This window comes from Robiginitalea marina (assembly GCF_024006985.1).
Lineage (GTDB): Bacteria > Bacteroidota > Bacteroidia > Flavobacteriales > Flavobacteriaceae > Robiginitalea > Robiginitalea marina.
This window is the reverse complement of record NZ_JAMXIB010000007.1, coordinates 1-182,247: the sequence shown is the minus strand read 5'-3', so window position 1 is coordinate 182,247 and position 182,247 is coordinate 1. Positions and strand designations below refer to the sequence as shown.

Genomic DNA, 182,247 nt, shown 5'->3' with positions numbered 1-182,247 from the left:
GTCTGACCGTCACTCCAAAGGAACGTGTATTCTCCCACTCCCCCGCTCGGAGTCACCGTGGCCGATCCGTCTTCCCCTCCATTGCAGCTTACATCTGTGCCCTGCGCCTGGCAGCTCAAAGGAGAAGGCGTATCACATCCTATAGTTACCTTGCAGGTGGTTTTACACCCGGCCGAGTCTTTCACGGTGACCATATGGGTGCCCTGACCCAAATGAGTCGCGGTTTGGGTCGTCTCCCCATTATCCCAGAGATAGGTAAAGGGCGCCGTTCCCCCGCTCACCTCTACCGTGGCAAAACCATCCTGGCTAGTCGTGGAAGTGGCGTCTTGCTCCAGGGTTACGGAACACCCCAGGGGGGCTGGTTCCGCTATTGTCACTGAACAGGTGGTCCGGGTACCGTGGCAATCGGTTACGACTACCGTATAGGTGCCGGCGACAAGGCCTTCGACCTTGCCGTCTGTGTCGTCCATGCCGTTGCTCCATTCATAGGTGAAAGGGGCCTGACCCCCAATAATGGTCACTTCTGCCTTACCCGTGGCTTCCCCGGTGCAACAGACATCGGTGCCTTTTATGGAACATTCCAGTTCGCAGTCTTCCTCAACGGGAAGCGGGCCGGCAGAAAGCGTTAGGGACAAAAAAGTAAAGAATACCCAAAACAGGGATTTTCCAGGTGTAATTTTTTGCATGTGCATTCGGTTTGGTGGTTAATAACCGTGCACAAGCAGGCGGCGGTAAAGGCTGGATATGGGGCGAATCCCTGCTGTGGACCTGACAAAAGTTCCTCACAGGGATCACAAAAATGAAATTTTATGTTAAAAGGCGCGGGTAAAATTTGTTGTGCTCAGGGGATTTATCGATAAAAAACATGTACGGGTCATTCTTGTAAACCTCTTCTGACATTAGGTATAAGAATCTAATTTATAGCGCTATCCGAATTTTACAGAAAGAAATTTCGTTTCCTGCCCCGGGGTTTGCATGACCAGGTTTCATGCCTATTTGGGGCCCGGATACTACTTCCCGGGCATTCGCACCCGATCTCGCGTATGGCCTGCCCAGGCCAAATTTCAGAAGTCCTGCCCATTAGGCTCCCCCAACCGGGAAGGGCCTGCCAAAATACCCGTGAAGTCGCGACAAGGGCAGGCCGTAAACGTCGCTACAATCCTTCCGAAGGGGAAAACCCCTGGAAACTTTCTCCCAATTCCCGTATTTTAGTCCCCCCGGCCAATCGGGAAGGAGCGCCCGGGGTTTACGCCTGCAATACTTTTAATCGTTATGGACCTGAAAAACAACCTGCGGACCGAAACGGGATGGGAAGTCATCGAAAAATCCTTTGACCCTGCCCAGGTGGTAACCACGGGCAGCAACTTCATGATCGGGAACGGATACCTGGGTTACCGGGGCACCTTCGAAGACTGGGGGCCTGACGAATATGTGGCCTGCATTGTCACAGACACCTGGGACCAGGCGGAAGGAAGCTCCATGAGCGAGTTGTGCAATGTGCCCAATGGGCTTTATACCGCCCTCCGGGTCGATGGGGAGCCCTGTTCCCTGAACCCCGCATCCATAAGGGACTACCGCCACCAGCTGGACCTTCGTTATGGGGTGAATACCCGGAGCGTGGTCTGGGAAGGGCAAAACGGGCAAAAAATCGCATGGGAAAGCCGAAAATTCGCCAGTTCCCACAACCCGCACCTCCTGGTCCAGCGATACCGCTTCAAGGCCCTTGCCAATGGGGTGGTGGAATTGAAAACCGGGATTTCGGGAGACGTCTGGAGCCTTGGGGGAGAGCATTTCAGCCAGTGCATCCCCCTGGAATTTGCCAACGGGCTGTTGGCCCTATCGCTGGAAACCCGGGAAACGGGGATTTCGATTGCCGTGGTGGAAGGCATCCGCCTGGAAGGGAAAACCCCGGAAAAGGTGTGGACCTCCACTGAAGGCAAAAGCATTTTCAGGATCTTCCGCTTTCGGATGGAAGCCGGGGAAGATGTGGTTTTTGAAAAAGTGGTGGGTATAACCCACAGCAATGAGGTGGAAGAACCCCTGAGAAGCGCACGGGAGGAGGTATCGGATGCCCTTGATCAGGGATACGAAGCCCTCTGGACTGCCCACAGCAAGCCCTGGGAGGCCTTTTGGGACGGGGCTGACCTCCAGATCGAAGGGGACCCGGAAGCCCAGGTGCTGGCCCGCTTCAACCTGTACCAGTCCTATATCGCCACCCCTACGCACGCGAACCTGCCCGTCGGGGCCCGGGGGCTTTCCTGCCAGGTGTACCAGGGGGCAGCCTTCTGGGACCAGGAGACCTATAACCTGCCCATGTTTGCCTTTACCCACCAGGAGATCGCCCACCGCCTGGTGGCCTACCGGTATGACACCCTCGACGGGGCCCGCCGAAAAGCCCGAAAATTGGGGTATTATGGCGCATTCTATGCCTGGACCAGCGGGAAAACCGGGGATGAGCTTTTCCCGGATTTTTTCTTTACCGATGTGCTGACGGGCCGCCCCATCCGAAACCATTTCAACTGCTGGCAGATCCATATCTCCCCCGATGTGGTGTACGGGATCTGGCTGTACTACCAGGCCAGTGGTAACTGGGAGTTTATGCTGGAACAGGGGGCTGAGGTCCTTTTTGAGGTAGCCCAGTTCCTGGTCTCCCGCGTGCATTTCAAAATGGACAAAAACCGGTATGAAATCCTCCGGGTTTTGGGGCCCGACGAGTACCACGAAAATGTGGACAACAACGCCTACACCAATTACCTTTCGCAGTTTTCCCTGGTGAAGGCCTGCCAGGTATTCGACCGCATGAAGGAGGAACACCCGGGACGGCTCGCTGCCCTGCTCGAAAAAACCGGCATCCCCGCCCGGGCCCGGGAAGACTGGAATGATATTGCGGACCGCCTCTACCTGCCTGCCCCCGACCCTGAAACCGGGGTCATAGAGCAATTCGACGGGTATTTTGGCCTGGAGGATATCAGGCCCGATGCGCTGCGCAAACGCCTGATCGACCCCGGGGAATACTGGGGTTGGCCCAATGGGATCGCCGTACATACCCAGGTGCTTAAGCAGGCGGATGTGATCCAGTTGCTGGCCATGCTCGATGGATTCCCGAAAGAGGTCCTCACGGCCAATTACGAATATTACGAACCCCGGACGGAACACGGCTCATCCCTGAGCCCCAGCGTCCATGCCCTGGTGGCCTGCAAGGCCGGACACCACGAGGAAGCTTACCGGTATTTCCTGGAATCGGCCACCATTGACCTTTACAATGCCAGCAAGAAGGTAATGAGCGGGGGGTCCTTCCTGGGGGGTATCCATACGGCCGCAGCCGGAGGGGTATGGATAATTATCGTCCGGGGCTTTGCCGGGTTCGAACTTACGGATGCCGGGGTAGCCTTTTCACCCGCGCTTCCCGCCCATTGGAAAACCCTTCGCTTCGCACTGAAGGTGCGCGGGTGCCGGCTCGAAGTGGTCCTTTCCCCAAACGGCATCAGGGTGCATGGGGCACCGGAGAACCCGGGAAAAATCCATATACGCCTGCCCGGTGCACAGGCCTGGGTGGGGCCTGGCGAAACCCTGGGGGTTTAGGGGCCCTGAACGCACCCGTAAAGGTGCCACCGGCTGGTTTTTTGTACTTTTAAAGGAAAATCCTGAGCGTTGTATACGGTTGTCGACATCGAAACCACCGGGAACGGGATCCACGGGAACCGGATTACCGAGATTGCCCTTTTCAACCTGGACGGGGACACTATTACGGATTCCTTCAGCAGCCTGGTGAACCCGCAGTGCGCGATCCCGCCCTTTATCACGGGCCTTACAGGAATCACCACCGCCATGGTGCGGCAGGCCCCCCTTTTTTCTGAACTCGCCCCAAGGATCGCTGCCATGACGGAAGGCAGGGTTTTTATCGCGCATTCTGTCAACTTCGATTACCCCATCGTGCAACAGGAGTTCCGCCGGGCCGGTATCCCCTTCGATCGCAAAAAGCTCTGCACGGTCCGCTTATCGCGCAAGGTATTCCCGGGGCTGGCGTCTTACAGCCTGGGCAAACTGTGCAGCAGCCTGGGCATCCCCCTGGAAAACCGGCACCGGGCGGAAGGAGACGCCCGTGCCACCGCCTTGTTGTTGCGCAAAATCCTGGCCCTGCCCCAGGGGCCGGAAACCATTGGGAGGTTCCTCAATGCCCGTTCCCGGGAGGCCACCCTTCCCCCCCACCTGCCCAGGGAATCGTTCGAAAGGCTCCCGGAAGCACCCGGCGTGTATTATTTCCGGGGCCATGCCGGGGACATCCTCTATGTGGGAAAGGCCATAAACCTTAAAAAAAGGGTGCTCGGGCATTTCTACGATACCTCCGAGCGGGAGATGCGCCTGTGCCGGGAAACTGCCGGCATCGATTTTGAGCACTCAGGCTCGGAACTCCTCGCCCTGCTCATGGAATCAGCAGCGATTAAAAAGCACTACCCGGCCTTCAACCGCGCCCAGAAGGGCGGCCGGCCTTCTTTCGGGCTTTTTGCCTACACCGACCAGGCCGGGGTCAGGAACCTGGCTATCAACCGCGTCCGAAAAGGACAGCAGGCCCTGAAGGTTTTCTATAGCCAGGCCGATGCCCGGCTTTTCCTGGAGCAGCTTTGCGCCGAATACCGCCTGTGTGCCCGGTACTGCCACCTGCAACCCGGGGCCTCCCACTGCGGGCATTTCCGGGTGCCATCCTGCGACGGGGTCTGTCGCGGCCTGGAAACGCCGGCTGGGTATAACCTGAAGGTGGGGCAGGCCCTGGACGCCCTAAATCGAAGTGCTGCGGGCCATGTACTGATCAGGGAAAGGGGGCGAAGCCCGGATGAACAGGCCCTGGTCTGGATCGAAAACGGAACGTACCGGGGGTTTGGCTTCCTCCCTGCGGAGGCCAGCCTGCAAGGCCCGGAAGATTTGGAAGCAGCCATCAACCCGCAACACGCCTATCCGGATACCGCGCGCATCCTGCAGGCGTACCTCTTGAAAAACCCCGACAGGTACACGGAGATCCCTGTGGCAGAAGGCAGGGATTACGCTTGAGGATAAAGGGGTATCCCCCCTTATTCCTTCTCGTTCATTTTATGGTACATCCGTAGCATAAACAGCAACCAGAAGAGGAAAATGGCGCCCACGAAGATAGAGTAGATAAGGACGAAATCCATGCTACTTTCGGTATTTCAGGAAATTCATAAACCCAAGGATGGTAGGGGCCCAAAGGCCGATAAAAATCGCCTCCAGCTTTTCCCCCTGCAAAAAGCGCATCTCCGAGACCACGATGATGGAAAAAACCACCAGCAGTAGCAATACGTTCATCCAACCAAAACGATTCAAAAAACTTTTAAGCATATCCGGTATCGATTAGGATAAATGTAGGAATAAAAAGGTGATATTGCATGCCCTCGTAAAGGTTTTGGAGCCCCTACCCTGCAATGGGCAGGCCAGGCCACTGGCCACAGGCCGGTGCTTTAGCCTGCAATGGCCGGGCTTTATTTCGATTGGGATTCGCCCTCCAGGAAACCCTGGGCGCGCATCCAGTCATCGTTAAAGATTTTGCCGACATACCGGCTTCCATGGTCGTGGAAGAGGACCACCACCACATCGTCGGGACCGAAGTGCGGGGCCAGTTGCAACACCCCTTTTATGGCGGCCCCGGCCGAATTGCCCAGGAACATGCCCTCCTCCCGGGCCAGGCGGCGCGTGTAGAGGGCCGCATCCCGGTCGGTTACTTTGGTAAACCCGTCGATAATCCCGAAATCCACGTTGGCCGGGAGGATGTCCTCCCCAATCCCTTCCGTGAGATAGGGGTAGATTTCGTTTTCATCAAAAATGCCGGTTTCATGGTACTTTTTAAAGACGGAACCATAGGTGTCCACGCCCCAAACCTTTATCGCCGGGTTTTTCGATTTCAGGTACCGGCCTACCCCTGAAATGGTTCCCCCGGTACCCACCCCCACCACGAAATGCGTGACCTTGCCGTCAGTCTGCTCCCAGATCTCGGGGCCGGTACTTTCAAAATGGGCCTGGGTATTGGCCGGGTTATCGTATTGGTTCACATACCAGGCCCCCGGGATTTCAGAGGCAAGGCGCCGCGCGGTGGAATAATAGCTGCGGGGGTCGTCCGGGGCCACGTCGGTAGGGCAAACGTGTACCTGGCAGCCCATGGCCCTTAGGATATCCATTTTTTCTTTGGATTGCTTGTCGCTGATCACGCAGATCATGTGATATCCTTTTATGATCGCCACAAGGGCCAGGCCCATGCCCGTATTCCCCGAAGTCCCCTCCACGATAGTCCCCCCGGGCCTGAGGACCCCGCGGGCTTCCGCATCTTCCACCATTTTGAGGGCCATGCGGTCCTTAACGGAATTTCCGGGGTTAAAAGTCTCGTATTTAGCCAGGACCAGACAGGGCAGGCCCTGGGTGATCCGGTTGATTTTCACCAGGGGGGTGTTCCCTATGGTCTCCAGGATGTTTGAGGCGTATTCCATGACGGCCCAAAGATACAAATGCCCCGGTGATATCCGGCAGTCCCTACTCGAAACGGATCGCCCGCACCGGGCTAATCCGGGTGATGATCCATGACGGGATGAGCAACATGGCCAGGCAAAGCCCCAGCACCCCCAGGTTTAGGGCGAGCAGGGTCGGAAGGTCCATATATACCGGGATATAGTCCATGTAGTACTCTTCCGGGTTAGGGAATTTAAAGATCCGGTATTTCCATTGTAGGGCGAGCAGTCCAAGCCCCAGGGCATTTCCCCAAAGCAGCCCAAGGCCGATCAGATAGGCCGCATTATACAGGAACACCTTGCGGATGCTCCAGTCTCGGGCCCCCAGGGCTTTCAGGATTCCGATCATGGGGGTGCGCTCCAAAATGAGCACCAGAAGGGCCGTAATCATGTTGATGCCCCCCACCAAAATCATGATCCCGATAATCAGGGCAATGTTGAAATCAAAAAGGCCGATCCATTCAAAAATCTGGTAATATTTGTTTTGGATGGTCTGGGTATCGAGGGTGGAAAGGGTCTTGCCGTAGATCTGATCGCCTTTAACCCCAATCTGGTCAAAATCATCCAGGAAGACCTCGAAATTGCCAACCTGGTCGGCTTCCCAGTTGTTCATCCGCTGGATGTGGCGCAGGTCCGTAAAAATATAGGTGGCATCAAATTCCTCGAACCCGCTGTCGTAGATTCCCACCACCCTGAATCGCCGTTGGTTTGGCATGCGGGAAGGGTCTTCGTCCTTCAGGAAAAAGCAATTGTATACACTGTCGACCCCCAGGCCCAACCGGTCGGCCATGTGCCTGGAAACGAGGGTTTCGGTGTTGAGTTCTCCCCGGTAGTCCGGGAGGCGGCCAGCCACCAGGAACTCCTCAAAGGCGTCCCAGTCATAATCGGGGCCCACGCCTTTGGCGATAAACCCTTCAAAAGTGTCTTCCGTGCGGATGATCCCCGCCTTGGTAGCCACCGCCTGGATATGGCGCACCCCCTCCACGAGTTTGAATTCCGGGTAGAATTCCTGCTTTGTGCTCACCGGGATCACCGACACCTCCGAAAGGTTGTTGTCGTAGTTATAGATCTGGATGTGGCCATTAAAGGCGGCCACTTTTTCCCTGATCTTATAACGGAGCCCCACCCCCGTGGCCAGGGCCACCAGCATCATCAGCAACCCCAGGGCAATAGCCGCAATGGCTATTTTAATTATCGGCGCGGAAATGCTACTTTTATGCTCCCTGCTCCCAATCAACCGCCTGGCGATGTACCACTCAAAATTCAACGTATGTCTGCGTTAGCTGCCCTCAAAAATACGGTATTTGTACTTGTGGTCTGCCTGCTGGCCTGCAGAAGTTCCTCCGAAGGTAACAGCCCTTCCCGCACCGGGGTGGACCACGCCCCCGCTACCCCCTTGCGGATAGCCGCCAACCGCACCGAAATCTATTTCCCCCTCCTGGAAGGGAAGGACTTTGCCCTGGTTGCAAACCAGACCTCGGTGGTTTTTACCCCTGAGAGAGCCGGGGGCGGATGGGTACACCTTGCCGACAGCCTTCTGGGTGCGGGCCTTTCCCTTAAAAAAGTGTTCGCCCCCGAACACGGGTTCCGGGGGTTGGCCGATGCCGGGGAAAAGGTACAGGACGGCCGGGACCCTGCTACCGGCCTGCCGGTGATCTCCCTGTACGGAAAATATCGAAAACCCGGGGCCGACCAACTGGGTGGCCTTGATCTGGTAGTTTTCGACATCCAGGACGTGGGGGTCCGGTTCTACACCTATATCGCCACCCTGCAACTGGTCATGGAAGCCTGTGCGGAAGCCGGCATCCCCGTGCTGGTACTCGACCGGCCGAATCCGAATGCCCACTATGTGGACGGGCCCGTCATGGAGCCGGAACACCGCAGTTTTCTGGGGATGACGGAAATACCCCTGGTCTACGGCATGACTATGGGGGAATACGCGCGGATGATCAATGAAGAAGGATGGCTGGAAGGCGGCCTCAAGGCAGACCTGACCGTGGTCCCCCTGCTGGGGTATGACCGGGAAGTGCCTTATGAACTCCCCATCGCCCCTTCGCCCAACCTGCCCAATACCCATGCGGCGCGGTGGTATCCCAGCCTCGGCCTTTTCGAGGGGACCCACATCAATGCCGGCCGGGGTACCCGCCGGCAGTTTCAGAGTTTCGGGGCCCCCTTTTTGCTACCCCAACATTTTGACTACACCTATATCCCTGAACCCATGCCCGGGGCTTCCCAGCCCAAACACCAGGGACAAACCTGTTACGGAAGGGACCTCAGCGGGGTTACACCCCCTGATGCCGTAGATCTGCAGTGGTTGCTCGAGGCTTATGCATACCGGGAAAAAGGATCCGAATTCTTCAACCCGGGCGGGTTTACGCGCCATGCGGGCACGGCAGCACTTCAGAAACAGATCGAAGCCGGTTGGGACGCCGATCAAATAAGGGCCGGATGGCAGGAAGGCCTGGAAGCCTTTAAAAATATCCGCAAAGGGTACCTCCTTTACGACTGAGGCGGGGGCCCCTGGGTAGTGGGCTTGCGGTACTTGTGGAAGGGCTGCCTGAGGAGGCCCTGAAGGCTGGCATTCTCTTCCCGGTCGGGGAAGGTGTCGACCCCATAGACAATCGCTTCCCGGTCGAGTTCCAGATAGGTCCCAAACAGGCGATCCCAGATCGAAAAAATATTCCCGTAGTTAGAATCCGTGTAGGGCAGCATGTAATGGTGGTGCACCTTATGCATATCGGGCGACACCAGGACCCAGCTCAGGGCCCGGTCCACCTTTCGGGGCAACCGGATATTGGCGTGGGTGAACTGGGTCGACAGGAGGGATAGGGACTGGTAAAGCATGACAATGCCGATTGGGGTCCCGACCAAAAACACCCCCATAAGGGTAAAGAAAAAGCGCACCAGGCTTTCGAAAGGATGGTGGCGGTTGGCCGTGGTGGTATCTACTTCATGGTCGGTGTGGTGGACGAGATGGACCATCCACAGGGGCTTTACCTTGTGCTCCACAAAATGGGCCAGATAGGCCCCGAAAAAATCCAGCAACAGGACCCCCAGCAGCACGTAAGCCCAAAGGGGCATCTCCGGGAGCCAGTTGATCACCCCGAAATCATTGTCGCGTACCCAGTCGCTAGTGCGCAACAGCAGGAAGGCCAGGGAGAAATTGATCACAATGGTGGTGAGGGTAAAGAAAAAGTTGGGCAGGGCATGGCGCCATTTCCGATAGGTGAACCGAAACAGGGGGACCGCCCCCTCCAGGATCCAGAAAAAAGTGATCCCCAGCACCAACAGGAGGCTCCGGTGGGCAGAGGGAATGTTCTCAAAATAGGCTACCAGGTTTTCCATAGTTTCAAAAATATCAATTTTGGGTAGGATGTCCTAAGGCTTTATCGATACTCCGGCAGGCGCCGCTTCATTTCCTCCACGATCCGGAAGGCCGCCGGGCAAATGGCGGTATTTTTCAGGGTCAACGCATGGATTTGGTGGAATTTCCGCCGGTTGGTATGTGGGTATTCCCTGCAGGCTTTCGGCCGGGATTCATAGATATGGCAATAATTATCATGGCCCAGGAAAGGGCAGGGAAGCGTCTGCAGCACCCAATCGCCCTCCTCGTCGAACCTCAGGTAGGCCTCCGTGAATTCCTGGGGTTTCATCCGCAGGTGGCGCGCGATGCGGCGGATGTCTGCCTCCGTGAAAAGGGGGCCCGTGGTCCTGCAGCAGTTCGCACATTGCAGGCAGTCGGTCCGTTCGAATTCCTCCCGGTGCAGGACCTCCATAAGGGTATCGAGGTCCCGGGGGGGCTTTTTGCGGAGCTTGAGGAAAAAGGCCCGGTTCTCGGGGTGCTTTTGAGCCGCCTGCTGCGGGAGTTTCTCCAGGTTTTCAGACATATGCGCCAGGGGTTTGCGTATCTTTGCCCTGCATCCACTTAATGGGGGCCGAATCAAAAATACAACCCATGGACCTTTTGGGAAAGGCTTTGATGGATTATTACCGGGGGCAAGCCCCTGAAGCCCTTTGGAGCCATGGTTCCCTAGGGGATGATGAAGAGGTGCCCGTATCGTATTTTTTCCGCGGACACCCCCAGATGCCACCCCTGGAACAAAAGGCGCTGGAACACTGCCGGGGCAAAGTGCTCGATATCGGCTGCGGGGCGGGGAGCCACAGCCTGTACCTCCAGGAGCAGGGCCTTGCGTGCCTCGGCCTGGACCACAGCCCCCTGGCCATTGATGTAGCGCGCCAGAGGGGGGTACATGAAACGGCCTGTGAAAATATCCTGGATTTCAGGGTAGGGGATTTTGACACCCTGTTGTTATTGATGAACGGGATCGGGATTGCGGGCGACCTGGCAGGCCTTCGGGCCCTGCTGAAACACCTGGCCGGGTTGCTGAGGCCTGGCGGGCAGATCCTGCTCGACTCCACCGACATCATTTATATGTTTGAAGCAGATGAGGATGGTGGGGTCTGGGTCCCCGGGAGCGTTTCCTATTACGGGGAAGTGACCTACCGGTGGTCGTACGGGAAACAAGAGGGGGAATCGTTCCCCTGGCTTTTCGTGGATTTCCGGACACTGGAAGAAGAAGCGGCCCTTGCGGGCCTGGAGGCAGAACTCCTGGAAACCGGAGCCCATTTCGATTATTTGGCCCGCCTGAGTCGACCGGCATACGAGAACAGGGCGTGAGGCGTTTATAAATTTAAGGAAAATGAAAAGCATTCGTAATTACTTCCATCTTTGGGCTGTGCTGTTCTGGGCACTTACCCTGACCAACTGCGCAAAGGATTCGGGAACCGACCCTGATACTCCCGATCCAATAGACCGGTCTGCAAACCTGCTGAGCGCGGGTAGCAGTGGTACGGATATCCTGACCAATGAAAACTTCGACCGGATTCAAATTGAAATAGCGTATGTGGAAGGGTTCCGGCCCACCACCACGGCAATGGACAACCTCCGGACCTTCCTGCTGGAGCGCACTTTTAAGGAAGATATCACCTTCATCTACCGCTCCCTGCCCTCCCCCGGGGAGCAAACCCTGACGCTACAGGAAATCGCCACCCTGGAAGCGGAAAACCGCACCCTGTATAACGACGGGCGGACCCTGGCATTCTATATCTATTTTGCCGACGCCCCTTCAGACGGGGACGACCCGGTGGAAGGCCTGGTTACCCTCGGGGCGGTTTACCGGAACACTTCTATGGTGATCCATGAAAGCACTTTGCGCACCCTGGCTTCGCGAAGTGTGGTGATCACCCTGTCGGATGTGGAAACCACCACCATGACCCATGAATTCGGACACCTTTTTGGGTTGGTCGACCTGGGTACCCCTGAGGTCAACCCGCATGAAGACAACTCTTTTCCCAACCATTGTAACGTTGAGGACTGCCTGATGCGGGCCGAACTGGAATTCGGTTCCGGATACCGGGCAATCATGGAAAAACGCAGCGCGAAAGGGCTGGAAAGCCTTCCGTCCCTGGACGCAGAATGCCTGAGGGACTTGCAGGCCATCGGGGGTCGGTAAACCCGGTTCCCCTTTTCGCGGAAATTTTAAGGGATGTTGAGGTACTTGTGGGTCTGCAGGGAAACCCGCCATTTCGGGTGGGCCATCACGTAGTCCACGATAAAGGGGGTCACCTTCTCCCGCACACTCCACTCCGGTTGCAGGTAGAGCAGACATCCGGGCCTGACCCGGGCCGCCTGTTCCTCAGCAAATTTGAGGTCGTGCCGGTTGTAGACAATTACCTTGAGCTCATCGGCCCGCCCGTAAATATCCCCTACCGGGAGCTTGTTCTTCTTTGGGGAAAGGCAAACCCAGTCCCAGTGCCCGGTCATGGGGTAGGCCCCGGAGGTCTCGATATGGATTTTCATCCCCTTCTCCTTCAAAGCCTCAGTGAGCGGGCCCATGTCCCAGGTGAGGGGCTCCCCCCCGGTGACGACAATGGTATCGGAATGCCGGGCAGCTTCCTCCACGATCTCACCTATGGCTGTGGGCGGGTGGGTTTCCGCATCCCAGCTCTCCTTGACATCGCACCAATGGCACCCCACGTCGCAGCCCCCAACCCTGATAAAATAGGCCGCGGTGCCCTTATGGTAGCCTTCGCCCTGGATGGTATAAAACGCTTCCATCAGCGGAAGCATCAACCCCTTTTGAACGAGCTTCGGATCTGCTTTTACCTTCATGGGGCAAAGATAGGAAAGAAAGGGCCGCACACCACCCGGGGGGAAAGAAACGATGTACTTTAGTATTCGGGGGAATTCCGCTATTTTTACGACAAATCCGTGACCATGAGCCAGGAGGAAGCGTTTCGCGCCCATATCGAAAAGGGGTACGCATTCAAAGGGGATTCCATCGTGCTGGGAGCCGCCATGCTGGAAGGCAGGGCCCTTCCCGGGGCACTTGTGAAAGTCCCCCTGAAAACCCTCAACCGCCACGGCCTGATTGCCGGGGCAACCGGAACCGGCAAGACAAAATCGCTTCAGGTACTGGCCGAAAACCTGTCTGAAAAAGGAATCCCCGTAATGCTGATGGACCTGAAAGGGGACCTGAGCGGGCTGGCGCAACCGGGCCCCGGACATCCGAAAATTGACGAACGGCATTCCCAGATCGGGATTCCCTTCGAGCCCAAAAGTTTTCCGGTGGAAATCCTCAGCCTTTCCGAACAGGAAGGGGTGCGCCTCCGGGCCACGGTTTCCGAATTCGGCCCGGTGCTCCTTTCCAGGATCCTAGACCTTTCGGAAGCCCAGGAGGGCATCGTGGCCGTGGCCTTCAAATACTGCGATGACCATAAGCTACCCTTGCTGGACCTTAAGGATTTCAAAAAAGTCCTGCAATACGCCACGGGCGAGGGGAAAAAAGAATTCTCGGAAGCCTATGGACGAATTTCCACGGCTTCCACCGGCACCATCCTGCGAAAGATCATCGAACTGGAACAGCAGGGGGCCGAGCTCTTTTTCGGCGAAAAATCGTTCGATGTGGCCGACCTGACCCGCCTGGACCCGGAAGGGCGCGGGGTTATCAGCATCCTGCGCCTCACGGACCTGCAGGACCGGCCCAAGCTCTTCTCCACCTTCATGCTCAGCCTGCTGGCTGAAATCTACAGCAGCTTTCCCGAACAGGGCGATGCCGACCAGCCCGAACTGGTCCTCTTCATCGATGAAGCCCACCTGATTTTCAAGGAAGCCTCCCGGGCCCTCCTGGGCCAGATCGAGAGCATCGTGAAGCTTATCCGTTCCAAAGGGGTTGGGGTTTATTTTGTGACGCAGAACCCCACCGATATCCCCAATGAGGTCCTGGCCCAGTTGGGCCTGAAAATACAGCACGCCCTGCGGGCCTTTACCGCCCGCGACCGCAAGGCCATCAAACTGACTGCCGAGAATTACCCGGTATCGGAGTATTACGACACCGACGAGGTGTTGACCTCCCTCGGCATTGGGGAAGCCCTGGTGACCGTACTGGATGAAAAGGGACGCCCCACCCCCCTGGCGGCGACCCTGATGCGTGCCCCCATGAGCCGTATGGATATCCTTACGGAAGCGGAACTCGGGCAGCTGCTCCGGGCTTCCCGACTGGCCGGCAAGTACAACCAGGTTGTGGACCGGGAAAGCGCCTACGAAATCCTGGATGAAAAAATATCAAGGGCAGAAGCCGAGGCCGAAAAACAGGCCGAAAAGGAGCGTACACCGAAAAGCCGAAGTCGCTCCGGGGGTTACCAGCGGCAGGACCCATTGGTCAAAGTCCTCACCAGTGCAACCTTTATCCGCGGGGTGATGGGGATCCTCAACAAAGTAATGCGCAAATAACTCCCCGGTATCCCATAAATTCCTGTCAAGACCATGAAACAGAAACTGCTGTTGCTGATTGCCGCCACGCTGTTGCTCCAATGCAGCGGGGAAAAGGAAGAACATTTCCTGGTGGGCCCCGAGCGGGTGGGGAAACTGATGCGCACCCACAGGCTCTCCCAACTCGATAGCATCTACCGCTCCGATTCCCTGGTACGCGATACCACGCGGCTGAACCTGGGGATAAACGGCAAGATAGAAGTCTTCGAAAAAGGAGGCCGGCACCTGCTTACCCTCTCCCCCGGCGCCGACACCCTGAAGGGGGTGGAAAATATCCGGATCCGCGACCCCCGTTTCAAAACCCCGGAAGGCGTTGGCCTGCAATCAACTTTCGGCGATATAACGAAAGCCTATGAGATTCGAAAAGTCGTGAGTTCGCCCAGCAACGTGCTGATCTTGCTGAAAAACAGCCCGGTGTACTTCACTATTTCAAGGGAGGAACTGCCCGGGGCAATCCGGTACTCCAACCAGCCGATTGAAGCCATCCAGATCCCCGGGGAAGCCCGTATCAAGTACATGATGGTGGCCTGGGAGTAAGTGGCAGGCTTTACGATTTGGTAACACTGACCCGGAAGTAGTTTTATACTTTTCACCATATGGTTCTTAATAGAAAAGAAGCGGTCAGCAATACCGAGAATTCATGAAAACCGAAACCCTGATCACCAAACTGAAAGCCATCTATGATGAGATTCTCAGGCTTGAACCCCTTTCCGAAGCCATTTCAAAGACGGTTCACCCTGATTTCAGGCCCAGTTCCAGGAATCTTATCCGTTACCTGGTGCTCAGGGATCACGACCTTAGAAAGCTCCATGATCCGCTCTCAGACCTCGGGATTTCGTCCCTGCGTTCGGCCGAGGGATATGTGCTAACCAATTTGCACCGCGTACTTCACCTGCTGCACCTGCTGGAGAACAAACCCTGGCCCAAACGCAAGGAACCGAGCATCATCGGTTACGAGCACAGCAAATACCTGATACGGACGCACAGCAACCTGCTGTTCAACCGGCCACCAAGCTTCAACACCCACGAGGTCATGGTCACCATGCCGGAAGAGGCAGCGGACGATCTCCAGCTGATCGAAAAAATGGCCTCCAATGGGATGACCATTGCCCGGGTCAACCTCTCCCACGGCGAGGAAGGCATGTGGCTGGCCATGGTGGAGAACATCCGGGAAGCCTCCCGGAAGACGGGGAAGGACCTGAGGATCTACATGGACCTGGCCGGCCCGAAACTGCGTATCAACTTCCCTGAGGGCGTTAAATCCCTGCCGATCAGGGAAGGGGGAACCTTCGCCCTCCACAAAGCCCCGGTAGACCGCAATGCTTTTGATAAGGCCCGGGCCGCTGAAGACGGGCAGCTTCCGGTGCCTGTCCAATTGAGTATCCCCGGGGTCATCGATGCCCTGCAGCCCGGGGACCAGGTATTTCTCGACGATGGGATGATCCACGCTATCGTCACGGAATCCGGCGGGGAGACGGCCGTGGTGAAGATTGTGAAAACCTTTAAATCCCGGTTAAAACCCGACAAGGGGATGAACATCCCCGACACGGTACTCAAGCTACCCTCCCTTACCGACAGGGACCTCGAAACCCTGCCTTTCGTCGCCCGGCATGCAGACCTGCTGGGGTATTCCTTCGTCAACAGCGAGGCAGATGTCGCCAACTTGTACGAGCGCCTTGATTCCCTGGAGGAGGCCAAGCCGGGGGTGGTATTCAAAATCGAGAACCAAAATGCCTTCAACCGGCTGCCCATGATCCTGCTGGAGGGGATGAAGCACAACCGGATCGGCGTGATGATTGCCCGGGGGGACCTGGCCGTGGAAATCGGCTTCAACCGGATTTCAGAAGTGCAGAACGAGATCCTGTGGCTGTGCGAAGCGGCCCATGTGCCCGTCATCTGGGCGACCCAGGTCCTGGACACCCTGGCCAAAAAAGGGATTGCCACCCGGGCGGAAATCAGCGATGCGGCCCTTTCGGTCCGCTCGGAATGCGTGATGCTGAACAAAGGGCCTTATATCCTCGACGCCATTTCCGAATTGCGGACCATCCTCGGCCGCATGGAATCCCATTCCTCCAAAAACAGGAATGCCCTGAGGCCGCTGAGGATTGCCAGAAAAAACCTGGAATTCCTAGAGGGGACCCCCATGGCCGATTGAGCCACTTCGCGTATCTTGGGACCCCAAAAAAGCGAGATGAACGAATTCCGTGCCTTCCTGAAAACCCTTTTCGCGAAAGCCTATGGAACCTACTTTAACCTGGTGGCGCTGCTGAGCCCTGACAGGGCCGCAGCACTGGCCTTCCAGACCTTTGCCAAGGTGCGGAAAGGACGGGTGCAACCGATGCAAAAAGATTTCCTCGAAGGGGCGAAGCACAGCCTCGAAGCCGTATCAGGACACCAAATCCAAACCTACCAGTGGACGGGACCAGGGCCCCGGGTTCTGCTGATCCATGGATGGGAAAGCAACACCTTCCGGTGGAGGAACCTCATCGGCATCCTCAGGGAAGCCGGGTTCCACATCATAGCCTTTGACGCCCCCGCCCACGGGTATTCCACCGGAAAAATCCTGCATGTGCCCCTGTACGCGGAATGTGTGCAGCACATGGTGGAAACCTTTGAGCCCAGATACATCATCGGGCATTCCGTGGGGGGGATGACCGCCCTGTACCACGCCCACCGGCACCCTGAGAATTCCGTCGAGAAAATCGTAACCATCGGTTCCCCGGCGGAATTTGAGGAGATCGTGCTTTCCTACCAGAAAATGCTTGGGTTCAACAACCGGGTTTTACGGGCCTTTGACGCCCTGATCCATAAAGAATTCGGCTTCCATATGCATGAATTTGCCACCCCCCGTTTTGTGGAAGGGAATACCCGGAAAGGCTTGCTGCTCCACGACAAACTCGACCGCATAGCCCCCTTTCACGCTTCCCGGAAAGTCCACCAGGCCTGGAAGGACAGCCTGCTGGTCCCCACCGAAGGGTTGGGCCATTCGATGCACCAGGAGGAGGTGAACCGAAAAATCGTCGATTTCCTGAAAAGTTGAAGTTTCAGCTACACGGAGGTGCCCCCTAATTTTGTACATTTAACTCTCACCTAGATTTAGAAGGATACCAAAATGCAAACCCTTACCCCATTCCATGTGGCCATCCCGGTACATAACCTGGAGCAGTGCCGCACCTTTTACCGGGAGGTCCTCGGTTGTGAAGAAGGCCGCAGCAGCGACCAGTGGGTCGATTTCAACCTCTTCGGGCACCAGGTGGTCATCCACTACAAGCCCAAATCGGAGGAGGCCCTCCATACCAACCCTGTGGACGGGAAGCATGTGCCCGTACCCCATTACGGGGTTGTACTCCCCTGGGATACCTTCCAGACTTTTTCGAAAACCCTGGAAAAAAAAGGGGTTTCATTCGTAATTGAACCCTACATCCGCTTCAAGGGGGAGGTCGGGGAGCAGGCGACCATGTTCTTCCTGGATCCTGCCGGCAATGCCCTGGAGTTCAAGGCATTCAAGAACATAGACCAGCTTTTTGCCAAATAGGTCAGTCCGTTTTCTTAATAAACCGGTAGTACACCCAGAGCCCCAGGCCGTAAACCAGGGCGAAGATGAGGGCTTCCACCCCCTCTGCCCTGAACGCTTCCGCAGAAAAACTGCGCTCCAGGACCAGGGAGATCACAAGGTAAATGAGCCCTCCGGCAAGGGCCTGTGCCAGTATGCGTTGCGGTTTCATGGTTCTTTGGATTTCATGGTTTGGTACGAATTCTCATTGTGACCAGGACGTCGGGGTGCGGTCCCACCTGTGACGGCGTAGGGCCTCCATCAAGGGCCCGGGCAGCAATTCCCCATCGCTGGTGGCGGTATTGGCCAACACGTTCCGTTGCTTGCGCATCCCCGGGATCACCGTGCCCACCGACTTACTGGCCAAAATAAAGCGGAGCGCCATTTCGGCCATGCTCATCCCCTCAGGGACCAGGGGGCGCAGGCGGTCGGCCCGGTCTGCGCTGGCTTCCAGGTTCTCCGGTACAAAATACGTGGCCCTCCAGTCCCCTTCCGGGAAGGTCGTATTTCGGGTAATATTCCCCGTAAGGGTCCCCTCATCAAAAGGTACCCGGGCGATTACCCCGATGCCATGCATATCACAAAACGGGAAAAGCGCATCCTCCGGGGCCTGGTCAAAAATGTTATAAATCACCTGCACAGCGTCCAAAAGGCCGGTTTTCAGGGCTTCCAACCCATTCTCCGGCTCCCAGCGGTTCATACTGATGCCCATGGCGGCTACTTTCCCCTCTTTTTTGAGGTCTTCCACCACCCGCTGCCACTCCTGCAGGGGGGCCCAGCTGTCGTCCCAGGTATGGAACTGCATCAGGTCAATCTGCTCCAGTCCAAGGTTCCTGAGGGTCTTTTCCGTAAATTCCCGGATATGAGAACCCGGATAGGAATTTTCCATAGTGTATTCCGCCCTGGCAGGCCACCGGAAATTCTTAGGCGGGATCTTGCTGGCGGTATAAAGTTTCGTATCGGGATGCCTTCGAACCAGCCTGCCCAGGAGGGTTTCGCTGTGCCCCTCCCCATATCCCCAGGCGGTATCGAAAAAATTAACCCCCTGTTCCACGGCCAGGTCGAGCGAGCGTTCCGACTGGCTGTCATCTGAGCCTTCCCAACCCGCCATACCCCACATGCCATAGCCGATTTCACTGACTTCCCACCCGGTCTTTCCAAATTTTCGGTATCTCATTCCTGGTATTTTTATATCAATTTATTATTCCCCCCGAAGGGATTTTTCAAAGCACAGGCTATTGGCCACCCCGGCATAGGGTCCGTAATTTTCAATTCGCCTGAAGCCGTGCCTTGTGTACAGCCCGATCGCTTCGGGTTGGCGCCTGCCCGTTTCCAACACACAACGCGTAAAACCCGATTCCGCCGCCCAGTTTTCCAGTTCCCGGAGTACCCTGCCCGCCATGCCCAGGCCCCTGGCCTCAGTTCGGGTGTACATGCGCTTTACCTCCAGGGTCACCGGGTCGAATCCCTTGAGGGCCCCGCAGCAAACCGGCTTGCCTGCCAGGTAGCCCACCACACAACGGTCCAGGGCGGCGATTCCGTTAAACGCCTTGTAAAACGTGTGTTCTTCTCCGTCCCGCTCCCGAAGCTCTGCATCGAGGGCCTCCACGAGTTCCCTGAAATCGGGGTGGCCTGAATCCGTCCGGATAAAATTCATGTCGGGGGTTCCCATAGGTTATTATCCCAATAAAAGGCCCTTGCTGCGCACCCAAAAATAAGCAAATATCAGGTTGGGGACCCAGCAAAGCCAGGCCACGACCTGGTAGGCGACCACAAAATCGCCAAAGCCAATCGACAGCAAAGGAAGCCAAATCCTGAGGGTTACCGCGGCGAAACAGGCGGCAAAGCTGTATATCATAAAAGCTTCGTGCTGGTCGAGGTCCCTGGCCCTTGCTGCGGCATAAGCCCGCACGGTGAAGAAAATCCAGGCTGTCCCCAAAAGGAAAAACCCCAGGCCGGCAACCCATCCCCCGGTGGCAAAAAAGGCCAGGTAAATCCCGCAGGCCCCGCTTGTGAGGGCCGAGGCAACATAAATTTTTCCCATACGTCGGTGTACGGAAAGGCGGCGCCTGCGGAGTTCCCGGCTAAACTGGGTCCACCCGGTCAGCAGGGCCAGGCCCCCGAAGGAAACATGGCCGTAAAACGCTATATTCCAGGCAGGATTACTGAGCAGGGCTTCACTTTTGGTAGCCAGCAGCCCCTCTTCCACTGGCCCCACCCAGTATAACAACGGATACAGCCCGATGGCAATGGCCAGCATCCCGAAAGCGACCCATGCAAACTGGTTGGTAACAGATTTCACTTTTACAAATTAAAGGGTTCGGAAGGTCAACGGTAACGCCAGCTGCTCAGGTCTGCCCCGGCGGGTGCAGACCGTGCGATCCGCTCCATGATTTTGGGGACATACATGCTGTTGTAACGCAGCCTACTGATATGGTTCGGCAATTCAGGGTCCCCGTTCCAGCAATGCTCGGCACGGTCCCCGTACAGTACTTCCCCTTCATAATAGGGGTCTGTGGTCTTTTCCAGGAAGTCCTCCATGAGATAGACGGCATTGTTCAGGTAATAGTTGTCCATGTCGCCGCAATAGATATGGATTTTCCCCCGGAGTTTAGGTCCCAGTTTGTCCCAGTCACGCTCAAGGATATACCTGAGGTCGAAGTTCTCCTTCCAGTATTCTGCCACCTTATGGTCGATGTCGCCGGTGCGTTTGTCCCAGAGGCGCTGCGGATACCCGTCCGGTCCCTGGGGGGAATAGGTTGCCTCCCAGATATCCCATTGCTGGCCCGAGCGGCTCTTCTCGCCCAGGACCAGTTCGAGCTGGTTGTATTCCCGCACCGTAGTCTGTATTTGGCCCAGGTAATCGCGATGGGCGGGGACTTCCAGGGGCTTATGCCGGCTGGGGTAGGTATAGGCATTCTCGTCTTCATAAATGTTGACCAGCCCGTATGCCCTGAAATCGATGGGGTCGGGGCAGGCCGCAAAGCAGCCGTTGAACTCTTCAGGATAGTTGACCTGCACGGCCAGAGCTTCCCAGCCCCCGGTAGAGCCCCCGTAGAGGAAGCGGGCCCACCCTTCCCCAAGGCCCCGGAACTGCGCTTCGATATATGGGATCAATTCATACATGATCGCATCCCCGTAAGGGCCCTGGCTGGCGGAATTCACGGCATAGGAATCATCGTAATACGGGGTGGGGTGCTGGATTTCAATAATCAGGAACCGGGGGAACTCCGGGGAAATCCAGCGTTGGTAAAAGTCATAGGCCTCTTGTTGCTGCAGGATATTGTATCCGGCCACCCCGAATCGCTCTGAATAGTCCGGCTCCAGGCCAGGATCGGGAGGGGTGGTGCGGAATCCGCCGAAATCGGAAGGGAAATGCCCGTGGAACACCATCAGGGGATAGCGGGCTTCGGGATGCGCCTCGAAATCTTTGGGCAAAAGGACGTGCGCGCCCAGGTACATGTCCCTACCCCAGAATTTTGACAGCCGTTCCGAGCGAATCTTCACGTGTTTTATCCAGGGGGTGTCTTCCGGCGGCTCGATGGGCGGTATCTTCTGGTCCATGACCAGGTCGAGCCCCTTCAAGCCGGTTTCCGTTACCGTCACCTTCACGGGCTGGCTGTAGAGGTTGCCCGGCGAGCGGTTCCATTGCTGCCCCTCCCCGTCATCCATGGGCAGCTTTACAGTATGCCCGGTAGACAGGTTGAACGTTTCATATACGTGCAATAGGGCCTGTACCTGGTATTCCCCGGGGGGCACCCCTGCAAGGCGCTCATAAGGGAACCCCGGGGCCATCTGGTCGAAGCGGATTTCGCGGCCGGGAGCCATGGCCTCCACATCCATCCCGAAGACAAGCTGGGTATTCAGGCCGGTATCGACCTGGAACCGCGGTTCCGCCGAGGGATCATCGGAAAGCAGGAGCAGCAACCTCCCATCGAGGGGCGATTCCCCTGCCGATTCCGGAAAGGATACCGTAATGGCAAATTCGGGCCCTTCCCCGGGTCCCGGGGCACATCCGAGGAAAAGGGCGCCCATACAGGTGGCCCAAAAGGCTTTTCCCATTGTTTTTTTTAAAAAGATAGCGCTTTTTGGGTTGCCCCCCAACAGGCGCCAAAAAAAAAGGATACCCCAACGGACCCGCCACGGGTTGCGGTTCATCGATAAAATATACCAAAACAACGGGGGTTTCGTTAGGTGTATACACGGACCACCCAAAACATACCACTATGAAACGATGGCATTATGCAGCAATCCTGATCGGCCTGATTCTCTGGTGCAGTAGTTGCCGGAATGATGAAGGGGATCCGGAGTTCGACACCCTGAACCCCACGGAAAACCAACAGTAGCTTCAGCTTTTGCGGTGGCGTTCCCGCGCCAGCAGGGTATTCTTAAGCAGCATGGCAATGGTCATGGGGCCCACCCCCCCGGGTACGGGGGTAATGTAGGAGGCTTTTTTGCTGACCTCCCCGAAATCGACGTCTCCGCAGATCACATATCCCTTTTCTGCATCCGGGTCCGAAACCCGGGTAATCCCCACATCGATGATGACCGCCCCCTCTTTGACCATATCGGCCTTGAGGAATTTGGGGACCCCTAGTGCCGATACCACGATGTCGGCCTGCCGGGTCAGGCCGGCGAGGTCGCGGGTACGGCTGTGGGTGAGGGTTACCGTGGCATTGGCGGTTTTCCCTTTCTGGCTCAGCAAAATGCTGATGGGCCTCCCCACAATGTTGCTCCGGCCAATAACCACTGCGTGCTTTCCTTCTGTCTCCACCCCGTACCTTTTTAGCAATTCCATGATCCCAAAAGGGGTGGCGGAAATAAAGGTTTCCATCTCCAGGGCCATTTTGCCGAAGTTGGCCGGGTGGAACCCGTCCACGTCCTTGTCCGGATGAACAGCCATGAGGACCTTTTCCTCATCGATGTGTTTCGGGAGGGGCAGCTGCACGATATAGCCGTCAATATCCGGGTCGGCATTGAGTTCCTGCACCAGTCGGAGCAACTCTTCTTCAGGGGTATCTTCCGGCAGGTGCTTCAGGGTAGATTCGAAACCGATCCTCTGGCATGCCCGCACCTTACTGCCTACATACGTGAGGCTGGCCCCGTCGTTGCCCACCAGCACTGCGGCAAGGTGGGGCACCTTTTCCCCCCGGTCCTTCATGCGGGCCACTTCGCCCGCGATTTCGTCCTTGATTTGGTTGGAGATTTTTTTACCGTCGAGGAGGATCATAACCCTGGAATTTGAGATCTATACTGTGCGGCCATCCGTCAGGGCCTCATTTGTTGCATCATTTGCATCATCTTCTTGCCGCCCCCGCCCTGCATCATTTTCATCATTTTGCTCATCTGCTCGAACTGTTTGAGCAACTGGTTCACTTCCTGCAGGCTGGTGCCGCTGCCGCCGGCAATGCGCTTTTTGCGCCGGGCATCCAGTTTGGCAGGGTTGGCCCGCTCATCGGGCGTCATGGAATAGATGATGGCTTCGATATGCTTAAAGGCGTCATCGTCAATATCCATCCCTTTCAGGGCCTTTCCGGCCCCGGGCATCATCCCTATCAGGTCCTTCATACTCCCCATCTTCTTTATCTGCTGGATCTGGCTTAAGAAGTCGTCAAATCCAAAGGCGTTTTTGGCAATCTTTTTCTGGATTTTACGCGCCTGCTCCTCATCAAACTGCTCCTGGGCGCGTTCCACAAGGGAAATGACATCCCCCATCCCCAGGATGCGGTCTGCCATCCGGGAAGGGTGGAAGACGTCTATGGCATCCATCTTTTCCCCGGTCCCGATAAACTTGATGGGCTTATTGACTACCGATTTAATCGAAATCGCGGCCCCGCCCCGGGTATCGCCGTCGAGTTTGGTAAGCACCACCCCGTCGAAATCCAGTACTTCGTTAAAGGCCCTGGCAGTATTGACAGCGTCCTGCCCGGTCATGGCATCCACCACAAAGAGCACCTCCTGGGGCTTAACCGCATCCCGGATGTTGGCTATCTCGGTCATCATGGCCTGGTCCACCGCCAGGCGGCCCGCCGTATCTATAATCACCACATTGTGGCCATTGGCCCTGGCATGTGCCACCCCCGCAAGGGCAAGGGAAACAGGGTTATTGTTCTCTTTATCGGAATAAACGGGAATGCCTATCTGGTCCCCGACCACATGCAACTGATCGATGGCCGCAGGGCGATATACATCACAGGCCACCAGCAGGGGGTTCTTGCTTTTTTTCCGCTTGAGGAAATTGGCCAGTTTTCCCGAGAAGGTGGTTTTACCGGAACCCTGTAAGCCGCTCATCAGAATTACCGCCGGGTTGCCCGAAAGGTTGATCCCTTCCGCATCGCCGCCCATGAGTTCGGTTAATTCATCCTTTACGATCTTCACCATCAGCTGCCCGGGTTGCAGGGTGGTGAGCACGTTTTGCCCAATCGCCTTTTCCTTTACCTTGTTGGTAAATTCCTTGGCGATCTTGAAATTGACGTCCGCATCGAGGAGGGCGCGCCGGATCTCCTTGGTGGTTTCCGCAACGTTGATTTCCGTAATCTGCCCATGCCCCCTCAGCACGTGCAGCGCCTTGTCCAGTTTTTCGCTTAAGTTGTCAAACATATGCTTCCTCAGTTTCAGGTAGTGCAAAGGTAAGCATCCGTGCCGGATTGGAGAAGGGTTTGGAAGGGTCAGTGGCCCTGGGCAACCGCAAAAAATTTCAGGTAAGTTATGATGCGGTTTTACGCCTTTTTAAATTCCGGGCCCATAGGCCTGCCAGGTCCGGGTAAGCCCATAATGCCATTCCCGCAGGAAACTGCCCCATCTGTTTATTTAGTCGTATTTTGCCCGATAGAACACTAAAATGCACCCTATGTTTCCAAGGTTTCTTTTATTCCTCTTTTTTGGGTTGATGACCTTCCCGTCCTTCGGACAATCCAAAATCTATGAACTCCGGGTTTATGAACTCGATTTTTTTAAACCGGCAGAAGTATTGCACACCTATCTGGAGAAAGCCCTGATCCCGGGCCTTAACCGGCATGGAGTCGCCCATGTGGGAGTTTTTGAAGAGGCCGGAGAGGCCCTTCCCAAAAAGCTCTACCTCCTTATGGCTTATGACAGCCTGGAGGCTTATGGAACCGTAACGGATGCCCTCAGGGAAGATAGCGAATACCTGGCGGCCGCAAGACCCTATATGGAAGCGTCAGAGGCAAAGATTCCCTATACCCGGTACGAAAGCAGTTTTATCCGTTCCGTTTCGGGGTTTCCGGACCTGGTAAAACCCGCTGCGGACTCCGGGTTGTTTGAACTGCGGATCTATGAAAGCCATAATGAGGATGCCCTGAGGAGGAAGGTAAAAATGTTCAATGACAGCGAGTTTAAAATTTTCGAGGAAGTGGGCCTGCCCCTGGTGTTTTTCGGGGAGAACATTTCCGGGCACCAGATGCCTTGCCTGACCTACCTGCTGGCCTTTAAGGACGAAGCAGGACACAAAGAAGCCTGGTCCAGGTTCGGGCCACATCCCGAGTGGCAGCGGATCACCCAACTCCAGGAATACGCCAATGCGATGAACGATATTACCCGGGTGTTCCTGAGGCCTTTGGGGTATTCACAATTATAATCCGGCGTGAAACCCAAATTCAGGACTGATTCCTTTTTGCAGCGATCCCGGGTATCTTGTTCGACGGGGTGGGGGCTGTCCCCCTGTTAGAAGGAATAAAACCTCCCCGCAATATCCTCCCTTTAAATCAGATTAAATCAAAAAAGGCGGCTTCCACCCGGGAAGCCACCCTTTTCTTTCGGGGGCAAAAAAAAGTTTCCTTAATTCTTCTCGAAGGTCAGGTAATCCGTCCCTCCATTCCCGCCGCTGACATCGATCAATTTGATCCTGTTTGCGCTGTACTCGATAATGTCCCAATCGTCGGTGAGTTCCGCAAATTCTGCAGGGGCAGAAAAAAACAGGTTAAAATCCACATCGTCCGAATCATCAGGGCTGTCGTCAAAAGGGTCGTCATCAGAATCAGTAACGGACCAGGTACCGGTAATTTCCGTAGTACCGTTGCTTGCCAACACGACGCCATCGGCTCCAAAGGTAAAGACATAGCCGTTAAAATCGCTGGTCTCTTCCTTATCGGTATCGAAGAAGTACGTAATGCGCCACTGTCCTTCCTGGGCCATGGATTGCAGCTCCGTGGCATTGATATCAGACGGGTTGTTCGGGGTATCTTCGTCTGAATCACAGGATGCGACACTCATTGCGAACAGGGCCAGGACAAAAGGTTTCAAAAGGGTTTTCATAGTATAAGCAGGTGTTATAAAGTTAAATAGTGTTTCGCAGGTTTTATTTACGTTCAAATACAAGGATGTCCTGGGTCCCGTCTCCGCTTATGTCCTTCATTTCCAGGCGGGTTTCGGTAATGGAAACCACATCCCAGTCATCGGTCAGCTCCGAAAACACATCCCCTTCATCGCCGAGGTTCAGGTACACCTCCAGGTGCCCGTCACTATCGCGGATTACCCTCCAGGTACCGTTTTTGACGGGGTCCATATTGGTGCTTACAGTGAGTGCATTTTCCATCCCAAAGGTAAAGTCATACCCATTGTAACCGGCAGTTTCATCGTTGCCGTCATCGGAATACTGGGCTACCACCCAGTCGCCGGCCATCAGGGTATTCATGATCTCCACGACATCCCCATCGGTTTCATTTGAGGTACATACGCGCTCCAGGACGAGTTCATACCCAATCTCCTCCACCTCAAAGCGCAGGCGGTTTTGTGCCAGATCGCGCAGGGGCCATTCGAAACTCACCCCGGGCTCGTCACCCATGGTAATGGCCAGTACCAGCCCTCCCTCTGAGCCCACGGCAACCTCCCAGCTGCCCTGTATGGTGCTGCTGGCATCGCTTAGGGTAACCACTCCTTCAGCCATGAAATCGAATTCAAAGCCGAGCAGTCGTTGGATCTCCTCGCCCTGGTTTTTCACCTTCTTGATGATCCAGTTGCATTCCCCCAGGATTTCCCGAAGGGTATCAGGGTCAGCCGTTCCACCATCGCAGTTGAGCTTCATGGTGATCCGGTTGCCGTCCCCGCTGAAGAGCTTGATCTTGCCCTGTTCAATCTCGTAGACTTTCCATTCCAGGCTGAAATCAACCAGGGTGTCAAACTGCAGGTCCAGTTCCACGTAGCCGTCATCGGAATCCAGGTCCCAATCGCCGATCAGGATGTTGCCCTGCCGGTCGCGCACCCGCACTTTTCCGTCTTCGGTAAAGGTCATCAGGTAGGCCTCATACTGGGCTGTCTGGTCTATCGCATTCCGCTCCACGGAAAGCACCACCCACGGGCACTCGGTCAGCAGGTTTTCCAAACGGTCCTCGTCAAAATCATCGTCGTTATAGTCATCATCGTCATCCTCGTCGCAGGCATCTTCAGCTGCTTCCAGGGCGGCGGCCAGTTCGGCATTGCTGCTTACGCGGATTTCCGTTCCGTCGAAGCGTTTCAGGGTAATCGGGTATTCGATGCTCACAAAATCATCATCGTCCAGTTCCTTAAAGAATAGCCGCAGTTCCCGGTCGCTGTTTACCGTTACCCGGCCGGTTTGCTGCTGGTTCACGTCGAAACTGAACAGGGTGATCGGATACACGAAATCGATGCACTCAATGTCGTCATCATCTCCTCCTTCCACACATTGCCGGGCCAGTTCCGCCAATTCCTCGTTGCTGTTAATGGTGACTTCGGAATAGTCAGAAAAGGTGATGGTAATCGGGAAACGGATCTGAAGGTCATCGTCATCGTCGTCAAACTCATCGAAGATTTCTTCTATAAGGCGCAGGTCCTCTTTGGAATCGATGATGATTTCCAGCCCGTTTACCTCAACGGTATAGGGAAAATTAAGGGCAATACAACTGGCACCATCCACAATGTTGTCAAAGGAGCCGTCTTTGGAAGCCGTCTTCTCAATCTTTATGGCTGTGGCTGAAGTAGCCTGAATGGATTCGCCCTGCGCATCGGAGGTATTGATGTCTTCAAATTCCTCCTGGCAAGAGCCTAAAAACAACGCCCCCGCAAGGAGCAGGGAACTGAAACTAAGGTTGATAAACTTTTTCATAACAATTTGGTTTTTATCACGGTATACCCCTAAAACAACCTGATTCGTTTTTACCCTACCCGATTTCTAAAAAATTTTAAAATATCTTTGGTTCCTTAACCGGCCCCACATCATCCCTTTGCGCATGGACAACGTCTGCGACGACCAAATTTACAGCCAGCTGTTCCGCACCCATTCCAAAACGGTATTCAACTACATCTATTATAAGTTTGGGAATGAAGAAAAGGCGCGGGACGCCGTTCAGGAGGCCTTCGTAAAGCTTTGGGAGAATTGTGCCCGGGTTACCCCGGAAAAGGCCAAATCCTTTGTCTATACGGTAGCCAACAACCTGTACCTGAATGTTATAAAGGCTGAAAAAGTGCGATTGAAGCATCGGCCCGAAACCGGGAATACCACCCGCCAGGACCCCGAATTCCTCCTGGAGGAACGGGAGTTTAAAGACAAGCTGGAGCATGCCCTGGCCGGGTTACCCGAAAACCAGCGCACTACCTTCCTGCTAAACCGGATCGATGGGAAAAAATACAGCGAGATTGCTGAAATGGAAGGGGTGAGCGTGAAGGCCATCGAAAAGCGGATGCACCTGGCCCTGAAGTCCCTCCGGGAACAGATCGATGGCATCTGATCTTTCCCGGCCCCGGATATACTTTTCCCGTCCCTGCTTTTGGCATCCTGCGGGCCAGGGCGTCCCAATAACGAACCCGGCAATCCGCTGATCGATTTTTTTTTTCGAACCCTGCGGCCCTGTATACCTTTAACCCTGACTATTCTTATAACAGCATGGCCCCCAAACGTAAAAAACTCCTGCGCCTCGCTGCGGTCATTGCCCTGGCAGGCAGCCTGGCCTTCGCCTTCAAATACTTCAGGGATACCTCCTTTGACGGTAATGCCGACATTCGCTTCCTCCAAGGGGAGTATGAGGACCTGGATGCCCTCCTTTCCGCCCCCGAACTGAGGGGGAAAATCCTGTATGTGGACCTCTGGTTCAGTACCTGTCCTTTTTGCCTGAAGGAAATCCGCGAGCTACCCGCAGTAAAGGAATACCTCAATGGCAGGAAGGTGGATTTGCTGTACCTCTCCCACCGGACGCGGCACCCCAACGCGGAACAACTCTGGAAAAACGCCATCCGGGAACTGGACCTCACGGGGTGGCACTACATGATGGACCGCGATTTTGAAGCAAAGGTTTGGCAGGAATTGCGCGCAGCGGATTCCACTGTCCGGGGCGGGTTCCCGCATTTCCTGATCATCGACAACACTACGGGCTACCGAAACTATAATGCCCCTAAACCCTCACATTTCGAGGGCCTTAAGGAGGTGTTTGAAAGCCTTCCCCTGCCCGCGTCCGATGAATGACACCATTGCTGCCGATCCGGGCGTTAGGTCGTCAAAATCTGCCATTGATCAGGTTTTTCCCTGTCGCCCGCCTGCCTTTGGGTAATTTAACCCCGCATTTGGGAGCAATCCCTGAAAATTACGGAAGGTGCTAACCCTCCTTCCCCTTAGTGAGTTAAACCGATAAACGAGGGAAAACCAACCAACCCATGCAACCGCCAGCGGATACAAATTTACATGCCCTGGACAACGCCCAGCTCCTGGAACTGGTCAGGAAGTACCAAATCCTGGGCTATTCAGAACAGGTAAGGGACAGGGCACGGGACATCCTTGAAAAAAGGGGTCTGGACCAGCAAATCCTCAGGCGCCTGGGGTACCTCCGCCAGGGATCCTTCGAAACAGCCCTGAAACACTACCTTCGCTTCAGGAAACACTCCAAATATGCCTTTGGGGCCTATGGAGTGTTGGTACTGCTTATCCTCACTTCCTACACCCTGGAACCCAATTGGGTGATCTCTTCCCTGTTGCTGGGGATTTTTGCCGGATTGCTGGGCTTTATCTTCCTCTCCCTGTTAAGCCAGTCACATTTTTACAGGTGCCTTGACCGCTCCCATTCCGAGGGGAACCCGATGGTTTTCCTTTTCCTGGGGATGCCCCTGTATTTCCTGATGTATGCCCACTACAGGAATCAGATGGAGAAACACCTGCAGCAGTTGGCCTGACCCCGACGCCCCTGCCGGGGTCCGACCAGAACCCCCATGAAGCCTTTCCTGGCCAGCGCTTCGGGCCGGACTCCGGGGAAACACCCCTAACCTCCCCCCATTTTCTGGGGAAATTTAGTACCTTCCCCGGTAAAACATTCCGAATCCATGACCGACCTGGAAATCTCCCTGAGCGTACCCCCCAAACCCATTCGAGACATCGCCGCCAAACTCAATATTCCGGAAGACCTGCTGGAATATTACGGAACCAACAAGGCCAAGCTTCCCCTTTCGCTGATAGACCCCAAAAAGATTTCACAGGGCAAACTGGTTCTGGTGACGGCCATTACCCCTACTCCTGCCGGGGAAGGAAAAACCACCGTATCCATAGGCCTTGGTGACGGGCTCAACCATATAGGGAAAAAAGCGATGACCGTCATCCGGGAACCCAGCCTGGGGCCGGTATTCGGGATCAAAGGAGGGGCTGCCGGGGGCGGGAGGAGCCAGGTAATCCCCATGGTGGATATCAACCTGCATTTTACCGGCGATTTCAGCGCGGTGGAAAAAGCCAACAACCTGTTGGCCGCCCTGATTGACAATAACATCCAGGCCAAACAGGGGAACCTCGGTATTGACCCCCGTACGGTGCTATGGAAACGCTGTATGGACATGAACGACCGGGCCCTTCGCAACATCATCAGCGGCCTGGGGGGAAAGGCAGGCGGGGTTCCCAGGGAAGCCGGGTTCAATATCACCGCCGCTTCCGAGATCATGGCCATCCTGTGCCTGAGCCAGGATATTGAAGACCTTCAGCAACGCTGCGGGCAGATTTACATCGGGGATACCTTTGAAGGAAAACCCGTCTATGCGCGGGACCTGAAGGCAGAAGGTGCCATGGCGGTGCTGCTGAAAGACGCCATAAAACCTAACCTGGTGCAGACCCTGGAGGGGAATCCAGCCATCATCCACGGGGGTCCTTTTGCCAATATCGCCCAGGGTACCAATACCGTGCTGGGGACTAAAATGGGGCTCAGCCTTGCCGATTATGTGGTTACTGAGGCCGGCTTCGGGGCCGACCTGGGGGCAGAAAAGTTTTTAAACATCAAATGCCGGGCAGCAGGGCTGTCCCCCAGCGCCATCGTACTGGTCGCCACCATCAGGGCCCTGAAATACCACGGTGGAAAGCCGCTGAACGAACTCACCCTGGAAGATACGGCAGCCCTGAAAGCCGGCCTGCCCAACCTGGAGCGCCACCTTTCCAGCCTCAAAAGTTTTGGCCTGCCCGTGGTGGTGGCCATCAACAATTTCGACAGGGATACCGAGGCGGAAAAACGCCTGTTGATCGAGCATTGCGAAGCCCTCGGGGTCCCCGTGGCCATCAGCAATGGGTGGGCGGAAGGCGGAAAGGGCTGCGAGGCACTGGCCCGGAAGGTGGCAGAAGCTGCCGAGGGGTGTACTGCGACCTTTACCCCTACCTACGCCCTGGAAGATTCGCCGCGCCAAAAAATGGAAAAGATCTGCCGCACCATATACGGGGCAGAAAACGTCATCCTTTCCAACGTGGCCAGCCGCCAACTCAGGAGGTTTGAAGATCTGGGTTACGGGAACCTTCCCGTTTGCATGGCTAAAACGCAAAAAAGCCTCAGCGATGACGAAAAGAAACTGGGCAGGCCCGAAAATTTCGACATCCATATACGGGAGCTTGAAATCGCCACGGGGGCCGGGTTCATAATCCCTATCGCAGGGAACATCCTCAGGATGCCCGGCCTGCCGTCCAGCCCGGCCTCGGAGCGGATTTCGATCGACCGGGAGGGAACGATTTCCGGCCTTTTCTGACCCCTAATGAGAAATATTTGGGAACGGGGTAGGGTTTTTTACTGCCCGGTTGTTTATAAGTAAATAAAGGTAACCCCAATGAAAGAAAATTACCTGGCAAAATGGCTGAATGGTGACCTTTCGGATGAGGAGCTGAAGGTTTTCCGGGAATCCCCGGAATACAAAACCTACCGCAAAATCGCCGAGGTTTCGACCCGCCTTCAGGGGCCCGAATTCGATGTGGAACAGGCCCTTGAACAAGCAAAAGAAGGGCGAAGGCCCTCCGTAGGAAAAGTTGTGGCCCTGAAGGCCTACCGCCAGCTCTGGAAGGTTGCCGCCGCCGTTGTGGTCCTCCTGGGGATTGGTTATTTCTACGTCAATTCCCTCGAGACTTCCATACAGGCCGGATTGGCCCAGCGATCCGAGGTAGTGCTGCCGGATGCCTCCGAAGTAATCCTGAACGCTGGTTCGGAGGTCTCTTACCGCGATAAATCATGGGAAAACCGCCGCCTTGTGAGCCTGAAGGGAGAGGCTTTTTTCAAAGTAGCCAAAGGACAAACCTTTACCGTGGAAACTGATGCCGGGAAGGTTACCGTCCTGGGTACCCAGTTCAATGTGCTCCAGCGGGGCGATATCTTCTCCGTCACCTGTTTCGAAGGCCGGGTACGCGTCGATCACCAGGGCACCTCCCTGGAACTCGCCGCAGGCCAGGGATACCAGGTGGCCGGGGGGTCTTTCAAAACCTTTGAGGTTGCGGCAGGTGCACGACCTTCCTGGATGGAGGACGAAAGTTCCTTTCGCAGCCTCCCGCTGTCCTTTATCCTTGAAGAGCTTGAGCGTCAGCACAGTATAAGGGTGGAAACCCGGGGGGTGGACACGGGCGTATTGTTTACCGGCACTTTCAGCAACACAAATTTGGATTTGGCGTTAAAGAGTATAAGTGCGCCCCTACAACTCGGGTATACCCGGGAAGGGGACAAAGTGCTTCTCTATGCCCAGGACACCCCGTAGAACCTTACTGGCATTCCTGCTCCTTTGGCTCGGCCTCCAGGGCGGGGTAATGGCGCAGGTTGGGGGGCAGGGGCCGGAGTCCATGGAATTATCCGCCCTGCTTTCTCGGTTGGAAGCGCGCTACGAAATCAAATTTTCCTACGCAGACCAGGACATTGAGGCTGTTTCCGTTCGGCTTGACCCCCAAGGTTCCCTTGAGGAGTTGCTCGAGGGGATCCGCCGGCAAACCGGCCTGAAAGTTGAAAGGCTCAGCGAGCGCTATTTCAGTATCTCCGCTGACGCCTTCCTCCAACTATGCGGCCGCGTCTTCGACAACCTCAAAAATCCGCTGGAAGGGGCCTCCATCGAGGTGCCCGGGCAGTCCCTGGCCACGATTAGTGATGCAGCGGGGCACTTCGCACTCGATGCGGTGCCCAGGGAAGCCACCCTCAAAATACAGTACCTGGGGTTTCGTCCGCAATATGTGAAGGCCGCGGAATTGGCCCGAAAGGAACCCTGCGCCGAAGTATCCCTGAGCGTGGATTACCAGGAACTCCAGGAGGTGGTGGTATACAAGTTCCTCACCACGGGGATCGCCAGGGAACCCGATGGCAATATCAGTATGGCCCCCGGGGAATTCGGCCTGCTGCCCGGGCTGACCGAACCCGACGTGCTGCAGATTATCCAGGCCCTCCCCGGGATCAAAAGCATCGATGAAACCGTATCGGACATCAACATCCGCGGGGGGACCAACGACCAGAACCTCCTACTTTGGGACGGGGTGAAAATGTACCAGTCAGGGCACTTCTTCGGCCTGATCTCCGCCTTCAACCCCTACCTGACCGATCGAGTCGACCTGATTAAAAATGGCTCCCCCGCCCAGTATGGCGATGGCCTGAGCGGGATCATCAGCATGCATACCCATGACCAGGTGGAACGCACCTATTTTGGGGGCGGGGGATTCAACCTGATCAGCGGGGACGCCTATGCCCACCTGCCCCTGTCGGACCGGATGGCCTTCCAGTTCTCGGCGCGAAGGTCGGTTACCGACGTATTGAACACCCCCACCTACACCCAGTTTTCCGACCGCGCCTTCCAGGACACACAGATCTCCCTGGCCACCGACAACCCCTCTGAACGGATTTCTCAACGGGACGAAACCTTTTATTTTTACGATTTCAGCGGAAAACTCCTCTATGACCTCAGCGACCGCCATCAAGTCCGCCTGAATTTCCTCTACATAGACAACGACCTTACCTATGAAGAAACCCTGGCTGCGGACGACAGCCAGAACCGAAGCCTGCTCGACCAAACCAACCTCGCACTGGGGGCCAGGCTGAAAAGCCAATGGAATGAGGCCATGTCGACGGAGCTGGTCACCTACCATACCCGGTACGACCTGGATTCCAGGATCCGCACGGGGAGCAGCGGGCAGGAACTCTTCCAGCTAAACCAGGTTAGCGAAAATGCCCTGAAGGCACACCTTGCCTACCGGTTCAGTGACCTGCTCACCTGGCAGGCGGGTTACCAGTTCCTGGAAACCGGGGTGACCAATACCACAGAGGTAAACCAGCCGCCCTTCCGAAGCCGGATAAAGAACCTGCTGTACACCCACGCCCTGTTTTCGGAATGGACCTACCGGGGCCCCGGCAGACGGCTGACCGCAACGGGCGGGGTTCGGGGCAACTACCTCCGGAACCCGGAAGATTTCAGCGATTTTATTGTGGAACCGCGCCTTAGCGTGCAGTACGGGCTTACGGAACACCTGACCCTGGTGGCCCTGGGGGAATTCAAAAACCAGGCAACCCACCAGATCGTCGACCTGGAACAAAACTTCCTCGGGATTGAAAAAAGGCGCTGGATTTTGTCCGACGGGGAGTCGCTTCCAGTGGCCACCAGCCGCCAGGCATCCCTGGGCCTGTATTATGACCGGGGTCACTGGCTGGCCAGCCTGGAAGGATTTTCAAAGGATGTGGAAGGGATCAGCACCGATACCCAGGGGTTCCAGAACCAGGACCAGTTCGCCGGGGAACTGGGAAGTTACCGGATTTATGGGTTGGAAGCCCTGATAAACTATAAAACCCCGGACTGGAGTACCTGGCTGAGTTACGCCTTCAACGACAATGAATATACTTTTGAGGCCCTGCAGCCCCCAACCTTCCCAAACAACCTGGATATCCGCCATACCCTTACCGTGGGGGTCAATTACACGCGTGACCGGCTCAAGGTGGGCGTTGGCCTGAATTACCGAACTGGCAGGCCTTTTACGGCCCCACGGCCCGCCCCGGACGATGTGGACACCTCCGTTTTCCCCAGCCGTATAAATTTCCTCCCCCCCAATAGCAGCCGCCTGCCCGACTACCTGAGGGCAGATGCCTCAGTGACCTACGGTTTCCGCCTGTCCGAAACGGTCAGGGCCACCCTGGGGGCTTCGGTGCTGAACCTCACCGGCCGCAGTAACCTGTTGAATACCTATTACCGCCTGAACGAACTCGAAGAAGTGGAAAAAGTGGAGAGCCGCTCCCTGGGCCTCACGCCCAACGCTAGCTTCCGACTGGCCTTTTAGCCCTTATAGAGCCGGGCGATAACCAGGACATGCGGAAAGGTAATCGCGGCGAGGAAGGAAAAAAACAGCGGTAGCAGCCCGTAATCCCCATTGCTGAAATACAGGAAGGCCAGGCCCAGGGTGGCCAGGGCACCCAGCCAGTATACCAGCGAAGCCTTCAGGTATTTCTTTCCGTTGTGGAGGGAGAATTGCCCGTATAGGATCCGGATCTGGTCCGCCAGGGAAGGAATGGAGTGCCAGACCACGAAATAAATGGCGAAGGCCCATAGCAGCGAGGCGGTATGGAATACCACAAAGAATACCCCGAGCAGGAAAACCTCATAAAGCAGATATCGGTAGGCCTGGGTCCAATAGAAATTCCATAAGGCTGAAGCCAGGAAGACCAGTAAAAAAAACAGGCTGCTCCAGCCAAAATACCCGGCCGGGATTTCCCTTCCGCTGATCTGACGGATGATTTCCACCACTTCCTGCGGATGCGCCTGGAAAAGCAGGGAAAGCACCAGCAGGCCATAACTCAGGTAGATACCCTTCTGAAGGAAACCATTGATACCAATACGCCGGACCCAGTGCTGTTCGCCAAAATGGTAGGCACTGATCAGGACAAAAAGGGCTAAAGTGGCCAGGGGGATCCAGGAAAACAACAACGCCATAGCGAGTACAAAACCGATATAGGCCAGCAACAGGCCCATATGGGAACGGCTACCCCGGCCGAAGGAGGCCTTTCGCTTAAGCAGTTCCAGGTCATTGGAGCCATGCAGGATCCCGAAACTGAAAATGAGCAAAAAGCCCAGGGTTTCTTCCACGCGATCTGAAAAATACACCGCCAGCCAAAGGAAAAAAAACGTGGAGACCAGCATGGCATTTTTCAAATCCAGAATTTCCAACCCTTTTGAGTTCATTTTGTTTAAAATTTTATGATTTTATTTAAACATTTATGTTTAATAATTTTTAAATTTACTTAAACAGAACTAAAAAAACTAATTATTATGGAAAGTCTTATGACAAATTTTTCGTGGGTGGCCCGCATGGCTACTGACGATTATGTAGGTTTCACCTTCTTCGTAGGGTGCATGGCCATGATGGCAGCGGCTGCCTTCTTCTTCCTGTCGATGAACCAGTTCGACAAGAAGTGGCGCGTTTCCATCCTGGTTTCCGGGCTGATCACCTTTATCGCAGCGGTACACTACTGGTACATGCGCGATTACTGGGCGGCCAACATGGAGTCCCCGACCTTCTTCCGTTATGTGGACTGGGTGCTGACCGTACCCCTGATGTGCGTCGAGTTCTTCCTGATCCTGCGCGTGGCCGGGGCGAAAAAATCCCTGATGTGGAACCTGATCCTTCTTTCAGTGATCATGTTGGTCACCGGGTATTTCGGGGAAGCCGTACAACGCGACCAGGCCTGGCTTTGGGGGCTGATCTCCGGGCTGGCCTATTTCGCCATCGTGTACATCATCTGGTTCGGGGAGGCGAAGAAACTCGCCCAAACGGCCGGGGGAGCAGTGCTGAAAGCCCACAAAACGCTTTGCTGGTTCGTACTGGTGGGCTGGGCCATCTACCCCATCGGCTACATGGCGGGTACCCCTGGATGGTATGAAGGATGGTTTACAGGCCTCAACATGGATGTGATCTACAACATTGGAGATGCCGTGAACAAGATCGGCTTCGGGCTGGTGATCTACAACCTAGCCGTACAGGCGTCCAACGATTAAAAAGGTTACCCTAATTTTTTTGATGGTTGAGGAAGGGCCTCCCCGGATGGGGGGGCCTTTTCTTTTTCAATGGCCCGGCCACCCGGAGACCTGCTTTTTGCAATACCCCTGAAAAAAGGTACTTTTACGGGTACCCAGTGCTAAACGGGTGCGGTTAAAAACCCTGGAAATGCACAAAAAAGGAAGGAAATGTTCACCCTGATGCGCCGACTGCGCAGGAACCTCCTGCAGAATCAATCCTTTGGCCGTTACGGCCTTTATGCCCTGGGGGAAGTCCTGCTCATCGTCATGGGGATCCTGGCCGCCCTATGGATCGACAACTGGAACCAGGAGCGTCAGGAAGTGAAGCGGGAACAGTTTTACCTCTCCGGGCTGAAAGAGGAGTTTCAGGCAAGCCTGAGCAAGCTCGATACCCTCATGGCGGTTAACCGGAAATCCTACCAAACGGCTGAAGACCTGCTGCAGCGGATTCCCGGGGCCTCCATTGGGGAGGAGGCGGTCCTCTCCAAAATGCTCATTAGGGCCCTCACTTACGAAATCGTCTACAACCCGAACAATTCCCTCCTCAAGGAACTCATCAATTCAGGGCGCCTGGAAACCCTGACCCACCCAATGCTCCGGCGACACCTGACCTCCTGGGAATCCTTTCTGGAGAGCGTTCGCCGGCAGGAAGAAAATCTCCGCCTCCAGCGGCAACACACCACGGACCTGCTGCGCGGACCGGAAGGCAGCATAAGGACCATTGCGGTGTATAGCCAGGTCGACCCGGAGTTGCGCCTGAACCCGGACGATCCGCTGTACAGCAACCTCGACCTGCTTAAATCCCGGGAATTTGAAAACAATTTCCTGCTTTTTATGCTGGATGCAAAAAACATGGAAACGGTCCATTACGCCCCCCTCAGGAGGGAGATTACCACCATCTTGGGACTGATCGAAGCCGGACTGGATTAACAATCCCTCACCGCGGTTTACTACATCCGCTCCGGGACCCCTATGCCCAGCAGGGCTGCCCCGGTTTTCACCACCTCCCCTACCTTTTGGGTGAGCTGCACCCGAAACGTCCGGCGCATCAGGTCGGGTTCACCGAGGATACTTACCTGCTGATAGAAAGAATTGAAGTCCTTGACCAGGTCATAGACATAATTGGCCACCAGGGCCGGGCTGTACTGCTCCGCGGCCTGTCCCACCACCGCGGGGAACTGCTCCAGGTCCTTTAGGAGCTGTTTTTCCTTGGGGTGGAAGGGGCCGGGCTGCCCTGGGGAGAGGTCCCGCGAAAAATCGAAGTCGGCCTTGCGGAGGATCGACTGGATGCGGGCATAGGTATACTGGATAAAGGGCCCGGTATTCCCCTGGAAATCCACCGACTCTTCCGGGTTGAACAGCATCCGCTTGCGGGGGTCCACTTTCAGGATGTAGTACTTCAGGGCCCCCATCCCTATGGTGTGGAAGAGCGATTTTTTTTCGGCTTCGGTAAAGCCGTCCAGCTTCCCGAGTTCCATGGAAAGTTCCTTTGCGGTCTGGTCCATTTCGGCGATCAGGTCATCGGCATCCACCACGGTGCCTTCCCGGCTCTTCATCTTGCCGCTCGGGAGGTCCACCATCCCGTAACTGAGGTGGTACAGGTTCCCTGCCCAGGCATAACCGAGTTTTTTCAGGATCAGGAAAAGGACCTTAAAATGGTAGTCCTGCTCGTTGCCTACCGTGTAGACCATCCCGGTAATATCCGGGTAATCCGAGACCCGCTGTATGGCCGTCCCGATATCCTGGGTCATGTATACCGCCGTCCCGTCGGCCCGCAGCACAATCTTTTCATCCAGGCCCTCATCGGTCAGGTCAATCCACACGCTGCCATCGTCCTTCCGGTAAAACACCCCCTTCTCCAGGCCCTCGGCCACCACGTCCTTCCCAAGCAGGTAAGTATCGCTTTCATAATACAGCCGGTCAAAGGCCACCCCAAGACTTCGGTAAGTACGTTCAAAACCCTCGTATACCCAGCCATTCATCATCTCCCACAGGGCCACCACTTCGGCATCCCCGGCCTCCCACCGCCTCAAAAGTTCCTGGGCTTCCTTCAGGCTGGGGGCTTCTTTCGCGGCCTGGTCCTCGGACATCCCCTTTGACACCAGGTCCAGTACTTCGTCTTTGTAGGCCCGGTCAAAGGCCACATAATAATTCCCGACCAGCTTATCGCCCTTCAACCCGCTGCTCTCAGGGGTTTCCCCTTTGCCATAGCGCTGCCAGGCCAGCATGCTCTTGCAGATATGGATTCCCCGGTCGTTGATGATCTGGGTCCGGTATACCTTGTGGCCGGCTGCCTTCAGGATTTCGGAAACGGAATCCCCGAGGAGGATATTCCTGATATGCCCCAGGTGGAGGGGCTTGTTGGTGTTGGGGGACGAGTATTCGACCATGATGGCCCCGGCTGAATCCGGGGGTTTCAACCCGTATCGCGCGTCGCTGCGGGCCTTGTTGAAAAAGGCCAGGTAGTGCGCATCGCTCACCTCGAGGTTCAAAAAGCCCTTGATGGTATTGTAGCCGGCAATTTCTTCTACCTCCCGCACCAGGTGCGCCCCAATGGCATTGCCGATGGCTTCCGGATTTCCCCGGAGCCATTTGAGCATAGGATACACCACCACCGTAATATCGCCCTCAAACTCCTTGCGGGTGGGCTGGAGTTCCACTGCTTCCAGGGTCTGGCCGTACAGGTGGGTTACCGCCTCGATTACCTTTTCGCTGATGAGGGTTTCGAGTTGCATAGTGTTGGGGTTTGAAGGGGCAAAAATACTAAAATTAAGGCGTATTCCGCCCAGGGCGGCAGGGGTTTCAGGGTTTGGGGCGAAATAGCTACCTTTACAAGAAAAGCTATGCTCCTCCACCTGCCTGGGCGCGGTTTCCCGTGCCGGTTTTTTGTTTCAACCCAACTGCCGGGCCATGCTGGTTAACGTATCCTACAACAACCCCGAGGTGACCCGGAAAATAGACCACCTGGTGGGCAAGCCCTTTACCTTGAAGGAGCGCTGGGCGATGAAGGGGATTGGTTCCCCCAAACTCTTTATCACCGGGGCCAGCCTGGAGATCCGCAACCTGCTGTTGCTCGACAACAACCTCGACGCCTGCAATATTGAATTGCGACCCGGCGGCATCGTCCTCAGGTTCCGTTCGCTGCTCGAAACCTATGCGTTGGTGATCCCCTATTACAAGCTTACCCTTTACAAAGGCGACCTGGCCACTTACACCGTTTATATGGACCACCATTTCGTAAAAGTACGGTCCGACACCAAAGCCATCCAGAAATTCTTCACAAAACTACTGGGCCACAGGGCAGACCAAACGCCCGACCACCCGGCCAGTTCCTGATCCCAAAAGACTGATGAACACCCAAAAGCCACAAGGCAAACCCCTCAAAATCCTGCTTACCGGGGCCAATGGCTATATCGGAATGCGCCTGTTGCCCCAACTCCTGCAGGAGGGACACCACCTGGTTTGTGCCGTCCGCGATGAAAAACGGCTGTCCATAGACCCGGAAACCCGGAAACAGATTGAAGTGGTGGAGGTCGATTTCCTGGAAGAACCCCGACCAGGGGTATTCATGGGCGATTTTGACGTTGCCTACTTCCTGATCCATTCCATGAGTTCCTCCACCACCGATTTTGACGTCAGGGAGGCCCGGGCAGCCCACCACTTCAATGCATACATGGAACAGGCCCGGCCCCGGCAGGTCATCTACCTGAGCGGGATCGTGAATGATGAGGAATTGTCAAGGCACCTGAGTTCCCGAAAAAACGTGGAGGATATCCTCTACCAGGGGCCCTTTGCCCTGACCGTCCTGAGGGCCGGGATTATCGTAGGGTCAGGGAGTTCGTCCTTTGAAATCATCAGGGACCTGTGCGAAAAACTGCCCGTGATGATCACCCCGAAATGGGTGCTCACCAAAACCCAGCCCATTGCCGTGAGGGATGTGATCCAGTTCCTGACCGGGGTACTGGGAAGGGAAGACACCTTTAACCAGTCCTTCGATATTGGCGGGCCCGACGTACTCACCTACAAGGACATGCTGAAGGGGTACGCAAAGGTGAGGGGCTTCCGCAACTGGATCTTCACGGTCCCGGTAATGACCCCGAAACTGTCTTCTTACTGGCTGTACTTCGTGACCTCAACCTCATATAAACTGGCCATTAACCTGGTAGACAGCATGAAAATGGAGGTTGTGGCCCGTGACAACCGCCTGCAGCAGCTGCTGGGCATCCATACACACACTTATGAGGAGGCCATCGACATGGCTTTCAAGAAAATCGAACAAAACCTGGTGGTGAGCAGCTGGAAGGACAGTATGGTCAGTGGCCGCTTTGACGAGAGCCTGGAGCGGCACATCCAGGTGCCCAAATACGGGGTACTGACCGACCGGAAACAGGTACGGGTCACCGACCGGGAAGCCGTGCTCGACCGGATCTGGAGCATCGGGGGGGAAAAGGGTTGGTATTACGGGAACTGGCTTTGGCGGATCAGGGGGGTGATGGATAAACTGGCCGGGGGCGTGGGCCTCAGGCGGGGCCGGACCCACCCCGACAAGATCTATACGGGGGATTCCCTCGATTTCTGGAGGGTCCTGCTGGCCGACCGGAAAAAAGGACGCCTGTTGCTGTTTGCCGAAATGCGCCTGCCCGGGGAAGCCTGGCTCGAATTCCGCCTCGACCACGACAACATACTCCACCAGCAGGCGACCTTCCGCCCCAGGGGCCTTGCAGGAAGGCTGTACTGGTATAGTGTACTACCGTTCCACTATTTCATCTTTGAAGGGATGATCCGCAGGATTGCGAATGTCGGGTAGCACCTCCCCTTATCCCCCAATAAAATTATACGGGGATCCGCAACGGGCATTTTTGAATTGTTATAATTTAGCCTTAAATGCTGCTGAATGACGCGTTTTATCGGGGTTAAGAAGCTGTTGGTCGGAATCTGGATCCTGCTGGGGCTTTTATCCGGGATGAGCTGCTCCGATCCAGGGCCTGAGATTACCTCAAAAAAAGTATTTGTTGCTCACACCGAATCGGGGTTCCAACTCTTTAAAGACGGGGTGCCCTTCCCGGTAAAAGGGGCCTGCGTTGGGGATTCCTTTTGGGAAGCCTTCCAGGAGGCTGGGGGCAATACCCTTCGGATATACGACACTACCTCCCTCAAGCACAAACTCGATAAGGCAGCTTCCCTGGGCCTGATGGTGGCCGTTGAGATCCCTGTCCCCTCCTATAGCCCGGATGAAGATACCCCGGGAGGTCCCGGTGGCCCGGATGCAATAAACCATGGCATAGCCGCGGTGGTCAAAGAACATCGAAACCACCCGGCCCTCTTGTTCTGGATCCTGGGAAACGAAGTCAATTATCCGGAATATTTTAAAGGGAAGCGCTATGTACGGCAGTTTAATGATTGGATCTCCCTGATCCACGAGTTGGATCCGGATCATCCCGTCACCACTACCCTTGCCGGGCCCTCAAGGAGGCTGATCCTGAGCCTGTACCATCGCAGTCCGGGTCTTGACTTCCTGTCCATTAACCTATTTGGCCATATTAGTACCCTCAGGGAGCGCCTGGACTCGATGTCCTGGTTGTGGGACGGCCCCTTTATGATTTCCGAATGGGGTATAAACGGCCCTTGGGAGGCTGAGGTTAATACCGATTGGGGGGCTCCTGTGGAACAAACCAGCACCAAGAAAGCGGAACAATACCTGGAGCGGTTCCGCCTGATCCAATCCTGGGAAGAACCGCGCCTGCTGGGTAATTTTATTTTTTACTGGGGACAGAAAGAGGAAAGGACGCCTACCTGGTTCAGCACCCACCTCCCCGATGGCAGGGCTACAGAAATAGTTTCCCAATTTGAGGGATGTTTGGGAGGAACCCCAAAAACCTATACAGGACCCCGCATAAATTACATGCTGCTTGAAGCAATGGGGGCAGGCCAGAGCATTACCCTCCCCCCTTCCCAAGAAGTAACGGCATCTGTCTCCTTGTCGCCTCCAGAGCCCTCCGGGCTGCTATATGAGTGGGAAATCCGTCCCGAGAACTGGTACTACAAAATCCGGGAATTGCAACAGCCCATGCCCGTGATCCCAACCGCATTCAGCCAAACTTCCAGGGATGAGGTTCGGTTTAATACTCCTTTGGAAGAAGGTCCCTACCGATTGTATCTCTACGTTGGGGATACCCTGGGAAATGTCGCCACCACCAACATCCCTTTTTATATTCTAAACCCGGGAGATGCAGAATAACCATTTGATTGAGCAGCCTAGCCGGAACGAGCGCCGGGTGATCCGCGGCATGGTCCTGCTCGGGGTGCTATCGGTGGCTCACTTTGGTTATTGGTTGTTCCAGCCCACGTATCGCGGAGATGCGCTCATTTTTTCCCTGTTGGGAATTATTTTCGGATATGGCATGCTAAGGAACCTCTATTTGTGGTACCACTATATAGATATTTCCGTCCCCCGGCCCCCTGCAGATGAGGTCCGTTTCCAAGTTGACATCTTTACGACCTATTTCCCCGGGGAACCCCTCGAAATGGTGGAAAACACCCTGCTGGCCATCCAGAAAATCCGGTACCCGCACACCACTTACCTCTGCGATGAAGCCAATGACCCATATTTGAAAAATCGCTGCAAAGCGCTGGGGGTAATTCATGTTACCCGAAATAACCGAAAGGACGCAAAGGCAGGAAACATCAACAATGCGCTGCGGCAGGCCACAGGGGAAATCTGCCTTATCCTCGACCCGGACCATGTGCCCTCACCTGATTTTCTGGACTGGGTATTGCCGCATTTCACCGATCCGGAAGTGGGCTTTGTACAGGTTGTACAATCCTACTCCAACAACCGCCACAGCCTGGTGGCCAGGGGAGCCGCCGAGCAAACCTACCAGTTTTACGGCCCCATGATGATGACCATGAATTCCTACGGGACGGTAAACGCTATTGGCGCCAATTGCACCTTCCGCCGCAAAGCCCTCGACAGTATCGGAGGGCACGCCCCCGGCCTGGCGGAAGACATGCATACGGCCATGCAACTCCATGCCCGGGGATGGAAATCTGTTTATGTCCCGAAAATTCTCGCCCGCGGCCTCGCCCCGGATACCCTGGGAGCGTTTTTTAAACAACAACTCAAATGGTCGCGCGGGTCCTTTGAACTCCTTTTCCGGGTTTATCCCAGGCTTTTCAGGCAATTTTCCTGGCGCCAGAAAATCCATTACGCCCTCCTGCCCCTGCATTTCCTGGTCGGCTTCATTTACCTGCTGAGTTTCGCCATCCCCATCCTTTCCCTTCTATTGTCCAAAACCCCCTGGACGGGTAACATATTCCTTTTTTTGATCGCTATGCTACCCATAGCCATGTCTAGCCTGTTAATCCGGGCTTATATACAGAAGTGGGTAATGGAAAAGGAAGAAAGGGGGTTCCACCTTATAGGCGGTTTGCTCCAAATCAATACCTGGTGGGTACACCTCCTGGGATTTGTCTTTTCGATTTTCAACAAGAAAGTCCCTTACCTGCCCACTCCAAAAGAAGGCGAGGCCCGAACCAACCTGCGAATTGTCGTACCCAATATTCTTATGGGCCTTCTGAGCATTTTTGCCATAATATACGGACTGCAGAGAGACCTCACGCCCTTTTCCCTGGTTATGGCAGGATTTGCCCTGCTCAATGCCATATTTATGTTTTTCGGGGTATATCTGGCCACGCGGGTGACCAATGCCAATAAAATTCTTCGCACGTACCTGGCCGGGGAGATGGTCCATTTTTTGGTTCGCGTCAAATGGGCCGCACAAATCCTGGCGACCCGGATCTTCTTCATTACCCGGAAAGCGGCCCTCCCCGTACTACTCCTCACTGCGATTTCCACAGGGTACCTCCTTGACCGCTTTTTCCTTCACCAATGGGAGGGCATACCCGTCCATGAGGTCACGCAGGCCGGCCCTTACTATTCAGGAATATTCTATCCCAACAGCCCCGGGGGGATCCCCGACCTGGAGGCGATCCGTGCGCTGGAAAACGAGCAACAGGTTGATTTCGATTTGATCTCACTCTATCTGGCCTGGGGCGATGGGGCGTTGCAGGAGATGCCAGACAGCCTGATTCGGCAGATCTATGGCAAAGGCAGTTGGCCCTTAATTACCTGGGAACCCTGGACCAGTTCCTTCCGTTCAACCGATTCCATACCCGGGCTCAGGGAAAACCGGGGTGTCTTTGCCGCCATCCTGAATGGGGTTTTTGATGGCTACATCGACCATATTGCAACCCGGCTCGGTTCGTACAGGGCCCCGGTCTTCCTACGATTCGCCCATGAATTTGATAATCCGGCCTATCCCTGGTCAGCGTCGGGGGGAAATACCCCCGGGGAATTTGTTGAAGCCTGGCGCTATGTGCATCGTCGTTTTGCCGCCCAGGGGGCAGAAAACGTCATCTGGGTATGGAACCCTTACCGGCCCGGACAAGTGGAACGCTATTTCCCGGGGGAAGCGTATGTAGACTGGATTGGGGTAACAGGCCTCAATTACGGCAGCCTGAACCCGGATGGGGGATGGTATTCCTTTGATGCCCTCTACCAACCTTTCCATGAGTCGTTTGGCAGGTGGGCTCAGCTGCCGGTTATGATTGCAGAAATGGGGAGCCTGAATTCAGGTGGGGATCGAAAGGAATGGTTGTCCGATGCCTATGAAAGCATAAAGCACGACTTTCCTGCCGTAAAGGCCTGGATAGTCTTTCACAGCCAATGGGACGGCAACATTCCCCGGGGAGCGGGCTATACAGGGCAATTCCTCGACTGGACCGGACCCCTGGAGCTGCCGGAACACACCTCCGAAAAGGACTTTTACCGGGAAGTTTCCTATGGCCCTGAAAGGAGCCAGAAAAAACCCGGGCCACCCTACAGGGCCCTGCCCATGCCTGAAGAACCGATCAGAGGGGTGAACTATAAAAAAGGGCAGGATTGGACCCGAAGCTATTACAGCCTTACCCGCAATACCCTCCAAACCGACTTTGACCAGATGAAAAAGGCCGGTATCAATACACTGCGAATCCAGGGCCCAACCATTTATGACCATAACTTGCTACAACTATCCCGGGAAGCAGGACTTCGGGTGATCTATAGTTTCTGGATCCCCGAAAACCTTGATTTTCACGGTGACCAGGAGGCACTTGAAGACCTAAAACAACAAATGCTCCAAACCATAGAACGCCACAGGGAAAACAAACATATCCTTGCCTGGAACCTGGGTAACCCGACCTGGTCCAGGTTGTCGGAAAACATACCTCGTCCGGAATTGGACCTCCAGCAGGAAGCATTTCTGGAATGGTTTTCCGGGGTATGCCGCTCCATAAAGGAGAAAGATCCTGATCGCCTTTTGTTCGCCGATGTTATCCCGTCCGAAAGGACTGGATATATCGACTTCATTCAACAAAATGTACTGCCCATCGACGCCCTGGGGATTATTGCCGCAACCAACGAGCCTTTGCAGGCTTCATTGCTTCGCTTGCAAAATGAGGGTATTGCCTGTTTTATTGCCGATGCACCCGTTGCTGCGATGTCGGGTTGGGATCCGCCCCATTTTGTTGTTCGCTCCTGGCAGGACCAGTGGGAAGCCGATCTGGTCACCTTTGACGGGCTGTTGGATCACAGGGGCCGCAAGCGCCCGGGCTATTTCACCCTGTCGCAGCAATGGGGAGGTCAACCCCGGCACGAGGTTGCAGCACGAATCGCGATCCAGCGTCCGGCAGTAGCTGTTTTCAAGGGCAGTAAAGTGCGTTACCACGCCAAACGATACAGCAATGGAGCCTGGGGGGATGTGCAGGACGACAGGCAGGAAGATTTTGAGTGGTACCTGATCAAGCAAAATGCCCATAACCAGGACCTGGCCATAAAATTCCTGGGAACCGGAACATCCATGGCTGTCATGATTCCCGAAGAATATGAGCATTATGACCTGATGCTATCCTATAAGGGCAATGGCATGGTGATTTCCGATCGAAAAGGGCTTAACCTTCCCCTAAGCGGGTATCTCAAAAAGGAGGCTACCCCCTGATCCTGGGCAAAAACACCTCCGCCATCATACAGCGGGCACTGCCACCCCCGCAGGCTTCGATGGTATCCAGGGGGCTGGAAACGATGCGCGAGGTCTTCCCGATACGGCTTATCTGCCCGGGGGTGAGCGAAGCGTGTGCCGCCGCGCTCATCACCAGCAGCCGCTCGCCGTCCCTTCCCAGCACCTGCAGCATGTTGCCGGCAAAAGAATGCATTTGCGCCTCCGAGATCTCTATGACTTCGCGGCCATCGGCCCGAAGGTGGTCCAGGACGTTTTTCCGTTCCTTCCGGTCGTCAATGGTATCGAGGCAAATCACCGCGAAAGTCTCCGCAATACACATCATAACATTGGTGTGGTAGATCGGCAGCCGCGTCCCGTCTACGGACTGGTAGGCGGTAAAGATGACCGGGGTCACCTCGAAGTCTTCACAAAATTCAATAAAGAGGCCTTCATCGGCCCGGTCGGAGAGGGCGCAGTACGCCTTTTGGTGGATTCGGTCCATCAGGATGCTCCCGGTGCCTTCAAGGAACAGCCCATCCTGCTCCGCTGCGGTATAATCCATGACGTGCCCGATTTCAAACCCCTTTTGCTCGAGCAAATCCAGGATGTCTTCGCGGCGCTCCTTCCTGCGGTTCTCCGCATACATGGGGTAGAGCACCACGGTGCCGTCTTCATGGAAGGAAACCCAGTTGTTGGGGAAAATGGAGTCCGGGGTGTCCGTCTCCAACCGGTCTTCCACCACAATGACCTCCACCCCTGCCCCACGAAGCACCTCCACGAAGGCGTCAAATTCCTCCTGGGCCTTCCGGTTGATTTCGGAATTTCGCAAGTCGAGGTCTTCCTGAAAAAAGTTGTTGACGGCCGTCTGCTCGTTCATCCGGAACTGTACCGGACGGACCATCAAAAGGGTATTGGTGATTTGCATGGTAGCGGGGTAAATTTGGCGCAAATGTAGCGAATTCCGGGACTATCTTAACCGGGATTTACCCCCCTTTTTTAACCCGCAGGGAAAGATGTCCGAGGCTCCCGAGCCCTTCGGGGGCAATCTGATTTCATGGGGGTTACCCCCGAACCAGGGGCAGGGTGCTGCACCGCAACAGGCCCTCCTGCTTGCCGATTTCGGCATAGGGTACTTCTTCCACGGTGAAGCCCTGTTCGCGCAGCCACCCATTGAGGCGGGTAAAAGAGCGTTCCGAGACCACGACCCCGGGGGAGATCGAAAAAACGTTGCTGAACATCTGGTACATCTCCTCCTGGTCGATCTCGAAGATTTTGTCCCGTCCGAAAAAATCCACGAGCCACTGGTACTCCTCCTCCACCAGGAACCCGTTCCTGTGCAGGATGGCCATGTCCTTTCCCACGGGCTGAAAGCAGCAATCGAGGTGGAGGGCATTCTCCCGGGCGTTGGTGTTGGATTTTCGCAGCTCAAAAGACTTCACCTTTTTCCGGGGGAATTGCCTTTTGAGGTATTCTACCGCCGCCCTGTTCGTGCGGGCGGTAATATACCGGGCGTAATCGGCCCCGCTGTAGGTCCCCACAAACAGGTACTCATTCCAGGGCATTACGTCGCCCCCCTCCACATGGACCTCCGGCGGGGGGACCAGTACCTGCTCCCTGTCTATCTGGTCCAGCACATGCATGATGGCATCGAACTCCCTCTCGCGGTCAGGCAGGATATTGGCCTTTACCAGTTTGTCATCGATCACAAAGGCGATGTCCCTGGAAAAAATCTGGTTGCAATCCTCAATCACCTCGGGGCGGAATACCTTCACCCCGTATTTTTGAAGTACCCCGGCGAAGGCTTCCATTTCGGCAACCATATCGGCTTCCCTGGGATAGGTCCCGGCCAGGATATGTTCCAGGGATTTCGGATCATAGGCCTCTTCGGGACGGGGGACCGGGCCGCAACTTTCAGCCGTGCCCAGCACCACCGCCCGCAGGCGCGACGTTTCATCGGTGATTCGTAATTCGAGCATAAAACCCTGTATTGGCTACGGCAATATACAAAAAAGGACCCCCGGGCGGGAATCCTTGTACCCTGGAAAATGCCCCGGGGTTATCGCGCGCTGAGCGCTTTGAAGGGCCTGTGGTTTGCCCCCACATAGACCTGGCGGGGCCGGCCAATGGGCTCCCCGTTCAGGCGCATTTCGCGATACTGGGCAATCCACCCGGGGAGGCGGCCCAGGGCAAACATCACGGTAAACATATCCACCGGGATCCCGAGGGCCCGGTAAATGATGCCGGAGTAGAAGTCCACATTGGGGTAGAGTTTCCGCTCCACAAAGTACGGGTCTTCCAGGGCTTCCCGTTCCAGGCCCCGGGCCACTTCCAGGATGGGGTCTTCCACCCCGAGGCTGGAAAGGACCTCGTCCGCAGCCTTTTTGATGATCTTCGCCCTGGGGTCAAAATTCTTGTATACCCTGTGGCCAAAGCCCATCAACCGGAAAGGATCGTCCTTGTCTTTTGCTTTCGCCATGTATTTTTTGGTATCGCCCCCGTCGGCCGAAATGGCTTCCAGCATATCGAGCACCGCCATATTCGCCCCGCCGTGCAGGGGGCCCCATAAGGCCGATATCCCGGCGGAAATGGAGGCAAACAAGCCGGCATGGGAAGAACCCACCATCCGCACCGTGGAGGTGGAACAGTTCTGTTCGTGGTCTGCGTGGAGGATCAGGAGCTTATCCAGCGCCTCGATGGCCACCGGGTTCTTGGTATATTCCCGGTTGGGCTTCTTGAACATCATCTTGTGGATGTTTTCCACATACCCCAGGGAGTCATCCCCGTAATCCAGGGGCAGGCCCATCTTCTTGCGAAGGGTCCAGGCCACCAGGACGGGGAACTTGGCCAGCAGGCGCACGATGGCGTGGTACATGGCCTGTTCCGAACTCACGTTTACCGATGACGGGTTAAAGGCAATCAGGGCACTGGTCAGGGATGAAAGGACCCCCATCGGGTGGGCCGACTTGGGGAAGCCGTCGAGGATCTTCTTCATTTCCTCATCCACGTGCGACTCGGCCTTGATGTCGGAATGGAATTTTTCCAGTTGCTGGGCGTTGGGGAGTTCCCCGAAAATAAGCAGGTAAGCGACCTCGAGGAAATCAGCTTTTTCCGCAAGCTCTTCGATGGCGTAGCCACGATACCGGAGGATCCCTTTTTCCCCGTCCAGGAAGGTGATGGCGCTTTCGCAGGACCCGGTATTCTTAAAGCCCGGGTCGAGGGTAATCAGTCCCGTGGCCGACCTCAGGGCTTTGATATCGATGGCCAACTCATTCTCAGTCCCTTCCACTACGGGGAATTCATAGGTTTTCCCTCCGTATGTTAAGCTCGCTTTATCAGACATGTTTTGTATTTGCTTTGGATTTGTAACGTCTCGTAAAAATAGGAAAAAGCCCCCATGTTAACAATTTGGGGAGGGCATTTATACCTTTCTTAACAATGCCGGGGCGGGGTTTTCAGCCCTGCTTGAGCGCATATAAATCGCGGTAATACCGGTCCACGGATTTCTTCCAGGTAAACCGCTCTTTGCTGGCCAGGGCCTTCATCCTTTTCCAGGCTGCCTCATCCTCGAAAAACAGGGAAACCGCCTGGTCAAAAACAAGCTGCAGGTTTTCGATTTTCTCCCCATAGGTGGCGCCGCCAAACAGGAACCCCGTCTCCCCGTGCCGGATGGTATCCTTGAGCCCCCCCGTGGCGTGTGCCAGGCAAGGGTTGCCGTTGCGCATGGCGAGCATCTGGCTGATCCCGCAGGGCTCGAACAGGCTCGGCATGAGGTACAGGTCGGTTTCCAGGTACATGGAATCGATCAGGTCCTCATCCTGGGCATTGGTGAAAATAAAATTCGGGTACCGGTAGCTGAATTTTCTGAAAAAATCCTCGTATTCCGGGGCCCCGGTCCCCAAGAGCATGTATATCCCCCCCAGGCGGTCCAGTTTTTCCAGGATATATTCCAGGGATTCGGGCGAGCGCCTGAAAAAGTAGTATTTCTGTTCTGTGAGGCGGGCTACGCTGGAGCAGACCATTTTGGGCGGGGTGTCCATCAGGCCGATCACCTTTTCCCCGGTATGGGCCAGGAAATCTGCCTTGTATTTTTTATCCTCCATTTGCAGCCACCGGAAAATGGCCCTGACCGTGTTGGGGAAGAGGGTTCCCTTCTCGGCAGTTCGGATATTTTTGTAATTGCACCCGTTCAGAATCCCGAAAAGCCGCTTCTCCTTTTTTGCCCGCACCAGGTCGGCCTCGAGGCCTTCCCCCCCTATGAACTCAGGCGGCCGGCTGGGTTTTAAAATGTCTTCCTTGTAACTGGGCGATACGGTATGGACGGCATCCGAAAGGCGGATGCCCAGGGCCATGAGGTTCATGCAATCGGAATAGCGGGGATCCTGCAATGCAGCCTGGTCATAGGGCAGCCCCGGAAACCAGGTTTCCAGGGAGGAATAATTCCCCGAAAACGGCCTGATCCCCTGAATGGCCAGGTTATGGATGCTGTAGACGATGCGTATCCCCCTGAGCTCTTGAAAATCGGGGTGGAATGCCCTTAGGAAAAGCAGCAGGCTACTGTGCCAGTCGTGCAGGTGCATGATCTGGATGGCGCCAAAACACCCCTGCCGGAGCGCTGACGCCACCGCGGTGCAGAAGATGGTGAATTTGATGGTATCGGTATAGAAGGGTTCTTCAGGGTCGTGGTGGTACATATGGGCAATCTCCCCGGCAGTGATTTCCGGGTGGTGGATCACGAAATGCGAAACCCCTGCAACCTCCCTTTTCGGGGCCACGGCATAGAGCTCCGCCTCATAGGGTTTTCCCCTCAGGGAAAACCTGAGGCCGGCGACCCGCCTGCCCCCCTGGTGCAACCGCCCGTACGACGGCACCACCACCAGGGCGACATCACCCCTTGCCGCGATCTCCCTCGGCACATCGCGCACCACATCTCCCATACCCCCGGCCTTGCATTCGGGAAGGGCATCGTTCTCCGCTGCCACGAACAAAAATCTCCTGCCTTTTTCCATAGTCTTAGCTCCATTCCCCTCAACTTCCCGGGGATGGGAAAAATAAAAAAAGACCCCGGAATCAGGGTCTTTTTGCCGTTAAAAAATAAATAAATTAAAAGGTCACCTTAAAGGCGCCCACCCCCGGGAAAAAAGCCACGGAACCCAGTTCCTCCTCAATGCGGAGCAATTGGTTGTATTTGGCCATCCGGTCGCTGCGCGAGGCAGAACCCGTTTTGATCTGCCCGGTGTTCAGGGCCACCGCCAGGTCGGCAATGGTGTTGTCTTCGGTTTCCCCCGACCGGTGCGACATCACTGTGGTATACCCTGCATTTTTGGCCATATTCACAGCGGCGATGGTTTCCGTGAGGGTACCGATCTGGTTTACCTTGATCAGGATGGAGTTGGCAATCCCCTCGTTGATCCCCCGGGAGAGCCGTTGCACGTTGGTCACAAAAAGGTCGTCCCCCACCAACTGTACCCTGTCCCCTACCTTCCGGGTCAGCAATTTCCAGCCTTCCCAGTCGTTTTCATCCATCCCGTCCTCAATGGAGATAATCGGGTATTTGGCGCAGAGTTCCGCCAGGTAGTCGGCCTGCTCGGCGGAAGTCCTGACGGCCCCCTTACTGCCCTCAAACTTGGTGTAATCGTATTTTCCGTCTACATAGAATTCCGCGGCAGCGCAATCCAGGGCGATCATGATCTCCTCTCCCATCTTGTAGCCGGCCTGCTCCACAGCTTTGGCAATGGTCTCCAGGGCGTCCTCGGTACCTTCCAGGACCGGGGCAAACCCCCCTTCATCGCCAACGGCTGTGCTCAGCCCCCTTTGGTGCAATACTTTTTTTAAGTGGTGGAAGATTTCCGTCCCCATTTTAAGGGCGTGGGTAAAACTTTTGGCCCTGACTGGCATGATCATGAATTCCTGGAACGCTATGGGGGCATCGGAATGGGACCCCCCATTGATGATGTTCATCATCGGCACGGGCAGGGTATTGGCACTAACCCCTCCCACATACCGGAACAGGGACAGGCCCATTTCATCAGCCGCTGCCCTGGCCACCGCAAGGGATACCCCTAAAATGGCATTGGCCCCCAGGTTGGATTTGTTCGGGGTCCCGTCAAGGTCGATCATGGCCTGGTCGATCCTGTTTTGCTCAAACACCAGCATCCCCCTTATGGCTTCGGCGATTACGGTGTTTACATTCTTTACCGCCTTTTGGACGCCCTTGCCCAGATAATCGCTGCCGCCATCCCGGAGCTCCATGGCCTCGTGCTCCCCTGTGGAAGCCCCGGAAGGAACCGCAGCCCTTCCAAGCACCCCGTTCTCAGTCAGCACGTCCACCTCTATGGTCGGGTTTCCCCTGGAGTCAAAAATTTGTCGGGCATGTACATCAAGTATTGTACTCATAATGGTCAATTTCTCGTTAGTGGATTGTTATTATATCCCTTAAAGGGGTTTTTATCAGCTTACGGCACCGGCGGAAACCGCCTGCCGGATTTGTTCAAAAAACTGGTCAAACAGGTATTCGGCATCGTGCGGCCCGGGGCTGGCTTCCGGGTGGTACTGGACCGAAAAAACCCTTTTGTTTTTCATACGGATCCCGGCAACGGTCTGGTCGTTAAGGTGCACGTGGGTGATTTCAAGTTCAGGGTGGGCCTCCGTCTCTTCGCGGTTAATGGCAAACCCGTGGTTCTGGGAGGTGATTTCCCCTTTCCCCGTGAGGAGGTTCATGACCGGGTGGTTGATGCCGCGGTGGCCATGGTGCATCTTGTACGTGCTCACCCCGTTGGCCAGGGCAATCACCTGGTGGCCCAGGCAAATGCCGAAAAGGGGTTTCCCCGATTCAATAATCTTTTGTGCTGCAGCTACGGGGCCCTTCAACGGCTCGGGGTCCCCCGGGCCATTGGAGATGAAATACCCGTCGGGCTGCCAGGCCTCCATGGTTTCGAAAGGGGTGTCATGGGGAAAAACCTGCACATACCCGCCCCGCTTGGCCAGGTTCCTCAGGATATTTTGCTTGATCCCGATATCGAGGGCTGCAATGCGGATAGGGGCATCCGGGTCCCCCACGAAATAGGGCTCGCGGGTGGAAACGCTGGAGGCGAGTTCAAGGCCTTCCATACCGGGGACCTGCCGCAGGGCTTCCTTCAGGGCATCGATTTCATCGACCCGGGTTGAAATTACGGCATTCATGGCCCCATTGTCGCGGATATAGCTGACCAGGGCGCGGGTGTCCACATCGGAAATGGCGAAGAGGTTATGGGCCTCCAGGAATTCCTGCAGGCTGGCATCCGCATCGGGCCGGCTGTAGGTATAGCTGAAGTTCTTGCAAATGAGCCCGGCGATCTTTACCCCATCCGATTCCGACTCATCCTCCCGGGTGCCGTAATTCCCGATATGGGCATTGGTGGTCACCATCAGCTGGCCGTAGTAGGAGGGGTCGGTAAAAATTTCCTGGTAACCGGTCATCCCGGTATTGAAACAAACCTCCCCGAAGGCTGTGCCTTCTTTATTCCCAACGGATTTCCCGTAAAAAATGGTCCCGTCTGCCAGTAAAATCAATGCTTTCCTTTTGGCCTGATACTTCATAATGCAACTTCCCTGTTGGTTTCCTGTAAAACAAAATAACATAAAAAAAAGGATAGCCTTTCCGGACTATCCTTTTCTTGTTTATAACTTTTGACAACGCGCGTTTCAGGCTTCCGCATCATCCTTTTTTACTTCATCCTCTGACTCCTGGGGAGCAGCTTCGGCCTGGGTCTCTTCAACCCCGGCTTCTTCAACACCGGTTTCCTCCACAGTAACGGCTTCGGCTTCAGCAACTGCCTCTACGGTTTCCTCCGGGGCGGCTTTGGCCGGTTTCCCTGGGGCCGCCGGGGCAGCTTCCTCCGATTTGCCCTTGGAACGACGGCTCCTGCGGGTGGTCTTTTTCTTGGCTTTGCCGGCGTTGTAGATTTCGTTGAAGTCTACCAGTTCAATCATGGCCATTTCGGCGTTGTCCCCCAAACGGTTACCCAATTTAATAATGCGGGTATAACCTCCCGGCCTGTCCCCGATCTTCTCGGCTACCGTACTGAAGAGTTCTGTAACGGCTTCCTTGCTCCTGAGGTTGCTGAAGGCAATCCTGCGGTTATGGGTCCCTTTTTCGGCGGTTTGGTTGTTCTCTGCCTTTGACCGGGTCAGCAAGGGCTCAACGAACTGTTTCAGGGCCTTGGCCTTGGCCAGGGTAGTATTGATCCTTTTGTGTTCTATGAGCGAACAGGCCATATTGGCCATCATTGACCTTCTGTGCGCTGCCTTCCTTCCCAGGTGGTTGACTTTCTTTCCGTGTCTCATCTCTTAGTGTAGTTTCGCGGGGCGTGTAAACTGCGGCCCTGCTTAATCTTTATCCAGTTTATACTTTGACAAATCCATCCCAAAGCTCAGTCCCTTGTTGATGACCAGCTCCTCGAGCTCCGTAAGCGACTTTTTGCCGAAGTTGCGGAACTTCATCAGGTCGTTCTTGTTGAAGGCCACCAGGTCACCCAGGGTATCCACCTCCGCGGCTTTCAGGCAATTCAACGCCCTGACGGAGAGGTCCATATCCACCAGCTTGGTCTTGAGCAGCTGGCGCATGTGGAGGGACTCCTCATCATAGGTTTCGGTCTGTGCGATTTCATCAGCCTCCAGGGTAATACGCTCGTCGGAAAACAGCATAAAATGGTGGATCAGTACCTTGGCCGCCTCTGTAAGGGCCTGCTTCGGGTGGATCGAACCATCGGTGGAAACCTCAAATACCAGCTTCTCGTAGTCGGTCTTCTGCTCCACCCGGTAGTTCTCTATGCTGTACTTCACATTCCGAACCGGGGTGAAAATAGAATCGACCGCAATCGTCCCCAGGGGGGAATTGGCCTTTTTGTTTTCCTCAGCCGGAACATACCCGCGACCCTTTTCAATGATGATTTCCATGTTCAGGCTCACTTTCGGATCCATATTGCAAATCACCAGGTCGGGATTGAGGATCTGGAAACCGGAAATGAATTTCTGGAAATCCCCGGCTTTCATCTGATCCTTACCACTCACGGATACCGAAACGGTTTCCTCATTCACGTCGTCGATCTGGCGCTTGAAACGAACCTGTTTCAGGTTCAGGATAATCTCGGTTACATCCTCAACAACACCCTCGATTACCGAAAATTCATGTTCTACCTTGTCCATACGCACCGAAGTGATGGCAAACCCCTCAAGGGAAGCAAGCAATACCCTTCTGAGCGCATTCCCGACAGTGAGCCCATAACCGGGTTCCAGGGGACGGAATTCAAATTTCCCCTCGAAATCGGTGGAGTCAATCATTATAACTTTATCGGGCCGCTGAAAATTTAATAATGCCATAATCGGATCTGTGTTGTATTATTTAGAGTATAACTCGACTATCAGTTGCTCCTTGATGTTCTCAGGAATCTGGATCCGCTCGGGAATGGCCACGAAGGTCCCTTCCTTTTTGTCGGAATTCCAGCTGATCCACTCGTATACCGCGCTGTTGGAAGCGAGGGAGTCCTCAATACTCTGCAGGGACTTGGATTTTTCGCGGACACCGACCACATCGCCTGCTTTTAGGGAGTAAGACGGGATGTTGACCAGTTCGCCATTCACGGTAATGTGCCGATGGCTCACCAGTTGACGGGCAGCGCGGCGAGAGGGGGCAACCCCCATGCGGTACACCACGTTGTCGAGACGGGACTCGCAAAGCTGCAGCAATACCTCCCCGGTTACGCCTTTGCTCCGGTTCGCCCTTTCAAAAAGGTTGCGGAACTGGCGCTCGAGGATCCCGTAAGTGTATTTCGCCTTCTGCTTCTCTTCCAGCTGTACGGCGTATTCCGATTTCTTCCCGCGGCGACGGGTGTTTCCGTGCATCCCGGGGGGATAGTTCTTTTTCTCGAAGGATTTGTCATCCCCGAAGATAGCCTCTCCGAATTTCCGGGCTATTTTTGTTTTTGGTCCTGTATATCTTGCCATTTTCTAAAGTTTTGAAGGCGTGGGTATGAATTAAGGCGAATCCTTCGATAACCGTAACTACGCCCCCAGTGAAAAAATAATTGAACAATCGTCAGACGCGACGCCTTTTGGGCGGGCGGCAACCGTTGTGCGGCAGCGGGGTCACGTCGATGATCTCCGTTACCTCGATCCCGGCATTATGGATGGTCCGGATAGCGGATTCCCTTCCGTTCCCGGGGCCCTTCACATATACCTTTACCTTGCGGAGTCCGGCTTCGTGGGCGGTCTTGGAACATTCCTCCGCCGCCACCTGGGCCGCATAGGGGGTGTTCTTCTTGGAACCGCGGAATCCCATTTTCCCGGCTGAAGCCCAGGAAATCACATCGCCCTTCTTATTGGTCAGGGAGATGATGATGTTGTTGAAAGAAGCCGTGATATGGGCCTCCCCCGTAGATTCCACCGCGACTTTCCGCTTTTTGGTGGTCTTTGCTGCTTTTGAACCTGTTTTTGCCATATTTCTCTAACTATCCGTGAGGGTCCGTGGGGAAGGAAGGCCCGGGTTTCCGTTTCCGGCAAGCCTATGCCCCCGCACTGCCCTGTGCTATTATTACTTGGTGGCTTTCTTCTTGTTTGCTACCGTCTTACGCTTTCCTTTACGGGTCCTGGAATTATTCTTGGTACGCTGGCCCCGAAGCGGAAGCCCGATACGGTGGCGGATCCCGCGGTAACAGCCGATGTCCATCAGCCGCTTGATGTTCAGTTGGGTCTCTGACCTGAGCTCCCCTTCGATCGTATACCCGGAAACCACCTCGCGGATACGCCCGATTTCATCATCGGTCCAGTCGGAAACCTTGGCGTCCTGGTTTACCCCGGCCTTGTCCAGGATTTCCTGGGCCCGGCTCTTTCCGATACCGAAAATATAGGTAAGGGCTATGACGCCTCTTTTCTGTTTTGGTATGTCAACACCTGCAATTCTTGCCATAACTACCCCTGTCTTTGTTTATATCTAGGATTCTTTTTGTTGATCACGTACAGCCTTCCCTTGCGGCGTACAATTTTGCAATCGGCACTTCTTTTCTTTATGGAAGCTCTTACTTTCATCGGTTCCGGTTTCTTAGTATCTGTAAGTTATTCTCGCCTTGGATAAGTCGTATGGGCTCATTTCAAGCTTCACCTTGTCTCCGGGCAGCAATTTGATGTAGTGCATGCGCATCTTTCCGGAGATGTGCGCGGTCACCACGTGCCCGTTTTCCAGCTCTACGCGGAACATCGCATTGGATAGCGCCTCAATGATGGTCCCGTCTTGTTCTATAGCAGCTTGCTTGGCCATATGATTATGCTACTTTTCTGTTTTTACCCGTTTTCATCAACCCGTCATAGTGGCGATTCAACAGGTAGGCATTCACCTGTTGCACCGTGTCTATGGCCACCCCCACCATGATCAGCAGGGAGGTACCCCCGTAAAACAGGGCCCAGTTCGGCTGAATGTTGATCAATTTGACCACAATGGCGGGAAAAACCGCCAGGATCGCCAGGAAAACAGAACCCGGCAGCGTGATATGCGACATAACCCGATCCAGGAATTCCCCGGTCTCCTTTCCGGGCCTTATCCCCGGGATAAACCCACCGCTGCGTTTCAGGTCATCGGCCATCTTGTTGGTGGGCACGGTTATGGCCGTATAGAAATAGGTAAAGATGATGATCAGCAACGCGAACAAAATGTTGTACGCCAGGCCGAAAATATCCTGGAACTGCACCTCCATCCACTGTCCGACGGCCGTGCTGTTGAAGGTCCTTCCCAACAAGCCCGGGGCAAACATGATCGCCTGGGCAAAAATGATGGGCATCACCCCGGAAGCATTCAGCTTCAGGGGAATGTACTGACGCGACCCCATGATATTTTTTTCATATCCCCCGGAGGCCGTACGACGGGCGTATTGCACCGGAACCCTGCGGGTGGCCATAACCAGCAACACACTGGCCAGGATCACCACAAACCAGAGGATCAGTTCCACCAGGATCAGCATCGGACCGCCGTTCCCATTCAGGCGGGAAGCTGCTTCCTGAACGAAAGCCTGCGGGAGGGTGGCGATGATCCCGATCATAATAAGCAGGGAGATCCCGTTTCCGATACCCTTGTCGGTGATCCGCTCCCCGAGCCACATGGCGAACACACACCCGGTGACCAATATGATTACGGAAGGGATCACAAAATTCAGGCCCTTGCCCAGCAGGAACGCGCTGTCGGGTACCCCTAGGGCCCCCAGGCTGTACAGGTACGCCGGCGCCTGCACAATACAGATGGCAATGGTGAGCCAGCGGGTGATCTGAGTCTTGGTCTTGCGTCCGCTTTCCCCTTCTTTGTCAAGCTTTTGAAGGTACGGAATGGCAATCCCCATAAGCTGCACCACGATGGATGCCGAGATATAGGGCATAATCCCCAGGGCAAAAACCGAGGCATTGGCAAAAGCCCCCCCGGTAAACGCATTGAGGATCCCAAGGATTCCCTGTTCCGTATTGGAAGAGAGTTGGGCGAGCTGGGTGGTATCGATCCCGGGAAGCACCACCTGTGCCCCAAACCGGTACACCAGCAGCAGTCCCAGGGTCACGATGATCCGGGTTTTCAGCTCTTCAATCTTCCAGATATTGGATATGATCTCAAAAAATTTCTTCATAAAGCCTGGGCTTATAAAGCGATGGCCTCACCTCCGGCAGCCTCGATGGCAGCCTTGGCGGTGGCCGTAAATTTGTGTGCGGTTACTTTCAGGGGCGCTTTCAGCTCACCCCTTCCCATGATTTTAACCAGGTCATTCTTGTGTGCCAGGCGCAGTTCCACCATTTGATCGTGGTTGAGCTCCTGCTTAACTGCCCCATTGTCTACCAGTTCCTGAAGGGTGTCGAGGTTGATCCCGCGATATTCCTTCCGGTTGATGTTATTGAACCCAAACTTGGGCACCCGGCGCTGAAGGGGCATCTGCCCTCCCTCGAAGCCAATTTTCTTGGAATACCCGGAGCGGGACTTGGCACCCTTGTGCCCACGGGTGGCAGTACCTCCTTTTCCGGAGCCCTGCCCGCGCCCAACGGTCTTGCCGCTTTTGTGAACGGAACCTTTTGCCGGTTTTAAATTCGATAAATCCATACTGCCTTTATTTTAAGCTTCTTCCGTAGAAACCAGGTGTTGTACTTTGTTGATCATTCCAAGGATACTGGGGGTGGTCTCGTGTTCCACTTCCTGTCCTATTCCGCGCAACCCAAGTGCCTCGAGGGTCAATTTCTGATTCTTCGGGCGCTTGATGCTGCTCTTGACTTGCTTAACTCGAATTTTTGCCATGGTCCTGTATCCTTATCCGTTGTAAACCTTTTCCAGGGAAATACCCCGTTGCCTGGCGACTGTATTGGCATCCCTCAACTGCAACAGGGCGTCGAAGGTAGCCTTCACCACGTTGTGCGGGTTGGAAGACCCCTGCGACTTGGACAGTACATCCTGTACGCCCACAGCTTCGAGGACGGCGCGGACGGCTCCCCCGGCGATCACCCCGGTACCGTGCGAGGCGGGTTGCACGTATACCCGTGCACCTCCGTACTTGCCCTTCTGCTCGTGGGGCAGCGTCCCGTGATTCAAGGGGATGCGCACCAGGTTCTTCTTGGCGTCCTCAACGGCCTTTGCAATGGCAGTGGCTACTTCCTTGGATTTCCCAAGCCCGTGGCCCACGACCCCGTTTTCGTCCCCAACCACCACAATGGCGGAGAACCCGAAAGCGCGGCCTCCCTTGGTCACCTTGGTAACCCGTTGAACAGCTACCAGTCGGTCTTTCAGTTCCAGACCTCCCGGTTTTACAGTCTCCACATTCTTATATTTCCCGTACATAACTCGTTTTAAAATTTTAGTCCGCCTTCTCTTGCTCCGTCAGCCAGGGATTTAACCCTGCCGTGGTACTGATAGCCGCCACGGTCGAAGGCTACCGCCTCCACACCGGCCGACTGGGCCTTTTTGGCCAGCACCTTGCCCACCTCAGAAGCGATTTCCGATTTGGTCCCCTTGGACGCACTCAGGTCCTTGTCACGGGAAGAGGCTGCCACCAGTGTTTTTCCGGTGGTATCATCTATGATCTGGGCATAGATTTCCTTATTGCTGCGGAAAACCGACAGGCGGGGCCTTTCCGGGGTTCCGAAGGAAACCTTGCGGATGCGTCTTCTGATCTTGTTTCTCTTTTCAGACTTCGATAGTCCCATAATACCTAATAATTAAGCTGATTTACCTGCTTTTCTGCGTATAAGTTCGCCGCGGAACTTGATCCCTTTCCCTTTGTAAGGCTCAGGCTTGCGGAAAGAGCGAATTTTGGCAGCCACCTGTCCCACCAGCTGTTTGTCGTGGGAAGTCAGTTTTATAGTCGGGTTCTTTCCCTTTTCGGCCGTAGTTTCCACTTTTACCTCCGGGGCGATTTCCAGGACGATATTGTGCGACATCCCCAGGGCGAGATCCAGCTTCTGCCCCTGGTTGCTGGCCCGGTATCCGACCCCTACCAGTTCCAGTTCCTTGGTCCACCCTACCGTGACCCCCTTGATCATGTTGGAGACCAGGGAGCGGTAAAGGCCATGCTTGGCCTTGTGTTCCTTGCTTTCAGTATGGCGGTTCACTGTTACTTCCCCATCGGCTACGGTAACATCCACATCGGAAAATTCCTGCTGGAGTTCCCCGAGCTTTCCCTTTACCGTGATCATGTTGTCGGCAACGGTTACCGTTACTCCCTCAGGGATGGCGACCGGATTTTTACCTATTCTAGACATGCTGCTGATTCTTTATACTTGCATTAATACACGTAGCAGAGAACCTCTCCACCCACATTTTCCTTCCTGGCCTGTTTGCTGGTCATCACCCCGTGGGAGGTGGAGACGATGGCAATTCCAAGCCCGTTAAGCACCCGGGGCAGGTCCTGGGAGCCTGCATATTTACGAAGTCCGGGGGTACTCATGCGCTGAATCTGACGGATTACCGGTTCCTTGGTAACCTTGTCATACTTCAGGGCGATCTTGATAGATCCCTGGGCGTCGTTTTCCTCAAACTTGTAGCTAAGGATATATCCCTGGTCAAACAGGATTTTGGTAATCTCCTTCTTCAGTTTGGAAGCAGGAATTTCCACCACCCGGTGCCCCGCCCGGCTTGCATTGCGGATGCGGGTCAAATAATCTGCGATCGGATCTGTAAACATCTTTTCCTGTAATTTAAGAGGTTACCAACTTGCTTTTTTCACTCCGGGAATCAGTCCCTGATTGGCCATCTCGCGGAACATTACCCTTGAAATTCCGAAGGTACGCATGTATCCTTTGGGCCGTCCGGTAAGCTTGCAACGGTTGTGAACGCGAACCGGGGAAGCATTCTTGGGCAGCTTTTGCAATGCTTCATAGTCGCCGGCCTCTTTCAGGGCCTTGCGCTTCGCTGCGTATTTTGCTACCAGTTTTGCCCTTTTGCGTTCACGGGCCTTCATTGATTCTTTAGCCATACTACTTCTTTTTAAAGGGTAACCCCATTTCGCTTAACAGTGATTTTGCCTCTGTATCGGTCGTTGCAGAGGTCACGAAGGTGATGTCCATCCCGTTGATCCGGTTGATCTTGTCAATATTGATCTCGGGGAAGATAATCTGCTCGGTAACCCCGAGGTTGTAGTTCCCCCTGCCATCAAAACCGCTGGCCTTTATGCCCTGGAAATCGCGAACCCTGGGAAGCGCACTGGTAACCAGGCGATCCATGAATTCGTACATCCGCTCTCCCCTGAGGGTCACCTTGGCACCGATGGGCATCCCCTTGCGGAGCTTAAAGGCCGCCACGTCCTTTTTGGAAATGGTAGACACCGCCTTCTGTCCGGTGATCATGGTGAGTTCGTCCACAGCGTGGTCGATGAGCTTCTTATCAGCCACCGCAGCCCCTACGCCGCGGCTGACGACGATTTTCTGGAGCCTGGGCACCTGCATGATATTTTTGTAGCCAAACTCCTCCCGCAGCGCGTCGATAACGCGCTCGTGGTATTCCTTTTTTAATCTCGGTACGTAGGCCATAACTAAATTACTTCATTGGATTTTTTAGAAACCCTTACTTTCTTGCCGTCCCTGACCTCATACCCCACCCGGGTAACCTCACCGGATTTCGGGTCGATCAGCGACAGGTTGGAAACATGGATAGGGGCTTCCTTCTTCACAATCCCCCCCTGGGGGTTCTGGGCGCTTGGCTTCTCGTGCTTGGATACCACGTTGACCCCTTCCACAATAGCCTTGTTCTTGTCCCGGAGGATCCGGACCACTTTGCCTTCGCTTCCTTTATGGTCTCCGGCGGTAACCCGAACAGTATCTCCTGATTTGATCCTTATCTTCATCTCTCTAAATCTTTAAAGTACCTCGGGAGCCAAGGAAACGATTTTCATGAATTGCTTTTCCCGGAGTTCGCGGGCCACAGGGCCGAACACCCGGGTGCCGCGCATTTCTCCCTGCGGGTTCAACAATACACAGGCATTGTCGTCAAACCGGATGTATGAACCATCCGGGCGGCGGACTTCCTTTTTGGTGCGCACCACCACGGCTGTGGATACGGCGCCCTTTTTAATGGTACCGTTCGGGGTGGCCTCTTTGACGCTCACCACGATCTTGTCGCCCAGGGAGGCATAACGCCTTTTGGTTCCCCCCAACACACGTATGGTCAAAACTTCCTTTGCCCCGGTGTTATCTGCTACTTTGAGTCTCGATTCTTGCTGTACCATGATTATTTGGCTCTTTCAAGGATTTCTACCAACCTCCAACACTTGGTCTTGCTCAACGGGCGCGTTTCCATGATGCGCACGGTATCCCCGATATTGCAATCATTGGTCTCGTCGTGAGCAACATACTTTTTGGTCTTCAGTACGAACTTTCCGTACATAGGGTGCTTTACCCGCATGACCTCAGAAACCACAATGGATTTCTCCATCTTGTTACTGGTCACCACGCCAATCCGTTCCTTTCTTAAATTCCTATTTTCCATAAAGCAACACCAATTATTGGTTTTCCCTTTTTGTTATTTCCGTTGCCAGCCTTGCTACTGTCCTTCTCGCCTTGCGAAGCTGGAGCGGGTTCTCGAGGGGCGTAACCGCGTGGGCCATTTTCAGGTCCTCGAACTGCTTTTTCAGGGCGACCACTTTCTCCTTGAGCTCCTCAGTGGCCATTTCTTTGATTTCTGACTGTTTCATGATCCGTTATTTCTAAGAGGGATCGTAATCCCTGGCCACAATAAATTTTGTTTTCACCGGCAATTTCTGGGCTGCCAGGCGAAGGGCTTCCTGGGCGATGTCCATGGGCACTCCGGCCACCTCAAACATCACACGGCCGGGCTTTACGATAGCCACCCAGTATTCAGGAGCTCCCTTTCCTTTACCCATCCGCACCTCCAGGGGTTTCTTGGTAATGGGCTTATCCGGGAAAATCTTGATCCAGAGCTGACCCTGGCGTTTCATATACCGGGTCGCTGCAATACGGGCTGCCTCGATCTGGCGGGCCGTAATAAAGCATGAATCAAGCGACTTGATCCCGAACATTCCATTGGAAAGCTGATGCCCCCTCTGGGAGATGCCCTTCATGCGGCCCGTCTGGGTCTTCCGAAACTTGGTTCTTTTTGGCTGTAACATCTTCTGTACGCTTCTTTATTTTACTTTCTGCGACGTTTCTTTCCGGCAGCATCAGCGCTGCCTGTATTGGGTGTACTTCCCTTGCCCATTCCGACCAGGGGGGAGAGTTCCCTTTTTCCGTACACCTCCCCTTTCATAATCCATACCTTTACTCCGAGCCTTCCATAGGTGGTGTGGGCTTCATGAAGGGCATAGTCAATATCGGCCCTGAAGGTGGACAGCGGGATGCGCCCTTCCTTATAACTCTCTGAGCGCGCCATTTCGGCCCCGTTCAGACGGCCCGAAATCATCACCTTAATCCCTTCGGCATTCATCCTAATGGCCGCTGCAATCGCCATTTTGATGGCGCGGCGGTACGAAATCCGGCTTTCGATCTGGCGGGCGATACTTGCTGCTACCAGGTTGGCATCCAATTCCGGCCTCTTGATCTCAAAGATGTTGATCTGGACTTCCTTATCAGTGATTTTCTTAAGCTCTTCCTTAAGCTTATCCACCTCCTGGCCCCCTTTCCCGATAATGATCCCCGGGCGGGCAGTGGTGATGGTCACCGTAATCAGTTTCAGGGTCCGCTCGATAATCACCCTGGAAACGCTGGCCTTGGCCAGACGGGCGTGGATGTACTTCCGGATTTTTTCGTCCTCGGCGAGTTTATCTCCGTAATCATCCCCACCGTACCAGTTAGACTCCCAGCCCCGGATAATTCCCAGACGATTCCCTATTGGATTTGTTTTTTGTCCCATAATCTTTTTAGCTCTGACTTTCTGCGTTGTTTCTGGATCCCAAAACCAGGGTTACATGGTTGGAACGTTTCCTGATTCTATGCGCCCTTCCCTGGGGAGCGGGTCGCAGGCGCTTGAGCATCCGCCCACCGTCTACCCGAATCTCCTTTACAAAGAGCTCAGCCGCTTCCACGTCGGCGTCCTCATTCTTAGCCTGCCAGTTGGCAATAGCGGAAAGCAGGAGCTTTTCAAGGCGGCGGGAAGCCTCCTTGGTATTGAACTTCAGGATGGCCAGGGCCTTCTCGACTTCCTCGCCACGCACCAGGTCGGCTACCAGCCTCATTTTCCTGGGGGAGGTAGGGCAGTCATTCAGCCTGGCGAACACCAACTGACTCTTTTCTTCCTTTAGCCTCTCAGCCATCTGTTTTTTGCGAACTCCCATAGCGCTTATTTTTTACCTTTATTTTTGGCCCCGGCATGCCCCCGGAAGGTCCGGGTAGGAGAAAATTCTCCCAATTTGTGGCCTACCATGTTTTCGGTTACGTAAACCGGCACAAACTGTTTTCCGTTGTGCACTGCTATGGTCTGTCCCACGAAATCAGGGGTTATCATAGAGGCCCTGGACCAGGTTTTGATTACCGTTTTCTTTCCGGACTCCAGGTTCTGCTGAACTTTTTTGTCAAGACTGTAGTGAACGTAAGGTCCTTTTTTTAGGGAACGTGCCATGTGTCTTTCTTTTTATTTCTTTCTACGTTCTACAATGTATCGGTTGCTGTCCTTGGTCCGGGAACGGGTACGGTATCCCTTGGCGGGAATACCCTTCCTTGACCTCGGGTGACCTCCGGAAGCACGGCCTTCCCCACCACCCATCGGGTGATCAACAGGGTTCATGGCTACCGGACGGGTACGCGGCCTGCGTCCCAGCCAACGGCTGCGACCGGCTTTCCCGGAAACGATGAGCTGGTGGTCTGAATTGGATACCGCGCCTACGGTAGCCAGGCATTTGACCAGGATCATCCGGGTTTCCCCGGAAGGCAGCTTAATGGTGGCGTACTTGCCATCACGGGCCATCAATTGGGCAAAGGTCCCGGCACTGCGCGCCAGAACGGCTCCCTGCCCGGGCCGCAGCTCGATACAGGAAATGATCGTCCCCAGCGGAATATCCGACAGCGGCAGGGCATTCCCGATTTCCGGGGCAGCCCCTGCACCGGCCTGGATTTTCTGGCCCACCTGCAGTCCGTTGGGAGCAATAATGTACCGCTTTTCCCCATCGGTATAGGCTACCAGCGCGATAAATGCCGTGCGGTTCGGATCGTATTCAATCGACATGACCTCGGCCAATACATCCTGCTTGTCCCGCTTGAAATCAATGATCCGGTAGCGGCGCTTGTGGCCCCCACCTTTATAGCGCATGGTCATTTTTCCCTGGCTGTTCCTCCCCCCTGATTTCTTCAGGGGAGCCAGCAGGCTCTTTTCCGGGGAGGCGGTAGTGATGGCGTCAAAGCCATTCACCACTTTGAAACGCTGCCCGGGAGTAATCGGTTTTAACTTTCTGACTGACATGCCGTGTCTTTAAAGATTACTGTAAAAATCAATAACATCACCCTCCTGCACATCTACGATGGCCTTCTTGAAGGCGCCGGACTTCCCGTGCTGAACCCCGGTCTTGGTAAAGCGGGTCTTGCGGGAAGGACCGTAGTTGATCGTGCGCACGCCGGTTACAGAAACCCCATAGGTCGCCTCCACGGCTTCCTTGATTTGCAGCTTGTTGGCAGCAGGATCCACGAGGAAACCATAGCGGTTAAACAACTCGCTATCTGAGGTCATCTTCTCCGTAATGATCGGTTTTATCAACACACCCATGATTTCCTATTTCTTTAAATTGGTCTCAATTCCTTCCAAAGCACTCTCCAACAACACGACCTGATTGGCGTTCATTATTTTGTAAGTGCTTATTTCTGAATTAGTTATGACTTCCGACCGTTCCAAATTGCGCGACGACAAATATAAGTTATTATTTATATCGCCCAACACAAAGAGGGACTTTTTGTTTTCCAGCCCGAGGGCTTTCAGGACAGCCACAAAATCCCTGGTCCTGGGTTGCTCCAAAACAAAGTCCTCCAGCACCACGATGGCGTTCTCCCTAGACTTCAGGCTGAGGGCCGATTTCCGCGCCAGCCGCTTGACGTTTTTGTTAAGCTTCTGGGTGTAATCCTTGGTCCTGGGACCAAAGACCCGGCCTCCGCCGCGAAACAGGGGTGACTTGATGCTCCCTGCACGGGCCGTACCGGTACCCTTCTGCTTTTTCAGCTTGCGGGTACTCCCGGAAATCTCATTCCGCTCCTTGGCCTTATGGGTCCCCTGCCGCTGGTGGGCGAGGTACTGCTTCACATCCAGGTAAATGGCGTGCCCGTTCGGCTCTATCTGGAAAACATCGTCCGAAAGTTCCACTTTGCGGCCGGTTTCCTTTCCCTTGCTATCAATTACTGCAACCTTCATCACTTCTCAATGGTTAAATAAGCGTTCTTGTGACCGGGAACACATCCCTTTAAAACCAGGAGGTTCTTTTCGGGAACCACTTTCAAAACCCGGAGGTTCTGGACGGAAACGCGCTCCCCTCCCATTCGGCCCGCCATCTTGAGGCCTTTGAATACCCGCGCCGGATAGGACGCGGCCCCGATGGATCCCGGTGCCCTCAGGCGGTTGTGCTGTCCGTGGGTGGACTGTCCGACCCCGCCGAAGCCGTGCCGTTTAACCACCCCCTGGAAACCTTTCCCTTTCGAGGTGCCCGCCACATCGACGAATTCCCCCTCGCGGAAGAGCTCGACGTTGATGACGTCCCCCAGTTTGTAACTTCCTTCAGTAAAACCCCGGAATTCAACGACTTTTTTCTTGGGCGAAGCGCCGGCCTTTTTAAAGTGGCCATGTTCGGCCTTGTTGGCACGCTTTTCTGCCTTGTCATCGAAACCGAGCTGAAGGGCATTGTACCCGTCCACCTCTTCGGTTCTGACTTGGGTAACCACGCATGGACCTACTTCCAGGACGGTGCAGGGGATGTTCTTCCCATTCTCGTCAAAGATGCTGGTCATGCCAATTTTCTTTCCAATTAACCCAGACATGATTGCTATTTAAATTAAACTTTAGGCTCCGGAGCTTGGATTCCGGGAAGCGGTTCAAAACCGTTTTCCCCGAACCGGCATCCCTTGCCAGATTACACACTTAAAATATTTTCCTCTCGACAAAAAAACAGGGTCAAAAATAATTCGACCCCGAATGTATTTTTGTTGCCGTTTTTCCTTTGCACGCAGCTCCGGACATGTCGAGGAAGGCCCTGCCTTCCGGTCTTTTTATTCAAATCCCCTCCGCGAGCGGAGGAGGGTGCAGCACCCCGGGGGCGTCACACCTTGATCTCGACCTCCACCCCGCTGGGAAGCTCAAGCTTCATCAGCGCATCGATGGTTTTGGAGGAAGAGCTGTAGATATCCAACAAGCGCTTGTACGAACTCAGTTCAAACTGCTCCCGGGATTTCTTATTCACGTGGGGCGAACGCAACACGGTGAAAATCTTCTTGTGGGTGGGCAGCGGAATGGGTCCGGTGACTACCGCGCCGGTGGTTTTTACCGTTTTGACGATCTTCTCGGCAGACTTGTCTACCAGGTTGTGGTCGTACGACTTGAGTTTTATTCTGATCTTCTGACTCATGCTTTGCGCGAATTAGGCAGTTACGCCTTTAGTTGCTTTAATGATCTCTTCAGCGATGTTCGTAGGGGTTTCCGCATAGTGGGAGAACTCCATGGTCGACGTGGCCCGGCCTGAAGACAGGGTGCGGAGCGAGGTGACGTAACCGAACATTTCCGACAAAGGCACTTCCGCCTTGATGACTTTGGCCCCGGCACGGTCCGACATGTTGTTTACCTGCCCGCGACGGCGGTTGAGGTCACCCACAATGTCGCCCATGTTTTCCTCGGGGGTAAGCACCTCGAGCTTCATGATGGGCTCCATAAGCACCGGGCGGCAGTTTTTAGCTGCGGACTTGTAGCCGATCCTGGCCGCCAACTCGAAGGAGAGGGAATCCGAATCCACAGGGTGGAAGGAACCATCCTTGAGGGTCACTTTCATGCTGTCCATCTCGAACCCGGCCAGGGGGCCATTCTTCATGGCTTCCCGGAAACCTTTCTCGATAGAAGGAACATATTCCTTGGGGATATTCCCCCCTTTGATTTCGTTGGCAAACTCCAGGCCTTGCTTGCCTTCCTCGGCAGGCTCCATGGTAAAGATGATGTCGGCGAATTTTCCACGACCACCTGTTTGCTTCTTGTAGACTTCCCTGTGGTTGAAGCTGCCGGTAATGGCCTCTTTGTATTCCACCTGGGGTTGCCCCTGGTTTACCTCCACCTTGAATTCGCGACGCAACCGGTCAACGATGATGTCGAGGTGCAACTCGCCCATCCCGGAGATAATGGTTTGTCCGCTGGCTTCGTCCGTCTTCACCTGGAAGGTCGGGTCTTCCTCTGCCAGTTTGGAGAGGGCCATCCCCAGCTTGTCCACATCGGCTTTGGTCTTGGGCTCCACGGCGATACCGATAACCGGATCGGGGAACACCATGCTTTCGAGCACGATGGGGTGTTTTTCATCGCAGAGGGTATCCCCTGTCTTGATATCCTTGAAGCCCACGGCAGCCCCGATGTCTCCGGCAGAAATGGACTCAATGGCATTCTGCTTGTTGGAGTGCATCTGGTAAATCCGCGAAATCCGTTCCTTGTTGCCCGAACGGGTATTCAACACATAGGAGCCGGCATCGAGCTTCCCGGAGTAGCAGCGGAAGAAAGCCAGGCGCCCAACAAAGGGGTCGGTGGCAATCTTGAAGGCCAGGGCGGAAAAAGGTGCTGACGGATCCGGTTTCCGGGTGGTTTCTTTTTCGGTCTTCGGATCGGTGCCCACAATCGCCTCTTTATCGAGGGGGGAGGGCAGGTAGCGGCAAACCGCATCCAGGAGGAATTGTACTCCTTTATTCTTGAAAGACGACCCGCAGATCATGGGGATGATGCTCATATCCATTACGGCAGCGCGCAATGCAGCGTGTACCTCGTCTTCGGTGATGGAATCTTCATCTTCGAAGAATTTCTCCATGAGCTTATCGTCGTACTCGGCAACGGCTTCGATCAGCTCGGCGCGGTACTGCTTCACCTCATCCTCCATCTCGGCAGGGATGTCCACCACATCGAAGGTGGAACCCATGTTGTCTTCGTGCCAAACGATGGCCCGGTTCTTGACCAGGTCCACCACGCCTTTGAAATCGGCTTCGTCCCCGATCGGCAATACGATGGGCACCGCATTGGATTTCAGCATGTCGCGGACCTGCTGGCAAACCCCCAGGAAGTTAGATCCCTGACGGTCCATTTTATTGACAAAGCCCATACGGGGTACCTTGTAATTGTCAGCAAGGCGCCAGTTGGTCTCTGATTGTGGTTCTACCCCGTCTACGGCGCTGAAGAGGAATACCAGTCCGTCCAGTACGCGGAGCGAACGGTTCACCTCCACGGTAAAGTCAACGTGGCCGGGGGTATCGATAATATTAAAGTGGTAGGGCTTGGTGTCCTCAATGGGCTGCCCGTTCTTCAGGGGGAAATTCCAGGTACAGGTAGTGGCTGCGGAGGTGATGGTGATCCCCCGCTCCTGCTCCTGCTCCATCCAGTCCATGGTGGCAGCGCCGTCGTGGACTTCCCCAATCTTGTGGCTTACCCCTGTGTAGAAAAGGATACGCTCGGTAGTGGTGGTCTTCCCGGCATCAATATGCGCCGCAATCCCTATATTCCTTGTATATTTTAAATCTCTGGCCATGTCCTTATTAGAATCTGAAGTGAGAAAACGCCTTGTTGGCCTCGGCCATTTTGTGGGTATCCACCCGCTTTTTCACAGCAGCACCCTCTTCCTTGGCCGCAGCGATTACCTCTGCAGCGAGCCGTTGGGCCATGGATTTTTCATTCCGTTTCCTGGAATAATTGATCAGCCACTTCATGGCTGTTGATATCTTGCGGTCCGGACGGATCTGCATCGGGATCTGGAAGGTAGCCCCCCCAACCCGGCGGCTGCGCACCTCCACGTGGGGCATTACATTCGAAAGGGCATCTTTCCAAAGCTCAAGGGCCGATTTCTCCTCATCCGTTTTTTTCTGCTCCACGATATCCATGGCATCGTAAAAAATCTTGAACGCCACGGACTTCTTCCCGTCCCACATCATCATATTCACAAACCGGGTCACCAACTGATCGTTGTATCTTGGATCCGGCAACAGCGGCCGTTTTTTTGCCTGTCTTTTTCTCATTGCTACTGCTTAACTAGTGAAACCTATTTCTTAGGGCGCTTTGCACCGTATTTAGACCTGCGCTGCGTCCTTCCGGCAACACCAGCCGTGTCGAGGGCACCCCTTACGATGTGGTACCTGACACCCGGCAAATCTTTCACCCTTCCGCCTCTAACCAATACTATCGAGTGCTCCTGGAGGTTGTGTCCTTCACCGGGAATGTAGGCGTTCACCTCTTTCCCGTTGGTAAGCCGTACCCGGGCCACCTTCCGCATGGCGGAATTAGGCTTCTTGGGGGTGGTGGTATACACCCTGGTACAAACTCCCCGCCGTTGGGGACACGAATCCAAAGCAGCCGATTTACTCTTCTTGGTAATTGTGGCCCTTCCTTTTCGTACTAATTGTGAAATTGTTGGCATAAAACTGTTAAATAATTTCTACCCCGTGTTAAGGGTCGGCAAATGTAGCAATTATTCCCTATAATTCAAACCGGCCCGGATTAATTTTACAGGATTTTTTTGAGGATTTCCCCTTACCGCCAGCAAACGCCACCGGCGCCACAGGGCCCCCTGGCCCGGTGCCTGCAAACAGACACTCCTTTCTGCAGCGGAAAGAAGCGGGCGGCATCCCTTTTCAGGGATTGTGGCATACCTTAATATATATAACCTGTTTGGAGACCAAAACCAACGGGGGAATCTACCGTGAATTCCCGGCTCATACCGAAAAGGCCCGAACAGCCAATATTGCGTTCCCGACGGGACCCGGACCGAAACCAAACGGCATTTGGGCAGCCGAACCTGCCCTGACTCGCGCAGCCAAAAGGGATTGACAGTTTCGCAATCCTTCAACCAAAGGGCTGCCAATTTCATAAAATCCCTGCCAGATTACCGGATATGCAGAATAACTGCAACCCGGCTTAAAGTTTTATTAAAATAATTTTGGATTATTAACATGAAATTAAGATTTTCGCAGTTAGCTAATTCAAATAATTAAACAATGAGAACAAAATTGAATGGAATCTTGACGCTGCTACTGGCGTTTGTTGTGCAGATTTCGTTTGCACAAGTAAAGACGATTTCAGGTACGGTCACCGATCAGGATGGCCTCCCGTTGCCTGGAGTTAACATTGTTGTTGAGGGCACCACCACGGGTACCCAAACCGACTTCGACGGAAACTACCAGATCCAGGCAAGTGCCGGTCAGGTACTCCTTTTTACCTATATAGGTCAAAGGGACGAGCGGAGGACAGTCGGTGCGGGCAACGTGATCAATGTCCAAATGTCGGAGGATGCCCAGGCCCTTGAAGAAGTCGTGGTAACGGCGCAAGGTATCAAGAGGGAGAAGAAAGCCCTTGGATACGCCGTTTCCTCGGTAGGCGCAGAGGCCCTGGAGCAACGCGCCGAGGGGGACGTCGCCCGGGTGCTCTCCGGAAAGGCCTCCGGGGTACAGATTACCGCTGCCGGGGGGATGTCCGGATCCGGTACCAACATCACGGTACGCGGTCTGAGCTCCTTCAGTGGTAGCAACCAGGCCCTCTTCATCGTAGATGGGGTTCCATTCAGCAACGATACCAACAGCCCCGGAAGCTTTATCACCGGGAACACCGGGTCTTCCCGCTTTTTGGATCTGGACCCGAACAACATCGCGAGCATCGAGGTGCTGAAAGGTCTGGCCGCAGCTACCCTCTACGGGACGCAGGGTAAGAACGGGGTGATCCTGATCACCACCAAGGCCGGTGCCGCCTCAACTGGCGCCAAGAAAACCGAGATTACCATCAACCAGTCGTTCTTTACCAACGAGATGGCATCCGTCCCGGATTACCAGGACGATTTCGGGGTTGGTTTCGACCAGTCTTTCGGATGGTTCTTCTCCAACTGGGGACCCAGCTTCAAAAGGGATGGGGTATCCGGATGGGGACGCCAGCCGGCCATTGATGACAATGGTACCCTGGCCCACCCGTACTCCACTACTGCGGTAGCCAAGACACGGGCCGCTTTCCCGGAGTTGCAGGATGCCCGTTACCCATGGCGCCCCTATGATTCCGTTGAGGAATTCTTCCGCCCGGGTTCTGTGAGCAACACCAACGTGAACATCGCTGGAAGCTCAGAAGACGGCCTGACTACCTTTAACGTGAACATGGGATACCTGGACGATAAAGGGTTTACCCCAGGGAACTCGCTGAACCGGTTCAACATCTCCGTGGGGGGCCGCTCACAGCTGACCAACCGCTTTACCGTACAGGCGACCATGAACTATTCCCGCACCGATTACCGCACCCCCCCGATTGCCTCTTCAAGGGGTAACGGAACGGACGGTCTTTCCGTGTATGGAAACGTGCTCTTCACCCCGCGCTCGGTAGACCTGATGGGACTTCCCTTCGAAAACCCCATCGACGGCTCCAGCGTATACTACCGGAGTGGTAACGACATCATCAACCCGCGGTGGACGGCCAAGAACGTCACCTACCGCCAGCTGACCAACCGGGTCAACTGGAATGCTTCGTTGTCCTACGCCCTGAATGACAACCTGAACCTCAACTGGAGGACCGGTCTGGATTTCTACAATGAGCGCAACATCAACGGCTCGAACAAAGGTGGGGTGGAATTCACCCAGGCCATCTTCGGGTTCTACCAGACGTATGACAACAACAATACCATCTGGGACCACTTCCTGTCGCTGAACGGGAACTACGACCTCTCTGAAAAACTGGGAATGACCTTCACGGTTGGTGCTACCTCCCGTCAGGATTTCTTTGACCAGTCAGGGGTTGCCAGTACCGGCCAGATCGTATTCGGGGTTAAGCGCCACTTCAACTATGAAAACCAGCGCCCCATCCAGTTCTCACAGAAGCGCAACATTGTGGGGATTCTCGGACAGGCCACCCTGGACTACGACGACTACCTCTTCCTGAACGTATCGGCCCGTACCGACTGGGTTTCCAACCTGAGTTCAGAGAACAACAGCAAGACGTATCCTGGGGTGAGTGTTTCCTTCCTGCCTACCGCCGCTTTCGACGGGATGAGGAGCGAAAACGGACTGAACTACCTGAAGCTGCGTGCCAGCTACGGTACTTCCGCCACCTTCCCAACCGGGTACCCGACTGTTAACGTAATCGAACAAACCACGCAGCGGTTTACCGACCCATTCTCCGGAGGCCTGCTGACAGTTAACCAGGTTGACAACTTCCGCGCCAACCCCGACCTGAAGCCTGAGCTTCTGGAGGAATACGAAGCTGGTATCGAAGCCCGCTTCTGGCAGAACCGGATCAGCCTGGATGCGACCTACTTTAACCGGGTCACCAATGACCTTATCGTAACCGAGCCCCTGTCTCCCTCCACCGGATTCAGCTTTACCCAGAACAACATCGGGGAAATCCAGAACAAAGGATTTGAGGCTGACCTGGGCATCGACATCTTCCGGGGTGAGAAATTCAGCTGGAACTCCCGGGTGAACTTCTTCACCAACAATGAGGAGGTGACCGAGCAGGATCAGGACTTCATCGCCTATGCCGGTAGTTTGGCTGAAGGAGGTGGACTCTTCCGCGGATCCAATGCCGCCATCAAAGGCAAATCCCTTGGAACTATCGTAGGTACTGCCATCGGCAGGGACGCCGATGGAAACTTCCTGGTCAACGACGGTGGGGATTACGTGATCGTGGAGCAGGATGCAGACGGCAATGTGCCGATCATCGGGGATGCGATTCCCGACTACACCATGAACTTCATCAACACCCTGCGGTTCAAAAACTGGAACCTGAACTTCCAGATCAGCCATGTGAAGGGAGGAGACATCCTCTCCAGTACCACCGCAGTATTGCTTGGACGGGGTCTCATCGTAGAGACCGCCGATCGGGAAAACACGTTCATCCTGCCAGGCGTTCGCCAGAGCACCGGGGAGCCGAACAACATCCAGATCAACAACTCCACGTACTTCTTCAACAACATCCTCTTCGGACCGACAGAAACCCGTATCTACGATGCTTCTGTAATCCGCCTGCAGGAGATTTCACTGGGATACAACTTCCCGAAGAAGTTCCTGGACAAGACCCCATTTGGTGCCCTGAGCGTAACGGCTCAAGGTTTCAACCTGTGGTTTGATGCCTACAACATGCCTGACGGGGCCAACTTCGACCCCAACGTACAGGGTGTGGGGATTGGAAACGGCCGCGGATTTGACTTCATTAATGGCCCGAGTTCCCGTCGCTATGGAGTAAGTATCAAAGCGTCCTTCTAATAAAAATTGTTAATGATATAGCTATTATGAAAAGACTGATAAAATATATTTCGATTGTCTTTATTGCAGGGGCGCTTCTGAACTCCTGCGAGACGACAGATCTGGACTTGAGGATAAGTCCCAACGATCTGGCATCAAACCAGGCGGATCCCAACCTGTTGCTCGTAGCCGTGCAACTGGCGTACGGAACCAACATGCAGGTTTTTTCCAACCTGTCTGCAGAACTGACCCGGATCGACTACATGTTCGGCCGGAACTATTTCAACAACTATCCCGGCTCCGTTCTGAACGGGGTTTGGTCCCGCACCTACAGTAGCGGGGGCAACGGCCTTGGCGATGGGGTTGGGGTAGGTATCCTGACCAACCTCCAGAACCTGGAGGCCCTCAACGCGGACCCGGACTTAAACTTGAACTTCCACGTTGCAGTAACCAAGACCCTGTATGCCCACCAGCTGATGCTGTTGGTGGATTTTGTAGGGGAGGCTGCCTTCAGCCAGGCCGGACAGCCTGCTGAATTCCCGGCCCCGGTCCTCGACAGCGGACAGGAGGTATACAACGCCGCCCTGAACCTGCTGGACGAAGCCGAGAGCCTGCTGGCCGCTAACCCGAATACCATCGGGGTAACCGACCTGTTTTACAACGAGGACGTTTCCAAATGGAGGAAACTGGTCAACACCCTGCGCCTGAAGGCTTATTACACCACGGATAACGCCGCGGCCTTCAACCAGGTGATCGCCGGGGGCAACTTTATCTCCAGCCCCGAAGACGATTTCTTCGTACGCTACGGCACCAGTGAGTTGCAGCCAGATGACCGTCACCCGGATTACGCATCGGATTACACGCCTTCCGGAGCAAACATCTACCAGTCTAACTGGATCATGGAAACCATGCTTGAAAACAACGACCCAAGGATCCGGTACTACTTCTACCGTCAGGTTTCATCCACCCCCGGGGCGGATGGAGCACCCAACGAAGAAGCCCTGGCCTGTTCCCTGGCCGTTCCGCCACAGCACTTCATCGACGGAGGGTTTACCTACTGTGCAGTTCCCAATGGATACTGGGGACGTACCCACGGAAACAACGAGGGTACTCCTCCTGACAACTTCCTGAGGACTGCCGTTGGGGTGTACCCTGCCGGTGGACGTTTCGACGATAACGGTTTTGACGGGGTTGGCCTCGGACTGGGAGGCGGAGGAGCCGGTATTGAGCCCTTCATCATGTCTTCTTACGTGGATTTCTGGAGGGGTTACATGGCCACTTCAGATGCTGACAAAGCCAATTTCATGCGTGCCGGTCTGCAGAAATCCATCGCCACCGTACAATCCTTCGGGGCGCTGGATGGCGGGGCTGACTTTTCCTTCGCACCTACCGCAGCTGATGTTACGGCCTATATCGATGGCATTGTAAATGCATTCAATGCAGGTTCTGCAGAAGACAAAGAGAACATCTTTGCCGAGCAGTACTTTTCCACCCTTTACGGCGGGGCCAGCGAAGCCTGGACCTACTACCGGAAAACCGGGTTCCCGAATACCCTGTTCCCGAACTGGGAGTTGAACCCCGGACCCTTCCCGCTGTCGTTCCTGTATCCGCAGAACGAAGTGGTGACCAACCCCAACCTGAGCCAGAAAAACGACCAGGCACAGCCTGTTTTCTGGAACACAGGGGGATGCCCAACCTGCTACTGATTTAATTTGCAAACCAAAAGGAGAAAAACATGAAACTATTTAGCAATAAATTCTTAACAACTCTGATAGGCGGGGCAGCCCTGTTGTTCACCGCCTGTGCGGAAGGGGATAATGTCATCGACACGGTCTTCGACGATACCACCCGGGGGGCTGTCCTTCGGACGGTAAGCATCCTTTCCGATGAAATCCCGATCGGCCAGGCCTCCTCTTCCTTCGGCGCAGTATTTGAAGTGCAGGATCAGGAAGACGGGCAGCTGGTGGATTTTGTGGAAGTCTATGTCGGCTTCCGCGACAACACCGACAATGGCGGCCCGGATAACGACCGCGACCAGGTCCTCGCCGAGACCATCGACAGCTCTACCTTCACTATTGGGGAGTTCGGGCTGCCGAGGTTTACCTATGAGATCACCCTCCCGGAATTGCTCTCCACCTTAGGGCTGGCTGATTCCGACGTGGATGGGGGCGACCAGTTTGAGGTCCGTTTTGAACTCGTGCTCACCGACGGGCGCCGGTTCTCCAGGGCCGACAACTCGGCTACCCTTACCGGGTCGTTCTTTGCCTCCCCCTTCCTGTATGTAGCCAATGTGGTTTGCCCGCCAACGGCACCCACCCCTGGCGACTGGACATTCGAAATGACCGATGCCTACGGAGATGGATGGAACGGAGCTGCCCTGTTGTTCAGCGTGGACGGCACGGTTACCGAGGTCCTGCTGGCTGCTGGTTCCGCCGGAACACAAACCGTTACTGTACCCAGTGGCGCCCAGGTGGTTTCCCTGGTATACCGCTCAGGAGACTGGGATAGCGAAGTGGGGTATGTAGTGACTGCGGCCACCGGCAATGTGGTGGCTTCCCAAACGGCCTACACTACCGCACCGGTAGCCAATGTGGAATTGATCAACTACTGCATCCTGAACTACTAGAACGTAGTTTTTCAGATACGAAAGGCCCAAACCCCGGTTTGGGCCTTTTCTTTTTTAACAAGGTTGCCGACGGCGCCTTCAACCTGAAATGTTTACCTTTACAGCCCTTAAAATGAATTTAAATGCGTACGCCATTGTCGGGAACACACGCCACCAAAAGCCGCTGCACCAGGCTATCCTGGCCCGTGCCTGCCCTTTTGGGCCTGCTGAGCCTTTTTTCCGCTGCATGTACTGACAAACAGGCCGGGGAAGCGCAGGAGATACCCCAGGCAAAACTCCCGGTTTTCGAAAAAGTCTCCCCGGAAGCGACCGGAATCTATTTCGAAAACACCATAGAAGAAAATCTGGCCTCCCTGGAAAACCTCTTCGATTTTGACTATTTCTACAATGGGGCCGGGGCCGGTATTGCCGACCTGAATAATGACGGCATGCCCGACCTGTTTTTCACCGGCAACCAGGTGGCCAACAAATTATTCCTGAATGAAGGCGGGATGAAATTCCGGGACGTTTCCCGGGAAGCGGGGATCAACCAGGGCAAACAGTGGTCCAATGGGGTGACTTTTGCCGACATCAATGCAGATGGCTGGCTCGATATCTATGTGTCCCAGGGCGGGCCAAACCCGCGGTTGGATCGGAAAAACCTCCTTTTCCTGAACCAGCATGACGGTACCTTCAGCGAGGTGGCAGAAGCCTACGGTCTGGCCGATATGGGTATCAGCACCCAGTCGGCATTTTTCGACTACGACGGGGATGGCGACCTGGATTGCATCGTGATGAATGAGAGCGAATATTATGGGGCAGACCCCATTATGCTTGCCCGCCTATTGGAACAAAACCCCGACGCCCCTTATTTCAACAGCTCCCACCTGTACCGCAACGACGGCGACAAATTTACCGATGTTACCCGGGAGGCCGGAATCCTGAGGCCGATCTTTGGCCTTGGGCTGTCTGTAAGCGACCTCAACAATGACGGAAGGCCCGACATTTACATCGCCAGCGACTATTACCTGCCCGACGCCCTGTTTATCAACCAGGGTGACGGGACTTTCCGGGATGAAATTAAATCGCATACCCAGCAGATTTCATTTTACGGCATGGGGATCGATATCGCTGACATCAACAACGATACCCTTCAGGACATTTTTGTGCTCGACATGGCATCCAGCGACCATTACCGCTCCAAGACCCTGATGGCCTCCATGAATGTACCAAGGTTCAATTACCTGACCCAAACCGCCGGGTACCACTACCAGTATATGTACAACTCCCTTCAGTTGAACATGGGGCAGGGCTATTTCAGCAATGTTGCCCAGCAAACAGGGATGGCCAGCACCGATTGGAGCTGGTCGGTGCTCATGTCCGATTTTGACCTGGATGCCGACAAAGACATCCACGTAACCAATGGGTACCGTCGCTATGCCCTGGATAACGACCTGCAGCAAAGGGTCTACCAGGCCCGCCAGAAATACGGGGATAACGTTCCCCTGTCGGTGAAAAAGGAACTGTACGAGAGCATGCCCTCGGAGAAACTGCCGAACCTGCTTTACGAAAACCTGGGCGGCCTGTCCTTTGAAGAGCACGGCCAGGCCTGGGGCCTGGGCGACCTGACCTTCAGCAACGGGGCGGCCATGGGTGACCTTGATGGGGATGGCGACCTTGACCTGGTGGTGAACAATATGGATGAAAATGCCTTTGTATATAGGAACCTTTCCGTGGAACAGGGGCGGGGGAATTACCTGAAAGTACTCGCCGAGGGGGCAACTTCCGAAGCCTTTCCGAAAGTAACCCTTTACCATGACAGCATTGCGCAATTTGTAGAGGCCCGCAGGGTACGCGGGTATCGCTCCGCCCATGAGCCGGTGGCGCACTTCGGGCTGGGGAAGGCCATGAAGGCAGACAGCCTGAAAATTGAATGGCCCGGCGGAAAACGCCTTGTGCTAAAAGACGTGGAAGCCAACCAGACCCTGAAGGTCTCTATAAACGATGGCCTCCCCTCCCCTGTCCCCGGGCCTCCAAAAACCCTGTTTGAGCCCGTTGACGCCCAAAATATGGGAATCCTGGCCAGCCATCGGGAAAACCCGTATGACGATTTTTCCACCGAAATCCTGCTGCCCTACAAACAGTCGAACTTTGGGCCATACCTCAGCACAGGGGATGTAAACGGAGACGGCAGGGACGACATTTACATGGGCGGGGCCTCGGGGCAACCGGGAACCCTCCTGCTGAAAAAACCGAAAGGGTTTGAACAGGTGGCCATCCCGGCCTTTACCCAGGACAGCGCCTATGAAGATATGGAATCGGCCTTTTTCGACCTGGATTCCGACGGGGACCTGGACCTGTATGTGGTGAGCGGGGGCAATGCCTTTGAACAGGGGTCTTCCCTCTACCAGGACCGGGTTTATATCAATGATGGAAAAGGGAATTTTCAAAGGGCCCCCGGGGCCCTGGCAGGAAGCCTCCCCTTCAGTGGAAAGGCCGTAACCCCGGTCGATTTCGACCAGGACGGCGATACCGACCTGGTAGTGGGCAACCGCATCCTGGCCCGTAACTACCCGCGTTCCGCCCCTTCAGCCCTTTTGGAAAACCGGGGGGGCATCCTGTACGACGTTACCGCCGAAAAGGCCCCCGGCCTGGCTGATTTTGGAATCATAAACAGCCTGTTGCCCACCGACTTTGACGGGGATGGACGCACGGACCTGATCGCGGTAGGGGAATGGACCGGGGTCGGTTTCTTCAGGAACACCCCGGAGGGTTATGTGCTGATGGATGCCACGGAAATGGGGGTCCCGATGAGCGGATGGTGGTTTTCCATACACCCTACCGATGCCAATGGGGACGGGTTACCCGATTATGTTTTGGGGAATGTCGGCCACAACCTCAAATTCAACGCCAGCCCTGAAAAGCCCTTTAAGGTCTTTGCCACGGATTTCGACAACAACGGGACCCTGGATGTGGTGCTCAGCAAGAAATACCAGGGACAGTATGTGCCGGTACGCGGACGGGAATGCTCTTCCCAGCAAATGCCCTTTATTGCGGAAAAATTCCCGAGTTACAGCGAATTTGCCAGCGCCAGCCTGGAAGAGGTCTATGGAAACTCTTTGGCAGAGAGTTATGAAAAGGAAGTGAACAGCTTTACCTCCTACCTCCTGCTCAACCGCGGGAACGGCCGGTTCACCCCCATCGCCCTGCCTGCAGAGGCACAGATGGCCCCGGTTTTTGGCGTAATTGCGGAAGACCTAAACGCTGATGGCCTGGAAGACCTGATCCTGGCCGGAAACATCTACGAAACCGAGGTGGAAACCCCCCGACTGGACGCCCTGTCGGGCACAACCCTGTTGTCCAACGGCGATGGCACCTACCGCCCGGCCCCCCATAGTACCACCGGCCTCTACCTTAGGGGGAACGTAAAATCCGTGCTTGGGTATCGGGAAGACGGGAACCTCTGGATTCTGGCCGGGCGCAATGATGACAGGACCCTGCTCTATCGGCAGGCCATAAAAAGTGTTCCGGGGGAAATCGTTTCCTCCAAATAATATGTATTTTTAGAAAAAAATAAGCTTATGAATTACCGATTAATTACACTGAATGTACTTTTGATCTCTAGCCTGGCGACTTCCGCCCAGACCTCAGGGCAAATCCCCACCAACCTTTCCGGGGGCGGGGCGGCCCAGGGTGCCACGGCCGGTGCCATTGCCTCGCTGCTGGGCCCGATAAGCGATGCCAATGAAAAACGAAACATCAACTGGGAAGAGTTCCAGGGATCACCCTATGTTTCTGATGTATTCAAGCCCACACAACTCTTTTACAAGGATGAAAATATGGGTAATATTTTCTACCGGTACAACGCCCTGAACGAAGAGATAGAAATCAAAGAATCCCTGATGCAGGAAGGGGTGCGCGGGCTGAGCCGCGATAAAAACATCCGTATTTTCAGGGATGGCCGGCCGATGAGCTTCCAGACCTTCATCGATCAGAAGGGAAATACCCTGAACGGTTACCTGACCCACCTCTTTGACGGGGAAACCTACGACCTCTACAAACGGATCCATGTAAAATACACCGAGGGCAGCAAGGCGGCCAACTCCTTTGTAAAGGCCACCCCAAGTCGCTTTACCCACTTCGAGGAATATTATCTTCAGAAAAAGGGCATAGACCGGATAGATGAGTTCGTTCCGAAAAAAAGTGCCCTGTACCAACTGGAGCCCGGAAAGAAAGAAACGCTAAAGGCCTTGATTAAAGAGCAAAAACTGGATTTGGACAATGAGCAGGACCTCATTCAAATCCTGCAACACCTCGACGGGCAGTCGTAAAATGCTGGCGGATGGGAATCCGTCGATATGTATGATAAAAATAGAAGTATGAAAAAGTTACGCGTACTTTTTGGGCTGGCCATGTTGGTTTCGGCCCTTTTGGCCTCCTGCTCCGAGGATACCCTTGCAGATCCGGTAGACGGGACGGATTCCCAGGAACAGGAAAACCCGAATACCCCCGAAACCCCAACAGATCCCGGGGATGACCCACAGGATGAGGTTCAGGGGATTGGCCAGGTGGAATTCTTTAACCCCGGGCTGGTGGACGACAGCTATATCCTGGTCAACGACGCCAAGGAAAACCGGGTATATATCATCGACAAACAAGGGGTCCTGATCCACGAATGGTCCCTGACCAACAATATAGGGAACGACGTTGTACTGCTTCCCGATGGCCGCGTGCTGGCTTCCCTGGAATCGGATAGCCCGCAAATCCGTTTTGGCGGAATGGGCGGCCGCTTGCAGTTGTTGTCGGCCGATGGGACGGTGATCTGGGATTTTGTCTATTCCACCCCCGAAGCGGAAACGCACCACGATGTGGAAATGCTCCCCAATGGGAACGTAATCGCCCTGGTATGGGAAAAGCGGACTGCCGAGCAATCGATCGCGGAGGGCTTTATGCTGGATTCAGACCTCTATCCGGAAGCCGTGATTGAAGTGGACCCGAAAACCAACCAGATCGTCTGGGAATGGCATTCCTGGGACCACTCCGTTCAGGACTACGACCCGGATAAAGCCAACTACGGGGTCGTTTCGGAGCACCCGGAACTCATAGACATCAACTATATACCAAAGAACGGCGGCTGGCCCGAAGCAAAAGGCGACCATATGCATGCCAATGCCATTGCCTACGACGCTGTAAATGACGTCATCTTCATCAGCGTGAATTACTATTCCGAAGTTTGGGTTATCGACCACAGCACTACCACGGAAGAAGCTGCCGGCCATACCGGTGGCCGTTATGGCAAGGGAGGCGACCTGATCTACCGCTTTGGGAACCCTCAGGCATATGAAAACCCAGCCGGCACCAGGTTGTTCCATAACCAGCATTTCCCGAACCTCCTCCAGGGGGCGGACCAGGGGAAGCTCCTGATCTTTTCCAACGGGAATGACATCAACCAGTCTTCGGTATACGAACTCCAACTCCCTGCCGAATACACCCTGGTCCCCAATGCAGACAATGAGCCCCAGATCCTCTGGAGCTTTACAGACCCGGACCTGTATTCCGGCAAGGTTTCGGGGGCTGTGGTCCTTCCTAACAACAACATCCTGATTACGGAAGGCGACCAGGGATTCTGGGAAGTGACCCGCGACCAGGAAGTCGTGTGGCGGTACAACCGACCCGGGTTCATCTGGCGCGGGTACCACTATTCAAAGGATGCTCCCGAAATTCAGGCCGTTTTACAAAATTCCAATTGATGACCCAAAGTTGCTGAGGTTCCGGCTTTACGCCCTCAGGCAAAACCCCGCACACCTTCGGACCCCCGGAGGTGTGCGTCCGGTTACCGCCCACCCGCTGCAATACCCGGGCTTTGTGAACCCCTCTTGCGAACAGAGGGCATGAGGGGCCTGTCTGGCAGCTTAAGGCCGGTACCAGTCCTTCAAGAACAACGGGGATTTTGATGTACCTTTGGACGCGTATGGACCAGGAAAACACGATTTACGGCATACGGACGGTACTGGAAGCCCTTCAGGCCGGCAAGGCCATCGACCGCATTTTTATCCAGAAAGGCCTTCAGGGGGCCCTGGCCCGCGATTTGCAGGCGCTTGCGAAAAAAGAAGGGGTACGTACCAGCGTGGTACCTCCCGAGCGCTTTGCCCGCTTCCGCAACAAGAACCACCAGGGGGTGGCGGCCACGGTTTCCCCGGTAAGCCTGATGGATTACCAGGCCCTGATCGACCAGGTGGTCGCCCGGAAAGAGAATCCGCTTTTCCTGCTGCTCGACGGGGTGTCGGACGTGCGCAACCTGGGGGCCATCATCCGCACTGCCGAATGCACAGGGGCTGACGGGGTCATTTTGCCGGCCCAGGGCAGTGCCCCGGTTACGGCAGATACGGTCAAAACCTCTGCAGGCGCCGTTTACCGGGTACCCCTGGCCCGGGCAGGCCACCTCAAGGATGCGGTATATTACCTGCAGGCCAGTGGGATACAGGTGGTTGCCGCCAGTGAAAAAGGCAGCGATTCCCTGTTCCAAACCGACCTGCGCCAGGGGACCGCGCTCGTTATGGGGTCAGAGGAAAAGGGGGTGTCTGCAACCGTCCTCAAAATAGCAGACCATATCGTGAGGCTGCCCATGGAAGGCAGTATCGGGTCCCTGAACGTTTCGGTGGCCTGCGGCGTGTTCCTCTATGAAACCCTCCGGCAGCGGACTGCTGGTCAATCCTGATCGGCCTTATCGCCTTCGCGGTAATGGTAGCGCACCCTGACCTGTTGCGACGGGGAGGGAGCATCTTCCGGCTTTTTTTCAATAAAATTCCCATCCTTGTCGAAATGCTGCATAAAGGGGTCATCTTCCTCCCGGTAATCCTCCGCCTCCCATGGATACTTTGGCTCAGCCGGGATGGAAGCCTTCAGGACAAGGGCTAAAAAGAGCCCGCTCATAAAGCCCCCCAGGTGCCCTTCCCAGGAAATCCCGTCTTCGATGGGAAAGATATACCAGAGCATGCTCCCGTAGATAAAGACCACCACCAGGGAAAGGGCTACCAGGCGGTAGTATTTTGTAAAAACCCCCTTGAAGAAGATAAAACTCACCAAGACGTAAATGAGGCCGCTCGCCCCGATGTGGTAAGACGGCCGTCCGATGGCCCAGGTGAGGATGCCCGTCAGGAGGATTCCCCACAGCAGGGTCTTCCAGGCCAGGTCCCGGTAAAAATAGAAAAGGGCAGCACTTAAAATGACCAGGGGGATTGAATTGTTATACAGGTGCCCCACGGAACCGTGGATCCAGGGGGAGGTGACAATTCCCCTCAGCCCCCTCAGGGTCCGGGGATAAATGCCCCAGTCGTTCCAGTTAACCCCAAGGCGCATTTCCAGGGAAAACACCCCCCAGATGAGCAATACCAGGAACAGCGGCACCAGGACTACCGCATCCGTATACCGGTAAGGGGGCGTTTCGCGCATACCTGCAAGGTAGCACGAACCCTGGGAAACCTCCAAGGGATTTCGATGCCACTTGCACAAGCCGACGTGGGATTTATAGTATTTTTACGGTATGAACGAACCATTGGCCGAACGCATCCGCCCCAGGAAGCTGAGCGAATTCATCAGCCAGGAGCACCTGGTGGGCCCTGAAGGAGCCCTGATCCGCCAGATCGAGCGGGGAAACCTGCCTTCCCTGATATTCTGGGGCCCTCCCGGAACGGGAAAGACCAGCCTGGCGCAGATCATTGCCGAGCAAAGCGGCAGGCCGTTCCATACCCTCAGTGCCATCAACAGCGGGGTTCGGGAGGTGCGGGAAGTACTGGACAAAGCCCGGCAAAGCGGGGGCTTATTTACTTCAAAAAACCCCATCCTCTTTATAGACGAAATCCACCGCTTCAGCAAATCGCAGCAGGACTCCCTGCTGGGCGCTGTTGAAAAAGGGTGGGTGACCCTGATCGGGGCCACCACCGAAAACCCGAGTTTCGAAGTGATCCCGGCCCTGCTTTCCCGTTGCCAGGTCTATACCCTGAAGCCTCTCGGACGGGAGGACCTGGAGGCTCTCCTCCACAGGGCCATGGAAGAGGACCCCTGGCTTCGCGAAAAGAATATCGCCCTGGAGCAAACCGACATGCTCCTGCGCCTGTCGGGGGGCGACGGCAGGAAATTGCTGAATATTTTCGAGCTGGTGGTTGGGTCCGCACTAGGGGATGAGGTGGCCATTAACGACCAAAAGGTAAGTGAACTCGTGCAGCAACAGCCGCTTCGGTACGACAAGGCGGGGGAGCAACATTACGACATCGTTTCGGCCTTTATCAAATCCATCCGGGGCAGCGATCCCAATGCGGCGGTCTACTGGCTGGCTCGCATGGTGGAAGGCGGGGAGGATGTGACCTTTATTGCCCGGCGGATGCTGATTGCGGCTTCCGAAGATATAGGCCTGGCCAACCCCACCGCCCTGGTGATTGCCAATTCCACCTTCCAGGCGGTGCAGGCCATAGGGTACCCCGAGGCCCGGATCCTGCTCAGCCAGTGTGCCATTTACCTGGCCACCTCCCCTAAGAGCAACAGTTCCTACGCAGCGATTAAAAAGGCGCAGCAGGAAGTGCGAAACAGCGGCGACCTTTCCGTCCCCCTACCCCTTCGCAATGCGCCAACGCAACTGATGAAAGAGTTGGGATACGGGGAGGCCTATGCGTATGCCCATGATTATCCGGGCAATTTCGCCCCTATGGAATTCCTGCCCGATGCCCTGTCAGGCACCGATTTTTACCGGTCTGGGAACAACCCCCGGGAAGTGGCCCTGCGGGACTTCTTGAAAAGCCGCTGGAAGGACAAGTACAACCCCTAGAATTTGATGCGGAGTTTGCGCAACTGGGGCCTGCCCTCGAGGTAAAATTCGTGCCACCACTGCCCCTCCTTGTTATAGACCATCCCCTGGGCTACCCCGTCGACCATGGCGATAAAGGTATCCGGGCGGGAGGTATTGAGCAATTTCATTCGCACGCTCGGGAGGCTATCTACCAGTTGGTACCCGTTTTCCACGGGTTGCGCGTACAGGAGTTCGGCCTCCTCCCCTATTTCAGGCGTTTCCTGAGAGGGCACCGGCACAACGGCCACAACCACTTCAGGCGAGGGGGGTACTTCCAGGGCATCCCCTACAGGAGCTGGGGTCTCCCTGACGCCGGCAACCACTTCCACGGTTTCGCGCTTCTCTTCGGGGGGGGTATAGGCGTAGGCGATCCCCTGCAGGGAGGAGAAGGCCTCGGAAATGGCCTCCCGGTACGACAGCTTATAATCTTTTTCCCGGCTTTTTCCTTCCTGGGTCTCGAAAACCACCCGGCCCTGGCAATCCATCAGGACCAGCCTTACCTTCGTCTGGAAAAGGGAAGATTCGTCTTCCAGGCGCGTACGAAGCCCAAGGCAGGGTTGGGCGAGCAGGTCTTCCGGGAGGGCATTGTCATAGACAGCTGTAAAACCCTCCTGAACAAAAAGGTGCTTGACCAGCGTACTGGTCTGGTGCTGGTTCGGCTGCCTGAATGCCTCAAATTGCAGGGGCACTACAATATACTTGTAGCGGTTGAGCTGGGCACCGGCCTTAAGCAGGGGAAACAGTAAGACTACAAGGAGCAGGGTCTTTTTCAAAACGGCTGTTTTTGATTCAATTCCTGCCCCAAGATAGGATATTTAGGCCGAACTGTAAAGAAGCCGTATGGGCGTTGGCCAGGTTGCGGTAGGCCAGCAAATTGTCGGCCAGCACGTATAGTTCCAGGGGGCCCGCCTGCAGGTTGAACCCCAGCCCGATATTGGTCAGGGAAAATTTGTCTGCAGTGTAGGAGGCCTTTATGGCCAGGGCATTGCCAAAGCGTTTCTGGTAAAAAGCGGTAAGGGCCGCTTGCGGCCCCCTGGGGCGGTTCACCATAAAAAGCTGGGCCCCGAAGGCGCTGCTGTAGGGTTGCTCCTTCAGGGGGCGGGAGGTGCGGTAATCGCAGTCGCACGGACCCTTTGGCGGTGGGGTACCGCCAAGGTTGTACCGGAGGGAAGCATAGAGTTTTGTGGGACGCAAGGCAACATAGGTTTTGGCATCCTCTTCAAAGGGGACCAGCGCCTCGATCTCGTCGACCAGGTCCTGCCAGAAATCCGCATCGGGGTCGGCGAGGGAATCGGGCAGGATGATCTCCACCCCTTCGGAGGTGGCCGTGCCCTCCAGGGTAAAATTCCTCACATCCGAGGCGTGCACCATAAAGCCCAGGTCGAGCAGGCTCCCGGTCAGCACCAGCCGGGGCTTGAGGGTATAGGTAAAACCCAGGTCGGCCCCAAAGCCGAGGTCGCCCCCGAAAAAACCCCTGCGCACCAGAAAGTCCTGAAGTACGGCCCCCTGGTCGGCCCCATCGGCGCTTAATTCCCTCCTCAAGCCTTCCAGGCCCGAGGACTGCAAGCCCATCTGGGAAGACAGCGTATTGGCCAGGAGGTTATTTTCCCCCTGTGTGGTTACAAAATACCCGCGGTTCCGGGTCGATTGAAACTGGAAGATTCCGGAAAAGATCTTGGCCCGTACCCCCAGGATCAGCCGCTCGCTTACCTTCCGGTTAATCCCGAAATGAAACACATTGAGCATTTCACCCCTGGTTTTCAGGTGGCCCAGGTTGAACCGCCGGCCAAGCTGGTCCGCATTCCCTTCCCAGGCCAGGATGGCGAGGTCCCGGGGCCAATAGTTGATGGCATCGACTTCGGTGTACACCCCAAAAGAATAAAAATCATCCGGTCGGCGTTTGCCCCGAAAGCCGCCGCTGAGCAACTCCATTTGCAGGGTCGCTGAAACCTCATCCCCGGGCTGCAGCCCGTTTATGGCTCGCTCGCGGATCTTGTCGTTGATGTCAAGGCCGTCATCGGCAAAGAGGTCCTGCACGGTTATCCCACTGCTTCCGGCCCTGAGCGAAACCCCTGATAACAAGGGTACCCCTGCGTACCATTGCGATTCATGGGCCGCTCCCGGGTTAAGCAGCAGGGATTGGGGGATTTCCGTAAAATCATACAGGAGCGGGCGGTGCTGCCCCATTAAAGGAGTCAGGCCCGCAAAGAAGGCCAGGAAACAGCGCAGCCAGAGTTTCATGTCAGGGAAATCCGGAATTTGGCCGTCGATCGCAGCACAAATCGGGGTTCAGGCTCCCCGGAGACACTGGTCTGGTCGCCCAGGTTGGTACCGCTGACCCTCAGGGCCGTGGTGTTGGTGAGGATTTCGAGGGGCTTCCCAGCGGGTCCGTATACCACCTCCCGGTTCAGGATGGCCGTGGGGGCCGGATCCATCAGGAAGGTTTCGGTATCCAGGACCTGCCCGGAGGCATCGAGGAATTCCAGGGTAATCTGCAGGGGCTTGCTGGTGGTATTCTCCAGCTGGTAGATCAGGGACCCTTCCAGGATCCCTTCGGCAACAAATTGTTCCGAGAAGGCTTCAAAATCAAATGTGGTGCTGACAAAGGAGGGGGAGGTTTGCCGGTTTATTTCCGATTCCGGCGTTTCCAGGTACAGCAGGGCCGCTTCCAGCAATGGGGTTACAGCCACCTCATCGTACTGCTCGAAATTCTGTTGTTCCACACAGGAAGAGAGGCAGCACAAGAGGAATACCCCGGTTAATAATCCCAGCTTCTTCATAGCGGTCAGGTCTGGACCCTGCCTGTGAGACTTCCGGCAGACCAGGTCTTTCCCTTAATAACTCTAAAGAAAGGTTTTTATTTCCCGTAAATCATAAATAATGGGGCAAAACGCATGGCCGGCCTCACCATGGACATTGTAATGCAAAGCCTGCAGACCAACCGCCCGGGCCCCGAGGATATCTGCTTCGGTACTATCGCCAATCATCACGCCTTGCTGAGGATCGATGCCGGCCGCCTCCAGGGCCACCCTGAAAATTCGCGGATCCGGTTTTTTTGCCCCGGCGCGGTCGGCGTTGACCACCTCCCTGAAATAATGCTCTATTTTACTGTTCTTCAACTTTCTGGATTGCACCTCCTCAAAGCCGTTTGTGATGATGTGCAGGCGGTAGCGACCACTCAGGTATTCGAGGACTTCCAGGCAATACGGAACCAGGTGGGTATGCGTGGTAAGCCCTTCCAGATATCCCCTGGAGAGCTGGCCGATTTGGGAATCGGAAACCGGGTAACCCAACCGGTCAAAGGCGGTCTTCAGGCGCTCGTACCGCAGGGTTTCCTGGCTGATTCTCCCTTCCCTGTACTGTTTCCAAAACCAAAGGTTCAGGGGCACGTAATGCCTTAGGAACTCTTCCAGCCCAACGCCTATGCCGTGTTGTCGGAACAGGCCGTCATAGGTGAGGGCAGAATTGCGTTCAAAATCCCAGAGGGTGTGGTCCAGGTCAAAGAACACATCGCTGATCGGCTGCTTAAGCATGGTAGCGCTTTAAGACCTCCTCATACAACCCGAGCCAGTCGGTTTGCTGTTCCCCCCCAAGGAGTTCGTTCGAAAATACGGGGATCAACTGCCCGCCCACGCTTTTGACCTGGGCGTGGATGCGGTCCAGATCCTCCCAGAGGACCCTGGGGGAGGAATAGGCCAGCAGGGCATAATCGTGGAAGGCAAAAGGATGCACCTTTATAGGTTGTTGTGCCTCCAGGGCAATATCGTAAAAAAAGAAAGGGGTACAGGTACTGGCCCGGAAGCCGATCTCGTGGGTATAGCCCATGGTAAAGTCTTCCGTGAACTCAGCTTCGATAAGGTTGCGGTAGGTATAGGGCACCTCCACCCGGTTATAGCGCAGGCGGGAGGCGTGAATCGGCCTGTGGAGGACCTCGGAAAGCCTCCTCTTTTCTTCCTTCAGGGTCTCCACATCCTGGAACGCCGTATAGGAAACGGCAAGGGAGACCGTGCAATAATCGGCTACGGACTTAATCAGGTACCGGAACGCGTTATTGTAGGGAGAGACATTCTTGTCATAGGTGGAATACTCGGCGAACTGGAAAAAAAACTGGGTCCGTGCCCCATACTTCTGGTCAAGGCCGATAAGTCGGTTATAGTTGTCATAGGGGTCCAGGGAAGGCTTTACCCAAACCCGCAACCGCTCCCATACCCTTTTGAGGCGAAACCGGGAGAGGTCGAAGAGCAAACCTGCCATCCCCCGGAAGAACCCCCGGTGGGCATAGCAATGGGAGGTGGTGACATCCACAACCGGGCGGAAGCGGTAGGCTTCCCCCCTGCCCCGGAGTTCCGGAAACCGTTCCCGGAGTTTTTCCAGGAGCTTTTGGGCCCAGAGGTCCACCAGGGGCAACCGCAGGAAACCATGGGCAAAGGCCAGGCTCTCCCTGGGCGGGAAACGCCCGTGCAAATCCTTCACATGGGGCAGGTACTCCTCATACCGGCTTATAAGGTAAAATGATGCCGCAAAAATATCATAGGGCAGGTTGCTCCGCTCCCCGGTGCGGAAAAAGCACGGAAGGCCCTCCCAGTCGCCTACCTGAATATCGACCTCCCCTATGCCCTGTTGGAAGAGCAGCTCGTGGCTGCGCACAAAAAATTCGTTTTGCAGGGGTTGCCGCGTGTAGGTGATCTTGGGGCCCTTATGTTTGATGAAATCCTCCACCTTGCTGCTGAAGCCCACCTCAATGCCCAGGATACGGGTAAAGAGTTGCCGGGCGATATACGTAAACCTCGGGCTGACTTTATGGGTATAGATCAGGAGCACAGGGCGCTGGGGTTATAACAACTGTTCATCCGCAAAACTAAGATATTCCCCGCCATGTACAATCAAATGGTCCAAAAGCCGGATGTCCATCATGGCAGCAGCCTTCTTTGCCTTCCGGGTAATCTGCAGGTCGGCATTGCTGGGGCGCAGGTTGCCGGAGGGGTGGTTATGGGCCAGGATCAGGCCCACAGCGCCCAGTTCAAGGGCCTTTTTAAGGATGATCCGGACATCGACCAGGGTACCCGTGAGCCCCCCTTTGCTCACCTGGAAGCACAACCGGGTGCGGTTGGCGTTGTTCAGGTACAGCACCCAGAATTCCTCGTGCATCAGGTCGGCAAAAAGGGGCCTGACCTGTTCGAAGGCATCGCGGCTCTGGCGGATCGGGCTGCCCATTGGGGGTGAAGAAACGGCATACCGCCTGGCCACCTCCATGGCAGCCGCCACCCGCACGGCCTTCCCGGGGCCCACCCCGTCGAACGCCATGAGCCGGTCCGCCCCCATCCGGCCAAGCCCTTTCCAGCCCCCGGCGGCCTCCCCCAAAATCCGTCGTGCGAGGTCGAGGGCATTTTCACCCAGGGAGCCCGATCCCAGTAACAACGCCAGCAACTCAGCGTCCGAAAGGCTCCCCGACCCTTTGGAAAGCAACCGTTCCCGGGGCCGGTCAGCTTCCCCCCAGCGCTTTATCGGAAGGCTGTTGGATTTCCTTTTCATAGGGATACTAAGTACCCAAAAAGGATGCAATCTCCCAGCGGGAGCTCTTGAAAAGTTGTATTTTAGGGAGAAATTCCACTTTATGAAATCCTTGTTTGAATCCGATACCTGCAGTGAAATCCTGAGCAGGCTCGACAAGCTGGAAGACGGGATACCCCCCCAGTGGGGGCGTATGACCGTTGGGCAAATGGCCTGGCACTGCCAGATTCCACTGAAGGTGGGCATTGAGAACAAACCTCCCAAAAAGAAACCAAACCCCCTTATTATCTGGCTGTTTAAGAAAGGCCTGTACAATGACCGCCCCTATCGCAAGAACCTGCCCACCTCCCCCTTTGCCAAAGCCAGCGAACCCAGGGACCTCAAAGAGGAATTGCCAAAACTCAGGGAAATGGTGGAAGCTTTCCATCGCCTGGAAGGGCGTCCTGAGTGGAACCCCCACCCGATTTTCGGGGTAATGACCCGGGAACAGTGGGGAAAAATGCAATATAAGCACCTCGACCACCATCTAAAACAGTTTGGGGTGTAGGAAAAAGCGGGGCTCCAGCAGAGGTTCAGGAGAACCTCGAGGTCAGGCGCTCCAGGTTGAGCCCCCCGTAATTGCCGCTGCTCATCAGCAAGACCACGGTTTGCTCCAGGGGAATCGAAGACAGGTAATCCTGAAGGGCGTTGGTGTGGGTGAAGACCTCAAGGTCTGGCCGCCCGAAAGCTTCCCTGATGTCTTCGGGGCTTATGGGATCCAGGCCCTTGATGGCAAGGGATTCAGGCACATAAAAGGCCAGGGCGGCATCCGCTGCATCAAGGCAATTGCTGTAGTGCTTCAAAAACCCTGCGTTCAGGCTGCTGTAGGTATGTAACTCCAGGCAGGCCAGCACCCGGTGCCCGGGAAATTGCTCCTTAACCGCGTCCGTGGTGGCCCTGACCTTACTCGGGGAATGCGCAAAATCTTTGAAGACGTAGCCCTGCGGTCCTTTTGCCAGCAGTTGCAGGCGCTTGTCAGCCCCGGAAAACGTAGCCATGGCCTCATAGAACTCCGCTTCATCTACCCCCATTTGCTGGCAGATCCATTTGGCGCCCGCCAGGTTGCTCAGGTTGTGCCGGCCGAATACCTGCAAAGGGAGGTCCCCCTCAGGGGTTTCGAGCAAGGTTTGACCGCCTTCGACCCTGTAGGCCGGAACCGTGTAGGGAAATTTCCGCACCGGGGCCTCCAGGGTTTCCACGATTTCGCGGAGCCCTTCATCGTCGGCATTGTAGGTAATGCTGCCCCCCGGAACAAGGGTATGGAGGAATTTAAGGAACTGTTCGCGGTACGATTCGAAGGTTGGGAATACATTGATATGGTCCCAGGCAATCCCGCTGAGCAGGGCAATGTTTGGCTGGTAGTGGTGGAATTTGGGGGTCGGGTCCAGGGGGGAAGACAGGTACTCATCCCCTTCCAGGACGATGAACTCGTTGTCCTCCGTCAGGCGAACCATGCGGTCGAAACCCTCCAACTGGGCGCCCACCATAAAATCGACGGGGCGGTTCCAATACGCCATCACGTGGAGGATCATGGAGGTAATGGTCGTTTTGCCATGGCTACCCCCGATAACCACACGGGTCTTCCCCCTGGATTGCTCGTACAGGAATTCGGGGTAGGAATAGACCCGGATGCCGAGCTCCCCTGCCCGCTGCAGTTCCGGGTTGTCGGCCTTGGCATGCATGCCCAAAACCACCGCATCGAGGCCGGGATGGATTTTTTCGGGGAACCATCCCTCGGCTTCGGGAAGCAGGCCGGCCTCCTTCAGGCGGCTCCTGGAGGGCTCAAAGATGACGTCGTCGCTGCCGCTTATGGCATATCCTTTGTCGTGGAGGGCCAGGGCCAGGTTGTGCATGGCGCTTCCCCCGATGGCAATAAAATGTAGCTGCATCTGTGATCGGTATCCGTGCAAAGATACGGATAGTCTGCGGTCCAAACCAGGGCAGGGAAGCTGGGTAATTGGCGGGAATGGCGTATTTTTAACCGGTAACACAAGCGCCAAAACCGATGGATTTTACCCTGGAACAGATTCCCCCCAAAGAAATACTCCCCGGATTACATGGAAAGATGGTACACGGCTCGAAAATGAGCCTGGTTTTCTGGGAGGTGGAATGCGGGGCGGAAGTCCCTCCCCACCACCATGAACACGAACAGATCATGCACGTGATGGAAGGGCAGTTTGAATTTACCCTGGAGGGGGTTTCCCGCGTCTATGGCCCGGGGGACCTTGTGTTGATCCCCTCCATGGCCACCCATAGCGGGAAGGCATTGACTCCGTGTCGCCTGATGGATGTCTTCAGTCCCGTAAGGGAAGCGTACCGGTAACCCACAAAAACAGCGAGCGATGCAGATTTCACTGGAAGGAAAACACGCCCTGGTCGGGGGGAGCAGCAAGGGGATTGGAAAAGCCGTGGCACGGCAACTGGCCGAGAGCGGTGCGCGGGTGACGTTGGTAGCCCGGGATGAAAAACGGCTGGAAGCCCTGGCCCGGGAATGGGAAGCCTCCACGGGGAAAGCGCATAACTGGCTGGCCCTCGATTACACCGACCTGCAGAGGTACCAGGAACAAATAGGGGCCTACCTAAGGAAAAACCCGGTGGACATCCTGGTGAACAATACCCAGGGCCCGCCTGCCGGCACGACCCTCGAAAAATCGGTGGACGACTACCAGCAGGCCTTTGACCTCCTGTTTAAATCTGCCGTGTACACCACGTTGCAGGCCCTTCCACATATGCAACAGCAGGGCTGGGGGCGCATTATCAACATCGCCTCGGTTTCCGTCAGGGAGCCCCTTGGGTACCTGGCCCTTTCCAATAGTATCCGGGCTGCCGTGGTCAGTTGGGCGAAAACCCTGGCGGGGGATGTGGGCCCAATGGGGATAACCGTAAACTCTGTGCTCACCGGGTATTTCGATACGGAGCGCCTGCAGCAGCTCAACGATAAAAAGGCGGAAACCCTGGGGGTTTCCCCTGCCGAAGTAACAAAAACCCTTATACAACAGGTCCCCGTGCGCCGGTTGGGCCGTCCGGAGGAATACGGCTATCTGGCAGCCTTCCTGGCCTCGGACCAGGCTGCCTACCTGACGGGGGCGGCCATCCCCCTCGATGGGGGGCTATTGCGGTCGTATTAAAGGTTTGGGACAGGCTTAGAGGCTCATCCGGTTGCGAAATTCAGTGGATTGCCTGCGGGAAACCTCCACCTCAGCCATATTGGGCAGGCGGAGTTTAAGTTTGCCATTAAACCAGGGAATGACTTCCCGGACATAGCCAATATTGACAATTTGTTGCCGGTTCGCCCTGAAAAAAGAGGTTTCCGGGAGCTTTTCCTCGATTTGATTCAGGGATTTATACAGCAGGGGTTGTTCCGTTTCAAAAAAGACGCGGGTATAATTCCCGACGGTCTCAAAAAGGTAAATGTCCCCGATGCTGACGAGCCAGCAACGTTCCCCGTCCCGGATGAAGATCTGACTGTCCCCGTTAAGCCGGGTATCGCGCGAAACCTGACTTCGATCGGCCCTTCGGGCTTCCACCTTCCCGAGGGCGTGCGCCAGTCTGGAAGGGCTTATGGGCTTCAGCAAATAATCCAGGGTATTGTACTCGAATGCCTTAATGGCAAATTCGTCATAGGCAGTGGTAAAGATGGTCGTGGGCACCTCATCGAGCATTTCCAGCAAATCAAAACCGGTTTTTTCCGGCATGTGGATGTCGAGAAACAATAGTTCCGGTTTAAGGGCCTTGATGGCTGCAAAGGCCTGATCGACCGTTTCGGCTTCCCCGACCACCTCGATTTCCGGGTGTGCCCGCAGCAATTCCCGCATCTCTTTTCTGGCCAACCGGGAATCTTCCACAATGAATGCAGCTATCTTCTTCATGTGAGGGGGATTTTGATTTCGGCCACCACTTCCGCTCCGTTTTGATATAACCTGAAAAATGCCCCGGGCCCGTACAAAAGCTTCAGGCGCTGCCTGATGTTGTTAAGGCCCACCTGTGTGCTATCTCCACCCACCTTGAAAGTCCCCGTATTGGCAACTTCAATCAGCAATTCCCCGTTTAGCAATTCGGTTTTCAGCCGGATCTCCCCGCCTCCGATGCGATTGGAAATTCCGTGTTTTACGGCATTCTCCACCAGTAACTGCACCACCATTGGCGGGATGCGCACCTCCAGGGTGCGGGGGTCGATTTCCCTGGTAAACCGCAACCGGTCTTCCAGCTGAATCCTCGAAAGGTCCACGTAATGTTCCACCATCTCGATTTCGTCGCAGAGCGCTATGGCATTGGTGTCATTCTGGGTAAGGGAATACCGCAACATTTCAGAGAGTTTGGTCAGCATCTCGCGCGAACGCTCCACATCCTCGAGCATTAACCCGCGGATGTTGTTCAGGCTGTTGAACATAAAATGCGGGTTGATCTGCCCCTTAAGGGTATTGAGCTGGGCCTGCTTCAGGGAGGCATTGAGTTCGAGGCGTTCCAGGCGGTCGCGGTTGAGCTTCAAAAGCAACTTAATGGACAGGTAAAGTAAAACCCAGCCCGTAATAAGGAAGTAGGAGTTGATGATAATCAGCCAGAAGCTGTTGTAGTTCTCCAGAAAGGCCTTTACCACCTGGTTGTCCACGGGCACCCACTTGGCGTAAAAAAAGCCCGCGACAAAATTCAGAAAGCCATACAGGAATGACCCGAAGGTGATGGCGCCCGCAATCCATAGGGCTTCCTTCCACCGAAAGCGATCAAAGGTAATCCGCTTCCGCAGGTAAACCCTCAGAAGGGTGGTGGTCAGGATCCCCATTGTGATGCCGGAGACTATGGAAAAAAGGAAGAAATGGTGCCCGGTGTCTTTCAGGGCCAGGAAGGGGACCAAATTGATAAAGCCCCACCCCCCAAACTGGAGGAGCCAGAAGGCCCGGTTCCTTCTTCTTTCAGATTGGAGCATCTTTCCATGTATTATTTTCAAACATACCTTTTTTCAGTCAGAGGAGTGCAATTTCCCATGGTACCTGATAGCGCACTATTTCAGGCTCAGAAACCTTCCAGGTCGGGAAAGCCGCATGTCGGCACTCCGCCGGGAAAAATGTTTTTTCATCCTGATTGGGGGTTACAGGGAAAAGATGTTATTTGATTCCCGGGCGGGAGGGTGGGCCCTTAGGAATTAAAGAACCAATACAGCATCCTCCCAAAGAAAAACCCGAGGGTCCCAAAAACCACCACGACCCCGAGGGTAACCAAAACTGCCTTCCACCGTATTTCCCCGGGTGATTTGTCGTTGTTTAATTTACAAATTCCACTTTCTGTTTTCATGACATCGTTGATTTAGAGTTATCGGAATACGCTGCCTTTAAAGGAATATCCCCACAATAAGGCTAATCACTAATTTTACAAGGGCTACCATAGGTGTTTTTTGTTGATTGATTTGAATTTCTTATCAAAAATAGGATCGGGGGGAAGGGCCTGAAAGGAAAATATGATGAACGGTCGCAGGGGGGCACTGAATGGTATGGCCACGCTGGTTTCCGCCAGGCAGGCTATAAAGGAAAGTAAAAAGTTACGGGGTTGGTTGGGGGGCTGCTCTGGGCATGGAGGCTCAGAACGCAGGCGGTATGCTTACTTTTCCGGGGGGAAACCGCCAAAAACCCTGGCGGCGATCTGCGCAAATCGTTCCTCCCGCTGCAGGGGGGTCGCCATTTCATCAAAGCGGTCCTGACTGAAAGCCTGCCATAGGGTACGCCCCCGGCGGGGGTCGATCAGTTCAAAACGGATTTCCCTCTGCAGCTGCCCCGCCGACAGGGGGACCCCCACCGACACGCCGCCCCCCACATTCCTCCCGGTGCCCCCAAGGCCGAAACCGACGGAACTCTGGTTCGGATCCTGGTAGATATTGCTTTGGATGTCAAGCAGCAACCCGGCATCCTCCGAGAGGGTGAAGCCCTTGCTCCGCAATTCCCGGTCCACGGCCTCCAGGAGCCTTCGCTCGTCCAGTTCGCTCAGTCCCGATTGCAACCCTTCCACCAGGGCATAGGTGCTATAGTTGGCAAAAACGGTACCGGGCTCGTAATCGTATTGCACGCGCACCGGGGCACAGGCAGCCAGAAAGGCCAAAATAATCACCGCACAGAACCCTTTCATGGAACCCTTTTTCCTAAAATTAAGCAAACGGAAAGTGTTGCGGAAACGCAAGGGGAATTATTCGTTCAAAAGTTGCCAAAGGCTATCCTTCAGGGTAGTGAGGCCCAGGCCGGAAACCGATGAAAAAAAGACCGGCTTCGTTCCGGGCAGATCCCGCGACAGGCCCCGGCGCACCTCCTCAATGAGCTCCTGGTCGAGCATATCGCATTTGGAGACCGCCAGCAGGCGTTGCTTGTCCATCAATTCCGGGTTGAACTTTCGCAATTCCTCCAGTAGGATCCGGTATTCGCCGGCAATATCGGGGCTATCGGCCGGCACCAGGAAAAGCAGCACCGAATTGCGTTCGATATGCCGCAGAAAGTAATGGCCGAGCCCCTTCCCTTCGGAAGCGCCTTCAATAATCCCCGGGATATCGGCTACCACAAAACTTTTGAAATCCCGGTATTGGACGATCCCGAGGTTGGGTTTTAGCGTGGTGAAGGGGTAGTCGGCAATCTTGGGCTTTGCCGAGGTAATCACGGACAGGAGCGTGGATTTGCCTGCATTGGGAAATCCAACCAGCCCCACATCGGCCAGGACCTTCAGTTCAAGGATAAGGTTGATTTCTTCTCCCGGCAAACCGGGCTGTGCATAACGGGGGGTCTGGTTGGTCGCCGTCCTGAAGTGCCAGTTCCCACGGCCTCCAAGCCCGCCCCTTGCGGCAATTACCTCCTGCCCGTTCTCCGTGATCTCAAACAGGACCGCTCCGGATTCGGCGTCTTTGACTACCGTGCCCAGGGGTACCTCCAGCACCACGTCCTCCCCATCGGCACCGGTACTGCGTTGACGCCCCCCGTTTTCCCCGTGCCCTGCCTTGAAATGCTTCTGGAACTTGAACCCGAGCAGGGTCCACAGGTTCTCATTGCCCCGGATAATAACGTGGCCACCCCTACCGCCATCGCCGCCATCCGGCCCCCCCTTGGGCACGAATTTCTCGCGCCTGAGGTGGGCGGAGCCCGCCCCTCCTTTGCCAGAGGAAAGGTGCACCTTCACATAATCGACAAAGTTGCCTTCAGTCATTGGTTAAGGTTTTTGGCCCTCAGGCCAGGCCGCGAACCCGTTCAGAGCTCGTCGATAATACGGGAAAGCCGGTCGGTGATCTGCTTAATGTCGCCCACCCCGTTGATGCTGTGGAATTTTCCCTGGGCCTGGTAAAAGGAAATCAGGGGGGCTGTTTTGCGGTTGTATTCCTCAAAGCGATACCGGATTTTTTCGGCATCCTGGTCATCGGTCCGCCCGCTGACCTTGCCGCGCTCCAGGAGCCTGGCCGTGAGGACTTCCTCGTCCGCTTCCAGGGCAATGGTGGCATCGATGCGCATGTCCTTGCTTTCGAGCAGGTGGTCCAGGGCCTCGGCCTGGGCCGTGGTCCTGGGGAAGCCGTCAAAAATGAACCCTGAGGCCTCCGGGTTGCGTTCCACCTCGTCGCGGAGCATTTTAATGGTTACTTCATCGGGCACCAGTTCCCCCCGGTCCATAAAGTCCTGGGCGAGTTTCCCCAGTTCCGTCCCATTTTTGATGTTGTACCGGAAAACATCCCCGGTGGATATATGGATAAGGCCGTACTTTTCCTTTAAAAAAGCCGCCTGGGTCCCCTTTCCGGCCCCAGGTTTGCCGAATAAAACCAGGTTGATCATGGCTTGTGGGTTTACTTGGTATACATTGCGCAGGTTCCGCCCCTGTTCCCGGTAGTCCAGGCCATACCCCACGATAAATTTATCGGGGATTTCCATCCCAAAGTAGTCAATCGGGTACTCCCCGTTATAGACTTCCGATTTGTAGAAAAGGGCGGCAATCCTGAAATCCTTCACGTTCTTGTTGGAAAACATATGGACCAGTTCCTTCAGCGTCCGGCCCGTATCCACGATATCTTCCAGGATGATCACATGCCGGCCTTCGAGATCGTCGGGCAGGTCGAGCAGGGTCTCGACAATACCGGTGGAGGTGAGCCCGCGGTAAGAACTGAGCTTTACAAAGGTGACCTCGCATGGGTAGGGATAACGCTTCAGAAAGTCGGAAACAAACATAAAGGCCCCGTTCAGGACCCCGACAAAAATAGGGGTCTGTTCCCTATAGTCCCGGGCCACCTGGTCAGCCACCTTTTGTACGGCTTCCAGGATCTCCCCTTCGCTTAAAAAAGGCACAAAACGCTTCCCTAAAAGGCTGATAGATTTTTCCATACCTGCTTAGGGTGCGAAGATAGTGTTTTGATTTTTCTTTTTCAGGCAGGCCCTGTGCTTTCTGATATTTAGTGGTATTTTTGCCCAAACAGGACCTACGGGTCGCAAGGTTATGAGCTATTTTTCATCCGATTTTACACTGGGGATCCTGGGAGGGGGACAGCTTGGAAAAATGCTCCTCTATGAAACGAGGAAATGGGACATCCGGACCCGGGTAATGGATCCCTCGGCAGAGGCCCCGGCCCGCCTCGCCTGCAATACCTTCATACAGGGTGACCTTATGGACTACCAGGCCGTGATGGATTTCGGCAGGGATGCCGACCTGCTTACCATAGAAATTGAAAATGTGAATGCCAGGGCCCTCGAAGACCTGGAAGCAAGCGGCGTAAGGGTGTATCCGCAACCCGGGGTGCTGCAGGTCATCCAGAACAAGGCCCGCCAGAAGCTTTTTTACAGGGACGCGGGCATCCCGACCGCCCCTTTCAGCCGGTACGCCTACACGAGCGAAATTTCAGACAGCCTTCGCAACGGAGGGATCGCCTTTCCCTTTGTGTGGAAAAGCGCGCAATTCGGCTATGATGGACAGGGGGTGAAAATCGTGCGCAACGCAGAGGACCTCCGGGGATTGCCCAATGTGGAATGCATTGCGGAAGAACTGGTGCCGTTCAAAAATGAACTGGCTGTTATCGTGGCGCGGAACTCCCTGGGCCAGACCCGGACCTACCCCGTGGTGGAAATGGAATTCCACCCCGAGGCCAACCAGGTGGAATACGTCCTTTGCCCGGCGCGAATCCCTGAAGGGGTTGCCCAAAAGGCCAGGGAAGTGGCCCTGCAGGTATCGGAAAGCCTGGGCCATGTGGGCCTGCTGGCGGTAGAGCTCTTCCGAACTCAGGAAGATGAAATCCTGGTCAACGAAATTGCCCCAAGGCCGCACAACAGCGGGCATTACAGTATTGAGGGCAGCTTTACCAACCAGTTTGAACAACACCTGAGGGCCATCCTCGGGCTGCCGCTGGGCCAGACCGATAGCAAGGTAACCGCCGTTATGGTAAACCTGGTCGGGGCCGAAGGGTACAGGGGCCCGGTACACTACCAGGGGCTGGAGGACATCCTCGCCATGCCCGGCGTGACCCCGCATATCTATGGAAAAAAAGAAACCCGGCCGTTCCGGAAAATGGGGCATGTGACCATTGTGGACCCCTCCATCGACCGGGCCAGGGAACGGGCGGCCGAGGTTAAACAACGCATTGAGGTGGTATCAAAAAAACAAGATCATGAGTAAAGTAGCCGTGGTTATGGGCAGTACCAGCGACCTTCCCGTTATGCAGGAAGCTATAGAGGTACTGCAAACTTTCGGGATCGAAACCTTCGTGGATATCGTATCGGCCCACAGGACCCCTGATAAACTGGCCGAATTCGGAAAAACCGCCCACCTGAGCGGCATATCCGTAATCATTGCCGGGGCAGGGGGCGCGGCCCACCTCCCCGGAATGCTGGCGGCCTATTCGCCCCTGCCGGTAATCGGGGTCCCGGTAAAAAGCAGCAACTCCATAGACGGGTGGGATTCCGTCCTGTCGATCCTCCAAATGCCCGCGGGGGTGCCCGTGGCCACCGTGGCCCTGAACGGGGCCAGGAATGCAGGCATCCTCGCCGCCCAGATCCTCGCCAGCCATGACCCTGCACTCCTGAAAAAGATCGTGGCCTTTAAAACCGGCCTGCAGGAGAAAGTTTCTCAGGGAGCCCGCGAGACGCGGGAAAAATACCGGTCCTGAACCCGGAATCACCTACCTGTTCCGACAACAAAACGTAAAGGAGTCCATGGAAAACCCCTTGTTACAGCCTTTTGACAGCGCCCCCTTTTCCAAACTGGAAACTGCGCATTTCAAACCGGCCTTCGTCGAGGCCCTGGCACAGGCCAGGGCGGAGATCGATGCCATTGCCGAAAACCCGGAACCCCCTTCCTTTGAGAATACGGTAGCCGCCCTGGACTACGCCGGGTATACCCTTGAGCGGATCACCAGTATCTTCTTCAACCTGAATTCTGCAGAAACCAACAGGGAAATCCAGGGCCTCGCCCAGGAGATCTCCCCCATGCTGGCGGCCTTTGCCAATGACATCACCCTGAACGAATCGCTTTTCAAAAGGATCCGGGAGGTCTATGAACATGTCGACCGAAAGGCCCTTAACGCAGAGGAGGCCATGTTGCTGGAACGAAAGTTCAGGCACTTCAGCCGCAACGGGGCCATGCTTTCCGAAAAGGATAAACAACGCCTTCGGGAAATCGATGCGGAACTCGCCGGGCTCAAACTCACCTTTGGGGAACATGTGCTGGAAGAAACCCAGAAATTTGAACTCCACCTCACAGATCCCGGGGACCTGGAAGGCCTTCCCGGGGCCCAGCGGGAAGCGGCCAGGGATCTGGCACAAAGCCGCGGGAAAGAGGGTTGGGTTTTCACCCTGGACTACCCGAGTTACCTGCCCTTCATGAAATACGCAGAAAACCGGGAACTACGCAAAAAAATGGCCCTGGCTTTCGGCAGCAAAGGGTTTCATGGCGATGCCCTCGACAACCGGGAAATCCTGCTGCGCATCGCCCGGTTGCGGTTCGAACGGGCCCGGTTGCTCGGTTACGAAAACCACGCCCATTTCGTCCTGGAGGAGCGGATGGCAAAATCCCCGGCCCAGGTCACGGCCTTCCTGAAGGAACTCCTCGACAAGGCGCTTCCCGCAGCACACCGGGAACTGGATGAATTGCAGGCCTATGCGCTGGGACGGGACGGGCTGGGCCAACTGGAAAAGTGGGATAGCGCCTTCTATTCCGAAAAACTAAAGCAGGACAAATTCGACCTGGATGAAGAGCAGCTAAAACCCTATTTCGAGCTCGACCGGGTGCTGCAGGGGATGTTTCAGGTCGCCGGGAACCTTTTCGGCCTGCGATTTGAAGCGGATCCGACCATAGAAACCTATCACGGGGAAGTACAGGTTTTCAGGGTGTTTGATGGGCAGGGGACCTTCACGGCCCTGTTCTACGCCGATTTCCACCCAAGGCCCGGAAAACGGGCAGGGGCGTGGATGACGTCCTACAAGCCACAGTTCCGCAAAGGGGGGGAAAGCGAACGGCCACATGTTTCCATCGTGTGCAACTTTACAAGGCCGACCCAGACCCTGCCCTCCCTGCTGACCTTCGACGAAGTGACCACCCTTTTCCACGAGTTTGGCCATGCCCTGCATGGCATGCTGGCCGATACCACCTTCCCAGGGCTTTCAGGCACTTCCGTTTACTGGGATTTTGTTGAACTGCCCAGCCAAATCATGGAAAACTGGTGTTATGAACCGGAAGCCCTCCGCCTATTTGCGCGCCATTACCAAACCGGGGAAGTCATCCCCGGGGAACTGGTGGAGAAAATCAGGGCGACTTCCAACTTCCAGGAAGGGATGGCCACGGTGCGCCAGGTCAGTTTTGCCCTGCTCGATATGGCCTGGCACGGGGGTGACCCCACAGGGGTTTCCGACGTTAAGGCCCATGAAGAAAGCGCAATGGCAGGGTGCAGGCTTTATCCGGAACCTGCGGAAACCTGCATGAGCCCTTCGTTTTCACACATCTTCCAGGGCGGGTATTCCGCAGGGTATTACAGCTATAAGTGGGCGGAGGTACTCGATGCCGATGCCTTTGCCTTTTTCAGGGAACGGGGTATTTTCAACCGGGAGGTGGCGGACCGGTTCCAAAAGCATATCCTCTCCAGGGGGGGCACGGAAGACCCCATGGAACTCTATATCCGCTTCCGGGGTCGGGAACCGGAACTGGACGCCCTGCTCGAGCGGGCAGGCCTGCTGGGCAGCCCGGCCTGAAGCCGCCAGGGGCAAGCCCCGGGGACCACTATTCCCGCGGCCGGGCCCTGAGGTATTCGGCATAGCCCCCGGTGAGGTCCACTACCCGAAACCCAAGGGAATCCAGCACCCGGGCCGCATGGGCGCTTCGGACCCCGGCCTGGCAATAGAGATAGAGTTTCTGATCCCTGGAGACGGTATCCCAGTGGCGGATAAAATCATCAGCCATCCAGTCTACGTTCAAGGCCCCGGGCAGGTGGCCCTGGCTGAACTCCCCGGGGGTCCTGACATCGACCAGCAATTCCCCTGCTTTCAGGTCAGCGGCAGAGAATTCGGTGATGGGCATCTGGGTTTTTTCCTGGCAGGAAAGGACCGAAAGGCTCAGGAGCAACAAAAAAACAAGCTTTTTCATGACAACGTGCTAAGGAATTTAAAGGTACTACTAATCTTTAAAATTCCTTTAATTTAGCACCGAACCGAAGGGATGGAAAAACAGGAGTTACACCCCGATACCTGGGTAGACCGCTACGCAGATTACCTTTACCGCTATGCGCTCACCAGGGTAAACGATGAGGAGCTGGCCAGGGACCTGGTGCAGGAAACCTTTATCGCCGGCCTGCAATCCATGGGGAACTTCCAGGGCAGGGCCTCGGAACGGACCTGGCTGGTGGCCATCCTGAAGCGCAAGGTAATCGACCATTACCGGCGCGCAAATACCCATAAAGGCAGGGCAGAAGTGCGGATGGATTTTGGCACCGGCGGGGAAGAGCAGGAGTCGTGGCTGGAAGGCCAGGTGGCCGACCCGGAAAGCCTGAGGGAAAACGATGCCATTGAAAACGCCGAACTGGGCCTGGCCATCGAGCGTTGCCTTTCCCGCCTGCCCGAACGGCACGCCAGGGTCTTTACCCTGAAGTCCATACAGGGGTGGGACACGGAAGATATTTGTAAGGAACTGGGGGTAAACCCGTCTAACGTATGGGTGATCATCCACCGGGCGCGGACCGCGCTGATGGAATGCCTGGGCAGCCAGTGGTTAACGTAGTACAGCTATGATTTCATGTGATAAGGTACAGTCGATTTGCACCAAAGCCCAGTACAGGGAGGCCAGCCTTTACGAGAAGGGGCTGCACTTCATCCATACCCTCTATTGCAAGGCCTGTATTGAATTCAGCCGGAAGAATAACCAATTGAGCGGACTCCTCGATCGCACTGCAGCCAGTACGCTTTCGGAGGAGGAAAAAAAGGCCATGAAGCAGCGGCTTGGGCAGGCGCGGTAGTGCCTACCCCTTCAAAGTTCCTGGAGGCCCCTGAGCAGCAGCCACGAGATAATCGGGATCCCTTCCACCCAGAAAGAGGCGTAATATTTTCCCTGGCGTTCGGAAGCCCCGGCCAGGGCGGCCCCCAGCAGCAAACCCGTCACCGCTTTGCACAACAACTCCCCCGGGGCCGTTGAATCCTTCAACCAGGTAGCCAGCACAAAAACCAGGGCGACTGCCCAACCTGTGCGGCGGGTGGCGGCGACCCCCCAGCGCTGGGGAATAGTGCGCAGGGAAGGGGGGTCGCGCTGCAGGTCCCGTATCTCAAAGGGCAACATCAGCAGGAAAATCCACAGTATTCGCTGGAAGCCCTCGACCTGCAAATCCCACATCCCGGCCTGCAGCCTTCCCCATGCGGGAATCCAAAGGCTGGCCAGGGTCCACACCAAGGCGACCAGGAAAACCTTCAGCAACCCAAAACTCCTGAGGTTCCGGACCCCCGGCAGAAAGGGTACCGCATACAGGGCCGAAATGGCCCCGCATGCCATCAGGAGGAACCAGTAAGCCGGGGGCAGGAAAAACAGGTGGTACAGGGCCAGGAAAAGGGCCAGCAGGCTTCCGGTGATTAACGGCCTGACCCCCCCGGGCAGCCCGGGGAGGTGCTTGCCGGTTTCCACCCCGTACTTGATGGTGTTGTAAGCAGCTACACTACCCAAAAACAAAGCCCAATAATAATGCGAAGAAATCTGGAGCCCAAAGACATCCCCGGTAAAGGCGACCAGGGAAACCAGGGACAGGCTGACATGGAGGCTGGCCCTGACATACACATCGAAAAGCAGTTTGGGAAGGCGCACAAAACAAAGGTATAGAAAGTGTTCATAAGCTTTTTTTTTGGTTAAAAACTTTCCGCGGACGGGTATTCCCAAAAAGGAGGGAATCCGGGAATTAAGTGCTAATTTTGTGCACTTGTAAGCTGAATCCGCCACATCATGAATACAGACCAATTCGCCTCCAGGCATATAGGCATACGCCCCTCTGACCTGCCCCATATGCTTAAAACCATAGGGGTCAGGGACCTGGACCAACTAATAGACCAGACGGTCCCTGACGATATCCGCCTGAAAAAGCCCATGGCGCTGGATGCCCCCATGACGGAGTATGAATACCTGGTGCACATCCACCAGCTTGCAGGGGAAAACCAACTCTTCAGGACCTTTATCGGCCTGGGCTACCACCCCTGTATCACCCCCTCGGTCATCAAAAGGAACATTTTGGAAAACCCGGGGTGGTACACCGCCTATACCCCTTACCAGGCAGAGATCGCCCAGGGCAGGTTGGAGGCCCTGCTGAACTTCCAAACCATGGTCTGCGACCTGACCGGGATGGAGCTGGCCAACGCCTCCCTGCTGGACGAAAGCACCGCTGCGGCCGAAGCCATGACCATGCTCTATGACCTGAGGAGCCGCGATCAGAAGAAGAACGGTGCCCTGAAATTCTTTGTGGCCCATGATGTGATGCCCCAAACCCTGGCATTGCTGGAAACCCGGTCGAAACCCCTGGGGATAGATTTGGTGCTGGGTGACCCCGAAGATGCAGGCCTGGATCATACCTTTTACGGGGCCCTGTTGCAATATCCCTCCAGGGACGGCGCGATACACCCCCTGGCCGGCTTTATCGAAAAAGCGCATGCCCTCGACCTCAAAGTCGCAGTGGCTGCTGACCTGATGAGCCTCTGCCTGCTGGTCCCCCCGGGGGAATTCGGCGCTGACGTCGTGGTGGGGACCACGCAACGCTTCGGGATCCCCATGGGGTATGGCGGGCCCCACGCCGCATATTTTGCCACCCGCGAGGAATACAAGCGAAGCATTCCCGGCCGCATCATCGGCATGAGCCGGGACGTGGACGGCAAACCGGCCATGCGCATGGCCCTGCAAACCAGGGAACAACACATTAAGAGGGACAAAGCCACCTCCAATATTTGCACGGCCCAGGTCCTGCTGGCCGTAATGGCCGGGGCCTATGGGGTGTACCACGGGCCCGACGGGCTCAAAAAAATCGCCACCCGCATCCACCAGTTGGCGGTGACCCTGGCCGATGGCCTGGAGGCCATGGGGATCGCTTTGAAAAACCAGCATTTTTTCGACACCCTTTGCCTGGAAGCCCCTGCTGAAAAGGTCAGGGCGCTGGCAGAAGCCGCCGGGATGAATTTCCACTTTCCCTCAGCAGGGGAAGTCTGTATTTCCCTGAATGAAACCACCGATATGCAGGATGTTGAAGACATCCTTTCGGTGTTCGCCCAGGCAATGGGCAAATCCTTCGAGGGCCCTGCCCGGCCGGGTAACCGGGCCGCCATCCCGGAAGGCCTACACAGGCAGTCAGCCTTCATGCAGCAGGACGTCTTCAACCGCTACCATTCGGAAACGGAACTGATGCGTTACCTGAAAAAACTGGAGCGAAGGGACCTGGCCCTGAACCATTCCATGATCTCCCTGGGTTCCTGTACCATGAAGCTGAACGCCGCCACGGAAATGCTTCCCCTGAGCATGCCCGAATGGAGCAACATCCACCCATTTGTACCGGTGGCCCAGGCCGCCGGCTACCATAAAATGCTGCGCAAGCTGGAAGCCTACCTGACCGAAATTACAGGGTTCGCGGCCACTTCCCTCCAGCCCAATTCCGGGGCGCAGGGCGAGTATGCCGGGCTCATGCTCATCAGGGCCTACCACGAATCACGGGGGGATACCCACCGCAACGTCTGTATCATCCCGGCATCTGCCCATGGGACCAACCCCGCCTCCGCCGTCATGGCAGGCATGCGGGTGGTGGTCACCAAAACCGATGAGAAGGGGAATATCGACGAGGCGGACCTCGAGGAAAAGGTACGGGCGCACAGCGAAAACCTGGCTGCCCTTATGGTGACCTACCCGTCTACGCACGGGGTTTTCGAGTCCTCCATCCGCAGGGTTACCCGCCTGATCCACGAGCACGGCGGGCAGGTCTATATGGATGGGGCCAATATGAATGCCCAGGTGGGCCTGACCAACCCCGCGACCATCGGGGCGGACGTCTGCCACCTGAACCTTCACAAGACCTTTGCCATCCCGCACGGGGGTGGCGGTCCCGGGGTGGGCCCTATCTGCGTGGCCCCGCAATTGGCGAAATTCCTGCCAGGAAACCCCGTGGTCCCCACGGGTGGGGACTCTGCCATCCCAGCGATTTCGGCAGCGCCCTGGGGCAGCGCCCTGGTTTGCCTGATTTCCTATGCCTATATCCGCATGCTGGGGGCCGAAGGCCTGACCCAGGCCACGCGGGTAGCCATCCTGAATGCCAATTACCTGAAAGAACGCCTTCAGGAGGCCTATCCCGTCCTGTATACGGGCGAGATGGGCAGGGCAGCCCACGAAATGATCATAGACTGCCGCGATTTCAAAAAGCAGGGGGTGGAGGTTACTGACATCGCCAAAAGGCTTATGGATTACGGCTTCCATGCCCCGACTGTCTCTTTTCCCGTGGCCGGCACCATGATGATCGAGCCTACGGAAAGTGAGGGTCTCGAAGAACTGGATCGCTTCTGCGATGCCCTGCTGTCTATCCGGGAAGAAATTGCCCGGTCTTCTGAAAGCGAGCCAAACCCGTTGCTAAAAAATGCACCCCATACCCTGGAGATGGTCACTGCGGATGCCTGGGAGTATCCCTACAGCCGGCAACAGGCTGCCTTCCCCCTCCCTTATGTAGGGGAGAACAAATTCTGGCCCGGGGTACGTCGGGTCGATGATGCTTACGGCGACCGCAACCTGGTTTGCACCTGCGACCCCATTGAGGCGTATGCAGAGGCTGATGAATAACGGCCAGGCCCGTATGCGGGTACAGGCCAGTAAAACAATAGGATGTACGCACACTATCCGGAAAAGAGGTATCGGCTGACCCTGGAATTCCTCCAAAAACATATAAGCCCGGGGGCTTCCATCCTGGACCTCGGGGTGCCGAACCCCTTCTCCGAAATCATGCAGGAACATGGTTACCAGGTGGCCAATACCGGGGGGGAAGACCTCGACCTGGAGTTAGACCTGGTAAGGCAATCCGAAGCCGGGGTGGTCACTGCCTTTGAGATCCTGGAACACCTGGTGGCCCCCTTCAACGTCCTTCAGGCCATCCCCGCCGCAAAATTGCTGGCCAGCGTACCCCTAAAACTCTGGTTTGCCCCGGCATACCGGTCAAAAACAGATCCCTGGGACCGGCATTTCCACGAATTTGAGCCATGGCAATTCGACTGGTTGCTCGAAAAATCGGGATGGGAAATCAAGGATAGCCTCCAGTGGGCCCATCCGGTACCCCGGTTTGGGGTCCGGCCCCTGCTAAGGCGGTTTACCCCGAGGTATTACCTGGTTTACGCCGAGCGTTCCGGGTAACCGGCAGGGCATCCCAACCTGCCTTTTAAAGAATGTATTATGGCTTCCCCCAGGGAGAATAAAATCCTGATCATCATACCGGCCCATAACGAGGAAGCCTTTATCGGCCGGTGCCTGGAATCCTTTGCGGCTCAAACCCGCACCCCCGATGAGCTCCGGGTCGTCAGCGACCACTGCACAGACAATACCTCCGGCATCGTCCGGGGGTACCAGGAACAATATCCGTGGATCCGCCTGCTGGAACGGAAATCCTCCCCGGCGCACCAACCGGGCCCCAAGGTGGTGGAAACCTTCAGGGCCGGGCTGGAAATGGGATGGGACGGGTTTGATTTCATCGGTAAATTCGATGCCGATATCCTCCTGCCTGCACGGTACCTGGAGCAAATCCTGCAAGCCTTCCGGGAGGACCCCGACCTGGGGATGTGTTCCGGCGAACTTTATATCGAACACCAGGGGAAATGGACCTACGAACCCATTGCCAACCCCGGACACGTCAGGGGGCCCGTAAAGCTCTACTCCCGAAAGTGTTTTGAAGCTATCGGGGGGCTCAGGCCGTATATCGGCTGGGACACCGCCGACACCTTGCTGGCCCGATACCATGGGTTCAGCACCGGGACCCTCCCCGACCTGCAGGTGAAGCACCTGCGGCCCACGGGAAGCGGATACTCCCGGAAAAATGCGGCCCTGCAGGGAAGGGCCCTGTACAACCTGCGTTACGGGTGGGCCCTCAGCCTTGTGGCCAGCTTCAAAATGGGTTGGAAACGTCGTGCCCCCGCCCTGCCCTTCCTGGCCATGGCCGGATACCTGAAGGCATGGCTTACCGGGCAGGACCGCATGCTGAATAAGGCCGAAGGGGCCTATGCCCGCCACTGGCGGTGGCAGCAGGTACGCGGGAGGCTAGTCCAGGGCTTCCGCAATGGGCAGGCCGGTAGCCCCGCTGGGGAACGCCGTGCCCAGTAAGACCGCCAGGGTCGGGGCAATATCGCGAATATGGGTCCGCCGGAGCAATTCCCCCTGCCGAATCCCCTTTCCATAAAAAATCAGGGGGACATGGGTATCGTAAATCCAGGGTGACCCGTGGGTAGACCCCGTGGGGGTGTAATTGGTCGTGGCCGGGTCGGTGACCAGCAGGAGGTCCCCGGAACGCTTCTGGTGGTATCCGTTCTGCAAGATGGCAGCGATACCTTCGGTATAGTCGGCAGATCGCATCTGCGTGCCCGTGTAAACCTGCTGTATCCCGGGGTAGCCCAGCAATTCGCCTGCCAGGACCTCTTCAACTTCCCTGGGGTCGAGGTCGAGGTTGCGGATCACCTTTTGGTCGAGGAACACCTGGTTGTTGGAAATATTGCGGACAATTTCAGCATCCCCATAGGTATACCGGAGGAATTCGTTGAATTTTTTCCGGATCTCCCCCATCTCCAGATACCCGGCTGGGACCTTAAGGTCCTTCAGGTAGGCAGGTACATGCCCCGCCCCATGGTCCGAGGTGAGGAATACCGTATACTGCCCTTTCCCCACGTTTCGGTCAAGGAAAATCAACAGGCGCTCCAGGTCCTGGTCGAGCCTCAGGTAGGTGTCCTGGACCTCCCTGGAGTTCACCCCGAATTTATGGCCCACATAGTCGGTGCTGGAAAAACTGATCGCCAGGAAGTCGGTAATGATATCCGCCCCAAGGCCTTCCTCCTCTACCGCCCGGAGCGCAAAATCGAGGGTAAGGCTGTTTCCAAAGGGGGTGGGCCGAAGCAAATCGAAGTGGCCGTTCCCTTCCCATAAGGCAGGCAGGTCGTGGGGGAATACCGGGGCGGCTTCCCCCTTAAACAGGCCCTCATAGGGGACATTGTCCGGGCCGCTCTCCGCGTAGGTGTTGATCTCCTTAAGCGGTTCCCAAACCGTTTTATAGCGCGCGGCAGCCCCGGACGCATTGAACGCCTCCACCCACCCGGGTAGGTTTTCCATATAGAAGGAACTGCTGATCCACCTCCCCGCTTCGCCCCCTTCAAACCAGTAGGCGGCGTTGGCCAGGTGGCCTCCGGGCAGCGTTGCGCCCCGGTCTTTCAAAGCAACCGCCACCACCTTGGAACGCAACTGGTGGTGCAGGCGCAACTGGTCGGTAATGGTGGTGACCAGCATCCGGTGCGGGGACATTTTCCCGGCCTCCGAGGTGGTTCCAACGGCCTGTCGGTCGGGGTCGCCGGCACAATATACTTCCTTTCCGGTTTCCCGGTCGTACCAGTCGTTCCCAATAATCCCATGCACGGAAGGGGTGGTTCCCGTGTAGACGGAAGCATGTCCAGGGCCTGTGCTGGTAGGCGCATAATTGAAATGGTGGTCCCTGCAGAGGAACCCCTCCCCTACCAGGCGGCGGAAGCCCCCTTCCCCATAATGGTTCCAGAAGCGGCTCAGGTAGTCAAAACGCATCTGGTCGACCACAAGACCCACTACCAGTCGGGGCGGGTCCTGGAACCCGGGAGAGTTTCCCAAAGCTGTGCGCTCCCGCTGATTCCCCTGGCCATAAACGACCGGAATACCCGCAACGATAAAGGCCAGTGGCAACAAAAGTTTTCTGAAAGGCTTGAAGGAATTCATGTGAGAAGGGATTAACTGGCATAAAATTACATATAAGCAGTGCATTGGAAAAGCCGGTGAGATTAAATGAAGTTTAATATTCTTATTTTTACCCATGCGACCGCAACCCATTACCCCATGAATTACCTGGCCTCTATTGGAAGTTATGCCATCATGGTCCGCGAGGTGTTTAAAAAACCCACCAAGTGGCGCATCATGAAAAGCCTGATCCTCAAGGAAATCGATGACCTTATCTTCGGCTCCCTGGGCATCATCATCTTCATTTCCTTTTTTATCGGTGGGGTAGTTGCCATCCAAACGGCCCTTAACATCAGCAACCCCCTGATCCCCAGGAACCTGATTGGTTTTGCCACCCGGCAATCGGTGATCCTGGAGTTTGCCCCGACATTTACCTCCATCATCATGGCCGGCAAGGTGGGGTCTTATATTACCTCGAGTATTGGGACCATGCGGGTGACCGAACAAATCGATGCCCTGGAAGTGATGGGGGTCAATTCCCTGAATTACCTGGTTTTCCCCAAAATCGTCGCCATGTTTTTTTACCCCTTTGCAGTAGCCATCGCCATGTATATCGGTATTCTTGGGGGATGGATCGCCGGGGTATTCGGGGGGTTCAGCTCCAGTGCCGATTTTGTGGAAGGACTACAGCTCGATTTCATCCCCTACCACGTGACCTATTCCTTCATCAAATCGGTGGTCTTTGCCTTTGTAATTGCCACGGTCCCCTCCTATCATGGCTACTACATGAAAGGCGGGGCTTTGGAGGTGGGTAAGGCAGCCACGGTGTCCTTCGTCTGGACCAGTGTGGTCATCATTATCCTGAATTACGTTCTCACCCAACTAATGCTCGGTTAAAGGCCATGATAGAAGTAAAAGACCTGCATAAAGCCTTCGATGGAAGCCCGGTACTCAAGGGGATCAGCACCGTATTTGAAAAGGGGAAGACCAACCTGATCATCGGGCAGAGCGGCTCAGGGAAGACGGTGTTCATGAAGTGCCTGCTGGGGCTTATTATCCCCGACAGCGGGACCATTTGCTACGAGGGGCAGATCTACTCGCAGCTCACCCCGGAACAACAGCGCGACCTGAGGCAGGAAATGGGGATGGTGTTCCAGGGCAGCGCCCTTTTCGATTCCATGACCGTGGAAGGCAATGTGATGTTTCCCCTGGAGATGTTTGCCCGCCAATCACGTTCCGAAATGCAGGACCGGGTGGAATTCGTCCTCAGGCGGGTCAACCTGGCGGATGCCCATAAAAAATACCCCGCCGAAATCTCCGGGGGGATGCAGAAGCGGGTGGCCATAGCCCGTGCCATTGTGATGAACCCGAAATACCTGTTTTGCGATGAACCCAACTCAGGCCTGGACCCCAGGACGGCCATCCTCATCGATAACCTCATCCAGGAAATTACCCGGGAATACAATATTACCACGGTTATCAATACCCACGACATGAACTCCGTAATGGAGATCGGTGAAAAGATTGTATTCCTGAAGGATGGCATCAAAGAGTGGGAAGGCACGAACCGGGACATCTTCCGTACCGACAACGAGGCCGTAAGCAACTTTGTTTACTCTTCAGAACTCTTCAAGAAGGTTCGTCAAATGTACCTTGAAGAACGGGACTAGTCTCCGGTTTCCCGAACCCGGACCCGATCGTTTTTCAGGCGTACCCTTAGCCACTCCGAGACCTTTTCCAGGGCTTGTTGTTTCTCAGAATCCGGGAAATCCTCCTTCCATGTGACCTCAAACACCGGGATGGTGTCCGTTTTGCTGAAATCGGTCTGCAGGGTATAGGCGTATCCGAGCCCTGCCAGTCCGTCGTAATTTACCCGGGCCTCTGCCGAGATTTCCTCAAAGGGCACCATCCCCTCGGCCAGGCTGCTGACCAGGGATAGCTCCTCTTCCAGCAGGCGGATGCGCCGGTCCTTGTCGAGCAGTTCGGCTTTCTTGGACTCGTAGAGCTCATTTACGTACTGGAATTTTTGCTCACTGTCGTCACGCGCCCCCTGTACGACCTTCAGTTCGGTATTCCCCAGCTCTGAATACCGGGCCATCTGGGTTTGCCAGGTTTGTATGATGTTGTCGGGGATGAGCTCATCGCCCATGCTGACCACTTCGATGGTCGAAACACCGTCCTTTTCGTATTCGATTTGGGTCAGGTTATCCATAAAACGACCATTCCCCTGGAACTGGTAAACCCCGATGGTTTCGTTGACTAGCTGACGCGCCTGGCTGGTGAAGCGGGATTCCCTGAAGACCTGATAAAACGTATACCCCGCCGGGATCATCACGAGCAAAGCCACCAGGGAAGCAATACGCGCGGTAAAGGCCCGTTTTTTGGAATTGGCGTACCGCACCATCGGAAATCGCAGGATCTTCAGGACCAGGAAGGTGGCCAGGGCAATGAAGATGGTATTAATGGTAAAGAGGTACATGGCCCCCCCGGCGTATTCCCAGTTCCGGATGGCCAGGCCGAAGCCCACGGTACAAAGGGGCGGCATGAGGGCAGTGGCAATCGCCACCCCGTAAATGACACTGGCCATGGTCCCCTTTTTCGCCCGGGCGATCACCAGTGCAAGGCCCCCGAAAAATGCGATCAATACATCCCGAATATCCGGGGCCGTGCGCGCGAGCAGTTCAGAAGACTCATCCCGGAGCGGAAAAAAATTAAAGAACAGATAGGCAGTCAACACACTGAGAATCACCATAACGGCAAAATTCTTCAGCGACCTCCGCAGGGTAAAGATATCGTTTATGGCAATGGACATGCCTATGCCGAGGATAGGGCCCATGAGGGGGGAGATCAACATGGCACCGATGACCACGGCCGTGGAATTCGCGTTCAGGCCGACCGAGGCGATGAAAATCGAACAAATCAGGATCCACGTCGTATGTCCCTTGAAGGCGATATCGGCCACAATCGCATTCTTGGTGGCTTCCTGGTCCGTATCAGCGCGGATACTGAGCAAATCGCGAAGGAAGGCATAACTACTGCCCAAAAACCCCTTAAAGCTCCTTTTAACCTCTTCCTTCTGGTCAGCGTTGCCTTGCGGCCCTGCAACGGGATTCTCCCGATCGGTTTGTTCCATGTTCCCTTCTAAATATAATCTTCCCCAAATGCTTCCTTAACCCGGCTAACCCACTGCTTGATCTCCTGTTCCCGGGCCCGGGGCATGATGAGCAGCGCCTGTTCCGTATCCACTACAATATAGTCTTTTAACCCTTGTATTACGGCAATTTTTTTAGCTGGCAGGCGTATCATATTGCCCTGGGTATCCGCTTCGAGCACCCCGCCCCGTACCACGGCATTTGCCCCTGCATCTTTTGGGACCTTTTCGTAGAGGGAACCCCAGGTGCCCAGGTCATTCCAGTCGAAGCGGGCAGGCAGCACAAAAACCGAATCGGAGGGTTCCAAGATAGCATAATCTATGGAAATATTTTCGGCCTTCGGATAGTGCGATTCAATGAATGCCGCTTCCCCCGGGGTGTTATATACCTCCCACCCCTTCTTGAACAAAGCATACTGGGCGGGCTGGTAGCGCGCAAAAGCGGCTTCGATGGCAGCTACGCTCCACATAAAGATCCCGGCATTCCACAGGAAGTTCCCCTGCTCCAGGAAACCCCTGGCCGTAGCGTAATCGGGCTTCTCCCGAAACTGATGTACCGGCTTTAGCCCTGCCGAACCCAGGCCTTCGGGCGGGAATTCGATATACCCGAATCCGGTGTTCGGAAAAGTGGGCTGTATGCCCAGGGTACAGAGTACCGGGGCTTTGCTACAGGCGTCGAAACACTCGAGCACATCGGCCTGGAAGGCTGCTTCATCTTCTATCCAGTGGTCGCTGGGGGCCACCACCATAACCGCCTCCGGGTTCATTTTCCGGATCTTCAGGGCGGCATACAGGATACAGGGGGCGGTATTGCGCATGGCGGGTTCCGAAACCACCTGGGAAGGGTCGATGTCGGGCAACTGCTCCAGCACCAGGTCTGTATACCGGGCATTGGTCAACACCAGGATCTGGCTGGGCGGGATAAACCGGGCCAGCCTCCCGAAGGTTTTCTGCAACAGCGATGCCCCCGCCCCAAGCATGTCATGGAATTGTTTGGGGTATTCCGCGGTGCTTACGGGCCAAAACCGGGATCCGACCCCCCCGGCCATCAATACGGCGTAATAATTGTTGTTCAAGGCATGAAGATTAAAGGGTTATGTCTTTCCAAATACCACTTCCCGGGTTCCGGGGTGAAGGGGTTATCGCGCCGGGTAGTTCCGGTGCTTGCCGGGCAGCCGCTCCCGCAACGCCTTTACAGGGCCAATTTAGTGAACTTCCCGCAAAGCAGGGGCCCGGAAACGTACTCCCTGCCAACAGGGGTGACCTGCTTCCGACCGCAAACCGATTACTCATGGCGGGGGGAAAAAGGGTCGGAAACCCATTCGACCTCAGCCTGGGGTTGGAACAGGTACCATTTGCCCGAATGCAGCTCCAGGCACTGGAAGCGCTTGATTTTCCTGGGGCCTTTTCGGAAAATCCTTCCGTTGTACAGTCGGAAGGTACTTCCCTCCGGCAGTTCGAATACATAGTGCATGCCCCTGGCACGGTCATCGAATTCCCTGAGGGCCAGGGAAAGGGCCGTATCGGTGCTGCTGCTGGCTTTGGGGTTTTTGAAGTGCCTCGCCAGCAAGGGCAACAGGGATGAAGGGAAGATTTCGGGGCGCAGGAAGGGGAGCATGAGGTACTGGAAGGTATGTTTCCACTCCCTGCCATGGGGCTTAATGGCCCTTCCGTATTTCTCGAAGGCCAGCAAGTGGGCGAATTCGTGGATCAGGGTAATGAGGAAGCGGTATCTATTCCCCATGGCATTAACCGTGATCTGGTGCCCGCCCCCGGGCAGGATGCGGTAATCCCCATGGCGGGTGACCCGTTCATTGACGATTTTCAGGTGGATCCCATAGGCCTGTATGATTTCCTGACAGGGAACCACAGCCTGTTCCGGTAAATAGCGCTGAAGCACCTGGCTCATGGACACAAATGTAGAAAATTTAGGACGCCTGCCTGCAAGCTGCATAGCACAGCCCCGCCTTCGGGCGAAGGTTCCCTGTCGAAGCCTCTGCAGGTCTCAGGGGGTGGAATTGCTTACGGGAAGCACCTTTCCGTTGAAATAGGCATGGCCCTTGAGCGCAAAGTCGCGGATAAAGGCGGCCATTTCCGCCGCGCTCACCGGGGCCTTGTAACCCGGGAAAGCAGCTTCCAGCATTTCGGTCTGTACTGCCCCCAGTGCCAGCACATTAAACGCAGGCCCTTGTTCTTTGTACTCTTCAGCAAGCAATTCAGCCAGGGTAATCAATGCCCCTTTACTGGAACTGTAGGCAGATAGGCCGGGGAATTTTGCGCTTCCCTGTACCCCGCCCATCGAACTGATCATCACCACATGCCCGCCGCGCCCCATCCAGGGCAGCAGGGCCCTGGTAAGCCCGGCTACGCCAAAGACATTGACCCGGTAAAGGGCCTCAAAATCGCGGGGGGAAGTTTCCGAAAAAGGTTTGAGCAGGAGCGCCCCGGCGTTGTGGATCAGCAGGTCTACCCCGCCCCAGTGCTGCTCCACCCAAAGGGCGGCACGCTCCAGGTCTTCCCCGAGGGTAATGTCGAAGGGCCATGCCGAAACCCCGGAAAGGCCAAGGGCGGTTACCGGCTTCTCATTGCGCGAAAGCGCCAGTAACTGGTGACCGGCGGTGGCGAACTCCCTGACGAGTTCCAGGCCGATGCCGCGGCTAGTGCCTGTGATGACTACCTTTCCCATATCAATTCCCTTTGATTTCACGCTCCCCGGCATCGGCAATACTCCGGATTACGGGGGCCATGCGGTTTACCAGGGCGGCCATGTGGACAAAATCCATCCGTGAGGCCTCATCCCCGGCCTGGTGGTAGTAGGCGTAGTTCTGAAAATCAAAGGTGGAAAAGGTATGGGAAGGAACGTTGAACTCCTCGAAAAAAGCATAATTGTCAGACCGCTGGAAGAGGTTGTATTCCCGCGCAGTCTCCAGGAAACCCACCAAGTCTGCCCCGCCATAGGCATTGCAAATCCCGGCCAGGTTTGACCGTTCGAAGCCGGTGAGGTAAACCAGGTAATCCCGGCCGGACATCGGCACCCCCGTCATCTCGAAATTGAGCATGGCGTACAGGTCTATGCCCCGTTCCTTGAGCACCCTGGCCAGATGGCGGGAACCCAACAGGCCCCGCTCTTCCGCACTGAAAAAGGCAAAGATCAGGCTTCTGCGGGGTGCCCCCTGCCCGGACAAAATCCGTGCCAGCTCCAGGACTGTGGACGTGCCACTGGCATTGTCATTGGCGCCGTTTGCAATGGCATCCCCATCTTTCGGGGGCAGCAGGCCAATATGGTCATAATGCGCCCCGATCACCAGGTATTCGTCCTTCAGCTCCGGGTCCGAACCTTCCAGGACCCCTACAATATTATAGGCCACTTCCTTGCTGTTGGAGAGGGTGTCCCTGTAGGTCTGAAAGTAGGGACTTATGCCGAATTCCCGCATCTTTGCCTCGAGATAGGCCGCTGCACGTTCAATACCTTCCGAACCCGTGTCGCGTCCCTGTAGTTCATCGGAAGCGAGAAAATGCATCATGGTGCTGATCCGCGAGGAGTCGCTCTCGGCCGGTTTGCCCGCCACAGCCTCAGGGCCCGGGCGGTCGGATCCGGTACCCGATGATTTCAGGGCACCGCAGGACCCCAAAACCAAGGCCAAAAGGGCTATGCCCAAAAGGCCTGCCTTGCCTTTACCGCGAAATCCGCGGTCCCTTCCTGGATTTAGTTCGGCGGCCCACATCAGGCGAGCATGGTTACCGGATACTCGAGATAGGCCCTCAGGGTTTGCAGGAACTGTGCCCCGGTAGCCCCGTCGACCGTACGGTGGTCACAGGCCAGGGTGACCTTCATGGTATGCCCTATGCGTATTTCCCCTTGCTTAACCACCGGCTTTTCCACTATGGCGCCAACGGACAGGATGGCGGAATTGGGCTGGTTGATGATGGAGGTGAATTCCTGAATGCCGAACATCCCCAGGTTGGAGACGGTGAAGGTACTGCCCTCCATTTCGGCAGGGGTCAGTTTTTTGTTCCGGGCACGACCCGCCAGGTCCTTTACGGCAGCCCCTATCTGGGTAAGGGTCATCTGGTCGGTAAAGCGCAATACCGGAACCACCAGGCCTTCTTCAACGGCGACCGCCACCCCGACATGGATGTGCCGGTTATACCGGGTGGTGTCGTTGTTCCAGGTGGTATTGACCTGCGGGTGTTTCCTCAGGGCCATGGCACAGGCCTTGACCACCATATCGTTAAAAGACACTTTCGTGTCGGGGAGTTCGTTGATCTGAGCCCTTGAGGCCATGGCCTGTTCCATATCCACTTCAATAGTGAGGTAGTAGTGGGGAGCACTGAACTTGGATTCGGCCAGTCTGCGGGCGATGACCTTGCGCATCTGTGAGTTCTTCACTTCCTCGGCATGTTCTTCGCCTGCAGGCACAAAAGCCTCCACGGACGATCCGGTGGCTTCAGACACGGCTGCAGGGGCAGGGGCTGCCGTTTCCCTTGCAGGGGTGAAATTCTCGATATCCCTCCTGACGATCCGGCCATGGTCCCCGCTACCGGTTACCTGCCTAAGGTCAATTCCCTTTTCCTCTGCCATTCTCCGTGCGAGGGGCGAAACAAAAATCCGGTCCCCGCCTTCCGTTTCCCGGGCGGCTTCCCCGGGTTGCGCGACAGGGCCATCAGGTTTGGCAGGCTCTGGCTCGGTTTGCTGTGCCTCCGGTTTTCCTTTTCCGGGGGCCGCGTTGAGCACCGCAGACACATCGGTGCCCTCAGGCCCGATAACTGCCAGCACGGAATCCACCGGAGCAGACTCCCCTTCCTGTATGCCGATGTGCAGGAGCGTCCCGGAGTAAAATGACTCGAACTCCATGGTCGCCTTATCGGTCTCTATTTCGGCCAGGATATCTCCTTCTTCCACTTTATCCCCGACTTTTTTGAGCCAGGAAGCCACAGTTCCTTCCTCCATGGTATCGCTCAGGCGGGGCATGGTAATGATTTCCACCCCTTCCGGGAGCCCGGCAGGGGAAGACGGTACCGGGGGAGCGGCAGGCGGCTCCTCCGCGGCAACCGGGGCAGGGGTTTCCCCGGCCGGCTTTCCGCCGAGCAGGGAAGCGATATCCTCACCTTTCTCCCCGATGATGGCCAGCAGGGAATCTACCGGGGCACCCTCCCCTTCCTGTATCCCAATATGGAGCAGGGTACCGGAATGGAACGATTCAAACTCCATGGTTGCCTTATCGGTCTCGATTTCAGCAAGGATATCCCCTTCCTCTACGGTGTCCCCTACCTTCTTGAGCCATTTCGCCACGGTTCCTTCTTCCATGGTATCGCTAAGCCTGGGCATTGTGATAATCTCAGCCATTTGCCTTTTAATTATAATTTATGTTCGAGGAACGGATAGTCTTCCTGTTCGTAAACCGTGTCATACATTTGCTCTTTGGGCGGGTATGGGGAATTCTCTGCGAACTCTTCACATTCCTTAACCAACTCCTGCACGCGCTTGTCGATCTGGCGGATTTCCTCTTCGGTAGCGTATTTTTTTTCCAGTATGGTTTCCCTCACCGTGGTGATCGGGTCGATTTTCTTGTACTCTTCCACTTCGTCCTTGGTCCGGTAATGCTGTGCGTCCGACATGGAATGCCCACGGTACCGGTAGGTCTTGGCTTCCAGGAAGGTCGGCCCTCCACCGCTCCGGGCGCGCTCAATGGCCTTGCTCAGCTCCTGCGCCACCGCCACCGGGTCCATGCCGTCAACCGGGCCGCAGGGCATTTCATAGCCCAGGCCGAGTTTCCAGATTTCCGTGGAATGGGAGGTCCTGGCCACGGAGGTCCCCATGGCATATCCATTGTTCTCGCAGATAAACACTACGGGCAGCTGCCAAAGCATGGCCAGGTTGAACGCCTCGTGAAGGCTTCCCTGCCGCACGGCCCCGTCACCCATGTAGCAAAGGGTCACGGCATCCCTGCCAAAATACTTGTCGGCAAACGCGAGGCCCGCCCCCAGGGGGATTTGCCCCCCCACGATGCCATGTCCGCCATAAAAATGATGTTCCTTGGAAAAAATGTGCATGGACCCCCCCATCCCTTTGGAGGTCCCGGTAACCTTCCCGTAGAGCTCCGCCATGACCTTCCTGGGGTCTACCCCCAGGCCAATGGGCTGTACGTGGTTCCGGTAGGCCGTGATCATGCGGTCTTTCCCAATTTCCATGGCGTGCAGGGACCCGGCCAAAACAGCTTCCTGCCCGTTGTAGAGGTGCAGGAACCCCCTGACTTTCTGCTGGATGTATACGGCGGCGAGCTTGTCCTCAAACTTGCGCCAGAAAAGCATGTCCTCGTACCATTTAAGGTACACTTCCTTGGTGACTTTTTTCATGAAGGCCTTTTTACTGTCTGAATGGTTGCGGGGAATAGCGCAGGATGGCCAGCCCCCGGGGTCGAGGAGCAAAAATACACATTAAATCATTCAGGAAAAAAAAATGGGGGCCAAAGGGGAGGGGCTGTTGTGGCCCGCCTTTAAGTCAGGCAAGAAAGCTCCCGTCAAAACCCAGCGGCAAAAGGGCCGCTATGGAGGGGCACACATACACCATACCCCCGTGACCCTGTAAAACCAGGCGTATAGGATACCCCTGCCGCTGCTCGTATTCCAGGAGGGATTGCCGGCAATTCCCGCAAGGCGCCGCCGGGACTTTCAGGGGTTTAGTCCGCCCGGAAGCGCTTATGGCTATGGCCTTTATCCCAACCCCCGGATACAGGGCTGCGGCATGGAAAACCGCCACCCTTTCGGCACAAAGCCCAGAAGGAAAGGATGCATTCTCCTGATTATTCCCCAAATGGATATGGCCTGAATCCATGCGGACAGCAGCCCCCACCTGGAACCCCGAATACGGGGCATAGGCTGCATCCCTGGCCTGCCTGGCCCTGACGAGGAGCTCCCGGTCTTCCGGGGAGAGTCCGTCCTCATCAGGGTATACCTCCAGTTCAAAAGAGATTTTGCGTTTTTCCATGGATTAAAGATACGCAAAGCTGCCGACCGGCCAGAAAAAAACCCGCCGGCAGGCAGGTTTTAAAACAGCGGGAGTGCCCGGTTAATCGTTGTAAAATTGCTCCCCCAGGTTGAAGGTCAGAGAAAACCGGAGGGTATTCTCGAGGGGGTTGCGGACCTGGGCCGTAGAAAACAGGTACGACAGGTCTATCTGCGCATTGTTGTACTTAAAGCCGGCCCCCAGGCTGAAAAACTTCCGGAAGCCTTTCTCTTCACTTTCATTGAAATATCCGGCCCTCAACATAAAGGCTTCCCGGAACACATACTCTGCACCCAGGGCCCAGGTAACCTCTTGCAGCTCTTCGCTCAGGCCATCCGGCGCGTCCCCGAACGATTTAAAGACCCCTTCGAGGAAGCCGATTTGCTGGTATTCCTGGTTGTCCTCGGAGTCGAGGATGCCATTCCCATTAAAATCCTGGGGGGTGGGCACCAGCAATTTGTTGAATTCAGCCTTCAGGGACAGGGTATTGTCCATGTCGAAAATAAAATCGAATCCCCCGCCAAGGCCGAGGTTGGTCGGGAGGAAGTTCTCCTGTCCCCCGTCATCATACTTGATCTTGGGGCCCAGGTTGGAGATATTGAAGCCCCAGGTCCACCGGCCGTCAAAATTCTGATAGGCCTTTTCGGGCCCACGATAATATCCGGCAATGTCCACCGCGAAGGTATTCCCGTTTTGCACCGCGTTCCCCAATTGGGGGATTTCCAGGTTGGAACTGATAAAGCGCCCGGCAACGGCCATGGAAAAGCGGTCGCTGAGCTTCAGGGCGTAAGACCCGTCAATGGCCAGCTCATTCGGCTTGACCAGGGTCCCGGCTTCCTCGAAAGAGTTCCGCAATTCAATCTCCCCAAGGGTAAAATACCGGATGGAAACTGCAAAGGCACTGCGCTCGTTGAGCTTATTATAGAAACTGCCGTTAAGCAGGGCTATATCCGTGATTATGCTCTCCAGATAGGGGGTGTAGCTGATCCCGATCCCCGTTTTGCGTTCCGCAAAAGCGAACTTTGCCGGGTTCCACTGCTGGGAGAAGGCATCGACGGAAGTCGCGACCCCCAGGTCGCCCATCCCCGAGGAACGGGCATCAGAGGCAATGGTCAGAAAGGGCACCGCTGTGGTGATGACCCGGTCTCCTTCCTGGGCCAGGGTACGGGCCGAAACGAGCAGGAGAAGGATTATGACTGTTTTTTTCATACTTCTTCAAAGATGGTTTCAAAATTCAAAAATGGAACTAAAACCACAATAACTAAAAATTATCCGACGTATTGTAGAGTAACGCCATTATCCTGACGATGGTATGCCATAGTATATAAATTATTAAGAGAAAAAGGAAAACCATGGTAGCAGAGCAGGTAATGCATTGTGTAACAAGCCTAGTAAAAACACCCTTCGGGCAAACCCTTCCCTAATTTTGGGCCCATTTTATACTAGAAGCCGGGATTCCCCGTTATGATTGCAAACCACCCGGGTTCTGCCCCCTGAAACCAGGGCGGCATTTTTTACCGGACCACAAAATATTATGGGTTTTAAGCCGTTTAAGTAGCCGAAAAGCAATCGTTCTAAAAGCAATCCAGGCCCCCCGGGGCCCGGAGCGAAACCAAAGTCCTAAATACAAATGAAACAAAGACGTATCACCTCATTCGTTGCCGCGGCCCTGGCCATAGGTTCCCTGAGCATGCAGAGTTGCAAGAAATCTTCGGGGTCCAAGGATGTTTCCCGGGCCACCGGCTGGAAAATCAATGCCAAGGAAGGAGGGTTCCAGTACAATTCGGATTTCAAGGAACAGGAAACCGCCCCGGGCCTTGTGTTTGTTGAAGGCGGGACCTTTACCAAGGGAAAAGTGCAGGATGACGTGATGCACGACTGGAACAACACGGCAACCACCCAACACGTTCAATCCTTTTATATGGACGAAACGGAGGTGACCAACGTGATGTACCTGGAATACCTCGATTACCTGAAAAGCGTTTACCCGCCGGAAGATCCGAGATACACCAACATCTATGAAGGGGCTTTGCCCGACACCCTGGTGTGGAGGAACCGCCTGGGCTTCAATGAAACCATGACCAATAACTACCTGAGGCACCCCGCCTATGCCGAATATCCGGTAGTGGGGGTCAACTGGGTACAGGCTACCCAATTTGCCGAATGGCGTACTGACAGGGTCAACGAAGCCATGCTGGAACGGGAAGGATACCTGGCTGAAGATGTAAAATACCGCGCCATGAACGGCGAAATAGGCGGAACCTTCAGCACGGAGGCCTACCTGAATAACCCGAAATCCGTTTACGGGGGGCAGATCGATACCCTTATGGGAAAAATGCAAAAGGATTCCATGCCTACTTTCGCCAAGAGGAGTACGGGGATCATCATGCCGGAATACAGGCTCCCCACGGAAACCGAATGGGAATATGCCGCCCAGGCCCTTGTGGGTTCAAGGGAATACAACAACTACCGGGGACGGAAAAAATATCCCTGGGAAGGCGATTACACCCGGAGCGGCCAGCGCGTTGGCCGGGGTGACCAACTCGCAAACTTCAAGCAGGCCAAGGGAGACTACGGCGGGATTGCCGGATGGTCCGACGACGGGGCCGATATTACCGCCCCTGTAAAATCCTACAAGCCCAACGACCACGGGCTGTATGACATGGCCGGCAACGTGGCCGAATGGGTAGCGGACGTATACCGTCCCATAGTGGATGACGAAATCAGCGATTTCAACTACTTCAGGGGGAACGTCTTCATGAAAAAAGCCATAGGCGAAGACGGCAAGGTGAAAGTGCTTCCGCAGGACGAAATCGTCTACGATACCCTGCCAAACGGGAAGATTGTGGCCGTGAATATGCCAGGGGAAGTAAAGATGATACCCGTTGATGAGGAAGACACCTACCTGCGGACGAACTTCGCCGAGAGCGATGCCCGCGGATACCGCGATGGGGACCCCGGGTCTTCCAGGTTCTTCGACCGCTTCAGCGATGAGGAAGACGAGCGGAAAATGTACAATGCCCCCAGCCATACGATCGAGCGCGATGAGGAGGGCAACCTGGTCAGGGAATACGACAAGAGCAACTCCCGCACCTCCCTGATCAATAACGAAGTACGGGTCTACAAAGGCGGTTCCTGGCGCGACCGGGCCTACTGGCTCGACCCGGCCCAGAGAAGGTACCTGCCCCAGTATATGGCCACGGACTACATTGGGTTCCGCTGTGCCATGTCCAGGGTGGGCTCCAAGTCCAAGGACAAGAACAAAACGGTACGCGGTAAAAAAGTGAGGAAATAAATTTCCCCTCCCGCGGTAAAAAGCCCCGACTTCTGGTCGGGGCTTTTTATATTTACGCCATAGCCGTTATTTGCGCCATGAGCCTTGAAGAGATTTACACCCTGTTCCTGAAACATCCCGGGATAAGCACCGACAGCAGGCATATCGTACCCGACAGCCTGTTCTTTGCCTTAAAAGGAGAAAACTTCAACGGGAACCATTTTGCCGAAGACGCCCTGGCCAAGGGGGCGGCCTATGCCATTGTGGACGAAGCGCCCCCGGCCCCGTCCGACAGGGTGATCGTGGTGGCAGATGCCCTGAAATGCCTGCAGGACCTGGGAACCCACCACCGGAGGCAGTGCAGGGCCACGGTGATTGCCCTTACCGGAAGCAACGGCAAGACCACTACCAAAGAATTGATTGCCGCGGTCCTCGGGCGCAAATACCGCACCCTGGCCACGGCAGGGAACCTGAACAACCATATCGGGGTACCCCTCACCTTGTTGCGCCTGCAGGCCGATACCGAGATGGCAGTGGTGGAAATGGGCGCAAACCACCAAAAGGAAATCGCCTTTTTAAGCGGGCTGGCCGAACCCGACTACGGCTATATCACCAATTTCGGGAAAGCGCATCTTGAGGGCTTCGGCGGGGTGCAGGGGGTCATCAAGGGGAAAAGCGAATTGTACGACTACCTGATTTCCGCTGGCAAATCGGTTTTCTTCAATGCAGACGACCCCATTCAGTGCGAGAAATTGCAGGGTTACGCCAACAAATCCGGCTTCAGCACCCACGATCCGGGCCACTACAGGGTCGAAAACCTGGGGGCTGCCCCTTTTGTCACCCTGAAGGTGGAGGATACCCGCATACAGTCTCGCCTGAGCGGGGGATACAACTTCAGCAATTGCGCCGTTGCCGCCCTGATCGGGCATCATTTCAATGTGCCCCTTCCTTTGGTCAGGGACGCCATAGAGACCTACCTGCCCCAAAACAACCGTTCCCAATTGCTGACCCGGGGAGGGTTGGAGATCATTTTGGACGCCTACAATGCCAACCCCAGCAGCATGGGGGCTGCCCTTGAGCACCTGGCCTCCCTTCCCGTAGCAAATAAAGTGGCCATTCTGGGTGATATGTTCGAACTGGGGGATGATGCAGGCAGGGAACACCAGGCAATCGCAGACCTGGCCCTCGAACTGGGCCTGGAAAACGCCTACCTGGTGGGCAGGGAATTTTCCGCAACAAAATCGCCTTTCCGCACTTTTGAAAGTTTTGAGGCCCTGGCCGATTACCTGAAGGCAAATTCCATACAAGGACCGGCAACCCTGCTGATCAAGGCCTCACGAGGGATGGCCCTGGAGCGGCTGCTTGACTACCTCTGACCCGACACAGAATGGCTGAAGCCACCAGGCGCAAACCCCAAAAAAAATGCTTTTATAAACGGCCAATTTTTCCGATCTTGCGCTCCCTTTCCGGGATATTAGCTCAGTTGGTTTAGAGCGCTGCCTTGACAGGGCAGAGGTCACTGGTTCGAATCCAGTATGTCCCACATCACTCAGAAAACCCACGGCTAAAGCCGTGGGTTTTTCCATTTCAACCGAATCCGAGTTTACTCGGAGATGAGGGAGAAATGGAAAAAAACACAAGGCCCGCATGGGCCTGTGGGTTTTCGTTTTCTAATTGCAGCAGCGGGACCGGTCTGGATCACTGACCCCGATAGTTATCGGGGGAAGTAATCCAGAAGTTGGGCCGGAGGAAATGATACGCCGGCCGTTCGCGCCAGCGAATGGGCGGGTTTTCTAATTGCAGCAGCGGGACCGGTCTGGATCACTGACCCCGATAGTTATCGGGGGAAGTAATCCAGAAGTTGGGCCGGAGGAAATGATATGCCGGCCGTTCACGCCAGCGAATGGCGGGTTTTCCAATTGCAGCAGCGGGACGGGTCTGGATCACCCACCCTAACCAAAATTTTTTCGGTTTCCCACTGAATTCCCCCCTGTCCTGACGTGGATCATTTCCCTGGCCAAAAGGCCTTTATATCTTCGGGGTGATCAAAAAAACCTATTGTCTAACCTTAAAAACCCCATTTATCATGACCTTAGTTAAGTTTAACAGAAGGCCATTCGGAAGCCTGATCACCCGGGACTTCTTTGATATGGAGAACTTCTTCGACGACCGCATGTGGAAAGGCGGGCTGATGGAAACGGACTTCTGGAACGGAAAAACCGTGGAACCAGCACTAAACATCAGGGAAACCGACGACCATTTTGAAATAGAACTGGCTGCACCGGGGTTCTCGAAAAAAGACTTTGAGGTGACCATCGAAGACGGATTCCTCAACATTTCTGCCAAAAAAGAATTCACCAAAGAGGAGAAAGAAGAGGAGTACACCCGTAGGGAATTTAACTATTCCGCTTTCGAAAGATCCCTGCAACTTCCTGAAACCGTTAAAGAGGAAGAAATTAAAGCCAGGTACAACGACGGTATCCTGCGCTTTAAATTGATGAAAAGGGAGGAAGCCAAGAAGAGGCCTCCCAAAGTGATTGAAGTAGGCTGAAAAGCCCTTCGGTCCGGGACCCCGTATCTGAGGATGCCTTGTGGATATCCCCGGATACGGGGCTTTTTTATTCCTTTTTCCCGGGAAGAAGCCCCTCGGGGGCATCCTTCAATTGTTTTCGGGCTTCGCGATACCCGAGCTCGTATATGGTATCGAGGTCCTTCTCCATAAAAGTGCTGAATTTGCGCAATTTCCTGGGATAGATCAGCAGGTCGCACAGCTCGAACTTGGCGATAGAATCCGTGGCCGTCTTAATTTTTATGACCCGTTCCAGGACTGTAATGGAGTGCTTGATATCTGCCTTGCCCACTTGTTCGAAGGGATTCACATATACCCCAATCACCACGTCGGCGTCGTCACGAACCAGATCGGCGGGAAAGTTGTTCATGACCCCCCCGTCTACATAGTAGCCCTCCCCGATCTCCACAGGCGCAAAAACCCCAGGGAACGCGGCGGATGCCAGCAGGGTTGCGATCAATGGGCCTTCGGTGAAAACCTTAAGTTCTCCCGTCAGGATATTTGTCGCCGTAACCCGCATTGGGATTTTGAGGGAAGAAAAGTCATCCTCCGGGAGGTGCTTTTTCAGGGTCTCCCGGAAATTCTCAGGGTCCACCCAGCCGGGTTTCCCAAAGGCGTAATTGCTGAAACTCAGCAATTGCAACCCCTTGAACAATTTGAGCATTTCCTCTGTCGTGGTACCCTGCGCATAGAGGGCCCCTATAACGGCCCCTGCGCTGGTGCCGGCAATGAGGTCAGGGGTCAGGCCCCATTCCTCAAGGGCCCGAAGCACCCCAATGTGGGCAATCCCCCGATATCCGCCGCCGGAAAGGACTAAAGCTGTCTTCATAGGTGCGAGTATACGAAAATCCTGAATTAAATGCCTAAATTTAGGGAAATCCGTTGCCCCTTAGCTGACGGTTGTCATAAAATGGGAAGCCCCGTACCGACTACCTTTGAGGGTGCCGGTAAAAGGGCCCTGGCAGCCCGGCAATAACCCTTGGAAAGGCCGGTTTCAGCGGTCAGGAAAACCTATGGCCCCTGCCCCGGGGTATCGCTTAAGCGAACAACCCCGAAAAGTATACGATAAGAACATGGACCCTACCCAGGTACATCCCTCGCATTTGCTTCCCCTGTTTCAGGCTACGGGGGAAGCTGTACTGCTTATAGACCGCAAGGGCCAGATCCGAATGGGGAACCCTGCGGCGGCCAGGCTCTTCGGAACCACCCCTGAAGGCTTTGATGGCCGGGCAGTTTCGGAATTCATCCCCGGGGGAATCCCCGGCGAAAAGCTGGAAGGGGATCAACCCTTTACCCTTCCCTACCCGGGCCAACCCCCGGGATCAGCGCTTATGCAACTGCAGGTGGAAGCACACGCCACGGGAACCCGGGGCCTATGGCTCCTGCTCCTGAAAGCAATCGGGGCCGTTCCCGGTCAGGGCCAGAAAGCGCTCCTGAAAGAAGAAAGAATTAAAACAGATGCCCTGCTGGAGGCCATCCCGGATACCATCCTCATGATGGATTTCCACGGAAACCTCCTGGATTTTTATCCCCCCCTGGGGTCGGGATTCCTTTCAGGGGAAACCCTGGTTAAGGGACGTACCCTGGCTCAATTCCTCCCTTCACGGGTAATGGACCGGTTTTATGCTGCCATGGAGCAGGTGATGCAAATAAAACAGCCGCAGCAACTGGATTTCTCACTTACCGCCGGAGCAACCCGATTTTATGAGGCCCGGTTGGTTCCCATGAATGACCTTAGGGTTCTGGCCATAGTTCGGGATGTCTCCCTGCAGGTGCGCAGCCAGAAAGCCCTGCTCAGGGAAAAAAGACGGTTGCAGAGTTATCTCGATTCGGCCGCGTCTATGTTCGCAGTGATCCGGCCCAACTTTGAAATCGTCCTGGTCAACCAAAAAGTTTGTGAAGTGCTCGGGTATTCACGTGATGCGCTGCTGGGCAAGAACTGGCTTTCGTTCCTGGGGAGCCCCTCCGAGGGGAAACGGCTCAGGATCCTCTTCAGGAGCACTATGGAAGGGCGAAGTGAACTGACCGAGTATTTTGAAAGCCACATGGGCACCGGCAAGGGAAAAAAACGGTTGATCCGCTGGCGGAATGCCCTGTTGAAGGATCCTGATGGAACCATTACGGGGCTTATCTGCTCAGGGGCAGATATTACCGAACAAAGGATCATGGAGCGGGAGCTCCTCGACAGCGAAGCCAGGAACCGGGCTATCCTGAAAGCCATCCCCGACGTGATCCTGATCCATGGCCCCAGGGGAAAAATTCTGGATGTGAAAGCCCTGGAAACGGAAGACCCCTTCTGGAGCCCTGAAACCCTGGAGGGAAAATTGGTTTCGGAGTGCTTTCCGGAAACTATTGCGAAACCTATGCAAACCTGCATCCGGCAATGCATGGAAGAGGGAAAAACAACAAACCTTGAATTCTCCCTCGACTCTGAACTGGGGCGCCGATGCTTTGAAATCCGATATGCCCCGGCCGGAACCGGCCAGGTTTTGGGGGTGGCCCGCGACATTACCCGGGCCCGGTCGACCCAAAGGGTGCTGGACCTGAGAAACCGGGCGCTGGAAGCCGCCGGGAACGGGATCCTGATTTCCGACGGCAGCCAACCCGACAACCCGGTAATCTACTGCAACGAGGCCTTTACGAAAATTACCGGCTATCCCAGGGAGGAGGTCATTGGGAAAAACTGCCGCTTCCTGCAGGGCGACGACACGGAACAGGCAGCGATTGAAACCATCCGCAAAGCCTTGAAAGAAGGCGGCCCTTCAAGGGTGGTGCTCAGGAACTACCGCAAGGATGGAAGCCTCTTCTGGAACGAACTGACCATAACCCCCATCCTGGACGAAACCGGGAAGGCCACCCACTTTATCGGGGTCCAGAACGACGTCAGCGAGCTCATCTTCGAGGGGGAACGCAAAGACCTGGTCCGCAACATCCTGGAATCGATAACCCAGGACCTGCCCCTGGAGCAGTGTGCAAACGCCATCCTGAAATTGCTGGGCAGCCGCCTTCCCCGCCTGGGGGTGCAGCTGTGCCTCACGGTCCCGGAAACCGATATGCTCCAACCCATCGGGAGCCAGGGGTTGGCCCATTCCCTGGAAAGGCACCTTCAACAAGTCTCCCTCCGGGAAGATTCCGGCCGTCCCTGTCGCGAGGCCACCCTAACCAAAAAAGCGGTATGGCTCAGCGACCTCCGGGACATCCCGAAACCCGGCCCCTTCCTGATAGCGCTTGAAGAAGCCGGGTATCGCAGCAGTTGGTCCTACCCGGTTTTGTCCTCCGAAAAAATGGTGCTTGGCACCTGTACTTTTTTCAGCAAAACCCCCGGAAAGCCTGGCAAAGAGCACGAAGAGTTAATCCTGGATGCACTGCAACTGGCAGGGTTAGCGATCGAGAGGCACCTGACCCGCCAGCGGCTGGAAGCGAGCCAGCAAAAACTGGAAAAATACGCCAAGAACCTGGAGCGGGACGTCGCCGAGCGCACCCGGGAAGTAGAATCCACCGTACAGCAATTGCTGAAAACCAACCTCAGCCTGGAACAGCAAATACGGACCACGCAGGAGGCAGAAGACCGCGCCCTGGCCAGCGAATCACTCTTTGCTGCCATTGCGAGGAACTTCCCCAAAGGCGTCATTATGGTCTTCGACCAGGCACTCCGTTACCTGCACCTGCAAGGGGAAGAGCTGGACCGCCTGGCGTTGGACCGCTGGGACTTCGAAGGCATGTCCCTGAGCGATACCCCCGGCCTCTCCCCGGCCCAGGTATCGGACCTGGCCTCAAAAATCGGGAACACCCTGGAGGGCCGGCACCATTCCTTTGAATTCCAGGTGGGGGAAAATATTTACGACGTGAATTCCTCCCCCCTGCCCATGAGGGAAGGAAAGGGCTCCGCCCTGTTGGTCTTCAGCAACATAACCGAGCATAAAAAGGCGGAAAAGGAGCTGCTAAGGGCCCTGCAGATCGAGCAGGAACTCAACGAGTTGAAATCGCGCTTTATCTCCATGGCATCCCATGAATTCCGCACCCCGCTCAGCGCCATTCATTCCTCAGCCATCCTTATCGGAAAGCAGAATGAACCCGGCAAGGAGGAAAAGCGTCTAAGGTACCTGAACCAAATCAAGAACAACGTCAGGAACCTGGTGGTCATCTTGAATGACTTCCTGTCGCTGAGCAAGCTGGAGGAAGGAAAAATGAGCTGCGACCCGGTCCGTTTCGACCTGCTGGAGCTCATCCGATCCGTGCTGGAAGAACTGGAAAGCAGCCTCAAGGTAGGCCAGCATTTCGTGGAGGAGGTGGCCGTGGGATCGCTGATGGTAACCCTCGACCCGAAACTCATGCGCCATATCCTGCTGAACCTCCTTTCAAATGCCATCAAGTATTCCCGGGAAGACAAGGTGATTTTTATCCATATCCACTGCGAGGGCGATTCCCTGACCATTTCCGTGAAAGACGAGGGTATGGGCATCCCTGAAGCCGAGCAGGACCAGCTGTTCCAGCGGTTCTTCCGCGCCGGGAACGCCATTAACATCCCGGGCACCGGCCTTGGACTGCACATCGTTAAACAATATACCGAACTGATGGGAGGGACGATTTCCTTCCAAAGCCGGCTCCATGAGGGGAGTACCTTCCACCTGCACCTGCCGGTGCACCTAAACCAAAAGGCAGATGAAGAAAATTCTGATCATTGAAGACAACCAGGACGTACGCGAAAACACCGCTGATTTGCTGGAACTGGCGCACTACCAGGTTGTAACCAGCCCCGACGGGGCGTCCGGGATTGAAAAGGCCAGAAACCTGGCCCCGGACCTGATTATCTGCGATATCATGATGCCGGGTATCGACGGATACCAGGTACTGGAAACCCTTCAGCGGGAAGAACGGACCGCCAAAATCCCCTTTATCTTCCTTTCGGCGAAAGCGGACCGGACCGATGTGCGGAAAGGCATGAACCTCGGGGCAGACGACTACCTGACCAAACCCTTCGAAGAACATGAACTGCTGGAAGCTGTCTCCACACGCCTCAAAAAGCACGAATTCTTCCAGAGGGAATTCAGCAGGGACCTGCGGGGGATCAATGAATTCTTGCAGGAGGCCTCGGCCTACCTCAACCGGGAAGCCATTGAAAAAACCTACTACTCCAAAAACTACAAGCCCCGGGAAATCCTGTTTATGGAAGGCAATGCCGCCCACCACCTCTTTTTCCTCAAAAGCGGGCTGGTAAAGACCTACAAATCCACCGAAGGGGGCAAGGAACTGGTCACCGGGATCTGCCAGGAAGGGGAATTCGTCGGGCAATTGTCGATGCTGAACCCCAACAACACCTACCTGGAGACCGCCACCATCATCGAACCCTCCGAAATCTACAGCATCCCCAAGGCAGACTTCGTACACCTGCTGGAGGAGAACCGGGAAGTTTCTCAGAAGTTCATCGAGTTGATTTCCAGCGACCTGATCGACGCCCAGCAGCAGCTGGTGAACCTGGCCTATTCGCCGGTCAGGCAGCGGCTGGCCAGGGCCCTGCTCAAATTACAAAGGGCTGGCCTGATTCAAAACGAAACAAAAGAAGGCATCGATATTGCCCGCGAAGATCTGGCGGGCATGGTCGGCACAGCTACGGAAACCGCGATCCGGACGCTCTCGGAACTCAAGGAAGAAGGGGTCATTGGAATGGGGAAATCGCGCCGGATTCTCATCCTCGATCGCAAACGGCTGGAACAAATCGCTGCTTTCGGCTAAGCCGCCGGGGGCAGCTCAGGCCGCAATTTCTGGCGCATGCCCCTGAGGCGTCGCAAGAGCCAGCCGATGGCCGCGTTGGTAAGGGCTGGCTTTACGGCCTGCGTCCAGAGGCTGCTCGCGATCTGCACCGGGCTTTCCCTCAGTTGAAGCCTTAAGCGGTTCATACTGAGTTGCCGCTGCACCCGGAGCAGCTCCAGTTGCGCGTCGATCTCTTCGAAAGAGGAAAACTTCCTTTTCATGCGATTACAATTCATCAAAATACAAATCCGAAAAATGGCGGAGTACCGTCCTTTCCAGGCGGTGGCGCAACAGGAAGGCCATAGCTGCCACCAACAGGTAAAAGCCCCCTACCCAGAGAAAACCCTGGGGGTAATCGCCCAGTTTTTCACCCAGGGAAAGGGAAGCTGCCAGGGAGAGGAACAGTAGGGTCAGCAATGCCAAAACCCCCATCACCAGTGACTTCGCAAGTGAAGTTACCAGGCGCATAAGGGTTTTGAACATCCTCAACCTGAGGTAATCCGTACTGGATTCCACATAGTTCTGAACCTCCCCCGCAGCTTTTACAAACTCATCTTGTACGACCGGGGCTTGCATGGAACTTACTTCTGAAACTGGGCGTTCTTCTTGCGAAGGTCTTCCAGCTTATGTTCCAGGCCGGCGATGATATCATCGGCCTTGTAGCTCATCGTGCTCAGGGTATCTTCCAGCTTGTGCTCGAACTCATCCCTTTTTTCCCTTGCGGAACGGGTAAGTTCGTCCTTGGCGTGGGTAAGGCGTTCAGCCAGGTCATGGCTGGTCTCCTCTACTTTGTTTTTGATTTTTTTCCGGGTTTTGGACCCTTTGTCCGGGGCATAGAGGATTCCTACCCCGGCTCCGATAGCTGCTCCTGTCAACAGGGCCAGCATAATGGTTCCACTATCTGTTCTCATGGCTATTGGGTTTTAAAAATTACTATTCCTTTAAGACCCCTAAACTAGGAATTCCATTCCGGGAGGGAAATGACCTGCGTCATTTACGCGGGGTTTTTAGGGCCCTACGGCATTTCTCCGGCAAGGCCGCTCCTGCCCCCGGGCCAGGGGCGAAAAGGACTGATACAGATCATTTTTTTTGGAGGGTAAAAAGATGACCTTGTACTGTGAACCCCAAAAATGAAGGCGTCATGGAAAATACCCTGCATTACGACAAAAGACAGGCCGAATTCCACCGGTTTGTCAACGAGAATTACCCGGTCCTGAAGCGGCTGAGGGAAGAAGACAAACGCGAAGCCTTCAATGAGTTGTTGTTGAAGCTCCTACAGGGCGCCAAACGCTATCTCACCCGGGGCCTTCGCATCGCCCTTGCCAAAGGGGTGATTTCACATAACAAATACCGGCCCGAAGACCTCTTTGACCAACTGATCCTGGAGGTCTATGACCACCTCGACGAGGTGGGGGACAAAGGCCAGTTCCATTCCTGGATCTTCCAGCGGGCGGAAAAACTCCTCAGCGACATGGAGGTGGAGGAAGAATTCGAAGCGTACCTGTACGACAATATAGACGATTATTCCAAAGCGGAAAGGGAAGGGATGGACGAGGCCTTCAGCACAGACGGGGATGGCGACCTGGTGATGATGGACGAGTTGGATGATATTTCCTACCGCGACCACCACTACCTGCTTAAAAACATTTTCCTCGACGATGCCCATGAGGACCTGATGGCCCTTATGGAAAAGGAAGATTCCAGGGAGCGGGCCCAGGGCCACCTCGATGCCACCCTCTTCAGGCTGCCGCAGCCCATGCGCTCGATTTTTGAACTGGTTACGGAACAGCTGTTCTCCCTCGAAGACGTGGCCCTGATCAAAGGAATGCCTGTGGCCCGGGTGGAAGAAATCATGGACCGCACGCGTGAAATCCTGCAGACCTCCCTGAAGGAACGCTTGTAAGACCTTTATTAAAAAAAACAACCATGAGCACCAAGAAATTAACGACCTCCAACGACTACCTGTTGCCACAAAGCCTGGAAAGCCTGCACAAGGAAAGCCGGCAGTGGCTGGAAACCATAGCCTTTTGGAAAGATGAAACGCGCTTCTTTGCCTCCCTGCTCAGAAAGCAGGAAAAGTCAACCTTTGAAGGGGCCGACTACAGTGAAATGCTTGGCAACCTCGACCGGCTCCACGAAATGCTTTACGAGTACCTGGCCGATGAAATCATGGAACATGAACGCTTGCTGAGCAAAATAGAACAAGGAGTGGAAGGCGTTGCCGACAGCACCTACCGGGATCAACATCAGGAACTGGGCAAAAAGATAGAAGTCTTTACCCGGGACTTCCGAAAATTCAAGCTAATGGTTTTCGGCTATGCCAGAAATTGGGCATAAGCCGGCAACTCGCTTAGGCGAGGGCCTGCAGGTCATCCCCGGCGCTCCCTCCACAGCCGAAGTGCCTCCCTGGCGATGGCCAACTCCTCATCGGTGCGGACCACGAACACCCGTACCCGGGAATCTGCGGCGTGGATGGGATGTACCCGCCCACCGGATTCCCCGTTCTTCTGCAGGTCGAGGCGAACCCCCAGAAAGTCGAGGTCGCGACAGACCGCTTCGCGGAGCACAGAGGAATGTTCCCCAATCCCTGCGGTAAACAGGACGGCATCCAACCCGTTCATCGCAGCCGCGTAGGCCCCTATGTATTTTTTGATCCGGTAAGCAGCCATCTCAAGGGCCAGCCTGCAGGCCTCATCGCCCTGGGCTGCCCCCTGTTGGATATCGCGGAAGTCGCTGAAACCGGTTAGGCCGAGCAGGCCGCTCTCCCTGTTCAACAGTTTCTTGACATCTTCGAGGGAATACCCCAGTTCCTCTACCAGGTAGAAGATTATCCCATGGTCGATATCGCCGCTCCGGGACCCCATGATAAGGCCATTGGAAGGGGTAAAGCCCAGGCTGTGGTCGATACTCTGCCCTCCCCTGATCGCCGTGGCGCTACATCCGTTGCCCAGGTGGAGGCTTACCACCTTGGCGCCTTCCGGAAGCAGGGGAGCCACCAGGCTGTGCACATACTTGTGGCTGGTTCCGTGGAACCCGTACACCTGTATGCCGTGCTGTCTGTAAAGGTTTTCGGGCAGGGCGTATTTCCGGGCCTTCAGGGGGATGGTCCGGTGAAAGGCCGTATCGAAAACGGCAACCTGAAGGGCTTCGGGGAAAAAGGCTTCCGACAGGAGGATCCCTTCCAGGTTGTGCGGGTTGTGCAGGGGGGCCAGGTCGGAGAGTTCGCGGATCTGCTCCAGGACCTCCGCATCTGCGGCCACGGTACCTGAAAACCGGGTACCCCCGTGCACCACGCGATGCCCAATGGCGGCAATCCCATTGGCCCCATCAAGGGTGCCGGGCTGCAATTCCCCCAGGGCTTGGGCAATGCGCTGCAGGGCTTCCCGATGGCCCGCATCCCCCAGTTCCTCCTGCCAGGCCCCTTCAGGGGAATTGAATTTGAGCAGGGTACCGCCGGTGCCGATCCGCTCGGCTATTCCATGGCATACCGAGGCTTCATCGGGCATGTTGAGCAACTGGAATTTCAGGGAGGAACTTCCCGAATTCAAAACGAGGATCTGGGTTTGCATGAGCTCTTTGTTAATTGCCTGGGTACCGCCTAAAGTCCCTGGGCCTGGATAGCGGTAATCACCACGGTATTGTAAATATCCTCTTCGGTGCATCCCCGGCTCAGGTCGTTAACCGGTTTGTTCAACCCCTGCAGTACCGGGCCAATCGCCAGGGCGCCCGTTTCCCGCTGTACAGCCTTGTAGGTGTTGTTCCCCGTGTTCAGGTCAGGGAAGACAAAAACCGTGGCCCGTCCGGCAACCTCGGAGTCGGGCAGCTTGCTGCGCCCTACTTTCAGGTCCACGGCCGCGTCGTACTGGATAGGCCCCTCGATTTTCAGGTCGGGGCGTTTTTCGCGGACCAGGCGGGTGGCTTCCCTTACCCGGTCGACGTCTGCACCCTGACCGGAACTTCCCGAGGAATAGGAAAGCATGGCAATACGCGCTTCCAGCCCGAAAGCCATAGTGGTATCGGCCGACGAGATGGCAATCTCGGCCAGTTCCGCGGCCGTGGGGTTGGGGTTGATGGCGCAATCCCCGAAAACCACTACCCGGTCGGGGAGCAGCATAAAGAAGACCGAGGAAACCAGGGAAACCCCCGGCCGGGTCTTGACAAATTGCAGGGCCGGCCTGATGGTGTGTTGGGTGGTATGGGTTGCCCCGGAAACCATGCCATCGGCATGGCCTTTGTACACCATCATGGTCCCGAAATAGGAAACGTCTTCCATGAGGTCCCTGGCGGTGGCCGGGCTCATGTTCTTGTGTTTACGCAGTTCGTAAAGGGTCTGGGCATACTCCTCAAACCGGGGGGAATGTGCAGGGTTGAGCACCTGTACCTGCCCAAGGTCGAGGTCCAGCCCCAGGAGGGCCACCTTCTGTCGTATCTCCTCGGGGTTGCCCAAAAGGGTGACCCGGGCAGCCCTGGAGTGGACCAGGTCGCGGCAGGCCCTGAGGATCCGCTCATCGGTGCCCTCGGGCAGGACAATGTGTTTTTGGTCTGCCTGTGCCTTTTTGAGCAGGTTGTACTGGAACATCCTGGGGGTGATGCCTTCTGCCCGGAAAGTAACCAGCCGGTCGGCCAGGGCATCTTCTTCCACAAACCGCGCAAAATCCTTTATAGACACGTCTATCTTCTGGCTGTTTTCGGCATAGATCTGAGGCCTTACCGCCCCGATCTGGTTGGTGACCGAAAAGGTGCCGCCTTCCACGGAAATGATGGGAACCACCTCGGAGAGGCCCTCGATGAGGCGGATAATCGTATCTTCCGGGAGGAGCCCGCCGGTAAGGACAATCCCGGAAACGGACGGATAGTTCGTGGACACATGGGCCTGCAGGGCCCCAAGGATAATGTCGGCCCGGTCGCCCGGGGTAATCACCAGGGTATCCTGCCCCATGTGGTTCAGGTAATTGCGCAGTTGCATGGCCCCTACCCCAAAGTGCCCGGCCTGGTTATCGAGGTGCTCTTTCCCGAAAAGAACCTTGCCCTCCACCGCGGCAACGATCTCCCGGATGCTCGGGTTGGACAGGACAGGGTTCAGGGGTATGGCGCCCAGCAACACCCCCCCGGGAAGTTCTTCGCCCAGGCGCTCGAGGATCAGGGCCCGGTTTTCAGGCTGTACCTTGTTGGCGACCGCCATCAGTACCTCCACGCCCTTGTCCTTGAAGGAGTCAACGGCCAAAGCCAGGCTGTTGACCAGTTCCTCCAGCGTTTTGCCCACCCCGCTGGAAATAATCAGGGTGGGGATGCCGAGGTTCTTGGCCATCAACACATTTACATCCCATTCGATAATGGCGCCTTCGCCCACAAAATCAGTCCCTTCCACCAGCACAAAATCGAACCGGCTTTCTATGGCCTTGTATTTCCCGATAATCGTATCCAGGAGCTCGTCTTCCTGGTCGCGGCTGCTCTTGAGAACCACTTCGCTACGGGTACAGGCATAGGCCTCTTCGTATTCCATGGGGATATTGAAGTACGACAGGATGGTTTGGATATGGTTGTCCTTCTGGCCTTCGGGATAATCATTGATAATCGGCCTGAAATACCCAACGCGGGCCATCCTGCCCAGCAGGAGGTGCATAAGGCCCAGGGAAACGATTGACTTCCCGCTGTTCGCTTCTATGGTGGCGATATATATGGCTTTATTCATCGAAGAAAGGATTCATTTTCCGCAAGTGGCAAAGTTAGGGGTTTCACCGGTCAAAGGCCCCGTGAAGGGCGAGAAAATCCTGATAAAATCTGCCCGGAACACCCGCCAGGCTGCCAGGGAAGACTGATCCAAATCATTTCCCGCCGCGCTTTCCGGGGATATCTTTATGGCATTCGATTGAAACTATCTCAAAATTAACCCAGATGAAATCAATACTCTATGCAACCGATTATTCCATGGCTTCTGTTAGCGCCATGCGTTACGCCAATACCCTGAGTAACATGCTGGGAATGCGGCTGGTAATTACCCATGTCTATGACCTTCCAACCATATTGGGCACCCAGCTCCAGACCCCGTTCCCGGACCTGCGCAAAGACACTTCGCGGCACGAACGCACCCGCCTCGTCGAATTCTATGAGGAATATGCCGGGGAGATGGAGCAGCCCGGGGAAGTCATTTTCGAACCTGTGGAAAACATGTCGGTGCTTTCGGGGATTATCTCCAAAGCTACCGACTGGCATGTCAGGTTAATCGTCGTGGGGATGCGGGGGGAGAGCCTCCTGAGGGAACTGGTGATGGGCAGTACCGCAAAAAAGCTGATCGACAAAGCCCCCTGCCCGGTACTGACCGTGCCCGCTGACCATCGGTTCGAGAAAGTAACCGACCTGGTCTATGCCACCGATTTTGAGGTGGAAGATTTAAGGGCCCTTGAAAAGGTAGTGGCCCTGGCCCGCCTGTGGGATGCCCACATCAGGGTGGTACACGTGACCATGGACAAGGAATACGCCGGACAGTCGCAGATGGAGTGGTTCAGGGAAATGGTGGCCCAGAAAATCGACTACGACAAAATCCATTACGAGGTACTGGAATCCGACAACATCATCCACTCCCTGAAGGATTACTCCAAAAACAGGCATGCCGGGATGATCGCCATGCTGGACCGAATGGAAAAAGGGGCGGCCAAGAAAATTTTCCATGGGGACCTGGTCAAAAAAATGGCCTCCAGCAGTCGGTTGCCCCTGCTGAGTTTCAATGAGCGAAACCTGCAGACGATGTTCTTCTGAACCTGGCCGGTCTCAGAGGAATTGAGGCAGGATCAAAAGTGGTATTTTCGAGTCAAAAGCGATTCGATTTACCACTTTTTCTTTGGCCAGTCCTTCGAAGATCGAGTGCTTGTGATGCATCAGGGCCAGGAGGTCCGCCTTTTGGGCATTGCTGTGGTCAGTAAGGGTTTTGGACAGGGTTTTGTCGAGGGGTATTTCTGAAAACCTTACGGCATGCCCTTTAAAACGGGTCCGGAGCAAGGCCTTGTTGGACTCCTGTTTGGGTTTCAGGGCAAATTCCCGGGCGGCATAGACCACGTGCAGGGTAGCCTTCCAGTCGGTGATAAGGTCGACCAGCGGCCGGAGTTCGAAATCTTCATAGTGCTGCATGTAATCAGTTGGGAAGATGACACTGCGCAGCCACTGGAAGTCGTAGGACTCCGGGACGGCAATAACGGGCTTGTTCCGTATGTTTTTGAGCATGCGCACCGTATTGCTCCCTAAAAAGACACGTTCAGCCCCCGTGGCCCCCTGGGTTCCCATAATAATCATATCGGCAGGGTGGGCTTCCATCCTTTGCCGTACCACGGCGATCAGGTCGCCCGGGCGACATAGGGCCTGGAACCGGTGCCTGGGGTTTTGGTGGTTTTTCGCCAGGTAATCGGTGATTTCCTTCATTTTGGCTGCTGATTCCACTTCCAGCGACTGGTAGATGGTCCCCAGCCGCTTTTCACCCCGATCGCCAAGGATGTTGGCCAGTTCCGGTTCAAAGGTGTGGAGCAGCACAAACAGGCACTGCTGGTCGTGGTAGAGTTTCAGGGCCGTAAACAGGGCATTCCAGGCATTCTTTGAAAAATCGGTGGGCAACAATATGGTTTTCATGGCATTTCTCATTGAGCGATTACCGGGTTGTGGACGTATCGGGTACCACCAGGAAAGGGATCCTGACGTGGAAGCCAATTTGGTCGACATTCTGCCGCAACAGGAGCCTCTCGAAGAAGGAGTGCCTGCGGTTCATCATCACCAGAAGGTCCACCGGGTGTTCCTCGATATAGGCCAAAACGGCATCCGGCATCAATTGGCCCTCGAGCTCCACGGTCTCGTATTCCAATTCCTCAAGGTGCCGCTCCAGGTGGGCTTTGTTGTCTTTTTGTTCCAACGTGAGCCCCCCTTCTTCGTTGACGTGCAAAAGGGTAAACCGGGCCTGGTGCATCCGGGCGATCTTCAGTATAGGGAGGAGGTCCTCCGGCTTGTAACGGTTCAGGTAATCACTGGGAAAGAGGATATTGCGCACCGGGTGGTATTTTACCTGCTCGGGGATGGCCATAACCGGGGCCTTGCCCTTGCGGATCACAAAAACGGTATTGGACCCCAGGAAAAGTTCCTTGGCCCCGCTGGCCCCCTTGGTACCCATTACCACAAGGTCGATCCCCCTGGAACCGACCAGGTCCTCAACCTCATCCGTAAGGGTGTTGAAGGAGGAGACAAGCTCAAACTGGTGGCGCGGATTGTCGTAAACCTTTTTGATATCTTCGAGCGTCTTTTCAAGGCCCATCAGCGAAATGTCGACCCCTACGTCGGGGATGGCGCTGAAACTCGGCCCGCCGAACACGTAATCCATCCGGTAGAATGCCGGGGAATAGGTATGCAGCAGGTAAAAGGTACAGGGCTCATCCTTGAAAAAGTTCATAGCATAGGCAATCGCGTGCCAGGCGTTATCGGAAAAATCGGTGGGAATCAGGATCGTTTTCATTTCGGGTCCTTCGTTATTGTTCCTTTTAAAGGTACTCCGGGCCAAAGGGCCCTACTATGACTTCTGTCAGTTCCCTTTCCGCCCAATGACCCCTGTGGTGCACCCAAATATCATTATCTTTACGGCATGTCCGACCCGTCGCACAACAGATCCCTGGCCCGGTTTATCGACCACACCCTGCTTGCGCCCACCGCTACGGAGGCCGCCATCCGCAACCTGTGCCGCGAAGCCCTGGAATTCCACTTCAGGGCGGTATGCGTAAGCGGCTGCTGGCTTGGGGTGGCCCGGGAAATGCTGCAGGGGAGCGGGGTCGGCCTGGCAGCGGTGGTTGGGTTCCCCCATGGAAATTCATCAACCCCGGCCAAATGCCGGGAGGCCGAAGCCTGCCTCGGGGACGGGGCCGGGGAGCTGGACATGGTGGTCAACATCGGGTGGCTCAAATCCGGGGCCCCCGAAAAGGTCGCGGAAGAATTGCGCCAACTTCGGGCAATCGCCCCAAAGGCTGTCCTAAAACTCATCCTGGAAACCTGTTACCTCAACGAGGAGGAAAAACGCCTGGCCTGCCGGCTGGCCCTGGAGTCGGGGTGGGATTTTGTAAAGACCTCCACGGGTTTCGGTCCCGCAGGGGCCACGGTGGAAGATGTGCTTTTGATGAAAGAAATTGCCGGGGAAACCATGCAGGTGAAAGCCTCCGGCGGGATACGAGATACCCAAACCGCCAGGACTTTCCTGCAGGCCGGGGCCACCCGAATCGGGACGTCCTCCGGGCCTGCAATCGTCAAGGGCGATAACCCTGAACCGCTATGAGTCTGCACATAGGCGCAAAACCTGGCGAAATCGCCGACTTTGTTCTGATGCCCGGCGATCCGCTGAGGGCGGAATGGATTGCACAGACCTTCCTGGAGGATGTCACCTGCTATAACCGCATCAGGGGGATGCTGGGTTTCACGGGTACCTACCAGGGGAAAAAAGTCTCCGTACAGGGGAGCGGCATGGGGATTCCCTCGGCCCTGATCTATTACAATGAGCTGATCCGCGACTACGGGGTGAAAACCATTATCCGGGTTGGGACGGCTGGCGCCCTGCAGCCGGACCTCGGGTTACGCGACCTGGTCATCGCCGTCAGTGCTTCCACCACTTCCTCCATCCTCCAGGAGGTCTTTCCTCAAGGCATTTTCGCACCCACAGCAGACTTTCGCCTGCTTGAGAAAGCCATCGGGGGAGCCAGTGCGCTTGGGCTTTCATTCCACGCAGGGAACATCCTTTCCACAGACACCTTTTATCCTGAAAGCGACCCGGCCTACCAGGCCTGGACCGACTACGGGGTGCTCTGTGTGGAAATGGAAACGGCCGGGCTCTATTCCCTGGCCTCCAGGCACAGGGTGCGCGCCCTGTCGATCCTGACCATCTCCGATTCCCTGATCAGCGGGGAGCGGACTTCTGCCACCCAGCGGGAACGGTCCTTTTCCGAGATGGTTTCCCTTGCCCTGTATTGCCGGTAAGGGCATTCCCTTATTGCCTTTCGTTTTCAAACTGCAATTGACCCAGGTCATTTCGGGTCCATGGGAAATAGGGGATCTTTATGGCCAACCCTTAAACCATACGACCATGGCACTAAATTTCAACCAGTACGCCAATGAAGGCCATACCTTCATCAAGGAGTACACAGCACATATGGGGTTTGGAGAAGACCTCGACAAAGGGGGCCGGGTACTAACCTCAACCCTTTACGCGCTGAGGGACATTATCCCTTTTGAAGAGTCCCTGCAGATGGTGGCCCAGTTTCCCATGTTCCTCAAAGCCATTTATGTAAACGGCTGGACCACCCGCCGCAGGCCCCCGCGAATCAAACACATGGAGGAATTCATAGAACTGGTCCGGGAAAAAGACGGGGCAGCCGCGGTGAATGATTTCGGGTACGACGACGATCTGGCGGAAAAATATATCCAGCTCACGTTTACCTTCCTCAGAAACACGGTTTCCCTCGGCGAACTCGAGGACATACGGGATTCCCTTCCCAAGGACCTGAAGCATATGATCTACTCCAATTTGATGTTCTGAACGGGAACCAAAAAAATGAGAACACTACGGGTATCCTGTCCTGAAACGGGGCAGGATGCCCGTATACCGTATTTGTCGAATCTAAATTGAAGACCCATGAAAAGACTCGTCCTATTCCTGGTAATACTACTCCCCGGCCTGCTGTGGAACGCACAGGCACAATCCCTGAAAACCCTGAACAAACCCCTCCTCGAAGGCCTCGACCAGGTGGCCCCCTTCCATGAAGGCCTGGCCGCCGTCCGCAAAGCAGACCAGTGGGGGTTCATCAATACCGACGGGGAATTGGTGATCGATTTCAGGGATGACCTGGTGTGGAATGCCTCCCCGGACCCGGAGGCCCTCGGGGTCAGGGCTGTAGCCTACCCGCACTTTCAGGACGGGCGGTGCATGATCCGGGCCCTTGGGGAAGAAGAGATCCCCGTGTACGGGTTCATCGACACGGAAGGCCGCACCGCCATTGAGCCGGAATACCTGAACCTGACGGAATTCCAAAACGGAAATGCCATTGGGGTCCATGTGAAAAAGACCTTCCGGGGCACCAATAATTTCCAGTTGAATATCTATGACTACTCCTTTACGGAAGTGGTCCTGAACCCGCAGGGAGAAGCCGTATGGCCCCTTGGCGAGGTACAGGACATCCTGATGAAAAAAAGGCGGTATTCCCTCCCGCCTGTCCGGGCGAAACTGCTTGGCAACCAGTTGGTCGCCGTGGAAACCACCCCGGGCAAATGGGAAGTCCGTAAAATACAGTATTGACCCTGGAAACCGTCCGGGGGTACCTATCCCCGGCTCAGCCCTCGCATGGGCCGCTGCGGCTGCAATGCTGCAACACCTGTCCTTCCCGGGAACCATCCCGGTATACCGTAATCCCCTTGAGGCCGAGTTCCCAGGCCCTCCAATACACCTCAGAAACCATGGATTCCGGCGTCTCCCGGGGGAGGTTTACCGTCTTTGAGACCGCATTGTCGGTGTGTTCCTGGAAGGCCTGTTGGTGGGCCAGGTGGTATTCCCAGGGGATTTCATGGGCGGTTGCCAGGAGCTCCCGTACCCCGGTGGCCATCCCCTGGTATCCGGACACTCCACCGTTGTCGCGCAGGTGTTGCTCCAGGTCAGGGGTCCAAAGCCCCCGTTCCAGGAGCCACCGGTACGCTACCTGGTTTGTTTCCCATTGTGTTTCACCCTCCAGGATTCCCACCCGCTTAAAAGCGAGGGCATAAAGGGGTTCTATGGAATAGGACGTGCCGGCAATAACGGAAATGCTCCCGGTAGGGGCCACGCTGTTGCAAGTGGCATTCCTTAGGGGGCGCTTCGGGTAAAATACACTCCCGGGCCAGTTAGGGAAGGGACCCCGCTCGCGGGCGAGTTCCTCCGAGGCCTCATAACTGCATTCCCTGATAAAGCCCATTACGTTGCGCGCCAGGTCCACGGCCTGCTCCGACGCATAGGGGATCCCCAGTTCGATCAGGAGTTCGGCCCACCCCATAACCCCAAGGCCCACTTTCCGGTTGGCCAGGGTCACCTCCCGCACCTGAGGCAGGAGGAACCGGTTCACACTGATCACGTTATCCAGGAAGCGAAGGCCCGTACGCACGGTGGCCCCCAGCCTTTCCCAGTCGACCCCGGGGTGTCCTTGCAGGTCCTTCCGCACCATGCCCCTGAGGTTCACCGAACCCAGGTTACAGCTTTCATAGGGGTAAAGGGGCAACTCCCCGCAGGGGTTGGTGGCCTGTAACCGACCCAGGGAGGGAACGGTGTTCCCGGCATTGATCGTATCAAGGAAAAGCAGGCCGGGATCGCCTCGCTTCCAGGCCTGCTGGCCGATAGCCCCCCAGAGTTCCCGGGCGGGCAGCTCCCCCCATTGCTTTCCATCCCTTGGGTTATACAGGGCCCAGGGATTCCCCCGTTCCACCGCTTTCATAAACTGGTCCGAAACTCCTACGGAAAGGTTGAAATTCTGCAACTGGGAGGGGTCTTCCTTGCTGCGGACAAAGGCCAAAACATCGGGATGGGTGCACTCCAGGATGCCCATATTGGCCCCCCGCCTCCTGCCCCCCTGCCGTACCTGTCGGGTGGCCTCGTCGAAAACCTGCATAAACGCCAGGGGACCCGAGGCCGTTCCCGGACCGCTGCCCGTGCGGTCCCCCCGGGGTCGGACGGATGAGAAATTGAAGCCGGTACCCCCTCCGCTCTGGTGGATCAGGGCCGTGTGGCGGAGGCACTCAAAAATGGCATCCATAGTATCCCCCACGGGGAGGACAAAACAGGCGCTGAGCTGCCCTTCCGGCAGGCCCGCATTCATCAGGGTCGGGGAATTGGGCAGGAATTCCCCCTGTTCCATAAGCCGGAAAAAACGCTCCTCCCAAAGGGGGCGGTCACACGCTTCCGCCATAGAAACCGCCCTGGCCACCCTCCTGAACAATTGGGCAGGGGTTTCCACCACCTTCCCGGCTTCATCCCTGGCCAGGTAGCGGGCCCTGAGGATTTCTATGGCATTGTCGGTGAGCATAACCTCCATTTAACACGGTAGCGGAAAATCATTACCATAGGTGGCCTTCGCTACCCCTATAAAAACCCTTAGGGTAATCTGGCTTTGGCCATAATGCGATCCCATGCCGTACGGGGCTCAAGCTACCTAAATGGCTGCACCCCCCAAATGACGTTGGTCATTAAACCACAAGGGGGAACACTTGAAGGGGAAACACTTGCCGCTCCACTGATACAGGTCATTGTCAGGGGAACAGGCGGTATTTACTTTTACGCTAAGGCCTGGAGAAGGGGCCTGCAACCTATTAACCCAAAATCAGAAGGTATGAAAAATTTCATTTTAGGTCTGTTGATTCTCGGGTTGACCAGCCCGATCATGGCGCAAGTCATAAAAACTGAAGAGTTATCCGAAGTTGTTTTGTATGCCACCAATTACAAATACCTGAATAGTGTGGCCTCTGAAGAACCCGCTGCCATCCCGGTAGAAATGCTCGAAAGGAAAGTGGCCGCGTTTAACCTGGAAGATTCCGATTACTACCAGGACGATTATGATTTCTATCAAATCCGCTTTTTCATCCCCGATGGGAAAATCCTCGCCGCTTATGACAAGGATGGAAAAATCCTCCGGACGATTGAGAAGTTCAAAAACGTCAAACTCCCTGAAAGCGTGAGCAATGCCGTTTTGGATCGATTCCCCGGATGGACCGTGAGTGAGGACACCTATTTGGTGAAGTATCACCAAACCAAAGGCGTAGAAAAGTCCTACAAACTCACGCTGGAGAATGGGGATAAAAAAATACGGATAAAACTGGATGACAAGGGCAACTTCCTTTAATGGTCGGATGCTACAAGGGGTATTTGCATGTCAGTGTTTTGCATCCGATTGTCCCTTTTTTATCCGGAGTACAGCCCTAAGGTAACCCCACAGGGCTGGCGGGCCGCCCCGAAGTTTTCGGGGCGGTTTTCTGTTTCGCCGCGACCCTGGGATGCTAGCGGTTCTTTTCTTCTGCCCTGCGCTCCCTTTCCCGTTCCCTTTCGAGCTTTCGGAAATACCCGCGGGTCAGGAAGTTATGCTGGAGGGCCTCCATATTCTGGTCGAATTTAACCAGCCCGGAATCGAGGTGTTTGAGCCCATGGCGTATTTCTGCGGCCATTGCTGTATCGCGCAGTAGGAGCCCCAGGGTACCTTCACCGTCCTGCAACCCTCCCACCAGGCCATTAAGCCGTTGGGTAAGGTCGTTGATTTCCCGGCCCGAGCTGTCGAGTCGGGCCGCTACCCCCCGGAGTTGGTCCGCAAACGCGGGATCATCCATCAACAGGGTCAGGGCGCTCTCCTCCAGCCGCCATTGCCCGATCATGTGGTTGAGGCGGGTCACGGCCTGCCTCGACTGGTCCGTGCTGATTTTAAGGTTGTGGAAACTCTCCTTCAGGTCCCCCGCAAGCAGGCTGTCGTTCAGCAGCTTGCCCAGTACCCCGGAACCCTTGCGCAGGGCGCGGGTGACCTCCAGGAGGTCTTCTGTAAGCAGGGCGGCGTTCTCATTGGTAACATTCAGGGTGGTGAGCATGTCCTGGGTGGTGATGCGGCTGAACGAGGATATTTCATCCCCATCCCTGATGGGTTGCCCGGGCCCTTCCCCAGGCAAAATATTGATCAGCATGCTGCCCACCAGCCCGTCGGACCCTACCATGGCAATGGCATTGCCCTTGATGTGCCTAAGCATGTCTTCCCCGATAGCCATCGTTACGCGGATGCTGGTATCGTTCTCCATGACGATGGCTTCCACCGTGCCCACATTGATCCCCGAATAGCGGACGTTGTTGCCCTCCTGCAGCCCGTTGACGTTTTTGAAAACCGAGGTGATCCGGAAGGTAGGCCTGAAAATGTTCTGGTCATTCCCAATCAGGTAGGCCATTGCCAAAAGGAGCAGGCTTCCCGCGATCACGAAAAAACCAAGTCGGACATATTGTGAAGTTGTTGTTGCCATGTCTTATTTTTTAAAAAATGCTTCCACCTTGGGGTCGGTGCTCTGAGAGAGTTCCCCATAGCTCCCCTCGGCATAGTTTATCCCGTCTACCAGCAACAGGATGCGTTCCGCAATGACCCGGGCACAATCCACATCGTGGGTAATGATCAGGGAAGCCGTGCCGTATTTGCCCTGGATGCTGCGCATCAGGCCGATGATTTCCTTGGAAGTGATCGGGTCAAGGCCGCTGGTCGGTTCGTCGTACAGGATGAGTTTGGGCTTGAGGATCAGGGCCCGGGCCAGGGCTACCCGCCGTTTCATCCCCCCGGAGAGCTCTTCCGGCATAAGGTCGATGGCATGGGCCAGGCCCACGCTTTCCAGGGCTTCGGTAACCAGGGGAAGCGTATCGGTAAAGTGACCGAGTTTTTCGCGGTGGCGACGCAGGGGGAACTCGAGGTTTTCCCGCACGGTCATCGAATCGTAAAGGGCACTCCCCTGGAAGAGGAATCCAATGTCGGACCGAAGGCGGTCGAGCTCCTGGCGGTCGAGGGTCGCGAGGTCCTGCCCGAGGACCTCCACCATCCCTTCATCAGGTTCCATAAGCCCTACCAGGCATTTGATCATGACCGATTTGCCCGACCCGGATTTCCCCATCACTACCAGGTTTTCCTTTTCGTATAGGGTGAGGTCAAAGCCGCGCAAAACGTGGTTCTCCCCGAAACGCTTGTGGAGGTCCCGGATCCGGATCACTGCTTTGGGGGGCGTTTCCCTCTGTGGTGCCTGGCTATGTGGCCTTCCTGTTTCCATGCCTTAGAGTTCGTAAAAGATGTCGGAGATGAAGACGGCCATAAAATCCACAAAAAAGACCAGCAGGGAAGCCATCACCACCGCCGAGTTTGCTGCTTTACCGACCCCCGCCGTCCCTTTTTTACAGTAGTACCCCTTATAACAGCCAACCAGGCCGATTACAAAACCAAAAAAGAACGACTTAACCGTGGCCGGGATAAAATCCCCGAAGGAAAGGGCGTCGAATACCGAATTAAAATACAGGCGAAAACTCATGGCCCCTTTGAAATATTCAACCAGGGCAGACCCGTACAGGGCAATGAGGTCACCGAAAATGACCAGCAGGGGCAGCATCAAGGTAGTGGCCATTACCCGGGTCACCACCAGGTAATTGAACGGATTGGTGCCCGACACCTCCATGGCATCGATCTGTTCGGTCACCCGCATGGAACCCAGTTCGGCCCCAATGCCCGACGCGATCCTGCCCGCGCAGATCAGGGCCGTAATCACCGGCCCGATCTCCCTGACGATGGAAATTCCCACCATATTGGGCATCCACGATTCCGCCCCGAATTCGATGAGGGTGGGCCGCGATTGCAGGGTCAGTACCAGGCCAATGATAAACCCGGTGATGAGCACGAGCATCAGGGAACGGTTGCCCATTTGGTAACACTGGCGCAGGAACTCCCGGAATTCAAAGGGGGGGCGGAAGGCTTCCCTGAAGAACCTTCCCGAGAATTCAGCAAGTTCCCCGGTTTCCCGGAGGAAAGTGATAATCCTGACCCAAATGTTTTCCAAATAGTCCATGCCAATGATAAAGGTACCCCAAACCCGCCGGGGCGGGAATGACGAATGTCAGGGGAAGCCGGGCCCTTATTGGGCCTCTTCCCAAATCCCCCCAAGGGAATACACGCGGCCGTCCGAGAGGACCCACTCCCCGTCCTGGGCCCAAACCGTAAGGGTCTGAAAGGGGCTGGAGGGAAAAAACACCTCCGTGAAATTCAGCTTCCCCTCCCCGGCAAACAGTTCCAGGGAAGCCACATCGAGCAGCAACCTGAGGTCCATCGTGGCTTCCCCGAAATCCAGGGGGGCAGAATGGGGCCCCACGAAGAACGCATCCGAAAAGCCCTTTGGCCCGGAATTGCGCCGGTCGACCCACACCTGCCCGTTCTCCCGGTCCAGGCCGATGATCAACCGGTCGCCCCCGGGGTTAGTCAGGGTGATCCCAAATAAACTGGCCGTGGTCCGTTCCAGGTCGGTCTGAAGGAGCAGTTCGCACCGGTCGGGCGAGAAACTGCCCTGTATTTCCTGTTCCCCAATGATAACCCTCCTGCCCAGGCGGGTTTCTTCCGCCCTGAGGGACTCCAGGGCCCCAATCGGCGCGGAGGCCAGGAAATACCCCTCCCCTTCCCGCCTCAGGCTTAGGACACGGGGCACGGTCATTGCCGAGCGCCAGGCTTCGGTGGGCACCTGCTGGGCATATTGCCAGTTAGACATCCACCCGATGCCGATCCGACGATCCGGGGAAACCGGGGCGTTATCCCAGGTCACGAAGGCGTAGTTGTCGGTCCCCCAGTCGAGCCATTGCTGGCGGTCGGGGTCAGCGAGAAAGCGGGTACCGTCAAAATCGCCAATGAAATAAGAAGTGGCCGTACCCCCGTTTGGGGCGTCCTGCTGTATACTTACCAGCAAAACCCAGCGGGTCTCGCCCGTTTCGGGGTCCAGCAGGGGAAAGAGGTCGGGGCATTCCCAAAGGCGGGTATCGCCCGGGATCCCGAACTCCGACAAATAGGTCCACTGCTTGAGGTCGGGGGAGGCATAGAACTGTACCCGGTCGTACACAGCCAGGGCCATGATCCACTTCCCGGTGGGTTCATGCCAGATGAGTTTGGGGTCCCGGAAGTCCCGAATGCCCGTTTCATTGGCAAGCACGGGGTTTCCGGCGTATTTGGTCCAGGTGCGTCCCCCGTCGGGGCTAAAGGCCAGGCTCTGCTTCTGGAAATCGTTCGCCCCGGCCTGCTCCCCCACGGGGTCGTGGTGGGTAAAGGCCGCCACTACCACCGGGGTATCCCCGGCAGCCAGGCCGGAAGTGTTGTCATGATCCACCACGGCACTTCCGGAAAAGATATATCCCAGGGAATCGGGGTACAGGGCGATGGGCAGGTGTTCCCAGCGCACCAGGTCTTTGGAAACCGCATGGCCCCAGTGCATGGGGCCCCAGACCGTACTGTCGGGGTAGTACTGGTAGCTCAGGTGGTATTCCCCATTGAGGTAAAACATGCCGTTGGGGTCGTTCATCCATTGGGCCGGGGGGGTAAAATGGAACCGGGGGCGATGGGGCTCCCCATATGCCCGGGGCTTCCCGGTTTCGATAAGGGAGGGTTCCGGTTTTTCCCCTTTACAGGCCAACAGGGAGGCGAAACATATTACAAGGAGCAGTATTCGGTTGAAGTGCATGGATGGTAAGGCTTAGTTTTCCCAAGATACTAAAAACCCGTCCTGCCTTCTACTATTCCTGCGAACGGCTCATAAAAAAAGGGGGCCGGACGATGTCCAGCCCCCCGGCATGTAAGAAATGGTTGGTTATTTTTCTTATTGCCTGATAATCCGGAACACCTCGGTGTTCCCCTGGTTTTCGGTCCGTATGAACAGGATACCCGGTTTCAGGGCACTGAGGTCGAGGTAGACTTCCGCCTGCCCGGCCGCCGAGTACTCGCGGGTCATCAGTTGCCGGCCCACTTCGTCGAAGACGGAAACCCGCACTGCGCCTTCCATATTGCCCACAAAAAGGGTGAGGTAGTCCGTGGCCGGGTTTGGGTAAGCCTTTGGCGCATCCTCTTCGACCTCCCGGGTAAAGGAATCCAATTCCTCCACCTTGCTGGTGAAGGCGGTCCCACAGGGGTTCGCATTGGAGCCATTGGCTGACTTGGAGGCGCTGCTGCATCCCGGGGTAATGATCTCCCACTGCAGGTTGCCCCCGTCGGTGTAGATTTCAAAGGTGTGGGTCCCGGGCAAAAACAGGGAAGGTGCCTCGCCGATAAAGACTGCATTCCCCTTTAACTTGTTTTCCCTGGTATCGTAAGGCACGTAAATCGGGACATCGAGGGAATTGATGTAAGTAAAGCGTACCAAGGTGTTGATCCGGGGATCATCCGGCAGGCTGGCCGGGCTACGGCAAATGTCTGCGGCCTTGATCCGGTCATTACAGCCCACTTCCGGGTTTACGAAAAGGGTGCCCGGTACCTGGGTGATACTATAATTTTCAAATCCCGGGATGGGAGTGTTTACCCGAACTCCATAAGGCCCCTCCGCCAGGGCACCCTGCGCCGGGTTGCCGGAGGCGTCGTAAACGGTAAAGGTCAATCCCGTTGGCGGCGTATCGAAACACACAAGTCCATTGGCGATGACCTCGAAACTGGAAGGAATCGGATCGCCCAGGGAAATGAATTCCGTCCCTACCTGCAGCTCAAGGGGGGCCGGGTTTACCGTCAGGCTTCCGGGCTGATAGGTTACCTCGTAATTCGGGGCCTGTACAGGCACTGCAGAAGCCAGAAGCGGATCCGGAAGGAGGCAACCCGTGGCCGGGTCAAAGGTCAGGGAGGCAAAAATTTCCACGCGGGTTTCCCCATAAGGCAGGTCTGCTTCCGTCCAGGCGGCATCCCCCGTGCTCAGCGTATACGGAAAATCAAACGGTCCGTCGGCCCCATAAGTGATCTCGGCCCCGTCATCGACTTTCAGCGTCAGGGCAAATGGGTCGACCCTGAACTTGCCAATCAGGTTTTGGTCCGTCGTAAACACAATAGTATAATTTCCCGCTGAAGCCGAAGTAAGGGCAGACAGGTCGGCGAGGATGTCATAGCCCACCGAATTAGCCGGATACTTGCCCTCAGGGCAAACCGTGCAGTCTGCGTAAAGCCTGATCCCGGCCAGTACCTCTTCCTTCGAATCACCGTTTTGCAGTCCGATGGCCTCGTAGCCGAAATCGGGCTGTACCTCGCCCCCGAAATCCCCGTAAACTACCGGGGTATCGCCCGGGGCTGGGAAGTCGGAAGTCGTCACCGTCAGAGCCGCAGGGGTGATCGTATAAAGCGTCGGCTTCGTGTAGACCTTATAGTTCTGCTTCTTGAACTGCCCACCGGGCTCATTGTCAAAAAGGACGGCGGGGGGCACAATGGCGTGCTGCCCGGCGTGCAACCCGGTCAGGACCGTGATCGCCTTCAATTTAATGGGCACTCCTTCCACATTGCTCAAATAACTATCCACGTCATTTAGCAGCAATAAGGGCTGGTCCACGGCTGTTCCGGGCGCACCGGTTCCGGAGGTGGGATCGCTGTTTACCAGGCTAAAGCCATTGGTGGTCCCATCGGCATTCACCAGACTGAAGCCATTGACCAGGTTAAAGCCGTTGACCAGGCTAAACCCGTTGACCAGGTTAAAGCCATTGACCAGGCTGAATCCGTTCACCAGATTAAGGCCATTGGTCGTACTAAAGAAATTGGTGGTATTTGCGGCATTCACCAGGCTGAAGCCATTCGTTGTCGGATCCCCGTTCACCAGGCTAAACCCGTTGACAAGGTTGAATCCGTTGACAAGCGAAAACCCATTGATTATTCCATCCCGATTTACAAGACTAAAGCCATTGACCAGGCTAAAGCCGTTTGCCTGCGAATCGATGGGCTCTGGCGCATAATTGTAAAAGTCACCTCCACCAATCGAGGTAATATCGCTATTCTCACTTTCTTCATCTTGTTTTACCTGCACAAACAGATTCGAAGAAATCGGGATGACCTTCACTGGGTCTGTGGAGGTCGAGGATTCGCTGTTCACCAGGCTAAAGCCATTGACCAGGCTAAAACCGTTGACCAGGCTGAAGCCGTTAACCAGGCTGAAGCCATTGGCCTGTGGCTCGGAATTTATGGCTGCACTCTCGGTCGTTTCCGACACAAAGAAGGACCGGTTTACGAGTGAAAAACCATTGATGGTTGGTTCGTCATTGACCAGGCTAAAACCATTGACCAGGTTAAAGCCGTTTACAAGACTAAAGCCGTTCACCAGGCTGAACCCATTGACCAGGTTAAAGCCACTGGTGTGCCGGGTTTCGAATTCCGCCTTTGCTGCTTCCGCAATGGGGACAGCTGTTCCATCGGGGGTAGCATAGGTATACACAAATTCAATATCCGGGATGGGAGTCCCGTATTCAAACTCAGTCACATTGCCGGCAAAAACCGCCTCTATGGTTACGGGCATCGGCTCCACGGACAATTTACCGCTGATGTAGGAAATAGTAAACAACTCCCCGAGGCCCGGATCTACAGCCAGGGAACCCTGGTCTATATCGATGTCATAGGTATCCACATCGATCAGCGGATCATCGAGCGCAACCGCGTTACCCGACCCGTCTGCCAGTGTGTAGGCAATATTGTCGATATAAACGGGGTCAGTGGTATCCGGGTCATCGAAGAACAAGTCAAGGATATCCTGGTTATTCGGGTACAGTTCGGCAACATTCTCCGGGGTAACCTCAATTAGTGATCCTCCTTCGCCCTCTTTAAATATTGAGTATGAAAAGCCCGGATTTGGCTGCCCGTAAAGGCGCGATACATTATCGGGCTTAATAACCACGTCTACCGGGGTGATTTCGCCGAATGGCGGGGTTTCCACGTCTCCTCCATCGGTCCCGTTAGTAAGGGAATCATTTGGCGGGGTCGAAATGATAATGGAAGGGTCTCCTATAAAGGCGTCCAGGTACAGGGCTATGGTGTTTTCATCGATAACCCAGTAGGTTTGCAGGTAATTTGCCAATTCCTGATCGGTCAACGTCCCGGGATCGCCATTCGCCAATAGCTGGTTTTGGGTGAGGGGAACCCCCCGGAAGAGCACTTCCGTTTCAGGGGTAAAGTCAGTCCCTTCGATGATCAGATAAAAGGGCTCACTTCCGGGCACATACTCCGGGTTTGTGGCCAGCAGGTCATCATAATTGAACCGGCCAAACCCGGGAGCCGGGTTTGCAAAGGAACCGAGGGCATCGTCCACTGAAAGGAATCCATTGCCATTGGTTTTGTCATATACCGGCTTTCCATCCACTGCGGCTTGCCCTGCCAGAGGTACGGCATAATCAAGCAGAAGTTTACGAGCCGAATAGTCTGCCGGATTGACCAAAAGCGCCCCTGTTTCATCGGTGAGGTATTTCTGCACCCCCTGTATCAATAGCGCTGCGGCCCCGGCCACGTGTGGGGCTGCGGCAGAGGTTCCAAAGAAATTGGGGTTGTTGTTGGGGTCTGGTTCCAACGTATTCCCCGATTTATCTTTCACAACAAAATCAGTCCCCCTGGGGCCGCCAAGGTCCACCGAAGTGTTCACCCCTGTAGGGCCCATCAGCACAGGTTGTTGCCTCAGGGTTGTTTCACCGCTGATCCTTGTACCCCCCCTGGAGGAAGATCCCTGAGCAGTGAATGTCCTTGGTTGCCCGCTGTTTTCATCGAATTCTGCCACGATCCCACTCCAGTTGGGCGTTACGTCCCATCGAACCGCTCCAATAGCCATATTACTGGCCGCATTGTTGTGGCCCACAATAGTGGAAGCCTCCAGGGGCGGATCGGCGACAAATTGTCCGTCATTGCCGGCCCTGAACACCACATATTTAAAGGGAACAGAAGTGTTGCCCCCTGCCTGTTCGATCATTATATAGGTAGTGGTGGGGTTGATTACCCGGAAATACATCAGTTCTATGGGGTCGGCCCCATTGTTGTTCCAGTTATAACCGAACTGTTTGTTGCCTTCGGCATCGGTCAGGTAGATGTCCAAATCTACCTCCGCACCAAAGGCGTCTCCAAGGGAATAATAATCGTCATCCCACTGAAGCCCGATCACATAAAGCCCCGGGCCCAAATTCTCCAGTTTTTGCAAACCATTGGAGGTCCCAAAATTATGTCGGTAAATAGTAGCATCCGAGGTGGGGGTGCCGCTGAAAGTCGACTCATAGGAACGGCTGCCAAAGTTTCCGGCCGCACTGATATACAGTTTTCCGGCACCTACCGCATTCTCGATGGCCTGGGCTACGATTCCATCTTTGTAATAGGGTTCTTTGAGGTAGGTCAGGTCATCGACGATGATATCCACCCCATCAATTGCCGCCAATTCATCTATTCCCTCGGCAAAATCGTATTCAGAAATAAACCCGGTCCTGAAATACAATTGGGCGCCCGGGGCTGCATCATGGACAATCTGCAACATGGCCCGCCCCTCATCGCTGCCCCCTCCCGGAAGGTCGAAAAGGACAATCTCATTGCCGGGCAATTCGCCATCCTCCACGTCATTATTGTACCCTGCTAGATCCCCCGTTCTGAAGCTGTCCGAAATCACGGCAACACCAACGCCTGACCCATCGACCAACCAGCCGCGATTTCCGGCCAGCGAACCCTGGGCCAGATGCCCCTGGCTTGTGATTTCATTGTTGGTAAGGCGTGCTGGTTCGTATACCCGGTTCAAAGAAGGTTCCTCATCCAGCAGCAGCAGATTGGAAATCTGTACATACAGTGAGATGACCAGCCTTGTCGCGGTCTGATTGTATACGGATAAGAGATCGCCCCCGTCTTCGAATGGCGTGAGGTTTTTACTGAATGGTGGCGCCTGCAATATGGCTTGCAGCGCTCCGTATTGGGTATTGGTCACCACAATTTCCACCAGGACCTCATCATCATTCAGGTCCGCAGTGCTTTTTTCGTCCAGGGTATAAATCAGAGGGTCGTAAAAATTGGCCTGATTTCCGGCCGCATCCAAATCAGAATAGGTGCGGGCAAGAGACAGCAGGGCCGGGCTGAGTTTGCCCGGGGTTTTAAAGGCAAAATCGTATGCATATTCAATATCGCAGTTTGTAATGGCACAGCGGCAAACGGCATCCACTTCCTCCTGGGTGCTGGGCGATCCCGGGAGGCCGCTTCCATTGTTGGCCAGAAAATAAAGGATGTCGGGACTCCAGGAACCACTATTGCTCGCGTTCCCCGAAAGGACCTTAACACCCCCTACCCCTAGGAGCAGGTTGTTGTTGTTAAAATTCCCGGACAACAGGCTGAAACAGGAATTGTTCAGGGTGATTTCGCCATTATTGATTACGTTACCATCCTTGGTAACCAGGGAGTTGGTGAGTTCTATAACCCCGTTATTGTTTAAAATCCCGGGGCCTATGAGCACCTCGGCCTTATCCGCAATAAAGGTCCCCCCCGAACTTACCTCCAGGTTGCTGTTATTGGTAAGGGTTGCCCCGGAAACAATGAGTACCCCCCTGTTCCGAACCGTGATATTCGAATTGGCATTATAGGTGATGTCGTGGTTAACCGTTACCGTAGACCGGATATTGTTTCCCGGGGTGGGGTTCTGGTTACAGCCACCCCCCTGACATTCCCAGGCAATTGGATCAGTCCAGTCTGAGGAATTCCCCGTGGTGGTGTATTCCTGGGCAAAAAGCGGAAAGGCCGTTAAAAAGAAAAAGACAAACAGGGAGAAAGCAGGTATTCGGCTTCCCCTGAAAAGGCCGCAGTAATGGTTTTTCATAGTTGAGTTTTTAACACAACATTAAGCGGTTCAATTCAAAGGAAAGGAGTAGGTAAGCTTTGGGGAGCTCTGGCATGCGGCCTGCCGGACACGCCGGTTTAAAAGCCGACCGAATATACAAAATTCAGGCTCTCGTTGAGTCAAAAATTATTAACTTTCAGTGATTTATGTATTAAGTGCACAAAAACCCGGTTGAATGGGCAGGGCCGGATCCCTCCCGGTTATGACCGTGTTCATTTAATTCCTTAATCCTTGGATTGGCTCCCCGAACCAAAAAACCATCTGTTAATTTAGTACCTTTAGGCTCCAACCTGAAAACCAATGGAAAAAAGAGAACCCGCACAACGCAGGGATTGGTTAAACGCCGAGGAAAAACTTATCGTTTACTGGGAGACCATAGAATACATCGTAGGGCTTAACCGGTCTTCAGAAATCAAGGCGGGCCTTATCATTTCCTTTTACGGCTTGCTTTTGGGGGTAATCCTTCAGATGATCACCACCCTGGAGACTTCCTTTCGCCTGAGCTTTTTCCTTATTGTCGTGCTCGTGGTGTTTGTGTTTTTTGTGTGCCGGTCTATCTATTTTAGCTTCAGGTGCTTTCTGCCACAGATAGAGACCAAGTTCGACAAAAACATGTTTTTCTTCCACGATGTGATCACCCATTATGGGGACATCCACTCCTTCTCAAAGAATTTTTCGAAACTCCTTGAAAATGAGGAGGAACTAAACCACCAGCTCGGGCAGCAGATTTACGTGAATTCCCTGATCGCTTCCAAAAAATTCAGCGACGTCAACAACTCGGTCAGGAACCTGGTGTACAGTTTTGTCCCCATGCTGATAGGGATCATCACCGTGGTTATTTCCCTGTTCTCTTAAGAAGCCTTTTGTGAGGATTCCGGCGCCGAGGAGGCCTGTTGCTTAAGCCTTTTCAATACCTGTTGCTTGGGGTCACTCCGGTGCCTTTTGGCCCAGTCGGTGTGGAAATGGTGGCTTTCCAGGAATTTGATCTGTACCGCAAGCCATTGGGAGTCATTGGCCACCACCCCAAAATGGAGGAATTCCTCATAGAGTCTGCCGCTCAGCTGTGGGTAGTCTTGCCGGCCCAGGTAGTCGAGGTCGGCATCCGCAAGGATTTCCTCATAGAGGTTATGCGGCTTTTGGGGAACCTTGGTGGCCCTGATCATCCCCTCAATCAGGGAAATTTCCCGTTCGCTGTAATCGGAAAGCAAGGGGCGAACCTCCGCGATACTGCGTTCTTCATGGCCCTCCGGGGAAACAATATACCCATAGTCATGGGCCACAGCAGCGATGCGGATCAGCCTGGCCACGGAATCTGCAACCATGTAGTAATCGATGTAATGGTTGCATACATTAGCCACGTCTATCGTATGCCCCAGGGTGTGATAGGTCAGGTGGGCCGGGAGCTTCCGGGACAGGTTATCCAGGATTTTGTGGCAAATTTCCGGGTATGCGCTGATATTTTCTAATTCCATATATCTCTAAACTGGATAACGGATTCCCCATAGTACCAAAACTGCAACCATGTGGTTTTATTGCATGGTTCGTTCGATCTACTCTGCCGGGAGGAGGTTTTCAATGGGGTAAACAAGGGGTTTGCGTTGGAAATATAGCATATTTTTTCATGAAACGATCTCCCGGTGCATGAAATCAGGCCGTCGATCCTTCGGGGACCTCTGCAAAATACATTTTCAGCACCTGTCCGTTTTTCACTTCCATTTCCCCTCTGTAGGTAAATTCAAATTCATCCTTCAGGAGTTCGTAGGTGTTCTCGGAAACGTTTATCCGGCCTGCGATAGAGCCCGATTCCATACGGGCGGCGATATTCACGGTGTTCCCCCAGATGTCATAGGCAAACTTCCTGGTACCCACTACCCCTGCCACCACGGGGCCTGAATTCAACCCCAGGCGGATCTTGAAAGGGTAAATTCCCGGGGGCGGGTTCAATTCCGTTTCTTTCACGAACTGCAGGATTTCCATGGCCGCTTTTATGGCATCCCGGGCGTGGGTGTTGTTGGCGCTGGGGATTCCGCCGGCACACATGTAGGCATCCCCAATGGTTTTTATTTTCTCCAGGTTATGGCGTTCCGTGATGGCATCGAAGTTCTTGAAATAATAATCCACGCTCTTCACGAGCTTCTCCGCGGAGATCCGTTCCGCAATAAGGCTGAATGCCTTGAAGTCCGTGAACAATACGGTAATCTGCTCAAATTCTTTGGCTTTGATAAATCCATGCTCTTTCAGTTCATCGGCCGTTTCCTTGGGGAGGATGTTCAGCAGGATCTGCTCGGAGCGGTTTCGCTCAAAGGCCAGGCGGCGGTTGGACCTCCGGACATAGAAAAACTGGAAAATAAAACCTGCGATGATCGCCACGAACAACCCCAGGATTACATAGAGCAATTGCTTGGCCCTGGCATCTTTTTCGATTTGGAGGGCGTTGAGGTTGTTCTGGGCTTTGAGCAGTTCATTTTCCCTTTCGGCATTTTCCAGGCCAAATTGCACCCTTAGGTTCCCCATTTGATTCTCATAGCCTTCCGAGCGTATGGAGTCCTGTACCCGGGAATAATCCCTTTGTGCAGCGAAGGCATTTTTGTAGTCATTCAGCGCAGAATATGCCACGGAGAGGCTCTCATAGATCTCCTTCAAATCGTACAGGACGCCTGTTGCCCGGGCCAGTTCAAGCCCTTTCTTCAGGTGGGTTACCCCTTCCGCGTACCTCCTGTTTTCGATTGCCGTTTTTCCCAGCCCGATCAGGGCTTTGGTTTCTTCTGAGATATTTTTTTTCTCCCTGGCCAGCAACAGGGCTTCCTCAAAATATTGCCTGGCCTGGTCGAACTGCTTATCCATCAGGTAGGCCTTTCCCATAAAATTCAAAGGGGGGGAGGGGTCCAGGCCGGTTTCCCTGAACCCATCCAGCGCCTTTCTGAGAATGGGCAGGGCCTTTTGAGGTTCTTCCTGCTTCAGGTACCATTCCCCGAAATTGATGTTGGCTACGGCAACCCCGATGTCATAACCGATTTTCTCGAACAGGTTTATCGACCGCTGGAAATTTTCCACGGCTTCCGGGTAGGTATTCCTGTCATTGGAATACACCGTGCCGATGTTCAGGTAGGCCGTGCCCATGCGAAGGGAATCTTCCACCTTTTCCCCATTCCTCAGGGAATTGATAAAATATTGCAGCGCCCTGGGGTTATCCCCTATGGTTTGATATACAGAACCGATATTGTTCTGCAGGTTGCTTATCCCTACGGTGTCGGCTTCCTTTTCATAGACTTCAAGGGATTGGTTAAAGTAGTCCAGGGCTTCCTGATACGAGCCCTTGTCGAAATTGATGATGCCGATATTCTTAAGCCCCAGGGCTTTAGCGGCTTCAAAACCACTTTCCCCCGCCAGTTCCACGGCCTTCCGGGAAACGTAAATGGCTGAATCCGGGTTGGTGCCCCTAAACTGGTTAAACTGGCCCAGCAAGGCCTGGACCTTAAGGGAATCGGTTTGCCTTTCTCCCTGTGCAGTACCGCTACCCTTTTGCGGGACCTGGTCCTGAGCCAAAACGAACAGGGGCAAAAGCAAAAAAGCCAGAACCACCGCCCGGGTGGTCCCATGGCACATTCCCGCTAAAAAGGCACTTCCCATGGTGGTAAAAATAGGACTATTTGTGAAGCAAACAATCGGAACGGGATGAAATACCGCCATCCAAAACTGAAGAATTACAATCCGAAACCAGTGGCCATTTGTCTGTTTTCCGGAAACTCCTTAAACCCGCATGTATTTTGACGCAGAACCGCAGTCGTTCATGCGGGGAGGCCCTGCAAACCCCCGGGCCGCCCTGCAGAGAAAGCCCCTGCACGGGGGCAGGGGCTGAAAAAGGGGATTACCATGGAAGCCACAACAAGGGTTTCCAACGGCGGCGTTCCTTGAGCACCAGGGCGATATTGATGGCAAAAAGCCCGGCAGTCTGGAAGAGTTCCAGGGGTTCATCCCGTTCCAGGAACAGGTGGAACAGGAAGATATGCAGGGTTATCGGCAACAGGAAGAGCGCCCCGATCAGGGAAGTGCCCTGCAGGAGCAACAACAGCCCGAAAAGCAATTCACAAACCCCCAGGACCTGCCAAAAGTAGCCGGTTTGTTTAGCCCCGCTGATATAAAGGACCTTTTGAAGGGTGTTTTTTTTGTCCGGATCGGTAAATTTTTGCGCGGTTTCCACCACCTGCAGGGGTTCTGGTATGGGTTTGCTGAACTTCTGTACACCCCCGTAAAGCATCATGCCGCCCAGGATCAGGCGAAGCAGAATATAGACGTATCTCATTTCGGTTTAATTTAGTTGGGTTTCCCCCTCATTGGGGTTATAGACATACCGGAACGTGTAAACCCGGGCCTCATCGGTGAAAGCATTCGGCTGGGCGGGGGCATCGCGATAATAACTCAGGATTTCCACCTTGGCCACTTTCCCGTCGTGGGTGCGGAACACCAAAACCGCCCCGGGGATAGGATTGATCGTAAAGGTGGCCGGGTTGTAGTTATACCATCCGGCACCGCTTCCCGAAGGGATCGCAAAGGCCCCTACCGCATCCTGGGCAAAAGACAACCCGGCGGCACTGGCGACCTCGTCGAAGAGCCCTGATACCAGGGTTGCACCTGCTTCCCCGTTCCGGACGGGTTCGTCCGCGGTACCCGTGGCGACGCCTCCGTTTACGGCAATGGTAGTGCCCCGGAAGGCAATATCCCATTCGGTTTCGCTTTCCGTAATCTCACCGGTTTCAAAACTGAACCGGGTGAAGGGCCCGCCTACCGGCTCGCCCTGCCCTCCCGTCTGGGGGGCCGGCAGGTTGGAATAGGTAGTCGAAACCAGATCGGAAAGCACGGTAAAGGATCCCGGGGCGGGAACCGAAAACCCATCCGCGCTCAGGCGAATCTCGCCCGAGGTGGCCCCGGAAGGCACCGTGGTGGTGATGCGGGTGGGGGTAAGGGAAACTATCGGGGCACTAACCCCGCCGAAGGTGAGTTGCAGGCCGGTGGCCTCTTCCGGGAAACCGGTGCCGGTGATCACAACTTCCGTCCCCACCGTTCCGGACTCCGGGCTTACGGAGGCAATGCTGAATTCGGTCCCCGGAGCGGGGTCATCATCGCTGCAACTGACAAAAGTGAGGAGCAGGAAGGCTGCGGTCAATACGCTCATGGCTGTTTTCATTGTTTTAGGATTTAGAGTTGATTATGGATTAAAATTCAAAGGATACTCTCGCAAAAAGCTGGATGCCCGGGTTTACCAGCAATTCGCTGTCCTGGGCGGCCAGGGGGTTGTTCCCCTTGAAATCGAGCAGGTTGTTTGCCCCAAACTGCAATTCGTAATGATCGAAAAAGGTCTTCCCGAAAGCCAGGTTTACCAGGGCATACCCCTTTACAAAGGAATCGTCAAAGACATCAAGGAGGTCGTTGCCATTTCGGTCCGTCAGGCCAAAACGGCTGCGGTAGACCACCCGGAGGTTGGCAAAGGCATCGAGGGAAGGCAGCTCGTAAAACGCCTTTAAATTCAGGCTGTGTCGCGACCGGTTCTCCAGGCCGAAATAGTCCGGGCGTCCCAGGCGCACGGTTTCAAGGGTTTCAGGATCGCGGACGAAGACCTCACCGCGTTCTACCTCGCGCTGCTTTTCCTTATCGTAGGCGAAAAGCAGTTGATACCCCGCTGAAACCGAAAGGTTTTCCAGGGGGGCTATACGCAGGTCGAGCTCCGCCCCCTGGGTAAATACCTCCTCCCGGTTCAGGTATCCAAATACCCCCTGCCCATTGGTTTTGGTCGCCAGGATGCGGGTATCGATGAGGTTTCGGAAATCGTTCCGGAAAAAATTCAGTTCGGTGGTCCACTTCCCTTTTTGGTACCTAAGGCCCAGGTTGATGCCCACCGAGCGCTCTGCATCGAGCCGCTCCCCCAGGTCCTCCAGGGGTACGGCCAGGCCGGCCACCTGGCCCGCATCGAGCAATTGCCTGATCCCGGCGGCTTCCACCTCCTTCCCCATTACGGAATAGCCGCCCCCGGAGGCATTTGTGAAATCGAGGTACAACTGCCTGAAATCGGGGGCCTTGAACCCGCTCCCTACAGATGCCTTCAGCGACAGGGCCCGGCTGAGGTCGTATCGGGCTGAAGCCTTCGGGCTGAATTGCGAATTGTATTCGCTGTGGTGGTCGAACCGGGCCCCGAGGATGAGGTTCAGGGCGCGCAGGGGGGTAAAGTCGTACTGGGCAAAAATGTACTGGGAATCAAAGCGGGGGGAACTGGAAAACAGGCTTCGCTCAAGCCGCTCAAAATTCATCCCCGCCCCTGTAGTCAGGGTATTGCCGGGCGTAAAGGAATAGCTCAGGCGCACTTCCGGCCGCAGCAGGCGTTGGTCAAAATCATTTTCCAGCAGGAGGGTTTCATCCAGGGGGTCCAGGGCATTTTCATTGGTGGTGTACCGGGTGAAATAAAACTCGTACTGCACGTTGAATCGTTCCGAAGGGTCGTGTTCGGCGCGCAGCAGCAGGTTGAAGTCCGTTTCCTCGCTGTTGCTGGGCGAGATGTCGAATTCCTGTGAAAAATAGCGGCCGGTGGCCAGCAGCTTCAGCTTTTCACCGGCTTGCCAGCGCACGCGGCCGTTCAGGGTATAATTGACAAAGGGGTTCACGGTTTGGCCCTCCTGCCCGGGGGCCAGGTCGAAGCCGTCGGTACTGAGGCGGTCGAGGAAAACACCGTAACTGAAGGGACCGGCCTTCTGGCCCAGGTTCAGGCTGGTGTTCTGGTTGTTGAAACTGGCCGCCCGGTGGGCCAGTTGGCCGCTGATGGTCTCCGATTTGGGATCCTCGGTGATGATATTGATCACCCCGCCCAGGGCTTCAGAGCCGAACAGGCTCGAGGAGGGCCCTTTAACGATCTCCACCTGTGCGATGTTGCCCACCGCCAGGCGACTGAGGTCGAGATTTCCGGAACTGCGGCCCACCACGGGGACCCCGTCGATCAGGACCAAAACATAATCGGAGGCAATCCCCTGGATCTGCACCCCTTCCCCGCCCCCGATAGTGGCATCGGGCACCACCAGGATGCCCGTTTGTTCGTTGAGGATTTCATTGAGGCGGGTCACCCCGGTACGCCGGATTTGCTGCGCGGAAACCAGGGTTACGGGTAGCGGGAGGGAAGAGAGTTGCCGGAGGGTCCGGGTGGCAGATACCACTACCTCGTCGAGGTTTTCCGTGAGAATGGAATCCTGGGCGGGAAGAGGAACCTGGGAAAACCCGTAGAGGTGCACCCAAAGAAGAAAAAAATAGAAGCGACTATTTTTATTTAGACTCATTCTATTTAGATTTGTCGCAAATATATATTTTATTTATATTTAGTCTAAATAAGCAATTTATTTTAACACAAAACCATCACAGACCATGAAAAAACAAATCACACTCTTTTCGGGGGCGCTGCTTCTGGCTTTCTCCCTTCAGGGCCAGGGCCTCAAAGACCAGGACCGGAAAGCTATCAAGTCGATGTGCGGATGTTACGAGGTAAGTTTTGAATATGCCGAGACTTTCTCGCCCATAGAAGGCTACGAGAAAAAACCCGGGTACCGGGCCAGCGCCCTGGAGTGGGTGGAACTCCTCGAGGACGGTGAAAACCGGATTTCCCTCCAGCACGTGCTTGTGGTAAACGATTCCACGGCCATCAAGCACTGGCGGCAGGACTGGGAATACGAAAGCCCGGCCAGCTTTGCCTTCGTGGGAGACAATACCTGGGACTTCCACCAAACCCCTTCCCCCAACCTCAGGGGTACCTGGACCCAGAAAGTATACCAGGTGGATGACAGCCCACGCTATGCCGGTTCCGCCACCTGGATCCACGCCGACGGGAAACACTACTGGGAGAACGCCACCCCATCCCCCCTGCCCCGGAGGGAGTACACCAAGCGGAGCGACTACAACGTGATGGTGCGCGGGAACCGTCACGAGATCACGGAATACGGTTGGGTGCACGAGCAGGACAATGAGAAAATTATACGGGAAAGCGACCAAAAGGACCAGCTGATCGCCCAGGAAAAGGGCTGGAACATTTACCGGAAGGTAGACGATGCCCAATGTGCCCTCGCCAGGACATGGTGGCAGGAAAACCACCCCTTCTGGGATGAAGTGCGGGCGGCCTGGGATACCCTTTACCAGAGGGAGGGACAGCTGAACCTGGCCAGGGAAGTGGATGGGAAGCCCCTCTATGTCCACCTTTCCCAACTGGAGGAAAAGGATGCCAAAAGAAAAGAGATCGCCGCCCTTTTCAGCCGTTTTGCCAGTGAAGACCGTTCAGGGGTCGGCAAATAGGATCTTAAACCTTTTACTGTTCGATTTTTAGGCCGCCCGCGGGCGGCCTTTTTTATTGATACAAGTCATTGTCGGAAAAGCAGGGACCGGGTACCTTGACCCCAAATTTGATCCTCAATCCCAAGACCTCTGCAATGAAAGCCGCCATCCTTTATTCAGGAAATTACGGGAGTACCTGCCAGTATGCCGAATGGCTGGGGGAAGCTACCGGCCTCCCGGTATTTGACGTCAGGAAAGACCCCCCCGAACCCTGGAACTACGACATACTGATCCTTGGGAGTTCCGTAAGGGTGGGAAAACCCACCATTTCAAAATGGGTTAAAAAAAACTGGACCCAGCTAAACGGGCGCCCTCTCCTGCTGTTTTCAGTGTCCGGCACCGCTCCGGAAGACCCGGACCTCCTTTTATGGATGAAGCGCGGGCTGGGCGAGGAAATCTTCTCACAAATGGAATATGTGCCCTTGCGGGGCCGCATGGTGGTGAGCGAACTGCCCTGGTGGTCCAGGATTTTGCTTAAAGGCCTTGCACGGGCAATAAAAGACCCGGAGGAGTCCAAACGAATGACCGAAGGCTTCGACTTTATGGACCGGGAAAGCCTGGAACCCATCGTATGCTGGTTTGAAAAACAAACGCGCCCGGAGCAAGCCCGGAAAAGAGTGCGCGTCCCTGAAATGGCGTGAGGCAGCCCCTGCTATTGGAATTTTTTGGGTACCTTCAGGGGAACTTTACCTTTTAAAAGACGTAACCCCGTGAAAAAACTCCGCAAAGAAGACATTAGCCAGGAAGTATTTGACCTGTACGATGCCTATGCCCACAACCAGATTCCCCGCAGGGTATTCCTTGACAAGCTCTCCACGTATGCCGTGGGGGGCATCACGGTCATGTCGCTCCTCAGTTTTATGATGCCCGACTACCGGACCAAAATCCAGGTGCCTCAGGACGACCCGCGCCTAAAAGCGGGTTATGTCACTTATCCCTCTCCCAATGGCGGCGGGGAGATCAAAGGGCTCCTGGCCCGTCCTTCCGATGCCGATGGCCCCCTTCCCGGCATTGTAGTGGTCCATGAAAACCGGGGGCTCAACCCCCATATAGAAGACGTATGCCGACGTGCCGCCCTGGCTGGCTTCATGGCCCTGGCCCCGGACGCCCTGACACCCCTGGGGGGCTACCCGGGCAATGACGATGACGGCAGGGCTTTACAACGGGAAAGGAACCGGGACGAAATGCTGGAGGATTTTATCGCGGGGTTTGAATTCCTGAAATCACACCCGGACTGTACCGGTAAGGTAGGCGTGGTGGGCTTCTGTTTTGGGGGATGGATCGCCAATATGATGGCCGTTCGCCTCCCGGGCCTTGGGGCAGCGGTTCCCTTCTACGGCGGGCAGGCCCCTGTGGAGTCAGTCCCCGAAATCCAGGCGCCCATGATGCTCCACTATGCCGGCCTCGATGAACGCGTCAATGCCGGCTGGCCCGAATACGAAGCGGCCCTGAAAGCCAACAAGAAGGAGTACCAGGTGTTTTTCTACCCCGAAAAAAACCATGGGTTCCACAACGACACCACCCCCAGGTACGATAAAGAGGCCGCTGAGCTGGCCTGGGGAAGGACCGTGGATTTCTTCAGGAAAACCCTGCAGTAACCCGGTTCATTCCTGCAACCTGTCGATCTCCCTGCCCACCAGTACTTCAAGCCGCTCCCAGAGCGGCTTTTTTTCGAGATAGCGCTGGTTGAGGCTTCGCATGGATATGGAGTGGCCGAGTACAATGCCATGAAAAACAGAATCTTCCAGCAGGTGTTCAAAGATGCCGGCGGCCTCTGTGGTGTCTGCATTAATGATCTGTAAAACCGGAACGCTGCGGGTCAGATGGTCCTGAAGGTCTTTGAAGGAATCCTTTCCGAGGGACTCCAACTCCCGCAACAGGCCCAGGTCCGATTTCCTTCTGCCCTATTTCTTGCCCGATTTCGTGTTCCTCGGGAGTGCTTCTTCCGGGAAAGGGAACAGGATGGTGGAATTTTTCTCCGCAGCGATATTCGAAAGGGTCTGGTATAACCGCAACTTGATGGCCGAAGGCGACTGGTCGATCATCTTCCCGGCGGCCAGCAGGGCCCCTGCAGCCTGTTCCTCAGCCTGGGCCAGGATGATCCGGGCCCGGCGCGAGCGCTCAGCCTCAGCCTGGTTGGCCATCATCCGCCTCATATTCTCTGGCAGCTGTATATCCTTGATCTTCACGTCAATAATATCAATGCCCCAGTCCCCGGTTTCATGCTCCACAATGGCTTTGATGTTCTTGCCCATCTCCTCCCGACGGGAGAGGATGGTATCCAGTTCCACCTTTCCGCAAACGTCCCGCAGGGCGGCCTGGGACAGCTGGGTTATGGCAAAATGATATTCCTCCACCTCCAGAACCGCTTTTTCAGGGTTGTCGATCCGGAAAAAGACAACCCCGTCGATGCTGCAGGGCACATTATCTTCCGTCATGACTTCCTGGGAAACGATGTTGATGGTGATGACCCGGATATCGACTTTCTGGATGGTCTCTATCAGGGGGATGATCCACCGGAACCCGGGTTTCAGGGTCTTTACGTACTTCCCAAAACGAAACTTAAGGGCGCGTTTGTATTCATAAACAATGCGGATCCCCGAAAGGAAAAAGCCTAGGAGCAGGACTCCAAAAATCAGTGTTGGGTTCATGGGATATTCTCTTTTAAGGGGTTACAATTTCAGGGGAGCCAGGGGTTTTAGCCCCTTCCCCCCGTTTCGGCCCATTCAGGCCAAGGAGGGCCAGGTTTATCCCGGCCAGCCAGATCAGGAAACTGCTGAAGGTCACCTTTTGAATCAGGGGAAGGGCGCGGAGGAAACTTCCGGATTCATAAATGACATAATTCAGCAGGAAAATCAAAAAACACCAGGCCCCCAGGGCAGCCAGGAAATGCCTGCGCCCCTTCCACAGCCCGAATATGGCGAGGGCAATGGCCCCCGTACCCAGTCCCCCGGCGATATACACCGTAAGGTCATGGGTGCCTGCGCTCAAAAAAAAGGTCGTTCCCAGGGCTGCCATCCCAAACACGCGCATCAGGCGGCGGCTCAAGGCAGCCCCCCCGGTCAGGCGGGGCAGGTGGTACCAAAGCAATAGCAGGGCAGAACAAAGTGCCACGAGGGCCCCGCGCGCCCAGTACCTGCCGGTATTCACGGCCCCGTTGACAGCCCGGGTATCCAGCAGGTCGCACAGGTAGTTATGGCGCCAACTGAAGCCATCCTGCCCCGGAAAGGCCCAGGACCCCCCGGGATACCGGCTGGCCGCGAGCAGGTAACCCAATATGAACACCCCCATCCCCAAAAGGGGAAGGGAAAGGATTCCAATCTTCCTGATTGCCGGAAAGCACACGTCGCGAGATTCAACTTTTCGAAAAGATACGCCAAAGCCGGGAGGTTAAAAAATGACCGGGGTCAGGGTTTCGGCAGGCCTTTCCAGTTCAGCCTCGTTTCTTTGGGTCCTGCCGGTTCAAAAAGCCTGCTGAAACCCTGCTGCACTTATCCGGATAGGCTGCAAAATGGACATTGTTTCTTAAAAATTGATGCTCCGGACCTGTCCTGGTGACATAAATCATATCCGGGATCAGCAGGTGCCCCTACCTTTAATCATATATTCGGGGTGTGATGAATCCGTTCAGAAGTTTCAATATCGCCGACTGGTTTTCCTTCTACCGCATCGTCGCCTTTCCGTTGCTGATGGTTTTCCTTTTCTCAGGCGCCAGGGACTGGTTTACCTGGTTCCTGCTGATCAGCTATTCCACTGACGCCGTCGACGGTTTCCTGGCCCGTAAGCTGAATATCAGCAGCGCCAGGGGTTCGCAGCTCGACTCGGTCGGAGACCAGCTGACCCTGATAGCCGGGCTGTTTGGGATCTGGGTTTTTGAAAAGGTATTTATCCTTGAAAACCTGGTGCTCATTGCCATTGCCTTTATCCCCTACATCATCCAGATGGCCATCGCCTTTATCAAATACGGCCGGGCGACGTCGTTCCATACCTACCTGGCCAAAACCTCAGCCATTTTGCAGGCGGTATTCCTGCTCTGGCTGCTGTTCTTCGGGCCTGTGTACTGGCTTTTCTACCTGATGATTTTTATCGGCATCCTGGAGACCCTCGAGGAAATTACCCTCATTTTCCTTTACGACCACTGGGTAAAGGACGTTAAGGGGATCTACTGGGCATTGAAGGATGAGCGCAGGCGGCAGGCCTGATTAAGGGGCGTGGCCCGACCGGGAAGCCCGGGCGCACCAACGGATGAGCGCCTGGTTTTTGCAGGGCCGTAGCTTAGTTTGGTTGGGGGGCGGGTGGGGGGTTCCCCATTACTCCCGGATCCTATCATGCACCCGTGATCCAATCCCCCCGCACAGCTATCGGAACCATCCCCACAGCCGGGGGCCGATCCTTTTAGGTCGTCGAATTCCCATATCCTTCCTGTGGGTACAGGGGGGCAGGAAGGTCAAAAATTTATTATCTTTAGCAGTATCCTGGGCTTTCAGGGCACCCTTTCCTTTTTCGGGGGACGGCGAGTAATAAACCTGACAAAAAACCCTGAGCGTGGCTGCCAAAAAAAAAATACTCCGGTACACGGGCCTTGGATTCCTTGGGCTCCTGATCGTTTTGTTGCTCCTCCTACCCGGGCTGGTTAAAAATTACGCTGTAAAGAACAGCAGGGAACTCCTCGGCCGGCAAATTTCTATAGACAAGCTCAGGATAAACTACTTCACCGGAACAGTAAAGGTCTACGACTTCAACCTGTATGAGGCCAATGGGCAGGATGTTTTTGTCGCCTTCGACACCCTTGTGCTGAATACAGCCCCTTATAAGTACTTCGGCGGGGTGAAAGCCCTGGACAGGTTATACCTGGAAGGCCTGCAGGTCCGTATCGCCAAAAAGGATTCCACCTTTAATTTCGATGACCTGGTTGCCTTCCATTCGGCGGAAGACAGCTCCGCTACAAATGGTGAGGACGAAGAAGCCTTTAAATACCTCCTGGAAAATCTGGAGCTGAAGGACGCTGCCTTCGAATACTACGATGCGGACCTGGACCATACCACCGAGATCGAAAATTTATCCCTTTTCATCCCGGTAATCGCCTGGGACCAGGAACATGACAGCAATGCGGATATCGCTTTCCGGCTCGGGGAGTCCGCGGCGGTTAAGGCATCGTCCAACGTCAACCCTGGAACAGGGGATTTCAGCAGTTCCGTGGAGATTGACAACCTGCAGTTAAGCGCGTTTTACAAATACGCCCTGGAGTACGCAACGATCAATAGCCTGGAGGGTACGGTCAATGCAGTCATTGAATTGACAGGAAACGTGAACAGCCCTTTGGAAACCCTGGTTTCCGGGGAAGTGGAAGCCCTGAAGCCCCTGATGACGGACCCGAACAGTTTGGGGTTTTTATCCGCTGAAAAAATCCTGTGTACCCTGGGGGAGATCAACTATGCGAAAAGCTCCTATATCATCGAGGATTTGGTCTTTGAACAGCCTTTTCTCAAATTTGAACTCGACTCCGTCTCCAACAATCTGTTCCGGATTTTTAAATACGATTCCACGGATTCCACAGTTGTGGAATCCGAAGCGGAGCAACCCCTGTACTACGCCCTGAACCATGTAAAAGTGCATCAGGGGCGGATGGATTATACCGACAACCTGACCGGGCAACCCTTTGACTATGCCCTCAGCGACATCGAGATCGACACCGACAGCATCTTCAGCGACAGCGAATGGGTGGACATCCTCTCTACCATGGTTTTGAACAAACGCGGAAAACTTAAGGCTGAAATCGGGTTCAACCCTGCGGACCCCGATTTTGCCACCATCGATATTGCCATAGAGGACTTCCTGCTCTCGGACCTCAACATCTACTCCAGCTATTATACCGGGCATTCCATCCTTACCGGGGACATGTTCTATTTCTCGGACACCCGCATCACGGACGGCCAGCTGCAAAGCGAAAACAACCTGCTGATCAAGGGCGTAGCCGTGGAGAACCTCAAAGGCGGCCTGTATGCCATTCCCCTGAAAATTGCCGTTTGGCTGCTCAAGGACAAAAACGGGGATATTGAACTGGACATCCCGGTGCGGGGCAACCTGGACGACCCCACCGTAGACGCCTGGGCCCTGGTGGGCACCACCCTGAAAAAAAAGCTGTTCGACGCCACGGACAACCCTGTAAAGCCGCTGGCACGGTTTATCGGGGCCGATCCGAAAGACCTCGAAAGCCTTGCCTTCCAATACCCGGACACCATCCCCAACGCGGAACAGGCCCGGCAACTGGACCTGCTCCTGGAACTTGAACGCCAAAAAGAAGGGGTTGAAATCGTAATGAACCTGGTCGGGCAGGATTCCCTGGTCAGCCTGATGGCCGAAAACCGGGCAGGTGAGCTTTTCACACAGAAAACAAATGCGGACTTCACCACAAACCGGGAGGCCTTTGAAAAATTCGTGTACGAACAGGTGGGCTCCGATACCCTGGGCCTATTGGGATCCATCCGATCCCTTACCGCAGCCCAGAACATGGATTCCCTGGCCAATACCTACATGGACGCCCTGATCCGCAACTTCAGCGGCTATCTGGAAAGCAAGCAAAACACGACCACGATCGTAGTGCAAAAGGCCAAAGTAAGCAACCCCGATAATGCCAATGCCGCCCCCCAGTTCAAAATGAACTATTCCCTGAAAGGAGCGGAACCGGAAGCCCCTGCCCCCCCGGCAGCTTCCGAAGGGGTTCCCCCGGCACCCCGTAAATTCCCACGACCCTAAGGCCAAACGGTTCAAAGGCGGTCAACTGCCGCGATATTCGCATTTTATCAGGCGGGTTCCTCTGCAGTGAATCGCTTCCAAAGGGCCCAGGTAATCGCGATGTGGGCCAGGTAGTAGGTGGGGAGGATCAAAAAATCCCACCGGTTGTACTGCATGAATTCCGCCAGGGCGATGAGGGTGTCGGAAAAAAGGATCAGGGCAATCCCAAAGGTATAACCCAACTTTGGCCATCCCGCTTTCTTTATGCCAACGGCCGCCCCAAGGGAAAGGCACGACACCAGGAGGTAGGCCAGCGCGGCCCACATGAGCAGGGGGTCCCCAATGCCCCCATAAAGGGAGGTAAAGAAGAAAATAAGGTACGCGGCGCAGACCACCAGGGTCGTCTTCCAGGCCACTTGGCCATGGAACAGGGAATAGGCCAAATAACCGATGTGCGCCAGGAAAAAAAAGAAAATGCCATATACAAACCACAAGGTATCCCCGTTCCTGTGGGACAGGAAGTAATCCCCGACAATAGAAAAGAGGAACGCCCCGATTACCATCCAGAGGTCCGGGGTACGGAAGGACCTGCCCGATAAGAGCAATAAGAGGATTATCGCGCCGAGGCCGGCGGAACCTGATTTGAAAAGGAAGTCCCCATAGGCCAGCGCCAGGATGGCCGAGGCGACCTGCAATACGAGCAACCCGATCAGGACCGGACGGAATTTTGAGAGCATGGGTCGGTGTTTTGGTTTCTTCAAAGATAGTTTTTACCCCCGACCCAATGGATGTGCCTTCAAAATTATCGGGATATGGGATACCCTTATTGCCCGCGTCCATCCGTTGACGGGATTGATCCAATCGGGCATTCCCGGGACATTTCCAGTTGCGGGGAACACGGCCCTTTAAAAAACGGTGTCGTGCCCGCACAGTTTCTGTGGCCCCATTGTTTTTTCCTTTTGGGCGCCCTGTCAAAACCTACCGGTGTTCCCGCACATGGCCGGGTTCCCAGATCAGCCTCATAAAGGCACTAAACCGCTGGTTTTCCCTGCTCACAGGAATTCCCGCAACAATCCCGACCAGGAGGTTGTCGGCAATGCCCAACCGCATTTGGGGACGAAGCGTCATGTCGAAATCCCCGGCGCTGAGGGTTTTGTTGAATTCCACTCCAATAAAGTTCCTTGTGCCTGTTATCATGTAATGAAAACTCGTATTGATATCAAAGGCCGTCAGAAACTTCCCGGTGCTGAAATTATGTTCGATCATGGGGCCCGTGTAGATCAGGGAATGCACGTTATTGCCCCAGCGCCTGGCGATTACCAGAAACGGATTGTAAACGTTCCCTTTGATCCATGGGTCCCCAAAATTTCGAAAGTCCGACAATTCGAACTCATTGATATAGCCAAGGGCCATGGAGGTCGCCATGGCTTCATTGACGAAGAAAGACCACTGGACTGCAAGCTTCAGGCTGTTCAACTGGTTGGACGGGATTGAATCCCGAAGCGAGCCATTCAGAGGCGAATAAAATGTGAAGGGCAATTCCACCTCCAGCCCCAGGCGATCCCTCGGGGCCCATTCGTACTCTATCAGGGCTTCGTAGGCATCGAACCTAAGGTTGTCGGTCAGCCCCAGGCCAATATTCCATTCCTTTTCCCCTTTCCGGGCCCCCAGGTCCCGGATCAGGTCGATATAAAGGGGTTCCGCGTGCAATACCTTGGCAGGCCCTGCCTGGTCTTCGACCTGAACGATATACAGGCTGTCTTTTTCCGCGTTCGAAATTTGGGCCAGGGAAGCGCTTGCCCATAGCAGTGCCATAAACGGCAATAATTCCTTTTTGAAGTTCATTTTTGATTTGAATTAAAAAGATGGAGAAAGTAACCGACTAGGCAATAGCGGTTATAAGGGTTCCAAAAAATTAAATCAAATCCGGGGAGGGGGGGTATCTATTGGGTCAAACCCCATGGGGAAACGGGCATTTTTTTCAGGAAATTTCTCTTTCCTGCTTTCAACAAGAACTGGTGATAGTCCGCTATCGCATGTATACTGGACCATAATGGGCATCTTGAATCCCATGGTGCTATTGTGGTCTTCAGGATCGGGGTCATCAACCTCCCTTATAAGGTCCTCAAACCCCAGCACCTGTTCCACTATCAGCTCCACAATACTTTCCTGGTCATTGAAGGACAGGTCCTCGGGAACCTTATTGGGGAAGGGGTCTGGGGAGTCGACACTGATGTTCAGGAAATACAGGCCCAACAACCCAAAAAGGAATCTGGTAAAGGTGCTATTTCGTATTCGGCCGAACATGGTCCAAAATTACAATTTTGCAGTATTCTTCCACCACTCCCCTATGGATTTCTCCCATAGGGCCGGCACCCTGCCTTCTTCCCGGCATATCCGTGATTTTTTGTGAACTGAAGGGAGGTTTCAGGGATTGACCGTAGGTTGAGGAAGGGGGCGGGTTGGGCGGGAAGAAAAAAATGTGCCGGTCAATGCCCACTCAAATACCCGTAGAGCTTGTAAATAAACAACCCCACCCCTGCAATCACCAGATAGGTGTTGGCGGTTTCGTAAAAAGCCTGGTAACTGTTTTTGTTTTGCCAACGGGTAATGGGGAATACCATTGGGATCAGGGCAGCGATCCCCCCGGAGCCGGGCTTAATTGGAAATTCCATAGGCCGGGGACAGGCCGGACGAGCAAACCTGCAGGGGCAACGGGAGGTAGGGGGCAGATGGAAACCTCACTCCATGATCGACCAAAGGGATTTATGAGGAACTGAGGGCCTCCAGGACCCGCTGGGGGGTAAAGGGCATGTGCCGCAGGCGTTTACCCGTAAGCCTTAAAAAAGCATTCGCTATGGCACCGGCTACCATGGGGGTGGCGGTTTCCCCCACCCCTTCGGGGCGCTCCCCGGAAGGGAGGATTACGGTTTCGATGGAGTCGGGGATTTCCTGCATCCGAAGCAGGGGGTAGTCGTGGAAATTGGATTGCTGTACCCGCCCGTCCACTATGGTAATCTGCTCTTTCAGTACACTGCTCATCCCCATGAGGATGCCGCCTTCCATTTGTGCCCTGATATTGTCCGGCTGTACGGGAATCCCGGCGTCCAGGGCAATCCAGAAATGGTGCACCCTGATGTCCCCGGTATTCCGGTCCACCGAGATCTCGCAAACCCCGGTCCCCAGGGAGCCGTGTTCCACGAAAGCCACACCCTTAGCCCGGCCTTCGGCTACAGGTTCTCCCCAGCCCGAGATTTCTGCTGCCTTGTCCAGGGTGGCAAGGGCCCTGGGGGATTTGGCCATCAGTTTGCGGCGGAAGGCGACGGGGTCGGCCTGCTGGTCCCGGGCTATTTCATCCAGCATACATTCAATCGCAAATTTGTTGGGCCCATGCCCGACAGCGCGCCAGTGCTTCAAGCGGATGCCATGGGAGGCCCCCCGCCACTCGGCCAGTTGGTTGGGAATGTCGTAATGGGTATTGGTCACCCCGCTGGCTACCAGGTTGCCCCCATCCCCCACCACGCAATGCGAAAGGCTGGTGAGGGTACCCCGGGCATCCACAGAGGCGGTCAGGCGCTGGAGGGAAAGCGGGCGGAACGCCCCGTAGGCCACATCGTCCTCCCGGGTCCAGATGAGCTTCACGGGCAGGGGGGCCACCTCCCGGGCCAGGACGGCGCATTCCTCCACAAAATCGTTCATGCTGCGTCGTCCAAAGCCTCCCCCCAGATACTGCAGGTGGACTTCGACCTTTTCATGTGGGATCCCCAGGATACCGGGTACCCCGAGCTTGGTATCCGGGCCCTGCTGGCTGCCCACCCAGACCTCGGCGCTCTGCAGGTCTTCCGCCACCCGGATCACGGCATTAAGGGGTTCCATCTGGGCGTGGTACACGTAGTCGTTTTTGAAATCAGCGGAATAGGTTCGGGCCGCCGTTTTGATGGCCTGTTGTACATCCCCGGCCTCGGTGATGACCCTGCCCCTCTCCGGTTGCCCGGCCATTGAGGCGTAGGTTTCAAAAACCTCCTGGGAATGGAACCCGCTGGCCGGGGAAGGACCCCATTCAATTCTGAGTTTCCTTTTGGCGGACAGGGCCTGCTCCAGGGTTTGGGCAATCACACCTATGGCATAGTCAAACGGGACCACCTTCAGCACCCCGTCCATCCCAACGATCTCCGCCTCATTGGTAAGCGTTGGCCTGGACCCGTGGAGGTTGCCCCTTTCCAGAACGCCGTAAACCATGCCCGGTAACCGGATATCCTGGGCAAACAGAGCCGTCCCGTTCACCTTTTCAGGGATTTCGGTTCGGGGGAGCACCTTCCCGATCAGGCGGAACTCCCCGGGTTTTTTCATCTGGGCCTCGTCGATTTCCGGAAGTACCTCCGGCATTTTCAGGAAGGGTACCAGCTGGCCGTATTCTATTTTCCTTCCGGACTTTTCATGGTATACCACCCCTTCTGAAGTGGTGAGTTCGGAAAGCGGCACCTCCCAGTGCCCCGCAGCACTGCTCAGGAGCACATACCGGGCCTGGGCCCCCGCCTTCCTCATGACCGGCCAGTAGCTGTGGGTAGTCCGGCTGCCGACCGTCATCATGAGCTTGCTGCCAGGGGTCCACCCCTCAGACCCGTAGATCTCGGCTTCCTGGGGGGAGAACTCCACCGAAACCCGGGCCCAGTCCGCATCCATCTCCTCTGCAAAGATGACCGGCAGGGAGGTCATGGAACCCTGTCCCATTTCAGCGGCAGGGTTATAGATGATGATCTGCCCGTCCTCGGAAAATTGCACCCAGGCGGTTATAGGATGCCTTGCAAATTCCTCCTTCATGCGCCGCGTATCCCGGCAGGAAACCAGGTAGGGCAGGATCCCGGAAGCTCCGATAAAGAGCACTACCCCTCCCGAGGTTTTCAGGAAGTTCCTTCTGCTGTATTGGGTGGCTGTCTTTGGCATGGGCTTAGGATTCAACATGGGTTTCGGTTCCTGCGGCCATTTCCACGGCTTTCAGGATGCGCATATAGGTGCCGCACCGACACAGGATGCCGTTCATATAAGTTTTGATTTCCTCCCGCGTAGGCCTGGGGTTGGATTCCAAAAGGGCCACCGCCTGCATGATCTGCCCGGAATGACAAAAGCCGCACTGGGGGGCCTGGGCCGCTATCCAGGCCTTCTGGACCGGGTGGTCCCCCTTTTCGGACAGGCCCTCGATGGTGCGGATCCGCTGCCCGCTGGCCACCCCTTCCACAGGGATGATGCATGCTTTCGCGGGTTGCCCGTCGATGTGCAGGGTACAGGCCCCGCATAGGGCAATGCCGCATCCGTACTTGGTTCCGGTAAGCCCAAGATGCTCCCTGAGCACCCACAAAAGGGAGGTCCCTTCGGCAACTTCAACAGGATATGTTTCGTCATTGACGTTTAGGGTGTATTTGGCCATGGCAAAACTCGTTTGCCCTTAAGGTACTGAAAAAGAAGAATGGATTGCACATGGGGCTTCCAAAAATTGAAGGTTTGCAGCAATGGGCACCTGATGCTGCCAGCCCGGCCAGGGTTCATCCGAAAAGGAGGGATTCCCGGACGGCTCAATGGGCATTGAAATACCCGTAGAGCTGGTAAATAAACAACCCCACCCCTGCAATCACCAGATAGGTGTTGGCGGCTTTGTAAAAGGCCTGGTAACTGTTTTTGCTTTGCCAACGGGTAATGAGGAATACCATTGGGATCAGGGCAGCAACCTGCCCGAGCTCCACCCCCACATTGAAACTGAGGATCTTGGCCAGGAATTGGGAAGTCCCCATATCAAAAGATTGAAGGCGGGTAGAGAGGCCAAAACCATGGATGAGTCCGAACAAAAAAACCATCATCAACAGGTTTGGCGCCCGTACTTTCAGGATTTTCTCAAAACCTCCCAGGTTCTCAAACCCTTTGTACAGGACGCTCAGGGCAATTACGGCATCCACCAGGTGTTCGTCGGCCCGGATCCCCAAATAGGTTGCCCCGGTAAGGGTAATGCTGTGGCCAATGGTAAAGACGGTGATAAAGCGGATAATGTCCCGGAAGCCACTGAGGTAAAAGATCACCCCCGCCAAAAACAACAGGTGGTCATACCCGGTCACCATGTGTTTGGCGCCCACCAGGAGGTAGGAGAGCAGCCCCCCGTTGTTGAGGATTTCCTGGTCCCCCGGGCTCACCCCGTGGGCAGCAAGCACCAGGGGGCAAAGCATAAATATCGGCAATACCCTTCGCCTTAACGCCTGCCCTTTCATTCAGTCTTTCCGTTTGAACCAGAAGAACAATACAATCAACAGTACCAGGCTTCCGATCCAGTAGAAATAGGAAGGGATACCCCCATCCTCCCCGTGGCTGTGCGTGTCCCCGTCGTGGCTGTGGCTGTGCCCTTCCCCTATCGCAAAGGTAAGGGTGGCCCAGTTCGATTCGTGGGTCAGGCCTGGCTTCTCAGAGGGGGTCAGGTAGATGGTGCGAAGGTACCAGACCCCTTCGGCCGTGAGGTCCACCTTTATGAGGCCATCCGCATCCGTCCTGAGTGATTTGACAAGAGGGTGGCTATGGCCTTGTTCTGCGCTACCTCCCTGAGGGAATTCCTCTGCCCGTGCCGTCTTATGGGTATGGCCCGATTCCTGTTGGTGAGAATGCATCCCTTCTTCCCCATGCGTGTGGTCCGATTCCTGCTCGTGAGAATGCTCCCCTGTTTCGCCATGCGTGTGGTCCGATTCCTGCTCGTGAGAATGCTCCCCTGTTTCGCCATGCGTGTGGTCGGCTTCATGCTCGTGCTTGTGGTCTGAAGAGGCTTCATGGCTATGGCCCGTTCCCGGTTCATGCGAATGCACACCGGTGGGAGGGCCTGCATACACCAGTTGGTTGGCCAGGGGCTTCCCCTGCCACAGCAGTTGGACTTCCAGGGAATGGCCGGGATGCAGGTCGTAGGGATTTTGCAGGGGAACAAACTCAATCGGATACCCCAGGGGGGTCTTCCAGTCGTCTGAGGTTTGGTCCCCCACCTGAAAAATTGTTTTTACATGCTTGGAATATTCCTCTGCGGCATTTTGGCCAAGGGTGTTGTTGGCCCTCCGCCATTCCAGCATATCGAGTACCCCGTCGTGTTCCAGATAACCGTTGAAATCCTCAGCGGTCATTTCGATGGTCCGGGAAAAGGTAGATACCCCTGCGACCCAGGTGCCGGCCTGCCCGGTTTTAAACCGCAGTATCGTGATGCTGTCCCGCTCGCTCCACTGGGTGGAATCAACCGCTATTCTGCGGCCATTACCCACCAGGCTCACATCGGCCATTCGGTTGCGCGCAATGACGTTCTCGCTCTTCTCGAAGGTGCCGTTGAAAAGTTCAATGGCAGCCTGGGCGTCCGGTTCAAGGAAATAGTTATCCGGCTTCAGGTACATGTCGTGGCTGCAAAACAGTAGTAGTGCAAAGAGGAGGAGGATCTTGTTTTTCATGGCTATGTCAAATTAACCAACGGGGCCGGGTAAACAACCCCAAATTGCTATTTTAAGGCGACTTTGGAAAAATCAAATATCGTCCAAGCCATTGTAGTTTGCAAAAGTGTTGGGAAAGAAGCGGCAAAAAAAGGCAGAGTACCCCTGCGGCGTGATCCAAAATATGACCACTACTGCAAACCTGTCCCGAGGGAAAGCGAACCTGGCTGGATTACGCCTGCGGTGTGATCCAAACCGG

The 182,247-nt window shown here is 55.3% G+C and carries 173 protein-coding genes, 1 tRNA gene and 2 pseudogenes; 64 read left to right on the top strand and 112 right to left on the bottom strand.

Going from position 1 to position 182,247, the window contains the following annotated elements; translation table 11 throughout:
- Nucleotides 1–686, bottom strand: a pseudogene (locus tag NG653_RS10590) (SprB repeat-containing protein); the annotation flags it as partial.
- Nucleotides 687–1,272: 586 nt separating this feature from the next.
- On the opposite strand from NG653_RS10590, the gene NG653_RS10585 reads away from it, so the two are divergent.
- Together NG653_RS10585 and NG653_RS10580 are read left to right on the top strand one after the other, a co-directional pair.
- Nucleotides 1,273–3,582, top strand: a complete 2,310-nt coding sequence (locus tag NG653_RS10585; protein WP_252741675.1) for a glycoside hydrolase family 65 protein — start codon at nucleotides 1,273–1,275, stop codon at nucleotides 3,580–3,582.
- Nucleotides 3,583–3,651: 69 nt separating this feature from the next.
- Complete coding sequence (locus tag NG653_RS10580; RefSeq protein WP_252741674.1) at nucleotides 3,652–5,046, top strand: exonuclease domain-containing protein; 1,395 nt, start codon at nucleotides 3,652–3,654, stop codon at nucleotides 5,044–5,046.
- A 123-nt stretch (nucleotides 5,047–5,169) separates the two neighbouring features.
- Here NG653_RS10580 and NG653_RS10575 read toward each other — a convergent pair whose 3' ends face one another.
- The 3 genes from NG653_RS10575 to NG653_RS10565 form a co-directional block, all read right to left on the bottom strand.
- Complete coding sequence (locus NG653_RS10575; protein ID WP_252741673.1) at nucleotides 5,170–5,319, bottom strand: hypothetical protein; 150 nt, start codon at nucleotides 5,317–5,319, stop codon at nucleotides 5,170–5,172.
- A gap of 173 nt (nucleotides 5,320–5,492) precedes the next feature.
- Nucleotides 5,493–6,491 (bottom strand): PLP-dependent cysteine synthase family protein, encoded by a 999-nt coding sequence (locus NG653_RS10570; protein WP_252741672.1) that lies wholly within the window; start codon nucleotides 6,489–6,491, stop codon nucleotides 5,493–5,495.
- Between the two features lie 43 nt (nucleotides 6,492–6,534).
- The gene (locus NG653_RS10565) at nucleotides 6,535–7,776 is read right to left on the bottom strand and encodes an ABC transporter permease (protein WP_252741671.1); all 1,242 of its coding nucleotides are present in this window, start codon (nucleotides 7,774–7,776) and stop codon (nucleotides 6,535–6,537) included.
- Between the two features lie 3 nt (nucleotides 7,777–7,779).
- On the opposite strand from NG653_RS10565, the gene NG653_RS10560 reads away from it, so the two are divergent.
- On the top strand, nucleotides 7,780–9,018 hold the full coding sequence (locus NG653_RS10560; protein WP_252741670.1) for an exo-beta-N-acetylmuramidase NamZ family protein: 1,239 nt from the start codon (nucleotides 7,780–7,782) through the stop codon (nucleotides 9,016–9,018).
- Here the strand turns inward: NG653_RS10560 and NG653_RS10555 are convergent.
- Both NG653_RS10555 and NG653_RS10550 read right to left on the bottom strand, forming a co-directional pair.
- Nucleotides 9,009–9,854: a sterol desaturase family protein gene (locus NG653_RS10555; protein ID WP_252741669.1), complete on the bottom strand. Its 846-nt coding sequence runs from the start codon at nucleotides 9,852–9,854 to the stop codon at nucleotides 9,009–9,011. The genes NG653_RS10560 and NG653_RS10555 overlap by 10 nt on opposite strands.
- A 41-nt stretch (nucleotides 9,855–9,895) precedes the next feature.
- Nucleotides 9,896–10,396, bottom strand: coding sequence for a YkgJ family cysteine cluster protein (locus tag NG653_RS10550; protein ID WP_252741668.1), 501 nt, complete (start codon nucleotides 10,394–10,396; stop codon nucleotides 9,896–9,898).
- A 68-nt stretch (nucleotides 10,397–10,464) separates the two neighbouring features.
- Here NG653_RS10550 and NG653_RS10545 point away from each other — a divergent pair, with 68 nt between their 5' ends.
- Both NG653_RS10545 and NG653_RS10540 read left to right on the top strand, forming a co-directional pair.
- Nucleotides 10,465–11,187 (top strand): class I SAM-dependent methyltransferase, encoded by a 723-nt coding sequence (locus NG653_RS10545; protein ID WP_252741667.1) that lies wholly within the window; start codon nucleotides 10,465–10,467, stop codon nucleotides 11,185–11,187.
- 22 nt (nucleotides 11,188–11,209) lie between these two features.
- Nucleotides 11,210–12,022, top strand: a complete 813-nt coding sequence (locus NG653_RS10540) for a hypothetical protein (protein ID WP_252741666.1) — start codon at nucleotides 11,210–11,212, stop codon at nucleotides 12,020–12,022.
- 26 nt (nucleotides 12,023–12,048) lie between these two features.
- On the opposite strand, the gene NG653_RS10535 is transcribed toward NG653_RS10540, so the two are convergent.
- Complete coding sequence (locus tag NG653_RS10535; RefSeq protein ID WP_252741665.1) at nucleotides 12,049–12,681, bottom strand: 7-carboxy-7-deazaguanine synthase QueE; 633 nt, start codon at nucleotides 12,679–12,681, stop codon at nucleotides 12,049–12,051.
- A 105-nt stretch (nucleotides 12,682–12,786) separates the two neighbouring features.
- Here NG653_RS10535 and NG653_RS10530 point away from each other — a divergent pair, with 105 nt between their 5' ends.
- The 5 genes from NG653_RS10530 to NG653_RS10510 all read left to right on the top strand — a co-directional run bounded on the left by NG653_RS10530 (nucleotide 12,787) and on the right by NG653_RS10510 (nucleotide 17,875).
- Nucleotides 12,787–14,301: a helicase HerA-like domain-containing protein gene (locus NG653_RS10530; RefSeq protein WP_252741664.1), complete on the top strand. Its 1,515-nt coding sequence runs from the start codon at nucleotides 12,787–12,789 to the stop codon at nucleotides 14,299–14,301.
- Between the two features lie 33 nt (nucleotides 14,302–14,334).
- On the top strand, nucleotides 14,335–14,877 hold the full coding sequence (locus NG653_RS10525; RefSeq protein WP_252741663.1) for a hypothetical protein: 543 nt from the start codon (nucleotides 14,335–14,337) through the stop codon (nucleotides 14,875–14,877).
- Nucleotides 14,878–14,980: 103 nt separating this feature from the next.
- Complete coding sequence (locus NG653_RS10520; protein ID WP_252741662.1) at nucleotides 14,981–16,495, top strand: pyruvate kinase; 1,515 nt, start codon at nucleotides 14,981–14,983, stop codon at nucleotides 16,493–16,495.
- A gap of 36 nt (nucleotides 16,496–16,531) precedes the next feature.
- On the top strand, nucleotides 16,532–17,380 hold the full coding sequence (locus tag NG653_RS10515; protein WP_252741661.1) for an alpha/beta fold hydrolase: 849 nt from the start codon (nucleotides 16,532–16,534) through the stop codon (nucleotides 17,378–17,380).
- A 72-nt stretch (nucleotides 17,381–17,452) separates the two neighbouring features.
- A complete protein-coding gene (locus NG653_RS10510) occupies nucleotides 17,453–17,875 on the top strand; it encodes a VOC family protein (RefSeq protein WP_252741660.1) in 423 nt (140 codons plus the stop codon).
- A gap of 1 nt (nucleotide 17,876) precedes the next feature.
- Here NG653_RS10510 and NG653_RS10505 read toward each other — a convergent pair whose 3' ends face one another.
- The 7 genes from NG653_RS10505 to ffh form a co-directional block, all read right to left on the bottom strand.
- A complete protein-coding gene (locus NG653_RS10505; RefSeq protein ID WP_252741659.1) occupies nucleotides 17,877–18,065 on the bottom strand; it encodes a hypothetical protein in 189 nt (62 codons plus the stop codon).
- Between the two features lie 33 nt (nucleotides 18,066–18,098).
- The gene (locus tag NG653_RS10500) at nucleotides 18,099–19,070 is read right to left on the bottom strand and encodes an aldo/keto reductase (RefSeq protein WP_252741658.1); all 972 of its coding nucleotides are present in this window, start codon (nucleotides 19,068–19,070) and stop codon (nucleotides 18,099–18,101) included.
- Nucleotides 19,071–19,094: 24 nt separating this feature from the next.
- Nucleotides 19,095–19,565 carry a GNAT family N-acetyltransferase gene (locus NG653_RS10495; protein WP_252741657.1) on the bottom strand — a complete coding sequence of 157 codons (471 nt, stop codon included), beginning with the start codon at nucleotides 19,563–19,565 and terminating at the stop codon, nucleotides 19,095–19,097.
- 6 nt (nucleotides 19,566–19,571) lie between these two features.
- Nucleotides 19,572–20,195 (bottom strand): DUF2306 domain-containing protein, encoded by a 624-nt coding sequence (locus NG653_RS10490; RefSeq protein ID WP_252741656.1) that lies wholly within the window; start codon nucleotides 20,193–20,195, stop codon nucleotides 19,572–19,574.
- A 26-nt stretch (nucleotides 20,196–20,221) separates the two neighbouring features.
- On the bottom strand, nucleotides 20,222–21,955 hold the full coding sequence (locus NG653_RS10485) for an alpha/beta hydrolase-fold protein (RefSeq protein WP_252741655.1): 1,734 nt from the start codon (nucleotides 21,953–21,955) through the stop codon (nucleotides 20,222–20,224).
- A 286-nt stretch (nucleotides 21,956–22,241) separates the two neighbouring features.
- Nucleotides 22,242–23,123 carry a bifunctional methylenetetrahydrofolate dehydrogenase/methenyltetrahydrofolate cyclohydrolase FolD gene (gene folD, locus NG653_RS10480; RefSeq protein WP_252741654.1) on the bottom strand — a complete coding sequence of 294 codons (882 nt, stop codon included), beginning with the start codon at nucleotides 23,121–23,123 and terminating at the stop codon, nucleotides 22,242–22,244.
- A gap of 38 nt (nucleotides 23,124–23,161) precedes the next feature.
- Complete coding sequence (gene ffh, locus NG653_RS10475) at nucleotides 23,162–24,493, bottom strand: signal recognition particle protein (RefSeq protein ID WP_252741653.1); 1,332 nt, start codon at nucleotides 24,491–24,493, stop codon at nucleotides 23,162–23,164.
- Between the two features lie 250 nt (nucleotides 24,494–24,743).
- Here ffh and NG653_RS10470 point away from each other — a divergent pair, with 250 nt between their 5' ends.
- Nucleotides 24,744–25,490 (top strand): NIPSNAP family protein, encoded by a 747-nt coding sequence (locus NG653_RS10470; RefSeq protein WP_252741652.1) that lies wholly within the window; start codon nucleotides 24,744–24,746, stop codon nucleotides 25,488–25,490.
- A 200-nt stretch (nucleotides 25,491–25,690) separates the two neighbouring features.
- On the opposite strand, the gene NG653_RS10465 is transcribed toward NG653_RS10470, so the two are convergent.
- Both NG653_RS10465 and NG653_RS10460 read right to left on the bottom strand, forming a co-directional pair.
- Complete coding sequence (locus tag NG653_RS10465) at nucleotides 25,691–26,167, bottom strand: hypothetical protein (RefSeq protein WP_252741651.1); 477 nt, start codon at nucleotides 26,165–26,167, stop codon at nucleotides 25,691–25,693.
- Nucleotides 26,168–26,210: 43 nt separating this feature from the next.
- Nucleotides 26,211–27,974 (bottom strand): hypothetical protein, encoded by a 1,764-nt coding sequence (locus NG653_RS10460; RefSeq protein ID WP_252741650.1) that lies wholly within the window; start codon nucleotides 27,972–27,974, stop codon nucleotides 26,211–26,213.
- Nucleotides 27,975–28,098: 124 nt separating this feature from the next.
- Between NG653_RS10460 and NG653_RS10455 the strand changes: the two genes are divergently transcribed.
- The 6 genes from NG653_RS10455 (at nucleotide 28,099) to NG653_RS10430 (ending at nucleotide 35,378) form a co-directional block, all read left to right on the top strand.
- Nucleotides 28,099–28,596 (top strand): RNA polymerase sigma factor, encoded by a 498-nt coding sequence (locus NG653_RS10455; protein ID WP_252741649.1) that lies wholly within the window; start codon nucleotides 28,099–28,101, stop codon nucleotides 28,594–28,596.
- A 155-nt stretch (nucleotides 28,597–28,751) separates the two neighbouring features.
- Nucleotides 28,752–29,327 carry a TlpA family protein disulfide reductase gene (locus tag NG653_RS10450; protein WP_252741648.1) on the top strand — a complete coding sequence of 192 codons (576 nt, stop codon included), beginning with the start codon at nucleotides 28,752–28,754 and terminating at the stop codon, nucleotides 29,325–29,327.
- A 188-nt stretch (nucleotides 29,328–29,515) separates the two neighbouring features.
- A complete protein-coding gene (locus NG653_RS10445; RefSeq protein ID WP_252741647.1) occupies nucleotides 29,516–30,028 on the top strand; it encodes a hypothetical protein in 513 nt (170 codons plus the stop codon).
- A 147-nt stretch (nucleotides 30,029–30,175) separates the two neighbouring features.
- Nucleotides 30,176–31,843 (top strand): formate--tetrahydrofolate ligase, encoded by a 1,668-nt coding sequence (locus tag NG653_RS10440; protein ID WP_252741646.1) that lies wholly within the window; start codon nucleotides 30,176–30,178, stop codon nucleotides 31,841–31,843.
- Between the two features lie 78 nt (nucleotides 31,844–31,921).
- Nucleotides 31,922–32,833: a FecR family protein gene (locus tag NG653_RS10435; RefSeq protein ID WP_252741645.1), complete on the top strand. Its 912-nt coding sequence runs from the start codon at nucleotides 31,922–31,924 to the stop codon at nucleotides 32,831–32,833.
- Entirely contained in the window at nucleotides 32,814–35,378 is a 2,565-nt protein-coding gene (locus NG653_RS10430) for a TonB-dependent receptor (protein WP_252741644.1), read from the top strand. The genes NG653_RS10435 and NG653_RS10430 overlap by 20 nt, the downstream gene beginning before the upstream one ends.
- Here the strand turns inward: NG653_RS10430 and NG653_RS10425 are convergent.
- Nucleotides 35,375–36,277 carry a Brp/Blh family beta-carotene 15,15'-dioxygenase gene (locus NG653_RS10425; RefSeq protein WP_252741643.1) on the bottom strand — a complete coding sequence of 301 codons (903 nt, stop codon included), beginning with the start codon at nucleotides 36,275–36,277 and terminating at the stop codon, nucleotides 35,375–35,377. The two genes, NG653_RS10430 and NG653_RS10425, sit on opposite strands and share 4 nt — an antisense overlap.
- A gap of 87 nt (nucleotides 36,278–36,364) precedes the next feature.
- On the opposite strand from NG653_RS10425, the gene NG653_RS10420 reads away from it, so the two are divergent.
- Together NG653_RS10420 and NG653_RS10415 are read left to right on the top strand one after the other, a co-directional pair.
- The gene (locus tag NG653_RS10420; protein WP_252741642.1) at nucleotides 36,365–37,090 is read left to right on the top strand and encodes a bacteriorhodopsin-like; all 726 of its coding nucleotides are present in this window, start codon (nucleotides 36,365–36,367) and stop codon (nucleotides 37,088–37,090) included.
- 189 nt (nucleotides 37,091–37,279) lie between these two features.
- Nucleotides 37,280–38,041 (top strand): DUF6090 family protein, encoded by a 762-nt coding sequence (locus NG653_RS10415; protein ID WP_252741641.1) that lies wholly within the window; start codon nucleotides 37,280–37,282, stop codon nucleotides 38,039–38,041.
- Nucleotides 38,042–38,061: 20 nt separating this feature from the next.
- On the opposite strand, the gene argS is transcribed toward NG653_RS10415, so the two are convergent.
- Complete coding sequence (gene argS, locus NG653_RS10410) at nucleotides 38,062–39,846, bottom strand: arginine--tRNA ligase (RefSeq protein WP_252741640.1); 1,785 nt, start codon at nucleotides 39,844–39,846, stop codon at nucleotides 38,062–38,064.
- A gap of 175 nt (nucleotides 39,847–40,021) precedes the next feature.
- Here argS and NG653_RS10405 point away from each other — a divergent pair, with 175 nt between their 5' ends.
- The 4 genes from NG653_RS10405 (at nucleotide 40,022) to NG653_RS10390 (ending at nucleotide 47,145) form a co-directional block, all read left to right on the top strand.
- Nucleotides 40,022–40,447, top strand: a complete 426-nt coding sequence (locus tag NG653_RS10405) for a hypothetical protein (RefSeq protein ID WP_252741639.1) — start codon at nucleotides 40,022–40,024, stop codon at nucleotides 40,445–40,447.
- Nucleotides 40,448–40,460: 13 nt separating this feature from the next.
- On the top strand, nucleotides 40,461–41,918 hold the full coding sequence (locus tag NG653_RS10400) for an SDR family oxidoreductase (protein ID WP_252741638.1): 1,458 nt from the start codon (nucleotides 40,461–40,463) through the stop codon (nucleotides 41,916–41,918).
- 87 nt (nucleotides 41,919–42,005) lie between these two features.
- Complete coding sequence (locus NG653_RS10395) at nucleotides 42,006–43,349, top strand: glycoside hydrolase family 2 TIM barrel-domain containing protein (protein WP_252741637.1); 1,344 nt, start codon at nucleotides 42,006–42,008, stop codon at nucleotides 43,347–43,349.
- The gene (locus NG653_RS10390; RefSeq protein WP_252741636.1) at nucleotides 43,339–47,145 is read left to right on the top strand and encodes a glycosyltransferase; all 3,807 of its coding nucleotides are present in this window, start codon (nucleotides 43,339–43,341) and stop codon (nucleotides 47,143–47,145) included. The genes NG653_RS10395 and NG653_RS10390 overlap by 11 nt, the downstream gene beginning before the upstream one ends.
- Here NG653_RS10390 and ctlX read toward each other — a convergent pair.
- The 38 genes and pseudogenes from ctlX to rpsL all read right to left on the bottom strand — a co-directional run bounded on the left by ctlX (nucleotide 47,135) and on the right by rpsL (nucleotide 72,197).
- Nucleotides 47,135–48,070 (bottom strand): citrulline utilization hydrolase CtlX, encoded by a 936-nt coding sequence (gene ctlX / locus NG653_RS10385; protein WP_252741678.1) that lies wholly within the window; start codon nucleotides 48,068–48,070, stop codon nucleotides 47,135–47,137. The genes NG653_RS10390 and ctlX overlap by 11 nt on opposite strands.
- A gap of 136 nt (nucleotides 48,071–48,206) precedes the next feature.
- On the bottom strand, nucleotides 48,207–49,121 hold the full coding sequence (locus NG653_RS10380) for a dimethylarginine dimethylaminohydrolase family protein (RefSeq protein WP_252741635.1): 915 nt from the start codon (nucleotides 49,119–49,121) through the stop codon (nucleotides 48,207–48,209).
- Between the two features lie 80 nt (nucleotides 49,122–49,201).
- Nucleotides 49,202–50,485: a citrate synthase gene (locus NG653_RS10375; protein ID WP_252741634.1), complete on the bottom strand. Its 1,284-nt coding sequence runs from the start codon at nucleotides 50,483–50,485 to the stop codon at nucleotides 49,202–49,204.
- 112 nt (nucleotides 50,486–50,597) lie between these two features.
- On the bottom strand, nucleotides 50,598–52,151 hold the full coding sequence (locus NG653_RS10370; protein ID WP_252741633.1) for a glycogen synthase: 1,554 nt from the start codon (nucleotides 52,149–52,151) through the stop codon (nucleotides 50,598–50,600).
- 94 nt (nucleotides 52,152–52,245) lie between these two features.
- Nucleotides 52,246–53,538, bottom strand: coding sequence for a phosphopyruvate hydratase (gene eno, locus NG653_RS10365; RefSeq protein ID WP_252741632.1), 1,293 nt, complete (start codon nucleotides 53,536–53,538; stop codon nucleotides 52,246–52,248).
- A 54-nt stretch (nucleotides 53,539–53,592) separates the two neighbouring features.
- The gene (carA, locus tag NG653_RS10360; RefSeq protein WP_252741631.1) at nucleotides 53,593–54,720 is read right to left on the bottom strand and encodes a glutamine-hydrolyzing carbamoyl-phosphate synthase small subunit; all 1,128 of its coding nucleotides are present in this window, start codon (nucleotides 54,718–54,720) and stop codon (nucleotides 53,593–53,595) included.
- Between the two features lie 276 nt (nucleotides 54,721–54,996).
- A pseudogene (gene rplQ, locus NG653_RS10355) lies at nucleotides 54,997–55,467 on the bottom strand (50S ribosomal protein L17); the annotation flags it as partial.
- Between the two features lie 42 nt (nucleotides 55,468–55,509).
- On the bottom strand, nucleotides 55,510–56,502 hold the full coding sequence (locus NG653_RS10350) for a DNA-directed RNA polymerase subunit alpha (protein ID WP_252741629.1): 993 nt from the start codon (nucleotides 56,500–56,502) through the stop codon (nucleotides 55,510–55,512).
- An 18-nt stretch (nucleotides 56,503–56,520) separates the two neighbouring features.
- A complete protein-coding gene (gene rpsD / locus NG653_RS10345) occupies nucleotides 56,521–57,126 on the bottom strand; it encodes a 30S ribosomal protein S4 (RefSeq protein WP_252741628.1) in 606 nt (201 codons plus the stop codon).
- 91 nt (nucleotides 57,127–57,217) lie between these two features.
- Nucleotides 57,218–57,619, bottom strand: a complete 402-nt coding sequence (gene rpsK, locus NG653_RS10340) for a 30S ribosomal protein S11 (RefSeq protein WP_252741627.1) — start codon at nucleotides 57,617–57,619, stop codon at nucleotides 57,218–57,220.
- A 93-nt stretch (nucleotides 57,620–57,712) separates the two neighbouring features.
- The gene (gene rpsM / locus NG653_RS10335) at nucleotides 57,713–58,087 is read right to left on the bottom strand and encodes a 30S ribosomal protein S13 (protein WP_252741626.1); all 375 of its coding nucleotides are present in this window, start codon (nucleotides 58,085–58,087) and stop codon (nucleotides 57,713–57,715) included.
- Nucleotides 58,088–58,089: 2 nt separating this feature from the next.
- Nucleotides 58,090–58,206, bottom strand: a complete 117-nt coding sequence (gene ykgO / locus NG653_RS10330; protein ID WP_014220631.1) for a type B 50S ribosomal protein L36 — start codon at nucleotides 58,204–58,206, stop codon at nucleotides 58,090–58,092.
- 13 nt (nucleotides 58,207–58,219) lie between these two features.
- Nucleotides 58,220–58,435: a translation initiation factor IF-1 gene (gene infA / locus NG653_RS10325; RefSeq protein ID WP_123216423.1), complete on the bottom strand. Its 216-nt coding sequence runs from the start codon at nucleotides 58,433–58,435 to the stop codon at nucleotides 58,220–58,222.
- Between the two features lie 4 nt (nucleotides 58,436–58,439).
- A complete protein-coding gene (secY, locus tag NG653_RS10320) occupies nucleotides 58,440–59,780 on the bottom strand; it encodes a preprotein translocase subunit SecY (protein ID WP_252741625.1) in 1,341 nt (446 codons plus the stop codon).
- An 11-nt stretch (nucleotides 59,781–59,791) separates the two neighbouring features.
- Nucleotides 59,792–60,244 (bottom strand): 50S ribosomal protein L15, encoded by a 453-nt coding sequence (rplO, locus tag NG653_RS10315; protein WP_252741624.1) that lies wholly within the window; start codon nucleotides 60,242–60,244, stop codon nucleotides 59,792–59,794.
- 12 nt (nucleotides 60,245–60,256) lie between these two features.
- Nucleotides 60,257–60,436 (bottom strand): 50S ribosomal protein L30, encoded by a 180-nt coding sequence (rpmD, locus tag NG653_RS10310; protein ID WP_252741623.1) that lies wholly within the window; start codon nucleotides 60,434–60,436, stop codon nucleotides 60,257–60,259.
- 12 nt (nucleotides 60,437–60,448) lie between these two features.
- Nucleotides 60,449–60,973, bottom strand: a complete 525-nt coding sequence (rpsE, locus tag NG653_RS10305; RefSeq protein WP_252741622.1) for a 30S ribosomal protein S5 — start codon at nucleotides 60,971–60,973, stop codon at nucleotides 60,449–60,451.
- Between the two features lie 8 nt (nucleotides 60,974–60,981).
- A complete protein-coding gene (gene rplR, locus NG653_RS10300; protein WP_252741621.1) occupies nucleotides 60,982–61,338 on the bottom strand; it encodes a 50S ribosomal protein L18 in 357 nt (118 codons plus the stop codon).
- A gap of 12 nt (nucleotides 61,339–61,350) precedes the next feature.
- Nucleotides 61,351–61,893, bottom strand: a complete 543-nt coding sequence (gene rplF, locus NG653_RS10295; RefSeq protein ID WP_252741620.1) for a 50S ribosomal protein L6 — start codon at nucleotides 61,891–61,893, stop codon at nucleotides 61,351–61,353.
- A gap of 23 nt (nucleotides 61,894–61,916) precedes the next feature.
- Entirely contained in the window at nucleotides 61,917–62,315 is a 399-nt protein-coding gene (rpsH, locus tag NG653_RS10290; protein ID WP_252741619.1) for a 30S ribosomal protein S8, read from the bottom strand.
- A gap of 21 nt (nucleotides 62,316–62,336) precedes the next feature.
- Complete coding sequence (gene rpsN, locus NG653_RS10285; RefSeq protein WP_252741618.1) at nucleotides 62,337–62,606, bottom strand: 30S ribosomal protein S14; 270 nt, start codon at nucleotides 62,604–62,606, stop codon at nucleotides 62,337–62,339.
- 1 nt (nucleotide 62,607) lies between these two features.
- Complete coding sequence (gene rplE / locus NG653_RS10280) at nucleotides 62,608–63,159, bottom strand: 50S ribosomal protein L5 (protein WP_252741617.1); 552 nt, start codon at nucleotides 63,157–63,159, stop codon at nucleotides 62,608–62,610.
- Nucleotides 63,160–63,161: 2 nt separating this feature from the next.
- On the bottom strand, nucleotides 63,162–63,473 hold the full coding sequence (gene rplX / locus NG653_RS10275) for a 50S ribosomal protein L24 (protein ID WP_252741616.1): 312 nt from the start codon (nucleotides 63,471–63,473) through the stop codon (nucleotides 63,162–63,164).
- A 12-nt stretch (nucleotides 63,474–63,485) separates the two neighbouring features.
- On the bottom strand, nucleotides 63,486–63,854 hold the full coding sequence (gene rplN / locus NG653_RS10270; RefSeq protein WP_252741615.1) for a 50S ribosomal protein L14: 369 nt from the start codon (nucleotides 63,852–63,854) through the stop codon (nucleotides 63,486–63,488).
- 2 nt (nucleotides 63,855–63,856) lie between these two features.
- Nucleotides 63,857–64,114, bottom strand: coding sequence for a 30S ribosomal protein S17 (rpsQ, locus tag NG653_RS10265; RefSeq protein ID WP_252741614.1), 258 nt, complete (start codon nucleotides 64,112–64,114; stop codon nucleotides 63,857–63,859).
- Nucleotides 64,115–64,127: 13 nt separating this feature from the next.
- Nucleotides 64,128–64,319 (bottom strand): 50S ribosomal protein L29, encoded by a 192-nt coding sequence (gene rpmC / locus NG653_RS10260; protein WP_252741613.1) that lies wholly within the window; start codon nucleotides 64,317–64,319, stop codon nucleotides 64,128–64,130.
- A gap of 12 nt (nucleotides 64,320–64,331) precedes the next feature.
- A complete protein-coding gene (gene rplP / locus NG653_RS10255) occupies nucleotides 64,332–64,754 on the bottom strand; it encodes a 50S ribosomal protein L16 (protein ID WP_252741612.1) in 423 nt (140 codons plus the stop codon).
- Between the two features lie 20 nt (nucleotides 64,755–64,774).
- Nucleotides 64,775–65,494, bottom strand: coding sequence for a 30S ribosomal protein S3 (gene rpsC / locus NG653_RS10250; RefSeq protein WP_252741611.1), 720 nt, complete (start codon nucleotides 65,492–65,494; stop codon nucleotides 64,775–64,777).
- Between the two features lie 7 nt (nucleotides 65,495–65,501).
- Nucleotides 65,502–65,915 carry a 50S ribosomal protein L22 gene (gene rplV, locus NG653_RS10245; RefSeq protein WP_252741610.1) on the bottom strand — a complete coding sequence of 138 codons (414 nt, stop codon included), beginning with the start codon at nucleotides 65,913–65,915 and terminating at the stop codon, nucleotides 65,502–65,504.
- A 5-nt stretch (nucleotides 65,916–65,920) separates the two neighbouring features.
- Nucleotides 65,921–66,199: a 30S ribosomal protein S19 gene (gene rpsS, locus NG653_RS10240; RefSeq protein ID WP_252741609.1), complete on the bottom strand. Its 279-nt coding sequence runs from the start codon at nucleotides 66,197–66,199 to the stop codon at nucleotides 65,921–65,923.
- 12 nt (nucleotides 66,200–66,211) lie between these two features.
- Nucleotides 66,212–67,036, bottom strand: a complete 825-nt coding sequence (rplB, locus tag NG653_RS10235; RefSeq protein WP_252741608.1) for a 50S ribosomal protein L2 — start codon at nucleotides 67,034–67,036, stop codon at nucleotides 66,212–66,214.
- A 9-nt stretch (nucleotides 67,037–67,045) separates the two neighbouring features.
- The gene (gene rplW / locus NG653_RS10230; protein WP_252741607.1) at nucleotides 67,046–67,336 is read right to left on the bottom strand and encodes a 50S ribosomal protein L23; all 291 of its coding nucleotides are present in this window, start codon (nucleotides 67,334–67,336) and stop codon (nucleotides 67,046–67,048) included.
- A gap of 6 nt (nucleotides 67,337–67,342) precedes the next feature.
- Nucleotides 67,343–67,972 carry a 50S ribosomal protein L4 gene (gene rplD / locus NG653_RS10225; protein WP_252741606.1) on the bottom strand — a complete coding sequence of 210 codons (630 nt, stop codon included), beginning with the start codon at nucleotides 67,970–67,972 and terminating at the stop codon, nucleotides 67,343–67,345.
- Entirely contained in the window at nucleotides 67,972–68,592 is a 621-nt protein-coding gene (rplC, locus tag NG653_RS10220; protein ID WP_252741605.1) for a 50S ribosomal protein L3, read from the bottom strand. The genes rplD and rplC overlap by 1 nt, the downstream gene beginning before the upstream one ends.
- Nucleotides 68,593–68,870: 278 nt before the next feature.
- On the bottom strand, nucleotides 68,871–69,176 hold the full coding sequence (rpsJ, locus tag NG653_RS10215) for a 30S ribosomal protein S10 (protein WP_013073266.1): 306 nt from the start codon (nucleotides 69,174–69,176) through the stop codon (nucleotides 68,871–68,873).
- 12 nt (nucleotides 69,177–69,188) lie between these two features.
- On the bottom strand, nucleotides 69,189–71,315 hold the full coding sequence (gene fusA, locus NG653_RS10210; protein WP_252741604.1) for an elongation factor G: 2,127 nt from the start codon (nucleotides 71,313–71,315) through the stop codon (nucleotides 69,189–69,191).
- A gap of 7 nt (nucleotides 71,316–71,322) precedes the next feature.
- Entirely contained in the window at nucleotides 71,323–71,799 is a 477-nt protein-coding gene (gene rpsG, locus NG653_RS10205; RefSeq protein WP_252741603.1) for a 30S ribosomal protein S7, read from the bottom strand.
- A gap of 23 nt (nucleotides 71,800–71,822) precedes the next feature.
- Nucleotides 71,823–72,197 carry a 30S ribosomal protein S12 gene (gene rpsL, locus NG653_RS10200; protein ID WP_013305196.1) on the bottom strand — a complete coding sequence of 125 codons (375 nt, stop codon included), beginning with the start codon at nucleotides 72,195–72,197 and terminating at the stop codon, nucleotides 71,823–71,825.
- A 577-nt stretch (nucleotides 72,198–72,774) separates the two neighbouring features.
- Between rpsL and NG653_RS10195 the strand changes: the two genes are divergently transcribed.
- The 7 genes from NG653_RS10195 (at nucleotide 72,775) to rlmB (ending at nucleotide 85,313) form a co-directional block, all read left to right on the top strand.
- The gene (locus NG653_RS10195) at nucleotides 72,775–76,011 is read left to right on the top strand and encodes a SusC/RagA family TonB-linked outer membrane protein (RefSeq protein WP_252741602.1); all 3,237 of its coding nucleotides are present in this window, start codon (nucleotides 72,775–72,777) and stop codon (nucleotides 76,009–76,011) included.
- A gap of 26 nt (nucleotides 76,012–76,037) precedes the next feature.
- The gene (locus tag NG653_RS10190; protein ID WP_252741601.1) at nucleotides 76,038–77,696 is read left to right on the top strand and encodes a SusD/RagB family nutrient-binding outer membrane lipoprotein; all 1,659 of its coding nucleotides are present in this window, start codon (nucleotides 76,038–76,040) and stop codon (nucleotides 77,694–77,696) included.
- Nucleotides 77,697–77,725: 29 nt separating this feature from the next.
- Nucleotides 77,726–78,616: a hypothetical protein gene (locus NG653_RS10185; RefSeq protein ID WP_252741600.1), complete on the top strand. Its 891-nt coding sequence runs from the start codon at nucleotides 77,726–77,728 to the stop codon at nucleotides 78,614–78,616.
- 122 nt (nucleotides 78,617–78,738) lie between these two features.
- Complete coding sequence (locus NG653_RS10180) at nucleotides 78,739–82,149, top strand: VCBS repeat-containing protein (RefSeq protein WP_252741599.1); 3,411 nt, start codon at nucleotides 78,739–78,741, stop codon at nucleotides 82,147–82,149.
- Nucleotides 82,150–82,176: 27 nt separating this feature from the next.
- On the top strand, nucleotides 82,177–82,926 hold the full coding sequence (locus NG653_RS10175) for a hypothetical protein (protein WP_252741598.1): 750 nt from the start codon (nucleotides 82,177–82,179) through the stop codon (nucleotides 82,924–82,926).
- A gap of 48 nt (nucleotides 82,927–82,974) precedes the next feature.
- Nucleotides 82,975–84,345: an aryl-sulfate sulfotransferase gene (locus NG653_RS10170; RefSeq protein WP_252741597.1), complete on the top strand. Its 1,371-nt coding sequence runs from the start codon at nucleotides 82,975–82,977 to the stop codon at nucleotides 84,343–84,345.
- Between the two features lie 203 nt (nucleotides 84,346–84,548).
- Nucleotides 84,549–85,313 carry a 23S rRNA (guanosine(2251)-2'-O)-methyltransferase RlmB gene (gene rlmB, locus NG653_RS10165; RefSeq protein WP_252741596.1) on the top strand — a complete coding sequence of 255 codons (765 nt, stop codon included), beginning with the start codon at nucleotides 84,549–84,551 and terminating at the stop codon, nucleotides 85,311–85,313.
- Here rlmB and NG653_RS10160 read toward each other — a convergent pair.
- Nucleotides 85,304–86,047, bottom strand: coding sequence for a rhomboid family intramembrane serine protease (locus NG653_RS10160; protein ID WP_252741595.1), 744 nt, complete (start codon nucleotides 86,045–86,047; stop codon nucleotides 85,304–85,306). The two genes, rlmB and NG653_RS10160, sit on opposite strands and share 10 nt — an antisense overlap.
- Nucleotides 86,048–86,138: 91 nt before the next feature.
- Here NG653_RS10160 and NG653_RS10155 point away from each other — a divergent pair, with 91 nt between their 5' ends.
- Nucleotides 86,139–87,416 carry a replication-associated recombination protein A gene (locus NG653_RS10155; RefSeq protein WP_252741594.1) on the top strand — a complete coding sequence of 426 codons (1,278 nt, stop codon included), beginning with the start codon at nucleotides 86,139–86,141 and terminating at the stop codon, nucleotides 87,414–87,416.
- Here NG653_RS10155 and NG653_RS10150 read toward each other — a convergent pair.
- The 6 genes from NG653_RS10150 to radC form a co-directional block, all read right to left on the bottom strand.
- The gene (locus tag NG653_RS10150) at nucleotides 87,413–88,210 is read right to left on the bottom strand and encodes a hypothetical protein (RefSeq protein WP_252741593.1); all 798 of its coding nucleotides are present in this window, start codon (nucleotides 88,208–88,210) and stop codon (nucleotides 87,413–87,415) included. The genes NG653_RS10155 and NG653_RS10150 overlap by 4 nt on opposite strands.
- Nucleotides 88,211–88,226: 16 nt before the next feature.
- Entirely contained in the window at nucleotides 88,227–89,678 is a 1,452-nt protein-coding gene (locus NG653_RS10145) for a DUF5723 family protein (RefSeq protein WP_252741592.1), read from the bottom strand.
- A complete protein-coding gene (locus NG653_RS10140) occupies nucleotides 89,675–90,217 on the bottom strand; it encodes a hypothetical protein (protein ID WP_252741591.1) in 543 nt (180 codons plus the stop codon). The genes NG653_RS10145 and NG653_RS10140 overlap by 4 nt, the downstream gene beginning before the upstream one ends.
- Before the next feature lie 63 nt (nucleotides 90,218–90,280).
- Nucleotides 90,281–90,970 (bottom strand): YjjG family noncanonical pyrimidine nucleotidase, encoded by a 690-nt coding sequence (locus tag NG653_RS10135; protein WP_252741590.1) that lies wholly within the window; start codon nucleotides 90,968–90,970, stop codon nucleotides 90,281–90,283.
- On the bottom strand, nucleotides 90,963–92,258 hold the full coding sequence (locus NG653_RS10130) for a polysaccharide deacetylase family protein (RefSeq protein ID WP_252741589.1): 1,296 nt from the start codon (nucleotides 92,256–92,258) through the stop codon (nucleotides 90,963–90,965). The genes NG653_RS10135 and NG653_RS10130 overlap by 8 nt, the downstream gene beginning before the upstream one ends.
- A gap of 12 nt (nucleotides 92,259–92,270) precedes the next feature.
- A complete protein-coding gene (gene radC, locus NG653_RS10125; protein ID WP_252741588.1) occupies nucleotides 92,271–92,969 on the bottom strand; it encodes a RadC family protein in 699 nt (232 codons plus the stop codon).
- A gap of 82 nt (nucleotides 92,970–93,051) precedes the next feature.
- Here radC and NG653_RS10120 point away from each other — a divergent pair, with 82 nt between their 5' ends.
- Nucleotides 93,052–93,495, top strand: coding sequence for a DUF1569 domain-containing protein (locus tag NG653_RS10120; protein WP_252741587.1), 444 nt, complete (start codon nucleotides 93,052–93,054; stop codon nucleotides 93,493–93,495).
- 25 nt (nucleotides 93,496–93,520) lie between these two features.
- Here the strand turns inward: NG653_RS10120 and NG653_RS10115 are convergent, their stop codons facing one another.
- Complete coding sequence (locus tag NG653_RS10115; RefSeq protein ID WP_252741586.1) at nucleotides 93,521–94,876, bottom strand: UDP-N-acetylmuramate--L-alanine ligase; 1,356 nt, start codon at nucleotides 94,874–94,876, stop codon at nucleotides 93,521–93,523.
- A gap of 116 nt (nucleotides 94,877–94,992) precedes the next feature.
- Here NG653_RS10115 and NG653_RS10110 point away from each other — a divergent pair, with 116 nt between their 5' ends.
- Both NG653_RS10110 and NG653_RS10105 read left to right on the top strand, forming a co-directional pair.
- Nucleotides 94,993–95,310, top strand: coding sequence for a cupin domain-containing protein (locus tag NG653_RS10110; protein ID WP_252741585.1), 318 nt, complete (start codon nucleotides 94,993–94,995; stop codon nucleotides 95,308–95,310).
- A gap of 19 nt (nucleotides 95,311–95,329) precedes the next feature.
- Nucleotides 95,330–96,115: an SDR family oxidoreductase gene (locus tag NG653_RS10105; RefSeq protein ID WP_252741584.1), complete on the top strand. Its 786-nt coding sequence runs from the start codon at nucleotides 95,330–95,332 to the stop codon at nucleotides 96,113–96,115.
- A gap of 15 nt (nucleotides 96,116–96,130) precedes the next feature.
- Here the strand turns inward: NG653_RS10105 and NG653_RS10100 are convergent, their stop codons facing one another.
- From NG653_RS10100 to NG653_RS10075, 6 genes are all read right to left on the bottom strand, one after another.
- Nucleotides 96,131–96,856: a LytR/AlgR family response regulator transcription factor gene (locus NG653_RS10100; protein WP_252741583.1), complete on the bottom strand. Its 726-nt coding sequence runs from the start codon at nucleotides 96,854–96,856 to the stop codon at nucleotides 96,131–96,133.
- Nucleotides 96,853–97,911 (bottom strand): sensor histidine kinase, encoded by a 1,059-nt coding sequence (locus NG653_RS10095; protein ID WP_252741582.1) that lies wholly within the window; start codon nucleotides 97,909–97,911, stop codon nucleotides 96,853–96,855. Before NG653_RS10095 ends, NG653_RS10100 begins: the two co-directional genes overlap by 4 nt.
- A gap of 209 nt (nucleotides 97,912–98,120) precedes the next feature.
- Nucleotides 98,121–98,276: a hypothetical protein gene (locus NG653_RS10090; RefSeq protein WP_252741581.1), complete on the bottom strand. Its 156-nt coding sequence runs from the start codon at nucleotides 98,274–98,276 to the stop codon at nucleotides 98,121–98,123.
- Between the two features lie 303 nt (nucleotides 98,277–98,579).
- Nucleotides 98,580–99,101: a DUF4136 domain-containing protein gene (locus NG653_RS10085; protein ID WP_252741580.1), complete on the bottom strand. Its 522-nt coding sequence runs from the start codon at nucleotides 99,099–99,101 to the stop codon at nucleotides 98,580–98,582.
- A gap of 57 nt (nucleotides 99,102–99,158) precedes the next feature.
- On the bottom strand, nucleotides 99,159–100,160 hold the full coding sequence (obgE, locus tag NG653_RS10080) for a GTPase ObgE (protein ID WP_252741579.1): 1,002 nt from the start codon (nucleotides 100,158–100,160) through the stop codon (nucleotides 99,159–99,161).
- Nucleotides 100,161–100,201: 41 nt separating this feature from the next.
- On the bottom strand, nucleotides 100,202–101,317 hold the full coding sequence (locus NG653_RS10075; protein WP_252741578.1) for an adenylate kinase: 1,116 nt from the start codon (nucleotides 101,315–101,317) through the stop codon (nucleotides 100,202–100,204).
- A 112-nt stretch (nucleotides 101,318–101,429) separates the two neighbouring features.
- On the opposite strand from NG653_RS10075, the gene NG653_RS10070 reads away from it, so the two are divergent.
- From NG653_RS10070 to NG653_RS10060, 3 genes are read left to right on the top strand one after another with little or no spacing between them, the layout of a single operon-like run.
- Nucleotides 101,430–102,599, top strand: a complete 1,170-nt coding sequence (locus tag NG653_RS10070) for a 5-(carboxyamino)imidazole ribonucleotide synthase (RefSeq protein WP_252741577.1) — start codon at nucleotides 101,430–101,432, stop codon at nucleotides 102,597–102,599.
- The gene (gene purE / locus NG653_RS10065) at nucleotides 102,592–103,089 is read left to right on the top strand and encodes a 5-(carboxyamino)imidazole ribonucleotide mutase (RefSeq protein WP_252741576.1); all 498 of its coding nucleotides are present in this window, start codon (nucleotides 102,592–102,594) and stop codon (nucleotides 103,087–103,089) included. The genes NG653_RS10070 and purE overlap by 8 nt, the downstream gene beginning before the upstream one ends.
- Nucleotides 103,090–103,135: 46 nt before the next feature.
- Nucleotides 103,136–105,166 carry a M3 family metallopeptidase gene (locus NG653_RS10060; RefSeq protein ID WP_252741575.1) on the top strand — a complete coding sequence of 677 codons (2,031 nt, stop codon included), beginning with the start codon at nucleotides 103,136–103,138 and terminating at the stop codon, nucleotides 105,164–105,166.
- Between the two features lie 28 nt (nucleotides 105,167–105,194).
- Here NG653_RS10060 and NG653_RS10055 read toward each other — a convergent pair whose 3' ends face one another.
- Nucleotides 105,195–105,557: a rhodanese-like domain-containing protein gene (locus tag NG653_RS10055; protein ID WP_252741574.1), complete on the bottom strand. Its 363-nt coding sequence runs from the start codon at nucleotides 105,555–105,557 to the stop codon at nucleotides 105,195–105,197.
- A 72-nt stretch (nucleotides 105,558–105,629) separates the two neighbouring features.
- Here NG653_RS10055 and NG653_RS10050 point away from each other — a divergent pair, with 72 nt between their 5' ends.
- Both NG653_RS10050 and NG653_RS10045 read left to right on the top strand, forming a co-directional pair.
- Nucleotides 105,630–106,187 (top strand): sigma-70 family RNA polymerase sigma factor, encoded by a 558-nt coding sequence (locus NG653_RS10050; RefSeq protein ID WP_252741573.1) that lies wholly within the window; start codon nucleotides 105,630–105,632, stop codon nucleotides 106,185–106,187.
- 7 nt (nucleotides 106,188–106,194) lie between these two features.
- Nucleotides 106,195–106,422, top strand: coding sequence for a hypothetical protein (locus NG653_RS10045; RefSeq protein ID WP_252741572.1), 228 nt, complete (start codon nucleotides 106,195–106,197; stop codon nucleotides 106,420–106,422).
- An 11-nt stretch (nucleotides 106,423–106,433) separates the two neighbouring features.
- Here the strand turns inward: NG653_RS10045 and NG653_RS10040 are convergent, their stop codons facing one another.
- Nucleotides 106,434–107,255: a UbiA prenyltransferase family protein gene (locus NG653_RS10040; RefSeq protein ID WP_252741571.1), complete on the bottom strand. Its 822-nt coding sequence runs from the start codon at nucleotides 107,253–107,255 to the stop codon at nucleotides 106,434–106,436.
- Between the two features lie 135 nt (nucleotides 107,256–107,390).
- Between NG653_RS10040 and gcvP the strand changes: the two genes are divergently transcribed.
- Genes gcvP through NG653_RS10025 form a run of 3 tightly spaced genes read left to right on the top strand, consistent with a single transcriptional unit; the run spans nucleotide 107,391 to nucleotide 111,770 of the window.
- Nucleotides 107,391–110,246, top strand: coding sequence for an aminomethyl-transferring glycine dehydrogenase (gene gcvP / locus NG653_RS10035; protein ID WP_252741570.1), 2,856 nt, complete (start codon nucleotides 107,391–107,393; stop codon nucleotides 110,244–110,246).
- Between the two features lie 42 nt (nucleotides 110,247–110,288).
- A complete protein-coding gene (locus NG653_RS10030) occupies nucleotides 110,289–110,810 on the top strand; it encodes a class I SAM-dependent methyltransferase (RefSeq protein WP_252741569.1) in 522 nt (173 codons plus the stop codon).
- A gap of 39 nt (nucleotides 110,811–110,849) precedes the next feature.
- The gene (locus NG653_RS10025; RefSeq protein WP_252741568.1) at nucleotides 110,850–111,770 is read left to right on the top strand and encodes a glycosyltransferase family 2 protein; all 921 of its coding nucleotides are present in this window, start codon (nucleotides 110,850–110,852) and stop codon (nucleotides 111,768–111,770) included.
- Here the strand turns inward: NG653_RS10025 and pafA are convergent.
- Complete coding sequence (pafA, locus tag NG653_RS10020) at nucleotides 111,708–113,396, bottom strand: alkaline phosphatase PafA (protein ID WP_252741567.1); 1,689 nt, start codon at nucleotides 113,394–113,396, stop codon at nucleotides 111,708–111,710. The genes NG653_RS10025 and pafA overlap by 63 nt on opposite strands.
- A gap of 117 nt (nucleotides 113,397–113,513) precedes the next feature.
- Here pafA and NG653_RS10015 point away from each other — a divergent pair, with 117 nt between their 5' ends.
- Both NG653_RS10015 and NG653_RS10010 read left to right on the top strand, forming a co-directional pair.
- Nucleotides 113,514–114,251 (top strand): MlaE family ABC transporter permease, encoded by a 738-nt coding sequence (locus tag NG653_RS10015; protein WP_252741677.1) that lies wholly within the window; start codon nucleotides 113,514–113,516, stop codon nucleotides 114,249–114,251.
- 5 nt (nucleotides 114,252–114,256) lie between these two features.
- Nucleotides 114,257–115,024, top strand: coding sequence for an ABC transporter ATP-binding protein (locus NG653_RS10010; protein WP_252741566.1), 768 nt, complete (start codon nucleotides 114,257–114,259; stop codon nucleotides 115,022–115,024).
- Here the strand turns inward: NG653_RS10010 and NG653_RS10005 are convergent.
- From NG653_RS10005 to porV, 9 genes are all read right to left on the bottom strand, one after another.
- Nucleotides 115,021–116,487: a DUF389 domain-containing protein gene (locus tag NG653_RS10005; RefSeq protein ID WP_252741565.1), complete on the bottom strand. Its 1,467-nt coding sequence runs from the start codon at nucleotides 116,485–116,487 to the stop codon at nucleotides 115,021–115,023. The two genes, NG653_RS10010 and NG653_RS10005, sit on opposite strands and share 4 nt — an antisense overlap.
- Nucleotides 116,488–116,495: 8 nt before the next feature.
- Complete coding sequence (locus tag NG653_RS10000; protein WP_252741564.1) at nucleotides 116,496–117,581, bottom strand: mannose-1-phosphate guanylyltransferase; 1,086 nt, start codon at nucleotides 117,579–117,581, stop codon at nucleotides 116,496–116,498.
- A gap of 209 nt (nucleotides 117,582–117,790) precedes the next feature.
- Nucleotides 117,791–118,414, bottom strand: a complete 624-nt coding sequence (locus NG653_RS09995; RefSeq protein WP_252741563.1) for a SprT-like domain-containing protein — start codon at nucleotides 118,412–118,414, stop codon at nucleotides 117,791–117,793.
- Between the two features lie 96 nt (nucleotides 118,415–118,510).
- Complete coding sequence (locus tag NG653_RS09990; RefSeq protein ID WP_252741562.1) at nucleotides 118,511–119,191, bottom strand: SDR family NAD(P)-dependent oxidoreductase; 681 nt, start codon at nucleotides 119,189–119,191, stop codon at nucleotides 118,511–118,513.
- 1 nt (nucleotide 119,192) lies between these two features.
- Nucleotides 119,193–120,164: a M20/M25/M40 family metallo-hydrolase gene (locus NG653_RS09985; RefSeq protein WP_252741561.1), complete on the bottom strand. Its 972-nt coding sequence runs from the start codon at nucleotides 120,162–120,164 to the stop codon at nucleotides 119,193–119,195.
- Between the two features lie 65 nt (nucleotides 120,165–120,229).
- The gene (locus NG653_RS09980) at nucleotides 120,230–121,852 is read right to left on the bottom strand and encodes a pyruvate dehydrogenase complex dihydrolipoamide acetyltransferase (protein WP_252741560.1); all 1,623 of its coding nucleotides are present in this window, start codon (nucleotides 121,850–121,852) and stop codon (nucleotides 120,230–120,232) included.
- A gap of 11 nt (nucleotides 121,853–121,863) precedes the next feature.
- On the bottom strand, nucleotides 121,864–122,862 hold the full coding sequence (gene pdhA / locus NG653_RS09975; RefSeq protein WP_252741559.1) for a pyruvate dehydrogenase (acetyl-transferring) E1 component subunit alpha: 999 nt from the start codon (nucleotides 122,860–122,862) through the stop codon (nucleotides 121,864–121,866).
- A gap of 145 nt (nucleotides 122,863–123,007) precedes the next feature.
- Nucleotides 123,008–123,493, bottom strand: coding sequence for a cytidine deaminase (locus tag NG653_RS09970; protein WP_252741558.1), 486 nt, complete (start codon nucleotides 123,491–123,493; stop codon nucleotides 123,008–123,010).
- A gap of 81 nt (nucleotides 123,494–123,574) precedes the next feature.
- Nucleotides 123,575–124,720, bottom strand: coding sequence for a type IX secretion system outer membrane channel protein PorV (gene porV, locus NG653_RS09965; protein WP_252741557.1), 1,146 nt, complete (start codon nucleotides 124,718–124,720; stop codon nucleotides 123,575–123,577).
- Between the two features lie 421 nt (nucleotides 124,721–125,141).
- Here porV and gldJ point away from each other — a divergent pair, with 421 nt between their 5' ends.
- The 4 genes from gldJ to NG653_RS09945 all read left to right on the top strand — a co-directional run bounded on the left by gldJ (nucleotide 125,142) and on the right by NG653_RS09945 (nucleotide 129,336).
- Nucleotides 125,142–126,806 (top strand): gliding motility lipoprotein GldJ, encoded by a 1,665-nt coding sequence (gldJ, locus tag NG653_RS09960; RefSeq protein WP_252741556.1) that lies wholly within the window; start codon nucleotides 125,142–125,144, stop codon nucleotides 126,804–126,806.
- A gap of 77 nt (nucleotides 126,807–126,883) precedes the next feature.
- Nucleotides 126,884–128,161 carry a UDP-N-acetylmuramoyl-tripeptide--D-alanyl-D-alanine ligase gene (locus tag NG653_RS09955; protein WP_252741555.1) on the top strand — a complete coding sequence of 426 codons (1,278 nt, stop codon included), beginning with the start codon at nucleotides 126,884–126,886 and terminating at the stop codon, nucleotides 128,159–128,161.
- 92 nt (nucleotides 128,162–128,253) lie between these two features.
- Nucleotides 128,254–128,328 (top strand) — tRNA-Val (locus NG653_RS09950).
- 543 nt (nucleotides 128,329–128,871) lie between these two features.
- On the top strand, nucleotides 128,872–129,336 hold the full coding sequence (locus NG653_RS09945) for an Hsp20/alpha crystallin family protein (RefSeq protein ID WP_252741554.1): 465 nt from the start codon (nucleotides 128,872–128,874) through the stop codon (nucleotides 129,334–129,336).
- A 67-nt stretch (nucleotides 129,337–129,403) separates the two neighbouring features.
- On the opposite strand, the gene NG653_RS09940 is transcribed toward NG653_RS09945, so the two are convergent.
- Nucleotides 129,404–130,183: a patatin-like phospholipase family protein gene (locus NG653_RS09940; RefSeq protein WP_252741553.1), complete on the bottom strand. Its 780-nt coding sequence runs from the start codon at nucleotides 130,181–130,183 to the stop codon at nucleotides 129,404–129,406.
- Nucleotides 130,184–130,367: 184 nt separating this feature from the next.
- On the opposite strand from NG653_RS09940, the gene NG653_RS09935 reads away from it, so the two are divergent.
- Nucleotides 130,368–134,039, top strand: coding sequence for a PAS domain S-box protein (locus NG653_RS09935; RefSeq protein ID WP_252741552.1), 3,672 nt, complete (start codon nucleotides 130,368–130,370; stop codon nucleotides 134,037–134,039).
- Nucleotides 134,017–135,087 (top strand): response regulator, encoded by a 1,071-nt coding sequence (locus NG653_RS09930; RefSeq protein WP_252741551.1) that lies wholly within the window; start codon nucleotides 134,017–134,019, stop codon nucleotides 135,085–135,087. The genes NG653_RS09935 and NG653_RS09930 overlap by 23 nt, the downstream gene beginning before the upstream one ends.
- Here NG653_RS09930 and NG653_RS09925 read toward each other — a convergent pair.
- The 3 genes from NG653_RS09925 to NG653_RS09915 are packed head-to-tail and all read right to left on the bottom strand — an operon-like array spanning nucleotide 135,084 to nucleotide 136,016.
- Nucleotides 135,084–135,326: a hypothetical protein gene (locus tag NG653_RS09925; RefSeq protein WP_252741550.1), complete on the bottom strand. Its 243-nt coding sequence runs from the start codon at nucleotides 135,324–135,326 to the stop codon at nucleotides 135,084–135,086. The two genes, NG653_RS09930 and NG653_RS09925, sit on opposite strands and share 4 nt — an antisense overlap.
- Nucleotides 135,327–135,330: 4 nt before the next feature.
- Entirely contained in the window at nucleotides 135,331–135,681 is a 351-nt protein-coding gene (locus NG653_RS09920; protein ID WP_252741549.1) for a hypothetical protein, read from the bottom strand.
- Nucleotides 135,682–135,686: 5 nt separating this feature from the next.
- Nucleotides 135,687–136,016 carry a YtxH domain-containing protein gene (locus NG653_RS09915; protein ID WP_252741548.1) on the bottom strand — a complete coding sequence of 110 codons (330 nt, stop codon included), beginning with the start codon at nucleotides 136,014–136,016 and terminating at the stop codon, nucleotides 135,687–135,689.
- A gap of 230 nt (nucleotides 136,017–136,246) precedes the next feature.
- On the opposite strand from NG653_RS09915, the gene NG653_RS09910 reads away from it, so the two are divergent.
- A complete protein-coding gene (locus tag NG653_RS09910; RefSeq protein ID WP_252741547.1) occupies nucleotides 136,247–137,008 on the top strand; it encodes an HAD family hydrolase in 762 nt (253 codons plus the stop codon).
- A 23-nt stretch (nucleotides 137,009–137,031) separates the two neighbouring features.
- A complete protein-coding gene (locus tag NG653_RS09905) occupies nucleotides 137,032–137,442 on the top strand; it encodes a hypothetical protein (protein ID WP_252741546.1) in 411 nt (136 codons plus the stop codon).
- A 32-nt stretch (nucleotides 137,443–137,474) separates the two neighbouring features.
- On the opposite strand, the gene NG653_RS09900 is transcribed toward NG653_RS09905, so the two are convergent.
- Nucleotides 137,475–138,674, bottom strand: a complete 1,200-nt coding sequence (locus tag NG653_RS09900; protein ID WP_252741545.1) for an acetate/propionate family kinase — start codon at nucleotides 138,672–138,674, stop codon at nucleotides 137,475–137,477.
- 29 nt (nucleotides 138,675–138,703) lie between these two features.
- On the bottom strand, nucleotides 138,704–140,797 hold the full coding sequence (pta, locus tag NG653_RS09895) for a phosphate acetyltransferase (RefSeq protein ID WP_252741544.1): 2,094 nt from the start codon (nucleotides 140,795–140,797) through the stop codon (nucleotides 138,704–138,706).
- Between the two features lie 203 nt (nucleotides 140,798–141,000).
- On the opposite strand from pta, the gene NG653_RS09890 reads away from it, so the two are divergent.
- On the top strand, nucleotides 141,001–141,861 hold the full coding sequence (locus NG653_RS09890) for a universal stress protein (RefSeq protein ID WP_252741543.1): 861 nt from the start codon (nucleotides 141,001–141,003) through the stop codon (nucleotides 141,859–141,861).
- A 12-nt stretch (nucleotides 141,862–141,873) separates the two neighbouring features.
- On the opposite strand, the gene NG653_RS09885 is transcribed toward NG653_RS09890, so the two are convergent.
- Nucleotides 141,874–142,722 (bottom strand): universal stress protein, encoded by an 849-nt coding sequence (locus NG653_RS09885; protein WP_252741542.1) that lies wholly within the window; start codon nucleotides 142,720–142,722, stop codon nucleotides 141,874–141,876.
- A 19-nt stretch (nucleotides 142,723–142,741) separates the two neighbouring features.
- A complete protein-coding gene (locus tag NG653_RS09880; RefSeq protein ID WP_252741541.1) occupies nucleotides 142,742–143,593 on the bottom strand; it encodes a universal stress protein in 852 nt (283 codons plus the stop codon).
- A 126-nt stretch (nucleotides 143,594–143,719) separates the two neighbouring features.
- Between NG653_RS09880 and deoC the strand changes: the two genes are divergently transcribed.
- The 4 genes from deoC (at nucleotide 143,720) to NG653_RS09860 (ending at nucleotide 146,410) form a co-directional block, all read left to right on the top strand.
- The gene (deoC, locus tag NG653_RS09875; protein ID WP_252741540.1) at nucleotides 143,720–144,400 is read left to right on the top strand and encodes a deoxyribose-phosphate aldolase; all 681 of its coding nucleotides are present in this window, start codon (nucleotides 143,720–143,722) and stop codon (nucleotides 144,398–144,400) included.
- Nucleotides 144,397–145,095: a purine-nucleoside phosphorylase gene (gene deoD / locus NG653_RS09870; RefSeq protein WP_252741539.1), complete on the top strand. Its 699-nt coding sequence runs from the start codon at nucleotides 144,397–144,399 to the stop codon at nucleotides 145,093–145,095. The genes deoC and deoD overlap by 4 nt, the downstream gene beginning before the upstream one ends.
- A gap of 106 nt (nucleotides 145,096–145,201) precedes the next feature.
- Nucleotides 145,202–145,654, top strand: coding sequence for a DUF2267 domain-containing protein (locus NG653_RS09865; RefSeq protein ID WP_252741538.1), 453 nt, complete (start codon nucleotides 145,202–145,204; stop codon nucleotides 145,652–145,654).
- A gap of 96 nt (nucleotides 145,655–145,750) precedes the next feature.
- On the top strand, nucleotides 145,751–146,410 hold the full coding sequence (locus NG653_RS09860) for a WG repeat-containing protein (RefSeq protein WP_252741537.1): 660 nt from the start codon (nucleotides 145,751–145,753) through the stop codon (nucleotides 146,408–146,410).
- A gap of 34 nt (nucleotides 146,411–146,444) precedes the next feature.
- Here the strand turns inward: NG653_RS09860 and NG653_RS09855 are convergent, their stop codons facing one another.
- Complete coding sequence (locus NG653_RS09855; RefSeq protein WP_252741536.1) at nucleotides 146,445–148,169, bottom strand: adenosylcobalamin-dependent ribonucleoside-diphosphate reductase; 1,725 nt, start codon at nucleotides 148,167–148,169, stop codon at nucleotides 146,445–146,447.
- A 294-nt stretch (nucleotides 148,170–148,463) separates the two neighbouring features.
- Between NG653_RS09855 and NG653_RS09850 the strand changes: the two genes are divergently transcribed.
- Entirely contained in the window at nucleotides 148,464–148,973 is a 510-nt protein-coding gene (locus NG653_RS09850; protein WP_252741535.1) for a nicotinate-nucleotide adenylyltransferase, read from the top strand.
- 154 nt (nucleotides 148,974–149,127) lie between these two features.
- Here the strand turns inward: NG653_RS09850 and NG653_RS09845 are convergent, their stop codons facing one another.
- The 5 genes from NG653_RS09845 to NG653_RS09825 all read right to left on the bottom strand — a co-directional run bounded on the left by NG653_RS09845 (nucleotide 149,128) and on the right by NG653_RS09825 (nucleotide 159,438).
- Nucleotides 149,128–150,123: an MlaD family protein gene (locus NG653_RS09845; protein WP_252741534.1), complete on the bottom strand. Its 996-nt coding sequence runs from the start codon at nucleotides 150,121–150,123 to the stop codon at nucleotides 149,128–149,130.
- 3 nt (nucleotides 150,124–150,126) lie between these two features.
- Nucleotides 150,127–150,909 (bottom strand): ABC transporter ATP-binding protein, encoded by a 783-nt coding sequence (locus tag NG653_RS09840; protein ID WP_252741533.1) that lies wholly within the window; start codon nucleotides 150,907–150,909, stop codon nucleotides 150,127–150,129.
- A gap of 3 nt (nucleotides 150,910–150,912) precedes the next feature.
- Nucleotides 150,913–151,695, bottom strand: coding sequence for an MlaE family ABC transporter permease (locus NG653_RS09835; protein ID WP_252741532.1), 783 nt, complete (start codon nucleotides 151,693–151,695; stop codon nucleotides 150,913–150,915).
- A 66-nt stretch (nucleotides 151,696–151,761) separates the two neighbouring features.
- Nucleotides 151,762–153,345 carry a glycoside hydrolase family 32 protein gene (locus NG653_RS09830; protein ID WP_252741531.1) on the bottom strand — a complete coding sequence of 528 codons (1,584 nt, stop codon included), beginning with the start codon at nucleotides 153,343–153,345 and terminating at the stop codon, nucleotides 151,762–151,764.
- A 135-nt stretch (nucleotides 153,346–153,480) separates the two neighbouring features.
- On the bottom strand, nucleotides 153,481–159,438 hold the full coding sequence (locus NG653_RS09825; RefSeq protein WP_252741530.1) for a S8 family serine peptidase: 5,958 nt from the start codon (nucleotides 159,436–159,438) through the stop codon (nucleotides 153,481–153,483).
- A gap of 321 nt (nucleotides 159,439–159,759) precedes the next feature.
- Between NG653_RS09825 and NG653_RS09820 the strand changes: the two genes are divergently transcribed.
- Nucleotides 159,760–160,314 (top strand): Pycsar system effector family protein, encoded by a 555-nt coding sequence (locus NG653_RS09820; RefSeq protein ID WP_252741529.1) that lies wholly within the window; start codon nucleotides 159,760–159,762, stop codon nucleotides 160,312–160,314.
- On the opposite strand, the gene NG653_RS09815 is transcribed toward NG653_RS09820, so the two are convergent.
- The 5 genes from NG653_RS09815 to NG653_RS09795 form a co-directional block, all read right to left on the bottom strand.
- Complete coding sequence (locus tag NG653_RS09815; RefSeq protein WP_252741528.1) at nucleotides 160,311–160,931, bottom strand: HD domain-containing protein; 621 nt, start codon at nucleotides 160,929–160,931, stop codon at nucleotides 160,311–160,313. The genes NG653_RS09820 and NG653_RS09815 overlap by 4 nt on opposite strands.
- Before the next feature lie 175 nt (nucleotides 160,932–161,106).
- Nucleotides 161,107–163,089 carry an adenylate/guanylate cyclase domain-containing protein gene (locus NG653_RS09810; protein WP_252741527.1) on the bottom strand — a complete coding sequence of 661 codons (1,983 nt, stop codon included), beginning with the start codon at nucleotides 163,087–163,089 and terminating at the stop codon, nucleotides 161,107–161,109.
- 238 nt (nucleotides 163,090–163,327) lie between these two features.
- A complete protein-coding gene (locus NG653_RS09805) occupies nucleotides 163,328–163,762 on the bottom strand; it encodes a DoxX family membrane protein (protein WP_252741526.1) in 435 nt (144 codons plus the stop codon).
- 6 nt (nucleotides 163,763–163,768) lie between these two features.
- Nucleotides 163,769–164,644: an IPT/TIG domain-containing protein gene (locus NG653_RS09800; protein WP_252741525.1), complete on the bottom strand. Its 876-nt coding sequence runs from the start codon at nucleotides 164,642–164,644 to the stop codon at nucleotides 163,769–163,771.
- Between the two features lie 28 nt (nucleotides 164,645–164,672).
- Nucleotides 164,673–166,775 carry a TonB-dependent receptor plug domain-containing protein gene (locus NG653_RS09795; RefSeq protein ID WP_252741524.1) on the bottom strand — a complete coding sequence of 701 codons (2,103 nt, stop codon included), beginning with the start codon at nucleotides 166,773–166,775 and terminating at the stop codon, nucleotides 164,673–164,675.
- Between the two features lie 85 nt (nucleotides 166,776–166,860).
- Between NG653_RS09795 and NG653_RS09790 the strand changes: the two genes are divergently transcribed.
- From NG653_RS09790 to NG653_RS09780, 3 genes are all read left to right on the top strand, one after another.
- Nucleotides 166,861–167,778, top strand: a complete 918-nt coding sequence (locus NG653_RS09790; protein WP_252741523.1) for a DUF6607 family protein — start codon at nucleotides 166,861–166,863, stop codon at nucleotides 167,776–167,778.
- A 134-nt stretch (nucleotides 167,779–167,912) separates the two neighbouring features.
- A complete protein-coding gene (locus tag NG653_RS09785; RefSeq protein ID WP_252741522.1) occupies nucleotides 167,913–168,458 on the top strand; it encodes a flavodoxin domain-containing protein in 546 nt (181 codons plus the stop codon).
- A gap of 69 nt (nucleotides 168,459–168,527) precedes the next feature.
- On the top strand, nucleotides 168,528–169,415 hold the full coding sequence (locus NG653_RS09780; protein ID WP_252741521.1) for a dienelactone hydrolase family protein: 888 nt from the start codon (nucleotides 168,528–168,530) through the stop codon (nucleotides 169,413–169,415).
- Nucleotides 169,416–169,421: 6 nt separating this feature from the next.
- On the opposite strand, the gene NG653_RS09775 is transcribed toward NG653_RS09780, so the two are convergent.
- Genes NG653_RS09775 through NG653_RS09765 form a run of 3 tightly spaced genes read right to left on the bottom strand, consistent with a single transcriptional unit; the run spans nucleotide 169,422 to nucleotide 171,162 of the window.
- Nucleotides 169,422–169,694, bottom strand: coding sequence for a hypothetical protein (locus NG653_RS09775; protein WP_252741520.1), 273 nt, complete (start codon nucleotides 169,692–169,694; stop codon nucleotides 169,422–169,424).
- Nucleotides 169,695–169,721: 27 nt separating this feature from the next.
- Nucleotides 169,722–170,468, bottom strand: a complete 747-nt coding sequence (locus NG653_RS09770) for a slipin family protein (RefSeq protein WP_252741519.1) — start codon at nucleotides 170,466–170,468, stop codon at nucleotides 169,722–169,724.
- Nucleotides 170,469–170,481: 13 nt separating this feature from the next.
- Nucleotides 170,482–171,162 carry a hypothetical protein gene (locus NG653_RS09765; RefSeq protein ID WP_252741518.1) on the bottom strand — a complete coding sequence of 227 codons (681 nt, stop codon included), beginning with the start codon at nucleotides 171,160–171,162 and terminating at the stop codon, nucleotides 170,482–170,484.
- A gap of 272 nt (nucleotides 171,163–171,434) precedes the next feature.
- Between NG653_RS09765 and NG653_RS09760 the strand changes: the two genes are divergently transcribed.
- Both NG653_RS09760 and NG653_RS09755 read left to right on the top strand, forming a co-directional pair.
- Nucleotides 171,435–172,019: a CDP-alcohol phosphatidyltransferase family protein gene (locus tag NG653_RS09760; protein ID WP_252741517.1), complete on the top strand. Its 585-nt coding sequence runs from the start codon at nucleotides 171,435–171,437 to the stop codon at nucleotides 172,017–172,019.
- Nucleotides 172,020–172,362: 343 nt separating this feature from the next.
- Entirely contained in the window at nucleotides 172,363–174,573 is a 2,211-nt protein-coding gene (locus NG653_RS09755) for a DUF748 domain-containing protein (RefSeq protein WP_252741516.1), read from the top strand.
- 47 nt (nucleotides 174,574–174,620) lie between these two features.
- On the opposite strand, the gene NG653_RS09750 is transcribed toward NG653_RS09755, so the two are convergent.
- From NG653_RS09750 to NG653_RS09715, 8 genes are all read right to left on the bottom strand, one after another.
- Nucleotides 174,621–175,289 (bottom strand): lysoplasmalogenase, encoded by a 669-nt coding sequence (locus NG653_RS09750; protein ID WP_252741515.1) that lies wholly within the window; start codon nucleotides 175,287–175,289, stop codon nucleotides 174,621–174,623.
- A 241-nt stretch (nucleotides 175,290–175,530) separates the two neighbouring features.
- Nucleotides 175,531–176,397, bottom strand: a complete 867-nt coding sequence (locus tag NG653_RS09745; protein WP_252741514.1) for an HAEPLYID family protein — start codon at nucleotides 176,395–176,397, stop codon at nucleotides 175,531–175,533.
- A 75-nt stretch (nucleotides 176,398–176,472) separates the two neighbouring features.
- A complete protein-coding gene (locus NG653_RS09740) occupies nucleotides 176,473–176,808 on the bottom strand; it encodes a hypothetical protein (RefSeq protein WP_252741513.1) in 336 nt (111 codons plus the stop codon).
- Between the two features lie 233 nt (nucleotides 176,809–177,041).
- Nucleotides 177,042–177,227 carry a hypothetical protein gene (locus tag NG653_RS09735; protein WP_252741512.1) on the bottom strand — a complete coding sequence of 62 codons (186 nt, stop codon included), beginning with the start codon at nucleotides 177,225–177,227 and terminating at the stop codon, nucleotides 177,042–177,044.
- Nucleotides 177,228–177,318: 91 nt separating this feature from the next.
- The gene (locus tag NG653_RS09730) at nucleotides 177,319–179,496 is read right to left on the bottom strand and encodes a xanthine dehydrogenase family protein molybdopterin-binding subunit (protein WP_252741511.1); all 2,178 of its coding nucleotides are present in this window, start codon (nucleotides 179,494–179,496) and stop codon (nucleotides 177,319–177,321) included.
- A gap of 4 nt (nucleotides 179,497–179,500) precedes the next feature.
- The gene (locus tag NG653_RS09725) at nucleotides 179,501–179,977 is read right to left on the bottom strand and encodes a (2Fe-2S)-binding protein (protein WP_252741510.1); all 477 of its coding nucleotides are present in this window, start codon (nucleotides 179,975–179,977) and stop codon (nucleotides 179,501–179,503) included.
- Between the two features lie 145 nt (nucleotides 179,978–180,122).
- Complete coding sequence (locus NG653_RS09720; protein ID WP_252741509.1) at nucleotides 180,123–180,764, bottom strand: HupE/UreJ family protein; 642 nt, start codon at nucleotides 180,762–180,764, stop codon at nucleotides 180,123–180,125.
- A 42-nt stretch (nucleotides 180,765–180,806) separates the two neighbouring features.
- Nucleotides 180,807–182,009 (bottom strand): DUF4198 domain-containing protein, encoded by a 1,203-nt coding sequence (locus tag NG653_RS09715; protein WP_252741508.1) that lies wholly within the window; start codon nucleotides 182,007–182,009, stop codon nucleotides 180,807–180,809.
- Between the last annotated feature and the right edge of the window lie 238 nt (nucleotides 182,010–182,247).

Excerpts from the sequence above, each read along its gene's own strand:
- NG653_RS10585 (WP_252741675.1), top strand. The coding sequence starts at position 1,273 with ATGGACCTGAAAAACAACCTGCGGACCGAAACGGGATGGGAAGTCATC.
- NG653_RS10575 (WP_252741673.1), bottom strand. The coding sequence starts at position 5,319 with ATGAACGTATTGCTACTGCTGGTGGTTTTTTCCATCATCGTGGTCTCG.
- NG653_RS10570 (WP_252741672.1), bottom strand. The coding sequence starts at position 6,491 with ATGGAATACGCCTCAAACATCCTGGAGACCATAGGGAACACCCCCCTG.
- NG653_RS10560 (WP_252741670.1), top strand. The coding sequence starts at position 7,780 with ATGTCTGCGTTAGCTGCCCTCAAAAATACGGTATTTGTACTTGTGGTC.
- NG653_RS10555 (WP_252741669.1), bottom strand. The coding sequence starts at position 9,854 with ATGGAAAACCTGGTAGCCTATTTTGAGAACATTCCCTCTGCCCACCGG.
- NG653_RS10550 (WP_252741668.1), bottom strand. The coding sequence starts at position 10,396 with ATGTCTGAAAACCTGGAGAAACTCCCGCAGCAGGCGGCTCAAAAGCAC.
- NG653_RS10545 (WP_252741667.1), top strand. The coding sequence starts at position 10,465 with ATGGACCTTTTGGGAAAGGCTTTGATGGATTATTACCGGGGGCAAGCC.
- NG653_RS10540 (WP_252741666.1), top strand. The coding sequence starts at position 11,210 with ATGAAAAGCATTCGTAATTACTTCCATCTTTGGGCTGTGCTGTTCTGG.
- NG653_RS10535 (WP_252741665.1), bottom strand. The coding sequence starts at position 12,681 with ATGAAGGTAAAAGCAGATCCGAAGCTCGTTCAAAAGGGGTTGATGCTT.
- NG653_RS10530 (WP_252741664.1), top strand. The coding sequence starts at position 12,787 with ATGAGCCAGGAGGAAGCGTTTCGCGCCCATATCGAAAAGGGGTACGCA.
- NG653_RS10525 (WP_252741663.1), top strand. The coding sequence starts at position 14,335 with ATGAAACAGAAACTGCTGTTGCTGATTGCCGCCACGCTGTTGCTCCAA.
- NG653_RS10520 (WP_252741662.1), top strand. The coding sequence starts at position 14,981 with ATGAAAACCGAAACCCTGATCACCAAACTGAAAGCCATCTATGATGAG.
- NG653_RS10515 (WP_252741661.1), top strand. The coding sequence starts at position 16,532 with ATGAACGAATTCCGTGCCTTCCTGAAAACCCTTTTCGCGAAAGCCTAT.
- NG653_RS10510 (WP_252741660.1), top strand. The coding sequence starts at position 17,453 with ATGCAAACCCTTACCCCATTCCATGTGGCCATCCCGGTACATAACCTG.
- NG653_RS10505 (WP_252741659.1), bottom strand. The coding sequence starts at position 18,065 with ATGAAACCGCAACGCATACTGGCACAGGCCCTTGCCGGAGGGCTCATT.
- NG653_RS10500 (WP_252741658.1), bottom strand. The coding sequence starts at position 19,070 with ATGAGATACCGAAAATTTGGAAAGACCGGGTGGGAAGTCAGTGAAATC.
- NG653_RS10495 (WP_252741657.1), bottom strand. The coding sequence starts at position 19,565 with ATGGGAACCCCCGACATGAATTTTATCCGGACGGATTCAGGCCACCCC.
- NG653_RS10485 (WP_252741655.1), bottom strand. The coding sequence starts at position 21,955 with ATGGGAAAAGCCTTTTGGGCCACCTGTATGGGCGCCCTTTTCCTCGGA.
- folD (WP_252741654.1), bottom strand. The coding sequence starts at position 23,123 with ATGATCCTCCTCGACGGTAAAAAAATCTCCAACCAAATCAAGGACGAA.
- ffh (WP_252741653.1), bottom strand. The coding sequence starts at position 24,493 with ATGTTTGACAACTTAAGCGAAAAACTGGACAAGGCGCTGCACGTGCTG.
- NG653_RS10470 (WP_252741652.1), top strand. The coding sequence starts at position 24,744 with ATGTTTCCAAGGTTTCTTTTATTCCTCTTTTTTGGGTTGATGACCTTC.
- NG653_RS10465 (WP_252741651.1), bottom strand. The coding sequence starts at position 26,167 with ATGAAAACCCTTTTGAAACCTTTTGTCCTGGCCCTGTTCGCAATGAGT.
- NG653_RS10460 (WP_252741650.1), bottom strand. The coding sequence starts at position 27,974 with ATGAAAAAGTTTATCAACCTTAGTTTCAGTTCCCTGCTCCTTGCGGGG.
- NG653_RS10455 (WP_252741649.1), top strand. The coding sequence starts at position 28,099 with ATGGACAACGTCTGCGACGACCAAATTTACAGCCAGCTGTTCCGCACC.
- NG653_RS10450 (WP_252741648.1), top strand. The coding sequence starts at position 28,752 with ATGGCCCCCAAACGTAAAAAACTCCTGCGCCTCGCTGCGGTCATTGCC.
- NG653_RS10445 (WP_252741647.1), top strand. The coding sequence starts at position 29,516 with ATGCAACCGCCAGCGGATACAAATTTACATGCCCTGGACAACGCCCAG.
- NG653_RS10440 (WP_252741646.1), top strand. The coding sequence starts at position 30,176 with ATGACCGACCTGGAAATCTCCCTGAGCGTACCCCCCAAACCCATTCGA.
- NG653_RS10435 (WP_252741645.1), top strand. The coding sequence starts at position 31,922 with ATGAAAGAAAATTACCTGGCAAAATGGCTGAATGGTGACCTTTCGGAT.
- NG653_RS10430 (WP_252741644.1), top strand. The coding sequence starts at position 32,814 with ATGCCCAGGACACCCCGTAGAACCTTACTGGCATTCCTGCTCCTTTGG.
- NG653_RS10425 (WP_252741643.1), bottom strand. The coding sequence starts at position 36,277 with ATGAACTCAAAAGGGTTGGAAATTCTGGATTTGAAAAATGCCATGCTG.
- NG653_RS10420 (WP_252741642.1), top strand. The coding sequence starts at position 36,365 with ATGGAAAGTCTTATGACAAATTTTTCGTGGGTGGCCCGCATGGCTACT.
- NG653_RS10415 (WP_252741641.1), top strand. The coding sequence starts at position 37,280 with ATGTTCACCCTGATGCGCCGACTGCGCAGGAACCTCCTGCAGAATCAA.
- argS (WP_252741640.1), bottom strand. The coding sequence starts at position 39,846 with ATGCAACTCGAAACCCTCATCAGCGAAAAGGTAATCGAGGCGGTAACC.
- NG653_RS10405 (WP_252741639.1), top strand. The coding sequence starts at position 40,022 with ATGCTGGTTAACGTATCCTACAACAACCCCGAGGTGACCCGGAAAATA.
- NG653_RS10400 (WP_252741638.1), top strand. The coding sequence starts at position 40,461 with ATGAACACCCAAAAGCCACAAGGCAAACCCCTCAAAATCCTGCTTACC.
- NG653_RS10395 (WP_252741637.1), top strand. The coding sequence starts at position 42,006 with ATGACGCGTTTTATCGGGGTTAAGAAGCTGTTGGTCGGAATCTGGATC.
- NG653_RS10390 (WP_252741636.1), top strand. The coding sequence starts at position 43,339 with ATGCAGAATAACCATTTGATTGAGCAGCCTAGCCGGAACGAGCGCCGG.
- ctlX (WP_252741678.1), bottom strand. The coding sequence starts at position 48,070 with ATGCAAATCACCAATACCCTTTTGATGGTCCGTCCGGTACAGTTCCGG.
- NG653_RS10380 (WP_252741635.1), bottom strand. The coding sequence starts at position 49,121 with ATGCTCGAATTACGAATCACCGATGAAACGTCGCGCCTGCGGGCGGTG.
- NG653_RS10375 (WP_252741634.1), bottom strand. The coding sequence starts at position 50,485 with ATGTCTGATAAAGCGAGCTTAACATACGGAGGGAAAACCTATGAATTC.
- NG653_RS10370 (WP_252741633.1), bottom strand. The coding sequence starts at position 52,151 with ATGGAAAAAGGCAGGAGATTTTTGTTCGTGGCAGCGGAGAACGATGCC.
- eno (WP_252741632.1), bottom strand. The coding sequence starts at position 53,538 with ATGAGTACAATACTTGATGTACATGCCCGACAAATTTTTGACTCCAGG.
- carA (WP_252741631.1), bottom strand. The coding sequence starts at position 54,720 with ATGAAGTATCAGGCCAAAAGGAAAGCATTGATTTTACTGGCAGACGGG.
- NG653_RS10350 (WP_252741629.1), bottom strand. The coding sequence starts at position 56,502 with ATGGCATTATTAAATTTTCAGCGGCCCGATAAAGTTATAATGATTGAC.
- rpsD (WP_252741628.1), bottom strand. The coding sequence starts at position 57,126 with ATGGCAAGATATACAGGACCAAAAACAAAAATAGCCCGGAAATTCGGA.
- rpsK (WP_252741627.1), bottom strand. The coding sequence starts at position 57,619 with ATGGCAAAAACAGGTTCAAAAGCAGCAAAGACCACCAAAAAGCGGAAA.
- rpsM (WP_252741626.1), bottom strand. The coding sequence starts at position 58,087 with ATGGCAAGAATTGCAGGTGTTGACATACCAAAACAGAAAAGAGGCGTC.
- ykgO (WP_014220631.1), bottom strand. The coding sequence starts at position 58,206 with ATGAAAGTAAGAGCTTCCATAAAGAAAAGAAGTGCCGATTGCAAAATT.
- infA (WP_123216423.1), bottom strand. The coding sequence starts at position 58,435 with ATGGCCAAGCAAGCTGCTATAGAACAAGACGGGACCATCATTGAGGCG.
- secY (WP_252741625.1), bottom strand. The coding sequence starts at position 59,780 with ATGAAGAAATTTTTTGAGATCATATCCAATATCTGGAAGATTGAAGAG.
- rplO (WP_252741624.1), bottom strand. The coding sequence starts at position 60,244 with ATGGATTTATCGAATTTAAAACCGGCAAAAGGTTCCGTTCACAAAAGC.
- rpmD (WP_252741623.1), bottom strand. The coding sequence starts at position 60,436 with ATGGCAAAAATTCGAGTTAAGCAAGTCAAGAGCAGCATCAAGCGCCCG.
- rpsE (WP_252741622.1), bottom strand. The coding sequence starts at position 60,973 with ATGTACGGGAAATATAAGAATGTGGAGACTGTAAAACCGGGAGGTCTG.
- rplR (WP_252741621.1), bottom strand. The coding sequence starts at position 61,338 with ATGGGACTATCGAAGTCTGAAAAGAGAAACAAGATCAGAAGACGCATC.
- rplF (WP_252741620.1), bottom strand. The coding sequence starts at position 61,893 with ATGTCTAGAATAGGTAAAAATCCGGTCGCCATCCCTGAGGGAGTAACG.
- rpsH (WP_252741619.1), bottom strand. The coding sequence starts at position 62,315 with ATGTTTACAGATCCGATCGCAGATTATTTGACCCGCATCCGCAATGCA.
- rpsN (WP_252741618.1), bottom strand. The coding sequence starts at position 62,606 with ATGGCTAAAGAATCAATGAAGGCCCGTGAACGCAAAAGGGCAAAACTG.
- rplE (WP_252741617.1), bottom strand. The coding sequence starts at position 63,159 with ATGGCCTACGTACCGAGATTAAAAAAGGAATACCACGAGCGCGTTATC.
- rplX (WP_252741616.1), bottom strand. The coding sequence starts at position 63,473 with ATGAAGATAAGGATCAAATCAGGAGATACTGTTCGGGTTACCGCCGGA.
- rplN (WP_252741615.1), bottom strand. The coding sequence starts at position 63,854 with ATGGTACAGCAAGAATCGAGACTCAAAGTAGCAGATAACACCGGGGCA.
- rpsQ (WP_252741614.1), bottom strand. The coding sequence starts at position 64,114 with ATGGAAAATAGGAATTTAAGAAAGGAACGGATTGGCGTGGTGACCAGT.
- rpmC (WP_252741613.1), bottom strand. The coding sequence starts at position 64,319 with ATGAAACAGTCAGAAATCAAAGAAATGGCCACTGAGGAGCTCAAGGAG.
- rplP (WP_252741612.1), bottom strand. The coding sequence starts at position 64,754 with ATGTTACAGCCAAAAAGAACCAAGTTTCGGAAGACCCAGACGGGCCGC.
- rpsC (WP_252741611.1), bottom strand. The coding sequence starts at position 65,494 with ATGGGACAAAAAACAAATCCAATAGGGAATCGTCTGGGAATTATCCGG.
- rplV (WP_252741610.1), bottom strand. The coding sequence starts at position 65,915 with ATGGGAGTTCGCAAAAAACAGATGGCTGAGAGGCTAAAGGAAGAAAAG.
- rpsS (WP_252741609.1), bottom strand. The coding sequence starts at position 66,199 with ATGGCACGTTCCCTAAAAAAAGGACCTTACGTTCACTACAGTCTTGAC.
- rplB (WP_252741608.1), bottom strand. The coding sequence starts at position 67,036 with ATGTCAGTCAGAAAGTTAAAACCGATTACTCCCGGGCAGCGTTTCAAA.
- rplW (WP_252741607.1), bottom strand. The coding sequence starts at position 67,336 with ATGGGTGTGTTGATAAAACCGATCATTACGGAGAAGATGACCTCAGAT.
- rplD (WP_252741606.1), bottom strand. The coding sequence starts at position 67,972 with ATGAAGGTTGCAGTAATTGATAGCAAGGGAAAGGAAACCGGCCGCAAA.
- rplC (WP_252741605.1), bottom strand. The coding sequence starts at position 68,592 with ATGTCTGGGTTAATTGGAAAGAAAATTGGCATGACCAGCATCTTTGAC.
- rpsJ (WP_013073266.1), bottom strand. The coding sequence starts at position 69,176 with ATGAGTCAGAAGATCAGAATAAAACTCAAGTCGTACGACCACAACCTG.
- fusA (WP_252741604.1), bottom strand. The coding sequence starts at position 71,315 with ATGGCCAGAGATTTAAAATATACAAGGAATATAGGGATTGCGGCGCAT.
- rpsG (WP_252741603.1), bottom strand. The coding sequence starts at position 71,799 with ATGAGAAAAAGACAGGCAAAAAAACGGCCGCTGTTGCCGGATCCAAGA.
- rpsL (WP_013305196.1), bottom strand. The coding sequence starts at position 72,197 with ATGCCAACAATTTCACAATTAGTACGAAAAGGAAGGGCCACAATTACC.
- NG653_RS10195 (WP_252741602.1), top strand. The coding sequence starts at position 72,775 with ATGAGAACAAAATTGAATGGAATCTTGACGCTGCTACTGGCGTTTGTT.
- NG653_RS10190 (WP_252741601.1), top strand. The coding sequence starts at position 76,038 with ATGAAAAGACTGATAAAATATATTTCGATTGTCTTTATTGCAGGGGCG.
- NG653_RS10185 (WP_252741600.1), top strand. The coding sequence starts at position 77,726 with ATGAAACTATTTAGCAATAAATTCTTAACAACTCTGATAGGCGGGGCA.
- NG653_RS10180 (WP_252741599.1), top strand. The coding sequence starts at position 78,739 with ATGCGTACGCCATTGTCGGGAACACACGCCACCAAAAGCCGCTGCACC.
- NG653_RS10175 (WP_252741598.1), top strand. The coding sequence starts at position 82,177 with ATGAATTACCGATTAATTACACTGAATGTACTTTTGATCTCTAGCCTG.
- NG653_RS10170 (WP_252741597.1), top strand. The coding sequence starts at position 82,975 with ATGAAAAAGTTACGCGTACTTTTTGGGCTGGCCATGTTGGTTTCGGCC.
- rlmB (WP_252741596.1), top strand. The coding sequence starts at position 84,549 with ATGTACCTTTGGACGCGTATGGACCAGGAAAACACGATTTACGGCATA.
- NG653_RS10160 (WP_252741595.1), bottom strand. The coding sequence starts at position 86,047 with ATGCGCGAAACGCCCCCTTACCGGTATACGGATGCGGTAGTCCTGGTG.
- NG653_RS10155 (WP_252741594.1), top strand. The coding sequence starts at position 86,139 with ATGAACGAACCATTGGCCGAACGCATCCGCCCCAGGAAGCTGAGCGAA.
- NG653_RS10145 (WP_252741592.1), bottom strand. The coding sequence starts at position 89,678 with ATGAAACTCTGGCTGCGCTGTTTCCTGGCCTTCTTTGCGGGCCTGACT.
- NG653_RS10140 (WP_252741591.1), bottom strand. The coding sequence starts at position 90,217 with ATGAAGAAGCTGGGATTATTAACCGGGGTATTCCTCTTGTGCTGCCTC.
- NG653_RS10135 (WP_252741590.1), bottom strand. The coding sequence starts at position 90,970 with ATGCTTAAGCAGCCGATCAGCGATGTGTTCTTTGACCTGGACCACACC.
- radC (WP_252741588.1), bottom strand. The coding sequence starts at position 92,969 with ATGAAAAGGAAATCCAACAGCCTTCCGATAAAGCGCTGGGGGGAAGCT.
- NG653_RS10120 (WP_252741587.1), top strand. The coding sequence starts at position 93,052 with ATGAAATCCTTGTTTGAATCCGATACCTGCAGTGAAATCCTGAGCAGG.
- NG653_RS10115 (WP_252741586.1), bottom strand. The coding sequence starts at position 94,876 with ATGCAGCTACATTTTATTGCCATCGGGGGAAGCGCCATGCACAACCTG.
- NG653_RS10110 (WP_252741585.1), top strand. The coding sequence starts at position 94,993 with ATGGATTTTACCCTGGAACAGATTCCCCCCAAAGAAATACTCCCCGGA.
- NG653_RS10105 (WP_252741584.1), top strand. The coding sequence starts at position 95,330 with ATGCAGATTTCACTGGAAGGAAAACACGCCCTGGTCGGGGGGAGCAGC.
- NG653_RS10100 (WP_252741583.1), bottom strand. The coding sequence starts at position 96,856 with ATGAAGAAGATAGCTGCATTCATTGTGGAAGATTCCCGGTTGGCCAGA.
- NG653_RS10095 (WP_252741582.1), bottom strand. The coding sequence starts at position 97,911 with ATGCTCCAATCTGAAAGAAGAAGGAACCGGGCCTTCTGGCTCCTCCAG.
- NG653_RS10090 (WP_252741581.1), bottom strand. The coding sequence starts at position 98,276 with ATGAAAACAGAAAGTGGAATTTGTAAATTAAACAACGACAAATCACCC.
- NG653_RS10085 (WP_252741580.1), bottom strand. The coding sequence starts at position 99,101 with ATGAAAGGGTTCTGTGCGGTGATTATTTTGGCCTTTCTGGCTGCCTGT.
- obgE (WP_252741579.1), bottom strand. The coding sequence starts at position 100,160 with ATGACTGAAGGCAACTTTGTCGATTATGTGAAGGTGCACCTTTCCTCT.
- NG653_RS10075 (WP_252741578.1), bottom strand. The coding sequence starts at position 101,317 with ATGGAAAAATCTATCAGCCTTTTAGGGAAGCGTTTTGTGCCTTTTTTA.
- NG653_RS10070 (WP_252741577.1), top strand. The coding sequence starts at position 101,430 with ATGAGCTATTTTTCATCCGATTTTACACTGGGGATCCTGGGAGGGGGA.
- purE (WP_252741576.1), top strand. The coding sequence starts at position 102,592 with ATGAGTAAAGTAGCCGTGGTTATGGGCAGTACCAGCGACCTTCCCGTT.
- NG653_RS10060 (WP_252741575.1), top strand. The coding sequence starts at position 103,136 with ATGGAAAACCCCTTGTTACAGCCTTTTGACAGCGCCCCCTTTTCCAAA.
- NG653_RS10055 (WP_252741574.1), bottom strand. The coding sequence starts at position 105,557 with ATGAAAAAGCTTGTTTTTTTGTTGCTCCTGAGCCTTTCGGTCCTTTCC.
- NG653_RS10050 (WP_252741573.1), top strand. The coding sequence starts at position 105,630 with ATGGAAAAACAGGAGTTACACCCCGATACCTGGGTAGACCGCTACGCA.
- NG653_RS10045 (WP_252741572.1), top strand. The coding sequence starts at position 106,195 with ATGATTTCATGTGATAAGGTACAGTCGATTTGCACCAAAGCCCAGTAC.
- gcvP (WP_252741570.1), top strand. The coding sequence starts at position 107,391 with ATGAATACAGACCAATTCGCCTCCAGGCATATAGGCATACGCCCCTCT.
- NG653_RS10030 (WP_252741569.1), top strand. The coding sequence starts at position 110,289 with ATGTACGCACACTATCCGGAAAAGAGGTATCGGCTGACCCTGGAATTC.
- NG653_RS10025 (WP_252741568.1), top strand. The coding sequence starts at position 110,850 with ATGGCTTCCCCCAGGGAGAATAAAATCCTGATCATCATACCGGCCCAT.
- pafA (WP_252741567.1), bottom strand. The coding sequence starts at position 113,396 with ATGAATTCCTTCAAGCCTTTCAGAAAACTTTTGTTGCCACTGGCCTTT.
- NG653_RS10015 (WP_252741677.1), top strand. The coding sequence starts at position 113,514 with ATGAATTACCTGGCCTCTATTGGAAGTTATGCCATCATGGTCCGCGAG.
- NG653_RS10010 (WP_252741566.1), top strand. The coding sequence starts at position 114,257 with ATGATAGAAGTAAAAGACCTGCATAAAGCCTTCGATGGAAGCCCGGTA.
- NG653_RS10005 (WP_252741565.1), bottom strand. The coding sequence starts at position 116,487 with ATGGAACAAACCGATCGGGAGAATCCCGTTGCAGGGCCGCAAGGCAAC.
- NG653_RS09995 (WP_252741563.1), bottom strand. The coding sequence starts at position 118,414 with ATGAGCCAGGTGCTTCAGCGCTATTTACCGGAACAGGCTGTGGTTCCC.
- NG653_RS09990 (WP_252741562.1), bottom strand. The coding sequence starts at position 119,191 with ATGGGAAAGGTAGTCATCACAGGCACTAGCCGCGGCATCGGCCTGGAA.
- NG653_RS09980 (WP_252741560.1), bottom strand. The coding sequence starts at position 121,852 with ATGGCTGAGATTATCACAATGCCCAGGCTTAGCGATACCATGGAAGAA.
- pdhA (WP_252741559.1), bottom strand. The coding sequence starts at position 122,862 with ATGAAAAAAGTCACCAAGGAAGTGTACCTTAAATGGTACGAGGACATG.
- NG653_RS09970 (WP_252741558.1), bottom strand. The coding sequence starts at position 123,493 with ATGGAAAAACGCAAAATCTCTTTTGAACTGGAGGTATACCCTGATGAG.
- porV (WP_252741557.1), bottom strand. The coding sequence starts at position 124,720 with ATGAAAAAAACAGTCATAATCCTTCTCCTGCTCGTTTCGGCCCGTACC.
- gldJ (WP_252741556.1), top strand. The coding sequence starts at position 125,142 with ATGAAACAAAGACGTATCACCTCATTCGTTGCCGCGGCCCTGGCCATA.
- NG653_RS09955 (WP_252741555.1), top strand. The coding sequence starts at position 126,884 with ATGAGCCTTGAAGAGATTTACACCCTGTTCCTGAAACATCCCGGGATA.
- NG653_RS09945 (WP_252741554.1), top strand. The coding sequence starts at position 128,872 with ATGACCTTAGTTAAGTTTAACAGAAGGCCATTCGGAAGCCTGATCACC.
- NG653_RS09940 (WP_252741553.1), bottom strand. The coding sequence starts at position 130,183 with ATGAAGACAGCTTTAGTCCTTTCCGGCGGCGGATATCGGGGGATTGCC.
- NG653_RS09935 (WP_252741552.1), top strand. The coding sequence starts at position 130,368 with ATGGCCCCTGCCCCGGGGTATCGCTTAAGCGAACAACCCCGAAAAGTA.
- NG653_RS09930 (WP_252741551.1), top strand. The coding sequence starts at position 134,017 with ATGAAGAAAATTCTGATCATTGAAGACAACCAGGACGTACGCGAAAAC.
- NG653_RS09925 (WP_252741550.1), bottom strand. The coding sequence starts at position 135,326 with ATGAAAAGGAAGTTTTCCTCTTTCGAAGAGATCGACGCGCAACTGGAG.
- NG653_RS09920 (WP_252741549.1), bottom strand. The coding sequence starts at position 135,681 with ATGCAAGCCCCGGTCGTACAAGATGAGTTTGTAAAAGCTGCGGGGGAG.
- NG653_RS09915 (WP_252741548.1), bottom strand. The coding sequence starts at position 136,016 with ATGAGAACAGATAGTGGAACCATTATGCTGGCCCTGTTGACAGGAGCA.
- NG653_RS09910 (WP_252741547.1), top strand. The coding sequence starts at position 136,247 with ATGGAAAATACCCTGCATTACGACAAAAGACAGGCCGAATTCCACCGG.
- NG653_RS09905 (WP_252741546.1), top strand. The coding sequence starts at position 137,032 with ATGAGCACCAAGAAATTAACGACCTCCAACGACTACCTGTTGCCACAA.
- NG653_RS09900 (WP_252741545.1), bottom strand. The coding sequence starts at position 138,674 with ATGCAAACCCAGATCCTCGTTTTGAATTCGGGAAGTTCCTCCCTGAAA.
- pta (WP_252741544.1), bottom strand. The coding sequence starts at position 140,797 with ATGAATAAAGCCATATATATCGCCACCATAGAAGCGAACAGCGGGAAG.
- NG653_RS09890 (WP_252741543.1), top strand. The coding sequence starts at position 141,001 with ATGAAATCAATACTCTATGCAACCGATTATTCCATGGCTTCTGTTAGC.
- NG653_RS09885 (WP_252741542.1), bottom strand. The coding sequence starts at position 142,722 with ATGAAAACCATATTGTTGCCCACCGATTTTTCAAAGAATGCCTGGAAT.
- NG653_RS09880 (WP_252741541.1), bottom strand. The coding sequence starts at position 143,593 with ATGAAAACGATCCTGATTCCCACCGATTTTTCCGATAACGCCTGGCAC.
- deoC (WP_252741540.1), top strand. The coding sequence starts at position 143,720 with ATGTCCGACCCGTCGCACAACAGATCCCTGGCCCGGTTTATCGACCAC.
- deoD (WP_252741539.1), top strand. The coding sequence starts at position 144,397 with ATGAGTCTGCACATAGGCGCAAAACCTGGCGAAATCGCCGACTTTGTT.
- NG653_RS09865 (WP_252741538.1), top strand. The coding sequence starts at position 145,202 with ATGGCACTAAATTTCAACCAGTACGCCAATGAAGGCCATACCTTCATC.
- NG653_RS09860 (WP_252741537.1), top strand. The coding sequence starts at position 145,751 with ATGAAAAGACTCGTCCTATTCCTGGTAATACTACTCCCCGGCCTGCTG.
- NG653_RS09855 (WP_252741536.1), bottom strand. The coding sequence starts at position 148,169 with ATGGAGGTTATGCTCACCGACAATGCCATAGAAATCCTCAGGGCCCGC.
- NG653_RS09850 (WP_252741535.1), top strand. The coding sequence starts at position 148,464 with ATGAAAAATTTCATTTTAGGTCTGTTGATTCTCGGGTTGACCAGCCCG.
- NG653_RS09845 (WP_252741534.1), bottom strand. The coding sequence starts at position 150,123 with ATGGCAACAACAACTTCACAATATGTCCGACTTGGTTTTTTCGTGATC.
- NG653_RS09840 (WP_252741533.1), bottom strand. The coding sequence starts at position 150,909 with ATGGAAACAGGAAGGCCACATAGCCAGGCACCACAGAGGGAAACGCCC.
- NG653_RS09835 (WP_252741532.1), bottom strand. The coding sequence starts at position 151,695 with ATGGACTATTTGGAAAACATTTGGGTCAGGATTATCACTTTCCTCCGG.
- NG653_RS09830 (WP_252741531.1), bottom strand. The coding sequence starts at position 153,345 with ATGCACTTCAACCGAATACTGCTCCTTGTAATATGTTTCGCCTCCCTG.
- NG653_RS09825 (WP_252741530.1), bottom strand. The coding sequence starts at position 159,438 with ATGAAAAACCATTACTGCGGCCTTTTCAGGGGAAGCCGAATACCTGCT.
- NG653_RS09820 (WP_252741529.1), top strand. The coding sequence starts at position 159,760 with ATGGAAAAAAGAGAACCCGCACAACGCAGGGATTGGTTAAACGCCGAG.
- NG653_RS09815 (WP_252741528.1), bottom strand. The coding sequence starts at position 160,931 with ATGGAATTAGAAAATATCAGCGCATACCCGGAAATTTGCCACAAAATC.
- NG653_RS09810 (WP_252741527.1), bottom strand. The coding sequence starts at position 163,089 with ATGGGAAGTGCCTTTTTAGCGGGAATGTGCCATGGGACCACCCGGGCG.
- NG653_RS09805 (WP_252741526.1), bottom strand. The coding sequence starts at position 163,762 with ATGAGATACGTCTATATTCTGCTTCGCCTGATCCTGGGCGGCATGATG.
- NG653_RS09800 (WP_252741525.1), bottom strand. The coding sequence starts at position 164,644 with ATGAAAACAGCCATGAGCGTATTGACCGCAGCCTTCCTGCTCCTCACT.
- NG653_RS09795 (WP_252741524.1), bottom strand. The coding sequence starts at position 166,775 with ATGAGTCTAAATAAAAATAGTCGCTTCTATTTTTTTCTTCTTTGGGTG.
- NG653_RS09790 (WP_252741523.1), top strand. The coding sequence starts at position 166,861 with ATGAAAAAACAAATCACACTCTTTTCGGGGGCGCTGCTTCTGGCTTTC.
- NG653_RS09785 (WP_252741522.1), top strand. The coding sequence starts at position 167,913 with ATGAAAGCCGCCATCCTTTATTCAGGAAATTACGGGAGTACCTGCCAG.
- NG653_RS09770 (WP_252741519.1), bottom strand. The coding sequence starts at position 170,468 with ATGAACCCAACACTGATTTTTGGAGTCCTGCTCCTAGGCTTTTTCCTT.
- NG653_RS09760 (WP_252741517.1), top strand. The coding sequence starts at position 171,435 with ATGAATCCGTTCAGAAGTTTCAATATCGCCGACTGGTTTTCCTTCTAC.
- NG653_RS09750 (WP_252741515.1), bottom strand. The coding sequence starts at position 175,289 with ATGCTCTCAAAATTCCGTCCGGTCCTGATCGGGTTGCTCGTATTGCAG.
- NG653_RS09745 (WP_252741514.1), bottom strand. The coding sequence starts at position 176,397 with ATGAACTTCAAAAAGGAATTATTGCCGTTTATGGCACTGCTATGGGCA.
- NG653_RS09735 (WP_252741512.1), bottom strand. The coding sequence starts at position 177,227 with ATGGAATTTCCAATTAAGCCCGGCTCCGGGGGGATCGCTGCCCTGATC.
- NG653_RS09730 (WP_252741511.1), bottom strand. The coding sequence starts at position 179,496 with ATGCCAAAGACAGCCACCCAATACAGCAGAAGGAACTTCCTGAAAACC.
- NG653_RS09725 (WP_252741510.1), bottom strand. The coding sequence starts at position 179,977 with ATGGCCAAATACACCCTAAACGTCAATGACGAAACATATCCTGTTGAA.
- NG653_RS09720 (WP_252741509.1), bottom strand. The coding sequence starts at position 180,764 with ATGCTTTGCCCCCTGGTGCTTGCTGCCCACGGGGTGAGCCCGGGGGAC.
- NG653_RS09715 (WP_252741508.1), bottom strand. The coding sequence starts at position 182,009 with ATGAAAAACAAGATCCTCCTCCTCTTTGCACTACTACTGTTTTGCAGC.